The organism is Streptomyces sp. NPDC041814 (assembly GCF_055590565.1).
In genome coordinates this window covers 69,049-232,086 of record NZ_JBVJAM010000014.1, presented here as the reverse complement: position 1 = coordinate 232,086, position 163,038 = coordinate 69,049, and the positions used below count along the sequence as shown (strand labels likewise).

Sequence of the window (163,038 nt, the reverse complement as noted above, 5' to 3'; positions counted from 1 at the left end):
GTACTGCAGGGGGGACCCTGTGGGAGAGTAGGACGCCGCCGAACTCCTTTTAGGAAGAGCCCCGTGCCCTTGTGGCACGGGGCTTTTTCGCGTTCCCAGGGGTGTCCGGCACCCCTCTGCGGCCGCAGGCCGGGGCTGAGGGTAGGGTCAGGGGGCATCATTGGCACGTTCTTGACACAGGAGGCCCCCGGGTGGAGGTCCAGGAGACCCGCGTTCAGACGGACCGGGTACTCACTATCCCCAACATCCTCAGCATGTTGCGCCTGGTCGGCGTACCTGTCTTTCTGTGGCTGATCCTCCGGCCCGAGTTCGGCGGACCCCAGAGCGACGGCTGGGCTTTGCTGGTCCTGATGTTCAGCGGTGTCAGCGACTACCTCGACGGCAAGCTCGCGCGCAGGTGGAACCAGATCAGCAGCCTCGGACGGCTTCTCGACCCCGCCGCCGACCGGCTCTACATTCTTTCCACCCTCGTCGGACTCACCTGGCGCGAGATCCTGCCGCTCTGGCTCACCATCGCCCTGCTCGCCCGCGAGCTCATGCTGCTGGTGATGGTGGGAATCCTGCGCCGGCACGGCTATCCGCCGCCCCAGGTGAACTTCCTCGGCAAGGCCGCCACGTTCAACCTCATGTACGCATTCCCCTTGTTGCTGCTCAGTGACGGGCATGGTTGGCTGGCAGAGGTGGCCACCATTTTCGGATGGGCGTTCGCAGGGTGGGGTACAACCCTCTATTGGTGGGCAGGAATCTTGTACGTGGTTCAGGTCCGCCGCCTGGTCAAGGCGGATGCAGTAGCCGATTGAGCTCGCTGATGTGGTGCCGTGCAGCGTCGCCGGCCCACGGCTGATGACACAGAAGCTGCCCTGACGGGTGAAGTCGGCTCGACCGTCGTCTCTCAAGGAGGACGTTTCCGACATGAAGGCCGTCGTAATGGCTGGCGGCGAAGGCACTCGTCTTCGCCCCATGACCTCGAGCATGCCCAAACCGCTCCTTCCCGTGGCCAACAGGCCGATCATGGAGCATGTGCTCCGGCTGCTGAAACGGCACGGGCTCAATGAGACGGTCGTGACCGTCCAGTTCCTTGCCTCCCTGGTCAAGAATTACTTCGGGGACGGCGAAGAGCTCGGCATGGAGCTGAGCTATGCCAACGAGGAGAAGCCGCTCGGCACGGCGGGCAGCGTGAAGAACGCCGAAGAGGCGCTGAAGGACGACACCTTCCTCGTCATTTCCGGTGACGCGCTCACCGACTTCGACCTCACGGACCTCATCGCTTTCCACAAGGAGAAGGGCGGCCTGGTCACCGTCTGCCTCACTCGCGTTCCCAATCCCCTCGAATTCGGGATCACGATCGTGGACGAGCAGGGTCAGGTCGAACGCTTCCTGGAAAAGCCGACCTGGGGCCAGGTCTTCTCGGACACCGTGAACACCGGCATTTACGTCATGGAACCCGAGGTCTTCAACTACGTCGAGGCCGACGCCTCCGTGGACTGGTCCGGGGACGTCTTCCCGCAGCTGATGAAGGAGGGCAAGCCGATCTACGGCTATGTCGCCGAGGGCTACTGGGAGGACGTGGGCACCCACGAGAGCTATGTGAAGGCCCAGGCCGACGTGCTGGAGCGCAAGGTCGACGTCGAGATCGACGGCTTCGAGATCTCGCCCGGGGTCTGGGTGGCCGAAGGCGCCGACGTGCACCCCGACGCCGTGCTGCGCGGCCCGCTCTACATCGGGGACTACGCCAAGGTCGAAGCCGGCGTCGAGATCCGGGAGCACACGGTCATCGGCTCGAACGTGGTCGTCAAGAGCGGCGCCTTCCTGCACAAGGCCGTTGTCCACGACAACGTGTATGTCGGCGACCACAGCAACCTGCGCGGCTGCGTGGTCGGCAAGAACACCGACATCATGCGGGCCTCCCGGATCGAGGACGGCGCCGTCATCGGCGACGAATGCCTCGTCGGAGAGGAATCGATCATCCAGGGGAACGTCCGCGTCTACCCCTTCAAGACCATCGAGGCCGGCGCCTTCGTCAACACCTCGGTGATCTGGGAGTCCCGCGGCCAGGCCCATCTCTTCGGGGCACGCGGCGTCTCCGGAATCCTGAACGTCGAGATCACCCCCGAGCTGGCCGTACGACTGGCCGGTGCCTACGCGACGACGCTCAAGAAGGGCTCCACCGTCACCACCGCCCGGGACCACTCCCGAGGCGCCCGGGCACTCAAGCGCGCCGTGATCTCGGCGCTCCAGGCCAGCGCCATCGACGTACGGGACCTGGAGAACGTACCGCTGCCCGTCGCGCGTCAGCAGACCGCGCGCGGCAGTGCCGGCGGGATCATGATCCGTACGTCGCAGGGCGTGCCCGACTCCGTCGACATCATGTTCTTCGACGAACGGGGAGCGGACCTCTCCCAGGCGCGGCAGCGGAAACTCGACCGCGTCTATGCCAGGCAGGAGTACCGGCGGGCCTTTCCCGGCGAGATCGGCGACATCTACTTCCCGTCCAGCGTCTTCGACTCGTACACCGGGTCCCTGCTGCGCAACGTGGACACCACGGGGATCGCCGACGCCCAGCTGAAGGTCGTGGTCGACGCGTCCAACGGCAGCGCCGGGCTCGTGCTGCCGAGCCTCCTGGGGCGGCTGGGCGTGGACGCGCTCACCATCAACCCCGGCCTTGACGAGTCCCGGCCGACCGAGACGGCCGAAGCCCGGCGCAAGGGTCTGGTGCGCCTCGGCGAGATCGTCTCCTCGGCGCGGGCGGCCTTCGGCGTCCGCTTCGACCCCGTGGGCGAGCGGCTGTCCCTCGTGGACGAACGCGGCCGGATCGTGGAGGACGACCGGGCGCTGCTCGTCATGCTCGACCTCGTCGCCGCCGAGCGGCGCAGCGGGCGGGTGGCGCTTCCGGTCACCACGACCAGGGTCGCCGAGCAGGTCGCCGCGTACCACGGCACGCAGGTCGAGTGGACGACCACGTCGCCGGACGACCTGACCCGGGTGGGGCGTGAGGAAGGCACCATCTTCGGAGGAGACGGGCGCGGCGGCTTCATCGTTCCCGAATTCGCCGGTGTCTTCGACGGCACGGCCGCATTCGTTCGGCTCATCGGCCTCGTCGCCAGGACCCAGCTCACGCTGAGCCAGATCGACGCCCGCATCCCGCGCGCCCACGTCCTGCGCCGCGACCTGGCCACACCGTGGGCCGTGAAGGGCCTGGTCATGCGCCGCGTGGTGGAGGCGGCCGGCGACCGGGACGTCGACACGACGGACGGCGTACGGGTCGTGGAGGCGGACGGGCGCTGGGTCATGGTGCTGCCGGACCCGGCGGAAGCCGTCACCCACCTGTGGGCCGAAGGACCCGACGACGCCTCCGCCGAGGCACTGCTCGACGAGTGGGCGGCTGTCGTGGACAGCGCGGGCGACTGAGACAGGGCCGCCGGGACGGGGCACGCACCGCCCCTCCCGGCGGCCGGCCGCCCATCGGTGGGGCCATTCGGCGTAAGCCGCCGCGACATGCGACGATGTGCGGCATGTCGCAGCAGCCCCCCGGTCGGAGCACGGCCCCGCCGTCCAGACGTCCCGACGCGTCCATGCTGCTGCTGACCAATGTGATGGAGCACAGCCTGGACGACGGCTACGCCGAAGCGGCGGCGCGGCGCGCGGCCGAGGGGCGCGCGGGCATGCCCCGTACGCTCAAGGCAAAGCTCGGGCTCGCGGCCTGCCTGGTCCTCGCCGCCCTGGTCGTCACGCTCGGCGCGGCCCAGGCACGGGTGACCGCGCCGGTCCTGGCCAAGGAGAAGCAGGAACTGATCGACCGCATCGACGCCGAGACGGCGGCGGCCGACGCCCTGGAAGCCCAGGTGGAGGAAGTCCGCGACGACGTCAGCAGCCGGCAGCGGAAGGCTCTCCAGGAACACGGGGGAGACCAGACCGAGCTGGTCGCGCTGCTCTCCGGGGCGACGCCCGTGCACGGGCCCGGGCTCAAGGTCGTCGTGGACGACGCCGAGGATACCGACCAGGGCGGCGGCGGACCCCGCGAGACCAGCGGCTTCTCCGACACCGGGCGGGTCAGGGACCGGGACCTGCAACGCGTCGTGAACGGGCTGTGGGAGTCCGGCGCCGAGGCCATCGCCATCAACGGACAGCGGCTGACGGCCCTGTCGGCGATCCGGGCCGCGGGCGACGCCATACTGGTCGACAACAAACCGCTCGTGCCCCCGTACTCGGTGCTCGCGGTGGGGAACGGCAAGAAGCTGGCTGCGGCCTTCCAGGACAGTGCCGACGGCCAGTACCTGCAGGCGCTGAAGGACACCTTCGACATCCGGACCAGCATCTCCGTCCAGGAGAAGCTGAGCCTTCCGGCCGCCCCGAGCCTGATCGTACGGACAGCAGAGCCATACAAGGCCGCAGACACAGGGAAGGGCACATCGTGATCGCCGTACTGGGCCTCGTCGTGGGAGTCGTGGTCGGACTGTTGGTCCGGCCCGAAGTTCCGGCGGTGGTCGAGCCCTATCTCCCCATCGCCGTCGTCGCCGCGCTCGACGCCGTGTTCGGCGGGCTGAGGGCCATGCTCGACGGCATCTTCGTCGACAAGGTCTTCGTGGTCTCGTTCCTCTCGAACGTGGTCGTGGCGGCCCTCATCGTCTTCCTGGGCGACAAGCTGGGCGTCGGCGCCCAGCTCTCCACGGGTGTGGTGGTCGTGCTGGGCATCCGGATCTTCTCCAACGCCGCGGCGATCCGCCGGCACGTCTTCCGGGCCTGATGCCGATGAGCAACGACGACTTCAACGACAACGTCGGCGACGGCGGGGAGCCCCGGGCCGAGGCCCCGCAGGAGCTCACCGGGCGTCGGCGGCTGGTCGCCGGTCTCTGGCCGCCCCGGGTGACCCGGGCCCAACTCATCGTCGCCGTCCTGCTGTTCGGCCTCGGGCTCGGGCTCGCCATCCAGGTGCGGTCCAACAGTGACAGCAACGCCCTGCGGGGCGCGCGCCAGGAGGACCTGGTGCGCATCCTGGACGAGGTGGACGACCGCACGCAGCGGCTGGAGGACGAGAAACAGCGCCTCGACGCCCAGCGCACGGAGCTGGAGAACAGCTCCGACCAGGCCGAGGAGGCCCGGAAGCAGACGGTCGAGAAGGAGCGGCAACTCGGCGTGCTCGCCGGGACCGTGGCGGCCCACGGCCCCGGGATCACCATGACGGTCAACGACCCCGGCGGCGCCGTGCGGCCCGACATGCTGCTCGACGCCCTGCAGGAGCTCAGGGCGGCCGGCGCCGAGGCCGTCGAGGTCAACGGGGTCCGTGTGGTGGCCAACACCTACTTCTCCGGTGACGCGGGCGCGGTCAAGGTCGACGGGCGCAAGATCACAGCCCCGTACGTCTTCAAGGTCATCGGCAAGCCGCAGGATCTGGAACCGGCGCTGAACATCCCCGGAGGTGTGGTGCAGACGCTGGAGAAGGAGCAGGCCACCGTGCATGTGCTGCGGGCCGACGACATTGTCGTGGACGCCTTGCGACCGGCGGAGCGGCCTGACTACGCTCGGTCGTCGGGCCAGTGATCCCCGGGCGCCCGGGCGTCGGGGAACACGAGCGGACGGTTGCGGGGGGTCGCCGCATCGTAATCGTGGCGCGTGGTGGAAACTGTCGAGTGGATACGGACGTTGTGAAGATGTCCGGGTCGGCAGGTGTGTTCATTCAGGGTTCGTCCTGCCCCACGGGCGGGTCTGTTTCGGTCAAGGGGAATCGCCCGTGAAGTTGTTTGGGAAGTTGTTCGGCAAGAGCGCCCGCGATGAGAACGCACGTCATCGCGCGCCGCGCCATGGTCAGCCCGACGAGCAGGGCGCGGAGCGCCCGCTCTTCCGTGACCAGGTGACAGGCCAGGGGGGTGACTACCCGGGCGGTCCCGGCGCGTCGTCCGTTGACCCTGCCGGTCCCGGCCGCATAGGTTTCGGAGCCCCGAGCCAGGAGGCTTCGTCCATGCCGGTGTGTACGAGGTGCGGCCACCGCAACGCAGAGGCCAGCCGTTTCTGCTCCAACTGCGGGGCGCCGCTGCGGGGCGGGGTTCCGGAGCGCGCCTCGGAGACGACGTCGACCATCTCGATCTCGGGCCTTGAGGCGTACGAGGCGGAGGCCACCGGCCAGACCGCCGTGCCGTCGCTGTCGCCCGAGGCGCAGGCCGCCGTCGACGCCCTGCCGCTCGGCTCGGCGCTCCTGGTGGTGCGCCGCGGTCCGAACAGCGGCAGCCGCTTCCTGCTGGACGGCGAGCTGACCACGGCCGGCCGTCACCCGCAGAGCGACATCTTCCTGGACGACGTGACGGTCTCCCGGCGGCACGTGGAGTTCCGCCGGGGCGCCGACGGCAGCTTCACGGTCGGGGACGTCGGCAGCCTCAACGGCACCTATGTCAACCGTGAGCGGATCGACTCCGTCGCCCTGTCCAACGGCGACGAAGTGCAGATCGGCAAGTACCGACTGGTCTTCTACGCGAGCCAGCGGGGCATCTGACCCGCCCCCGGACGCCGTCCGGGGGGAACCCCAGGAAGGTCCATGCTGAGAACACCGAGCGGCGGTGCCCGACACGGCACCGCCGCCGACGGCCGGCCGATGAGCATCGGCACGGTGCTCCTGCAACTGCAGGAGGAGTTCCCCGAGGTCACCATCTCCAAGATCCGCTTCCTGGAGGCCGAAGGGCTTGTCGAACCGCAGCGGACCCCTTCCGGCTACCGGAAGTTCGTCGCCGCGGACGTCGAGCGGCTCGCCCAAGTGCTCCGGATGCAGCGGGACCACTACCTGCCGCTGAAGGTCATCCGCGAACATCTGGACGCCCTCGCCCGCGGCGAGCAGGTCGCCCTGCCGTCGCCCGACGGGGAGCCCCGGCAGGCGGACGGTGAGCCGGCCGGGGTGCCGGGCCGGGCCACGGCCGCCCGGATCGGCCGCGCCGAGCTCCTGGTGGCCGCCGAGGTCACCGAGAGCGAGCTGGACGACTGGGAGTCGTACGGCCTGGTCGTCCCCGCGGCGGACGGCGGCTACGACGCCGACATGGTGACCGTCGCCAGGCTTGTGGCGGAACTGGGGCGATTCGGTCTGGAACCTCGTCACCTCAGGGCCGTACGGGCCGCCGCCGACCGGGAGGCCGGGCTCATCGAGCAGATGGTCGCTCCGCTGCGTCGGCACCGGAATCCCCAGACCAGAGCGCATGCGGAGGCGACCGCGAAGGAGCTGGCGGAGCTGTCCGTACGGCTGCACTCCGCGCTCGTGCAGACGGCTCTGCAGGTGCGGCTGCGCTGAAGGCGGACGAGCCCGACTACCCAAACCTGCCGAGCACGTCCTAGGGTTGCTGTGTGAACGAGCTCGACGTTGTGGGTGTCCGGGTGGAAATGCCCTCCAACCAACCGATCGTGCTCCTGCGTGAAGTGGGAGGCGACCGGTACCTCCCCATTTGGATCGGTCCTGGTGAGGCGACCGCGATCGCCTTCGCACAGCAGGGCATGGCTCCGGCCAGGCCGCTGACCCATGATCTCTTCAAGGATGTGCTTGAGGCCGTCGGCCAGGAGCTCACCGAGGTCCGGATCACGGACCTCCGCGAAGGGGTTTTCTACGCGGAGCTGGTCTTCGCCGGCGGTGTCGAGGTGAGCGCGCGGCCTTCCGACGCCATAGCCCTCGCCCTGCGCACCGGCGCGCCGATCTACGGCAGTGACGGGGTGCTGGACGACGCGGGGATCGCGATCCCCGACGAGCAGGAGGACGAGGTGGAGAAGTTCCGCGAATTCCTCGACCAGATCTCTCCGGAGGACTTCGGGACGAACAACAGCCAGTGACGTCTTTGGCGGTGGCCACCGGCGCATCCGGTGAGCCTTTCCCCGTCAACGGTCACGCGAAACCACCCTCAGGGTGATTATCACTCGGCGTGCCGAGTGTGGCGATCGTTGACGCACCCCGGGTGACTGCCTACCTTCGAGTGGGCAGGTCAAGGACGGAGGTCGGCGTGAGAAGCAGCGGCGACGGTACGGCAGCGGGTGCGCCGTATCCGCAGCAGGGGAGTACGGCCGGCCGGACCATCAGGCAGTCGGCTGCGCCGGCTGCGGTGGCGGGGGACGGCGTGGCATCGGCCGACGACATCGGTTACCGCGGGCCGACAGCGTGCGCGGCGGCGGGGATCACGTACCGGCAACTGGACTACTGGGCGCGCACGGGCCTCGTGGAGCCGAGCGTCCGTCCGGCGTACGGGTCGGGCACTCAGCGGCTCTACAGCTTCCGGGACGTCGTCCTGCTGAAGATCGTGAAGCGCTTCCTCGACACGGGCGTGGCGCTCCAGAACATCCGGACCACCGTCCAGCACCTCCGGGCCCGCGGCTTCCAGGACCTGGAGCGGATGACGCTGATGAGCGACGGGGCCACGGTCTACGAGTGCTCCTCGCCCGCCGAGGTCGTCGACCTGCTCCAGGGCGGCCAGGGCGTCTTCGGTATCGCTGTCGGAGTCGTCTGGCGGGACGTGGACGCGGCGCTCTCGCAGCTGCACGGGGAGCGTGTGGACACCGGCGAGACGCTGATCGGGCACAACCCGGCCGACGAGCTCGCGCGGCGCCGCAACCGGGCCGTGTGAGCCGCCGCCGGCGCCCCCGGGGCCGGGAATCGTGGCCGATAGCCGTGACGACGCGGCGATTGTCAGTGCCGTAGGGCAGCATCGGCGGTGTGAGAGCCGCGCCCACCATCCTGCATCTGGACATGGATGCCTTCTACGCCTCCGCGGAGCAGGCGGCGAAGCCGAGCCTGCGCGGCAAACCGGTCGTGGTGGGCGGCCTCGGCTGGCGCGGGGTCGTCGCGACCGCCTCGTACGAGGCCCGGCGCTTCGGGGTGCACTCGGCGATGCCGATCGCCCAGGCCAGGCGTCTCGCGCCGAACGCCGCCTATCTGGTCCCGCGCTTTGCGTTGTACCGCTCGGTGAGCGAGCAGGTCATGGAACTGCTGGGCCGGCTCTCGCCCCTGGTGGAACCGCTGAGCCTGGACGAAGCCTTCGTGGACCTCGAAGCGGGCGGCACCGCCGACGACACCGCCTCCGCCCTGGCGATCGGCCGGGAACTGCGCGAGGCCATCCAGGCGGTGACCGGACTGAGCGGATCAGTCGGGCTGGCCGGCTCCAAGATGCTTGCGAAGATCGCCTCCGAGGAGGCCAAGCCCGACGGGATGCGCCTGATCGAGCCCGGCACCGAGCGGGCCCACCTCGCGCCCTTGCCGGTGCGCACCCTGCCCGGTGTCGGCCCCGCCACGGCGGACCATCTGCGCCGCGCCGGCATGACCACGGTCAACGACCTCGCCGAGGCGGGCGAGGCGGAGCTGGTACGGCTGCTGGGCAAGGCGCACGGCGCCGCGCTGCACCGCATGGCCTTCGGCTTCGATGACCGGCCCGTGGTCGCGGAGCGCGACGCGAAGTCCGTCTCCGTCGAGGACACCTTCGAGGTGGACCTGCACGACCGCGTCCGGGTGCGCACCGAGGTGGAGCGGCTGGCCGACCGGTGCGTCCAGCGGCTGCGGGGCGCGGGGCGCTCCGGGCGCACGGTGGTGCTGAAGGTGCGCCGGTACGACTTCTCCACGCTGACCCGCTCCGAGACACTGCGCGGCCCCACGGACGACCCGTCCGTCGTCCGCGAGGCCGCCGCCCGGCTCCTGGAGGCCGTGGACACCACGGGCGGGGTGCGACTGCTGGGAGTCGGGGTCACGGGACTCGCCGACTACACCCAGGAGGACCTGTTCGCCCAGGCCGCCGGTGAGCGGGCGGCGGCCCTACCGGTCGAGGACGGGGCGCCGTCGCAGGAGGCCTCCGGTGCCCGCGACGGGGCGGCGGACGACGGGCCCGGGCCTGAGGAGGCCGCCGAGCAGCTCGCGGCGCGCCGCTGGCCCGCCGGGCAGGACGTGCACCACGAGGTCCACGGACGCGGGTGGGTGCAGGGGAGCGGGGTCGGGCGGGTCACCGTGCGGTTCGAGGAACCGGGGGCGACGGCACCCGGCCGGGTGCGTACGTTCCGCGTGGACGACCCCGCGCTGCGGGCCACCGACCCCCTGCCGCTCGTGCCGGACCCGCCGGACTACTCCTCCTGGCCCGCCAGCCGGCCGAAGTCGCGGTCCGGGGCCGGGGCGCCGGGGGCGGCGTCCAGCCCGTAGTGCCGGTAGAGCTGGAGCTCCTGCTCGGGGGAGAGGTGGCGGCCCACGCCGAAGTCGGGCGCGTCCTTGATCAGCGCGCGGTCGAAGGGGACGCGCAGGGTGTCGTCCACGAACTGGCTGGGCTCCAGCGGGACGAAGGCGTCACGGCTGAAGAGCCCGGTGCGCACGGCCGCCCATTCCGGCACCCCGGTCGCGTCATCGAGGTACACCTCGTCCACGGTGCCGATCTTGGTGCCCTTGCGGTCGAAGGCCTTGCGGCCGATCAGGCTGCGCGGGTCGATGTCGGTCTGCACGGTCCCTCCCACACTGGTCGCGGCTGGTCCACAGGGACTACAGAAATGCAGTTCCGTGGTCTTGGCCACTCGAGAATTCTCGTCGTGTACCCCGCTGGTAGGCTGGTCATGGCTGCTGACCCCGTGCGGGAGAGTCGTCCGGAGCCCATCCGGAGGACGCCGAAGGAGCAAATCCTCCCCGGAATCTCTCAGGCCCCCGTACCGCACGGACGAGGTCACTCTGGAAAGCAGGGCGGGTTGCGCGCGGCCGATGGGTCGCACGGAGCCTCTCCCTCACCGACGGTGAAAGCCGGCGCCCGCGAGGTGCCGGTGAAGCTCTCAGGTTGAGATGACAGAGGGGGAGGCCATCAGGGCACCCGGCGCCGCGGTGCCCCTCGCAGGTCGTGACAGACCAGGAGGCCTCCACCATGACCCCCCGTCGCACCCCGCTCACGCAGCTGGAACAGGGCATTCCATTCGAGCAGCGCCACATCGGCCCCGATGCCGAGGCGCAGGCGAAGATGCTCGCCCAGGTCGGTTACGGCTCGCTGGACGAGCTGACCGCTGCCGCCGTGCCCGACGTGATCAAGAGCGCCGAGGCGCTGGCCCTGCCGGGGGCCCGGACCGAGGCCGAGGTGCTGGCCGAACTCCGCCTGCTCGCCGACCGCAACCAGGTCCTCGCACCGATGATCGGGCTCGGCTACTACGGCACGTTCACCCCGCCGGTGATCCTGCGCAACGTCATGGAGAACCCCGCCTGGTACACGGCGTACACGCCGTACCAGCCCGAGATCTCGCAGGGCCGTCTCGAAGCCCTCCTGAACTTCCAGACGATGGTCGCCGAGCTCACCGGTCTGCCCACCTCCGGCGCCTCGCTGCTGGACGAGGGCACCGCCGCCGCCGAGGCCATGGCGCTCGCCCGGCGCGTCGGCAAGGTCAAGAACGGCGTCTTCCTGGTCGACGCCGACACCCTGCCGCAGACCGTGGCCGTCATCGAGACCCGCGCCGAACCGACCGGCGTCGAGGTCGTCGTCGCCGACCTCACCGACGGCATCCCGGCCGAGGTCGCCGAGCGCGGCGTCTTCGGCGTGCTCCTCCAGTACCCCGGCGCCTCCGGGGCCGTCCGGGACCTCAAGCCCGTGATCGACCGGGCGCACGAACTGGGTGCGATCGTCACCGTCGCCGCCGACCTGCTGGCCCTCACGCTGCTCACCTCGCCCGGCGAGCTGGGCGCCGACATCGCCGTCGGCACCACGCAGCGCTTCGGCGTCCCGATGGGCTTCGGCGGTCCGCACGCCGGCTACATGGCGGTCCGCGACAAGTTCGCCCGCAGCCTGCCCGGCCGCCTGGTCGGTGTCTCCGTGGACGCCGACGGCAACAAGGCGTACCGCCTGGCCCTCCAGACCCGCGAGCAGCACATCCGCCGCGAGAAGGCCACCAGCAACATCTGCACCGCGCAGGTGCTGCTCGCCGTCATGGCCGGCATGTACGCCGTCTACCACGGCCCCGAGGGCCTGCGCACGATCGCCCGGCGCACCCACCGCTACGCCGCGATCCTCGCCGAGGGCCTGCGCGCCGCCGGGATCGACGTGGTGACCGGCTCCTACTTCGACACGCTCACCGTCCGCGTCCCCGGCCGGGCGGGCGAGGTCGTCGCCGATGCCCGGGAGCACGGGGTCAACCTGCGCCTGGTCGACGCCGACACCGTGTCGCTGGCCTGTGACGAGACGACGACCCGCACCCAGGTCGCCGCCGTCTGGGCCGCCTTCGGTGCCGACGGGGACGTCGAGGCGCTGGACGCCACCACCGAGGACGCGCTGCCCGAGGCGCTGCTGCGCACGGACGCGATCCTCACCCACCCGGTCTTCCACCAGCACCGGTCCGAGACCGCGATGCTGCGCTACCTGCGCAAGCTCGCCGACCGCGACTACGCGCTGGACCGCGGCATGATCCCGCTCGGCTCCTGCACGATGAAGCTGAACGCGACCGCTGAGATGGAGTCCATCACCTGGCCCGAGTTCGGGGCGCTGCACCCGTTCGCGCCCGCCGAGCAGGCGCAGGGCTTCCTGACGCTGATCCGCGAGCTGGAGGAGCGGCTGGCCGAGGTCACCGGTTACGACGCGGTGTCCCTCCAGCCGAACGCCGGATCGCAGGGTGAGTTCGCGGGGCTGCTGGCCGTCCGCGCGTACCACCGCGCCAACGGCGACGAGAACCGGACCGTGTGTCTGATCCCGTCCTCCGCGCACGGCACCAACGCCGCGAGCGCCGTGATGGCAGGCATGAAGGTGGTCGTCGTCAAGACCGCCGACGACGGCGAGGTCGACATCGAGGACCTGCGCGCCAAGATCGCGCAGCACCGTGACGAGCTGGCCGTGCTCATGATCACCTACCCGTCGACGCACGGTGTCTTCGAGGAGCACGTCGCCGACATCTGCGCCGAGGTGCACGACGCCGGCGGCCAGGTGTACGTCGACGGCGCCAACCTCAACGCGCTGGTCGGCCTGGCCAAGCCCGGCCGGTTCGGCGGCGACGTCTCGCACCTCAACCTGCACAAGACCTTCTGCATCCCGCACGGCGGCGGCGGCCCGGGCGTCGGCCCGGTCGGTGTGCGCGCGCACCTGGCGCCGTACCTGCCCAACCACCCGCTCCAGCCCGCGGCGGGCCCGGAGACGGGCGTCGGCCCGATCTCGGCGGCCCCGTGGGGCTCCGCCGGCATCCTGCCCATCTCGTGGGCGTACGTACGCCTGATGGGCGGCGAGGGCCTGAAGCGCGCGACGCAGGTCGCCGTACTCGCTGCCAACTACATCGCCAAGCGTCTGGAACCGCACTACCCGATCCTGTACAACGGCCCGGCCGGTCTGGTGGCGCACGAGTGCATCGTGGACCTGCGCCCGATCTCCAAGGCGACCGGCGTCAGCATCGACGACGTCGCCAAGCGGCTCATCGACTACGGATTCCACTCGCCGACCATGTCGTTCCCGGTCGCCGGGACGCTGATGATCGAGCCGACCGAGAGCGAGGACCTCGCGGAGCTGGACCGCTTCTGCGACACGATGATCGCGATCCGCGCCGAGATCGAGAAGGTCGCGTCGGGGGAGTGGAGCGCGGACGACAACCCGCTCGCCAATGCCCCGCACACCGCCGCCGCGCTCGGCGGGGAGTGGGAGCACGCGTACAGCCGTGAGGTCGCGGTCTTCCCGGCCGGTGTCTCGGCCGCCGACAAGTACTGGCCGCCGGTGCGCCGGATCGACGGGGCGTTCGGCGACCGCAACCTCGTCTGCTCGTGCCCGCCCCTGGACGAGTACGACAACTGACGCGGACATGCGTCGGGGCCGGTGCGGAGACTTCTCCGGGCCGGCCCCTTCTTCTTTCCGTACGGACGCTCAGGCGGCCTTGACCACCCGGTTCGCCGCCAGGGGCCTGTGCGGGGCGATGATCTGCCCGTCCGGAAGCAGCTCACCGGTGTCCTCGAAGAGCAGGACGCCGTTGCACAGCAGGCTCCAGCCCTGCTCCGGGTGGTGGGCCACCTGGCGGGCGGCTTCCCGGTCGGCTGAGTCGGCTGTCGGGCAGGGTGGCTGATGCTGGCACATGGATGGGTTCTTTCGCTGCGTCGAGTTGAGTGACCTGCGGTGTGAAGAGGTGTTCATGACCGCCCCCGTATCGATCGGTCGAATCCCAGTGTTGCCCCACGGGCGACAATCCGCAGGGATTTCGCCGCAGCGCTTCCTCTCCTCCCATGACGCGTCACCCGCCCGGACGGTTCAACTCAACTGCACTGTCACTTCGGGTGGTTCGGGGTGGCCGGATGGGACTAGTCCGGACGGGCCGGGTGTCGTACGCGCTCCGCGTGCTGTGCCACGCCACCGGAGGGGGCGACGGGGCACAGCACGCGGAGCGGAAGGGTCTGGGACGGAGGGCTCAGGCCGGGGCGGGGGAGCCCAGCAGCGGGCCGGGGCCGGGCGTGATGCGGGTGGTGATCACCGGAAGCAGGTCGGCGGCCCGGTGCGGCCGGTGGGCGGCGAAGCCGGGAGGCGCCGGGGACAGCGGCACGAGCAGGTCGTCCGGGCCCGGAGCGCCGCAGGAGGCGTCCGCCGCGGGGTCGCCGTGCAGCCACAGGGCCAGCATGTACAGGTCGGGGATGGACAGCAGCCTCGGCTGGTAGGGGCCGCTCATCCCCTCCGCCTGGCGCAGCGCCAGCTCCGTCGAGGCGATGTACGGGCCCTCGAAGAAGTGCGAGAAGGCCCAGCCGTCCGCGGTGAGCATGGTGTCCGCCGCCGCCACCGCCCGCTCCGTGCTGCGGATCTGGAAGCGCCAGGCCGCCAGCCTGGTGGCGGGTGCGAGCGCGCCCGGGGCAACGCCCAGCACATGGACGGGCAGCGGGTGTTCGGGGCTCAGAGGTCCCTGTGCGGACCGCAGGGCGGGCGTGCGGGCCTCACGGACCGCGGTCGGTGAACCGAGCGCCGCGAGGACGCTGCGCAGCGCGGGCGCGGGGGCCGGGGGAACATGCAGCGGCATAGTGGGTCGCCTCTCACTTCGGAGACACGGTGGTGCGCGGGCGGGTGCGGACGGCGTTGTCGGCGTGCGGGGCCAGAGGAGGCCGGTGACTGAGCCGGTGCGTCAACTCTCTGCCTCGTCCGCGGAGTTTATACGACACGTGTTCACGCGGTGTTTCCACTAGCCGCCACGGCTATTGCCGGCAAGGCGGTATCCGGACTTTATTATGCGGAGATCATGCTGATTCGGCGCGAGCGGCGCAGCCGCCGCCTCGGGTTTTTCCCGCACTGCGGTCGGCCGAAACCCGTCGGAGCATTACGAGCCCGCCGTACGGGGAAACGGCCCGGTGCGTCATGCCGAGTGAATGTGCCCGGGGCCCGGCGCTCAGATTAGCGTGTGTGCGCCGTCCACGGGGCGTTACGGATCACCTCCTGCGGGCATTATCGATCGTGATGCGGGCGGCCCGGGCCGCGTGCCGGCCACTTGAGGAGGACACTTCGATGGGGGAGAAGGTCATCGCGGGCGCCTTTGACCTGTCCGACCGGCAGAGGTACCGGAGGAAGCTGCACCAGTGCGTGGAGGCACTCTCCGGGCTCCTGGCCGAGCGGCGGTTCGACCGGCCGCGCAACCTCATGGGCATGGAGATCGAACTGAATCTCACGGGCGCCGACGCCATGCCGAAGATGTTGAATGGGCAGGTACTGGAGCGCATCGCGAGTCACGATTTCCAGACGGAACTGGGGATGTTCAATCTTGAGGTGAACATAGTCCCCCATCATCTGTCGGGGCGTGTTCTGGATCAGTTGGCCGAAGAGCTGCGGACCGGGCTCGGATATGCCGACCGGAAGGCCGGTGAAGTCGATGCCGGGATCATGATGATCGGAATCCTTCCGACGCTGGGCCGTGAGGACATGGTCCGGTCCAATCTCTCCGACGTCGACCGCTACGCCCTCCTGAACGATCAAATGCTGGCGGCGCGCGGCGAGAGTTTCTCGCTCGATATCGAAGGCGTCGAGCGGCTGGTCGCCACCGCCGGATCGATCACCCCGGAGGCGGCCTGCACCTCGCTGCAACTGCATCTCCAGGTCACTCCGGAACGCTTCGCCGACGTGTGGAACGCGGCGCAGGCCGTCGCCGCCGTGCAGGTCGCCCTGGGGGCCAACTCGCCGTTCCTCTTCGGCCGGGAGGTGTGGCGGGAGTCGCGGCCGCCGCTGTTCGAGCAGGCCACGGACACCCGGCCGCCCGAACTGCGCAACCAGGGCGTGCGGCCCAGGACCTGGTTCGGGGAGAAGTGGATCGGCTCGGTCGAGGAGCTCTTCGAGGAGAACCTGCGGTACTTCCCGCCGCTCCTGCCGATCTGCGACGAGGAGGAGCCCCTGCGCGTCCTCGCCGACGGCGGGGTCCCCCAGCTGAAGGAGCTGGTCCTCCACAACGGCACGGTCTACCGCTGGAACCGGCCGGTGTACGGGATCGCCGACGGCGTCCCGCACCTGCGCGTGGAGAACCGGGTGCTGCCCGCGGGCCCGACCGTCGCCGACGTCATCGCCAACACCGCGCTGTACTACGGCCTGGTGCGGGCGCTGGCGGGGGAGTCGCGTCCGGTCTGGACCCGGATGCCGTTCTCCGCCGCCGCCGAGAACTTCGAGACCGCGTGCCGCCACGGCATCGAGGCCGAGCTGCTGTGGCCCAGGCCCGGCCGCGCCGGCGGGCTGACCCGGGTGCCCGTGACCAAGCTGGTGCGCGACGAGCTGCTGCCGCTCGCCGCCGCCGGGCTCGACGGCTGGAACATCGACCCGGCGGACCGGGAGCACTACCTCGGGATCATCGAGGGGCGCTGCAAGCGGCGGACGAACGGCGCGTCCTGGCAGGCGGACACCTACCACCGGGCGCGCGAGGCGGGCCTCGGCCGGGGCGCCGCGCTCGCCGCGATGACCAGGCGCTACGGCGAGCTTATGCAGGGCGGCGACCCGGTGCACACCTGGCCGGTGGGCATCCCGGCACCGTGAGGGGGCGGCCGGTCCGTGGTGCGGACCGGCCCTACTCCCCGGCCGCGCGGGCGCCCTGGCCCGCCGTCATCACCGCCTGGAGGATCACTGCCTGGATCTCGGCCGGGTCGGTCACCTGGTAGCCGCCGCCCCCGGTGACCTTGGCGATCTCGTCCAGCTCCTCGCGGTCCGCCTCGGGCCCGACGGCGATGGCCAGCAGCGGGACCGGGCGCGTCGGGTCGGCGATGGACTTCAGCTCGTCCACGAGGGCGGAGCGGGAGATGGACCGCTCATCCTGGTTCGACCCGTCCGTGAGGATCACCACCGCGTTGAACTTGCCCTTCACGTACGTGCGCTGCGCCTCCTTGTACGCGGCCAGGGCGGTGTCGTACAAACCGGTCGCGCCGTCCGGCACCGGGCGCAGCGCGGCGAACGCGGCGGCGAGCTTCTCCCGGTGGGTGCCGCCGCCCTTCGCGGGGTCGCCGAGCCTGGCGGTCGTCACCAGCTGCCGGTAGTCCTTGTCGCCGTCGAGCGTGGTCGCGAACTCCCAGAGCCCGATCTCGTCGTTCGGGGTGAACTGGTTGAGCGCCTGGATCAGCGAGGCCTTGGTGACGTCCATCCGGGACTGGTTGCGGCCCGGCACCATCGCGGCCATCGAGCCGGAGGCGTCGACCACCGTGGTGAGCCGCGCGCTCTGCACGGTGATCGTCCACATGCCGAGCGTCTCCTGAAGCGCCTCGTCCGTCGGGGCGGGCGGCTGCGTGGCGTCGTAGGGCTGCGGCGACCGGCCTCCGGCCGCCGCGACCAGCTTGTCGTCCGCCGTGCCGTAGGTGGCGCGGAAGCCGTGCTCCCGGAAGGTGCTGACGGAGCTCTTCTCGGAGAGCAGGATCATGAACCGCAGCGCGGCCCGGCTCCTGTCCGTGGACTGGTGGCGCTCGTCCACCATCGCCAGCGGGTAGTTGAGCAGCGGGGTGCCGTCCTCGGGATAGAAGAGGCCGAGCCTTCCGTCGGCCGCCGCTTCGGCGTTGTGGGCGAAGGCGGCCTGTTCGGAGAGGAGTACCGCCTGGTTGCGGGCCGGGTTGCCCTCCTCGGCGCCCGAGCCGTCCTGCGGCAGGGTCGCCGCGACCTGGGTGTCCCCGTCGGACATCCGCTGGGCGAGCAGCTTCGCGGTGGCCGCGACCCGGGTGTCGCTGTCGCCGCCCTGCTTCCCGGCGGAGGTGCCGATGCTGTTGAGGGCCAGCAGACCGGTCGCCGACCGCGCGGGGTCGGCGGAGCCGAGACGTATCCGGTCGGACTCCATGGCGGCGCCCGTCAACTCCGCCCAGGTGTACGTCTTCTTCGGCCAGCCGAGGTGCTTGGCGGCCGCGGGTACCGCGGCGAGCGTGACCGGTGAGGTGGCGACGGAGCCGCCGGGTGTGATGGGGGTGCCGTCGCCGTCACCCTTGGCCCTGGTCAGCCACAGGTCCGAGTCGGGGAGCCATATCTGGTAGTCGGGGCGGACTCCGCTCGCGAGCGCGTCCGCCACCTTGTACGAGTCACGGGCCACGACGTTCACGTCGATGCAGCGGCCCTCCGAGCGCACCTCGTCCGTACGCGCCCGGTCGGCGATGGCGCGTACGGCGGGGGCGATGTCCGGGGAGGCCGTCATCGACAGGTGGACGGCGCTGTCCTCGCACGACTTCGAGAACGAGAGCAGGCCGCCCTGCGCCGCGACCGCCGCTCCCCCCGCCACGGCGAGGACGAGCAGGGTGGCGATGGCCACGGTCCGGCGGCGGCGCGGTGGACGGTCCCCGCCTCCGCCTGCCGCGCGGTCATCGGGCAAGCTGTGACGTCCCATGTCGGTGGTGCCCCTCCTTGAGGATGTACAAGGAAAAGGGGGACCACGCCATCGGCAATGGCGCTCGTCCCCCGGCCAGTCGCGCATGATCTTCGTACCTGCATTCGAGACCCTAGCGGGGCGGCGAGAGGCGTGGGACGCGAATGCACAACTGAGGGCAGGTGTACAGGTGGAGGCGGGGCGCGTGGCTGATTCTTATCCCCAGGAGGCCGTGTCACAACGGATTCTCCGGTCCGAGACAGTGCTGGTGCTGGCGCTCTCGTTGGGGGCGAGCGGCGTATCCGCCCTTATCAGCTTTGTCGGATCGCTGACGAAACCAGGGGGTTTGAAGGATCAGGCGGCGACCCTCAACAGCTCGGCCGCCCCGGGCCGTCCTTGGCTGGATCTCGCCTGGCAGCTCTTCGGTATCGCGACCGCGCTGGTGCCCGTCGCGCTCGTCGCGCATCTGCTCATCCGGGAAGGGACCGGGCTGCGGGTCCTCGGCTTCGACCGCACCCGGCCCGGCCAGGACGTGACACGGGGCGCGGTCGTCGCGGCGGGCATCGGCAGCGCCGGGCTGGCCTTCTACCTGGTCGCCAGGGCCGCCGGATTCAACCTCACCGTCGTGCCCGAGTCGCTGCCCGACGTGTGGTGGAAGTTCCCCGTTCTCATCCTGTCGGCCCTCCAGAACGCCGTGCTGGAGGAGGTGATCGTCGTCGGCTATCTGCTGCGCAGGCTGGGGCAGCTGGGCTGGACGCCGATGGCGGCACTGGTGGCGAGCTCGGTGCTGCGCGGCTCGTACCACCTCTACCAGGGCATCGGCGGGTTCATCGGAAACATGGTGATGGGCGTCGTCTTCGTGCTGCTCTACCGGCGCTGGCAGCGGGTGGGACCGCTCGTCGCGGCGCACGCGCTCCTGGACATCGGCGCGTTCGTCGGTTACGCGCTGCTCGCCGGGAAGGTGGGCTGGCTGCCCACCCCGTGAACCCCCGGGGTCACAGGCCGAAGAGCAGCTCGCCGTCCAGCACCGTGACCGCGCGGCCCGTGAGCAGGGTGCGCGCGCCGCGCAGCGAGGTCCGTACGAGGCCCGAGCGCGCCGACGCCTGGAGTCCGGTGAGCTCGTCACGGCCGAGCCGGGCCGACCAGAACGGGGCCAGAGCGGTGTGCGCGCTGCCGGTCACCGGGTCCTCGTCGATGCCCACGGCCGGGAAGAAGCCGCGCGAGACGTAGTCGTAGGCACGCATCGGTGCCGCGGCCGCCGTGGCGATGACACCGCGCCGGGAGAGGGCGGTCAGCGCCGCGAAGTCCGGGGCGAGTCCGCGTACGGCCGCCTCGTCCTTCAGCTCCACCAGCAGGTCCCCGACCTGCGCACCCGTGTCGTGCACGGACAGCGGCTCCGCCCCGAGGGCCTTGGCGAGGCCTTCCGGCGCGGGCTCGGGGGTCAGCGGGGCGGTCGGGAAGTCGAGCGTGAGCGAACCGTCCGGATGCGCGGTCGACGCCAGCATGCCGCACCGGGCGGCGAAGCGGACCGTTCCGGTGGCGGCACCCGTGGTGTGCAGGACATGGGCCGTGGCCAGGGTGGCGTGGCCGCACATGTCCACCTCGGTGACCGGGGTGAACCAGCGCAGCGCCCAGCCGGCGTCGCCGCCCGCGGGCAGCGGATGGGCGAACGCGGTCTCGGAGAGGTTGAGCTCGGCGGCGACCCGCTGGAGGAAGGCGTCCTCGGGGAAGCCCTCGGGGCCGAACAGCAGGACCCCTGCGGGGTTGCCGGAGAACGGGCGGTCGGTGAACGCGTCCACGGTGCGAATCCTCATGCGCGGACCGTAGGTCTTCCTCCCGGCCCGGAACCAATGCCAATCGCGGACCGGTGGCCCGAAACCACGCCGGGCTTGACCTTGTCACGGTGACAACCGCTTCACTCGGCCGAGAGGAGGTGGTCCGATGACCACGGAGAATGAGGAAGCGGCCGTCACACGTGCGCTGCGCGGGCTGGAACACGAGGACGCGTCGGTGAGGCTGCGGACCGCGCTGGCGGTCGGCTCGGCGCCGGACCCGCGGCTGGTCGGCCGGCTCGTGGAGCGGTGCGCGGCCGAGCCGGACTTCTCCGTACGGGAGATGCTGACCTGGGCGCTCACCCGGCACCCGCGGGACCTGACCGTGCCCAGGCTCGTCGACGAACTCGGCTCGGAGCGCCCGCAGGCCCGCAGCCAGGCCCTGCACACGCTGTCCAAGACGGCGGACCGGCGGGCCTGGCCGGCGCTCACCCGGGCCCTGCTCACCGACCCCGACGACGAGGTGGCGCGCGCCGCCTGGCGGACCGCTGTCGTCCTCGTGCCCGAGGACGAGGCGCCCGCGCTGGCCGCGGTGCTGACCGGGCAGCTCGGGCGCGGGGGCCGCGAGACGCGGCTGAGCCTCAGCCGGGCGCTGATCGCGCTCGGCGCGGCGGCCGCACTGGCGCTCGACGCCGCCGCCGCGCACCCGGAGCCCCGGGTCCGCGAGCACGCCCTCGCCACGGAGGAGCTGTGGCGCGACCCGGACGCCGGGTTCGATTTCGCGATCGAGGAGGCGAAGCGGAGGGTGGCCCTCGGGGCGTACGGTCAGGAGGGGTGAAGCAGGGTGTTGATCGGTGAGGTGGCGCGGCGGTCCGGGGTCAGTGCCCGCATGCTCCGGCACTACGAGTCGCTGGGCCTGGTGCGGCCCACGGGGCGCAACGACGTCGGATACCGGGAGTACTCCGGCGAGGACGTCCGGCGCATCTTCCACATCGAGAGCCTGCGGTCCCTCGGCCTGTCGCTGCGCGAGGTGGGGCGCGCCCTGGACGATCCCGGCTTCAGCCCGGCCGGTCTCGTGGACGACCTCGTGCGGCGGACCCGGGAACGGATCGCGAGCGAGACGGAGCTGCTGACCCGGCTGAGCAGGATCGGGGCCGCCGAGCCGGGGGACTGGGAGGGCGTCCTGCGTACCGTCGCCCTCCTCCAGGCCCTGGGCTCCGCCAGCCCGGGCACCCGGCAGCGGGCGGCGCTGTCCTTCGCGGGCGATCCGCCCGTGCCGGTGGAGGCCCTGGTCGAGGCGGTGCTCAGCGAGTCGGACCCGAGCGTGGCCGGTGCGCTGCGGTGGGCCCTGGCGCGCGCGGGCGGAGGGCTGTCCCAGCTGGCGGAGGGCCTGGACTCGCCCGTCGCGACGGTGCGCGCCCGCGCGGTGCGGGCGGTCGCCGGGATCCCGGGCGAGGCCGCGAGCGCGCTGCTGCGGGACGCCCTCGGCCATCCCGATCTGGCGGTACGCCAGTACGCGGCGCCGGCGCTCGGTGCGCGTGGGGTGGCCGAAGCGGTCCCGACGCTCATCGGCATGGTCGCGGATGCGGTGCGGGACGTGGACGCGGCCGACGCGCTCGGTGTGCTGGCCGCGGATCCGGAGACGGCGGAGCGGATCGCCTCCGCGCTCGTCGGCCGCCTCGCCGACCCCGCCCTGGACGCGTCCGCCCGCCGCCGCCTCACCCAGGCGCTGGCGGACATCCCGGGCCCGACGGCGACGCGGGCGCTCGGGGAGCTGGCGGAGGACGGGGACCGGGGCGTGGCGGTGACGGCGGTGTACCTGCTGGGGCTGCGCGGCGAGGGGTGAGGCCGGCCGGCGGTGAAGGCGCCGGAGCTCAGCGCCTCGCGGCGGCGAGGGCCGCGGTGTCCATGTAGTCGCGGACGTGGGTGATCAGGCCGTCGCGGACCCGGAGCACGAGCAGGCCGGGGATGGTGAAGGCGGTGCCCGTGGCCGGCAGCGTCCCCGCCACCACGTGCTCGGCGACGATCACCTCCGGGTCGTCCGTCCCGTACGCGGACACCGTCCTGACCTCGTCGATCCGTACGGGGCTCGCGCCCCAGACCGCCCGGTAGCCGGTGCGTACGGCCTCGCGGCCCTCGTAGCGCGGCGGAAAGCCGGGAGCGGTGAAGGGGAACTCGTGCACCGCGTCGGCCGCGTACAGATCCGCGAGGTCGTCCGCGGACTTGTCGAGCATGGCCCGGTGATAGGAGGCCAGGGCCTCGCGGGGGGTCCGGGCACGGGTGGTTTCCGGCTGCGGCACGGGACGACTCCATTCGCTCAACGTTTGTTGAGTGATGACCGTAGGGCGACGGGAGGGGTTCGGTCAACGGCTGTAGAGTCGCGGCGTGACCACGCCCAGGGAGACCCGTGCCGACCGCCGCCGCGCTACCGAGGCGCGCATCCTCGACCGGGCCCGGGAGGAGTTCGCCGCCAAGGGGTTCGACCGGACGACCATCCGTGCGGTGGCGGGCGCGGCCGGTGTGGACCCGGCCCTGGTCATGCAGTACTTCGGCTCGAAGCGTGAGCTGTTCGGCCGGGCCGTGCAGACGTTCGCCGCGCCACCTCCGGACGAAGCGGGCGTGGACGTGTTCGCCGACCGGATGCTGGCCACGCTGAGCCTGAAACTGGGCGGTCTGCCCGAGGGGACGCTCGCGGTGATGCGGTCCATGCTCACCGATCCTGTGGTCGCCGATCATGTGCGCGGCACGCTCGGCGGCCAGATCGCCGACGCCGGGGCCGCCGTCCCGGCGCCGGACGACCGGGAACTCCGGGCCGCCCTGGCGGTCGTCACCTTGCTCGGTGTGACCATCGGTCATCAGCTCCTGGAGCTGCCCGCGCTGCGCGAGGCGTCGCCCGAGCGCATCGCCGCGTTGCTCCGGCCCGCTCTCAACGCGCTGGCCGAGCCCACACCGTGAACGCGGGGGCCACGGGCAGCCACCGCGTTCCACCCCTGTAGCGCGGCGGCCCCCTCCGGCAGGGGCTGCCCGCCCGCCTCCGGCCGACGTCGGTCCGACGCTGCCGTCCGCGGGGATTGTCACGGGGATTGCCATGCGATCGGTCCCGATATATCGTTGAGACATCGCGACAGTACAGCGATAGATGTAAGAGCGATCTGAACAGAGGAGTACGTCATGCGTTCACATGGATACGAGCATGGACATGCCCATGGTCACGGGCGAGCCCCGTACGGCCCCGAGGGGCGACGTGGTGGATTTGAGGGGCAGCGGGCGGCGTTCGGACCGTTCGGGCCGCCGTTCGGCGGTGGGCCGTTCGGTGGCGGACGGGGCCGGGGCGGCGGCCGGGGGAGGGCGCGGCGTGGTGATGTGCGCGCTTCGATCCTGGCGTTGCTCAAGGACCGGCCCATGCACGGGTACGAGATGATCCAGGAGATCGGCGAGCGCAGCGGCGGGGCCTGGCGGCCCAGCCCCGGCTCGGTGTATCCGACCCTTCAGCTGCTGGAGGACGAGGGGCTGATCATCAGTGCGAGCGAGGGCGGCAAGAAGCTGTTCACGCTCACCGAGACCGGCCGCACCGAGGCCGAGACCGGGCCCGAAGCGCCCTGGGAAGAGGCCGGGCGCGGGGTCGACTGGGAGAGCATGAACGAGGTCCGGCAGGCCGGGTTCGGTCTGATGGAGGCGTTCGGCCAGGTCTGGAAGACCGGCTCGGCCGACCAGCGCGACAAGGCGGTGGCCGTCATCAACGAGGCCCGGAAGAAGCTGTACCTCATCCTCGCCGACGAGCACTGAGCCCCGCCGTGGGCCGGTGCGACGGAGCCCGGCGGCCCAGGCCGCCGGGCTCCTCCCTGTTTACGTGTCCGTCGTGACCGGCCAGATCCGCGCCGCGTCGAAGCGGTCGGACGCGCGGGGGTGCGGTCCGTCGTCGTGGCAGTGGAACGCGCACCAGAACAGGTCGGCCGGCAGGGCGTCGAGGGGTGCGTGGACCCGGTAGACGTACTCGCGCCCGTCGAGCGCCGGCAGGGACACCAGCCAGCTCACCCCGGTCCCCTCCCGCCGTGCCGCGAACAACCGCTCCGCCCTGTGGGACGTACGAGGAAGGGGCGTCGGTTGCCCCGTCCCCCGGCGTCGTGTGCGTCAGGTGTCACCGGGGTGACGGTACTGACCGCAGCTGTCATGATGTGCCGATGCACGCGTCTCAGGGGAGAAGCGCCGGCCTGGGACTCGCCCTCGCCTCGGCCTTCGCATTCGGTGGTTCAGGAGTGGCGGCCAAGCCGCTGATCGAGGCGGGGCTCGACCCGCTCCACGTGGTCTGGCTGCGGGTGGCGGGCGCCGCGCTCGTCATGCTGCCGGTGGCCTGGCGCCACCGGGCGCTGGTGCGCAGTCGCCCTGTGCTCCTGCTCGGCTTCGGGCTGCTCGCCGTCGCGGGCGTGCAAGCCTGCTATTTCGCCGCCATCTCCCGCGTTCCGGTGGGCGTCGCGCTGCTCGTGGAATACCTCGCCCCGGCGCTCGTCCTCGGCTGGGTGCGCTTCGTGCAGCGGCGCCCGGTCACGCGGGCGGCGGCCCTCGGGGTCGTCCTCGCGGTCGGCGGGCTCGCCTGCGTGGTCGAGGTGTGGGCCGGGCTGAGCTTCGACGCGGTCGGGCTGGTACTCGCGCTCGGTGCGGCCTGCTGCCAGGTCGGCTACTTCGTCCTCTCCGACCAGGGCGGCGGCGACGAGCCCCCGCACCCGGTCGGCGTCATCGCGTACGGGCTGCTGATCGGCGCCCTCGTGCTCACCGCGGTCGCCCGCCCCTGGGGCATGGACTGGTCGGTGCTCGGCGGCGGCACGGTCATGGACGGCACCACGGTGCCGGCCTGGCTGCTGCTCGTCTGGATCGTGCTGCTGGCCACCGTCGTCGCGTACGTCACCGGCGTGATCTCCGTACGCCTGCTCTCACCGGCCGTCGCGGGCGTCGTCGCCTGCCTGGAAGCGGTCATCGCGACCGTGCTCGCCTGGGTCCTCCTCGGCGAGCACCTGGCCGCTCCGCAGCTCGTCGGCGGCGCGCTCGTCCTGGCCGGTGCCCTCATCGCCCAGTCGGCCACGCCCCGGCCGCCCTCCGGACCGGTGGCCTCGGGGGCCGGGGCCCCGGATGGCGTGGCGGATCGAGCCGGCATCCGCCTCTAGGGCAGGTAAGCCGGTACGCCGACGGACGGGTCGAGATCGTCCGCCGGGACCGGGGTGCCGTAGGCCGGGGCGACGGGGACGACGCCGGACCAGTACGGCAGGGCGATGTCCTGGGGGTCGTCGTTCGGGCCGCCCGTGCGGATCTTGGCGGAGACCTCCCGCAGATCCAGCCGGATGACGGCGGTGGCGGCCAACTCCTTGCCGTCGGCCGGCCGCGAGTCCTTCGAGCGCCCGGGCACCACCTGGTCCACGAGCGCGTCCAGCGCGACGCGCCGCTCCTCCGGATCGGTCACGGTGTACGCGGTGCCGTGGACGACCACCGAGCGGTAGTTGAGCGAGTGGTGGAAGGCGGAACGGGCCAGCACCAGACCGTCGACATGGGTCACCGTCAGGCACACGCGCAGCCCCTCGTCGCTCTGCCCGGCCGCCCGCAGCGGGCGTGAGCCCGTCGAGCCGTGCACGTACAGCCGCTCGCCGACCCGGCCGAAGAGCGTCGGCAGCACGACCGGCGCGCCGTCGCGCACGAAGCCGAGGTGGCAGAGGTAGGCGCTGTCGAGTATCGAGTGGACCGTTTCCCGGTCGTACGCGGCGCGGTCCCGTGACCGGGTGGGGACGGTGCGGTCCGTCGGCTCGTAGCCGGACGAGGCGTCCGGGGGCGTGGTCTGCTGGGGAGCGGGCTCCGGCATTGCGAACTCCATTGCACTAGTGCATACTGTTGTTTGTGCTAGGAGAGTATCGGATCAGTGGGCGGCGTGCGCAGGAAATTGCCGCCAGCATCGAGCGCGGGGTCGCTTCGGGCGAGCTGGCGCCGGGGCATGTGCTGCCCCCCATGCGGGAGTTGGCGGCTCAGCTGGAGGTGAATCCCAACACCGTGGCGGCCGCCTACCGCACCCTGCGCGAGCGCGGGGTGATCGAGACCGCCGGTCGCCGGGGCAGCCGGATCAGACCGCGCCCGGCCAGCACCGCGCGCGGTTCCATGCGGGTCGAGGCCCCGCCCGGGGTGCGGGACCTGGGTGACGGCAGCCCCGATCCGGCGCTGCTCCCGCGCCTGGGCGAGGCGTTCGCCTCGGTTGCCGAGGCGTACGCGCGCGAGCCCGGGCTGTACGGCCAGGCGGCCGTGGACCCGCAGTTCGCCGCCCTCGCGCGTGCCGCGATGGACGCGGACGGGGTGCCGCCCGGACCGGTGGCCGCCGCCTCCGGCTCCCTGGACGCGATCGAACGGGTGCTCTCCGCCCACCTCAGGCCCGGGGACCGGGTCGCGGTCGAGGACCCCGGCTGGGGCGGACTCCTGGACCTGGTGCCCGCCCTCGGCATGCGGCCCGTGCCGATGGCGCTGGACGAGGACGGGCCGTTGCCGGACGCGCTCGAAGCGGCGCTCCAGGCGGGCGCGCGGGCCGTCGTGATCACGGACCGGGCGCAGAACCCGACCGGGGCCACGGTCTCCGAGGACCGGGCGGGGCGGCTGCGGGCGGTCCTCGCCAGGCACCCGGACGTCCTGCTCATCGAGGACGACCACGGCCACGCCATCGTGGACCAGCCGCTGCACCCGTTGGCCGGGGCCACCGGCCGGTGGGCCTTCGTCCGTTCCGTGGCCAAGGCGTACGGGCCGGACCTGCGGGTCGCGGTGCTGACCGGGGACGCGGTCACGGTGGACCGGGTGGCCGGCCGTCAGCGGCTCGGGCCCGGCTGGGTCAGCCGGCTGCTGCAACGGACCGTGGTGCACCTGTGGAGCACCGGCGCAGTGGACTCGCGTGAGGTGGCCCGGTCCTATGCCCGCCGCCGGGACGCCCTCGTCCGGGCGCTGGCGGTGCGCGGCGTGGCGGCGTACGGCCGCAGCGGGATGAACGTGTGGGTGCCGGTGAGCGACGAGACGGGGGCGGTGGCCCGGCTGTTGCAGGCGGGCTGGGCGGTGGCGCCCGGGGCCCGGTTCCGTATCGCCGCGCCCCAGGCGGTCCGGATCACCGTCTCCCCGCTCACCGACGCCGACATCGGAGCGCTGGCCGACGCCGTGGCGCGGGCGGCGGGCCCGGCGAGTCCGCTGAGCTACGGCTGACGCCGGACACGCCGTCTGCTCTGGGTGAGCGCTGCCCCGGCCAGGACGATGAGTGCGCCGACCGGGGTGTTCCAGCTCAGCCGCTCGCCGAGCACGGCCACTCCGGCCGCCGTGGCGATGACCGGGATGAAGTAGGTGACCATCTGCGCGGTCGTCGGCCCGACCTCGTTGACCAGGCCGTACTGGAGCAGCACCGCCAGCCCGGTGCCCAGCGCCCCGAGCGCGACGACCGCCAGGGTGGGCAGGACCGGGAAGCCGTCCGGCACGGTGGTGAACAGCGGGGTGACGACCGCGAGTTGCACGGTGCCCAGGAAGAGCTGGCTGCCGGTGAGCGCGAGGGTCGACGCGCCGCTGCCGGCCAGCGTGCGGCGTACGTAGATCCAGCCGACCGGGTAGCTCAGCGAGGCCAGGAGGGCCATCGCCGTGCCGCTGAAGTCCAGCCCGGAGAAGCCCTGCCAGGCGCCGAGCACTGTCAGCACGCCGAGGAAGCCGAGGCCGAGACCGGCGACGCGGCGGCGGGTCGGCCGGTCCTCCGACAGGGCGACGAGCGAGAGCGCCATGCCCCACAGCGGCGAGGTCGCGTTGCAGATGCCCGCCAGTGTCGACGGGATGGACAGCTCGGCGTAGGCGAACAGGGAGAACGGCAGGGCGTTGAGGAAGAACGCCGCCACCGCCAGATGGCCCCAGGTCCGGGCGGAACGCGGCAGCCGCTCCCGCTTCACCACCATGACCACCGCGAGGACCGCCGTGCCCGACAGGAGCCGCCCCAGGGTCACCTGGAACGGGGCGTACGCGTCGGTCCCCACCTTGATCAGGAGGAAGCTGAACCCCCAGATCAGCGAGAGTGCCGCGAAACGCAGCCGCCAGTCCACGGCCGGTCGCCGGGCGGGAGCGGGGGCGTCGGCGGAGGGCGGCGGTGCGGGCGGGGCCGGGTGCGGCTCTCGGCTGATGTCCGGGGCGGTCGGGGCGCTCATGGTGACAACGATCGCCGCTTCCACCTCGTAGCACAAGTGAGATTTTGTGCGTTGATTCGCGTAGCATCGCTTACATGTTGAACCTGGAGCGCCTGCGCACCCTCGATGCCCTGGCCAGGCTCGGTTCGGTCAGCGGCGCCGCCGAAGGGCTGCACGTCACGACGTCGGCCGTCTCGCAGCAGATGGCGAAGCTGGAGCGGGAGGTCGGCCAGCAGCTCCTCGCCAGGAACGGGCGCGGAGTGCGTCTCACCGACGCGGGCCGGCTGCTCGCCGACCACGCGGCCCGCATCCTCTCGCAGGTCGAGCTGGCCCAGTCCGACATCGAGGCCCAGCGCGGCGAGGTCGTCGGGGAGATCCGGCTCGGCGCGTTCCCCACGGCCGCGCGCGGCCTCTTCCCCGCCACGCTGCTCGCCCTGCGCGCAGGCCATCCCGAACTGCGGGTGCGCACCCTGGAACTGGAGCCGGAGGCCGGCATCCGGGCGGTGCTCCGGGGCGACATCGATCTCGCGGTGGTCCTGGACTGGAGCAACAAGCGGCTCCCGGTGCCCGGCGGCCTGACCCGGGCGGAACTGCTGGACGACGCCCCGGACATCGCCATGCCGGCCGACCACCGGCTCGCGGGCCGCTCCGAAGTGGACCTGGAGGACTTCGCGGACGACGACTGGGTGTCCTGGCCCGAGGGCGAATTCTGTTACGACTGGCTGATGTTCACGCTCCGCTCCAAGGGCATCGAACCGCGCATCGCCCACCTCGCGGGCGAGCACCACACGCAACTCGCCCTGATCGCCGCCGGGATGGGCGTGTGCGTGGCACCCCGGCTGGGACGGGGGCCGGTGCCCGACGGGGTACGGCTGGTGCCGGTGCGCCAGCGGATGCGCCGCCATGTCCACGCGGTGTGGCGGACGGACGCGGACCGGCGGCCCTCGGTCCGGGCGGCGGTCGCCGCGCTGCGCGAGGCGGGTCGGGGACTGGACGACCCCATGGAGTGACGGGGCGCGCCCTCAGACCCCCAACGACCTCCGCAGGAAGTCCCGCTCAAGCAGCAGCAGCCCGCTCGCCGTGCGGTCCCGGCCCACCAGGTGACCGGTCCCGGACAGCGGCAGCACCGTGTGCGGGCGGCCCGCGGCGAGCAGGGCCGAGGAGAGGCGCAGGGTGTGCGCCACGGTGACGTTGTCGTCGCCGAGCCCGTGCACCAGCATCAGCGGACGGGTCAGCGACGCGGCCTCCGACAGCAGCGAATTGCGGTCGTAGTTCTCCGGCAGCACGTCCGGATCGCCCAGGAAGCGCTCCTCCCAGTGGGTGTCGTACAGCCGCCGGTCCACCGGGGCCGCGCCCGCCACCGCCGCGTGGAAGACCTCCGGATGCCGGAGCACCGCCGCCGCCGCGAGGTACCCGCTGAACGACCAGCCGCGCATCGCCACCCGCGTCAGGTCCAGCTCGGGACGGTCGGCGGCCACCGTGTGCAGGGCGTCGATCTGGTCCTCCAGCACGGCCGTCAGCCGGTCGCCGTGCACCGACTTCTCCCACGCCTCGCCCCGCCCCGGCGTCCCCCGCCCGTCCGTGACGAGGACCGCGAACCCCTGCTCCGCGAACCACTGCGCCACCGCCGTCCACCACGTCCGCACCTTCAGCACGACCTGCATGCCGTGACCGGCGTACGGGCTCAGCAGCACCGGGAGCGGTCCGTCGCCGGGCCCGTGCCAGGACGGCAGGTAGAGGCGGCTGCGCAGCTCGCGCGGGCCGAGGCTCAGGGCCAGCGGGCGCGGGGTGACGAGCGGTTCCTCGGCCAGGACGGCGATCCGGCCCGCCTCCGCGCCGTCCCGCAGCACGGCCACCGTATGGCCGTCCGGCGTCCGGCTGTCGAGGACCACGACCGGGCCGCCGACCGCGGCGGTGTGCACCCCGGGCGCGTGGGAGACCCGGGCCAGATCGCCCCCGGCCGTGTCGTACGACCAGACGTGGACCTCCGTGGGCTCGTCGCCGCCCGTGAAGTACACCCGGCCGTCCACCGCCCCGAGCACCTCGCGCACCTCCAGGCCCGGGGGCGTCGCGGTACCACCGATGCTCAGGCCCTGGGTGTCGCCGCCGGGGCGTGCGGGCACGACGAGCGCGCCGGACGGCAGGCGCAGCGGGGTGCCCGGGCGCAGGGCCACCCAGGCGGGGTCGTGGGCGCGGTGCACGGTCCTGGTCTCCCCGGTCGCCCCGTCCACCGCAAGGACGTGCACGGAGCGCTGGTCCCGGGTCTGTACGGAGACCAGGGGCCCCCGGTCGTCCCAGTCCGCCGCCACCACGTACTCGAACGCCCGGTCCGTCCAGGCGGCTTCGGGGTGCCCGTCGCCCGCCGCGTCGGGAAGCCGGACGGCGGTGCGCTTCCCGGAGAGCCGTACGAGGTGCAGCGAGACCTTCGCGTTGGGCGTCCCGGCGGCCGGGTACGCCAGCTCGCGGGGCGGGCGCCCGGGGTGCGCGGGGTCGGTGAGGTAGCGGCGCCGGACGCCGGAGGTGTCGGTGCGGGCGACCAGGAGGGCGTCGCCGCGGGGGGACCACCAGTAGCCGCGCGTACGGCCGATGGACTCCTGCGACACGTAGTCGGACAGGCCGTACGTGATGGGGTCGCCGTCGGGTCCGGCGAGCGCGCGGTCGTCCGTGCCGTCCGCCCGTACTGTGCGCAGCGCGCCGCCGGAGACGTACGCGATCAGCGAGCCGTCGGGGGAGGGGCGGGGGTCCACGGCGGGGCCGGCCGTCGGCAGCCGGCGGGGCACGGAGCCGTCCGTGAAGACGAGCCAGAGGGCGCCCGCCAGGGCGAAGGCCGCCAGGCGCACCGAGGCGTCGGTGGCATACGAGACGACGCCGGAGGAGGTCTCGTGAGCGCGTTCGCGCCGGGCCCGTTCCTCCGCCGGGATGTCGCCGGGCGCCGCTTCCGCGAAGCCAGGTCCGAGCGGGTCGGCGAGCAGCCGCTCCGTGCCCCTCTCGTACACCGAGAGCCGGCTGACCGGGTCGGTGCCCGACGTGCCCCGGACGAAGAGGACCCGCTCGCCGTCGGGGGAGACGGTGAACTGCCGGGGCACGCCCAGCGAGAAGCGGCGGGTGCGGGCGAACTGGCCGGGGAACGCGTCGGTGGGCGAGGCGGCGGGGTCTGTCATCCCGACACCATGGCAGGTGGTGCGGTGCGCAAGCCGTCCGGGGCCCGTGCGGGCCCCGGACGGTCGTGATCAGTGCGTCGTGGTCGCGGCGGGCCGGGCCGCCGCAGTCTCCTCCGCCAGGCGCTCCATGCCGCTCTGGGTGCGCAGCGGCTTCTCCTTGATGAAGAGCACCGCGATGAGCGCCAGGAACGCGAAGGGGGCGCCGATCAGGAAGACGTCGGCGGTGGCGACGCCGTACGCGTTCTCCACGATGACGCGCGCCGGCTCAGGCAGCTTGCTGAGCTCGGGGACGCCGCCGCCGGTCCCGCCGCCGGCCGCCCCGCCGAAGCCCTTCTCCAGCTCCTGGGTCACCCGGTGGCCGAGGACCGCGCCCAGGGCGCTCGTACCGATGGCGCCGCCGAGGCTGCGGAAGAACGACAGGACCGAGGTGGCCGCGCCGAGTTCGGAGGCGGGCACGTCGTTCTGGGCGGCCAGCACGAGGTTCTGCATCAGCATGCCGACGCCGACGCCGAGGACCACCATGTAGACGCTGAGCAGGCCGAACGAGGAGTCGGCGCCGATCGTGGAGAGCAGCCCCATGCCCGCGGTCATGATGACGCCGCCCGCGATGAGGAAGCCCTTCCACTTGCCCCGGGCGGAGATGATCTGGCCGGCGACGGTGGTCGAGATCATCAGACCGAGGATCATCGGCAGGCTCATCAGGCCCGCGGTGGTCGGGGACTTGCCCAGCGAGATCTGGAAGTACTGCGAGAGGAACACCGTGCCGCCGAACATGGCGACACCGACCAGCAGGCTCGCCACGGTCGTCAGCGCGACGGTGCGGTTGCGGAAGATGTCCAGCGGGATGATCGGCTCCGCCACCCGGGACTCGACCCAGACCGCAGTCGCCAGCAGGACCACACCGGCGGAGACGAGCGCGGCGGTCTGCCAGGACGCCCAGTCGAAGCGGTTGCCCGCGAGGGTCACCCACAGCAGCAGCGAGCTGACGCCGCTCATGATGAGGACGGCACCGACGTAGTCGATCTTCACCTCACGGCGGATCGTGGGCAGCTTCAGGGTCAGCTGGAGCAGCACGATCGCGAGCAGCGCGAACGGCACGCCGATGAAGAAGCACCAGCGCCAGCCCAGCCAGGAGGTGTCGACGAGGACGCCGCCGATCAGCGGCCCGGCGACCGTGCCGACGGCGAAGACGGCACCGAAGATGCCGGAGTAGCGGCCGAGTTCGCGCGGCGGGATGATCGCCGCCATCACGACCTGGGCGAGGGCGGTGAGACCGCCCGCGCCGATGCCCTGCACGACACGGCTGACGATGAGCAGCCCGACGCTGTGCGAGAAGCCCGCGACCAGTGAGCCGACGACGAACATCGACAGCGAGAGCTGGATGAGCAGCTTCTTGTCGTACAGGTCGGAGAGCTTGCCCCAGATCGGGACGGTCGCTGTCATGGCGAGCAGTTCGGCCGTGACGACCCAGGTGTACGAGGACTGGGTGCCGTGCAGGTCGGCGATGATCCGGGGCAGGGCGTTGGAGACGACCGTGGAGGCCAGGATGGCGACGAACATGCCGGCCATCAGGCCCGACATGGCCTGGAGTATCTGGCGCCGCGTCATGCCTGACGCGGACCCCTCGGTCGGACCGGCGGCGCCGGTTTCGGGTGTGACGGCAGCGGTCATCGGCTGACGTTCCTCATTCTCTGGTGACTGGCTCCGCGCCCAGCGGCGCGGCGCGGAGGGTGGTGCGGTGGGCGGCTCAGCCCTTCAGCCCGGCGGCCAGCGAGGCGAACGCCTCGCGGTACAGGCTCTGGAAGGTACGGGTACGGCCCGTGGCCACCCAGACCTCGACGGCGGCCCGCACGGCGGCGAGGGCCGCGTGTGAGAGGAGCCGGGGATACAGGTCGGTCTCGGGGTCCTGGCCGAGGCGTTCGGCGACGACGGCGACCATGGCGGTCTCGTCGGCACCCCGGGCGGCCAGGAAGTTGGGGAGCAGGGCCGGGCTCTTCTTCAGCACCTCCAACTGGAGTTCCCAGCGCTCGTGGTCCTCCTCGATGGAGGCGAGTTCCTGGGCGATGGCCTCGCTGAGGGCGTCGAGCGCGGTCAGATGCTCCGGGGCGTTGAGCACGGCCCGCCGGGTCCGTTCCGCGGTCTCCTGGACGGGACGCGTGATCGCGTCCTCCAGGCACGGGAAGTAGTTGAAGAACGTGCGCACGGAGACCCCGACGGCGTCCGTGACCGCTTCCACGGTCACGTGCTCGAAGCCGCGGTCGGCGGCCATGCGCAGGGCCGCGCCCGCCAGGGCGTCACGCGTGGCGCGCTTCTTGCGTTCACGCAGCCCGAGGGGCGGGTCGTCGCTCATGAAGGTGCATGCTATGCAATTTTGCAGGCTGGGCAAAATTTCAAAGCGGCGGCGGCCGTGGACCCGCCGCCGCCTCGGCTCAGCCCTCGGTCCTGACGAAGTCGCCGGGCTTGTAACGGCGGTCGAAGAACGCCTGCTCGGGGCCGTACCAGCGGATGAGGGAGAACCAGCCGCGGCCGGGGACGGTCCTGATCCAGTTCCGGGCCTCCCGCGGGCGGTCCGGGCCGATGTGGAGGGTGAGGGAGCCGTCCTCGTTGAAGCCGAGGTCGTTCATGCCGTTCAGTGACGAGAAGGTCTGGCCCTCGGCGTCGACCTCGGCGGCCGTCTCGGCGTCGTACAGCGTGAGCGACCAGAAGAGCCGGGCCGGTGGGTCGGCGGGCAGGTCGATGCGGTAGGTGTGCTCACCGGCGAGGAGGTCGCCCGCGTGATCGCGGTACGCCGCAGCGTACTTGGCGCCGAAGCCGACGACGGAGCTCATCATGCCGGTACTGATCGAGTAGTGGTTGACGAACATGTGCGCCTTGGCGTTCACATCGGTGTGGCCGGTCGCCCGCGTACGGAACTCCTCGTCGAGGAGGGTGTGCCAGAAGTCGTCCTGGGCGGTCTTGGCGTGGGCGACCCATTGCCGGTCCTCCCACCACAGGGCGTCGTCCTCGCGGTCGAAGCCGGTGGCGATCGTCTTGGCCGTCTTCCACGCGGTCCGGGCCGCCAGGTCCAGGAGTTCCCGCTGCCGGGGCGCCGGGTCGAACGTCCCGCCCTTGCGGATGCCCAGGGCGGCCAGCACACCGTGCATATAGGGGTCCACCCGGTCCGTGCGGTCGGCCTGCACGAACGCGTTCAGCGTCTCGAAGAACGTGAAGTCGCGCGGGTACAGCGCGTCCGCCGGGGTGTCCGAGGCGTGCGCGAAGTGCATGGGCATCGCTTCCCCGCGCAGCGGGTGCAGCCGGATGCCCTCGATCGACTCGACGCCGGGCGACAGATCGTCGACCGAGGAGAAGAAGCCGCGCAGCAGGAAGTAGATGTTGTCCGTGCGGCTGCGGTAGACGAAGAAGTCGTCCCACGCGCCGGGCCCCTCCGGCTCAAGGTCCTCGGGGACGACCAGATAGCGGCCGCCGTTGCCCCGGTCGGGGCCGGGCAGCCCGATGTCGCCGAGGAACTGCACGCCGTCGATGCGCGGGCCGGTCAGCGGGCGGTGCCAGAAGTCGTCCACCAGGCCCTGGATGCCGGGCGGGGCCTCGACCACCAGGGGTCCGGTCTCCGCGAGGTTCGCGAAGCACATGCCGTAGATGACGTCGCAGTTCGGGGTGGTGATCAGCGTCCGCGGCCCGAGTCGTTTCTCGAACACCGACATCACCTGGTAGCCGCGCCCGAACGCCTCGCCCAGTCCGTCGCGCATGGCGCAGGCGTTGACGGTCGGCAGCGCCCACAGGTACGCCTGCAGTGCCCGCTGGAAGAACAGCTCATCCGTCAGCGTGCGCGCGGTCTCCTCGGTGGGGTTGCCGCCGCTGAACGGCAGGGCGGCCAGATGCTCGTAGCGGTCGGGGGAGGGCGTCACGGGCGGGCTCCTTCGGTGCTGCGCGGGGATGTATCGGATTAATTGACAGTAATCGGGCCAGGTGAGGGTTTCGGTCACCCGCGCTGTACGACCGGAGCCGGTGTCGGCTCACCGCGGTGGGTCAGCGCCCACCCGAAGAGAGCGGCGCCGGGGATCATCAGCAGCCCGTACACCGCCGCCGGTACGGCCAGGGTGCTGCTGTCCAGGACGCTCACGGCGATGGTGATGGCCAGCGTCGCGTTGTGCGCGCCGATCTCGAAGGACGCCGCGACGGCCTGACGGCGCCCCACCCGCACCGCGCGGGGCACGACGAAGCCCAGGGTGAGGCTCAGCGCGCAAAACGCCACCACGGCCGGGCCGACGTCGACGATGTAGTGCGGGAGGCGCGCACGCTCCGACCAGGCGGAGCCGAGGACCGCGAGGACCAGGACGGCCGACGAGCAGAGCCGTACCGGCCGGTCGAGCACCGAGGCCAGGGACGGGCGGAAGTGGCGCAGCGCCATGCCCAGTGCCACGGGCACCAGCACGATCGCGAACACCTCCGTCATCTTGCCGAACTGGAGCGAGACCTGTCCGGTGCCGAGATCCGGGTGGAAGTAGTGCAGGGCCAGGTTGGTGACCACCGGGATCGAGACGACCGCGATCACCGAATTCACGGCGGTCAGCGTGATGTTGAGGGCGACGTCCCCACCGAAGAGATGGCTGAACAGGCTGGAGACGGTGCCGCCCGGCGACGCGGACAGCAGCATCATTCCGGCGGCGAGGACCGGTGGCACGCGCAGCGCGACGACGAGGGCGAAGCACAGCGTCGGCAGCACCACCAGTTGCAGTGCCATGGTGACCGCGGCCGCCCGGCGGTGCGCCTTCACGTTGACGAAGTCCTGGATGGTCAGCGACAGCCCGAGCCCGACCATGACGAGCGCCACGGCCGCGGGCAGAAATGCCGAGATGATCGGTGAGTTCACGGATGCGGCTCCAGCCGGAAGACGAAACCGGGGCGGGGGACACCCGGCGCCGGGCCTCGTTGCCCGCCTCGGCGCAACGTAGGCCGGGGGCGCCCGGACAAGGACTGGTGCGGGGAGACGAAAGACCGCCGGAATGTCGTGCGCGGGCGCCAAGACGGCCCGGCCGCCCGGTCCCTAGCGTGGCCGCCACCCGTCACCCGTTCACCCACCCCCAGGAGGTCCCCCATGACAGATCTGACCGGACGCCGCGCACTGGTCACCGGCGGAGCGCAGGGGATCGGGCGCGCCATCGCCGCCCGCCTCGTCGCGGCAGGCGCCCGCGTGGCGCTCGCCGACATGAACGAGGAGGGGGCGAAGACCACCGCCAAGGAACTGGGCGGGGATACCATCGGCATCCGCTGCGACGTGCGCTCCGCTGCCGACGCCCGGGGTGCCGTCGCCGCGGCCGTCGAAGCGCTCGGCGGCCTCGACCTGCTCGTGAACAACGCCGGCATCGAGATCGCCAAGCCCGTCACGGAGCTGACGGACGAGGAGTTCATGCGCGTCCTGGACGTCAACGCCGGTGGCACCTTCCGGGTCACCCAGGCAGCGATCCCGGCGCTGGCTGCCTCCGGCAGGGCCGCGATCGTCAACCTCGGCTCCGTCGCGGGCGTCGCGGGCGGCCCCCTGCTCAGCGCGTACTGCGCCTCCAAGGGCGCCATCCTCCGGTTCACCGAGTCCGCCGCGATGGAGCTCCGGCAGGCGGGGATCACCGTGAACGCGGTGTGCCCCGGCATCGTCTCCACCGAGATGGCGGACCGCTTGGCCGACCCCATCGATGCCGTCTCGCCGGTCCCGTTCCACGATCTGATCAACGCCCGCCAGGGCCGGCCCGGCACGCCCGAAGAGGTCGCCGGGCTGGTCGCGTTCCTGGCGTCGGACGACGCCCGCTTCATCACCGGCGCCCACTACCTGATCGACGGAGGGCTGACCGCGAGCCTGTTCTGAGGCCCCGTCCGGCCCGGACACGCCTGTCACCTGCGGTGATGTCCCGAGTGCAGCCCGTTCGGTCATTGTGACCGGGCGGGCCGCTCTGTCAGGATGGGCGCCCTCGCGCAGCGCCGTGCGGGGCAGCAAGCACGTACGGAGGTACGCCGTGACCCGGCCCCCCACCGCCGGCCAGACCGCGCGGCTCGCCGAGGCACGCGTCGTGGCGCTGGCCGAGTACCTGCGGGCGCACCTGCCCGAGCTGACCGCGCGGCTCCAGGCCGAACTGGCCGCCAAGGTCACCGAACTGCAGAGCGACCCGCGCCTCCTGGAACTCCTCTACGGCAGCACCGAGAGCAACCTGGAGACCCTCACGGAGGTGATGCGGTACGGCATCCCCGAGGAGGACCTCACCGCCCCCTCCGCCGCCGAGGAGTACGCCCGCAGGCTCGCCAGGCACGGCACCTCGTCCACCGCCCTGATCCGCGCCTACCGGCTCGCCCAGGAGTACGTGCTCGACTGGGCCTTCGACTGGATCGCCGCCGAGGAACCGGACCCGGCCGTCGCCCACGCCGCCGGGCGGACGTTCACCCGGCTCACGTTCCGCTACATCGACCGCGTCTCCGAACGGGTCGTCCACGTCTACGAGGCCGAGCGCGAGCGCTACCTCGCCAACCGGGGCACCGTGCGGGCGGCCATGATCACCTCCCTGCTCGCCGGCGAGTCCGTCAGACCCGCCGCCGCCGAGGCGGCCCTCGGCTACGCGCTCGGCCGGCGCCACCTCGGCGTCGTGATCTGGGGCGCCGACCGGCGGACCTCCACCCAGGAGCTGCACCACTGCGAGGCCCTGCTCGCGGAGGTCGCGGCGGCCGCCGGAAGCAGGGGGCAGCCGCTCCTCGGCCGCAATGACGGCGCCGGGAGCTGGGGCTGGATCCCGCTCGGGCACGGCGACGAACTCCCCGACCTGGCCGAGATCCAGCGCCGGGTCACGGCGGCCGGTACGGGCCTGCGGGTCGCGCTCGGCACGCCATCGTCGGGCGCCGAAGGCTTCCGGCTGTCCCACCTCGAAGCGCTCCGTGCCCGCAGCGTGGCCATGGCCGCGGGCGACCGGGCCCGCGCGGTGACCGCGTACACCGACCCCGGGGTACGCGCCGCCGCCATGCTCTCCGCCGACCTGGGCGCGACCCGGCGCCTCGTCCGCGACGCCCTCGGAGGGCTGGGTGCCGACACCGAGGCGGCCGCCCGGCTGCGGGGCACGCTGCTGGCGTTCGTCACGGAGAAGGGCAGCTACGTGGCCACCGCTGAGCGGACCCACCTGCACAAGAACACCGTGAAGTACCGCGTGGACCGGGCCCTGGAGGAGCGGGGCCGCCCGCTCGGCGAGGACCGGCTGGACCTCGAACTGGCCCTCATCGCCTGCGAGTGGCTGGGCGACGCGGTCCTTGCCCCCGAGGCCGCCTGAGCCGTGCGCCGGTGCGCGGGCGCCCCCGCTTGGACCCCCGCGCACGAATAGCCCGCCAACGCGATCCTTGCCCCCGAGGCCGCCTGAGCCGTGCGCCGGTGCGCGGGCGCCCCCGCTTGGACCCCCGCGCACGAAGAGCCCGCCAACCTTTGTGTTCCCGGTACAGGGACCTCGCCCGTCCCCCGCCTCTAGCTTTCGGTGCACACCACTGAACGCCACTGAGGAGGGCCCTCCCATGCACCAGGACCTGGCCGGCCGGACCGCCGTCGTGACCGGCGCCGCTAACGGCATCGGCTTCGCCATCGCCCGCCGCTTCGCCGAAGAGGGCGCGAACGTCGTCGTCTCCGACATCGACGAGGCAGCGATCAAGGAGGCGTCCGAGCGGATCCCCGGCTCGGTGGCCGTCGCCTGCGACGTACGCGAGGAGGAGCAGGTCAAGGCCCTGGTGGACGCGGCGGTCGAGCGGTTCGGAGCCCTTCACATCATGGTCCCCAACGCCGGGGTCGCCCGGCCGTCGCCCATCATCGGCATGGACCTGACCGCGTGGCGCGAGGTCACCTCCGTCAACCTCGACGGCGTCTTCCTCTCCATCCGCTACGCGGCCCCCGCGATCATCGCCGCGGGTGGCGGCAGCATCGTCACCCTCGGCTCGGTCACCGCGACCGCCGGCACCCCTCTGATCGCCCATTACGCCGCGTCGAAGGCGGCCGTCGTCAACCTCACCAAGACCGCGGCCACCGAACTGCGCCCCCACAACGTGCGCGTCAACGCGGTGCTGCCCGGCTTCGTCGGCACCGGCATGGTGACCGGGTCCGTCGACACGTTCGAGCGGCAACTCGGTCTCCCCTCCGGCGGATTCGCCGCGCTCATGGACCAGAAGCAGGGCCGGCTCGGCACGGTCGAGGAGGTCGCCGAGGCCGTGCTCTTCCTGGCCGGCGACCGTTCGTCCTTCTGCAACGGCTCGGGCCTCCTCCTCGACGGCGGCCTGGACGCGTCGCTCTTCTGACCCGGCCCGCACGCGCCGACCGACTTCCGGCCCACCCGTCCAGGGCCACGCGACCCTGCCCCGAAAGGCATTCCTCACCATGCCCCTGACCCACCTGCCCTGGCACCGGCCGGCCGCCTTCGACGGTCGGCCGTGCGTGGGTGACGAGCACCAGGAACTCAGCTACGCGGAGTTCGCCGCCCGCGTCGAAGCCGTGGCGGAGCAGTTCGCCGAGCACGGCGTCGACCACGGCACGGTGGTCGCGATCATGCTGCCGAACCGTGTCGAGCTCCTGGTCTGCCTGGCCGCCGCCTGGCGGCTCGGGGCCATCGCCACACCGGTCAACCCCGTGTTCACCGCCGCCGAGGCGGACTACCAGATCACCGACTCGGGCGCCGCGCTCGTCGTCAACGCCGGTCCGGGTGCGCCCGACGGCGGCAGGCCCGCACTCGCCGTGGACGATCTGCGCCGCGCTCCCGGGACCCGCACGCTCCCGGAGGCCGCCACCGCCCCGGACGACGTCGCCCTGCTGATCTACACCAGCGGTTCGACCGGCCGCCCCAAAGGCGTCATCCTCGACCACGCCAACATCGACGCGATGGTCGCGTCGATCTCGGCCGCGCTGGAGATCACCGAGACCGACCACTGCCTGCTGGTGCTGCCGCTGTTCCATGTGAACGCCATCTGTGTCAGCTTCCTCAGCACCCTGCGCGCCGGCGGGCGGCTCTCCGTCCTCAGCCGGTTCCACCCGGCGGACTTCCTCGCCGCCGTGGAACGGTTGCGCCCCACGTTCTTCTCCGCCGTTCCCACCATCTACGCCCATCTCGTCGGGCTGCCGGAGGAGCCGACGGCCGACACCTCCTCCGTGAGGGTCGCGGTCTGCGGGGCCGCGCCCGCCTCCGAGGAACTGCTGACCGCCGTCGAGGACCGCTTCGGCTTCCCGGTGGTCGAGGGCTACGGCCTGACGGAGGGCAGCTGCGCCTCCACGTCCACCCCGCTGCACGGTCCGCGGCGCGCCGGCACCGTGGGCGTCGCCCTCCCCGGCCAGCAGGTGGCCGTCATGGCACCGGACGGCCGGCTGCTGCCCACCGGGGAGCGCGGCGAGATCGTCATCCGGGGCGGGAACGTCATGCGCGGCTACCTGGGCCGCCCCGACGCCACCGCCGAGACCCTGCGCGACGGCTGGCTGCACACCGGTGACGTGGGTGTTCTCGACCCGGACGGGTACCTCCGGATCGTGGACCGGATCAAGGACATGATCATCCGGGGCGGCGAGAACCTGTACCCCAAGGAGATCGAGTCCGTCCTCCACCAGCACCCCGCCGTCCGGGAGGCGGCCGTCGTCGGTGCCCCGCACGAGGTGTACGGAGAGGTCCCGGTCGCCTACGTCTCCGCGTACCCCGGCAGATCCCTGGAGACCGGCGCGCTGCGCGAGCTGTGTGCCGCTCACCTGACGAAGGTCAAGAACCCGGTGGCCCTGCACGTGCTGGACGCCCTCCCGAAGAACGCCGTCGGAAAGATCGACAAGCCTGCCCTGCGCGCCCTCCTCGCCGCCCCCGTCTCCACGTCCCCCAAGGGAGCCTGACCATGGGATTCCTCAAGCCCGACCCACCACAGGAAGACCCGAGGGCCCTGCTGGCCCGCCCCTTCCTGGAGCGCATCCGGATCCTCAGCACCCACTGGGCCGAGCACGGCTTCGGCGCACCGCGCGCCGTGTCCGTCATCTACGTGCTCAAGGTGGCCGTGCTCTACTGCCTGGGCGGACTCCTCGTCGTCCGCTGCACCTCGGACCTCGGCACGTTCGCCGACTTCACCTCGTGGTGGGACGAGCCCGTCGTCTACCAGAAGCTCATCCTGTGGACGGTGCTCCTCGAAGCGCTCGGCCTGGCGGGCTCCTGGGGGCCGCTGGCCGGGCACTTCAAGCCGATGACCGGCCCGGTCGGCTACTGGCTGCGGCCGGGCACCATCCGGCTGCCCCCGTGGCCGGGCAAGGTCCCCTTCACCGCCGGGGACGAACGGACCGTCGGGGACGTGCTGTTGTACGGCGCCCTGCTGGCGAGCCTCGTCGTCGGACTGGTCCTGCCGGGGGAGGCCGACGGCGGTCTCGGTGCGGCGGTGCCCGACAGCACGGGCGGCCTGGTGTCCCCGCTCGTCCACGGCGTCGTCGCCGTGCTGCTGGTGCTGTGCGGTCTGCGCGACCGCCTCATATTCCTGGGCTCGCGCGGTGAGCAGTACCTGCCCGCGATCATCCTGTCGGCCTCGCTCGGCTTCACCGACATGGTCATCGCCTGGAAGCTGCTCATGGTCGTCGTGTGGATGGGCGCCGGCGTCTCCAAGTTCGGCAAGCACTTCACCAACGTCATCCCGCCGATGATCTCCAACGCGCCCTTCAACCCGTCGGTCCGGCTGCGGCGCCTGCACTACCGCGACTTCCCCCGGGACCTGCGCCCCTCCAGCCTGGCCTGGGTCATGGGGCACATCTTCGGCACCACCGTCGAGCTGGGGCTGCCGCTGATTCTCCTCTTCTCGCCGAACACCACGGTGACCGTGCTCGCGGCGGGCGCGATGGTGGTCTTCCACCTCTTCATCCTGTCCACCTTCCCCTTGGCGGTTCCACTGGAGTGGAACGTGCTGTTCGCCTTCGGCGCTGTCTTCCTCTTCGTCGGCTACCCGGCCCAGGACGGCTACGGCGTCCTGGACTTCTCACAGGGCTGGATGCTCCCGGTGATCGTCGCCGCCCTCGCGTTCTTCCCCGTGCTCGGCAACTTCCGCCCGGACCTCGTCTCGTTCCTGCCGTCGATGCGTCAGTACGCCGGCAACTGGGCGTCCGCCACCTGGGCGTTCGCCCCCGGCTGCGAGGAGCGCCTGAACGAGGTGAAGGCGCCCGCCCGCATCCAGGTCGAGCAGATGCAGAACATGCTCATGGCGTACGAGAGGGACGCCGCCGCCGTCGCCATGCAGATGCCGCTGGCCTGGCGCTCGATGCACAGCCAGGGCCGGGGCCTGTTCTCGGTCCTCGTGCGGCATCTGCCGGACATCGACGACTACACCGTCCGGGAGGCCGAGTTCGTCTGCAACCAGCTCACCGGCTGGAACTTCGGCGACGGCCACCTGCACGACATCCGCCTCGTCAACGCCCTGCAGAAGCGGCTGAACTTCGCCCCCGGCGAGCTGACCGTCGTCTGGGTGGAATCCCAGGCCATCCACCAGGACTTCCAGCGCTACCAGGTCATCGACGCCGCTCTCGGCGTGATCGAGCGCGGCACCTGGAAGGTCGCGGACTGTATCGAGCGCCAGCCCTGGCTGCCCGAGCCCGCAGGACCCGTCCCGGTCCAGGTGGAGTGGGCGCGGCCCGCGCAGGACACCGGCTCCCTGGTCACGGAGGGCTGAGCACCATGGCCACAGCGGCTGTAGTGGGCAGCGGCCCCAACGGGCTCGCCGCCGCGATCCGCCTCGCCCAGGCCGGGCTGACCGTCACGGTGCTGGAAGGTGCCGAACGGCCCGGCGGCGGCACCCACACCTCGGAGCTGACCCTGCCCGGGCTGCTGCACGACGACTGTGCGGCGATCCACCCGACCGGTGTGGCCTCACCCTTCCTGTCCTCGCTCGGTCTTGAGCGCTTCGGCCTGCGCTGGCTCTGGCCCGGGATCGACCTCGCCCACCCGCTGGACGACGGGCGGGCCGGGGTGATCTCCCGCGACATGGCCCGTACGGTGGACTCCCTCGGCCGCGACGGAGCGGCGTGGCGGCGGCTCTTCGCCCCGCTGACCGCCCGCTTCCCCCGGATCGCCGACGAGGTGTTCCAGCCGGTGCCCCACCTGCCCCGGCACCCTCTGGCCCTGGCCCGGTTCGGCATGGGCGTGCTGCCCCCGGCGACCTGGACCGCCCGCCACTGGCGGGACGAACCGGCCCGCGCCCTGTTCCTGGGCGTCGCCGCACACGCCTTCGGCCGGCTCGACACCCCGCTGAGCGGGTCCGTCGGGATGCTGCTCGCCGCGGCGGGCCATGCCGTCGGCTGGCCCGTCGCGGAGGGCGGCACCTTCGCCATCACCACCGCGATGCTCCGGCTGCTGGACACTCTGGGCGGCACCGTCCGCACCGGCGTCACGGTCACCGGCCTGGACCATGTGACCGAACTGCTGGGCGCCGCCCCGGACATCGTCCTGCTCGACACCGCACCGGGGGCCGCCGCCCGCATCGTCGGCGACCGGCTGCCCACCCGGGTCCGCCGCGCCCTCACCCGGTACCGCCACGGGCCCGCCGTCCACAAGGTCGACTACGCGATCGAGGGGGACGTGCCCTGGACCAACGAGGACTGCCGCCGGGCCGGCACCCTCCACCTCGGCGGTGGCGCGGCGGAGATCACGGCCGCCGAAGCCGCCACCGCACGCGGCACCATGCCCCGCCGGCCGTTCACCCTGGTCGGCCAGCAGTACCTCGCGGACCCCTCACGCTCCAGGGACGGGCTGAACCCGCTGTACGCCTACGCGCACATCCCGCACGGCCACACCGGCGACGCCACCGAGGCGGTGACCGCCCAGATCGAACGTTTCGCCCCCGGCTTCCGCGACCGCATCCGCGCCACGCATTCCCGCACCGCGCTCCAACTGGCCTCCTACAACCCGAACTACGTGGGCGGGGACATCGCGGGCGGCGCCAACAACGCCCGCCAGCTCCTGCTGCGCCCCCGGGCCGCCGCCGACCCGTACAGCCTGGGCGTCCCCGGCGTGTACCTCTGCTCGGCGTCGACCCCGCCGGGCGCGGGGGTCCACGGCATGTGCGGCGCGAAGGCGGCGGAGCGCGCGCTCGCCCACCTCGAAGCCCCCGCCCGCTAGCCCCCGGCACACCTTTTCAAGGACAGGAGCCCCCCATGCCCGCCACCCCCGCCGGTTTCCCGGACCCGGAGACGACCCGACGCGCCTACGCCGAGGGCGACTTCGCCGCCGCGCTCGTCGCGTACAAGTTCTTCTACCCGGACGTGTCGATGGAAGCGCTGATGCGCGGCACGCGAGCGGCCGGAGCCCGGGACAACGAGGCGTTCATCGTCCTCGACACGACCCCGCGCCACGCCATCTACACCCCCAACTCCGACACCCCGTACGGCGGCACGGTGCTGGACCTCGCCGCGTGGGGTCCGGTGGTCGTCGAGATACCGGCGGGCCCGTACGTCGCCCTCGTGGACGACCACCACCACCGCTGGGTCGCCGACATGGGGCTGCCCGGCCCGGACGCGGGTGCGGGCGGACGTCATCTGATCTGCCCGCCTGGCTGGGAGGGCGAGGTGCCCGAGGGCCACCACGTCGCCCACGCACCGACCTGGCAGGTCTACGTCGTGCTCCGCCGACTGCCGGTCGACGGCCCCCAGGCGGCCCTCGCGGCCCTGCGCGAGGTGAAGGTGTACCCGCTGGACCACCCCGAGCGGGCCGACGCCTACCGTTTCGTGGACGTCTGTGACCAGGACATCGACCTCACGCCCCGCGCCTGGGAGGACAACCTCGCCTACTGGGAGGTGCTGCACGGGATCGTGGACGCGGAGCCGGCCCGCGACGAGTACCGCCCGATGTACGGCCTGCTCGCCCAGCTCGGCATCGCCAAGGGGCGGCCCTTCGCCCCGGACGCCGAGCAGCGCGAGCTCCTGGCCCGGGCGGCCCGTACCGGCCGGGACCACCTCCTCGCCACCACGTTCGACGGCCGCCGCCCGGAGCGCGCCGTGTGGGAGGACCGCCGGTGGGAATGGGTGGGGCTCCAGCCCACCAACGGTGACTTCGAGGACGAGCACTTTCTCGACACCGAGGCCCGCGACCGCTGGTTCGCCCAGGCCGTCGTGGCCTCCCCGGCGATGTTCCGCCGCAAGGCCGGCTCCGGCTCGCTCTACTGGCTGGGTGCGCGCGACGCCGACGGGGCCTGGCTGGACGGTTCCCGTACGTACCGGCTTCGCGTCCCGGGCCCGGTGCCGGCCGGTCTCTTCTGGTCCCTGACCGTCTACGACAGCGAGACCCGTTCCCAGGTGGTGACCCGGCAGGGCCGTGCGGCGGTGCGCTCCCTGTACGAGAAGCCCGCCCCGGACTCGGACGGCACCGTGGACCTCTACGTCGGCCCGAACCCGCCCGCCGGCCAGGAGCAAAGCTGGCTGGGGACCGTGCCCGGCCGGGGCTGGTTCGCCTACTTCCGGATCTACGGGCCCGCCGAACCGGCCTTCGACGGCAGCTGGCGGCCGGGCGACTTCGAAGCGGTGGCGTCCGCCTGACCGGCCCGCATCGATCGCCGTGTCCTCCAGGACACCGGCCTGCCGATCGTGCCCGGGGCCGGCCGTGACCCCCGCCCAGCAGCCCCGTGCCGCACAGCTCAGCCGGGCTGTCCGGGGAGCGTCGGGAGGATCTTCGCCACGATGCCCAGGATGACGTCGTCGTCGGGCAGGACGGCCCCGGACGTGCTCCACACGGTGAAGTCGAAGGAGCCGCCCCGGTCCTTCCGGTCGAGGGCCACGGTCAGCGTCCTCGCCAGGGGGCCTTCCGTGGCGGGCCCGCTGGATTCCCCGCCCCCGATGCGGAACTGCATGAGGTAGTCCGAGGTGAAGACCGCGGGCCGGTCGAGGACCTCGTCCGTCCTGTGCCCCAGCGTCTGGGGCGCCAGCACCTTCGCGTACTGGGCGATCGTCAGATGGTTGTACGTGGCGGAGAACTCCACGGTGTACGTGTCGAACTGGACCCGGGCCTCCGGTTCGGCGATCCTGTCGGCGGTCAGGGCCGCGGTGCCGCTGTTGCCGTACGCCACGAGCGGGGTCTCACCGGGCGTGCCGAGGAGGTCCGCCAGGTCGGAGCGGTTGAGCGCCTTGCACAGGTCGTCGCCGGTGACCGCGCCCGGCGTCCGGGCGTACGCCTTCGGCAGCTTCTTCCCGGCGGCGTGGTCCGAGCAGGTGGCGGGCTTCCGGGCGGTGGCGGTGGCGTCCCCCGTGACGCGGGGAGCCAGCCATACCGCGCCCACGAGGGCCCCGACCAGGGCCACGGCCACGAAGACCTGCGCCGCGGCGTTGGGCTCCTTCTTCTGCGGCGCCGCCGGGGCGGGGGCCGGAGCAAGCGCGGGAGCAGTGGCCGGCCCGGGACCGGCCGGCGGCCCGGTCCGCGGCGCCGGGGCGGCCGCCGCCGCGTTCCGGCGTGCCCGCCAGGCATGGCGCACCGTACGGACGCGGAACGCGGTGACGGCGAGGAGGGCCACGCCGAGACCCGCCATGAGCCACTGGGACTCGTACACGGCGCGGATCGTGATGCCCGCCCCGAAGAGGGACCCGGCCAGTATGAGCAGGGGTTCGCGTACCCAGAAGGGCAGAACGCGGAGTATGAGACCGAGCATCCGGTGATCTCAGCAGAGCTTGATCATCCGCGCAATGGAGTTCCGGGAACGGCTGGTGCCGCCGGACCGGTGGCACCAGCCGTTCCCGGCGGGTCAGGCGCCCGCCCTCCGCTTGTTCCACACGTCGAAACCGACCGCCGCGAGCAGCACCAGGCCCTTGATGACCTGCTGCCAGTCGGTGCCGACCCCGACCAGGTTCATCCCGTTGTTGAGCACACCGAGGACCAGGCCCCCGATGATGGCCCCCAGGACGGTGCCCACACCGCCGCTCATCGACGCCCCGCCGATGAACGCGGCGGCGATGGCCTCCAGTTCGAAGTTGACCCCGGCCTTCGGCGAGGCCGCGTTGAAGCGCGCGGCGAAGACGAGACCGGCCAGCGCCGCGAGCATCCCCATGTTGAGGAAGACCGCGAAGGTCACCTTGCGGTCCTTGACCCCGGACAGCTTCGCCGCGGGCAGGTTGCCGCCGATCGCGTACACATGGCGGCCGATGACCGCGTTCCGCATGACGTAACCGAAGCCGACCAGCAGCGCGGCCAGGATCAGCAGCACCACCGGCGCGCCCTTGTAGCTCGCCAGCAGCAGCGTCGTGACCAGCACGGCGGCGACCAGTGCCGTCACCTTCAGCGCGAACAGGCTCGTCGGCAGGGTCTCCAACGTGAACTCGCGCTGCCGCCGGCGGTCCCGCAGCTCCTGGAACACCACGTATCCGGCCAGTCCGAGGCCCAGCAGCAGAGTGATGTTGTGGTAGTTGGTCTCCGGGCCCGCCTCGGGCAGGAAGCCGTTGGCGACGCGCTGCATGCCCTCCGGGAACGGGCCGAGCGTCTGGCCCTTGAGGAAGATCTCCGTCAGTCCCCGGAACAGCAGCATGCCGGCGAGCGTCACGATGAACGAGGGGATGCCGACGTAGGCGATGAAGAAGCCCTGGAGCGCTCCCGCCACGGCCCCGAGGAGCAGGGTGAGGACCACGGCGACCGGCCACGCGACATGGTGCTCGACCATGAGCACCGCTCCGACGCCACCGACCAGTGCCATCAGGGAGCCCACCGACAGGTCGATGTGCCCCGAGATGATGACGATCATCATGCCGATGGCCAGGATCAGGATGTAGCTGTTCTGGAGCACCAGGTTGGAGACGTTGCGCGGCAGCAGCAGGTCGCCCCCCGTCCAGACCTGGAACAGGAGCACGATCAGACCGAGCGCGAACAGCATGCCGTACTGGCGCATGTTCCGCCGTACACCGTCCAGGAGCACCCGGACGACCGGGACTCCCGCCGGTGGTGCCCCGCCCCCGCCCGAGGGCGGGTCGGCCTTCGTGGGGGTGCTGACGTCGGTGCTCATGCCTGCTGTCCTTCGGTGGGGGTGGTGCCGGCGACGGCCACCGGTGGTACGGGGGTGTCCTGGGTCATGTGCCGCATCAGCACTTCCTGGGTGGCGTCCTCGCGCGCGACCTCGCCGGTCAGCCGGCCGGCGGCCATGGTGTACACGCGGTCGCACATGCCGAGCAGTTCGGGCAGCTCGGAGGAGATGAAGAGGATCGCCTTGCCCTCGGCGGCGAGCCGGTCGATCACGGTGTAGATCTCGAACTTGGCGCCCACGTCCACACCGCGGGTGGGCTCGTCCAGCACGAGCACGTCCGGACCCGTGAGGATCCACTTGCTGAGGACGACCTTCTGCTGGTTGCCGCCGGAGAGCCGGCCGACCGGTTCGAGGACGTTCGGCGTCTTGATGTTCATGGTGCGCCGGTACCGCTCGGCCACCTTGCGTTCCTCGTGGCCGTCCACCACGCCGCGCCGGGCGAGGGAGCCCAGCGAGGCGAGCGAGATGTTGCGGCCCACCGAGTCCCCGAGGTCGAGACCGTAGTGCTTGCGGTCCTCGGTGACGTACGCGATGCCGTGGGCGACGGCCTCGGGCACCGTACGGGTGCGCACCTCGCGGCCGTCCCTGAGCACGGAGCCCCGCTCGTAACGCCCGTACGAGCGTCCGAAGACGCTCATCGCGAGCTCGGTCCGGCCGGCGCCCATGAGCCCGGCGATGCCCACGATCTCGCCGCGCCGGACCTGGAGCGAGACCCCGTCGACCACCTTGCGGGTGCGGTCGAGCGGATGGCGCACCGTCCAGTCCCTGACCTCCAGGGCGGGCCGGGCGTCGCTCTCGCCGGTGTACGGGGTGCGGTCGGGGAATCGGCTGTCGAGGTCCCGGCCCACCATGCCGCGGATGATGCGTTCCTCGGTGGTGGCCGGGTCGTTGACGTCCAGGGTCTCGATGGACCGCCCGTCGCGCAGGATGGTGACGGAGTCGGCGATCCGGGCGATCTCGTTCAGCTTGTGCGAGATGATGATCGAGGTGATGCCCTGGTCCTTCAGCTCCCGCATCAGCCGCAGCAGCTTCGCGCTGTCCTCGTCGTTGAGCGCGGCCGTCGGCTCGTCCAGGATCAGCAGCCGGACGTCCTTCGCCAGCGCCTTCGCGATCTCCACCAACTGCTGCTTGCCGACACCGATGTCGGCGACCCTGGTCTCCGGGTGATCGTCCAGACTGACCCGCTTGAGCAGCGCGGACGCCCGGCGCAGCGACTCGCGCCAGTCGATGATCCCGCGCCGGGCCGGCTCGTTGCCCAGGAAGACGTTCTCGGCGATCGACAGATGGGGGACGAGCGCGAGTTCCTGGTGGATGATGACGATCCCGCGCTGCTCGCTGGCCCGGATGTCCTTGAAGCGGCACGGTTCGCCGTCGAAGAGGATCTCGCCCTCGTAGGAGCCGTGCGGGTGGACGCCGGAGAGCACCTTCATGAGCGTCGACTTGCCGGCCCCGTTCTCCCCGCACAGGGCGTGCACCTCGCCGCGCCGCACGGACAGGGTCACCTCGGAGAGGGCCCTGACGCCGGGGAACGTCTTGACGATGGAGCGCATTTCGAGGACCGGGCCGGGCGCGGCGGGGGATTCGGGCGCGGCGGTCACCCGAGCTCCTTGGCGTCGATGTAGCCGGAGTCGACCAGGACCTTGCGGTAGTTCGCCTTGTCGACGCTGACCGGGTCGAGCAGGAAGGCGGGCACGACCTTCTTGCCGTTGTTGTAGGTCGATTCGTCGTTGACCTCGGGCTTCTTGCCGTCGAGGACCGCGGTCACCATGTCCGCCGCGACCTGGGCCAGGGCGCGGGTGTCCTTGTAGACGGTCTGGGTCTGCTGGCCCGCGATGATCGACTTCACCGAGGCGACCTCCGCGTCCTGGCCGGTGACGACCGGGAGCGGCTTGGCCTTGCTCCCGTAGTCGTCGGACTTCAGGGCGGACAGGATGCCGATCGAGATGCCGTCGTACGGGGAGAGCACCGCGTCGACGTGGGCGGTCGAGTACGCGGAGGTCAGCAGGTCGTCCATGCGCTTCTGCGCGGTGCCGCCGTCCCAGCGCAGCGTGGTGACCTGGTTGAGCCGGGTCTGCTTGGAGCGTACGACCAGCTGCTTCTTGTCGAAGTAGGGCTTCAGCACCTTCATGGCGCCGTTGAAGAAGTACTTGGTGTTGTTGTCGTCGTTGGACCCGGCGAACAGCTCGATGTTGAACGGGCCCTTCTTCGCACCGCTCTTCAGCCCCAGCTTGTCGACGATGTACGTGCCCTGGAGCTCGCCGACCTTCTCGTTGTCGAAGGAGGCGTAGTAGTCGACGTGCGGGGAGCCCAGGATGAGCCGGTCGTACGAGATCACGGGGATGTCGGCGTCCGCGGCCTGCTGGAGGACGTTGGACAGGGCCTCGCCGTTGATGGCGGCGATGACCAGCGCGTCGACGCCCTGCGTGATCATGTTCTCGATCTGGGCGACCTGCTGGTCGGGGTCGTCCTCGCCGTACTGGAGCGTGGTCGCGAATCCGGCCTTCTTCAGGCTCGCGGTCATGTTCTTGCCGTCGGCGATCCACCTCTCGGAGGACTTGGTGGGCATGGCGATGCCGATGGTGAGGTCCTTCTTGTCCTTCTCCTCCTGACTGCCCCCCTCGCTGTTCTGTCCGCAGGCGGTGAGGAGCAGGGCGCAGCCGGTGGTCACCGCCACGAGGGCGGACGCGGCTCGGAAGTTCTTCATGGGCATTACCTGACAATCCCGTAGTGGCGGCGGCCTTGGTGGTGCTCGATTGTTAGCGCTCGCATACGGGGGGTGCAAGGGGCCCCGACGTCATTTCTTGTGCCGATGCGCGGCCGTAACCGGAGGAAAGGGAGAAAAATGTGGCGCATCCCGCAGGTTCGACCAGTTGAACGCGGTACGCGCGTTCGTGGGTGTTGCCGCCGGGTCGGCCGGGAACGACAAATGTGCACGCAACCCTTGCCTCGAATGTTTGTGAGCGCTAACAATCAACGGGGGCCGTTGGCGCCCCGCCCACCCCAGACGAGAGAGACCGCATCGTGACGCCACACGCCTCTTCCGGCCCCGCCGAACGGCACCATCCCGACGCCTGCACGGTCGGTGTGGACTTCGGCACCCTTTCCGGGCGCGCCGTGGTGGTCAGGGTCCGCGACGGCGCCGAACTCGGCTCGGCGGTCCACGACTACCGCCACGCCGTCATCGAGGACCGCCTCCCGCTCACCGGCGTACCGCTGCCCCCCGACTGGGCGTTGCAGCACCCCGAGGACTGGCGCGACGTGCTGCGCACCGCCGTCCCGGCCGCGGTCCGGGCCGCCGGGGTCGACCCGGCCCGCGTCATCGGCATCGCCACCGACTTCACCGCCTGCACGGTCCTGCCGGCCACCGCGGAGGGCATCCCGCTCGCCCTGCTCCCCGAATGGTCCGACCGCCCGCACGCCTGGCCGAAGCTCTGGAAGCACCATGCCGCGCAGGAGCAGGCGGACCGCATCAACGCCCTGGCGCACGACCGCGGCGAGAAGTGGATCAGCCGGTACGGGGGCCGGATCTCCTCCGAGTGGCAGTTCGCCAAGGCTCTCCAGGTGCTGGAGGAGGACCCCGGGGTCTACGCCGCCTGCGCCCGCTGGATCGAGGCGGCCGACTGGATCGTCTGGCAGCTCACCGGCGCCGAATCGCGCAACACCTGCACCGCCGGCTACAAGGGCATCCACCAGGACGGGGCCTACCCGTCGCCGGACTATCTCGGTCGACTCCACCCGGATTTCGCGGACTTCCCCGCCACCCGCCTGGCGCACCCGCTGTCGGCCCTCGGCTCCCGGGTCGGTGGCCTGAGCGGCCGCGCCGCGGGGTGGACCGGGCTGCCCGAGGGCATCGCCGTGGCCGCGGGCAACGTCGACGCGCATGTGGCGGCCCCCGCCGCCGGAGCCGTCGAGAACGGGCGGCTGCTCGCCATCATGGGCACCTCCACCTGCCACGTACTCAACGGCGCCACCCTCGCCGACGTCCCCGGCATCTGCGGGGTGGTCGAGGGCGGCATCGTGGACGGCGCCTACGGCTACGAGGCCGGGCAGAGCGCGGTCGGCGACATCTTCGCCTGGTGGCTCCGGCAGGGCGTACCGGACGACTACCGCACCGAGGCCAGGGACGCCGGCGAGGACCTGCACCAGCTCCTGACCCGCAAGGCCGCGGGGCAGCCGGTCGGGGCGCACGGCCTGGTCGCCCTCGACTGGATGAACGGCAACCGCTCCACCCTGGTCGACCACCACCTCTCCGGCGTCGTCGCGGGCCTCACCCTCGACACCCGCCCCGAGGACGTCTACCTCGCCCTCCTCGAATCCACCGCGTACGGCACCCGGGTGATCGTCGAGGCGTTCGAGGCCGGCGGGATCCCCGTCGAGGAGTTCATCGTCACGGGCGGCCTGAAGAAGAACGCCCTCCTGATGCAGATCTACGCCGACGTCCTGCGCCGCCCCGTCTCCCTCGGCACCTCCGAGCAGGGGCCCGCCCTCGGCTCCGCCATCCACGCCGCCGTCGCCGCCGGCGCCCACCCGGACGTCCGGGCCGCCGCCGCCGCGATGGGGAGCGTCCAGCGGCACGCGTACACCCCGGACCCGGCGCGGGCCGACGCCTACGACGCGCTGTTCGCCGAATACCGCGCCCTGCACGACCACTTCGGCACCGGCGCCGACCTCCTCCTGCACCGCCTGCGCCGGATCCGCAACGCGGCGCGCACCGCCACCACGGGCTGACCGGCACGACACCCCGCAGGCCCGGACCTTTCCCAGCACAACCGAGGAGCACACCCGACATGACGCTCGCCCAGCCCGACCGTGAGATCTGGTTTCTCACCGGCAGCCAGGCCCTCTACGGCGACGAGACCCTGGCCCAGGTCGCCGAACAGTCACGGGCCATCCGCGACACCCTCGCGGACCAGCCGCAGATGACGGTGCGCGTGGTCTGGAAGCCGGTCCTCACCGACGCGGCAGCCATCCGCAGGGTCTGTCTCGACGCGAACGCCGACGACCGGTGCATCGGCCTCATCGCCTGGATGCACACCTTCTCCCCGGCCAAGATGTGGATCGCCGGACTCGACGCCCTGCGCAAACCGCTGCTCCACCTGCACACCCAGGCCAACCGCCAACTGCCCTGGTCCACCATCGACATGGACTTCATGAACCTGAACCAGGCCGCCCACGGCGACCGTGAGTTCGGCTTCGTGCAGACCCGCCTCGGCGTCCCCCGCAAGACCGTCGCCGGCCACGTCACCACCCCCGAAGTGGTCGACCGCATCGCGGGCTGGGCGCGTGCCGCCGTGGGCCGCGCCGAACTCGCCGGGCTCAAACTCGCCCGTTTCGGCGACAACATGCGGGACGTCGCCGTCACCGAGGGCGACAAGGTCGAGGCCCAGCTGCGGTTCGGCGTCTCGGTCAACACCTACGGCGTCAACGACCTGGTCACCGCCGTCGACGCCGCCGACGAGGACACCGTCAGCGCACTCGTCAAGGAGTACCAGGACCGCTACGCGCTCGCCCCCGAGCTGCGGCCGGGCGGCGAGCGCCACGACTCCCTGCGCTACGCCGCCCGCATCGAGGCCGGGCTGCGCGCCTTCCTCACCGAGGGCGGCTTCCGCGCCTTCACCACCAACTTCGAGGACCTCGGCGGCCTGCGCCAGCTGCCCGGGCTCGCCGTCCAGCGCCTGATGGCCGACGGCTACGGCTTCGGCGGCGAGGGCGACTGGAAGACCTCCGTCCTGCTGCGCACCCTCAAGGCCATGGCCCACGGACTGCCCGGCGGCACGTCGTTCATGGAGGACTACACCTACGACCTCACGCCCGGCCAGGAGCTCATCCTCGGCGCCCACATGCTGGAGGTCTGCCCCTCGCTCACCACGGCGACCCCCGGCTGCGAGATCCACCCGCTCTCCATCGGCGGCCGGGAGGACCCGGTCCGGCTGGTCTTCGACGCGGACCCGGGCCCCGCCGTGGTCGTCGGGCTCGCGGACATGGGCGACCGCTTCCGGCTCGTCGCCAACCACATCGACGTCGTCACCCCGCCCGAGCCGCTGCCCGCACTGCCGGTCGCCCGCGCCGTGTGGCGGCCCAGCCCCGACCTGCGTACCTCCACCGAGGCGTGGCTGACGGCCGGAGCACCGCACCACACCGTCCTCACCACCGCCCTCGGCGGCGAGGAGCTGGAAGACCTCGCCGAGATGCTGCGCACCGAACTCGCCGTCATCGACCGGAACACCACCATCCGGAGCTTCACCCGCGAACTGCGCTGGAACCAGGCGTACCACCGGCTGGCCCAGAGCCTGTGACCGCCGCCGACACCTCCACCAGGACGGAGCCCTCCGTGGCCGGGACCGTATCGAACGAGCTGCGCCGAGAAGTGCTCGAAGCCAACCTCCGCATCCCGCGGGCCGGGCTCGCCACCCTCACCTGGGGCAACGTGAGCGGAGTCGACCGGGAGGCCGGCGTCTTCGTCATCAAGCCGTCCGGGGTCTCCTACGACGCGCTGGACGCCGACGACCTCGTCGTCGTCTCCCTGGCCGACGGAAGCGTCGTGGAGGGCCGGCTGCGCCCGTCCACCGATACGGAGACGCACCGCAGCCTCTATCTGGCCTTCCCCTCGATCGGCGGGGTGACTCACACCCACTCCACCCACGCGGTCGCCTTCGCCCAGGCCAGGCGCGCGATACCGGTACTCGGCACCACCCACGCCGACACCTTCAACGGGCCCGTCCCGGTCACCGCCGCGCTGACGCCCGAGCAGTGCGCCAAGGACTACGAGTACAACACCGGGCAGGTCATCGTGGACCTCCTGGAACGCGACGACACGCGGGCGGCGGAGGTGCCCGGCGCCCTGGTGGCCCACCACGGGCCGTTCACCTGGGGCGCCGACGCCACCAAGTCCCTGGAGCACGCCATCATCTGCGAGGCGGTCGCGGAGATGGCCCTGCACACCATCGCCCTGGGCGCGGTGGAGCCGCCGCGACACCTGCTGGACCGCCATTTCACCCGCAAGCACGGCCCGGACGCCTACTACGGCAACCCCGGAGCCGCGTGAACGACCGCTGCCCGCCCGCCCCGCTCAGCGGCCGGCGGGCGGGCGCACGCTCTCCCGGCGGACGAGCTCCGGGGTGATGACGGGCTGCTCGGCCTGCGTCTCGGCACCGTTGATCAGGCCGAGCAGGAGGTCGAGCGTCGTGGCGGCGACCGCGCCGAAATCCTGGCGCACGGTGGTCAGCGGCGGCGAGTAGAACGCCGACTCGGGCACGTCGTCGAACCCGATGATGCTCACCTGGTCCGGGACCGAACGCCCCCGCTCGGTCATGGCGCGCAGGGCGCCGAGGGCTTGGTGGTCGTTGGCCGCGAAGACCGCGGTGACCTCGGGCATCCGGGCCAGCATCTGCCCCGTCCGGTACCCGGAGGCGGCGGACCAGTCGCCCGTGCTGACCGGAGGCACCTCCGCCCCGGCCTCCTGGAGCGCCCGGCGCCAGCCGCGGATGCGGCCCGCCGCGTCGAACCAGTCCGGCGGGCCCGAGATGTGCCACACCGTCTCGTGGCCCGCCTCCAGCAGGTGCTTCGTGGCCTCGTACGCGCCCTGTTCCTGGTCGACGGCCACCATCGGCGCGCCGCGCTCGGGGTCGCCGTCGATGGTGACCAGGGGAACCTCGGCGGGCACCCCGGCCAGGGCGGCGTCGGCCGACGCGGTGGGCGCTATGACCACGATCCCGGCCACGCGCTCGTCGCGGTGGCGCTCGACGGCGGCGGTGATCGAGGACGGCCCCAGCTCGGACACCCGGTGCACGCTCACCGCGAATCCCTGGCGGGCGGCGGCGATCTCGAACGCGGCCAGGAGCGAGGAGGGCCCGTACAGCGTGGAGTTCTGGGCGATCACGCCGATCAGCTGCGACCGCCCGGTCACGAGGGCGCGCGCCGCGCGGTTGGGCCGGTAGCCGAGCTCCTTCACCGCCGCGAGCACCCTCAGCCGGGTCTGCTCGCGGACGTTGGGGTGGCTGTTGAGCACCCGGGACACCGTCTGATGCGACACGCCCGCGAGCCGTGCGACGTCGGTCATCGCCGGTTCCCGGACCACCGGACTCGTCACCGTGGCGTCCTCCACACCCATCTCCTCCTGAGGGCGACCGCCCTGCCCCGGCGCTCCGCCGGCCGCGGGTGATCCGCATTGAACGTTCAATCTACGCCCCGGCCAAGGTACGGACCCCCCGGAGAACGGGCTGCCACCGCCCCCGCCGAGGCCGCTCCCCATCGGCCGATGGCTACATAGTGAGCGCTAACAGTCTCGTCCACAACAAGTCCGCGCCGATGCTGAATTGTGGTTCCCCCGGGGGTTGACGCGGTAAATGTTAGCGCTCACTGTTGACGCCCGTGGCCCCCGATCGCAGAGGTCGGCGGCAGGGACGCACGGTTCACGATGGAGGACGACGCTGTGTTCAAGAGAATTGCCATGGCCGGCTGCGCACTGGCGCTGGCCACGCTGACGGCTTGCGGGAGCGGCGACGGCGGCGGGTCCAAGGGGTCCGGCGGCGACAAGCTGGTCATGGGCTTCGCCCAGGTGGGCGCGGAGAGCGGCTGGCGCACCGCCAACACCAAGTCGGTACGGGAGTCGGCGAAGAGCGCCGGCATCGAGCTGAAGTTCTCCGACGCGCAGCAGAAGCAGGAGAACCAGATCAAGGCCATCCGCTCCTACATCCAGCAGAAGGTCGACGTGATCGCCTTCAGCCCGGTCGTGGAGACGGGCTGGGACGCGGTCCTGCTGGAGGCCAAGCGCGCGAAGATCCCGGTGATCCTCACCGACCGGGCCGTCGACTCCGAGGACACGTCCCTGTACAAGACGTTCCTCGGCTCCGACTTCGTCGAGGAGGGCCGCAAGGCCGGCAAGTGGCTGACCGAGAACGCGAAGGGCCCGGTCAACGTCGCGGAGATCCAGGGCACCACGGGCGCGGCGCCGGCCATCGACCGGCAGAAGGGCTTCAAGGAGGCCATCGCCGGGAAGTCCGACATCAAGATCGTGGCCTCGCAGAGCGGTGACTTCACCCGGGCCGGCGGCAAGCAGGTCATGGAGGCGCTGCTGAAGTCGCACCCCGACATCAACGTCGTGTACTCCCACAACGACGACATGGGCCTCGGCGCCATCGAGGCGATCAAGGCGGCCGGCAAGAAGCCCGGCACCGACATCAAGATCATCACCGTGGACGCGGTCAAGGCCGGGATGCAGGCCCTCGCGGACGGCGAGATCAACTACATCGTGGAGTGCAACCCCCTCCTCGGCGACCAGCTGATGGACCTGGCGAAGAAGGTCGTCAAGGGCGAGAAGGTCCCGGAGCGCGTGGTCACCGAGGAGACCGCCTTCACCTCGGAGCAGGCGGCCAAGGTCCTCAAGGACCGGAAGTACTGACAGGCGCCGCGGCCCCGCCACCGGGACGGGTGGCGGGGCCGCTCCCCCCTTGACGAAAGCACGGGTCATGACCGATTCCCCAGCGGCCGGCGCCAGTCCGGTCGTCGACATGCGCGGTATCACCGTCGAGTTCGCCGGCGTCAAGGCGCTCGCGGGCGTCGACTTCCGCCTGTTCCCCGGTGAGGTGCACGCACTCATGGGTGAGAACGGGGCGGGCAAGTCCACCCTGATCAAGGCGCTCACCGGCGTCCACCGCCCGGCGGCCGGCACCATCCGGCTGCACGACGAGCCGGTCGAGTTCACCACCCCCGGCCAGGCCCAGGCCGCCGGGATCAGCACCGTCTACCAGGAGGTCAACCTCTGCCCGAACCTGTCGGTGGCCGAGAACATCCTGCTCGGCCACGAACCGCGCAGGCTGGGCGCCATCGACGGCCGGGCCATGCGCGCCCGCGCCACCGGGCTCCTGGCCCGCATCGGTCTGGCCATCGACCCCGGCTCCGTACTGAGCAGCCACTCCATCGCCGTGCAGCAGCTGGTGGCCATCGCGCGGGCACTCGTGGTGGACGCCCGGGTGCTGGTCCTGGACGAGCCGACCTCCAGTCTCGACAGCGACGAGGTCGAGGAGCTGTTCCGCATCGTGCGCGTGCTGCGGGACGAGGGCGTGGCGATCCTCTTCGTCTCGCACTTCCTGGACCAGGTCTACGAGCTGTCGGACCGGATGACGGTGCTGCGCAACGGCACGCTGGTGGGGGAGTACCTGCCGAGGGACCTCGACCGCATGGCGCTGGTGTCCGCGATGCTGGGCCGCGAGCTCGGCGTGCTGTCCGAGGTCGAGCGCCGCTCGGAGGAGCGGGCCCCGGGCAGCGCCCCGGTCCTGGCCGCGCGCGGCCTCGGCCGGGCCGGTGCGATCGAGCCGTTCGACCTGGACATCCACGAGGGCGAGGTCGTCGGCCTGGCCGGGCTGCTGGGGTCCGGCCGGACCGAACTCGCGCGGCTGCTGTGCGGCGCCGACCGCGCCGACACGGGCACCCTCTCCGTCGGCGGCGAGACGGTACGGGCGCGGGGTCCGCGCTCCCTCATCGCCAAGGGGGTCGCCTACTGCTCCGAGGACCGCAAGGCCGAGGGGGTCGTCGCCGATCTGAGCGTGCGCGACAACCTGATCCTTGCCACCCAGGCCTCCCGGGGCTGGGCGAGGCCGGTGCCCCGGCGCACCGCCGAGGCGATGGTGGCCGAGTACATCGAGCGGCTGGACATCCGGCCCGCCGACCCCGAGGCCGTGATGGCCAACCTGTCGGGCGGCAACCAGCAGAAGGTGCTGCTGGCCCGGTGGCTGGTGACCCGGCCCCGGCTCCTCATCCTGGACGAGCCCACCCGGGGCATCGACGTCGGCGCCAAGGCACAGATTCAGAAGGTGGTCGCCGAACTGGCGGCCGAGGGCATGGCGGTGCTGTTCATCTCCGCCGAACTGGAGGAGGTGGTACGGGTGTCCGACCGGGTCGTGGTCCTGCGGGACCGGCACAAGGTGGCCGAACTGTCCGGCGGTGACGTCTCCGTGGACGCCGTCATGTCGGCCATCGCGGCCGACGCCCACGCGGACGCGGCGGTGGCCTCGTGATCCGCGGACGTCTGCTCTGGCCGCTCGTCGCACTGGCCGGCCTGCTCCTGCTCAACGTTTTCTTCACGCACTCCTTCTTCGAACTCCGCATCCAGGACGGCCACTTGTACGGCAGCCTGGTGGACATCCTCCGCAACGGCGCCCCGACCATGCTCATCGCCGTGGGCATGACCCTCGTCATCGCCACCCGGGGCATCGACCTGTCCGTGGGCGCGGTCGCCGCGATCGCCGGCGCGATCGGCTGCACCTGGATCGCCGACGGCGGGGGCGTGCCGACCGCGCTCCTCCTCGCCCTGGCCGTATGCGTGCTGCTCGGGCTGTGGAACGGCTTCCTGGTCTCCGTCCTCGGCATCCAGCCGATCATCGCGACCCTCGTCCTGATGACGGCGGGACGCGGCGGCGCGATGCTGCTCACGGAGGGCCAGATCGTCACCGTCGACAGCTCCGCGTACCGCAAGATCGGGGCGGGCTTCCTCGTCCTGCCGATCGCGATCCTGATCAGCCTCGCGGTCCTCGGCGGCGTCGCCCTGCTGACCCGCCGCACCGCCCTCGGCATGCTGATCGAAGCGGTGGGTGCCAACCCCGAGGCCAGCAAGCTCGCCGGGGTCCGCTCCCGCACGATCACCTGGACCGTGTACGTCTTCGCCGCGTTCTGCGCCGGTGTGGCCGGCCTGATGATCAGCTCCAACGTCAGCGCCGCCGATGCCAACAACGCCGGTCTGTGGATCGAGATGGACGCCATCCTCGCGGTCGTCATCGGGGGCACCTCGCTGGCCGGCGGCCGCTACTCGCTGGGCGGCACCCTCGTCGGAGCGCTCGTCATCCAGACGCTGACGACGACCGTCTACTCCATCGGCGTGCCCACCAACGTCACCCTGCTGTTCAAGGCGGTCGTGGTGATCGCCGTATGCCTGCTGCAGTCCCCGCGCACGGCGCGGATCATCGGCGGCCGGCGCAAGCCCCCCGTATCCGCACCCCGATCCCAGAAGGTGGCCGCCGGATGAGCACTTCGGCCCTCTCGTCCGTACGACTGCGTCTTCCCCAGCGCTTTCTGCCCGTCGTCGCCACCGTCGTGGTGTTCGCGGTGACCTTCGGTATCGGCTCGGTCCGCTACCAGGACTTCGCCTCCGGCCAGGTCGTCGCGAACCTCTTCATCGACAACGCCTTCCTCATCGTGCTCGCCGTCGGCATGACCTTCGTCATCCTCACCGGAGGCATCGACCTCTCGGTGGGCGCCGTCGCCGCGCTGTCCACCATGATCGCCGCGTCCACCCTCCGGGCGGGCTGGCCGGTCCTGCTGTCCGTCCTCGCCGTCCTCGTCTCCGGGACCGTCCTCGGCCTGCTGATGGGCCTGGTCATCCACTACTTCGACGTGCAGCCGTTCATCGTCACGCTGGCGGGGATGTTCCTGGCCCGGGGCCTGTGCTTCCTCATCAGCGTCGAGTCGGTGTCCATCACCAACACGTCCTTCCGCGAATTCGCCACCGGCACGATCGCGCTGCCCGGCGATGTCACGCTCACCTACAGCGTGCTCGTCGCGCTGGCCGTGGTCGCGGCGGCGGTGTACGTCCTCCACCTCACCCGCTTCGGACGCACGGTGTACGCGGTCGGCGGCAGCGAGACCTCGGCGCGGCTGATGGGCCTGCCCACCACGAGGGCCAAGGTCGGCGTCTACGCGGTGAGCGGCTTCTGCTCCGCCCTGGGCGGCCTGCTGTTCGCGCTGTACATGCTCTCCGGCTACGGCCTGCACGCGGTCGGCATGGAACTGGACGTCATCGCCGCCGTGGTCATCGGCGGCACCCTGCTGGCCGGTGGCGTGGGCTATGTGGCCGGTTCGACGGCGGGGGTCCTGGTCCTCGGCACCGTACAGGCGCTGATCTCGTTCGAGGGCACCCTCAGCTCCTGGTGGACCAAGATCGTCATCGGCGTGCTCCTGCTGGCCTTCATCGTCCTGCAGCGCCTCATCGTGCGGCAGCCCCGCTGACCGGCCGGAAGGGATTCAACGAATTGCAATAATCTGCAATTACATACATCCTTGGGTGCTGTGCGGGCGGGCGGCCGTCCGCACAGCCCTGGTCGTGCGCGGGCCGCCGGGCTCGAATGGGCCGGGCCCCGTCCGGCCCCGCACCACAGGGAAGGCTCTGCGATGACGGGCGGACCACCGCAGGCCATGCCCTTCCGGCACGTCCTCACCCTGCCCGCGATGGGGTCGGCGGTGCGGGTGGCCCGCGAGACCGCCGAAGAGGTGCTGGTCGAGTGCGGCGTCGGCCTGCGCCACCCGAGCACCGGGCCGGCCCTGCTGATCCTCTCGGAGCTCGTCACCAACGCGGTCCGGCACGCCGCCGCGCTGACCCCGGCGATCACGGTCACCTACGCCCACGGGCCCGGCGTCTTCGCGTTCGGCGTCCATGACCGCCACCCCTACCGGCCGCCCCTCGTCGGCGCGGCCGTCGCGCCCGGCAGCGGACTCGCCACGGTGGTGGAGACGACGGCGGAGCTCGGAGGCACCGCCGTCACGCGCGGTGACGCGGACGCGGGCGGCAAGTGCATCTGGATCACCCTTCCGCTGTGAGCGCCCGCCGGCCGGTGGCCGGAGGGCGGGCGCGATCTCCGGAAGTTGCAGGAATCTGCAATTGTGGAGGTCGAACACTGTGCAGACCGGGTCGGAATCGCCGCCCCGGCACGAGAAGCGTGGGGTGGACGAGGTGCGCGGTACAGGCGCGACGGGCAACGCGGGCGAACCCGGCGGTACGCAGGCACCCCTCTACCAGCTCAAGGCGGAGTTCTTCAAAACCCTCGGCCACCCGACCCGCATCCGCGTCCTGGAGCTGCTGAGCGAGCGCGAGCACGCGGTCGCGGAGATGCTCGCGGAGGTGGGCATCGAGGCGGCCAGCCTGTCCCAGCAGCTCGCCGTGCTCCGCAAGGCCAATCTCGTGCTCACCCGCCGCGAGGGCTCCAACGTGTACTACCGCCTGGCCAGCCCCGAACTCGCCGAGCTGCTGCGCGTCGCCCGCTCCATCCTCTCCGGCGTCCTCCAGGGCCAGGCCCAGCTGCTGGCCGACCTGCACGCCGCCCGCCGCCGGTAACCACTGCCGCGGGGCCGCTACTTCTGGGCGTGCTGGCCCACGTAGAAGAGCACCCACACGAAGCCCGCGAACAGGTGGGTCCCGAAGATGTAGAAGAAGGCGCGCAGCGCGACGCCCTTCTCCAGCCACCGCTCGTGCTCGTCAGCCGCTGTCTTCCTCGTCATGGGCCACCCGTCTCCGATTCACCCGGCATCGCATATGCGAAACTATCCAATTGCATAATATTGCAAGTGTAGGGGACTGTCGCCCGGCCACGTGCACCCCGGTGACCTCCTCGCCGTGCCGGTGGCGGACGCCTGCCGGTCGCTACGTTCCGTAGCGTCGAGCAAGGCGGTTCGTGACGCGAACCGCCGCCCGCGTCAGGTGGGCGTCAAGGATTCCGCGCAATCGTATGGACCACATCAAGGCAGCTTGTCCCGGACGTGAAGCGGAGATTGGCTCTCCTTGGCCAGAAGGCCGAAATAAATCCTCACGTCAATCAGGAGCTCGCGATGGCCGATCTGGCCTTCGTCGTCACCACAGTCGCGGTATTCGCGCTGGTGGCTCTCGTCGCCCGGGGGGTGACCAAGCTGTGACCGCCGAGAATATCGTCGGCCTCGTCGTGGCCGTGTCCCTGCTCGGATATCTCGTCCTGGCCCTCCTTGACCCGGAGAGGTTCTGAGAGCGGATATGAGTCCCCAAATCGCCGGCCTGCTCCAGCTCGCAGCGATGATCGTCGCCCTCGGCCTCGCGTACCGCCCACTGGGTGATTACATGGCCAAGGTCTACTCCTCCGAGCGGCATCACAAGCCGGAGAAGTGGATATACAGGATCATCGGCGTCAACCCGTCCACCGAAATGAGATGGCCCGCATATCTGCGCGGCGTTCTCGCCTTCTCGGCGGTGAGTGTCCTCTTCCTGTATCTGATGCAACGCCTGCAGGGATCGCTGCCCGGCTCGCTGGGCTTTTCCTCGATCGATCCGGACCAGGCGTTCAACACCGCCGCTTCGTTCGTCGCGAACACCAACTGGCAGTCGTATTCGGGTGAACAGGCCATGGGGCACGTCGTGCAGACCGGTGGCCTCGCGGTACAGAACTTCGTCTCAGCGGCTGTGGGCATGGCCGTCGCGGTCGCCCTCGTGCGGGGGTTCGCCCGGTCGCGTACGGGAGAGCTCGGCAACTTCTGGTCCGACCTGGTGCGCGGCACCGTGCGGATCCTGATCCCGATCTCGGTGATCGGCGCGCTCGTGCTGGTCGCCTGCGGGGCGATCCAGAACTTCGCCGGCATTCATGAGGTCGGGCAGTTCACCGGCGGGACGCAGCAGTGGAATGGCGGCGCGGTCGCCTCCCAGGAGGCCATCAAGGAACTGGGCACCAATGGCGGCGGCTACTTCAACGCGAACTCCGCGCACCCCTTCGAGAACCCCAACGGGCTTTCCAACCTGTTCGAGATATTCCTGATCCTGGTGATCCCGGTCGCGCTCACGCGGACCTTCGGCCGGATGGTCGGATCGCTCAAGCAGGGGTACGCGATACTCGGCACGATGGCCGTCATCTGGGCCGGATTCTCTCTCCTCATGATGTGGACCGAATTCGCTCACCGGGGACCGGCCTTCGAGATCGCCGGCGGGGCCATGGAGGGCAAGGAGAATCGTTTCGGCATCGCCGGATCCTCTCTCTTCGCCGTGGCCACCACCCTTACCTCCACAGGCGCGGTGAACTCGTTCCACTCCTCGTACACCGGCTTCGGCGGCGGCATCACGATGCTCGGCATGCAGCTCGGTGAGATCGCACCCGGCGGCGTCGGATCCGGCCTCTACGGAATGCTGGTCATGGCGGTCATCGCGGTGTTCATCGCCGGGTTGATGGTGGGCCGTACGCCTGAGTACCTCGGCAAGAAGATCGGCACCCGTCAGATCACGTTCGCGGCCTGCTACATCCTCATCACCCCGACGCTCGTGCTCGGCTTCACCGCCGTCGCGATGGCCCTGCCCACTCCGGGCCATTCGATGACGAACACGGGCGCGCACGGTTTCTCCGAAATCCTTTACGCCTACACCTCGGGCGCCAACAACAACGGCTCCGCCTTCGCCGGGCTCAATGCCGATACCCAGTGGTTCAACACGACTGTCGGGCTCGCGATGCTGCTCGGCCGGTTCCTGCCGATGGTGTTCGTTCTGGCTCTGGCCGGTTCGCTCGCCGAGCAGAAGCCGGTGCCCGAGACCGTGGGCACCCTGCGCACCGACAAGACTCTCTTCGTCGGTCTGCTCCTGGGCACGATCCTCATCATCACCGGACTCACCTATTTCCCGGCCCTGGCGCTGGGTCCGCTCGCCGAAGGGCTCGCCTCATGAGCACCCCCACCCCTGCCCGAGCTCCGCACGGAGACCTGCCCCAGCCCGGTGGCCACGGGGCCGCCGGCCACGTCGGTGGCGGACTGTTCGATCCCGGGCAGCTCCTGAAGTCCTTCCCGGACGCACTGCGCAAGCTCGATCCGCGCGTCATGATCAAGTCGCCGGTGATGTTCGTCGTCCTGGTCGGCTCCGTCGTGACCACCCTGCTCGCGGTGGCGGATCCCGCGAACTGGTTCGGCTGGGCGATCGCCGGCTGGCTCTGGCTGACCACGATCTTCGCCAACCTGGCAGAGGCCGTCGCCGAGGGCCGGGGCAAGGCGCAGGCCGACACCCTGCGCAAGGCCAAGACCGGCACCGTCGCCCGCCGGATCACCGGCCCGAACGAGGAACGGGTCGCGGGAACGGACCTGCGCATCGGGGATCTCGTGGTCTGCGAGGCCGGGGACGTCATCCCCGGCGACGGAGACGTGGTCGAGGGCGTCGCCTCCGTCGACGAGTCAGCGATCACCGGCGAGTCCGCACCGGTCATCCGCGAGTCCGGCGGCGACCGCTCGGCCGTCACCGGCGGCACCAAGGTGCTCTCCGACCGCGTCGTCATCAAGATCACCACCAAGCCGGGCGAGACCTTCATCGACCGCATGATCAACCTGGTGGAAGGCGCGGCCCGGCAGAAGACGCCGAACGAGATCGCCCTGAACATCCTGCTGGCGTCCCTCACGATCGTCTTCCTGCTCGCCGTGGTCACCCTGAAGCCGTTCGCGATGTATGCCGGCGCCGACGACCAGACGTCGATGATCGTGCTGGCCGCGCTGTTGGTCTGCCTGATCCCCACCACCATCGGGGCCCTGCTGTCCGCGATCGGCATCGCCGGCATGGACCGCCTGGTGCAGCGCAACGTCCTGGCCATGTCGGGGCGCGCGGTGGAAGCGGCCGGCGATGTCTCCACGCTGCTGCTCGACAAGACCGGCACGATCACCCTGGGCAACCGGCAGGCAGCCGAGTTCGTACCGGCCCGGGGGGTGACGGGGGCCGAACTCGCGGACGCCGCCCAGCTCTCCTCGCTGGCCGACGAGACCCCCGAAGGCCGCTCCGTCGTGGTGCTGGCCAAGGAGGCGTACGGGCTGAGGGAACGGACCCGGGGCGAACTGACCGGCGCGGACTGGGTCGCCTTCACCGCGCAGACCCGGATGTCGGGCGTCGACCTGGACGGGCACAAGGTCCGCAAGGGCGCGACCGGTTCCGTCATCGCCTGGGTGAAGGAGCGGGGCGGGGGCGTCTCCGAGGACGCGCAGGCGCTCAACGACCGGATTGCCCAGGCCGGCGGTACGCCGCTGCTGGTGGCCGTGGAAGACGCGCACGGCGCGCGGGTCCTCGGAGTGATCCATCTCAAGGACGTGGTCAAGGAGGGCATGCGCGAACGGTTCGACGAGCTGCGGCGCATGGGCATCAGGACGGTCATGATCACGGGTGACAACCCGCTGACCGCGAAGGCGATCTCCGCGGAGGCGGGCGTCGACGACTTCCTGGCCGAGGCGACGCCCGAGGACAAGATGGCCCTCATCAGGCGGGAGCAGGCCGGCGGCAAGCTCGTGGCGATGACCGGCGACGGCACCAACGACGCCCCCGCCCTGGCCCAAGCCGACGTCGGCGTCGCGATGAACACCGGGACCTCGGCCGCCAAGGAGGCCGGGAACATGGTCGACCTCGACTCCAACCCCACCAAACTCATCGAGATCGTCGAGATCGGCAAACAACTCCTCATCACCCGGGGCGCGCTGACGACCTTCTCCATCGCCAACGACGTGGCGAAGTACTTCGCGATCATCCCCGCCATGTTCGCCGTCGCCCACCCGTCGCTGGACAAGCTCAACATCATGGGGCTCGCCTCGCCCGAGTCCGCGATCCTCTCGGCGGTCATCTTCAACGCGCTCATCATCGTGGCGCTCGTACCACTCGCCCTCAAGGGCGTCCGCTACCGCCCGGCCGGTGCGGACAGGATGCTGCGCCGCAACCTCGGCGTGTACGGACTCGGCGGCCTGGTCGCCCCCTTCATCGGCATCAAGATCATCGACCTGCTCCTCTCCCTCATCCCCGGAATCGGCTGATCCGCCATGACCGACAACACCGTCAGCAGCACCGTCCGCGTACTCGGGGCCGGGCTTCGCGCCCTGATCGTCCTCACCCTCGTCTGTGGAGTGATCTACCCGCTCGCCGTCACCGGCGTCGCCCAGACCCTGTTCAACGACAAGGCCAACGGCTCCGAGATCAAGGACGCCGGCGGACAGGTCGTCGGCTCCTCCCTCATCGGACAGCGGTACGACCTGCCGCTGAAGAAGGGCGAGGAGTCACCCGCCCCGGACCTCAAATGGTTCCAGCCCCGCCCCTCCAACGGGCTCGGCACCAACAGCGTCAACACCCAGTACTCCCTGATCCTCTCCGGCGCCACCAACCGCTCCGGCGACAACAAGGAGCTGATCCAGTGGGTGAAGGACGCCAAGGCGGCCGTGGTGAAGGACAACTCCACCGCCACCTACAAGGTCGAGCCCGCCGACGTGCCGGCCGACGCCGTCACCTCCTCCGGCTCCGGCCTCGACCCGGACATCTCACCCGCGTACGCGCGGCTCCAGGCACACCGCGTCGCCGAGAAGAACGATCTGGCCCTGGCGCAGGTCGAAAACCTCATCGCCGAGCACACCACGGGCCGGATCCTCGGCTTCATGGGCGAGCCCCGGGTCAACGTGCTCGAACTGAACACCGCGCTCCGGGACCTGACCGGTGTTCGGGGAGTATCCGAACGGCATTAGTGGCAGCCGCCGCCGGTCGAGCGCCGGCACTTACCGATCTTGCTCGTCAATCGGACGATTCATCAACGCCCGCTCTACTCCGCCACCGGGCCAGCTCGCGGTGTGCCGTCAGGGTGGCTGGGTGGTCGGGCCCCTGAACGCGTATCCGGTCGGTCAGGAGTTCGGCGAAGGACGCGGCGGCACCATCCGCATCACCCGCCTCACCCCGCCAGTAGGCCAGGTTGTGGCGGGTGTTGAGGGTGTCCGGGTGGTCGGCGCCCAGCACCCGCACCTGGTCTGGCAGCAGTTCCTCGAACGCGGCCACAGCACCCGCCGCGTCCCCCGCCGCGCCTCGTGAGTGAGCGAGGTTGTGGCGGGTGTTGAGGGTGTCGGGGTGGTCGGGGCCCTGGACGCGCAGCCGGTCGGGCAGCAGTTCCTCGAACGCAGCCACGGCGCCGGAAGCGCCTCCCCTCGTCCTTTGCCACCGGGCGAGGTCGTGGCGGGCGTTCAGGGTGCTCGGGTGGTCCGGGCCGAGGACCCTCAGCCGGTCGGCCAGCAGGTCTTCGAATGCGGCCACAGCACCCGCCGCGTCCCCCGCCGCACCCCGAGAGCCGGCCAGGTTGTGGCGGGCGGCCAAGGTGGCCGGGTGGTCCGGGCCGAGGACCCTCAGCCGGTCGGCCAGCAGGTCTTCGAACGCGGCCGCCGCACCCGCCGCGTCCCCCGCCGCGCCCCGCGCTCGGGCGAGGCTGTGGCGGGCGGCCAGGGTGTCAGGGTGGTCGATGCCCTGGACGCGTATCCGGTCGGTCAGGAGTTCGGCGAAGGCTGCGGCGGCACCCGCCGCGTCCCCCGCCACGCCTCGTGAGTGGGCGAGGTTGTGGCGGGCGTTCAGGGTGGCCGGGTGGTCCGGGCCGAGGACCCTCAGCCGGTCGGCCAGCAGGTCTTCGAACGCAGCCGCCGCACCTGCCGCATCTCCCGCCTCACCCCGCCAGTAGGCCAGGTTGTGGCGGGTGTTGAGGGTGTCCGGGTGGTCTGGGCCCAGCACCTGCGTCACATCAGCCAGCAACTCCTCACACGCGGCGGCAGCAGCGGCCGCGTCTCCCGCCTCGCCCCGAGACCGGGCGAGGTTGTTGCGAACAGCCAGGGTGTGGGGGTGGTCCGGGCCGAGGCGGTCGTGGGTCGTTTCGGTCATGCGATGGAAGTGGGTGGTGGCGGCGGTGACCTGGCCGGCTTCGCCGAGGCTGCGGCCGGCGCGGAAGAGCACCAGTGGGGGGCGGGCCGGTACAGCGCGTCTTCGGCAGCGCGGGTGAGTGCGGTGGTGTTGGCGCGCAGGGCCTGGGCGTGGGCGGTGTCGCGTTCGACGGCGGGCCAGGCGGCGCTCAGGGCGTCGGCGGCGGTGCGGGCGAGCCGGTCGTGCTGGTCGGGGGTGAGAGTGTCACGGGTGGCGCGCTGGATGAGCTGGTGAACGCGGACGGCCTGGTGGGGGACGTCGGGGGTGTGGTCGATGAGGCTGAGCCGGTGCAGGGCCCGCAGCGCGACCATGGCCTCCTCGGCCGAGACCGGGGACGGCTGGGTGCCGCCCGTGCCGATGGGGGTGCGGTGGGCGGTGAGGTGCGCGAGGGCGGGCTGACTGGTGAGGACGGTGGCGGGGATGCCGTTGGGGTCGAGCATCGCGGCCATCTGGAGCAGGGGGCGGGCCAGGCCGACGGGGCGGAGCCGGTCGGCGTGTTCGACGGACAGGGACCAGGTGGCAGCCACGGTGGCGGTCTGGTCGTCGGGCAGGGCGCCGGGTTCCGGCAGCAGGTCGGCCAGCTTCCTGATCCGGTCGGCCAGCAGCGCACGGTAGGAGGCACAGGTCAGGTCCGCGTCGATGATGTGGGCGGCGGCCTGGGCCAGGGCGAGGGGCAGGTGCCCCAGGTCGGCGGCGAGGCTGTCGACCTGGTCGGTGGGCGCGTGGCGATGGTGCGCGGCGAGTACGGCGGTGACATACGCGGCGGCTTCCCGGGGGGTGAACGAGCCCACGGTCACCGGACGCCGACCGGCGCCGGTCAGGGCGGCCTCGCGGCGGCGCGTGGTGACCAGGACACGGCCGCGCGGGCTGGCGGGCGGCCACCAGCCACGTATGTCGGCCGGATCCGCGACGTCGTCCAGTACGACCAGCCACCGGCAGGGCTTCTGGCCGGCTTTGGGCTCCAGCCAGGCCAGGAACGCCCGCGCGGCCTGTTCCGGATCGCCGGGGTCAGCGGCCAGGACCTCCACGCCGGCCTGCGCGTAGCCGGCCGTGATCGCTGAGCGGCTGCTCGCACTGATCCACACCAGGACGTCGACCTCGCCGCCGTCCCAGGCGGTGCGGGCGTAGTCGGCCGCCAGTTGCGTCTTGCCTACCCCGCCGGTCCCGGTCAGTACCTGGCCGAGGACCGCAGTCCCCCCGCTGTCGACCGCGGCCCGCAGCTGGTCGGCCTCGGCCCGATGCAGGAAGGACAGGGCGCGGGGCGGGAGCACGCCGACTTGGTGCGGCCAGGTGGCGGGTGTGCGCGGGGCGGCCTGCTGTACGAGGGTGAGACGGTCGATGTACCCGGTGTTGGCCAGGCCGCCCCCGCTGGCGGTGGCGGCCCCCGTGTGGCTCACCTGGACCGGGCCGCCGGTCTCCGGGCCGGGTCCGGCGTAGCCGGATACCGCCGTGGCGCCGTCGCGGGCGGTGGCGTCACCGGTGTCCGTGGCGGCTACCGACGGCCCGCGCGCCCCGTCTGCGGCCGCGTGCCCGGCGCCGGGGCCACCGTCCGGAGCGGGGCGGCGTCTGCGCCATCTCACCATGAATGGAGATCCTCCCGCCGGCCGTGGCCGTCCCGGCCCGCTCAGCTGAAGTCGACGCCCGTGCTTGCGCTGCTGCCTGGCCCGTCCGCCGTGGCGTCCCCGGTGCGTTCCGCCCGAACGGGCCCGCTCCCGGCTTCCTGCGGGCGCCGTACGCCGGTGGACGCCCGGCCTCCACCGGTGGCCTCGGCCTTCCCGGTATCGACCGCCGCAACCCCGGCCGGTGGGTTGGCCGAGGACTGCATCAGTGCCCAGACCAGGGCAGCGATACCGGTGGCACCTTGGACTGAAGCGGCCACCAGTTGGCCGGTATCCGGGTTGTCCAGCAGCCAGAAGAACGGCGTCGACACGGTCAACACGACCGCGACCACCATGACCGTGATCTTCCTCGGTCGCGACACCCCCACCCACCCCTTCCCCGTAACCGACAACCGCCCTGGCTGCACTGGACGCACTTCACTGGTAGCACAGGACGCCTCTGCGCAACCACCGGTTCCCCGCGACGTGTTGAACTCACCGTCCCTGCTCGCATCCGGCACAGCTCGGTGCCGAAGCGGCCCGCTACCGCTTGGCCGGCCATCTGCCGCCCAACCAGCGCGTCCACCACGCCGCGTACCGGGCGTCGGCGCCAACCGGTCCTGGATGCGCGCCCCGTACGCCTACGGCGAGGCCTCCGTGCCGGCCAGGGGCGGGGGCACAGTGACCGGACGGGGCCGGCGGCGTTGGGCAGGGGGCCGTCCCGGTCCGCGGGCGGCGCCCCTGTCTGCGAAGGAGAGCTGCAGTGCAGCCACCCGGTACCGCCGCGCTTCCGGAAGTCGCGGAGACGGCGTTGTGGACCCTGTATCACCGCGCGGCCGAGGCCGCCCGGAAGGACACCGTCCTGGCGGACCCGCAAGCGGTGCGGCTGGCAGCTCAGCTGGACTTTCCGTTCCGCCGCAGACTCGGCCGTGCCCGGCCCTGGGTGGCTCAGGCCCTGGCGCTGCGCTCCCTCGCGTTCGACCGTGTGGTGCGCGCGTTCCTCTCCGAGCACCCCGACGGCACCGTGATCGCGCTCGGTGAGGGCCTGGAGACGACGTTCTGGCGGGTGGACAACGGCCAGATGCGATGGGTCACGGTCGACTTGCCCGGGCCGCTCGCCCTGCGCGCAGGGCTGCTCCCGCGCAACGCCAGGCAGCACCTCGTCCGCTGTGACGTGGGCCGCGAGCCGGACAGCGTCTGGTCGCAGCTCGTGGACGCGTCACGCGGCGTCCTGGTCACCGCCCAGGGGCTGCTGATGTACCTGCACGAGGACCGGGTGCGGCAGATGATCGCAGCGTGCGCGGAGACTTTTCCCGGCGGCACGATGGTCTTCGACACCGTCTCGCGCCGTTTCAGCAAGCGGAGCCGGAGCGGTGCACGCGGACCGGGGGGCTACGTCCTTCCCCCGATGCCCTGGGGCATGGACCCTGACAGCCGCCAGGCGCTGGAAGCGGTCCATCCCGCCATCGCCGAGATCCGGGACATCGCGCTTCCGGCAGGCCGCGGCCCCACCGGCCTTCTGGCCTCCCGGCTCTCCACACTGCCGCTCCTGCGGACCAACCGGCCCCTCATCACCAGCCTGCGCTTCGGCCGGCCCTGATCCAGGAGACTCCTCACCGGCGATCACCCTCGGTTACTATGCTCACTTCATGCCGGAAGCCGGCAGCAAGGGGCGCGGCGCGGTCGACGGGTGTGCCCGGGGAGCGGGGAGACCGGCTCACCGGCCGAAACTCCCCGGATTCTCACCGGCGTCGTCGACCCGTGATTCCTGCCTCGGTGCTCCGGAGAGGTTGTCCGCGGATTGCAAGGCCGAAGAGATAGGTGGCCCGGGAAAGTGTTGGAAGAGGTCGTAGCGACCCGCTATGTCACGCCCCTGCGTGAAGGCGGCTCGCTCCCCGGGATCGTCGAGGCCGACGACCTCGGCACGTACGTCATGAAGTTCACCGGAGCAGGGCAGGGCCGCAAGACCCTCGTCGCGGAGGTGATCTGCGGGCAGCTGGGGCGGCGACTCGGGCTGCGCGTGCCCGAGCTCGTGCAGATCCAGCTCGACCCGGTCATCGGGCTCGCCGAGCCCGACCAGGAGGTGCAGGAGCTGCTGAAGGCCAGCGGCGGACTGAACCTCGGGATGGACTTCCTGCCCGGCTCGCTCGGCTTCGACGCGCTCGCCTACGAGGTCGACCCGCGTGAGGCCGGGCGGGTCGTCTGGTTCGACGCGCTGATCAACAACGTCGACCGGTCCTGGCGCAACCCGAACATGCTCGTCTGGCACGGCGACCTCTGGCTCATCGACCACGGCGCCACCATGATCTGGCACCACAACTGGCCCGGCGCCCAGGCGTCCGCCGCCAAGCCGTACAACGCCTCCGACCACGCCCTCGCCCCCTTCCGGCCCGACATCGCCGCGGCCGCCGCCGAGCTCGCCCCACTGGTGACGCCCGAGCTGCTCGCCGAGGCCGCCGCCGACGTGCCCGACGAGTGGCTGGTGGACGAGCCCGGGTTCGGCTCGCCCGACGAGCTGCGGCAGGCGTACGTGGACGCGCTGGCCCCCCGCGCGGCCACCGTCCACGAGCGCATCGTCATGGACGCGCCCACCCCGGACAAGCCCTCCCAGGCCCCGGGCTGGATCACCGAACGGCTCGCCCCGCGCGGCCACGCCACGGACGGCGAGAAGGGCGGCCGGGCATGAGCGGGCGCGACGTCTTCGAGTACGCGCTGCTGCGCGTCGTCCCGCGCGTCCAGCGCGGGGAGTGCTTCAACGCGGGGGTGGTGGTCTACTGCCGCGCCAAGGGCTTCGTGGCCGCCCGCACCGAGCTGGACGAGACCAAGCTGAAGGCGCTCGACCCCGGCGCCGACGTGACCGGTGTCCGGGCCGCGCTGCACGCCGTCGAGGGGGTCTGCCGCGGCGGTACGGACGCGGGCCAGGCCGCCGGTGACGACGCGGGGAGGCGCTTCCGCTGGCTGATCGCGCCGCGCTCCACCGTCGTACAGCCCGGGCCCGTGCACAGCGGCCTCACCGCCGATCCCGAGGCCGAGGTGGAACGGCTGCTCGACCTGCTGGTGCGCTGAACGCCGCCCCCGGCCGCCGTCCGCGCACCGCGTGACGGCGGCGCGGCGGGGTGTGACATGCGCCGCTGCGCCCGTGGCCCGTTGACACCGGGTGCCAGGGCTTCTAGCGTCTCGTCTGCTGAAGGTACTAAGCGGTTGCTCAGTCATCGGGCGGTTTCTCACCGGAGCCCCCGACGTCCGCTGAGCCGCTATCCAAGGGCGAGGAGAGCCAAGCATGTCGACCAGCGAGCAGCGCGTAGCCATCGTGACGGGGGCGGCCCGGGGCATCGGTGCCGCCACCGCGGTACGTCTGGCGGCCGAGGGCCGCGCCGTCGCCGTACTCGACCTCGACGAGGCGGCCTGCAAGGACACCGTCGAGAAGATCACGGCTGCCGGGGGCAAGGCCCTCGCCGTCGGCTGCGACGTGTCGGACAGCGCCCAGGTCGAGGCCGCCGTCGCGCGGGTCGCCGACGAGCTCGGCGCTCCGACGATCCTCGTCAACAACGCGGGCGTGCTCCGCGACAACCTGCTCTTCAAGATGAGCGAGTCCGACTGGGACACCGTGATGAACGTGCACCTCAAGGGCGCGTTCCTGATGGCGAAGGCCGTCCAGAAGCACATGGTGGACGCCAAGTTCGGCCGTATCGTGTCGCTGTCCTCCTCCTCGGCGCTCGGCAACCGCGGCCAGGCCAACTACTCGGCCGTGAAGGCAGGTCTCCAGGGCTTCACCAAGACCCTCGCCAAGGAGCTCGGCAAGTTCGGCATCACCGCCAACGCCGTGGCGCCCGGCTTCATCGTCACCGAGATGACCGCGCAGACCGCGGCCCGCGTCGGCATGGGCTTCGAGGAGTTCCAGGCGGCCGCCGCGACGCAGATCCCGGTCCAGCGCGTCGGCGTCCCCGACGACATCGCCAACGCCATCGCCTTCTTCACGGGCGACGCCGCCGGCTTCGTCTCCGGCCAGGTCATGTACGTGGCCGGCGGACCGCTCAACTGACCCGAAGGGCTGCGGACATCATGACTGTGCAGGACAGCGGCAAGGTCGCGCTGATCACCGGCGCGAGCCGGGGCATCGGCTACGGCATCGCGCAGGCCCTCGTGGAACGCGGTGACCGGGTGTGCATCACCGGGCGCAACGAGGACGCGCTGAAGGAGGCCGTCGAGGCGCTGGGCGCCGACCGGGTCATCGGCGTCGCCGGCAAGGCGCACGACGAGGCGCACCAGGCGGTGGCCGTCGCGCGCACCATGGAGGCGTTCGGCCGGGTCGACTTCCTGGTCAACAACGCCGGCACCAACCCGGTCTTCGGGCCGATCGCGGAGCTCGACCTGAACGTCGCCCGCAAGGTCTTCGAGACCAACGTGGTCTCGGCGCTCGGCTTCGCCCAGCAGACCTGGAAGGCGTGGCAGAAGGAGAACGGCGGGGCGATCGTCAACATCGCCTCGGTCGCCGGTGTCTCCGCCTCGCCCTTCATCGGCGCGTACGGGATGAGCAAGGCGGCCATGGTCAACCTGACCCTCCAGCTGGCGCACGAGTTCGCGCCGGTGGTCCGGGTCAACACGATCGCTCCGGCGGTCGTCAAGACCCGATTCGCCCAGGCGTTGTACGAGGGCCGCGAGGAGGAGGCGGCCGCCGCCTACCCGCTCGGCCGGCTCGGCGTGCCGGAGGACATCGGCGGTGCGGCCGCCTTCCTCACCTCCGGCCAGTCCGCGTGGATCACGGGCCAGACCCTGGTGGTCGACGGGGGCATTTTCCTGAATGCCGGAGTCGGCTGATCCGGCCTGGGCCGATATGGTCCCGATTGCCTCAAGTGCCCCGCCGGACCTGCGGATTGATCCGGCGGGGCGCTGCGGTATGGTCTGCCGACCCACGGCTGATCGAGGAGCGTGCACGTGTTCTACCGGGCCAGTCTGCAAGCCGCTGCAGCCCTTGCGACCCTGTCCTTGCTGGCCGGCTGCGGGCTGTTGCCCGGCGGCGGCTCGGAGGTGGACCAGAAGCTCGCCGTCGGGACGACCAGTGAGCCCTCGACCCTGGATCCGGCGGCAGCGTGGGACGGCTCCTGGGAGCTGATGCGGAACGTGTTCCAGACCCTGGTGGCGTTCCCCACCGGCAGTACGAAGCCCGAGCCGGACGCGGCCGAGGAGTGCCGGTTCACCGATCGCACCAGCACCGCTTACCGGTGCAAGCTCCGCAAGGGCCTCACGTTCTCCAACGGCGACAAGCTGGACGCGGCGGCCGTGAAGTACTCCATCGACCGGATCTCGAAGATCGGCCTCAAGGGCGGGCCCGTCGGCATGCTCGGCTCCCTGGACCGGGTCGAGACCAAGGGCGACGACGTCGTCATCTTCAACCTGAAGAAGCCCGACGCCACCTTCCCCTTCGTGCTGGCCACCCCGGCCATGTCCCTGGTCGCGCCGAGCGCGTACTCGGAACACAAGATCCGCGACGACGGCAAGGTCACCGGCTCCGGCCCCTACCTGCTGGACTCCTACAAGCAGGGCGACCGCTCCGAACTGGTGAAGAACCCCGACTACAAGGGCTTCGCCGACCGCAAGAACGACGCCGTGACCATCCGGTACTTCAAGGACTCCGGCGCCATGGTGCAGGCGCTCCGCAAGAACGAGATCGACGCCACTTACCGCGGCCTGTCCGCCGAGGACGTCGTCAGCATCGAGGACAGCAGGAGCAACAGCGACGGCAAGGGCGAGGGCGGGGACCTCCAGATCGTCGAGTCCACCGGCGCCGACATCCGCTTCCTGGTCTTCAACCCGGACGACCCCGCCGCCGGGAAACCGGCCGTCCGGCGCGCGATAGCCCAGCTGATCGACCGGGACGCGCTCGTCGCCAAGGTCTACCGGGGCACGTCCGAACCGCTGTACTCGATGGTCCCGAAGGGCATCGCCGCGCACACCACCAGCTTCTTCGACACCTTCGGCAACCCCAGCAAGGACAAGGCCCGCCAGATCCTGGCCGACGCGCACATCACCACGCCCGTCCCGATGACCTTCTGGTACACCACCGACCGCTACGGCTCCTCCACCGCACCCGAGTTCGCCGAGCTGAAGCGTCAGCTGGAGGCGTCCGGACTCTTCCGCATCACCCTGAAGAGCCGCCCGTGGAAGACCTTCCAGGAGGGCTTCACCAAGGGGGAGTACCCGGTCTTCGGCCGGGGCTGGTTCCCGGACTTCCCGGATCCGGACAACTTCATCGCCCCCTTCGTCGGCAAGAACAGCGTCACGGGCATGCCGTACGTGAAGGACGAGATCACCAAGCAGCTGCTGCCCCAGTCCCGCAAGCAGAGCGACCGGGGCGCGGTCGCCAAGGAGTTCGAGCGGGCCCAGAAGATCCTGGTGGACGACGTGCGGCTGCTGCCGCTGTGGCAGGGCAAGCTGTACGTGGCGGCAGGCGAGGACATCGGCGGCGGCGAGCGCGCCCTGGACCCGCAGACCGTCATGCAGATGTGGGAGCTGTACCGCAAGGCCAGCTGGTAGCACCGCGCGCGGGCGGGCCCCGGTGGCCCGCCCGGACCGCGTTGTCAGTGCCGCCCGGTAGGTTCTGGGATCAAGAACGGATTGCTTACCGGAGGTTGTGCACGTGACCGACACCGACCTGCTGCCCGAGTCCTGGCGCGGCGTCCTCGGCGAAGAGCTGCAGAAGCCGTACTTCAAGGAGCTCACCGAGTTCGTGGAGGAGGAGCGCTCCGCCGGACCGGTCTACCCGCCCCGGGAGCAGGTGTTCGCGGCCCTGGAAGCGACTCCGTACGACAAGGTCAAGGTCCTGGTCCTCGGCCAGGACCCGTACCACGGCGAGGGGCAGGGCCACGGCCTGTGCTTCTCCGTGCGCCCCGGCGTGAAGACGCCGCCCTCCCTGCGCAACATCTACAAGGAGATGAAGGAGGAGCTGGGCCTCCCCGTCCCGGACAACGGCTACCTGATGCCGTGGGCCGAGCAGGGCGTCCTGCTGCTCAACGCCGTGCTCACCGTCCGCGCGGGCGAGGCCAACTCGCACAAGGGCAAGGGCTGGGAGAAGGTCACCGACGCCGTCATCCGCGCCGTCGCCGCCCGACCCGACCCGGCGGTCTTCGTCCTCTGGGGCAACTACGCGCAGAAGAAGCTCCCCCTGATCGACACCGAGCGCCATGTGGTGGTGAAGGGCGCGCACCCCTCGCCGCTGTCGGCGAAGAAGTTCTTCGGCTCCCGCCCGTTCACCCAGATAAACGAGGCCATCGCCCAGCAGGGCCACCAGCCCATCGACTGGCGCATCCCCGACCTGGGCTGAGCCGCCCCCGAGCCTCCACGCGTCCGCCCGTCCCGGCGGCTAGCGTCGGGAGCCGGACCGCCGGGTCCGGGCAGGACGGGCGCGAGGAGGCCGTGGTGACGGAGCAGCGGGAGGCGTCGGAGGACGTCTTCATGACCAGGATCGGCCAGGCGGTCATGCTGCTGCACGGAGGCGACCGGGAGGAGGCCCGCAACCGCTTCACCGCCCTCTGGTACGAGATCGGTGACGGGGGCGTCCCCCTGCACCGGTGCACCCTGGCGCACTACATCGCCGACACGCAGGACGACCCGGCCGACGAACTGGCCTGGGACCTGCGCGCGCTGACCGCCGCCCTGGCCGACGAAGGGGCGGCCGGGGGCCGCGACGCGCACGCGATGCGGGCCTTCTGCCCGTCGCTGCACCTCAACCTCGCCGCGGACTACATCAAGCTCCAGCGGCCCGCCGCCGCCCGGGACCACCTGGAGCGGGCCCGGGCGGCCTCGGCGGTGCTGGCCGACGACGGCACGGACGACGGATACGGGGGCGGCGTCCGGGCGGCGATCGCCCGGCTGGAACGGCGGCTGCGCGAGTGGTGACCGGTGTGTTCCGGCCGCCGCCCCGTCAGCGGCCGTAGGTGCGGTCGCAGATCCGGGACTGCGGACTGCCCGCCGGCCAGTGGCCGTAGCCCCTGCCGAGATCGCACACCCCGGACCCGCCGCCGGGCGCGGGCAGGACGGGCGCGGGCGGGGGCGGCGCGATCCGGCGCGGCAGCGGCGGGTCGGGGGCGGGCGCGGGCCGCTGCGGCATTGCTGGGCGCGGTTCACCGACGGACGCGGCCGGGCGCCCCGGCGACGGCCTGTGCGCGGCGGACGGCGCGGCCGTGCGGGACGGCTTCGCCTTCGGTACGGCTTCCAGCCTGTCGTGGACCGGCGGCCCGGCGGTCTGCGGGGCCAGGTCGTGGGCCGGCCGGCTGGCCCCGGGGCGCGGCGGCGCGGCCGGGTGCGGCTGGACGGACACGCATCCGGACAGGGCCGCCACCGCGAGGCAGGCCAGGATGTTCACGGCGGTTCTCGTTCGTTGCACGTGATCAACTCTGCGGGGCCGGTGACCGGTCCGTGCCTCCGTCGCCCCCGATCCGCCCGCACGAGTGACGCCGGTCAGCCCGGCGCCCGGGGAACGGCGCGTCAGTGGCCCAGCATCCCGCGCAGCAGCTCACCGAAGCCCGTCCGCAGCTCCGCCTCGCTGGGCACGTCGCGGTGGTAGGAGCCGGCCGCGCACGAGAACATCAGCCCCTCGCACCAGGCCACCAGGGACAGCGTGTGCCGTTCCGGTTCCGGCGACCCGGCCGCCGTCATCAGCGCCACCAGCGGGGCGCGGAACTGCATGCCCGCGGCGTCGAAGAACTCCCGCAGCTCGGGGCGGCGGGTGGCCTCCAGCGCCAGTTCGTACCGGCAGACCAGCAGCTCCGGGTGGTGCGTCAGATAGCGGTGCAGGGCCCGCGCCAGGCCCGCGACCAGCTCGTCGGTGTCCGTGCCCGCCCCGAGCCCGCCGGGTGCCAGGACCCGCCCCTCGCGCTCCGCCAGCCGCCGCACCGCCGCCTCAAGCAGGGCCTGCCGGGTGCGGGCGTGGTTGGACGTCGAGCCCTGGGGCAGCCCGGCCCGCTCGTCCACCGCCCGGTGCGTCAGCCCCCGCATGCCGCGCTCCGCGAGGAGGGCGAGCGCGGCGTCGGCGATCAGTTCGGCCCGGTCGGAGCCGGTGGGGCGTGCGGTCATGGGGTCAACCTACCGTCGTAACTACAGCTGTAGTACGTTGGATGGCGGCACTACAGGTGTAGTTTTCTTGCTCCTCGGACCGGAGGGAACGTCATGGACAAGCACCGTGCGGTCGTCATCGGCAGCGGGATCGGCGGGCTCACCGCCGCCCTCGCCCTGCACCGGTCCGGCTGGCGGGTCACCGTGCTGGAACGCGCCGACTCCTTGGAGCCCGTCGGCGCCGGCATCGGGCTCGCCCCCAACGCCCAGCGCGCCCTCGACGTCGTCGGCCTCGGCGACGAGATCAGGTCCCTGGCCGCCTGGCAGGGCGAGGGCGGGATGCGCGCGCCGTCCGGCCGCTGGCTCTCGCGCACCGACGCGTCGGCGGCGGCCGAGCGGTTCGGCGGCCCCCTCGTCCTCGTGCACCGCGCTGTCCTCATCGACCGCATCGCCGCCCGGCTCCCCGCCTCCGCCCTCCGCACCGGCTGCCCGGCCCGCCTGACCGACTGCGGCATCGCGGGCGGCGCCCCCGCCGTCGTCGCCACGCCGGCCGGGGCGATCGAGGCCGAGCTCGTCGTCGGCGCCGACGGCATCCACTCCGGTGTCCGCAGCGCCCTCTTCCCGGACGCCCCCGGCCCCTCCTACGCGGGCTTCACCACCTGGCGCGTCGTCGTCCCCGCCCCGGACCGCCCCTTCCCGCCGCACGAGACCTGGGGGCGCGGCGCGCTCTGGGGCACCCAGCCGCTCAAGGACGGCCGGATCTACGCGTACGCGGCGGCGACCGCCCCCGCCGGGGCCCGCGCGGCCGACGACGAGAAGGCCGAACTCCTGCGCCGCTTCGGCGACTGGCACGACCCGGTCCCCGAGATCATCGCCGCCACCGCACCGCAGGAGGTACTCCGCAACGACGTGTACCGGATGGCCGACCCGCTCCCGGCCTTCCACCGGGGCCGCACCGTGCTGCTCGGGGACTCCGCGCACGCCATGGCCCCCACCCTCGGCCAAGGCGGCAACCAGGCCATCGAGGACGGCATCGTCCTCGCCCACCACGTGGCCCCCGGCCGGGACCTGGGCGCCGGCCTCGCCGCGTACACCGCCGACCGGCTGCCGCGTACCGCCGCCGTCGTCCGCAAGGCCGACCGGGTGTCCCGGCTCATGAGCCTCAGCAGCGCTCCGGCCGTCGCCGCCCGCGACTTCCTCATGTCCACGGTCTCCCGCCTCGGCCCCGGCCTCGTACTGCGCACCTTCGACGGCATCGCCGACTGGAGGCCCCCGGGCGCCACGTATGCTGCCGGGACGACGAAGGAGGCGCCCGGTAACGGCGCTGACCAGCGAGAGGACACCCTGTGAAGGTCGGCTGCATCGGGCTCGGGGACATCGCGCGGAAGGCGTACCTGCCGGTGCTCGGCACCCTGCCGGACATCGAACTCCACCTCCAGACCCGCACCCCGGCCACCCTGGCCGCAGTCGCCGCCGCCCACCGCATTCCGGCCGACCGGTGCCACCGGGACCTGGACTCGCTGCTCGCCCAGGGGCTCGACGCCGCGTTCGTGCACGCCTCGACCGCCGCCCATCCCGAGATCGTGGGCCGGCTGCTCGACGCCGGTGTCCCCACGTACGTGGACAAGCCGCTCGCGTACACGCTGGAGGAGTCCACCCGCCTGGTGGAGCTGGCCGAGGCCCGCTCCACCGGCCTCGCCGTCGGCTTCAACCGCCGGCTGGCCCCGGGCTACGCCCAGTGCGCGGAGCACCCGCGCGAGCTGATCCTCCTGCAGAAGAACCGGGTCGGGCTCCCCGAGGAACCCCGGGCCATGGTGTACGACGACTTCATCCACGTCGTGGACACCCTGCGCTTCCTGGCGCCCGGCCCCGTCGAGCGCACCGTCGTCAGCGGGCGGCTCGTGGACGGCCTGCTGCACCACGTGGTGCTCCAGCTCTCCGGCGAGGGCTTCACGGCGATCGGCGCCATGAACCGGCTCAGCGGCTCGACCGAGGAGCGGCTCGAAGTCTCCGGCCAGGACTCCAAGCGCGAGGTCCTCAACCTCGCGGAGGTCATCGACCACAAGGGCCAGCCGAGCGTGCGCCGACGCGGCGACTGGGTCCCGGTGGCCCGCCAGCGCGGCATCGAACAGGCCGTCCTGGCCTTCCTGGACGCCGTACGCGAAGGCCGCCCGCTGAGCGCCCGGGACGCCCTGGAGACCCACGAGCTGTGCGAACGCGTCCTGCGGGAGCTGGACGCGGCCCAGGGGCCTGTCTGACAGTTCCAGTCGTCCGGCAGACGGGAATGGTCAGACACGCCCTAGGAGGCCTGCGTCGCGGTCTTCGCCGGACGCGTACGCCTCCGGGCGCGCACCCCCCGTACGCCCTCCGCCGCACAGAAGACCGCCAGCACTACCAGTGCCCCGTACAACGCCCAGTCGCCCAGGCGTACGTAGAGCGTCGTGCCCCGGGCCAGCGGCACCCCGTAGACGGCGGTCCCGCTGGTGTCCGTGCCGAGCCGGGGGCCGACCGCCTCGCCGTGCGGGCCGTACACCGCGCTCACGCCCGTGAGCGTGGCGTGCACCATCGGGCGGCCGCTCTCCGCCGCCCGCAGCGCGGCGAGCGAGGCGTGCTGGCCCGGCGCCCAGCCGTGCTGGAAGGACGAGGTGGAGGACTGGGCGACCAGGAGCCCCGCCCCGTCCCGGACCAGACGCCGGCTCATGTCCGGGAACGCGGACTCGAAGCAGACCAGCGGGCCGAGCCGCAATCCGTCCGCGCCGGGCACCCGCATCGTGACCGGGCCCGTGCCGCGCAGCCGGTCCTCGCCCGCCGCCCGGCCCATCGAGGTCGCCCAGCCGAGGGCCGACCGGGCCGGGATGTACTCGCCGAACGGGACGAGCCGCATCTTGTCGTACCGGTCCCCGGTGAGCCCCCGGGGCCCGACCAGCACGGCGCTCTTGAAGATCCCGGTGCGCCCCGCCGCGTCGGTCTGCCGGGCGTCCACGTTCACCAGGAGGTCCGCGCCCACCGCCCGCGACAGCGCCGCGAGCCGGGCCGCGATGTCCGGCCGCCGGACCGGGTCCACGCCGACGCTGCTCTCGCCCCACACCACCAGGTCGACGTCCTTGCCCGCGAGCGACCGCGTCAGCTCCTCGCCGAGGGCGAACCTCCGCCGCACGCTGCCCGGCCCCTCCACGATCCCGGGCTGCACGACGGCCACCCGGGCGGTGCCCGCCGGTTCGGGCCGCGGCGCCCACACCCAGGCCGCCGCGGCCACCAGCGCTCCCGCCAGGAGCGACACGACGGCCACGGTCCGGGCGGCGGAGTGCGCCAGCAGCACGGTCACCGCCGTGTTCACCCCCACCACCAGCAGGCTCACCAGCCACACCCCGCCCACCGAGGCGAGCCGGAGCGCCGGCGCCACCTCCCACTGGCTCGCCCCGAGCAGCCCCCACGGGCCGCCCAGCGCCTCCCATGACCGCACCAGCTCGATCATCAGCCAGCCGCACGGCACCAGGACCACCGCCGCGACCGCGGCCCGTCCGCTCAGCGGGCCGCGCAGCAGCCGGTGCGCCAGCAGCCCCCACGGCGCCCACAGCAGACCCAGCAGCGCCGCGAGGAGCACGATGAACACATGGAGGCTCGGCATCAGCCAGTGGTGTACGGCGATCATGTAACCCGTGCCGCCCAGCCACGCGTCGCGCGCCGCCCGGCGGCCCGTACCGGCCGACCGGACCAGCAACAGCAGCGGGACCAGGCAGAGATAGGCGAACCACCACAGCGAGGGCGCGGGGAAGGCCAGGGCCGGCAGCGCGCCGGCCACCAGCGCCGCGGCCACCCGCCCCGGAGCCCGGTCCAGCACCCGTGCCCCCCGCTCGCGCCACCCGGTCCACGACCCCATGCCCCGCCTCCTCGCCCCACCCTCCGGCAGGTCCGTCCGCATCCGGTCCCGATCTTCTTCCCCAGTGTGGACCGGTGGACGCTGCCCGGCCCTCAGCAGGGGACGACGGCCACCGGGCCCATCGCGTGCGTCAGGGTCGTGTGCGCCACCGGCGACAGCCCGAGGCCCAGCGACTCACCGCCCCGCCGCCGTCCGACGACGGTCAGCGACGCCGTCGCGGACGCGGTGACCAGCGTGCGTGCCGCGGAGCCGTTCACCGGCTCCTTCATGACCTCGACCTGCGGATACGTGGCACGCCGGCCGGCCGTCAGCTCCGCCAGGGACCGCTCGGCCGCGTCCGCCGCCGCGTCCCGGTCGAAGACCGGCCCGCCGGACAGCATGGAGGAGAACATCGTCCAGCCGTGCACGATCCGCAGCCGGGAGCCCGGGTGCGCGGCCGCCGTCTCGAAGGCGAAGTCCAGCACCCCGTCGCTGCTCTCGTCGGCGGCCACCCCGGCGACGATGTCCGGGAAGACCTCGCCCGCGCCCTCACGGGCCGGCTCCTCGTCGTCCCGGCCGCCGTGCACGACCACCACGGGGCACTTCGCCATGGACGCCGTCGCCAGGCTGTTGGACCCCAGCATCAGCGACCGGAACCCGCCGAGCCCCCGCGAGCCGAGCACCAGCAGCGAGGCGTCCCGGCTCAGCGAGACCAGCGCCGCCGACGGGAAGTCGAGCGGTGCGAGCGTCGTCGGGCGCAGCCCCGGAGCGACCAGCGCCACCCGGCGCACCGCCGAGGCCAGCAGCTCGCCCGCCTCCCGCTCCTGCGCCTCCTGGTCGGTGCGCCGGGCCAGCTGCCGGACGTGCACGATGAGCAGCGGCCAGTCCCGTACGACCGCCTCACGGGCTGCCCAGTCCAGCGCGTCGAAGCTGTGCGAGGAGCCGTCGACCGCCGCGATCACGGGAAGCTCGGTGCCGCTCATGGGTTCCTCTCCGCCGTCCGTACCTGCTTCGTACGCTACGGCGGCGCGGCTCCCGGTGCCGAGGCGGAGGCGGCCGTCCGGGCCCCGGCACGGCGTGATCCAGCCCGTCGTTTGTCCCTCTGGGCCGGTCCGCCTGCGCCTATGCTCGCGGTATGGAGCAGAGCGAAGTGGTGAAGCGTGTGGTCGGCATCCTCACCGAGGCGGGGGAGATGCGCCGGCTGCTGGAGGAGAACCCGGACCGCGACGACGCCGACACGGACTCGACCGTGGTGACCGCCCTCCTCAACGAGACCATGCCCAGGATCGCCATCCCGGAGGACGCCACCGTCGAGGACGTGGTGGTGGTCGTCGGACGCGAGGTCGGGGGAGCGGTGGAACAGCTCGTCGGGGCGTTCACCCTGGCGTTCGCCATGCTGGCCCAGGTCCACGACTCCGGGCAGACGGACGTCACCTCGGCGGACGTGCTCCAGGACCTCGCCCTGCGCGCCGAGCAGTTCGGCGCCGAGGGCCCCGGCGACACGGAGATCTGACGAAAGCGCCGCCCCCGGCCGGGACCGGGGGGCGGCGCAACGCGCGAGGTCAGCCCGCGGACTCGCCCGCGTGCGGGCTCAGCGTGTCGGTGCCGACGAGGAAGAAGATCACCACGCCCAGGACGATCCGGTAGATCACGAACGGCATGAAGCTCTTGGTGGTGATGAACTTCATGAACCACGCGATGACCGCGTAGCCCACCCCGAACGCGATGACCGTCGCGAAGATCGTCGGACCCCAGGAGACGTGTCCCTCGCCCGCGTCCTTCAGCTCGAAGACGCCCGAGGCGAGCACCGCCGGGACCGCGAGCAGGAACGAGTAGCGCGCCGCCGCCTCCCGGGTGTAGCCCATCAGCAGACCACCGCTGATCGTGGCGCCGGACCGGGAGACGCCGGGGACGAGGGCCATCGCCTGGCAGCAGCCGTAGATGAGGCCGTCCTTGACGCCCAGTTCGCGCAGGGTCTTGCGCTGCTTGCCGGCCCGGTGCCTGCCGCCCTGCTCGTCGCGGGCGGCCATCCGGTCGGCGATGCCGAGCACGATGCCCATCACGATCAGGGTGGTGGCGATCAGCCGCAGATCGCGGAACGGGCCCTCGATCTGGTCCTGGAACGCCAGGCCGAGCACGCCGATCGGGATGGAGCCGACGATGACCAGCCAGCCCATCTTGGCGTCGTGGTCGCCGCGCATCGAACGGTTCGTCAGCGACCTGAACCACGCCGAGACGATCCGCGCGATGTCCTTGCGGAAGTAGATGAGGACCGCGGCCTCCGTGCCGATCTGGGTGATCGCGGTGAAGGCCGCGCCCGGGTCCTGCCAGTCGGCGAACGCCGCGGTGAGCCGCAGGTGCGCGCTGGAGGAGATCGGGAGGAACTCGGTCAGTCCCTGGACGAGGCCGAGGACGAACGATTCGAACCAGCTCATGGGGCTTGGGCCATCCCGGGGTATTCGTGCACCTGCCGCCGGCGTCGGGCGCAGGCGGTGTGCGGTGTGCGGTCGTGCGAGAACGGGGCCCGGCCGGGCCCTGTCTCGTCTGTCGGTCGCGGGCAGCGTATCGCCCCCGGGTGAACGCCCGGCGACACCCCCCGCGCGCTCCGCCCCGTCGCCTCAGCCGCCCAGGCGGTGGCGGCGCCGCCAGGCCACCACGGCGGCTCCGGCCCCGGTCAGCACGATGAAGCCCATCGCCGCCAGGAACGCGGGTGAGGTCGGCGACGACGCCTCGCTGCCCGCCACCACATAGGCGGCCGTGTTCGGGATCGAGCCCAGCCCCGTCGCCACGAGGAACGGCGGATAGCCCATGCGCGAGACGGCCGCGCAGTAGTTGGCGGCGGCGAACGGCACCCCGGGGAAGAGCCGCAGCGCCAGCATCGAGCGAAAGCCGTGCCGGCTCAGCTGGCCGTCCGCCGCCCGCAGCCAGCGCCCCCGCACCAGCGTGCGCAGCGCGTCCTGGCCCAGGACCCGGCCGAGCATGAAGGAGACCCCCGCCCCCAGCACCGTGCCGCCGATCGCCGCCGCGAGCCCCGCCTGAGCCCCGAACAGGGCCCCCGCCGCGAGGTTCAGCAGCGGCCGCGGCACGAACGCCACCGTGCAGACCCCGTACGCGAGTCCGAAGAGCACCACCGCCGTCGAACCGCCGCTGAGCTGCCCGAGTCTGCCGGAGGTCAGCAGCTGCTGAGGCTCCAGCAGCACCATGGCCGTCGCGGCGGCCACCAGCACGGCGACGAGCAGCGAGAGCCGGGACCACGGCGACAGCAGCACCCGCGCGCAGCGCACGGCGAGGCCGGGGGCGGGCCGGGTGGCGGGGACGGTGTCGAGCATTCGGGGAGAGTAACCGACAAAGGTGTGTGATCGCCGTAATGCGCACCTGCGGGAACCGCGGCCGCCCGCACCCAATCCCCGTACGCTCCGCCGTAATTCGCTCGACGGCCGGACGGCCCTTCGGAGATGATCGGCGCATGTCCCGGTACGCCTTCCTCGCAGCGCCGTCCGCAGTCGCGGACGCGCCGAAGGCTGCCGTGTGCACCCTCGCAGCAGTTGTCGCCGCAGCGGTCACCGCTGCCGCAGCGCCCCTCGGCGGCGCCCGAAGCTGACCCTCCCCCGGCCGTCCGGCGGACCCCGCGAGGGGAGGGTCGGCCGGCCCCGGGGTCCTCATGTCACGCTTCGCATCCCAAGGAATGAACTCATGCCCAAGACGGCATACGTGCGCACCAAGCCGCACCTCAACATCGGCACCATGGGCCACGTCGACCACGGCAAGACGACCCTGACCGCCGCCATCACCAAGGTGCTCAGCGACCGCGGCACCGGTACCTTCGTCCCCTTCGACCGCATCGACCGCGCGCCCGAGGAGGCGCAGCGCGGCATCACCATCAACATCGCGCACGTCGAGTACGAGACCGGCACCCGGCACTACGCGCACATCGACATGCCCGGTCACGCCGACTACATCAAGAACATGGTCACCGGGGCCGCCCAGCTCGACGGGGCGATCCTCGTCGTCTCCGCGGTCGACGGGATCATGCCCCAGACCGCCGAGCACGTCCTGCTCGCCCGCCAGGTGGGCGTCGACCACATCGTGGTGGCGCTCAACAAGGCGGACATGGGCGACCCCGAGCTGACGGACCTGGTCGAGCTGGAGGTGCGCGAGCTGCTGTCCGCGCACGGCTACGGAGGCGACACGGTGCCCGTCGTACGGGTGTCGGGGCTGCGGGCGCTGGAGGGCGACCCGCGCTGGACGGGGGCCGTCGAGGCGCTGCTCGACGCCGTCGACACCTATGTGCCGATGCCCGTGCGCTACACCGACGCGCCGTTCCTGCTGCCGGTGGAGAACGTCCTGACCATCACCGGCCGGGGCACGGTCGTCACCGGCGCCGTGGAGCGCGGCACGGTCCGCGTCGGCGACCGGGTGTCGGTGCTCGGCCCGGACATCGAGACGGTCGTCACCGGCCTGGAGACCTTCGGCAAGCCGATGGAGTCCGCCGAGGCCGGCGACAACGTCGCGCTGCTCCTGCGCGGCGTCGAGCGCGACCGCGTGCGCCGCGGTCACGTCGTCGCGGCGCCCGGCAGCGTCATCCCTAGCCGGCGCTTCACCGCGCGGGTGTACGTCCTGTCGGGGCGCGAGGGCGGCCGCACCACCCCGGTCACCACCGGCTACCGGCCGCAGTTCTACATCCGCACCGCCGACGTGGTCGGCGACGTGGACCTCGGCGAGGCGGCGGTCGCGCGCCCCGGCGACACGGTCACCATGACCGTCGAGCTGGGCCGGGACGTCCCGCTGGAGCCGGGCCTGGGCTTCGCGATCCGCGAGGGCGGCCGCACGGTCGGCGCCGGCACCGTCACGGAGCTGCTCTGAGCCGTACGGGCAGCGGGCCCGCCTCCCCCGGCCCCGGGGGAGGCGGGCCCGTCCGCCGGGAGCCTTCACAATGGGGGAGTGAACGAGTCGATACCCGTCATCCGGGACGTGGACCACGGCACCGCACGCCTCCTCCCGGACGTGGACCGGGAGCGGGCCTGGCTGCTCACGGTCGACGGCGCCCCGCAGTCCTACGTCGACCTCGACGCGCCCGAGCACCTGGAGTTCGAGTACGCCCGCCGGCTCGGCCACGTCGTGGACTGCGCGGCGGACCCCGGCGAGCCGCTGGACGTCCTGCACCTGGGCGGCGGCGGCCTCACCCTGCCCCGCTATGTCGCGGCCACCAGGCCCGGCTCCCGGCAGGAGGTGGCGGACGCGGACCGGGGCCTGCTCGGCCTCGTCGCGGAACATCTGCCGCTGCCCGCGGACTGCGGCATCGCCGTGCACGCGGCGGACGCCCGCGCCCGGCTGGAGGGCACCGCTCCCGGCTCGGTCGACCTGCTGATCGCGGACGTCTTCGGCGGCTCCCGGGTCCCCGCCCACCTCACCTCGGTCCCGTACGCCCGGGCGGCGGCGCGGGCGCTGCGGCCGGACGGCATCTACGCCGCGAACCTGGCCGACGGGCCGCCGTTCGGCTTCCTGCGCTCGCAGCTGGCCACCTTCGCGGCGGTCTTCGCCGAGCTGGCACTGATCGCGGAGCCGGGTGTGCTGCGCGGCCGCCGCTTCGGCAACGTGGTCCTGGTCGCCTCGCGCGTCCCGTTCGACGTACCTGCCCTGGCCCGCCGGTGCGCGGGGGACGCGTTCGCGGCGCGGGTGGAGCACGGCGCTGCGCTGGCCGCGTTCGTCAACGGGGCCCGGCCGGTCGGTGACGAGGACGCGGTGGCGTCACCCGAGCCGCCCGACGGCGCCTTCAGCGTCGGCTGAGACGGGCGGCACGAGCGGGGCGGCGGACACCTCGACCGTCTCGGTCCGCCGGGTCAGATTGCGTACGTCCGGAACCAGCAGCACCAGTCCCGTGACGAGCACGACCAGGCCCGCGCACCCCCACAGTGCCTGGGAGCGCCCGACCAGCGACTCGACCGGTCCGGCGAGAGCGGTGGCGACCGGCACCATGGCCACCGAGCCGAACCAGTCGTAGGCGGAGACGCGTGACAGCTTCTCCTCCGGGATCTCCTGGTGCATGGCCGTCATCCAGGAGACGCCGAACACCTCGATCGCCGTACCGCTGACGAACATCACCAGGCAGAGCCAGGTCGCCGACAGCGGCACCGCGAGCCCGGCCGACGGCAGGGCCAGCGGGAAGACGCAGAGCGTTCCGGCCAGCAGCAGCCGACGCGGCTTCCACCGCATCATCAGCAGCGCCCCGGCCAGGTTGCCGACGCCGAACGCGGCGAGCGCGAAGCCCCAGGGCCGGGCGCCGCCGAGTGAGTCGCGGGCGACCAGCGGACCGTAGACCGCCTCGGCGGCCCCGACGGCGGCGACCACGACGGAGAACTGGGCGACGATGGACCAGAGCCACGGGCGGCCGGTGAACTCCTGCCAGCCGTCCCGCAGGTCCGCGAGCAGCCCGCCCCCGGGTTCGCGGGCCGGGATGTGGCTGACGTCGAGGAAGGCGCGCAGGGCTCCGGCGACCGCGAAGGCCGCCGCGTCGACGGCGAGCACCCAGCCGGGGTCCATGGCCGCGATCATGGCGCCGCCGAGGGCGGCGCCGCCGATCGCGGCGCCCTGCGTGGACATCCGGAAGAGCGCGAAGGCGCGGCTCGCCTGCTCGCCGCTGACGCTCGACATCAGCATGCCCTCGGCGGCCGGGCTGAAGAACGCCTGCCCGGTGCCGCAGAGCGCGGTGAGCAGCATCATCTGCCACAGCTTCGGGTCGCCGGCCAGGACCAGCAGGGCGAAGAGACCCTGCGAGACGCAGTTGAGGCTGTTGGCCGCGACCATCACCCGGTGGCGCGGCACGCGGTCGGCTATCGCCCCGCCGATGAGCAGGAACAGCACCAGCGGCACCGTCCTGGCGGCGGCGACGAGACCGACGTCACCGCCGTCGCCGCCCGTCTGGAGAACCGCGAACGCCGCCGCGATCAGCGCGCCGTGGGTGCCCAGGGCGGTGATGATCGAGGCGGCGGTCAGCAGCCGGTAGTTGCGGCCCGCCGGGACGGGTCGGGTGGTGCGGGGGGCGGGGGCGGCTGCGTCGGTCACCCAGGGACTATCGCGGCCGCCGCCCGGTTGTGCAAATGAGTTCCCGGACCGGGGTCAGGAGTCGCCGTCGGGGTCGACCACCGGCACCAGACGCACGGTGCTGAGGATCTTCTCGATCGTCGCGTTCGGCAGCTCGTCGTCCACGCCCGCGGCGGCGTACAGCACCCACGAGGCGAACTCGTTCTTCTTGTTCTTGAACGTGAAGGCGTACGTCTTGCCGTCGCTGCTGCACTTGGAGCGCTTGGTGACGTTGGGCGCGGTCGCCGTGACCAGGCTCCCGGTCAGCCCCGACTTGGTGGTGTACTGCTTGGCCTTGCTGATCTTGATGGTCTTCTTCGGCATGTGCTGCGCGAACGCGGCCCAGGCCCAGGTGCCCGCCTCGTTACGGGCGTTCAGATCCGGGTCGGTGGCGCCCTGCGCACCCCGGGTGCCGGTGCCGGCCAGGCTGTACTTGTCCTTGGTGCCGTCCTTGTCGGCGTCGTCGGTGCACCACTCCTGCTTGAGGTCCGCCGGCGCGCTGAACCCGATGAGCGGCAGGCCGTCGTTCTTCTTCTCGTCCTCGAAGTAGGACTGCACGGTGGGCGGCGACACCTCCCAGTCGCCCGGCACGTCGAACTGGGTGCCCCACTTGGGGTTCGTCACGACCTTCCAGCCCGCGATCAGCGGCTTGGCGTCCTCGCCACCGCGCGGATTGTCCTCCGGCGCGGACGCGGAGCCGGACGGCTTGGCGGGCGCGGACGACTTCTTGTCGTCGGCGACGTTCTTGCCGTCCTTGTCGTCGTCCTTGTTCAGCACGATGACACCGGTGACCGCGGCGGCCACCACGACCGCGGTCGCGGCGACGATGGCGATGACCGTCGTCTTCTTCTTGTCGTTGCCCGGCTGCGGGTCGCCGGGAGGGCCGGGTACCGCGTACTGCGGAACCGTCGGCTGCTGGTACGGGTTGGGCTGTCCGTACCCGCCCTGCCCGCCCTGCTGCGGGTAGCCGTAACCGGGCTGCCCCGGCTGCCCGGGCTGGCCCTGCTGCTGATATCCCGGCTGCTGGTAGGGATTCGGCTGCTGGTACCCCGGCTGCTGGTACGGGTTCTGGTTCTGGTCCTGCGGGTTCTGCTCGCCCCCGGGCGGCTGCTGTCCTGGCCACATGGCGAGTAACGATAGAGGTGCCCTGCCCCGGGTGCTACGTCCGCCCCCGTGTGCGAACGGTGAAGGCGCGGCGGCGGCCCGGCCGGTGCGGGCCCGGAGAGGCATGGCCAAAGCGGCCTACCCGTGAGTAACATCCCGTTCATGAGCGCTGAACAGATGACCGCGGGCGAGATGCTCGCCGCGACGGTTCCCATGGTCCGGACCCTCAACCTCGAATTCCTGGAGTCCACCGCCGACCGCGCGGTGGTCCGCATGCCGGACCAGGCCGACTACCACAACCACATCGGCGGACCGCACGCCGGAGCGATGTTCACGCTGGCCGAGTCGGCGAGCGGCGCCATCGTCATCGCCGCCTTCGGCGACCAGCTCTCCCGGGCCGTGCCGCTCGCGGTCAGCGCGGAGATCGGCTACAAGAAGCTGGCCATGGGCGAGGTCACCGCGACCGCCGTCCTCGGCCGTCCCGCCGCCGAGGTCGTCGCCGAACTCGACGCGGGCGAACGCCCCGAATTCCCGGTGACCGTGGAGATCCGGCGCGGCGACGGCGCCGTCACCGGTGAGATGACCGTGGTCTGGACGCTGCGCCCGAACTCCTGATTCGTAGGCCGAGTACGCAGGAGAAGGGCTGCCCCCGCCGGCGGCCCTTCTCGCTGTCCGCCTCCGTGAAGCTGAGGGTAGGCTTCCCGCGGTGCGCCGATGAGTGTCCGGCGGGCGACAGGACATCACTACGGAGGAACCGGCGTTGCACATCCAGGAGTGGCTGGAGACCGTACCCGCGATCAGCGTCTACATCCTGGTGGGCGCCGTCATCGGGCTGGAGAGCCTGGGCATCCCGCTGCCCGGCGAGATCGTCCTGGTCAGCGCCGCGCTGCTGGCCGCGAGCCACGACGGCATCAACCCCTGGATCCTCGGCGCCTGCGCCACCGCCGGAGCCGTGATCGGGGACTCGATCGGTTACGCGATCGGCCGTAAGGGCGGGCGGCCGCTGCTGGCCTGGCTCGGCGGGAAGTTCCCCAAGCACTTCGGCGAGAGCCAGATCGGCCTGGCCGAGCGCTCCTTCCAGAAGTGGGGCATGTGGGCCGTGTTCTTCGGCCGCTTCGTCGCCCTGCTGCGCATCTTCGCCGGTCCGCTGGCCGGTGTGCTGCACATGCCGTACTGGAAGTTCCTCATCGCCAACGTGCTCGGCGGGATCGCCTGGGCGGGCGGCACCACGGCCGTCATCTACTCGGTGGGGGTCGTCGCCGAGGCCTGGCTCAAGCGGTTCTCCTACCTCGGCCTGGCCATCGCGGTCCTGATCGGCCTCGCCTCCATGCTGATCCTCAAGAACCGTGCCAAGAAGGCCGCCGCCGCGCACTCCGCCGCGACCGCCGAGCCGGAACCGGGCACCGTGCCGGTCGCGGACTGAGCCGACGGGCCCCGCGGCCCCCTCTCAGCCCTCGCAGGCTTCGCGGTGGGCCTTGGCCAGCTCCACGTAACCCACCGCGTTGAAGCGGACGCCTTCCAGCTCCTCCTCGGTCAGCTGCCGCTTCACCTTCGCCGGGACGCCCGCGACCAGCGAACCCGGCGGCACGCGCATTCCCTGCGGTACGAGGGCCTGCGCCGCGACCAGCGAGCCCGCGCCGATGTGCGCGCCGTTGAGGACGGTGGCCCCCATGCCGATGAGGACGTCGTCCTCGATGGTGCAGCCGTGCAGGACGGCGTTGTGGCCGACCGAGACCCGCTCGCCGACCGTCACCTCGAAGCCGGGATCGACGTGGACGCTGCAGTTGTCCTGGATGTTGGAGTCCGCGCCGATCACGATGGGCCCGCAGTCCGCGCGCAGCACCGCCTGGTACCAGAGGCTGGAGCCCGCCGCCATGGTGATGTCGCCGATCGCCACCGAGGTCGGGGCGGTGAACGCCTCCGCGTCGATGACCGGCTCCTTGCCGCCGATGCCCATGATCATCGCCTGCTCCGCCATCGCCCGTTCCTCCGTGCTCCGGTGCCGTGGTCGCCGCCGGTGAAACCGTATGCGACGCGACGGCGCGGCCCCCTGTTGGGGTGAAGATCACAGGCCGGTCCCGCCGCCCGCCCGGTGGGCGCGGCTTACGGTGAGCGCGTGCCGAAGAACCGGAATCCGCTCGCCCGCCTGACCGCCTGGCGGCGGCGCGCCCTGTCCGGCGCCGTCCACCGCTGCTGGCGCTGGGCGCGCGAGGCGGGCGCGGTCACCGCCGAGCACCCCGGAGGGCTTCGGTTCGCCCGGATCGGCGAGGGCACCCGGCTGGCCTTCCCGCAGGGCACGGTCTTCGGCGAGCCGTGGATCGAACTGGGCGACCACTGCATCATCGGCGAGCAGGTCACGCTGACCGCGGGACTCATGCCCGACCTGGACCTCGGCCCCGACCCGATCCTCACCCTGGGCGACGGTGTCGTGCTCGGCCGGGGCAGCCATGTCGTCGCCGACACCACGGTGACCATCGGCGCGGACACGTACTGCGGTCCGTACGTCTACATCACCTCGACCAACCACAGCTACGACGACCCGCACCAGCCGGTCGGCAAGCAGTGGCCCCGGATGCGGCCCGTGTCCATCGGCCCGGGCTGCTGGATCGGCACCGGTGCGGTGATCCTGCCCGGCGCCCGCCTCGGCCGGAACGTCGTCGTGGCCGCCGGGGCCGTGGTTCGGGGCGAGGTGCCCGACCGGGCGGTGGTGGCCGGAGCGCCCGCCCGTGTCGTACGCGGCTGGGACCCGGAGAAGGGCTGGCAGCCGCCCCTGCGGACGCCGGCCCCGGTCCCGATCCCCGAGGGCGTCACCCCGGAACAGCTCCTCGCCGTGGCGCGGCTCGAAGAGGGCTGACCGCCCCCGGACGCCCTACCCCGTCGCGAGCAGCACCGTGCCCACCAGGGCCAGCCCCGCGCCCGCCGCCTGCACGCCCCGCAGCCGCTCCTTCAGGAATCCGCGCGCGGCCAGGGCCGTCACCACCGGGTAGAGCGAGGCCAGCACGGCGGCGACGGTGACCGGGCCGTGCTGGGCGGCCGTGGCGTACGTGCCGTTGGCCGCGACGTCCGCGAGGCCGACGAACGCCAGCGCGGGCAGCGCCGCCCGGACCGCCGCGGCGCCCCCGTCCTCGGGCAGCGCCCGGCCGCCGCGCCGCACGGAGACGTACAGCGCCCCGCCGCCCACCGCCACGTTGGTGAGGCGCTGCACGAACAGGGCGAGGAACAGCCCGGTCACCGTGGTCGAGGCATGGGCGATCAGCGACATCACGCCCCCGAAGCCGAAGGCCGCCACCAGGGTCAGCAGGATCGCCCGCCGCTGCACCGGAGCCCCGCGCAGCTGCGGGCCGCCCGCCATCACGATGCCCACGACGGCCACCGCGACCCCGGCGCCCTGGAGGAGGTCCGGGCGCTCCCCGGCGATCAGCCCGATGCCCACCGGCACGGCGACGCCGAGCGAGCCGAGCGGGGAGACCACGCCCATCGGGCCGAGCGCGAGCGCCTGGTAGAAGCAGAGCATCGCCACCGGCCCGACGACGCCCGCCGCGACCGCGTACCAGAGCCGGGGCCCCGCCTCGCTCCAGCCGCCCGTGGCCGTCACGATCACGCCGAGCACCGCCGCCGCGATGATCTGCGAGACCACGACCACGGTCAGCGCGGGCGTACGCCGGGTCAGCAGGCCGCCCCCGAAGTCGGCCAGCCCCCACAGGAGGCTGGTGGCCAGGGCGAACAACGCGGTCATGAGGGCCTCGCAGTACAGTGCGATGAACGAGTGGGTACACCGCACCGTAGTACAGAGTGCTGGACCCTGTCATACAGAATATTGGACGGAATGTGACTGATCTCGATCAGCTGACCCAGTCCCTCGCGCGCAATCTCAAGCGCTGGCGCGGTGAACGCGGCTTCACCCTGGACCAGTTGGCCGCCCGCGCCGGGGTCAGCCGCGGCATGATCATCCAGATCGAGCAGGCCCGCACCAATCCCAGCGTCGGCACCACGGTCAAGCTGGCCGACGCCCTCGGCGTCAGCATCACCACGCTGCTCGACTACGAACAGGGCTCCCCGGTCCGCCTGGTCCCCGCCGACCAGGCCGTCCGCCTCTGGTCCACCGACGCGGGCAGCGCCACCACGCTCCTGGTCGGCACGGAGGCCCGCGGGCCCCTCGAACTCTGGTCCTGGCGGCTGATGCCCGGCGACGGCAGCCGCTCCGACCCGCACCCCGAAGGCACGGTCGAACTGCTCCACGTCACCGCCGGAACCCTCACGCTCGTCGTCGCCGACACCCCGTACGCCGTGGACGCCGGCACCTCCGCCACCTTCGAGGCGCACCACCCGCACGCCTACCGCAACGAGGGCACCGAGCCGGTCGAACTCACCATGGCCGTAAGCATTCCGCCCGTCAGATGAGACACCTCGCACCCGCGCGGACGACGCTGTTAGCGTGACGCGCATGCGCGCACCCCTCGGCTCCTTCGAGAACGCCGGCCCCGCCGTCGACCGTCAGAACCTCCTCACCGCCCCGGTGGCCGAGGCGGTGCGCACGGGCTGGGGCGGTGTCACCCCCGACCAGGTCCTGCACGTCGACACGGACCCGGAGATCGCCGACACGGCGGCCTTCGTCGCCCACCACGGGGCGGAGCTGCTGGAGCACTCGGCGAACTGCGTCGTCCTCTCGGGCAAGCGCGGCGCCGAGGTCACCCTCGCCGCCTGCCTCGTCCTGTCGCACTCCCGCGTCGATGTGAACGGGGTCGCCCGCAAACAGCTCGGCCTGCGCAAGGCGCGCTTCGCCTCGATGGACACCGCGGTCGGCGAGACCGGCATGGAGTACGGCGGCATCACGCCCGTGGGGCTCCCCGCCACCTGGCCGCTGCTGATCGACTCCGCCGTCGTGGACGAGGAGTGGGTGCTCATCGGCAGCGGCTCGCGCCGGGGCAAGCTGATCGTGACCGGCAAGGCGCTGGGCGCCCTGCCGGGCGCCGTGATCCTGGACGGACTCGGCGTCCGCGCCATGGACGTTTCCTAGGGCCTGTCAGACAGGCCCTAGCCCCCGAGCCTCGGGATCTCAATGGCGGGGCAGCGGTCCATGACCATGTCCAGGCCGGCCGCCCGGGTGCGTTCGTACGCCTGCTCGTCGACCACGCCGAGCTGGAACCAGACCGCCCGGGCGCCCTTGGCGACCGCCTCGTCGGCCACCTCGCCCGCAAGGTCGCTGTTGACGAAGACATCGACCACGTCCACCGGGAACGGGACGTCCGCCAGCGAGGCGTACCCCTCCTCGCCATGCACCCGCTCCGCCTTCGGATGCACCGGGACCACGCGCTTGCCGAACCGCTGAAGGACCTCGGCGACCCCGTAGGCCGCGCGCGAACGGTTGTTGGACAGCCCTACCACCGCCCAGGTGTCGCCGGTGTCTTCCAGGATCCTGCGGATCGTCTCCGTGTCTGCGTACATGCACCCGACAACCGGCGGCCCGCCCCGGCCATTCCCGCAGGTACGCATAGGGTGGCGGGATGCAGGAGGAGTACCGGACCGTCGCCCGCGCGGGCGTGCACGAGAGCGAGATCAACCGGTCCCGCTTCATCTGCGCGCTCGCCCCCGCGGCCACCGAGGAAGAGGCGCAGGAGTTCATCGCCCGCGTCCGCAGGGAGCACCCGACCGCCACGCACAACTGCTACGCGTACGTCATCGGCGCCGACGCCTCCGTGCAGAAGGCGAGCGACGACGGCGAGCCCGGCGGCACAGCGGGCGTCCCCATGCTCCAGATGCTCACCCGCCGCGAGGTCTGCTACGCCGTCGCCGTCGTCACCCGCTACTACGGCGGCGTGAAACTGGGCGCCGGCGGGCTGATCAGGGCGTACGGGGGAGTGGTCGGCGAAGCCCTCGACGCCCTCGGCACCCGCACCCGCCGCCGCTTCCGGCTCGCCACCGTCACCGTCGGGCACCAGCGGGCGGGCCGGCTGGAGAACGAACTCCGCGCCACCGGACGGACCGTGCGCGAGGTCCGGTACGCGGCCGACGTAGCCATCGAGATCGCGCTGCCGGACGCCGACGTCGAGGCGTTCCGCCGCTGGCTGGCCGACGCGACGGCGGGCGAGGCGCGCGTCGAGCTGGGCGGCGAGGCGTACGACGACGCGTGACGGCGGGGCGCGTCGCGGACCGGGCTTTCCCGGACGCGGCTCCGGGTCCCCGGCGGGATGGGAGACTGTGGGGCGTGAGGGCACAGGGGCGGAGGAAGCGCATGCGGACCGGAGCCGGGTCTTGAGGATTCTGCACACATCGGACTGGCACCTCGGCCGGTCCTTCCACCGCGTCCCCCTGCTCGACGCCCAGGCCGCCTACCTCGACCACCTGGTCGCCACCGTCGCCGAGCACGAGGCGGACGTCGTCGTGGTGGCCGGGGACGTGTACGACAGGGCGGTGCCCCCGCTCGGCGCCGTCGAGCTCTTCGACGACGCCCTGCACCGGCTCGCCGCCGCCGGGGTGCCCACGGTGATGATCTCCGGCAACCACGACTCCGCCCGCCGTCTCGGCGTCGGCGCCGGGCTCATCGACCGGGCCGGTATCCACCTGCGCACCGACCCCGCGCACTGCGCCACGCCCGTCGTCATCCCCGACGCGCACGGCGACGTGGCGTTCTACGGGCTGCCCTACCTGGAACCCGCCCTGGTCAAGGACGTCTTCAAGGCCGAGCGCGCCGGGCACGAGGCCGTACTGACCGCTGCCATGGACCGCGTCCGCGCCGACCTCGCCCGCCGCCCCGGCTCCACCCGGTCCGTCGTCCTCGCCCACGCCTTCGTCGCCGGTGGCGAGCCCAGCGACAGCGAGCGCGACATCACGGTCGGCGGCGTCGCCGCGGTCCCGGCCGGGGTCTTCGACGGCGTCGACTACGCGGCGCTCGGCCACCTCCACGGCTGCCAGGCCGTCACCGACCGGGTCCGTTACTCCGGCTCCCCGCTCGCCTACTCCTTCTCCGAGGCCACCCACCGCAAGACCATGTGGCTGATCGACCTGGACGCCTCCGGGGCCGTCACCGGCGAGCGGATCGACTGCCCGGTGCCCCGCCGCCTCGCCCGGCTGCGCGGCCGGCTGGAGGACCTGCTGGACGACCCCGCGCTCGACCGCCACGAGGACGCCTGGGTGGAGGCCACCCTCACCGACCCGGCCCGTCCCGCCGACCCGATGGCCCGGCTCACCGAGCGCTTCCCGCACACCCTGAGCCTCGTCTTCGAACCGGAGCGGGCACCCGACGACCCGGACCATTCGTACGCCCGCCGCCTGCGCGGCCGCGACGACCAGACCATCGCGGAGGACTTCGTGGCCCACGTGCGCGGCGGGTCGGGGACCGACGAGCAGGAACGGGCCGTGCTGCGGGGGGCCTTCGACCATGTACGGGTGGACGACGGCGTGCGCGAGGTGAACCGGTGAGGCTCCACACCCTCCGCGTCACCGCGTTCGGCCCCTTCGGCGGCACCCAGGAGATCGACTTCGACGCGCTCTCCGCCGCAGGGCTCTTCCTGCTCCACGGGCCGACCGGAGCCGGCAAGACCTCCGTCCTGGACGCCGTCTGCTACGCCCTTTACGGGGCGGTCCCCGGCGCCCGGCAGAGCCCCGGGACCTCGCTGCGCAGCGACCACGCCCCGGCGGACCTGCCGACCGAGGTCCTGCTCGACCTCACCGTCGGCGGGCGCCGACTGGAGATCACCCGGCGCCCGGCCCAGCCCCGCCCCAAGAAGCGGGGCGGCGGCCACACCACGGAGAAGGCGCAGAGCCTGCTGCGCGAGTACGACCCCGAGGACGGCTGGCGGGGGCTCAGCCGGTCGCACCAGGAGATCGGGGAGGAGATCACCCAGCTCGTCGGCATGAGCCGCGAGCAGTTCTGCCAGGTGGTCCTGCTGCCCCAGGGCGACTTCGCCCGCTTCCTGCGCGCCGACGCCGAGGCACGCGGCCGGCTCCTCGGCCGGCTCTTCGACACCCGGCGCTTCGCGGCCGTCGAGGAACGCCTCGCCGAACTGCGCCGGGTGGCCGAGGCCCAGGTCAAGGCCGGTGACGACCAGATCCTCGCCCTCGCCCAGCGCATCGCCCAGGCCGCCGGGCCCGCCGCCCACGAGTGCCCGCTGCCCGAGCTCCGGCCCGGCGACCCCGGCCTCGCGGACGCGGTCCTCGGCTGGGCCGCGAACGCCCGCGCCGGTGCCGGAGAACGCCTCGACATCGCCGCGTCGGTCCTGGCCACGGCGGAGCGCCGGCACGCCGCAGCCCGCATCGCCCTGGACGCCGAACGGGAGCTCGCCGCGCTCCAGCAGCGGTACGCCGAGACCCGGCACCGCGCCGACGCCGTGGAGGCCGGTCGCGCCGCCCACGAGGAGGCGCGGGACCGCCTCGCCCGCGCCCGCAAGGCGGACCTCGTCGCGCCGGCCCTCGATCTGCGCGAGGCGGCGGAGCGGGCTCACCAGCGGGCGCGCGAGGAGCGGGACCTCGCCCTGAGCCGGCTGCCCGAGACCCTGGCCGACGCGGGCGCCGGGCAACTGGCGGCCCTGGAGCACCGGCTCCGCGAGGACCTGGGCGGCCTCGAATCGGCCCGGCGCGCCGAGCAGCGGGCCGCCGGGATCGCCGAGGAGCGCGCCGCCCTGGACCGGCAGGCCCGGGCCGACGAGGAACTGGTCCGCGAAGCGGAGGACTGGCTCGCCGACTGGGAGACCACTCGGGAGGGCCTCCAGGCCCGCCTGGACGCGGCCCTCGAAGCCGCCACCCGCACCGAACTCCTGGCCCGACGCCTCGACCCGGCCCGCCGCCGCCTGGACGCGGCGCGCCGCCGCGACGCCCTGGCCGTCGAGGCGGAGGCCGCCGGACAGCAGCTCGCGGCCGCCCGCGAACAGGCGCTCGCCGCCCATGAACGCCGGCTCGACCTGCGTGAGCGCCGCCTGCGCGGCATCGCGGCCGAACTCGCCGCCCAGCTGGCCGACGGCGCCCCCTGCGCGGTCTGCGGCGCCACGGACCACCCGGCCCCCGCCCTCCCCGGCGACGGGCACGTGGACCGCGCGGCGGAGGAATCCGCCGAACGCGCCCACCGCGACGCGGAACGCGCCCGCGCCACGGCGGAACAGTCCCTGGCGCTGGTACGCGAGCGCCATGCGGCGGCCCGCGCGGAGGCGGCGGGCGCCGCCGGAGACGGAGGACCGGGGCCCGCCGGGCCTGCCGCCTCCACCGCAGATGCCGGAACGGACGACTCCGGGCGGACCGGGATCGCGGCGGCCGACAGCGAGCCCACGGTCGCCGCCCTCGGCGCACTCGTGGCCGGTCTCGCCGCCGAGCACGCCGAGGCGTACCGCCTGGCCGCCGGGGCGCACTCCGCCCGGGAAGCGCTCGCCGGGGCCGAGCGGGAGCAGCGGCGGCGGGCCGAGGAACTGCAGCGGGTCGGGCAGCGGGGCGCCGCGCGGACCTCACGGCGCGAGTCGCTGGACCGGGAGCAGACGGACATCGACGCGGTGCTGGACCGGGCGCGCGGGGGGCACCCGAGCGTCGCCGAGCACGCCGCGGTGCTTCAGCGGCGGGTCGCGCTGCTCGCCGGGGCCGGTGGCGCGGTGCGCGAGGAGGAGAGCGCGGCGGCACGGCTGAAGGAGGCCGACGACCGGGTGGCGGACGCCGCTTTCCGGGCCGGGTTCGACACGCCGGAGGCCGCCGCGGCGACCCTGCTGGACGACGCGGCGCAGCGTACGCTCCAGCACCGCCTCGACGCCTGGCAGACCGAGGCCGCGGCGGTCGCCGACCGGCTCGCCGAGACCGCCGCCCGGGACGCCGCGAACCGACCGCCCGCTGCCCCGGAAGCGGCCCGGGAGCGCTTCGACCGGGCCGAGCGCGCGCTGCGCGAGGCCGCGGCCGGTCTGGACGCGGCGCGGGAACGCCGTACCGAACTCGCCAGGCTCTCCCGCCGCGTGGCCGAGGAGGCGCGGGCCCTCGGGCCGGTGCGCGAGGAGTACGAGCGCGTCGCCCGGCTCGCCGGGCTCACCGCCGGCACCTCGGCGGACAACGCGCGCAAGATGCGGCTGGAGTCGTACGTGCTCGCGGCCCGGCTGGAACAGGTCGCGGCGGCGGCGAGTGCCCGGTTGCAGCGGATGTCCTCGGGCCGCTACCAGCTGGTCCACTCGGACGCCCGCACCGGCGGCCGCAGGGCGGGCCTCGGCCTGCACGTCATCGACGCCTGGACCGGGCGCGAGCGCGACACCGCCACGCTCTCCGGCGGCGAGACGTTCTTCGCCTCGCTCGCCCTGGCGCTCGGCCTCGCCGACGTCGTGACCGACGAGGCCGGAGGCGTACGGCTCGACACCCTGTTCATCGACGAGGGGTTCGGCAGCCTGGACGACCAGACGCTGGACGAAGTGCTCGACGTGCTCGACTCGCTGCGCGAACGGGACCGCAGCGTCGGCATCGTCAGCCACGTCGCGGACCTGCGGCGCCGCATCCCCGCCCAGCTGGAGGTGGTGAAGGAGCGGCACGGGTCGGCCGTGCGGCTCCGGTCCGGGACGGACGGGCTCAGCGACTGATGGGCCGCCCCGGCAGCGGCGAGGAGTAGACGACGCTGGTGGTGACGGAGCCGAGCGCGCCGATCTTCCCGGAGACGGTCTCCAGATGGCTCATCGAGCGGGCCGTCACCTTGAGCACGAAGCAGTCGTCGCCGGTGACGTGATGCGCCTCCACGACCTCCGGCGTGCTCTCCAACAGGTCGTGGAACGGCTTGTAGTTGCCGTTCGGATACCGCAGCCGTACGAAGGCGAGGATCGGCAGCCCGAGCCGTTCCGGATCGACCACTGCCGCGTAACCGCTGATGACCCCGGTCTCCTCAAGACGGCGGACCCGCTCGGTCACCGCGCTCGGCGACATGGCCACCGCCCGCGCCAGCTCCGCGAACGAGACGCGGCCCTCCCGTTGCAGAACGTCGAGAATGCGCCAGTCGGTGGCGTCCGGGGAATAGTCGCTCATACGGACAGGAAACCGTGGAATCCCCGGCGGATCAAGGCAGCTGCCGGGGATCCCGCCTTCCGAAGCGAGGGCGCCGACCATAGATTTTCAGGCATGACTCCCCAGACCGGCACCCCGGGCCCTGTCGCCGGACAGGCCCCCGCCTCCCACCCCGTCCTCAGCGTCCCGCCCGCCGAACCGGCCGACGCGGTCGCCTACTTCGGAGCCTCGCTCGCCTTCCACGCCGACGTCTCGGACGTCGCCGCAGCCCTGGCGGCCGGGGGAGACCCCGGCTTCGTCCTGCTCGATTCCCGGTCCACCGAGTCCTGGGACCAGGGGCACATCCCGGGCGCCCTGCACCTGCCGACGGCGCTCATCGCCGCCCAGGCACCCCGGCTCCTCGACCCGGCCGTGCCGGTGGTCACGTACTGCTGGGGGCCCGGCTGCAACGGCGCCACCCGCGCCGCCCTCGCGCTGGCCCGGCTCGGCTACCGGGTCAAGGAGATGCTCGGCGGCTTCGAGTACTGGGCGCGCGAGGGATTCGCGTACGACACCTGGGAAGGTGAAGGCAAGCGGGCGGCCGATCCGCTCACCGCACCGGTCGGCACGGACGACTGCGGCTGCTGACGACGGCCGGCCCCGGGGACGGCGCCCCGGGGGCCGGCCGCACCGGTCAGAGCTTCGACAGCTCGTCCACCAGGTCGTCCAGGCCCAGCGGGCCCTGCGACAGGGCCGCCATGTGCCACGCCTTGAGGTCGAAGGCGTCACCGTGCGCCGCGCGGGCGTTCTCCCGGCCCAGCAGCCAGGCGCGCTCGCCCAGCTTGTAGCCGATGGCCTGGCCCGGCATCGAGAGATAGCGGGTCAGCTCGCTCTCCACGAAGTCGGCGGGCCGGCCACTGTGGTTGCCGAAGAACTCCTGCGCCAGCTCCGGCGTCCACCGCTCGCCCGGGTGGAACGGCGAGTCGGCCGGGATCTCCAGGCCCACGTGCATGCCGATGTCCACGATCACCCGGCAGGCCCGCATCATCTGCGCGTCCAGGTAGCCGAGCCGGCGCTCCGCGTCGGGCAGGAAGCCCAGCTCGTCCATCAGCCGCTCCGCGTACAGCGCCCAGCCCTCGGCGTTGGCGCTGACCATGCCGATCGACGCCTGGTAGCGCGACAGGCTCTCCGCCACGTGCGCCCACTGGGCGAGCTGGAGGTGGTGGCCGGGAACGCCCTCGTGGTACCAGGTGGACACCAGGTCGTACACCGGGAACCGGGTCTCGCCCATGGTCGGCAGCCAGGTCCGGCCGGGCCGCGAGAAGTCCTCGGAGGGACCCGTGTAGTACGGGGCGGCGGCGCCGCCGGGCGGGGCGATCCGCGACTCCACCCGGCGCACCCGTTCGGCCAGCTCGAAGTGCGTCCCGTCCAGCGCCTCGATCGCCTCGTCCATCAGGCCCTGGAGCCATGCCTGGACCTCGTCCACGCCCTCGATGTGCTTGCCGTGCACATCGAGGTGGGCCAGCGCCTCCCAGGGGCCCGCCCCCGGCAGCACCTTCTCCGCCTCGGTCTTCATCTCGGCGAGCAGCCGGTGGTATTCGGACCAGCCGTACGCGTACGCCTCGTCCAGATCCAGGTCGGTGCCGTTGAAGTAGCGCGACCAGCGGGCGTAGCGCTCACGGCCCACCGTGTCCGGCTCGCCCTCGATCGCCGGCGCGTACACCTCGCGCATCCAGCGGCGCAGCTCGTCCAGGGCGCCGACGGCCTGCGCGGCGGCCGCGTCCAGCTCCGCGCGCAGGGCGTCCGGGCCGCTCGCGACGAAGTCCTGGAAGAAGCCCGTCGTGCCGTCCCCGACCCACTCGTCGAGCTGGCCGATGAAGGTGGCGGTGGCGCGCGGACCGCCGTACAGCTTGCGCTCCAGACCGAGCGTCAGGGACTCCTGGTAGCCGGCGAGCGCCGCCGGGACGGCCCGCAGCCGCTCCACGACGGCTGCCCAGTCCTCGTCCGTCTCGGTCGGCGTCACCGTGAACACCTCACGGACCGCGTGCGCGGGCGAGTGCAGATTGGAAACGGCCCGCAGCGCCTCGTCCGCCTCGTGGACGGCGAGTTCGGCCGTCAGCCGCTCCCGCAGCAGCCGGCCGCAGCGGCGCTCGGCGTCATCGGCGGCCCCGGGCAGCTGCTCCGCGCGGTCCAGCCGGGCGAGCGTGTCCCGGGCCAGCGCGGCCAGCTGTTCCTGGCCGGCCGGAGAGAAGTCGGGAAGGCGGCGCGAGCTTGCCGCGACACCGAGATAGGTGCCGGAGATCGGGTCGAGTTCGATGAAGGCGTCGACGTAGGCGTCGGCGATCTGGCGCGGCAGTGCGCTGCTGGAAGAGTCTGACATGGGGCCATCCTCGTACGGGAGGGGCCCCCGCGTCACTATCAATCGGCGGGACGGACCTGACCGGGAACGGGGCCCGCGGCCCCCGGCACGGGCGGAAGCAGCGGCCCGCACTCCCACTGCTGGAAGATCAGCCGCGTCTCCACCCGGGCCACTTCGCGCCGCGAGGTGAACTCGTCCAGTACCAGCCGTTGCAGATCCGCCGTGTCCGCCACGGCCACATGCACCAGGTAGTCGTCGGGGCCGGTCAGGTGGAACAGGGCCCGGGACTCCGGCAGCGACCTGATCCGCTCCACGAACGGGCCGATGAGCTCCCGCCGGTGCGGCCGCACCTGTACGGAGAGCAGCGCCTCCAGACCCCGGCCCAGCCTGGCCGGATCCAGCCGCAGCTGGTGCCCGAGGATGACTCCGGTGCGGCGCAGCCGGGACACCCGGTCCAGACACGTCGAGGGAGCCACCCCGACCTCGGCCGCCAGCTCCCGGTAAGTGGTCCGGGCGTCGTTCTGCAACAGCCGCAGAATGTGCAGATCGACCGTGTCGAGAGCGACGGATTCAGTCATTCGGCGAACGTAGCACGGGCTTCGGGCCGCATCGTCCGGTGAGCGTTCAGAGTGCGCGCATGGACAACGAATCCGTGCTGCCGCCCTCGACCACCCCGTCCCGGGCGCTCGCCACCGAAGCCGTGCACGCCGGACGCGACGACCTCGCGGCCCTCGGCCTGCACGCCGCGCCGATCGACCTGTCGACCACCTACCCCTCGTACGACTCCCGCGCCGAGGCCGAGCGGATCGACGCCTTCGCCACCACCGGGGCCCGCCCGGACGGCCCGCCGGTCTACGCGCGGCTCGACAACCCGACCACCGGCCGCTTCGAGACGGCGCTGGCCCGGCTCGAATCCACCGCGAGCGCGGTGGCGTTCGCCAGCGGCATGGCCGCGCTGACCGCCGTTCTGCTGGCCCGCGCGAGCGTGGGGCTGCGCCATGTGGTGGCCGTGCGGCCGCTCTACGGGTGCAGCGACCACCTGCTGGGCGCCGGGCTGCTGGGCACCGAGGTGACCTGGACGGACCCGGCGGGCATCGCCGAGGCGATCCGGCCGGACACGGGTCTGGTGATCGTGGAGACCCCGGCCAACCCGACCCTGGCCGAGGTGGACATCCGGGCCGTCGCCCACTCCTGCGGTGCGGTGCCGCTCCTGGTCGACAACACCTTCGCGACGCCCGTCCTCCAGCGCCCCGTCGAGCTCGGTGCGCGGATCGTGCTGCACAGCGCGACGAAGTACCTGGGCGGGCACGGCGACGTCATGGGCGGAGTCGTCGCGTGCGACGAGGAGTTCGCCGCCGTGCTGCGCCGGGTCCGGTTCGCCACCGGCGGAGTCCTGCACCCGATGGCCGGCTATCTGCTGCTGCGCGGCCTGTCCACCCTGCCGGTGCGGGTCCGGGCCGCCTCCGCGAGCGCCGCCGAGCTCGCCCGCCGGCTCTCCGCCGACCCCCGGGTGGCCCGGGTGCACTACCCGGAGATCGGCGGCGCGATGGTCTCGTTCGAGGTGTACGGGGACCCGCACCGGGTGATCGCGGGGGTGCGGCTGATCACCCCCGCCGTCAGCCTCGGCAGCGTCGACACCCTCATCCAGCACCCGGCCTCCATCAGCCACCGCATCGTGGACGAGGGGGACCGGCACGCCTCCGGTGTCGGGGACCGGCTGCTGCGGATGTCGGTCGGCCTGGAGGACGTCGAGGACCTGTGGGCCGACCTGTGCCAGGCGCTCGACGGCGGGGAGCCCGTGCGCGGTGGGGTCAGCGCTCGGCCTGCTCGTACGGCGGCAGCTGCGGCAGGGGGTGCGCCGGGGTCGCCGCGAGGCGTGCGGTGATCACGAGGGTGCCCTCCTCGATCTGGTAGTCGAGCGGCAGCGAGAGCGCGCGCATGGCGGCCACCATGCCGGTGTTGGACGCCTGGGTCACGGCGTAGACGTTCTCGCAGCCGGCCTCGACGGCCAGCGCCACCAGGCGGGCCAGCAGCTCGGAGCCGATGCCGCGCCGCTGCCACTCGTCCTCGACCAGGAGGGCCACCTCGGTCTCGTCGCCGTCCCAGAGCAGATGGCCGAGGGCGACCATCCGCCCGGACGCCGTCTGCACCGCGAGGGTCCGGCCGAAGCGGGGGCTCAGCAGGTGCTCCAGATAGCGGTCGGCATCCCGGACCGGGCCGTGGTAGCGCAGCCGCAGGGTCTGCTCGGAGCACCGTCCGTGCATGGCCGCGGCCGCGTCGAGGTCGGCCCGGTCCGCCCGGCGCACGGTGATCTCGTTGCCCTCGGGCAGCGTCAGGACCTGCTCGCCGCGCGGGACCCGGGGGCCGAGCCGGGCATCGAGCTCCACCAGCGCTCGGGCCCGCGCGAACTCCGTGGGCGTGAACGGCAGATACGGCCGCTCCACGGTGATGACCCCGCCCGACGGGTCGCGCAGCCGCATCACCGTCTCCTCCAGCACCCCTTCGACCGGGGCGGTCTCACCGGTGGCGCGCCCGGTGACCGAAACGGCGGGCAACGAGTGGATGGTGCACCGGCCGAGCAGCTGCCGCAGGGCGAGGGGGAGTTCGGCCGCGTCGAGGGCGGTGCGGGTGGCGAGGCCGAGCACCCGGGTCGGGGCGTCCACCAGGTCGTGGGTGTCGGCCCGCTCCGTCCAGGTGGAGCTGCCCCCGGCGGCGGCCACCGCCCGGGACAGCTCCCGGGCCGGCAGGGACGCGGGCACCCTCAGCAGGAACTCGTCCACGGTGCCCCGCGCCAGCGGGTGCGTCTGGAGCGTGAGGATGTCGATGCCGTGCCGGGCCAGCACCGTGCACAGCGCGGCCAGGCTCCCCGGCACGTCCCGCACGGTGGTCCGCATCCGCCACAGCACCGTCTCGCCGGGGACGGCGGAGGCGTCGGGGGCCTCGGACGCGCCGGACGCCTCGGGGGTGTCGGCGGCCGGTGCGGGAGGCGGGGCGTGGCTGTGGCGCCGGGCCCACCAGGTGTGGAACGCGGCCGTGGCGGTCAGCGCCACGGCCGAGGCCACGAGCAGGTAAGGGCCGTCGGGCTGATGCCCGATCAGGTTGGCGATCGCGTCGGCGACCGCCACCGCCGTGAACAGCGCGGCGAGCTCGATCACGTCCCGCCGCCAGTGGTGGGGGCGGCGGGCACTCTTCGCGGATGTCACATCAGTCATGAACCCACTGTGACCGTACCGTGTTGCCTGATCACGAACGCTTTGTGACCGATGGGTTAAAGGGCGATCGGCCCTCCTGCCGTCGATTTCGAAGGTGTCGGGGGCACGTTTCGAAGGGCGCCCCGGGAGACGGGCGCTCGGGGCTCAGGCGCTGCCCGCCCGGCAGGCGGTCTCCAGGCGTTTCGCCTGCCGCACCAGCTGGGTCGTCCCGCCGCGCGCGGCCGTCTCCGCGAGCCCCGGGACCGGCCCGGTCTTCGGGGGCCCGCTGCGCTCCGCGCACTCCGCCGCCACGGCGAGCAGATCGCTCAGCCCCCGGGGCGCCCGCTCCTGCGCCAGCAGCGCGGGAAGTACGGGCACCAGGAAGGACAGGACCGTCCCGTACGCCCCGGTCTCCGCCGCGGTCCGGGCCGCGTCCGCCAGCCGGTTCGGCTTGACCGCCTCCCGCACGATCAGCGTGTCCAGCTCGCCGCCGAGCAGCCCGGTGTCCAGCCGTCCGCGCGCCGCCAGCACCAGGAGGGCGTCCACCGCGGCGAGCCGGTCCTCCGCGTGCCGCGCGCCGAGGCCGTAGGCCAGGGCGAGATGGATCGCCCCGGCGGCCGGGCCACCGGTCTCGGCGAGCGCGGGGAGCAGCCAGGTGCCGCCCCGCTCCTCCTGCACGCACGCCGCGACGGAGGGCAGCAGCCAGGCCGCGAGCGTCTCGCCGTCCTCGGGGAGGGTGGCGATCCACTGGGGAGACTCCGCTGCCCAGCAGTAGCAGTTCTGGTTCTGAGGCGAGTGCGCGCTCCCGAGCCAGTGGAAGGGGCGCGGAAACTGCTGCCGGACGAGCGGGTTGTCCCTGGTGGTGAGCAGGACGCGTCGCGCCTTGACCACCGTCTGCCGCAGCCAGTCGCGGGCGACGGGGACGTCCGTCTCCACGTGCCGGGGGACCACGGCAGCCACCGGTTCGTCGGCCAGGAGCCATGCCGCCAGGCGGTCGCCCTCCTCGGTGCCCAGTGCGGACGCCTCCCGTGCGGCCTCCGTCGCGTCCGTGCGCCGGACCCGCAGGAGCGCCTGGGCGAAGTCCACCGGCCCGGCCGCCACACCCAGCGCGCGGTAGCCGCGCAACCGCTCGACCAGTTCCCCCGCGTCGATGGTTCCCGTATGCCACGTGGGGGTGGCCAGCAGATACGGCAGCCGGCCCGACCACATCTCGGCGGCCACCTCCCAGAGCCGGGCGTACAGGATGCCGTTGAGAGCGGCGTGGCAGCAGCGGCCCCCGCTTGCCCGGAGGGTCTGTCCGTCGTGCACGCTCCGTCGCGAGACCCGCCCGAGCAGGGACGCCGCGACGATGTGCAGGCCCTCGTGGTGCCGGGACATCCGCCACTCGACCCCGTCCTTGGGCGCGGTGGCCCACCACTGGCCGGCGAGCGCGGACTCCAGGGCCGTGACCAGCTCCTCCCGGTGCGTGGCGGCGTATCGGACCAGCCCGTCCAGGGCCCGTTCGAACGCAATGACGTCCTCCTCAGGGCCCGATCGGAGCAGGACCGCCGTCACCTCCTCGGTCAGCTCGGCCACCGAGCCGGGCGGCGGGCCGAGGGGACGCGGGGCGGGCGGTGGTGGGAGGACCTCCTCGTACGCCGCGTCCGGCTCGTCCTCCCACAGGTCCCCGAACACCGCGCGCGCCGCCTCCCGGTGCACCGGCGCCAGGAGCGAGGCCGTCCGGGCCGCTTCCTCGCGGACCTCCGGCGACGCGGCGGGCAGGGCGCGGGCGGCCAGCTTGAGCGCACGCTCCTGCGCGTCGGTGTCCGGATGCCCGAACGCGTCCGCGATCACCGGCAGCAGCTCCTCGGCCGCCGAAGAGTCCCGGCGCAGCACCTTCCCCAGGTGGATCAACTGGGCGCGCACCAGCTTCTTCTCGCTACGGAAGAGCACCCCACCGGACACCTCCGCCAACTGCCGGACCGAGAGCGCCCCCTGCGCGTCGAGCCGGGCCAGCACCTCCTGGGCGTGGCCGGCCACCGGAGAAGGCCCGTCCGCGGCCATCGCCATCCAGTCGGCGACCCGCGCCGCCTCCTCCTCGGCGGTCGGAGCGAGCCCCCGCACGACCAGCAGGCAGAAGCGGAGATCGGTGGGCTTCCCGCCCCGCAGCAGCCGCGCGGCACAGCCGTCGAGCAGGGCCGCGCGGTCGAGCAGGCCCTCCGTCACCAGGGCGGTCAGCGCGGCCGCCCAGGACGCGGCGGGGGTGTCCCTGTCGAACCAGGCCACCGCCGCCGGCAGCTCCGGCAACGTCAGGAGGTGCGGCACGAGGACGTCGAGAGCGGCCTCCGTTCGCAACACATCGATCAGAGACTTCTCGGACCTGGCCTGCCACCGCGCGCTGTCGACCCGCTCCGCCCACGCCCGGACCATGCCGTCCGAGACGGGCAGCGGACAGCCCGCCCGGCGGGACAGCTCCTCGACCAGCTGGTATTCCGCGTCCGACTCCACGGCGCGTGCGGCCAGCCGGCGGGCGAGATCGGCGAGCCAGTCCGGCTCGCGGTCGCTCAGGACCTCCAGGACCCACGGGTACGGCGAGTGAGCCCAGTCCCGCATGTCCCTGGCGCCCAGCCAGGTCGCGCAGCCCGCCGCCCCGGTGTGGCAGCCCGCACCGGCCACCAGGATCGCCTTGCGGACCCGGGTGCGCTCCCCCCAGCGCCAGCCCCGCGCCTCCTTGCGCAGCGCCTTCAACTCCTCCAGGGCGGCCTTGCGTCCGCCCCGGTCGAGCCGGGCCAGCAGGGGCCGGAGGTCGTCCATGCGGCCGTCGCGGACCGCGTCCAGCAGTGCGGTCACCGCGCACCCCCGGCGACCGCCGCGCCCCGGCGCACCATCCGGACCGCGAGGGCGTGCTTGCACGGGCCCCGGCGGCCCCCGTAGTCCGCCCACCACTGGCAGGTGCAGCTCAGCGCCCCCGACTGCTCACGGACCTGGTAGCGCCGGTCGCCCGAGCGCACCGCCGCCAGCTCGCCGTCCAGGACCACCGCCCCCTCCCGGGCCAGCCGCCGCGCGGCCACGAGCCGGGGGTTGTGACGCTCGGCCCGGTCCGCGTCGTACGGCAGCTCGCGGTGGAAGTACGCCGCGTCCGCGAGGTCGTAGCCCACCCGGCCCGCCGTCCCCAGCCGGACCAGCGCGGCCCGGACCCGCTCCACCGGAAGGCCCGCCTGCTCCGCCAGCCGGTCCGGCTCGATCCGGGGCTCCCACGCCAGCAGCACCGACACCAGCTCCGCGTCGGCCGCGGCGTCGTCCGTGGCCAGCGCCTCCAGCACCCCGCCCTCGCCGGAGAACCCGCGCGAGGCATCGGGCGACAGCGTCAGCGTCAGCCGCATCCCCGGCAGCACGACCTCCCAGGCACTCGCGGCGGCCGCGCCGTCGGCCACCGGCCCGTACACGCGGAGCGCCGACGCGTGGCGCAAGACCCGCTGCAGGGCGGACAGCCGCTGGGGGCCGGGCAGGCAGACGGCTCCGGGCACCGGCCGGGTCGTGGTCCGGAGCGTCCGCCCGGCCGGCACCACCCACCGCGCGCCGCGCGCCGCCGCCCCCGAGGACGCGGGCAGCGACCTCAGGAACCGTACGGCGTCCGCCGCCGGGAGCTCCGCCCGCAGATCGAAGGCGGCGGAGGCCACCTGCGCCTCCGCGAAGCCCCGCAGCCAGCGGTCCGGCAGCGGCACCTTCTTCTCCACGACGGCCCCGTCCGTCGTGGTCACCGCCATCTCCTGCGGTCCCACCCGAAGATGCAGCGGCTCGTCACCGCCCATCCGGGACAGCGCCTCCCGCAGCGGATGGTTGACGTCCACATTGGTGGTGCCGTGGCCCGTCTCCACGCCCTCCAGACCCTCGCTGAGCACATCGAGCCGCGCGTAGACCCCGCAGCAGCCGGAGAACGACTCAAAGCGCAGCCGGTCGCCGTTGCCCGTCACCACCGGGTCCAGGGAGGCCAGGAGCGTCCGCTGGTAGTAGCGCGCGGCGGCGACGTCCGCGACGGCGAGCAGCCCCCGCGCCGCTATCTGCGGCGAGGCCAGGAACCCCGAGAAGAACCGGGGGTGCGCCTCGGCGCCCTGCGGTGTGGAGCCGCCGGCCGTCTCCAGGCCGAGCGAACGCCCGGACCGTGAGGAGGCCAGGACGGAGGGACGTGAGTAGGCCAGGGCCTGCGACGTTCGGGTCATGGAAAGAACCGTAGAACCCGCCACTGACAATCGGTCATCACCGCAGGTCAGCAGGGCTATTGAAGCAGGCCGGCCAGGGCGCGCACGCCGCGCACGATGTCGGCCGGCGCCAGATGGGCGTAACCGAGGACGAGACGCGCACAGCCGTCCTCCGGCCGCTCCGTCCCGTACTCGCGCAGCAGCCGCACGGCGACCCCGGCACCCGCCGCGCGCTCCGCGAACTCCTCCTCCGGACCGCGGAGTCCGGGGAGTCGCGCGATGGCGTGCAGCCCGGCCGCGACCCCGCTCACCTCCGTGCCCGGAATGTGCTCGGCCAGGGACCGCGTGAGCACGTCCCGGCGCTCCCGGTACGCGCGCTGACAACGCCTCAGCTGGCGGTCATAGCCCCCGCCGGTCACGAAGTCGGCGAGCACCGCCTGTTCGAGGGACGGATTGCCGAGGTCCATCATCCGCTTCCGCTCCACGAGCTCCGCGGTCATCGAAGCGGGCGCGATCAGCCAGCCCAGACGCAGCCCGGGAGCCAGCGACTTGCTGACCGACCCGGTGTACGCGACGCGTTCCGGATCGAGGCCCTGGAGGGCGCCGACCGGGGCGCGGTCGTACCGGAAGTCACCGTCGTAGTCGTCCTCGATCAGCAGCCCGTCCGCCTCCCGCGCCCATTCGAGGAGCTGGCTGCGACGGGCCGCGGAATACGCCACACCGGTCGGGAACTGGTGCGCCGGAGTCGTCACCACGGCCCGCACCCCGGAACGTTTCAGCGGCCCCGGGGCCAGGCCCTCCTCGTCCAGCGGCACCAGAGCGGTCGCCACCCCGGCGGAGCCGAAGAGCGCCGTGTGCTCCGGGCTCCCGGGGTCCTCCACCCCGACCGTGCGCACCCCGCGCCCGTGCAGGACGAACCCGAGCAGTGTCGTCGCCTGGGCGACCCCCGAACACACCAGCAGACGTTCCGGATCGGCGACCACCCCCCGCCGCCGCGTCAGCAGCGCGGCCAGGGCGACGCGCAGCTCCGGCAGACCGCGCGGATCCGGATAGCCGAGTGCCCCGTGCGGCAGCCGCGCGAGTACCGAGCGGTGGGCGGCCGCCCAGGCGCCGCGCGGGAAGAGGGAGAGGTCGGGCGTCCCGGGCCGGAAGTCGACCCGCACCCGGCCGGCGCGCGGCGCCAGGTCCCGCGCACCGTCCGCCGCCGCCCGCGCGGACCCGCTCACCCACGTTCCCGCACCGCGCCCGCTGCGCAGGTAGCTCTCCGCCGTCAGCTGCTCGTACGCCTCGGTCACCAGACCGCGCGAAACCCCCAGATCGGCGGCCAGTTCACGGCTGGCCGGCAGCCGCGTCCCCGGCGCGAGGCGGCCGGAGCGGACCGCCTCGCGCAGCGCCGACTGGAGCGCCCGGCCCCGGCCACGCGCCGGAGCCGACGCCACCGGAAGCAGCAACTCCCAGGCCGCCGAGACGGATTCACGGCCCCCGCCGCCGCCACCCGAGGGCGCGCCGGTCTGCGAATTGGTCCCCGAAGCTCTCATGAAAGTGGACCTTAATCCGATCCACCCCGATGCCTAGCGTCGGTCCCATGAACGCGACCTCACTGCGCGGGGCCCTGCTGGCCACCGTCGCCTGCGTCCTCGTCGGCGCCTCCTTCACCGCCAACAGCGTCCTCGGCGACTACCCCTACGCGGGTGGCCAGGCGCTCCGCTACGGCCTCGCCGCACTCCTGCTGCTGCCCCTGATCCACCGCCCCGGCGAACCCCGCCCCGCCGCCACGCTCCGCCGGCTCACCGGACGGCAATGGGGCAGGCTCGCCCTGCTCGCCGCCGTCGGCATGGTCGGCTTCAACCTCGCCGTCCTGGCCGCCGAACGCTCCGCGGAACCCGCAGTTCCGGGCGTCTTCGTCGGCTGCGCCCCGATCCTCGTCGCCGTTCTCGTACCCCTGCTGGAAGGGCGCAGGCCCGCGCGGCCCGTGCTGTACGCGGCGGCGCTGGTCGCCGCCGGGGCGTTCACGGTCCAGGGCTGGGGGCGCACCGACCTGAGCGGCATCCTGTGCTCCGTCGGCGCGCTGGCCGGCGAGGTGGGCTTCGCCGTGATCGCGGTGCCGGTGCTGCGCCCGCTGGGCCCGAAGCTGCTCTCCGCGACCGTCTGCGTGATCGCGGCGGCCGAGTCGACGGTCCTGGGCCTGGTGCTGGACGGCGGCGGCTTCCTGCGCGTGCCGACCGGGGCCGAGGCGCTGGCGCTGATCTGGCAGGCGGCCGTCGTGACGGTCATCGGCTTCGTCTGCTGGTACATGGGCATGCAGCGCATCGGCGCCGAGCGCGCCACCCTCTTCTCCGGCCTCATCCCCGTCTCCGCCGCACTCACCGCCCCGCTCGTGGGCACCGGTTCGTACGGCCTCGCGCAGGCCGCCGGATCCTGCCTCGTCGGCCTCGGTGTGGCGATCGGCTCGGGAGTGCTGGGGCGGCGCGGCACGATCGCGCCGCAGGCGGAAGCCCCTGCTCCGAAGGCGGACGCGGGGCCGCGCGCGGTGCGCCGGTCCGCGAACGTCCTGTGAACGCTGTGCGGCACCCCGCCCATTCACAGGGTCTCCGGCGCAGGATTGGTCTTGACCAAGGGGTTGCGCCGTCCTATGGTCTCAACGTTAAGACAGGAACCTTTAATAAATAACGTCGCGGAATAAGCCGCTGGGCGATTGCGGAGGACAGGGTGGGGACCACGCAGCTGGAAACGGTGCAGGAGCCGAAGTACTGGCACCTCAAGACCGTGCTCAGTGAGGCACTCGACTCGGACTTTGCGGTGGGGGAGATCCTTCCCAACGAGCGTGAGCTCGCCGCCCGGTTCGGCGTCGCCCGGGCCACGCTCCGGCAGGCCCTGGAACAGCTCGAACTCGAAGGCAGGCTGCACCGCCGCCGGGGCGTCGGGACCACGGTCGCCCCGCCCCGCGTCGGCGTGGCCGTCTCCACCGCCCGCAACGACTGGACCGACGGCGGGGCCGACACGGCCTGGCAGCCGGTGGACTGCGAGAGCGCGCCCGCACCGGCCGCCGTCGCCGCGACCCTGAACGCCGGCGCGGAGGAGCCCGTGCACATCGTGCGCCGCATCCGCACGAGCCACGGCCAGGTGGTCGCCGCCGAGCTGCTCTACGTGCCGTCCTCCTCCGTGCCCGAACTGTCCGGGATAGACGCCCCGTCCGGCGCGGCCCGCGCCCGCGCTGTCGTCCGCGAACTGCACCGGCTCGGCCTCGAAGGCCAGGACCGCTCCGTCGAGCTGGGGTCCGCCCGCGCGGACGACGCCAAGGAGCTGGACCGGCTCCCCGGCGCCCCCGTCCTCGTGGTCACCACCCGCTACCTCGCCGCGGGCGGCACGGCGGCGGTCGCGGTTGCCACGTACCGGGCCGACACCTGCCGGCTCACCTTCGGCGACTCGGGCGACCTGGAGATCAGCCACCCCGCCGAGGAACGCCGGGCCTCCTGATCCGAGGCGCATCGCGCACCCCACGGCCCGTCGCGTTCAGCGGCGGGCCGTCACCGTTCCCTCGACGGCGAACAGCTGCTCCTCCACATGGTCGAGCGCGAGCCGCAGCGCGCCGGTCGCCACCGCCGCCTCGCCGAGGAGAGACAGGGACACCCGGGGCGGCCGCAGGCAGTAGCGGGCCAGCTCGCTCCGCAGCGGGTCGAGCACCCCGTCGAGACCGGCGGCCCAGCCGCCGACCACCACCAGCTCGGGATCGAGCGCCAGTACCAGGGCCGCCACGTCGTGCACCAGGCGCTGGATGAACCGGTCCACGGCGGCCCGCGCCTGCTCGTCCCCGTGCCGCGCCTTCGCGAAGACAGCCGCGACCGCGTGCTCGTCCAACGGGTCCAGCGGGGTGTCCGTCGTGGACAGCAGGTGCTCCGGCGTCACGTCCCGGCCGAGCAGATGCAGCGCGCCGATCTCCCCGGCCGCGCCGCCGAACCCCCGGTGCAGCCGCCCGCCGATCAGCGAACCGGCGCCCGGGCTCAGCCCCGCGAGCACGAACACGATGTCGTCGGACTCCGTGGCCGCGCCTTTCCAGTGCTCGGCGACGGCGGCGGCGTTGGCGTCGTTCTCCACGAGGACCGGGCAGCGGAAGGAGCGCCTGAGCCGTTCGCCGAGGGGCAGGCCCGTCCAGTCCGGCAGCGCGGTGCCCAGCCGCACGGTCCCGTCGGCCTCCACGATGCCCGGGCTGCCCACGCCGACGGCGCGCAGGCTGCTGCGGGCCACGCCGGTCCGCCGCAGGACGTCGGCGACCACGGCCCGTACCCGGTCGAGGCGGTCGTCGGCACCGGCGGTCTCCGACACCTCGCGGGAGCCGGCGCCGATGATCCGGCCGTCCAGCCCCGACAGCAGGGCGGAGACGCGGTGCGGGCCGATCTCGATGCCCAGCAGGTGCCCGGCCTCGGCGCGGAAGCGGAAGCGGCGGGCCGGACGGCCCTGACGGCGGGTTTCGGCCCCCTCCGGAGCGCACTCCACGACCAGACCCGCCTCGAAGAGCCCTTCCACGACGCCCTCGACCGTCGGACGGGACAGGCCCGTGATCCGGGTCAGGTCCGTGAGGGTCGAGGAGGAGGCGCCCCTGAGGGCATGGAGCACCACCGCGGAATTGATCCGCCGCAGCAGCGAGGGGTCCCCGCCGGTCAGCCGGCCCACGGTGTGTCCTCCCAGCTAGTGCGCATGTCAGGCGGATCGTACTCGCTGCTCAGGGGGTAGGCGACCAAGGGATGCGAAGCCGTTAGGAAGGGGTTCGGCACACCGGCGCGGCTGCCGCGGACCCGGACGCGACGGTCCGTGCCATCTTCGGCGGGACGCTGCCCAGTTGGTGCCCGAAGGGAGCCAACTGGTGGCGCGGCAGCCGGAACGAGCTGGCTGAAATCATCTCAAAGTACGGAGCGGAGTCCCGATTGTCAGTGGGGGAAGGTTTACTGACGGCATGACCACCGCACATCACCTCCGCCTCATCGACGGGATGCGCGCCCGGGAGTTCCCCGTGGAGCGTGTCCGGTCGGGTTCGGGAGTCAGCGGTCCCGGTTACCACACGGAATTCCTGTACGCGGACGACGCCTGGGAGGAGGACGAGGCCGGCCGGCTGGAGCGCCGCGCCCAGTGCCTCGCGGACCACGAAGCGCTGGCCACCCTGCTCGGCAGCCGCTGGGGCGAGCCGCAGCTGGTCAGTCTGTTCAGCGCCCAGGAGCGGCTGCTCGCGGGTGAGGAGATACCGCAGCCGTGGGCGGACACCGTCGCGGGATGCGAGTACCTGCGCCTCTGGTACGTCGAGGAGCGCTGGATAGCGCTGGCCCTCTCGCTGGAGGAGGGCGGTTCCGGCTGCGAGCTGAGCGTGGTCGTCACGGAGACCGACCCGCCCTGACCCGGCCCCGGGGCAAGACGCCCCCTAGAGGTCGTCTTCCTCCACCGCCAGGCGCAGCCGGGCGTACTCCTCGGCCATCGTGGCGGCCGTCCAGTGCGCGTTGAGGCCGCTGGGGTTGGGCAGCGCCCAGACACGGGCTCCGCCGACCGTCCGTTCCTGCGGCCCGATCCGGGCCCGGCGCTCACCGAATGCCGTGCGGTACGCCGTGATGCCCACGACGGCCAGCCAGCGCGGCCGCAGCAGCTCGACCTTGGCGGTCAGGAGCCGCCCGCCCTCGCGGTACTCCTCGGCGGACAGCTCGTCGGCCCGGGCGGTGGCCCTGGCGACGACGTTGGTGATGCCGAGCCCGTGGTCGAGCAGTTCGGCCTGCTCGGCGGGGGCCAGTCGGCGCGGGGTGAAGCCCGACAGATGGAGCACGGGCCAGAATCGGTTGCCGGGAAAGGCGAAGTGGTGCCCCGTCGCGGCCGTCGTGAGGCTCGGGTTGATCCCGCAGAACAGGACACGCAGGCCGCCCGCGGCCACGTCGGGAACGACGCGGTCGCGGGCGGCCCGGAGCTCTTCGGGTGTCATCCGCGGGATGCGGCGGCGGTGGCCGTCGGCCTCAGAGGATGGAGCCGGGCGTGTAGCCGGCGGCCTCGGGGTGCTGCTTGGTGATCTCCTCGATCCGCGTGACGAGCGCGGTGACCTGATTGCCGGCCGCCCCGGTGAAGGACAGCTTGTCCGCCATCAGCTCGTCCAGCTGGGCGCGGTCCAGCGGGATGCGCTCATCGGCCGCGAGCTTGTCCAGCAGCTCGTTGCGCTCGGTGCCCTGCTCACGCATGGCGAGGGCCGAGGCGACGGCGTTCTCCTTGATGGCCTCGTGGGCGACCTCGCGGCCGACGCCCGCGCGCACCGCGCCCATGAGGACCTTGGTCGTGGCGAGGAACGGCAGGTAACGGTCCAGCTCGCGGGCCACGACGGCCGGGAACGCGCCGAACTCGTCCAGCACCGTCAGGAACGTCTCGACCAGCCCGTCGAACGCGAAGAACGCGTCCGGCAGGGCCACCCGGCGCACCACCGAGCAGGAGACGTCGCCCTCGTTCCACTGGTCGCCCGCCAGCTCTCCGGTCATCGACGCGTAGCCGCGCAGGATGACCATCAGGCCGTTGACGCGCTCGCAGGAGCGGGTGTTCATCTTGTGGGGCATCGCGGACGAGCCGACCTGGCCGGGCTTGAAGCCCTCGGTGACCAGCTCGTGCCCGGCCATCAGCCGGATGGTCTTCGCCACCGAGGAGGGCGCCGCCGCCAGCTGGACGAGGGCGGTCACCACGTCGTAGTCGAGCGACCGCGGGTAGACCTGGCCGACCGAGGTGAAGGCGTGCGCGAAGCCGAGGTGTGCGGCGATGCGCTCTTCGAGCTCCGCGAGCTTCCCGGCGTCGCCGCCGAGCAGGTCCAGCATGTCCTGCGCGGTGCCGACGGGGCCCTTGATGCCGCGCAGCGGGTAGCGGCCGAGCAGGTCTTCGAGACGGCCGTACGCCACCAGCAGCTCGTCGGCCGCGGTCGCGAAGCGCTTGCCGAGGGTGGTGGCCTGCGCGGCCACGTTGTGGGAGCGCCCGGCGACGACCAGCTCGCGGTACTCGGCGGCCAGCTTGCCCAGGCGGGCCAGGACGGCCACGGTGCGGTCGCGCATCAGCTCCAGGGAGAGCCGGATCTGCAACTGCTCGACGTTCTCGGTGAGGTCGCGCGAGGTCATGCCCTTGTGGACGTGCTCGTGCCCGGCGAGGGCGTTGAACTCCTCGATGCGGGCCTTCACGTCGTGCCGGGTGACCTTCTCGCGCTCGGCGATCGAGGCCAGGTCGACCTGGTCGAGAACACGCTCGTAATCGGCGAGGGCGGCGTCGGGCACCTCGATCCCGAGGTCCTTCTGGGCGCGCAGCACCGCCAGCCACAGCCGGCGTTCCAGCTTCACCTTCTGCTCGGGGGACCAGAGGACGGCCAGCTCCGTGGAGGCGTAGCGGCCGGCCAGGACATTGGGGATGCGAGGCTTCGCAGACACAGCAGTCACGTGTACGGATTCTACTGGCGGTTTGTGCAGCTCAGCGCCGCGGTCCCGTTTGTGCGTTGCTACGAACCGGACGCGTCCCGTGCCCCCCGCTCACCGGACTCCACCTGACGCCACGTGGCGACCGGAGCCGCCCAGCCGTCCTCCTCCGGAGTCACCCAGAAGGCCCGCCCCAGCTCGGCGTCGAACTGCGCCCCGGCCCGCCCGTCGCCGGACGAGCGCCCCGTGAGCCGCCGGCCGATCCAGGGCAGCAGGTGCTGCCGGGCGAACCGCACGTCCTCCACCCGCCGAGCGCCCCAGCGCGCCGGGGCCGATGCGGGCAGCGGGGCCCGCCAGTCGCTCTCCGGCGGCAGCCCCAGGGCCTGCCACACCGCCTCGGCCACCCGGCGGTGCCCCTCGGCGGTGAGATGCAGCCGGTCGACGTCCCAGAGGCGCGGGTCGCCCAGCACCGGGGCGCCGTACAGGTCGACCACCACCGCGCCGTGCCGGGCGGCCAGCTCGTCCACCAGAGCGAACAGCTCCTCCATGCGCGGCCGGAACCGGTCGAGCACGGGCCCGTTGCGACCGGGGCTGCGCATCAGCACCAACTGCTTGCACGACGGCGCCAGGCGTTCGACCGCCTCCTCAAGGCGTCCGCGCACCATGCCCATGTCGCACTTGGGGCGCAGGGTGTCGTTGAGGCCGCCGACCAGCGTCACCACGTCCGCCCGCATGGCCGCCGCCACATCCACCTGCTCGTCCGCGATCTGGGCGATGAGCTTCCCGCGTACCGCGAGATTGGCGTACCGGAAGCCCGGCGTACGGGCGGCGAGCCGGGCGGCGAGCACATCGGCCCAGCCCCGGTACGTACCGTCGGGCAGCAGGTCCGACATGCCCTCGGTGAACGAGTCGCCGACCGCGACCAGACTGGTGTATGAGGCATTCATTTCCATGGCGATGCGATCGTATCGCGGCGCCGTACGGCCCCGGCGGGCGAACGGCGGCCCCGGACCGGGGCCCGGAACCGCCCCGGCTCAGCGGCTCTGCGGCCGTCCCACCAGCTCCCGGAGCACGTCCTCCATCGTCACCATGCCCGCGAGCCTGTCGTCCTCGTCCAGGACCGCCGCCAGGTGCGTACGGCTGCGCCGCAGCGCCGTCAGCGCGTCGTCCAGCGGTGTCGCCGCCCGGACCCGGGCGATCGGCCGCATCGAGGACACCGGGAACGGCAAGTCGCGCGGGGTGACGTCCAGGGCGTCCTTCACGTGGAGGTATCCGAGGATGCGCTGCTCCGCGTCCATCACCGGGAAGCGCGAGAAGCCCGTCTCGTACGACAGCCGCTCCAGCTCCTCCGGCGTCGCCCCGACCCGGATGTACATCACCCGGTCCACCGGCAGCACCACGTCCCGTACCGGCCGGCGGCCCAGCTCCAGGGCGTGGTGCAGGCGCTCGGCCGCCCGGTCGTCGACCAGCCCGGCGTCGCCGGCGTCCTTCACCAGGCGCGCCAGCTCGTCATTCGAGAACGTCGCCTCCACCTCGTCCTTAGTCTCCACCCGCAACAGCTTCAGCAGGGCGTTGGCGAAGGCGTTGATCGCGAAGATCACCGGGCGCAGCGCCCGGGCCAGCGTCACCAGCGGCGGGCCGAGCAGCAGCGCGGTCCGCACCGGCTCGGCCAGCGCGATGTTCTTCGGGACCATCTCGCCCAGCAGCATGTGCAGATAGGTCGCCACCGTCAGCGCGATCACGAACGAGGCCGGGTGGACCAGGCCGTGCGGCACACCGACCGCGTCGAAGACGGGCTCCAGCAGATGCGCGATCGCGGGCTCGGCGACGATACCGAGCACCAGGGTGCACAGGGTGATGCCCAACTGGGCCGCCGCGAGCAGCGCCGAGACGTGTTCCAGGCCCCAGATGACGCTGCGCGCCCGCCGGTTCCCCTGCTCGGCCTGCGGCTCGATCTGGCTGCGGCGCACCGAGATGAGCGCGAACTCCGCGCCGACGAAGAAGGCGTTCACGACCAGCGTCAGCAGACCGATGAAGAGCTGTACGGCGGTCATCGCTCGTCCTCCGACGGCAGGTGGGCACCGGACAGCGGTGCGTGCAGCAGGGCCCGGGCGGCGCGGCGCCCGGAGGCGTCCACCACGTCGAGCCGCCAGCCGGCCAGCTCGACCGAGTCGCCCACGGCGGGGATGCGGCCGATCTCGGTGGCGATCAGGCCCGCCAGGGTCTCGTACGGACCGTCCGGCACCCGCAGCCCGATCGTCTCCAACTGGTCCGTGCGGGCGGCGCCGTCCGCCGACCACAGGACGCGCCCGTCGGCGTCCTCACCGGCGGGGGCCAGGTCCGGCGTCTCGTGCGGGTCGTGCTCGTCGCGCACCTCGCCGACGACCTCCTCCACGATGTCCTCCAGCGTCACGACGCCCGCCGTGCCGCCGTACTCATCGATCACGACCGCCATGGCGAGCTTCCCGGACAGCCGGTCGAGCAGCCGGTCCACGGTCAGCGTCTCGGGGACGAGCACCGGCTCGCGCAGCATCTCGGAAACGCGCTTGCGGGGGCGCTCCGCGGCCGGGACCGCCAGCACGTCCTTGATGTGGGCGACGCCCACGACGGTGTCGAGGCTGCCCCGGTAGACGGGGAAGCGGGAGAGGCCGGTGGCCCGGGTCGCGTTGGCGACGTCCTCGGCGGTCGCGCTGACCTCAAGGGCGGTGACCTGTACGCGCGGGGTCATCACGTTCTCCGCCGTGAGCTCCGGGAGGCCGAGGGTGCGGACGAACAGTTCGGCGGTGTCTGCCTCCAGCGCGCCCTCCTTGGCGGAGTGCCTGGCCAGTGCCACGAGCTCCTGCGGGCTGCGCGCGGTGGCCAGCTCCTCGGCCGGTTCGAGCCCGAAGCGGCGCACGATCCGGTTGGCCGTGTTGTTGAGGTGGCTGATGAAGGGGCGGAAGACAGCCGTGAAGGCGCGCTGCGGGGTGGCGACGGTCTTCGCGACCGTGAGCGGCGAGGAGATGGCCCAGTTCTTCGGGACCAGCTCGCCGACGACCATCAGGAACACCGTGGACAGGGCCGTGCCGATGACGAGCGCCACGGACGAGGCCACACCGGGCGACAGCCCGACGGCCTTCACCGGGCCCCGGATCAGCTTGGCGATGGACGGCTCGGAGAGCATGCCGACCACCAGGTTGGTGACCGTGATGCCGAGCTGCGCCCCGGACAGCTGGAAGGTGAGGCTGCGGACCGCCTTCATGGCGCTCGCGGCCCCGCGCTCGCCCTGCTCGACGGCGCGCTCAAGCTGACCGCGCTCCACGGTGGTCAGGGAGAACTCCGCGGCGACGAAGGCGCCGCAGGCGAGCGAGAGCAGTACCGCAACGAGCAGCAGAAGCACTTCGGTCATCGGTTCACCTCCGTCCCATGATCGGACAGGGACCGGCGGACCGCGCGATGTCGGTGGCTTCTGGGACTGGGAGGCTCGCCCATGGGCGGACGCTCACACCTTTCGTCGGGAGGGCAGGACTGCCTCCCCATAGTAAAGGATCGGCAAAGTGCGGGGTGCGGCCCGTCACCTTCCCCCTGTGCCCGGCCCGAGCGGCTTCACCCACCGCCGCCATTGGTTCTCGCGGCGGTAGCCGGCCGCCTGCCAGGCGTGGTGCGCCCGCTCGTTCTCCTCCAGGACCATGGCGTCCACCCGCCGCCCGCCCAGCTCGACGAAGCGCTGTTCCGCCGCGTCGAGCAGCGCCGTCGCGATGCCCTGCCGGCGGTGGTCCGGACGGACGGCCAGCCGGTACGCCGAGCACCGCCAGCCGTCGAAGCCCGCGATGACGCTCCCCACGAGCACGCCCTCCCGTTCCGCGAGGAGCAGCGCCCCCGGGTCGCGGTCGATGAGGCGGGCCACCCCGTCGTGGTCGTCGCTGATGCTGGTGCCCTCCGCCGCCGTGCGCCAGAAGCGCAGCACGGCGTCGATGTCGGAAGGGGCGGCGGGGCGTATCGAGAGATCACTCATGGCCCGACCCAATCAGAGAACCGTGCGCCCGGGCGATCGGTTTCCCGCCGGTACGCGACCGGCTCAGCGGAGTCGTGCGGGCAGCGACTCGACGCCGTACACGATCGACAGCTTGCGGAAGGTCAGGTCCTGCGGCGGAACGGCGAGCCGCATCGCGGGGAAGCGCCGGACCAGGGCCGGGAAGGCGGAGCGCAGTTCCATCCGCGCGAGCTCCGCGCCGATGCAGCGGTGGATGCCGTACCCGAAGGCGAGGTGCCCGGCCGGAGTGACCCGGTCCAGGTCGAACCGCCCGTCGTCCGTGACGTACGCCGGGTCGCGGTTGGCGCCGCTCAGCGAGCACAGCACCATGTCGCCGCGCGGGATCACCACCCCCGCGATCTCGATGTCCTCGCGGGCGAACCGGGGGAAGGCCATCTGCACGGCGGACAGATAGCGCAGCACCTCCTCCACGAAGGGCGCCGTCGCACCGTCGTCCGCGCGCAGCCGGTCCGCCACCTCCGGATTCCGCAGCAGGACGAGGGCGCCCAGCGCGATCGTGCTGGCGGTCGTCTCGAAGCCCCCGGTGAGCACCCCGTCCGCCAGGCCGGCCAGTTCCTCGTCGTCCACGCTGTCCCCGTGCTCCCGCACGATCATCCCGAGCAGGCCGTCGCCCGGCGAGCGCCGCTGGTCCCGGACGACGCCCCGGAAGTAGTCGAGCGACTCCGACATGGCGCCGAACGGCGCCGTGGCCCCCTGGAACAGGTCGAAGCGGTCCATGGCCAGCTTCTGGAAGTCGTCGCGGTCCTCGTAGGGCACCCCGAGCAGTTCGCATATGGTCAGCGACGGCACCGGCAGCGCGAACGCGTGCACCAGATCGACCGGCCCCGGCGCGGCCGCCATCGCGTCCAGCCGCTCCGCGACGATGGCGTCGATCCTGGGCGCCAGCCTGCGCAGCCGGCGCATCGTGAACTCCGGGGTCAGGATGCGGCGCAGCCGCGTGTGCACCGGCGGATCGCTGAACCCCAGACCGCCCGGGCTGTGTTCGGCGGCTATGCCCGCGTTGCCCGCCAGGTGGGCGAAGTCCGTGCTGAAGCCCTCGGCGGAGCCGAGCACCGCCTTCGACTCCTCGTAGCCGGTGACCACCCAGGCGTCCATCCCGAACGGCAGCGCCACCCGGGACACCGGTGCGGCCGCCCGGGTCTCGGCGAGCCGCCGGACCGGGTCGAGCCCCTCCCTGCGCAGCGGCATCAGCAGCTGCTCCGGGAGCAGTTTCATGGTGGTCGACCCGAATCCGTGCTTCTGGATCCTGGCCAGGTAGCCGCGCCCGAGCCGGGCCGTGATGCGGGAACGGAACGTCGTCGTACTCAATGTCACTCCATGAGTCGTCGCGAGAACTGGTCGGACGGCGCGCTTGCGGCGCCAGGACGTGGCCGACCGCGGTGACCTCGGCTACCTGAGCCCTGAGCAGGAATTATGACCAGGTGTTCGACCAATGGGGGGCCCGGGTACGGAATCCGTCCGGGATACGGCGGTGAACGGGCGCGCGGACGACCCCGCACGGGCTCCCGGCCCGGCGGTACCGCCCGCTCCGCTCAGCCCGACGGCCGGTCGCCGCCCAGCGGCGCGGCCAGCCAACTCGCCGCCCGCGCGCGGAAGTCGGCCGGGGCGAGCGAACCGGCGCCCTCCGGGACGACGCCCAGCAGCGGGGCGCCGGCGGCCACCGGGAGGTCCGCCACATTGCAACGCGCCGCGAGATCGGGCTCGGCCGGCATGCTCCCGATGACCACCCCCAGGCAGTCGAGCTCCCGCGCCCGCAGCGCCTCCGCCGTCAAGGCCGTGGAGTTCAGCGTGCCCAGCCCGGCCGGGGCGACCACCAGGACCGGGGCCGCGAGCAGCCGGGCCGCGTCCGCCAGCGTCGCGCCCTCGTCGTCGAACCGTACGAGCAGCCCTCCGGCGCCCTCGACCAGGACCAGGTCGTGGTCGGCGGCCAGCTTCTCGGCGGCCTCGGCGACCTCGTACGGGCGCACCGGGTCCATTCCGGCGCGGCGGGCGGCCGTCGCGGGCGCCAGCGGTTCCGGGAAGCGGGCCAGTTCGACCGCCGTGACGTGGGCGCCCGCCAGTCGTGCCACCTCCGCCACGTCGCCGGGTTCGCCCGGCTCCAGGCCGGTCTGGGCCGGTTTGAGGACGGCGACGCGGCGGTGCGCGGCGACCGCCGCCACGGCCGCGGTCACGATCGTCTTGCCGATCTCCGTACCGGTACCGGTCACCACCAGAACGCTCATGTCTCAGCCCTCCCGCGCCGCGGCGCACACCGCGCGGCAGATGCGCGCGACATCGTCGTCACCCGTCACATACGGCGGCATGGTGTAGACGAGGTCCCGGAACGGCCGCAGCCACACCCCCTCGCGCACGGCGGCCGCGGTCGCCGCCGCCATGTCCACCTCGTGGTCCAGCTGGACGACCCCGATGGCGCCGAGCACCCGCACGTCACGGACCCGGGGCAGCTCCCGTGCCGCCGCCAGGCCCTCGTTCAGCCCGGCCTCGATCCGCTTGACCTCCTGCTGCCAGTCCTGGCCGAGCAGCAGGTCGATGGAGGCGCAGGCCACCGAAGCGGCCAGCGGGTTGCCCATGAACGTCGGCCCGTGGGCGAGCACCGGCACCTCGCCGCGCGAGATGCCGTCGGCCACCTCGCTCGTGCACAGCGTCGCCGCCATCGTCAGATAGCCGCCGGTCAGGGCCTTGCCCACGCACATCACATCCGGGGACACCCCCGCGTGGTCGGCGGCGAACAACTTGCCCGTACGGCCGAAGCCCGTCGCGATCTCGTCGAACACGAGCAGCACGCCGTACGCGTCGCACGCCTCGCGCAGCACGCGCAGATAGCCGGGGGAGTGGAAGCGCATGCCGCCCGCCCCCTGGACCACCGGCTCCACGATCACGGCGGCCAGTTCGTCCGCGTGGTGCGCGATCAGCTCGCGCAGACGCGCCGCGTACGCGGGGTCGGGCCCGGAGTCGTAACCGGCGGGCGGTTCGTCCGCGAAGACCTGGCGGGGCAGGGCGCCGGACCACAGCTCGTGCATCCCGCCCTCGGGGTCGCACACCGACATCGGCTGCCAGGTGTCCCCGTGGTAGCCGCCGCGCCAGGTCAGCAGCCGCTGCTTGGCCGGCCGCCCGGCCGACCGCCAGTACTGGAGGCACATCTTCACGGCGACCTCGACCGACACGGAGCCCGAGTCGGCGAGGAAGACGTGGCGCAGGGGCTCCGGGGTGATCTCCACCAGCCGGGCCGCCAGCCGGACGGCCGGCTCGTGCGTGAGCCCGCCGAACATCACATGGCTCATCCGGTCGAGCTGGCCGCGTGCCGCCTCGTTCAGCACGGGGTGGTTGTAGCCGTGCACGGCCGACCACCACGAGGACATCCCGTCGACCAACTCGTGCTGTCCGTGGGCGGGTTCGGCGAGCCGCAGCCGGACCCCGGACGCGGACTCCACGATCAGCGGCTCCTGCCGGCCCGGCATGGGGCCGTACGGATGCCAGACGTGCGCCCGGTCCAGGTCCCGGAGTACGGCGGGGGAGAGCGGCTCAGGCATTGGGAGCGAGGTCCGTGCCCGCGCCGCGGCGGCGGACCGCCACCAGATCCGTGCGGGCCCCCGGCGCCTGCGTCTCCGGCGCCTCCGCGGCGGGTACGGGCTCCGCCTCCGCGGCCTCCCCGCACGGACCGCAGCCGCCGGCCGCGTGCGAACCGCAGCCCTCGGCCGCGTGTGAGCCGCAGCCCGCCGCCGCGTCCGCGCGGTGCCGGGGGAGCGTCGTCGTACTCGCCCCCTCCACCTCGAAACCGGCGTCCGCGATCATGTCCAGATCCGCCTGCCCGGCCTGGCCCTCACTCGTCAGGTAGTCGCCCAGGAAGATGGAGTTGACCAGGTGCAGGGCGAGCGGCTGCATCGAGCGCAGATGGACCTCGCGCCCGCCCGCGAGCCGCACCTCCACGTCCGGGCAGACGAACCGCACCATCGCCAGGATGCGCAGGCACCGCTGCGGCGTCAGGTTCCACTCCTTGGCGAGCGGGGTCCCCTCGAACGGGATCAGGAAGTTGACCGGTACGGAGTCCGGGTCCAGTTCGCGCAGCGAGAAGACCACGTCGACCAGATCGGCGTCGCTCTCGCCCATGCCCGCGATCAGCCCCGAGCATGCGGAGAGCCCGGCGGCCTGCGCCTGCTGCACGGTGTCCACGCGGTCGGCGTAGGTGTGTGTGGTGGTGATCTCCCCGTACGTCCCCTCGGACGTGTTGAGGTTGTGGTTGTACGCGTCGGCGCCCGCCGAACGCAGCCGGTCGGCCTGGCCCTCGGAGAGCAGACCGAGGCAGGCACAGACCTCGACGCCCTCGTTCTCCTCCTTGATGGCCTCGATGGTCTGCGAGACCCGGTCGACGTCGCGGTCCGTCGGACCGCGGCCGCTGGCCACCAGGCAGACGCGCTTGGCGCCGCCCGCCACCCCGGCGGCGGCCGCCTTCGACGCCTCCTCGGGCTTCAGCCACGTGTACTTGAGGATCCCGGCCTTGGAACCGAGCCGCTGCGAACAGTACGAGCAGTCCTCGGGGCAGAGCCCGGACTTCAGATTGACCAGGTAGTTCAGCTTCACCCGCCGCCCGAACCACTGACGGCGCACCTTGCCGGCCGCGGCCACCACGTCGAGCAGTCGGTCGTCCGGGGTCGCCAGTACGGCGAGCGCTTCTTCACGGGTCGGCAGCTCGCGCCGCAGCCCCTTGTCCACCAGCGTGTTCAGGAGGTCCATGGCGATGATCCTGACGCACCGCACCGCCCCGAGCCAAGGAGGAACCGGACAACAGAGCTGACACGGGGTGTGTGCATTGCCACACCGTGTCTCGGCATGAGCCCGGTTAGGGTCTGTGAGCTGCCTACAAAAGGGACCGCCCATGCCCGCCACCCCGTTCGACTGGATCGAAGACGAGGCGCGCCGGCGCGCGGACGCGGGTCTTGTCCGCCGGCTGCGGCCCCGTGAGGCCGGAGCGGAGCTCCTGGACCTCGCGAGCAACGACTACCTCGGCCTCACCCGGCACCCGGAGGTGACCTCCGCGGCGGCGGACTCGGCGCGCCGCTGGGGCGGCGGGGCGACCGGCTCCCGGCTGGTCACCGGTTCGACCGCGCTGCACGCCGAGCTCGAACACGAACTCGCCGCGTTCTGCGGCTTTGAGGCCGCGCTCGTCCTCTCCTCCGGCTACGCCGCCAACCTCGCGGCCCTCACCGCGCTCACCGGGCGCGGTGCCCTCATCGCGTCGGACGCGGGCAACCACGCCTCCATCGTGGACGGCTGCCGGCTCTCCCGGGCCGAGACCGCCGTCGTCCCGCACGCCGACCCGGAGGCCGTCCGCAAGACGTTGCGCGGGCACGAGGGCCGGAAGCTGGCCGTCACCGACTCGGTGTTCTCCGTGGACGGGGACGCCGCGCCGCTGGCCGCGCTCGCCACGGTCTGCCGGGCGGAGGGCGCCGCGCTCCTGGTGGACGACGCGCACGGGCTCGGCGTGCTCGGCGAGGGCGGACGGGGCGCGCTCGACGCGGCGGGGCTCGCGGGCGACGCGGACGTCGTGGCCACGCTCACCCTGTCCAAGTCCCTGGGCAGCCAGGGCGGCGCGGTCCTCGGGCCGGCCCGGGTCATCGACCACCTGGTCAACACCGCCCGGACGTTCATCTTCGACACCGGACTCGCACCGGCCGCCGTCGGCGCCGCCCTGGGCGGACTGAGGCTGCTGCGCCGCGAACCGGAGCGCGCGCTCCGGGCGCGTACGGTCGCCACCGCGCTGTACGAGGGGCTGACGGCGGCCGGTCTGACCGCGGTGCGGCCCGACGCGGCGGTCGTCTCGGTCCGGGCTCCCTCGGCCGAGGCCGCCGTCCGCTGGGCCGCCGACTGCCGGACGGCCGGGATGGGGGTGGGCTGCTTCCGGCCGCCGTCCGTGCCCGACGGCATCTCGCGGCTCCGGCTGACCGCCCGCGCGGACCTGACGGACGAGCAGGTCGCGCGGGCGGTGGAGACGGTGCGGAGGACCGCACCGCAGAGCTGAGGCGGTGGTCCGGCTCAGCGTTTCAAACCGGAGACGAAGGACGTCCAGGCCGCCGTGGAGAACTCCAGGGGCGTCCTGGCCACGTCCTTCGAGTCGCGGACGGCCAGCAGCCGCCCGCTTCCGGACGGCGCGGTCTCCACGCAGTTGTTCATCCCCGTGCTGTAGCTGCTGCTTCGCCAGCGCATGGCGTGCCGGGCGAGGTGATCGGACATGACGCTTCCTCCGGGCGGTGGGGGGTCACCGGTCGGCGCGGTCGATCGCGGCGATCCGGTCCAGCGTGTGCTCCGGCGACAGCGCGTGCGTCTGAAGGGTCTCGAAGGCCGAGCTGTACGCCGCAAGGTCTTCTTTCCGTTCCAGATAGAGGCTACTCGTCAAGTGGTCAAGAACGACCACGTCAAGGTCGGAAGCGGTCGGAAAAGAGAAGATAACGAAAGGGCTGGTGAGGCTGACATAGCCGCCGACCGAGAACGGAAGCAACTGGAGTCGCACATGGGGAAGTTGTGCCACCCGGGTGAGATGGCGCAGTTGCTCCCGCATCACTCTCCGGCCGCCGACCTCCCGGTGCAGCACCGCCTCGTCCAGGACCGCGCTCAGCCGCAGCGGCGGATCGCTCCGCAGCACCCCCTGCCGGGTCAGCCGTACCTCCACCAGTGAGTCCAGCTGACCGGACGGCAGCCCGTCCAGGGAGTCCCGGGTCACCGCGCGGGCGTAGTCGGCCGTCTGCAACAGGCCCGGTACCACCGTGGTCTCCAGCGTGCGGGCGGTGCGCGCCTGCGATTCCAGGCTGATGAAATCGCGGTACTGGGGCGGGATGAGCCCCCGGTAGGCGTGCCACCAGCCGGCACCGCCTCCGCCCGCCGAACCGGCGAGCGCGCCCAGGACCTCGCGGAGCTTCGGATCGTCCAAGCCGTACGCGTCGAGGAGCCGGCTCACGTCGTCCGGCCGGACCCCGCTGACACCTGTCTCGATCCTGCTCACCTTCGACTGGTGCCAGCCGAGGAGCGCCGCTGCCTCCCGGCTCGTGAGACCTGACGCGTGACGCAGGCTCCGCAGCTCCTCTCCCAGCTTGCGGCGCCGCACCGCAGGGCCGTGCTGCATCGATGGCTCCCTCCACTGCCCGACGAGCAGACAGTGTGGCGCCGGAGCGGCCCCGCGTGGGCAGAGTTCACCGGTTTGAGGGACAGATATATGCATATCTTGGTGGATCGCCGCCACGGAGGGCAGCATCGGTGGCACTCTGGCGCGAAGCACAACCGGACCGCTCGGCGGGCCGGTATCGGGTGGGAAAGGGACGGCTCGCCATGGCAGACCATCAGGAAGCACGTGTCACCCTGCCGAGCGAGCCGGTCTCGGTCTCCGCGGCCCGCGGGTTCGTCGCCCGGGTGCTGACGGAGTGGGGCCTGCCCGAGGACGCGGAGATGGCCGACACCGTCCGCCTCATCCTCTCGGAGCTGGCCACCAACGCCGTCCTGCACACCTTCGGGCAGTCGCCCACCTTCACCGTGGACCTGCGTCTCGAACGGGACGAGGAGCTGCGCCTCGGGGTGACGGACAGCCACCCCCGCCGGCCCCAGCGGCTGCCCGCAGCCGTGCAGCAGGACAACGGACGCGGCATGGTCATCATCCGCTCGCTGGCCAAGGAGTACGGTGGCCGACTGGCCGTCACGCCCACCGCCGACGGCGGCAAGACCGTCTGGGTGGCGCTGCCGTGGCAGGTCCCCGTCCAGCCCTGAGACGGGCGGGTCAGCCGACGCGGCCGTAGTAGACGCTCCTGGTCCAGATCTTCTCCAGACGGACCACGGCGCCGGTCTTCGGCGAGTGCCAGATCTTCCCGCTGCCGGCGTAGATGCCCACGTGGTAGACGCTGCGGCCGGAATGGAAGAAGACCAGGTCACCTCGTTGGCGCTGGGATGCCGAGATGTGCCTGGTCCTGTTGTACTGCTGCTGGGCCGTGCGGGGGAGTCTCTTGCCCGCCTTCTTGAACGAGTAGAGCGTCAGCCCCGAACAGTCGAAGCTGCCGGGCCCGGTGGCGCCCCAGCGGTAGGGCGCCCCCTTCTTCGACGCGGCGATCTTCAGGGCTTTCATCGCGTGGCCGGCCGCCTGCGCCTCGGGCGCGGCTCCTGGGACGCACAGCGTGCCGCCGACGGCGGCGAGAGTCATGACCGAGGCCGTGGTGGCCCGGGCGAGCAGAGACGGGACATGAACCTGCGCACTCATGCGCAACCCTTCGTCAGCCGCCTGTGAAGGATGACCTGTCGGGTTCGGGCTGGCGAAGTCGCCCGGCCGCGCGCTGCGGCTTCACCCCGAGGGACAACCGGAGATCCGGCGGTCCCGTAGTGCTCGGGTCCTCCACTCCTGCCGATCCACTCCTGTCGACCAGTCATCCGGGCGGCGGCAGGACTCGGCGTCCGCCCGGACCGCCCCGCCGCGGTGGCGGGGGCTTGTCGTCCCAGGGATCTTGACTCACCTCGTGCCGGATTTCCGAGCCGGAACGGCCATCGGTGAAGACCGGCACGGATGGCCCGTTCAGGTGGACGGAAACCCGGACGGCGGTCCGCCCGCCGCCCGAGGCCCTGGCCGTACCAGCGGTGTCGCGCAGGAATCCGCCCCACGCGCATCAGGAAAGGGCAAATCGGACCGTCCCTCGTGAGGGGGAGCCCCTACGCCGAACGAGCGAGGAAATCCCGCGCACCCCCCGGGCGTGTCGGTGACCCGCGGCGGTCTCAGCCCGGCGGGGCGGGCGGCAGGGCGACCCGGGCCGCCCTCCGCTCGCCGTCCAGCTCCCGCAGCGCGCGGGTCAACGTGCCGCTGTGGATGCGGGTTTCGCCGCGCCGGTGCATCAGCGCGAGCGCGTCCCGCAGGGCCGCCGCGTGCGAGGCGAGCGCCTGGGCGGCGCGCAGGGCCGTGTACGTGTCGTCACCGTGCGCCGGGTTGATCCGGCCCACCTGGTCGACCACCCGCAGATAGCGGTCGATGAACTCGGACTCGGCCCGGGTCAGGGCGGGCAGCGGCGAGAACTCCGGTGGCTGCATCGCCGGTTCACCACCCGGAGCGCGGCGGCACCGGGACCCGGTTCCGCACGATGTGGTCGACCAGCCCGTACGCCAGGGCGCCCTCCGCGTCGAGGGCGAGGTCGCGCTCGGTGTCCTCGGTGACCTGCTCGACGGAGCGCCCCGTGTGCCGGGCCAGCATGCCGGTCATCGTGGCGCGCATCCGGGCCATTTCGCGCGCCTCGATCTCCAGGTCGGAGGGCTGCCCCTGGACCGGCTCGTCCAGTGCGGGCTGGCTGACGACCACCTTGGCGCCGGGCAGCATGTGCCGCCGGCCCGGGGCGCCCGCGGCGAGCAGGACTGCGGCCCCGGCCCCCGCCCGGCCCAGGCAGAAGGTCTCCACCTCGCAGGCGAGGAAGTTAATCGTGTCGTACAGGGTCGTCATCGCCCCGAACGAGCCGCCCGGCGAGTTGATGTACAGCGAGACGGGCCGGTCCGGCGCGTCGTGCTCCAGGTACATCAGCTGGGCTACCAGGTCGTTGGCGGCCGTCTCGTCCAGGGCCGTGCCCAGGAAGACGACGCGCTCGGCGAGCAGCTTGGAGTACGGGTCGAGGGTCCGGGACCCCTGGGAGGTGCGCTCGGTGAACTCGGGCAGTACGTGACGGGCGACGGGACGGTACACGGCTGTGCCTCTCCTCCGGCCGCGCGGGCCCAGGGGGGCGCCCGCGCACGCTTCCGTAAAAAATGTACAGGACGTACAGAAGGTTATGATGGGAGCATGGCCTACGAGATTCCGGTGACGCAAGCCCGGGCTGAACTCGCCGAACTGATCAACCGAGTCGTCTACGGCGGCGAGCGCGTGGTCGTCACGCGGCACGGCAAGCCGCTCGTGGCCCTCGTATCGGCCGCTGACCTCGAACGACTTGAGAAGGAGGAGGCGGCGGAGCAGGAGCACGTGATCAGCTCGGTCTCCTCGATCGGCTCCACCCCGTCCGCTCCCGGCGAACGGCAGCGCTTCGGTATCGCTGCGGAGCACCGGGGCCACCACGGCCGGGACGACTGACCTCCGTACACGGCGAAGCGCCCCCGTCCGCCGGGACGGGGGCGCACTCCTGCGCGGCGCGTGGGATCAGCCCGTGAGTGCGGGCTCCCGCGCCGGTGTCGCGGTCTCCGCCGCCGTCCTGCGGCGCCCGCCGACGAGCACCGCGGCCAGTCCCAGCACCGCCCACACGCCGAGCGTCAGGCCCGGGCCGCCCGCCGCAGCGCCGTCGAAGAAGGCCACCGAGCGCAGCGCGGACCCGCCCGCACCGGGCGGCAGCAGCTGTCCGATCACGGCGACCGTGCGCGGGAGCAGTTCGGGCGCGCTGGTCACGCCGGAGAAGGGGTTGCCCAGCAGCACCATGAGCAGGGCGCCGACCCCGATGCCCGGAGTTCCGAGCAGGGCGGCGAAGCCCGCGACCGGCGCGCCGATGGCGAGCACGGTCAGGGCGATGGTCGCGGCCTCGCTCCACCAGTCGCCGGTGAGGGCGCCGAGCCAGCTGTCCGTCACCGTGGTGGCCAGCAGCCCCACCATGACGGCCACGCCGAACAGTGCGATCCCGGCCCGCGCCCCGCGCAGCCTCAGCAGGGTCACGGCCGCGCCGGCGGCGACCCCCGCGATGGCCAGCGGCAGGATGCTCGCGCCGAGCACGGCGCCCCGCGGATCGGCGGCGGGTGCGGCGACCACGTCGGTGACCGGCACCTCGGAGCCGGCCGGTGCCCCGGCGGTCACCGCTTCGCGCAGCAGCTGGGCGACCACCGTGCCGCCCGCGCTCGCCGTCAGCAGCTCGGGGCCCTCGGCGGTCACGACCACCGCGCCGTAGACGGTCCGGTCCTCGATCGCGTCCCGGGCCGCGGCCTCGGAGTCGTAGCGGTGCACGTCGAAGGCCCCGTCGCGCTCCTCGAACCGCTGCTGGAGCTGGTCGGCGGCCGGTGCGGTACCGGCGATCCCGACCGGCAGGTCGCGCGGTGCGGTCCGGGCGGCGGGCCAGGCGAAGGCCCACAGGGCGAGGGTCACCACCAGCGGCACCAGCAGGACCGCCGCCACCAGGCGGCGGTTCGGGGTGAGGGACATGGGAAGGGCCTCGATTTCGGAGAGGGTGATCCTCAAAGAGAAGGATCGTTCGTTTTATATGACTCGCTCACTGTCGCGCTCGCTGCCGATGGTTGTCAAGAATGAATGTTCGTTTTAAGTTGGCGGCATGGCCCGTGTATCTCAGGCGCACCTCGACGCCCGCCGCAGACAGATCCTGGACGGCGCCGCGCGCTGCTTCGCCCGTGACGGTTTCCACGGCACCTCGATGCAGGACGTGCTGAAGGAGGCCGGTCTGTCCGCGGGCGCGGTCTACCGCTACTTCAGCGGCAAGGAGGACCTGATCGCGGCCATCGCGACCGAGGCCGTCAACGGAGTGCGCCGGGCCTTCGAGGGTGCGGCCAGGGACACCCCCGTCCCCACCCCGGACGTCCTGATCGGCCGGGTCTCGCGGAGCCTGTTCACCGACGGGCTCGAATCGGGGCGGGGGCTCGAACCCCGGGCCTACGCGGGGCTGATCATCCAGGTCTGGTCCGAGACGCTGCGCAGCGAGCGGCTGGCGGCCACCCTCACGGAGGCGTTCGGCGGGCTGCGCGGGGCCTGGACGGAGCTGGTCGGGCTGTACCGGGAGGCCGGAGTGCTCCGGGCGGACGTGCCCGACGAACACGTCGCCCGGGCCCTGATCGCGACGGCCCAGGGGTTCATCGCCCAGCTCGCCATGTTCGGCGACACCGGTCCGGAGGTCCTGGAGGACGGGCTGCGCGGGCTGATGTCGATGGACGTGGCGCGGACGGGCTGACGTGCCCGGGGGTCACGCCTTCCGGGCGCCCCCACCGGAAGGCCCCGCGCCCGCCGTGCGACGCCGTGGCCTCACATCTCCGCGCCGAAGTCCTGGGTCCAGACGATGCCGCCGGGGCTGTCCTGTATGCCCACGCCCAGCTCCTTGAACGAGCAGTTCAGGATGTTGGCCCGGTGGCCCGGGCTGTTCATCCAGGAGTTCATCACGTCGGCCGGCGTCCGCTGCCCCTTCGCTATGTTCTCCCCGTACGTGCTCCACCGGTAGCCGGCGGCCGTGATCCGCTCGCCGGGGCCCGAGCCGTCCTGCGAGGTGTGCGAGAAGTAGTCGTGCGCGGCCATGTCCTCGGAGTGCCGTTGCGCGGCGGCCGTCAGCTCGTCGTCGCCGGTCACCGGCCCGCAGCCCTCCTTCGCACGCTCGGTGTTGACCAGGGCCAGGACCTGTTCCGCGTCCGACGGCGGGCTCGGCGTGGGCCGGGCCGGGGCCGGCCGGGTCGCGGAGGCGGACTTCGTCGCCGGGGGACGCCTGGTCGCGGGGGCCGTCTTCTCCGGCTTCGCCCGGTCCTTCTTCTTCGTGGCGCTCGGGCTCGGGCTCCCGGCGGTGTGCGAGGGCGAGGCGGACGGGGTCGCGGACGGGGAAGCCCCGGCCGAAGCGGTCGCGGTGACGGCGCCGTCGGCCTCGGGCGCGCTCGCGACGGACACCTCGTCGCCCCCGTCGTCACCCGTCGACAGATGCACGGCGGCGCCCCCGGCCCCCAGCACGCCCACCGCGAGGACGGACGCCACCATCGCGTTGCGCCGTCGGCGGCGCGCCTGGTCCCGCCGCAGCGCCGCCCGGCCCGGCCGTGCGGGCGTGCCGAGGGATGTGCCGGCCGCGACCTCGGCCGGCCGGGGCATCCGGCCGGCCCCGGCCACCGCCGGCGGGACCAGCGCGAGGCCCACGAGCAGGCCCTCGGCCGGCACCAGGCCCGCGCCGAACCCCGAGCAGACGGTGCAGCCGCGCGCGTGCCGTGCGATGCGCTTGCGCCACAGAGGTGAGGGCGCCCCGTCCCAACCGGTCAGGATGTCGTCCAGCAGGACGCACCGCGGCTGCGCGGCCAGCGCCCCCACCACCACACGTGCGGTGTCCAGCTGCGCCTTCATCCGCTGTACGCGTACGGCGGTGTGCTCGGGCGACAGATTCATCGCGGTGGCCACCTCGGCCCGGGTCAGCTCGCCCGCCGCCTCGAGCCACCACAGCGAGAGCAGCGCCCGGTCGTCCTCGTCCACCCACCGGGTCGCCTCGGCGACCTGGCGGCGCTGCCCGGCCAGCCCCAGCCGCAGGATCGTCACGTCCACGAAGTCCGCCGCCGGATCGACCCGGTCCTGGCCGGTGGCCAGGGGCTCCACGGGGATCGCGGCGGACTGCCGGTCGCGCCAGTGCCCCCGTATCTCGTTCATCGCGATGGCCACCAGCCAGGAGCGGAAGCGCTCCGGATTCCGCAGGCCGGGCAGGGCGCGCAGCATGCGCAGGACCGTCTCCTGCACGACGTCGTCCACGTCCGCGTGGCCGTTCAGCGCGCGTCCGACGATGTTGTAGAGCAGCGGAAGACAGGACGCGACGAGTTGGTCCTTGGCGTCGGCGTCACCGGCCCGTGCCGCCTTGATCAACGCCCGTTCGCGGTCCTGGCCCATGCTGTGCTCACTCTTCCGGAGTCCTGTTCTGGCTTCACGCACACCTGGGAGATGCCGCCCGGCCGGAGACCATAACAAAAACCCGTCGATCACTTGTACGTAAAGAAGTCCGGCCCCACCACACACGTGGCGGGGCCGGACGGAGTCACCGGGTCATCCGGTCACTGATCAGGGCGCGGTGCCCCAGGAGAGCGCACCGGCCGTGTACACGCCGACCTTCGAAGCGTCGGCGAACGAGGTGCCCGTGCCGTGGCTGTAGTCGTCCGCCTCGTTGAAGTTGGACCAGTCGCTCTTGTTCAGCCGCAGCTGCATCTCACCGGTGGAGGCGCCGGCCGCGAGGGTGCCGCTGCCGAAGGAGACCTCCAGGTAGTGGCTGGCCCCGGCCGTCGTACCGTCCGGCTTCACCGCCAGGCTCAGCTTCCCGCAGCCCAGGACCGCGTAGTCGCACGAGGTGCCGAAGGTGGAGGACCCGGACTCGGGGGTGAACCAGTAGCGCAGCTTCACCGTGGACAGGTCCACCGCCGTGCTGCCGGTGTTGACCAGCTGCAGACCGAACCGGATCTGGTTGTCGGTCGCGGAGGAGTCGTTGTTCTTGTACTGGACCTTCAGGGAGCCCGTTCCGGTGCCACCGCCCGCCGACGTGGTGACGGAGAGGGCCGAGGAGGCCGCCGAGACGTTGCCGGCCGCGTCCTTCGCCTTGACGGTGTAGCTGTAGGCGGTCGAGGCCGACAGACCCGTGTCGGTGTACGAGGTGGTGGTGGTCGAACCCACCTTGGTGCTGCCCCGGTACACGTCGTAGCCGGTGACCGCCTTGTTGTCGCTCGACGCGGTCCAGGACAGCGAGACGCTGCTGCTGGTCTTCGCCGTGGACGTCAGACCCGTCGGCGCGGTCGGCGCCTGCGTGTCGTCGCCACCACCGGGGTTCTCGCCGCTGCCGTCGATCGGCGGGTAGGCGTTGCGCACCAGCTCCTGGAACTGCGCGGAGAACCAGTGGCCGGCGACCGGGGAGTTCGGCAGCGCGCCCGTCATGCTGTTGCCGTTGCGCCCGTTGCCCTCATAGGTCGGGTCGCACATCCGGTCCCAGCCCTTGCCCTCGTCGTTCTCCTCGGGCTCGCTGTTGCCGTCCGACTCCCCCGGGGGCTTCGCCCACACATAGGCGTCGATCCCGGGCTCGGGGGCGGCGGTGGGCCGCTCACCGATGCCGGCGCCGCTCTGGTTGCACCAGTTGCCGGCGTGGATGCGCCGGTCGACGCGACCGCCGTTGACGTAGTCGTCCACGCTGGTCAGCGGGCCCGCCGAGGTGGGCCGGTCGGCGCCGCCCCAGCCGTTGCGGGCGGTGTCGATCAGCATGCCGATGTTGGAGTTGAAGCCCTGGCCGACCAGCTGGGTGCGCAGCGCCTGGGCGAACGTCAGTTCATCGGTGTAGTAGTTCCAGTCGACCCACTTGGACTGGCGCACCGTGGTGCCGTTCACCGTGTCGGTGATCTTGAAGTTCGGCTCCTTGAGAGCCGAGTAGTTCGCCGTGTTCACGATGAACCCGGCGACGTCGTTGACGGTGGCACCCTCGGAGGTGGCGGCCTTCTTGAACTCCAGGCCGGCCGGGGCCATGTTGCTGTCCCAGCCCAGCCAGCCGTGGTGGGCGGCGTCGATGTAGTTGTAGACGTTGGGAATGGCACCCAGGGTGTGAAGGGCGTAGCCGATGCCCTTCTCGTAGTTGCCGTTCGCCTTCATCGTCGCGCAGTCCTCGGTCGAACCGGCGGTACCGCCCGCGTTGGTGACGATGTTGGGCAGCGAGTCGGGCTCGATGATCGTGACGATGCGCAGGTTCGCGTAGGCCGGGTCGGCGAGGATGTCGGCGATCGGGTCGATGTATTCGTTCTTGTACCGGTCGATCTCCGTGGCGCCGAGCTCGCCGTGGGACGCCAGAGCGGCACAGTCGCGTCCCGGCAGGTCGTAGATGACGACCTGGAACAGGTCCGCACCCTGGGCGAGTGCGGTGTCCAGGTGGCCGCGCAGGCTCCGCTTCCCCTCCGTGCCCTCGATGGCCGCGATGCGGTCCATCCAGACGAAGGCCGGCGTGTTCGCGATGGCCGCGCCGCCCGGCTCGGCCGCCGCCAGGGCGGACCAGTCCGGGTTCACATATGCCTTGGCGCCCACGTAGGGGTTGTCGACCCGGGCCGCCGCCGCGTCGGCGGTGGTGGGGATCGCCACCGCCAGCGCCGCGCCCATGGCCAGGGCGGAGGCTGCGGCCAGCCTCCGGCGCAGACCTTGCTTGATGGTGCCTCTGGTACTCATTGCGGCTCCGTGCTCCTCTCGTACGCCTGCGGAAACTCCCCGCAGACGGGTACATGGGGGGTGCTGCCCGATGGCGGGTTCAGCGGGGTGAGTGTGAGAACCCGCCATCGGGAGTGGTGGGGTGACCGGCGGTTCAGCCGGTCAGGGGGCGGTGCCCGAGGACAGGGCGCCGTTGACGTACACCCCGACCTTCGAGGCGTCGGTGAAGGCGGTGTCAGCAGCCCGGCTGTAGTCGTCGGACTCGTTGAACGGCGACCAGTCGGACTTGTTGAGCCGGAGCTGGATCTCTCCGGTGGAGGCCCCGGGGGCGAGGCTGCCCCCGGTGAAGCCGACCTCCAGGTAGTGGCTCGCACCCGCGGCGGTGCCGGCCTGCTTCACCGTGTGCGTCACGTTTCCGCAGCCGACGACCGCGTAGTCGCACGAGGTGCCGAAGGCGGAGGAGCCGGACTCGGGGGTGAACCAGTAGCGCAGCTTCACCGTGGACAGGTCCACCGCCGTGCTGCCGGTGTTGACCAGCTGGAGACCGGGCCGGATCTGGTTGTCGGTCGCGGAGGAGTCGTTGTTCTTGTACTGCGCCTTGAGGGCGCCGGTCGTGCCCCCTCCGCCCGGATCGCCGCCGTCGTCACCACCGTCGTCGCCGCCGTCCGGTCCCGCGCTCGCCTCGAAGGAGAACTCCTTCATGCCGAGCCCCTGACCGCCCTGCCAGATCTCGAACCCGGCCTCGGCGTCGATCAGGTAGTGCGCCGGATCGATCTGGCCCCGGCCGACACCGTCGTCCACCAGGCTCTTCACGTCGAAGCCGGTCAGCTCGGTCGCGCCGCCCTGGAGGACGTACGAGATCACCTTCCAGCCCGACGCGCCGGGACCGGTCCACACGTCCCAGGTCCGGCCGTCGAGCTGGACCGTCGCCGTGCGGGAGCCGATGGGCTGGACTCCGCCCCGGTGGTTCATCCAGATCATCAGCTCGGTGCCGTCCGGCTGGTCGTCGGTGACCGGCGCCGAGTTGAACCAGACGTCCATCGAGACGTTGTACGCGCCGGAGCCGGTCTGGGTGGTCGACCAGTCGGTGCGTACGCTGCCCAGCTCGTCCACGCGCAGCGGCAGCCCGCTGTCCGACGTGCACGCCCCCCAGTGACAGCCCTTGTAACTGGAGGGGTACGTCGCCGGGGCCCCGTTCGTCGGCAGGTTGAACGAAGCCGACGTCACGGTCCAGGCACCGGTGTCCGGGTCGATGCCGACGCACTGTTCGCTGTCCGAGTTCCACTCGTTCTGCTGGTAGAGGTATTCCCCGCCGCGCAGTTCGGTGGTGCCCCAGGGCGTGCAGTCGGTGACCGGCGACGCCGAGGCCGTGGGCGCGCCGGTGAGCATCGACGCGGCGGCCAGGACCAGGGCGGCGGCCGTCCCGGCCAGCGCCGGCAGCGGGCGGCCTGTCACGGCTCGACACCCCAGGCGAGGGTGCCGGCCACGTAGGCGCCGACCTTGGTGGAGTCCGCGTACGAGGTGTTGGTGGCGCGGCTGTAGTCGTCCGCCTCGTTGAAGTTCGACCAGTCGCTCTTGTTGAGCCGCAGCTGGATCTCACCGGTCGAGGCGCCCGCCGCCAGCGTGCCCGCGCCGCCGGTGAACCCGACCTCCAGATAGCGGTCGGCACCGGTCTTCGGGCTGGAGACGGCGACCACCGCGTGCGTGATGGTGGACGAGCCGAGCGCCGCGTAGTCGCAGTAGGTGCCGAAGGTGCTCGGTCCGCCGTCCGCGGTGAACCAGTACCGGACCTTCACCGTCGACAGGTCGACGGGCGCGCTGCCGGTGTTCACCACCTGCAGGCCCATCCGGATCTGGTTGTCCGTCGCGGAGGAATCGGTGCTCTTGTACTGCACCTTCACCGCGCCGGTCCCGGTCGAACCGCCGGTCTTGGTCTTGGCGAGGACCGCGTCCGACAGCGGCGAGGTGTTGCCGCCCGCGTCCCGTGCCGCCACCGCGTAGGTGAACTCGGTGTTCGCGGCGAGCCCGGAGTCGGTGAACGTCCGCCCGGTCGCGTTGCCCGCGAGCACCCCGTTCCGGTACACGTCGTAGCCGGTCACCGCGACGTTGTCGGTGGACGCGGACCAGGAGAGCGAGACGCTGTCCTTGGTGGTACCGGTCACCGTCAGGCCGGCCGGCGCGGTCGGCGGCTCGGTGTCGCCGCCCGGGTCACCGCCGCCCTCCACCAGCAGCTCCGCGTAGATCGCGAAGGCCAGGGCGAGCGCGGCCTGCGCCCAGAAGCGGTGGTACGTGAAGACGGGCGCGTCCCCGCCGTCCAGGTACGCCTGCACCTTCGGCCAGTCCGGGTCGTCCTTGTACCAGCTGCGGATACCGATGAACGTCGCACCGGACCGGATCGGGTCGCCGTTGGGCATGGTGCCCGTCCAGCCGGACGGGATGTACACCTCGTCCTCGAACCGGTTGTAGTCCAGCCGGGTCTCCGGCACCGAGATGCCCTTGTCCGTGGTGTTCAGCGCCATCGCGTCCAGCAGGGCCTTCGCGAGCGCCGCCGCGTCCTCGTCGCCCGACTTGGCGGCGTAGTAGGTGAGCGTCTTGACGTACGCGGCGCCCACGCCGACGTCGTTCGCGTAGTTCACCACCGAGACGTGCAGGCCGGCGTTGTCACCGGGCGACGCGGCGTTCCAGGTGTCCGGCTCGCCCGTCCAGTTCAGGGTGGACGGGAAGCGGAAGCTGCCGTCGGCGCCGATGGTCGTCTCGCTCGACGCCCAGGCGACCCACTTCGAGAGCACGGCCTCGGCGGTCGCGTTACCGGTCACGTAGTAATAGGCGGCGACGCGCTCCATGCCCCACGCCTGGAAGCCGAACCAGTTGTTGCTCGCCGGGTCGTGGTACACCGGCTGCCAGTCGTACGCCATCCCGTAGAAGGTGGGCGTGCCGGCCGGGGGCGCGCTGTAGCTGCCCTCCCAGCTGTTGGTGCAGCCGCCGGCGAGGGCGCCCTCGCTGGACTGGAGCCAGGTCAGGAACTCCAGCTGCCGGGTCAGGCTCTTGGACCAGTCCGACTTGGCCGTCGCCGACTTCGGGGTCAGCGAGGGGACGTTGGACAGCGCCCACGCGGCGAGCGGGTTCTGGTAGCCCTGGTGCGAGGCGCTGTCACCGATGCGCCAGGCCCAGCCGCCGCCGGTGCCGGCGGACCCGCCCCACGCGTAGTACCAGGACAGCAGGTAGTGCTGGGAGTCCCTGCCGGAGGCGGCCGGGCAGGAGTTGGGGTCGGTGCAGTCGCCGATGCGCTTGAAGTACTTGTCGAACATGGCGTAGCGGAGGTAGTCGCCCATCTTGGCGGCCTTCGCCACCGAGGCCGCGACCTGGCTCTCCTTGCCCTGCTCCGAGGCCCAGCGGTACGCCCAGTAGGCCGCCTGCACCGCGCGGGCGTCGGCGTCCGGCGCGTTGGTGTACTTCCACTGCTTGGCGTAGCTGGAGTCCCCGACGAACAGGTCGAGATATCCGTTGGGGCCGCCGTACTTGAAGAGGTCGGTGGTCGGCTGGGGCACGGTCTCCCAGACCGACTCCTGCGCACCGCGCTGGTAGGTGTTGATGAAGGAGGCGCCGGCACCCGGCCCGGACTCGCTCCCGGTGCCCGGCTTGTTGCCGTAGCCGTAGACGTTGTCCAGGTCCATCAGCCAGTGCATGCCGTAGATGTCCATCGTCCCGTAGGACGAGGCGAGTTCGGCCGAGAGCGGGTCGCTGCCCACCGGGACGTTGCCGTTCATCGCGGAGGGGTAGCCGCTCGGCAGCGGGTGCTCGGCCGCGAAGGTCGCGGGTGCCGACGGCTTGTACGAGTCACTGGTGGGCTGGTCGGCGTGTTGCGGGATGATGGTCTTCTCCGCGACCGCCCAGGCCGCGTTGAACGGGGCCCAGTCGCCGGTCACCCTGCCGTACGCCGCCTCCAGCCACATCCAGAAGCTGACGGCCTCCGACGTCGTCTGGTGGCCGTGGTCCGGCGCCTCGACCATCAGGGTCTCGACCGAGTGGTACGGGAGGCCGTCGGGGCTGAAGTAGCCGTTCGCGGCGTCCTTGATCTTGCCGTACTGAGTGAGGAACGCCTGCGTGTACGGGTCGTCGCCGGCGGCGGCCGCGCGGGCCCCGGTACCGGCCTGCGCCGAGGCGGGCCCGGCGATCGCGGTGCCCTGGGCCAGGCCCATGGCCAGCACGCTGCCGCCGAGGGCGCTGCTGAACGTTCTACGTGATATCGACACAAATCCTCCAGTGGCGGGTGTCGTCGAGGGGGAGGGGAGGAGGGGAAGCGGTGGGGACTGGGTGCGGCGGATGCGCGGAAGGGTGTACAGGTGGGGGTTGCGCGGGGAGAGCGGGGGCCTGAGCGGGGCCCCCGGCCCGGGATCAGGGCTCGATGCCCCAGACGAGTTCGCCGCCGACGTAGACGGTGACCTTCGAGGCGTCCGCGTACGAGGCGCCGGCGCCGTGGCTGTAGTCGTCGGACTCGTCGAAGTTCGACCAGTCCGTCTTGCTCAGGCGCAACTGCATCTCGCCGGTCGACGCGCCCGGGGCGAGGGTGCCGCTCGCGAAGCCCACTTCGAGGTAGTGGTCGGCCCCGGCCTTCGGTGCGCTCGCCGCCACCACCCGGTGCGTGATCGTGGAGCAGCCGATCGGGGACCAGTCGCACCAACTACCGTACGTGGACGCGCCGTTGTCGCCGGAGAACCAGTAGCGGACGGTGACCGCGGGAAGGCTGACCGGGGCGCTGCCGGTGTTCACGAGTTGGAGACCGGGTTTGATCTGGTTGTCGCCGGACGAGGTGTCGTTGGCGCGGTACTGGGCCTTGAGCGTGCCGGGCGTACCGCCGTCGCCGCCGTCGCTCTCGTCGCCCAGCGCGGTGCGCACGGCGGCGTAGGCGGGCTTGGGGGACAGGTTGTCGTCGTACAGGTTGGCGGCACCCTCGCCCGGGAAGGTGCTCGGCACCCAGGAGTACTTGTCCGTGTAGTCCCAGACCGTGATGCCGACGCAGCGCTCGACGGCGAGGCAGGCGTCGACCACCTGCGCGTAGTACGAGGACTGGGTGGCGAGCTTGGTGGCGTCCGCCGGAAGCTGCATGCGCACGTCAAGCTCGGTGACGGCGACGTCCAGGCCGAGATCGGCGAACCTCTGCATGTTCGCCTGCATCTGGTACGGGAAGCCGTACTGGGTCGCCAGGTGTGCCTGCATTCCGACCCCGTCGAGCGGTACGCCCTCGGCGAGCAGGTCGCTCACCAGGTCGTACATCGCGTCGCTCTTCGCGCCCTTGCCCTCGACGTTGTAGTCGTTGATGTAGAGCTTGGCGTCCGGGTCGGCGGCGTGCGCCGCGCGCAGGGCCTTGGCGATGAAGTCCTTGCCCATGGCGTTGTAGAACGGGCTTGTGCGGAAGGTCCCGTCCTCGTTGAACGGCTCGTTCACCACGTCCCAGGCGGCCACCTCGCCGCGGTAGTGGGTGGCCTCCGCGGTGATGTGGTCGGTCATGGCCGTCTCCACCTCGGCGGCGGGCAGTGAGCCCACCCAGCCGGGCAGCTGGTTGTGCCAGACCAGGGTGTGCCCGCGCACGGTCTGGCCGTGCTCCCGGGCGAAGTCGGTGATCACATCGCCCTTGGTGAAGTTGAACTGGCCGCGGGTGGGCTCGGTGGTGTCCCACTTCATGGAGTTGCCGGGGGTGATCTGCCCGAACTCGGAGCCGAGTTTCGCCGCGTAGGCCGCGTCGGGGAGCTCGGGGTTGTCGGTGGCGGAGCCGAAGTACTTGCCCTGGGCTGCGGCGAGGTCGTGCAGTGTGTCCTGCGACGCGGCCGACGCCGGCCCGCCCGCCAGGCCGGTGGCCAGGGCGAGGGCGCCGACCACGAGGGCCGGGAGCCCCGGTCGGCGGGGCCTACAGCGCTTCACCAAGCTCATGACAAACGCCTTCCTCTGCCAGGCGGCGCGGAACGTCACGGGGAGCGCGGCTGCGCCCCGTAACACCCTTGCGGCTCAACGGCATTGGGGGAGAAGGGGAGGGGGTGGAGTGTGCAAGTCTTGATTGTGGGAGCGCTCCCAAGGTGGCGTGGCGACAGGCACCTGTCAAGAGTTAAAGCGCAACTGGCTTACGACGGTGTGAACGCGGCCATACGTCGAACGGATGCTTGGTGCGAGGGAGTTGACAGCCGGGTAACCGCCGGTCACCACGCCCCGGGGGGTCGCGTCGCCGCCCCTGCGAAGACGTTCGCAATCGCATGCCAGGGCCCCGCGTGCGGCAGGGGATCGCTGCCCGGTGGACGCGGGTGCGGTAACCGACGGTGACGTGCGCCGCCGTCGTGGTGACAGGTGTCGCGGTGTATCCGATGACGGCAAAGCGCCAGAACAGCGCCGTGTCCGGCGGTCGGGAGGCGCATCCCGACCCGGTGTGCCCGGCCCCGACGGCGCGGGGGGCCCGCGCGGCGAAACGGACGGGGAGTGACAGGTGAGGCGGCGGCGACGGCAGCCGCACACCTGTGTTTGCGGCGTTCGCAACGCCGTCGCCCGGGGTGAGGTGGGCGCCGCGGCCCCCCACGCCGGGGCTTGTGGTTCGCCGGGTGCCCGGGCCCGTCATGGGGTGCGGCGGCCCGGCGGAAGCGGTCACCGTATGCGGTGGTTCATCTGCGCGTAACCCGCTGCAATCGCCGTACGCCGGGTCCGGGCAGGCGCATGGGAGCGCTCCAGTCCGTGACCACGGGCCGGTCGCCCCCGTGGGCCGGGCGCGGGTACAGTCCGCGACCATGACGGACGACTGGCGGCAGGACCGGATCGGCTCCGCGCTCCGCGGCGGGAATCCCACGGTGCTCCGGAGGCTGGAGGCGGGGTTCGCCGTGATCGGGGACGTTCAGTTCCTGCCGGGATACTCGGTGCTGCTGGTGGACGATCCCGCCGTGCAGCGGTTGTCGGAGCTCCCCCGCGCCCGGCGGCAGGCGTTCCTGGCCGGTATGGATGCCCTCGGCGAGGCCGTCGAGCGCGTCTGCCGACGGCTGGACCCCGCCTTCCGGCGGGTCAACCTGGAGATCCTCGGGAACAGCGATCCGTTCCTGCACGCCCACGTGTGGCCCCGGTACGACTGGGAGCCGCCGGAGCTGGTGGGCAGGCCCGTGTGGCTGTACCCGGCCGAGCGGTGGCGCGACGGGCGCCATGCGCTCGGGGCCCGGCACGCCGTGCTGCGGGAGGCGATCGGCGCGGAGCTGGACCGCCTCACGTCTCCCGCGTAGCCGCCATCCCGATCGTGATCAGCCCCAGGATCACCCAGCCGAACCAGAGCCAGCCGTTGCTCCCCAGGGCCACCGTGTACGCGGTCACCGCCACCAGGGCCCCGGCGGTCAGCATTCCCATCGTCTTCGTGGATCCGGACATGCGCGCACCCTCCTCATCGGCCGCGCGGCCGTAAAGGCCATCGTCACCCGAAAGGCGGGTCCGCCGCTACTGTCCGCGCGCCTGCAACGAGGCGAGATACGCGTTGTACGCCTGGAGCTCCTGGTCCCCGTCGCGGTCCGCGGCCCGGTCCGAGCGCTTGGCCGTGCGCTGTTCCGAGCGGTACCACTGGAACACCAGGGCCACCAGGACCACCACCGAGGGGATCTCGCTGAACGCCCACGCGATGCCGCCCGCCGCGCTCTGGTCGGACAGCGCCTCGATGCCGAGCGAGGACGGCGGGTCCTTGTACACCTCCACCATGGGGGTGGAGGCCATCATGAGGGCGATCCCGAAGAACGCGTGGAACGGCATCCCGGCGAACAGTTCCAGCATCCGCATCACATAGCCGGGGCGGTGCGGCCCCGGGTCGACGCCCATGATCGGCCAGAAGAAGAACAGGCCGACCGCCAGGAAGTGCACCATCATCACGAGGTGCCCCGTCGTGGAGCCCATCAGATAGTCGAAGAGAGGCGTGAAGTACAGGCCGTACAGGCTGGCGATGAACAGCGGGATCGTGAACGCGGGATGCGTGACGATCTTCATGTACCGGCTGTGCAGGAGCATCAGCAGCAGCTCGCGCGGCCCCTTCGTGCCGCGTGGCGCGACCGGCAGCGCGCGCAGCGCGAGCGTCACGGGAGCACCCAGCAGCAGCAGGATCGGCGACAGCATGCTGATCACCATGTGCTGCACCATGTGCACGCTGAACATGACCATGCCGTAGTCGTTGAGCCGGGTGCACATCACCAGCGCGATCGTCAGGACACCGGCCACGAACACGACCGTGCGCCCCACCGGCCACGCGTCCCCGCGCCGCCGCAGCCGCAGCACCCCGTACCCGTACAGCAGCACCGCCAGGACGCAGCCGATCAGGAAGAACGGGTCCGCGGAGAAGTGGAGCCCGCGTCCCAGCGTGAACGGCGGTAGGTCCATGTTCATGCCGTGCCCGCTGTGATCCATCTGTTCACTCCCGACGGGAACGCCGGGACGTCCCTGTTTCGTGCTGGTTGTCCCGACCAGACTAGAACCGCCCCCGGCCGATCTTGCGGCCGGGGGCGGTCTCGTGCCGGGTGTCGCTCAGAGAACGCACTCCGCCTCGGCGTACCGGGCGGCCGGGACCGTCTTCAGGGTCTCCACCGCGTGTGCGAGCGGGACCAGGGTGATGTCGGTGCCGCGGAGCGCCGTCATCATGCCGAAGTCACCCCGGTGCGCCGCCTCCACCGCGTGCCAGCCGAAGCGGGTCGCGAGGACGCGGTCGTACGCGGTCGGCGTGCCGCCGCGCTGGACGTGGCCCAGGATCACCGGGCGGGCCTCCTTGCCGAGGCGCTGCTCCAGCTCGACGGAGAGCTGGGTCGCCACGCCCGTGAAGCGCTCGTGGCCGTAGATGTCCTTGGCACCCGACTGGAAGTCCATGGAGCCCTCGCGCGGCTTCGCGCCCTCCGCGACGACGACTATCGCGAACTTCTTGCCGGCCGAGAAGCGCCGGCCCACGACCTCGGTCAGCTCGTCGATGTCGAACGGGCGCTCCGGGACGACGATGGCGTGCGCGCCGGCCGCCATGCCGGAGTGCAGGGCGATCCAGCCGGTGTGGCGGCCCATGACCTCCACGATCATCACGCGCTGGTGCGACTCGGCGGTGGTCTTCAACCGGTCGAGCGCCTCGGTGGCGACGCCGACGGCGGTGTCGAAGCCGAAGGTGACGTCGGTCGACGCGATGTCGTTGTCGATGGTCTTCGGCACACCGACGATCGGCAGACCCGCCTCGGAGAGCAGGTTCGCCGCCTTGAGGGTGCCCTCGCCGCCGATCGGGATGATCGCGTCGAGCCCGAGGTCCCGCACATGGCCGCGTGCCGTCTCGACGCCCCCGCGCAGATGCGCCGGCTGGACCCGGGAGGAGCCGAGGATCGTGCCGCCACGTGCGAGGATGCCGCCCACGGCGTCCAGGTCGAGCTTGCGGTAGTCGCACTCCAGGAGGCCCCGCCACCCGTCGTGGAAGCCGATGACCTCGTCGCCGTGGTCGACCACAGCGCGGTGGACGACGGACCGGATGACGGCATTGAGGCCGGGGCAGTCGCCGCCGGAGGTGAGCACACCAATTCGCATTGCCCGGGAAACCTTTGCAACGTGGGCCGACGACCGGACCACGTCGTCCGGTTGGATCCCCGCCACCCTACCGGCGCGGGGTGGCGGGACCGAACCGGGCGTCCGCCTGCTGGACGCCGCTCATCCGAGCCCTGCGCCACTCATCGGACAACCAGTGAAATGCCTGGTCAGGCGGGCTGTGTGGCAGCCGCGATGCGCTCCGCGCGCAGCGCCTCGTACCACCGGTCGTCGGTCGGCGGGAGCGCGTTCACATCGAGGGCCAGCTTCAGCAGCAGGTCCGCGATCAGAGGGTTCCGCGCCATCACCGGACCGTGCATGTACGTGCCGAACACGGTGTCGTTGTACGCGCCTTCGGTGCCGTCCCCCGTGCCGTTGCCCCGCCCGAACCGCACCCGGGCGAACGGCCGCGCCGTCGGTCCGAGGTGCGTGACGCCCTGGTGGTTCTCGAACCCGGTCAGCGGCGGAAGGCCCAGCTGCGGATCGATGTCCGCCAGCACGTCGCCGACGCACCGCGCGCCCTCGCCGCGCGTCGACACCACGTCCAGCAGTCCGAGACCCTGCTCGCGCTCACCGAGGTCGTTGATGAACTCGTGGCCGAGGATCTGGTAGCCGGCGCAGACCGAGAAGATGATCGCGCCGTTGGAAGCGGCCCGGGCGAGCCCGCCGTCGCGGCGCAGCCGCTCCGCCGCGAGCCGCTGCGGCCGGTCCTCGCCGCCGCCGATCAGATAGATGTCGCCCGACGTGGGCACTGGCTGGTCGCTGCGCACGTCGACGCGCGCCACGTCCAGGCCGCGCTGGCGGGCCCGGCGCTCCACCACCAGGGCGTTGCCCTGGTCGCCGTAGGTGCTCAGCAGGTCCGGGTACACCCACACCAGCCGCAGGCTGTTGTTGCTCATGCTTCGTCCTCTCCGGAGGGGCCCGGGGCCGGGGTCAGTTGCCGACACGGCGGCGCAGGTCCTGGAAGGCGGTGTAGTTGGCGATGACCTCGATGCGTCCGGGCGGAGCCTGCTGCACGGCCTCGTCGAGGTTCTCGCAGACCCGGAAGTCGAGTCCGGCCACTTCGAGGCGGACCGCGAGGTCCAGCTTGCGGTCGCCGAGCACGAAGATCGGGTGGCCCGCGAGCTGCGTGTAGTCGACGTCCCACAGCCACGAGGTGTCCGTGCCGTCCGCGCCGCGCGCGTTCACGGACAGGATGACCGGGGTCGGCGGCGGGTCGATCAGCGAGAACGTCTCCAGCCAGCCCGCCGGGTTCTTCGCGAGCAGGAGCCGCAGCTCACGGCCGAGGAAGCTCACCACGTCGTAGCGGCCGGCGACGGCCTGCACCTGGTACATGCGCTCCAGGGCCACCTGCGGCGGCACCCCGAAGACGGCGGCGACGGCCGCCGAGCTCGTGGCGTTGGCCTTGTTGGCGCGGCCGGGGAGCTGGAGGTGGATCGGCCACGCCGAACCGTGCGGGTCGAGCACGTAGTCGCCGTGCAGGACCCAGCTCGGCGGCGGACGCCGGAAACCGCACTCGCCGCAGAACCAGTCGTCGCCGGGGCGCTGCATGACCCCGCCGCAGGACGGGCAGGACCAGGCGTCGTCCTTCCACGCCTGGCCGGCCGCGACCCATACGACGTTGGGGGAGGAGGAGGCCGCCCAGACGATCAGCGGGTCGTCGGCGTTGGCGACGATCACGGACTTCGAGCCGGAAAGTCCCTCGCGCCACTTCTCGGCCAGCATCCGGGTCTCCGCGGCCCGGTCCAGCTGGTCGCGCGAGAGGTTGAGGAGCGCGATCACCTTGGGCGTCGTGTCGCGGGCCACCCCGGCGAGGTACTTCTCATCGACCTCGATCACGCCGTACTGCGCGTCGGATCCGCCGGCCAGCGCCGACGTGATGCCCGCGGGCATGTTGGCGCCGAGGGCGTTCGACACGACCGGGCCCGCGGCGCGCAGCGCCTCGGCGATCAGCCGGGTGGTGGTCGTCTTGCCATTCGTCGCCGAGACGAGGATCACGTCCAGATGCTGCGCCAGCCGCCCGAGCAGGTCGGGGTCGAGCTTGAGCGCCACCCGGCCGCCGATCACCGATCCGCTGCCCCGCCCGGCCGCCCGCGACACCGCCGCAGCGGCCTTGCCCGCCGTCACGGCCAGCTTGGCCCGCGGCGACAACGGCTCCGTGTTGCCTGCCATCGTCCTAGATCCTCCTTGCATCGGTCCGCCGCCCAGCCTATCGATGTCCGGCACTGTGACCGCACGGCGGCACCGTCCGGCACGTGGACTTCCCATGGAATGGAGGACGCGTGAGCGGGCCGTCGCGTTCTCCATGGGCCCGCCGGCGACGGAATCCGGGTGCGCGGGCGGCCGGGGGCGCGTTACCTTCGGCGTATGGACGTCAACGGCATCACCACCACCGCGACCGCGCGAGCGACCAGCTCGCCGGTTGCCGCCGTCTGACTTTCCCTTCCCCCGGCGACCGGAAACGGTCCGTCGGAGGCTGCCGTGGTGATTTTCTCCCCGGCCGGGTGACCGAACGGTCCGTTCTCCGGCGCCTCCCCGCCACCCGCGAAGGAGCCGTCCCCATGGACACCGAACAGATCGCCCGGATCTTCCTCGAATACTTCGAGGAGCGCGGCCACCGCCGCGTCACCGGCTCGACGCTGCTGCCGCCGCCCGGCGACCCCGTGCTCTTCACCACATCCGGGATGCATCCCCTCACCCCGTACCTGGAGGGCCGCCCCCATCCGCTGGGCAGCCGGCTGGTCAACCGGCAGCGCTGTCTGCGTACGACCGACCTGGACGAGGTCGGCGACGCCACCCACCTCACCGTCTTCGAGATGCTCGGCAGCTGGTCGCTGGGCGACTACGGGGGCCCGCGGAGCCTGGAGTGGGGATACGGGCTGCTCACCGAGGGCCTGGGCATCGACCCCGGCCGGCTGCACGCCACGGTGTACGCAGGGGACGAGCGCACCGAGCGCGACACCGCCTCGCTGGGGGTGTGGCAGGAGCTCGGGGTGCCCGTGGAGCCGACCGTCGAGGACAACTGGTGGTCCAACGGGCCGACCGGGCCGCGCGGCCCCGACTCGGAGATCTTCCTGTGGAGCGGCGAGGGGCCGCCCGTTTCCACGCCCACCGGGGACGACCGCTGGGTGGAGGTGTGGAACCACGTCACGATGAGCCACCGCAGGCTCGACGACGGATCGCTGGTGCCGCTGCCGCAGCGCAACGTCGACACCGGGCTCGGACTGGAACGGCTGGCCTCACTGCTCCAGGGCCGACGCTCGGTGTTCGAGTGCGATGTCTTCGATCCCTGGCGCCGGCTCGTACCGGCCCTCTGGCCGCTGGACGAGCCCTCGCTGCGGTTGGTCTGCGACCACCTGCGCTCCGCCGTCGTCGTCATCGGCGACGGGGTGCGCCCGGCCGCCACGGGGCGCGGGTACGTGTTGCGCCGCCTGCTGCGACGGGCCCTCACCGTGCTGCGGCAGCGCGATCCCTCGCGCACGCTGGGCGATCTGCCGCCCGAGCTGGTCCGGCACACCCTGGACCACTTCCGGCAGGACACCGACCCCGGCGAGGTGCTGCGGGTGCTGGCCGACGAGGAGCGCCGGTTCGTCCGGCTCCTGGAACGAGGCCGGCAGGTGCTGGCCCGGCCCCGGTTCCGGGGGACGCTGACGGAGGAGGACCTGCACTACCTCCACGACACCCACGGGCTGCCGCGCGACCTGGTGACGAGCCTGCGGGAGGGGTGAGACACGGCGGTGCCGGGGGCCCGGAGACCCCCGGCACCGCTGGACGCCTACGGAGTGACGACGCTCCCGCCGAAGGACACGACCAGGCGGCCGTCGGAGGCGAACGACCAGTCCAGGGCCCCGTCGTACGCGGAGCACCGGGAGCCGTTCGAGCCGGTCCAGAACTGGTTGGAGCCGTCCGCGTCGCCGACGGTCTTGTCGTTGGAGCCGTCACCGCTGCGGCAGGAGGTGTTGTCCCGGAACACCGAAGTGCCCTTGTCGAAGGAGAAGTTGCGCTCCTCGTTGTCGATGCCGACGTTGTCGGACACGGTCATCGAGCCGGGGTTGCTGTTGTACGTGAAGCCGTGGTGGCCGTTGTTGTAGGCGATGTTGCGCCGCACGATGTGGTTGACCTTGATCCCGTCGCCGCCGAGCTTGAATCCGTTGCGGTCGCCGTCCTCGTTCACGGTGCCGTCGGAGAGGGTGCCGTTGTCGTAGCTGAGGGAGTCCTCGATGGTCACCGGGCCGATGGGGCCGGTCTCCGTCTTGGTGTAGAGGTCCCAGCCGTCGTCGATGTTGTTGTGCGAGACGGTGTAGCGGAAGACGTTGCCCGGACCCGCGGTGAGCTTGGCGGCGAAGCCGTCCGCGTCCTCGCCGTCGGAGTCCGCGTTGTCGTGGGACTCGGAGCTGAGGACGAGGTTGTTCGCCGGCCACTCGTCGTCGGGGGTGTCGGAGGAGATCCGGGAGATCTGGAGCCCCGAGTCGTGGTTGAAGCGGGTCACGACGTGCTCGATGACGTTGTCGCTGCCGCCGACGAAGATGCCGTTGTCCCCGGCGTGCTCGACCGTGAGGCCGTCGATGTGCCAGTAGTCGCCGTTCACGGCGAGACCGCGGTTGGCGGGGTCCTCGCTCATCTCCGAGAAGTTCAGCACCGGTTGCTCGCCCGGGTACGCGGCCATGGTGGTGCGGGCGCCCGATGTGCCGTCGTTGCCCGGCGGGATGGTGACCGTCTGTCCGTAGCGGTAGGTGCCGCCGCGCAGGTAGATCGTGCCGCCTGCGTTCACCCGGCTGATCGCCGAGGCGAGTGTGGTGGGGTCCGACTCGGTACCGGCGGCGTCGGCGGTGCCGTCCGGTGCCACGTACAGGGCCGCAGCCGCGAGGGAAGCGTTTTCCTGGCCGGGGGCGGCCTGTGCGGTGGTGCCCAGGACGGCTAGCGAACCGGCCAGCAGGCCGGCACATGCGAGAACAGGCTTGAGCTGCATCTTCGACTCCAGGTGGGGGGAGTGGACCGGACGGATTGCCGCCCGGTTTCGTGCAAGCGCTTTCCATCGACCGTAGAGTGACGCCATGGGCACGTCAATGGTCATGCATGTGTTCATGGGTTGCGTATGTGAACTCGGCCTGGGATGGGTGACCCGGGCCGGGGCGTTGACCAGGGGTGGACGCGCGCCGCGGCGCGCGCCCCGTGGAACGTACGATGACCGCCATGCGCAACCGTCCGATCCCCGGCAGCTCCGGAATCGTCCGCACCATGAGCCTGCTCGGCGACCCCGTCCTGCACGCGCCGTGCGAGCCGGTCACGGAGTTCGGCCCCTCGCTCGCCCGGCTCGTCGAGGACATGTTCGCCACGATGTACGAGGCGCGGGGCGTCGGGCTCGCCGCCAACCAGATCGGCGTGCCGTCGCGGGTGTTCGTCTTCGACTGCCCGGACGACGAGGACGTGCGCCACCTCGGGCACGTGGTGAACCCGGTTCTGGTGGAGGCGGACGGGGTCACGGTGCGCGGCTCCGAGGGCTGCCTCTCGCTCCCCGGTCTGGAGGCCGGCACCCCGCGCTTCGACCACGCGGTGGTCGAGGGCGTCACGATGACCGGTGAGCCGGTCCGGATCGCCGGCACCGGGTTCTTCGCCCGCTGCCTCCAGCACGAGTGCGACCACCTGGAGGGCCGGGTCTACACCGACCGGCTGACCGGGCTGCGCCGGGCCCGGGTGCTGCGCGCCGCCCGCCGGGCTCCGTGGGCGCGTAACGGCTGACCGGCCGGCGGTCCGTCAGAAGCCGGGCCCGTCCGCGCGGTCGCCCGCCGCGGCCAGCCTGCCCCAGAGGAGGTCGGCGAGGCTGTGGACCAACTGCTCGCGCGAGCAGGGGCGTTCGCCCAGCCACCAGTCACCGGCCGCGTGCATCATGCCGACGATGCCGTGGCCCCAGATCCGGGCCATCGCCTCGCTGTCCGGGCCGAGGTCCACCCGTTCCGCGATCACCATGGCCAATTCCTCGCCCAGGCGGCGCAGCAGCGGCGCCGAGTGCCGGCCCACGTCGAAACCCTGCTCGGGGGAGGGGGTCGCGTCGTCGGACGGGTGCATCAGGAAGCGGTACACCTGCGGGCGGGCCTCGATCGCCGCGAGGTAGGTGTCGAGCGTCGACTCGACCCGGGCGCGCCGCTCCGCCGGGGCGTCGAGCGCGGCGCGCAGGGCGCTCAGGAGTGCGTCGGTGTGCCGCTTGGCGAGGGCCCGGTAGAGCCCGCCCTTGTCGCCGAAATGCCGGTAGAGGATCGGCTTCGTAATGCCGGCCTCCGCCGCGATGGCGTTCATCGAGGCCCCCGGGCCGTCCCTGAGCACCACGCGGTCGGCGGCGTCGAGCAGCTCCCGGCGGCGGCGCTGGGCCGTGGTCCGCTGGCGCTCGGCCTGTCGTGTGGTCTCCATGTCGTCTCTCCCACCCCTGACCGTGCCTGTCCGTCGTGCCTGCGCAACGTAACACCCCGTCCGGCGGGGTGCGGATGGCGTCTCATGTGGTTGACAGAGGCTACTTGCCAGTAACAGACTGTTGTTACCGCAAGTAACGAAGCGTTTCGACGGCAGCACGTGGAGGGGAACATGGCCGAGTTCACGCTTGAGCTCAACGATGACCAGAAGCAGGTCCGTGACTGGCTCCACGGCTTCGCCGCGGACGTGATCCGTCCGGCCGCTTCGGAGTGGGACGAGCGTGAGGAGACGCCCTGGCCCGTCATCCAGGAGGCGGCCAAGGTCGGGATCTACTCCCTCGACTTCTACGCCCAGCAGTTCTTCGATCCTACGGGGCTCGGCATCCCGATGGCCATGGAGGAGCTGTTCTGGGGCGACGCCGGCATCGCCCTGTCGATCGTCGGTACGGGTCTGGCGGCCGTCGGCGTCCTCGCCAACGGCACCGAGGAGCAGATCGGCACCTGGATCCCGCAGATGTACGGGGACGCCGACGACGTGAAGGTCGCGGCCTTCTGCTCGTCCGAGCCCGACGCCGGTTCCGACGTCGCCTCGATGCGCACCCGCGCGGTCTACGACCAGGCCAAGGACGAGTGGGTGCTCAACGGCACCAAGACCTGGGCGACCAACGGCGGCATCGCCAACGTCCACGTGGTGGTCGCCGTGGTCGACCCCGAGCTCGGCTCCAAGGGGCACGCCTCCTTCATCGTGCCGCCGGACACCCCCGGCCTCTCCCAGGGCCAGAAGTTCAAGAAGCACGGCATCCGCGCCTCGCACACCGCCGAGGTCGTCCTGGAGGACGTGCGCGTCCCCGGGCACTGCCTGCTCGGCGGCAAGGAGAAGCTGGACCAGCGCCTCGCCCGCGCCCGCGAGCGCGCCGCCACCGGTGGCGAGCGCGTGAAGAACGCCGCGATGGCCACCTTCGAGGCGTCCCGTCCCGCCGTCGGCGCGATGGCGGTCGGCACCGCCAGGGCCGCGTACGAGGTGGCGCTCGACTACGCGAAGACGCGGACCCAGTTCGGCCGCCCGATCATCGACAACCAGGGCGTCGCCTTCCAGCTCGCCGACATGCGGACCCGGATCGACGCGGCCCGGCTGCTGGTCTGGCGTGCTTCCTGGATGGCCACCACCGGCAAGCCGTTCGAGTCGGCCGAGGGCTCCATGTCCAAGCTGTACGCGAGCGAGACGGCCAAGAAGGTCACCGCCCAGGCCGTCCAGATCCTCGGCGGCAACGGCTTCACGCGCGAGTACCCGGTGGAGCGCATGCACCGGGACGCCGCGATCTACACGATCTTCGAGGGCACCAGCGAGATCCAGCGCCTGGTCATCGCCCGCACCCTGTCGGGCATGCCCATCCGCTGACCGCGCTCGCGGCGGCAGCGGCCCCCGCCCCCCGGCACACACCGGGGGTGGGGGCCGCTGCCGTGGTGTGCTCACGATGGTGTGCACCTGCCATGTACCTGTAGATTCCCGGTGGAGATCGTGACCGGGTGATGGAGGGAGCACGGCATGGCGAGGTCCGGTGCGGGACGGATCGCGGTGACCGCGGCGGCGGCCTTCGGGCTCGTGGTCACCGTGCAGACGACGGCGCACGCCGAGCCCCGGACGGTCGACGCGGTCTTCGGCGGCTACGGGGAGTGGAACGCCGACCCGTACGGCGCCGCCCCCGGCGACTCCATCCGCGCCTGCGACACCTCCGCCGACGGCTGGAGCATCGAGGTGAAGATGGACATCGGCCGGGACGGCACCTGGGACCGCACGGCCACCACCCGCGGCCACACCTCCCCGTACTGCACGCCCTGGAAGACCGGCAACATCAAGGAGGGCACCCCCGTCCTCATCCAGGTGGCGAACGTGGGCGGCGATGCCACCTACCCCAAGGGCTCCGTGCTGCTCAGTCGCGCCTGAGCCGGGGTCCTACGCCGGCAGCAGCGCCTCGATCGCCGTCACCAGCTCGGGCGCGTCCGGCTCCGTGCGGGGGCGGATGCGGGCGACCGGCTCGCCCGCCGGTGAGATCAGGAACTTCTCGAAGTTCCACTGGACGTCCCCGGCCTCGCCCCCGGCGTCCGCGAGCCGGGTCAGCTCCGCGTACAGCGGGTGCCGGTTCGCACCGTTCACCTCGGTCTTCTCCAGCAGCGGGAAGCTCACCCCGTACGTGGTCGAGCAGAACGTCTCGATCTCCTCGGCGGTCCCCGGCTCCTGTCCGCCGAACTGGTTGCACGGCACACCGAGCACGGTGAGGCCCCGGTCCCCGTACTCCTTCTGAAGCCGCTCCAGGCCCGCGTACTGCGGGGTCAGCCCGCACTTCGATGCCACGTTCACCAGCAGCACCGCCCGGCCGCGGTAGTCGCCCAGCGACGTCGGCTCGCCGGTGAGGGTGCGCAGCGGAATGTCGTACAGCGTCATGGATCTCTCCTCGTCGGTGTCTACCCGGGCCATTCTCACCCCACGGGTGTGTCCGTGACGCGGCCGACCGCCTTGTAGTAGAAGGTCGTCGGCTTCAGGACCCCGTCGGGGCCGGCCGCGTAGTCCGGAACGGAACCGCACTCCGTCCACCCCGCCGCGCGGTACAGCCGCTCCGCCGGGCTGCCGCTCTCGGTGTCCAGGACCAGCAGCGTGACGCCGTCGTCGGCCGCCGCGCGCTCGGCCGCGGCCAGCAGCTCACGGCCGAGCCCGCGTCCGCGCGCCGAGGGGCGGACCATCAGCTTCGTCACCTCCGCGCGGTGGCGGGCGTTGGGCAGCGGCGCCCGCACCAGGCCGATGGTGCCCGCGACGCGTTCGCCGTCCCGGGCGATCCACACCCGGAGCCCGTCCGCGTCCACGGACGCGGCCCGGGCGCGCCACCACTCGGCGGCGGCGCCCCGCTCCAGGGGCGCGAGGAAGCCGACGGACGAGCCGCTCTCGACGGTCTCCACCAGCAGGGCGGCCAGCTCGTCGGCGTAGGTGACCAGCTCGGGGCCGGACACCGGGACGATTTCGGTCATGGGGGCAGGTCCTTCCACGGAACGCCGGGCGCATCCCCGCGCGGACCGGCTGCGACGCGATCCTAAGCGGGCGGTGTCCGGCAGCTCCTGCCCGCCGGACTGCCGGGCACGCGTTCCCGTGACACTCTGGAAGCGGAACGTCCGGTTCGGAGTGGTCCGCGCCGGGCGACCGTGCCAGCAAAGGAGGCCCGACATGGCCAACACCGGCAGCGCGCCGGCGGCTTCACACGGCACCAACGGATCACACCACCCCGCCCGTACGGGCTGGACCGCGTTCGCCGCCGTCCTGATGATCTTCGGTGGTGCCATGGCGATCTTCCAGGGCATCGCGGCCATCGCCAAGGACGACGTGTTCGTCGCCACGCGCAACTATGTCTTCCAGTTCAACCTCACGGGCTGGGGCTGGATCCACCTCATCCTCGGAATCGTGATCGTCCTCGCCGGCTGCGCGCTGTTCACCGGAGCCTTCTGGGCGCGGGCAGTGGGCGTCGTCCTCGCCGGGCTCGGCGCACTGGCCAACTTCGCCTGGCTGCCGCACTATCCGCTGTGGTCCATCGTGCTCATCGCCATCGACGTCTTCATCATCTGGGCGCTCTGCGCGGGCCCGGACCGAGCGAAAGCCTGACGGAGCCTCACGGCTCCCGCAGCAGTACGAGCGCGTCGCCCGGAGCCGGCTCCGGGCGACCGCTCCGTGTGGCCGGGGCGAGCAGGCCCTCCGGCCGCACCACGAACAGCAGATGCTCCCCGGATGTCAGCGGCCCGTCCGCCGCCCGCGTCACCACCCGCGCCCCGGCCTCGTACCTCCGGACGATCTCGGGCCGGGTGAGGCCCGCGCCGAACAGCGGCTCGCCCCCGGCGTACGGGGCCACCACACCCTCGCTCGCGGCGGACGGCGCGAGGCGGTGCACCGCCCCCTCGACGCGCTCGCGGAGCGTGAGCGAGGCCAGTGCGTTGAAGTCGTCCTCACCGGTGAGCAGCAGCACATCGGTGATCCCTTCGAGGACCGCGCCGAACCCCTCCGCCGAGGCCATCAGCTCGCCGGGCGCCAGGTCCAGCCCGGCCGCCTCGATCCGCGCCCGTTCCTCGTCCGCGCCCGCCCACATCAGCACATCGAGCCCCGCCGTGCTCAGGGCGCGCGCCAGGTCGACCGCCCACGGCGCCCCGCCCACCAGCAGCGGCCGGGACCGGGCCGGCCGCAGCACCCCGAGCCGCCGCGCCACCGGGAACGCCGTCAGGCCGTAGAGCATGACCGTCGCGACGATCACCACGAAGGTCGCGGGCAGGATGCGTTCGGCACCGGCGACGTGGTGCGCGGCGAGCTCGGCCGAGAACGTGGAGGCGGTGGCCGCGGCGACGATGCCCCGGGGCGCCATCCAGCCGATGAACCATCGCTCCCGGACCGGCACATCGGTGCCGGCCGCCGCGAGGTGGGCGATGAGCGGCCGGATCACCAGCACGAGCAGGGCGGTCAGCGCGAGCGCGGGCAGCACCACGTGCCGCAGCGAGTCCGGGGTGACCGTCGCGGAGATGGAGACGAACAGCAGCCCGATGATCAGGGAGACCAGCGTCTCGAAGAACGGCCGGCGTGTGGGCAGGTCGAGCCCCGGCAGGTTGGCCATGGCCATCCCCATGACCACGGCGGAGATCAGCCCCGTGTCGTCGCGCAGCGCGTCACAGGCGGCGGCCACGCCGATCACGGCGGCCAGTTGCACCGTTGTCGCCAGCTCCTCGCTGAGCCGCACCCGCCCCAGCACCAGCCACAGCACGCCGGCGCCGGCCGCGCCCGCCCCCACGCCCAGCGCCGCGCTGGCCAGGAAGTGCCCGATTCCGCTGCCGAACCCGGGCCTGCTCCCCGCGAGGACCCCGTGGAACACCAGCGCACCCAGAATGCCGCCGACCGGGTCGATCAGCGCCCCCTCCCAGACGAGGATCCGCTGCAACCGCTCGGTGGGCCGTACGAAGGCGAGCAGCGGCCCCACGACCGTCGGGCCTGACACCACGAGGATCGCCGCCAGCATGACCGCCGCATCGGCCGACATGTCGAGCACCGGTACGGCGAACAGCGCGGCGGACACCACCGTCAGGAGCGCCCCCAGCCACAGCAGCCGGATCACCACCCGCCGGTTGTGCCCCTTCAGCCGCCTCAGGTCCAGCCCGAGCCCGGCGTCGTAGAGGATCACCGCCACCGCCAGCGACACCAGCGGCGAGAAGGAGCTCCCGAGCAGCCGCTGCGGATCGATGTCGTCGGTGAGCGCCCCGGCGGTGAACCCGGCCGGCAGCAGTACGAGCAGCGCGGGCACCCGCAACCGGCTCGCCAGCAACTGCGACCCGACCGCGAGGACCACGATCAGCCCGAGTCCCACGTACACCTGATCCGCCGACATCGGCCCGCCTCCTCCGGCGCGCCTCCGGGCGCCGGACGCGACCCGCACAGCAGCGCGCGCGACCACCTTCCGTGCCGCCGCCCGGCCCGGACGCGAGGGCTCGCGCCGAGGGGTGCACTTGGCGGCCCGGATCGCCCGGACGGACTACCGAGGCGGGGCGGCACGCGGGGGGCCGGTCTCAGGGCCGGATGCTTCCTTCGGCGGCGTCGAACGCGGGCGCGAGCGGGGCCAGCGCCGCACGGAGCCGGTCCGGCAGTGAACCGGCGGGCACGACCAGCCCTCCGGTACCCGCGGCGGCGGTCCCGGCCGGCTGGATCCAGCCTTCCAGCGCGATGCGGACCGCGGCGGCCGTGCTCGCCGCGAGGACGCGGGCGGTCGGTGCCGAAGTGTCGCCCAGGCGCGCGGCGACGGCCGTCGCGAGCGGCGGCTCGATGCCCGCGGTGGCGTCGAGGTAGGCGTCGCGCAGCGCGGGCCGGGTCGTGACGAGCAGCAGCGCCTCCTGGCCGTGCGCGCCGGGGTCCGTGTACTGCTCGACCACCGCGTCGCTGACGGCGTCGGCCAGGCGGACATCCGGGGGCCGGGCCGCGACGGCCGCCCCCACGCGCGCCTCCCGGTCGGCGGTGACGGCGGCGACGATGGCCTGCTCGCGGCTGGCGAAGTAGTTGTTGTAGGTGCGCGGCGAGACGCCGGCCGCCTCGGCGATCTCCTCGACCCGCACCCGGTCCGGCCCGTGTTCGATGGCCAGGCGCAGCGCGGCCTCGCGCAGCGCCTCGCGGGTGGCCTGCTTCTTGCGTTCCCGCAGCCCCGGTGATGTCGTCACGCCGCCAGCGTTCCACAGAGACTGCGTGCCCGCAAACTTGCGCGCACGCACTTTTCCTGTCAGCCTCGGCCCGACCCGAACGGACCGACGGAGAGGACGCCGCCATGCGTGCCAGAGGAATGACCTACGACACCGGATTCGTGCTGAACGGCCGCACGTCCCGCGAACACCTCGACCTCGCGGTGGTCCGGCGCGAGCTCGCGATCATCCGCGACGACCTGCACTGCGACGCGGTCCAGATCATCGGCGGCGACCCGGACCGGCTGGAACAGGCCGCGACCGCCGCTGCGGAACTCGGGCTGGAGGTCTGGTTCTCGCCCTATCCGCTGGAGCTGGAGGCGGAGCAGATCCTCGCGCTCTTCCGCGACTGCGCCGCACGGGCGGAACGGCTCCGGCGCAAGGGCGCCGCTGTCGTGTTCGTCGCGGGAGTCGAGCTGAGCGTGATGAACCGGGGGTTCCTGCCCGGGGAAAGCCCCGAGGAACGGGTCGGGCAGCTGATGAGCCGCCCCGAACTCCGGGCCGCGGCGATCCGCGGACTGGGCGTCCGCTTCAACGCGTTCCTCCGCGACGCCGTGGCCGCCGTCCGCGCCTGCTACCAGGGCCCCCTCACCTACGCGGCCATCCAGTTCGAGCAGGTGGACTGGGCGCCCTTCGACTTCGTGACGTACGAGCTGATCCGCTCCGCCGAGATCGCCGACCGGTTCCGCGACGCGGTCCGCACCCTGGCCCGGGGCCCGAAGCCGCTCGCCGTCACCGGCTTCGGCACCGCGGCCTACCGGGGCGCGGGGGACCGCGGCGGCCGGGTCCTGGAGGTGGTCGAGCACGACCCGCTGACCAAGGATCCCGTTCGGCTGAACGGCGTCCACGAGCGCGACGAGGCCGGTCAGGCCGCGTACCTGAGCGAACTCCTGGAGGTCTTCGAGACCGAGGGCGTGGACAGCGCGTTCGTCTTCCTGTTCGCCCTGCCCGGCTACCCGCACCGCCCGGACGGCGACCCCAGGGACGACCTGGACCGGG

General features: G+C 72.3%; 152 protein-coding genes and 2 riboswitches (1 of these 154 only partly in view). Of the genes, 78 read left to right on the top strand and 74 right to left on the bottom strand.

The window, feature by feature from the left end:
• Positions 1–191 precede the first annotated feature (191 nt).
• The 10 genes from ACZ6C6_RS30085 (at position 192) to ACZ6C6_RS30040 (ending at position 10,138) form a co-directional block, all read left to right on the top strand.
• On the top strand, positions 192–800 hold the full coding sequence (locus tag ACZ6C6_RS30085) for a CDP-alcohol phosphatidyltransferase family protein (protein ID WP_469207241.1): 609 nt from the start codon (positions 192–194) through the stop codon (positions 798–800).
• A 112-nt stretch (positions 801–912) separates the two neighbouring features.
• Positions 913–3,408: a sugar phosphate nucleotidyltransferase gene (locus ACZ6C6_RS30080; RefSeq protein WP_469207239.1), complete on the top strand. Its 2,496-nt coding sequence runs from the start codon at positions 913–915 to the stop codon at positions 3,406–3,408.
• A 104-nt stretch (positions 3,409–3,512) separates the two neighbouring features.
• A complete protein-coding gene (locus ACZ6C6_RS30075; RefSeq protein WP_469207237.1) occupies positions 3,513–4,415 on the top strand; it encodes a DUF881 domain-containing protein in 903 nt (300 codons plus the stop codon).
• Complete coding sequence (locus tag ACZ6C6_RS30070; RefSeq protein ID WP_003970459.1) at positions 4,412–4,744, top strand: small basic family protein; 333 nt, start codon at positions 4,412–4,414, stop codon at positions 4,742–4,744. Before ACZ6C6_RS30075 ends, ACZ6C6_RS30070 begins: the two co-directional genes overlap by 4 nt.
• 5 nt (positions 4,745–4,749) lie before the next feature.
• Entirely contained in the window at positions 4,750–5,538 is a 789-nt protein-coding gene (locus ACZ6C6_RS30065; RefSeq protein ID WP_469207235.1) for a DUF881 domain-containing protein, read from the top strand.
• 82 nt (positions 5,539–5,620) lie between these two features.
• The gene (locus ACZ6C6_RS30060) at positions 5,621–6,484 is read left to right on the top strand and encodes an FHA domain-containing protein (RefSeq protein WP_328904257.1); all 864 of its coding nucleotides are present in this window, start codon (positions 5,621–5,623) and stop codon (positions 6,482–6,484) included.
• A 42-nt stretch (positions 6,485–6,526) separates the two neighbouring features.
• Positions 6,527–7,267 carry a transcriptional regulator FtsR gene (gene ftsR, locus ACZ6C6_RS30055; RefSeq protein ID WP_469207233.1) on the top strand — a complete coding sequence of 247 codons (741 nt, stop codon included), beginning with the start codon at positions 6,527–6,529 and terminating at the stop codon, positions 7,265–7,267.
• Between the two features lie 53 nt (positions 7,268–7,320).
• On the top strand, positions 7,321–7,797 hold the full coding sequence (locus tag ACZ6C6_RS30050; protein ID WP_469207231.1) for a bifunctional nuclease family protein: 477 nt from the start codon (positions 7,321–7,323) through the stop codon (positions 7,795–7,797).
• Between the two features lie 167 nt (positions 7,798–7,964).
• A complete protein-coding gene (locus ACZ6C6_RS30045; RefSeq protein WP_365687352.1) occupies positions 7,965–8,582 on the top strand; it encodes a MerR family transcriptional regulator in 618 nt (205 codons plus the stop codon).
• An 89-nt stretch (positions 8,583–8,671) separates the two neighbouring features.
• Positions 8,672–10,138 carry a DNA polymerase IV gene (locus ACZ6C6_RS30040; protein WP_469207229.1) on the top strand — a complete coding sequence of 489 codons (1,467 nt, stop codon included), beginning with the start codon at positions 8,672–8,674 and terminating at the stop codon, positions 10,136–10,138.
• On the opposite strand, the gene ACZ6C6_RS30035 is transcribed toward ACZ6C6_RS30040, so the two are convergent.
• Positions 10,063–10,431, bottom strand: coding sequence for a PRC-barrel domain-containing protein (locus tag ACZ6C6_RS30035; RefSeq protein WP_469207227.1), 369 nt, complete (start codon positions 10,429–10,431; stop codon positions 10,063–10,065). The two genes, ACZ6C6_RS30040 and ACZ6C6_RS30035, sit on opposite strands and share 76 nt — an antisense overlap.
• A 116-nt stretch (positions 10,432–10,547) precedes the next feature.
• Positions 10,548–10,645: riboswitch (glycine riboswitch) on the top strand.
• A gap of 193 nt (positions 10,646–10,838) precedes the next feature.
• On the opposite strand from ACZ6C6_RS30035, the gene gcvP reads away from it, so the two are divergent.
• Complete coding sequence (gene gcvP / locus ACZ6C6_RS30030) at positions 10,839–13,724, top strand: aminomethyl-transferring glycine dehydrogenase (RefSeq protein WP_469207225.1); 2,886 nt, start codon at positions 10,839–10,841, stop codon at positions 13,722–13,724.
• 69 nt (positions 13,725–13,793) lie between these two features.
• On the opposite strand, the gene ACZ6C6_RS30025 is transcribed toward gcvP, so the two are convergent.
• Positions 13,794–14,000, bottom strand: coding sequence for a DUF5999 family protein (locus tag ACZ6C6_RS30025; protein WP_328899152.1), 207 nt, complete (start codon positions 13,998–14,000; stop codon positions 13,794–13,796).
• Positions 14,001–14,328: 328 nt separating this feature from the next.
• A complete protein-coding gene (locus tag ACZ6C6_RS30020) occupies positions 14,329–14,925 on the bottom strand; it encodes a hypothetical protein (protein WP_469207223.1) in 597 nt (198 codons plus the stop codon).
• Between the two features lie 479 nt (positions 14,926–15,404).
• Between ACZ6C6_RS30020 and ACZ6C6_RS30015 the strand changes: the two genes are divergently transcribed.
• Entirely contained in the window at positions 15,405–16,910 is a 1,506-nt protein-coding gene (locus ACZ6C6_RS30015) for a glutamate-cysteine ligase family protein (protein WP_469207221.1), read from the top strand.
• A gap of 31 nt (positions 16,911–16,941) precedes the next feature.
• On the opposite strand, the gene ACZ6C6_RS30010 is transcribed toward ACZ6C6_RS30015, so the two are convergent.
• Positions 16,942–18,726 carry a VWA domain-containing protein gene (locus ACZ6C6_RS30010; RefSeq protein WP_469207219.1) on the bottom strand — a complete coding sequence of 595 codons (1,785 nt, stop codon included), beginning with the start codon at positions 18,724–18,726 and terminating at the stop codon, positions 16,942–16,944.
• A 184-nt stretch (positions 18,727–18,910) separates the two neighbouring features.
• Between ACZ6C6_RS30010 and ACZ6C6_RS30005 the strand changes: the two genes are divergently transcribed.
• On the top strand, positions 18,911–19,690 hold the full coding sequence (locus tag ACZ6C6_RS30005) for a CPBP family intramembrane glutamic endopeptidase (RefSeq protein ID WP_469207217.1): 780 nt from the start codon (positions 18,911–18,913) through the stop codon (positions 19,688–19,690).
• Between the two features lie 10 nt (positions 19,691–19,700).
• On the opposite strand, the gene ACZ6C6_RS30000 is transcribed toward ACZ6C6_RS30005, so the two are convergent.
• Positions 19,701–20,519 carry a PhzF family phenazine biosynthesis protein gene (locus ACZ6C6_RS30000; RefSeq protein ID WP_469207215.1) on the bottom strand — a complete coding sequence of 273 codons (819 nt, stop codon included), beginning with the start codon at positions 20,517–20,519 and terminating at the stop codon, positions 19,701–19,703.
• Positions 20,520–20,646: 127 nt separating this feature from the next.
• Between ACZ6C6_RS30000 and ACZ6C6_RS29995 the strand changes: the two genes are divergently transcribed.
• A complete protein-coding gene (locus ACZ6C6_RS29995) occupies positions 20,647–21,315 on the top strand; it encodes a HEAT repeat domain-containing protein (RefSeq protein WP_469207213.1) in 669 nt (222 codons plus the stop codon).
• A gap of 6 nt (positions 21,316–21,321) precedes the next feature.
• A complete protein-coding gene (locus ACZ6C6_RS29990; RefSeq protein ID WP_469207211.1) occupies positions 21,322–22,323 on the top strand; it encodes a HEAT repeat domain-containing protein in 1,002 nt (333 codons plus the stop codon).
• A gap of 28 nt (positions 22,324–22,351) precedes the next feature.
• On the opposite strand, the gene ACZ6C6_RS29985 is transcribed toward ACZ6C6_RS29990, so the two are convergent.
• Complete coding sequence (locus ACZ6C6_RS29985) at positions 22,352–22,777, bottom strand: nuclear transport factor 2 family protein (RefSeq protein WP_469207209.1); 426 nt, start codon at positions 22,775–22,777, stop codon at positions 22,352–22,354.
• Between the two features lie 85 nt (positions 22,778–22,862).
• On the opposite strand from ACZ6C6_RS29985, the gene ACZ6C6_RS29980 reads away from it, so the two are divergent.
• A complete protein-coding gene (locus ACZ6C6_RS29980; RefSeq protein WP_469207207.1) occupies positions 22,863–23,432 on the top strand; it encodes a TetR/AcrR family transcriptional regulator in 570 nt (189 codons plus the stop codon).
• 216 nt (positions 23,433–23,648) lie between these two features.
• Complete coding sequence (locus tag ACZ6C6_RS29975) at positions 23,649–24,263, top strand: PadR family transcriptional regulator (RefSeq protein WP_469207205.1); 615 nt, start codon at positions 23,649–23,651, stop codon at positions 24,261–24,263.
• Between the two features lie 60 nt (positions 24,264–24,323).
• Here ACZ6C6_RS29975 and ACZ6C6_RS29970 read toward each other — a convergent pair whose 3' ends face one another.
• Complete coding sequence (locus ACZ6C6_RS29970; protein ID WP_365687339.1) at positions 24,324–24,512, bottom strand: hypothetical protein; 189 nt, start codon at positions 24,510–24,512, stop codon at positions 24,324–24,326.
• Positions 24,513–24,658: 146 nt separating this feature from the next.
• On the opposite strand from ACZ6C6_RS29970, the gene ACZ6C6_RS29965 reads away from it, so the two are divergent.
• The gene (locus ACZ6C6_RS29965) at positions 24,659–25,636 is read left to right on the top strand and encodes an EamA family transporter (protein WP_469207203.1); all 978 of its coding nucleotides are present in this window, start codon (positions 24,659–24,661) and stop codon (positions 25,634–25,636) included.
• On the opposite strand, the gene ACZ6C6_RS29960 is transcribed toward ACZ6C6_RS29965, so the two are convergent.
• The gene (locus ACZ6C6_RS29960) at positions 25,633–26,322 is read right to left on the bottom strand and encodes a pyridoxamine 5'-phosphate oxidase family protein (RefSeq protein WP_469207271.1); all 690 of its coding nucleotides are present in this window, start codon (positions 26,320–26,322) and stop codon (positions 25,633–25,635) included. The two genes, ACZ6C6_RS29965 and ACZ6C6_RS29960, sit on opposite strands and share 4 nt — an antisense overlap.
• Before the next feature lie 35 nt (positions 26,323–26,357).
• Between ACZ6C6_RS29960 and ACZ6C6_RS29955 the strand changes: the two genes are divergently transcribed.
• Positions 26,358–27,689 (top strand): aminotransferase class I/II-fold pyridoxal phosphate-dependent enzyme, encoded by a 1,332-nt coding sequence (locus ACZ6C6_RS29955; protein ID WP_469207201.1) that lies wholly within the window; start codon positions 26,358–26,360, stop codon positions 27,687–27,689.
• Here ACZ6C6_RS29955 and ACZ6C6_RS29950 read toward each other — a convergent pair.
• Positions 27,680–28,663, bottom strand: coding sequence for a DMT family transporter (locus ACZ6C6_RS29950; protein WP_469207199.1), 984 nt, complete (start codon positions 28,661–28,663; stop codon positions 27,680–27,682). The genes ACZ6C6_RS29955 and ACZ6C6_RS29950 overlap by 10 nt on opposite strands.
• A 74-nt stretch (positions 28,664–28,737) precedes the next feature.
• On the opposite strand from ACZ6C6_RS29950, the gene ACZ6C6_RS29945 reads away from it, so the two are divergent.
• Positions 28,738–29,652, top strand: coding sequence for a LysR family transcriptional regulator (locus ACZ6C6_RS29945; RefSeq protein ID WP_469207198.1), 915 nt, complete (start codon positions 28,738–28,740; stop codon positions 29,650–29,652).
• Positions 29,653–29,664: 12 nt separating this feature from the next.
• Here the strand turns inward: ACZ6C6_RS29945 and ACZ6C6_RS29940 are convergent, their stop codons facing one another.
• The 5 genes from ACZ6C6_RS29940 to ACZ6C6_RS29920 form a co-directional block, all read right to left on the bottom strand.
• The gene (locus ACZ6C6_RS29940) at positions 29,665–31,803 is read right to left on the bottom strand and encodes a S9 family peptidase (RefSeq protein ID WP_469207196.1); all 2,139 of its coding nucleotides are present in this window, start codon (positions 31,801–31,803) and stop codon (positions 29,665–29,667) included.
• A gap of 69 nt (positions 31,804–31,872) precedes the next feature.
• Positions 31,873–33,411, bottom strand: a complete 1,539-nt coding sequence (locus ACZ6C6_RS29935; RefSeq protein ID WP_469207269.1) for an MDR family MFS transporter — start codon at positions 33,409–33,411, stop codon at positions 31,873–31,875.
• A 139-nt stretch (positions 33,412–33,550) separates the two neighbouring features.
• A complete protein-coding gene (locus tag ACZ6C6_RS29930; RefSeq protein ID WP_469207194.1) occupies positions 33,551–34,153 on the bottom strand; it encodes an acyl-CoA-like ligand-binding transcription factor in 603 nt (200 codons plus the stop codon).
• A 79-nt stretch (positions 34,154–34,232) separates the two neighbouring features.
• Entirely contained in the window at positions 34,233–35,708 is a 1,476-nt protein-coding gene (locus tag ACZ6C6_RS29925) for a DUF1214 domain-containing protein (RefSeq protein WP_469207193.1), read from the bottom strand.
• Between the two features lie 74 nt (positions 35,709–35,782).
• Positions 35,783–36,673 carry a bile acid:sodium symporter family protein gene (locus ACZ6C6_RS29920; protein ID WP_469207191.1) on the bottom strand — a complete coding sequence of 297 codons (891 nt, stop codon included), beginning with the start codon at positions 36,671–36,673 and terminating at the stop codon, positions 35,783–35,785.
• A gap of 225 nt (positions 36,674–36,898) precedes the next feature.
• On the opposite strand from ACZ6C6_RS29920, the gene ACZ6C6_RS29915 reads away from it, so the two are divergent.
• From ACZ6C6_RS29915 to ACZ6C6_RS29885, 7 genes are all read left to right on the top strand, one after another.
• Complete coding sequence (locus tag ACZ6C6_RS29915) at positions 36,899–37,660, top strand: SDR family NAD(P)-dependent oxidoreductase (protein WP_469207189.1); 762 nt, start codon at positions 36,899–36,901, stop codon at positions 37,658–37,660.
• Positions 37,661–37,808: 148 nt separating this feature from the next.
• Entirely contained in the window at positions 37,809–39,101 is a 1,293-nt protein-coding gene (locus tag ACZ6C6_RS29910) for a PucR family transcriptional regulator (RefSeq protein WP_469207187.1), read from the top strand.
• 235 nt (positions 39,102–39,336) lie between these two features.
• Entirely contained in the window at positions 39,337–40,107 is a 771-nt protein-coding gene (locus tag ACZ6C6_RS29905; protein WP_469207185.1) for an SDR family NAD(P)-dependent oxidoreductase, read from the top strand.
• A gap of 79 nt (positions 40,108–40,186) precedes the next feature.
• Positions 40,187–41,671: a class I adenylate-forming enzyme family protein gene (locus ACZ6C6_RS29900; protein WP_469207183.1), complete on the top strand. Its 1,485-nt coding sequence runs from the start codon at positions 40,187–40,189 to the stop codon at positions 41,669–41,671.
• Positions 41,672–41,673: 2 nt separating this feature from the next.
• Positions 41,674–43,476 carry a DUF3556 domain-containing protein gene (locus tag ACZ6C6_RS29895; RefSeq protein WP_469207181.1) on the top strand — a complete coding sequence of 601 codons (1,803 nt, stop codon included), beginning with the start codon at positions 41,674–41,676 and terminating at the stop codon, positions 43,474–43,476.
• Between the two features lie 5 nt (positions 43,477–43,481).
• Entirely contained in the window at positions 43,482–44,921 is a 1,440-nt protein-coding gene (locus ACZ6C6_RS29890; protein ID WP_469207179.1) for a phytoene desaturase family protein, read from the top strand.
• A 35-nt stretch (positions 44,922–44,956) separates the two neighbouring features.
• Complete coding sequence (locus tag ACZ6C6_RS29885; RefSeq protein WP_469207177.1) at positions 44,957–46,333, top strand: DUF1254 domain-containing protein; 1,377 nt, start codon at positions 44,957–44,959, stop codon at positions 46,331–46,333.
• 98 nt (positions 46,334–46,431) lie between these two features.
• Here the strand turns inward: ACZ6C6_RS29885 and ACZ6C6_RS29880 are convergent, their stop codons facing one another.
• From ACZ6C6_RS29880 to chvE, 4 genes are all read right to left on the bottom strand, one after another.
• Entirely contained in the window at positions 46,432–47,436 is a 1,005-nt protein-coding gene (locus ACZ6C6_RS29880) for a DUF6215 domain-containing protein (RefSeq protein ID WP_469207175.1), read from the bottom strand.
• 93 nt (positions 47,437–47,529) lie between these two features.
• Positions 47,530–48,777 (bottom strand): multiple monosaccharide ABC transporter permease, encoded by a 1,248-nt coding sequence (gene mmsB, locus ACZ6C6_RS29875; protein ID WP_469207173.1) that lies wholly within the window; start codon positions 48,775–48,777, stop codon positions 47,530–47,532.
• Positions 48,774–50,345: a multiple monosaccharide ABC transporter ATP-binding protein gene (gene mmsA, locus ACZ6C6_RS29870; protein ID WP_469207267.1), complete on the bottom strand. Its 1,572-nt coding sequence runs from the start codon at positions 50,343–50,345 to the stop codon at positions 48,774–48,776. Before mmsA ends, mmsB begins: the two co-directional genes overlap by 4 nt.
• A 44-nt stretch (positions 50,346–50,389) precedes the next feature.
• Positions 50,390–51,499 (bottom strand): multiple monosaccharide ABC transporter substrate-binding protein, encoded by a 1,110-nt coding sequence (gene chvE / locus ACZ6C6_RS29865; protein WP_469207171.1) that lies wholly within the window; start codon positions 51,497–51,499, stop codon positions 50,390–50,392.
• Positions 51,500–51,816: 317 nt separating this feature from the next.
• On the opposite strand from chvE, the gene araB reads away from it, so the two are divergent.
• Genes araB through araD form a run of 3 tightly spaced genes read left to right on the top strand, consistent with a single transcriptional unit; the run spans position 51,817 to position 55,840 of the window.
• Positions 51,817–53,523, top strand: coding sequence for a ribulokinase (gene araB / locus ACZ6C6_RS29860; protein ID WP_469207169.1), 1,707 nt, complete (start codon positions 51,817–51,819; stop codon positions 53,521–53,523).
• A gap of 59 nt (positions 53,524–53,582) precedes the next feature.
• Positions 53,583–55,091, top strand: a complete 1,509-nt coding sequence (gene araA / locus ACZ6C6_RS29855) for an L-arabinose isomerase (protein ID WP_469207167.1) — start codon at positions 53,583–53,585, stop codon at positions 55,089–55,091.
• A 35-nt stretch (positions 55,092–55,126) separates the two neighbouring features.
• Positions 55,127–55,840 carry an L-ribulose-5-phosphate 4-epimerase AraD gene (araD, locus tag ACZ6C6_RS29850; protein ID WP_469207165.1) on the top strand — a complete coding sequence of 238 codons (714 nt, stop codon included), beginning with the start codon at positions 55,127–55,129 and terminating at the stop codon, positions 55,838–55,840.
• Between the two features lie 24 nt (positions 55,841–55,864).
• Here the strand turns inward: araD and ACZ6C6_RS29845 are convergent, their stop codons facing one another.
• On the bottom strand, positions 55,865–56,905 hold the full coding sequence (locus ACZ6C6_RS29845) for a LacI family DNA-binding transcriptional regulator (RefSeq protein WP_469207163.1): 1,041 nt from the start codon (positions 56,903–56,905) through the stop codon (positions 55,865–55,867).
• A 339-nt stretch (positions 56,906–57,244) separates the two neighbouring features.
• Between ACZ6C6_RS29845 and ACZ6C6_RS29840 the strand changes: the two genes are divergently transcribed.
• The 6 genes from ACZ6C6_RS29840 (at position 57,245) to ACZ6C6_RS29815 (ending at position 62,896) form a co-directional block, all read left to right on the top strand.
• Complete coding sequence (locus ACZ6C6_RS29840; RefSeq protein WP_469207265.1) at positions 57,245–58,195, top strand: ABC transporter substrate-binding protein; 951 nt, start codon at positions 57,245–57,247, stop codon at positions 58,193–58,195.
• A 67-nt stretch (positions 58,196–58,262) separates the two neighbouring features.
• Positions 58,263–59,810 carry a sugar ABC transporter ATP-binding protein gene (locus ACZ6C6_RS29835; RefSeq protein ID WP_469207161.1) on the top strand — a complete coding sequence of 516 codons (1,548 nt, stop codon included), beginning with the start codon at positions 58,263–58,265 and terminating at the stop codon, positions 59,808–59,810.
• On the top strand, positions 59,807–60,814 hold the full coding sequence (locus tag ACZ6C6_RS29830; RefSeq protein ID WP_469207159.1) for an ABC transporter permease: 1,008 nt from the start codon (positions 59,807–59,809) through the stop codon (positions 60,812–60,814). The genes ACZ6C6_RS29835 and ACZ6C6_RS29830 overlap by 4 nt, the downstream gene beginning before the upstream one ends.
• Positions 60,811–61,794 (top strand): galactofuranose ABC transporter, permease protein YjfF, encoded by a 984-nt coding sequence (yjfF, locus tag ACZ6C6_RS29825; RefSeq protein WP_469207157.1) that lies wholly within the window; start codon positions 60,811–60,813, stop codon positions 61,792–61,794. Before ACZ6C6_RS29830 ends, yjfF begins: the two co-directional genes overlap by 4 nt.
• Positions 61,795–61,956: 162 nt before the next feature.
• The gene (locus tag ACZ6C6_RS29820; protein ID WP_469207155.1) at positions 61,957–62,382 is read left to right on the top strand and encodes an ATP-binding protein; all 426 of its coding nucleotides are present in this window, start codon (positions 61,957–61,959) and stop codon (positions 62,380–62,382) included.
• Positions 62,383–62,515: 133 nt separating this feature from the next.
• On the top strand, positions 62,516–62,896 hold the full coding sequence (locus ACZ6C6_RS29815) for an ArsR/SmtB family transcription factor (protein WP_469207263.1): 381 nt from the start codon (positions 62,516–62,518) through the stop codon (positions 62,894–62,896).
• 17 nt (positions 62,897–62,913) lie between these two features.
• Here the strand turns inward: ACZ6C6_RS29815 and ACZ6C6_RS29810 are convergent, their stop codons facing one another.
• Complete coding sequence (locus tag ACZ6C6_RS29810; protein ID WP_469207153.1) at positions 62,914–63,060, bottom strand: DUF6126 family protein; 147 nt, start codon at positions 63,058–63,060, stop codon at positions 62,914–62,916.
• A 270-nt stretch (positions 63,061–63,330) separates the two neighbouring features.
• Here ACZ6C6_RS29810 and ACZ6C6_RS29805 point away from each other — a divergent pair, with 270 nt between their 5' ends.
• From ACZ6C6_RS29805 to ACZ6C6_RS29785, 5 genes are read left to right on the top strand one after another with little or no spacing between them, the layout of a single operon-like run.
• Positions 63,331–63,471, top strand: coding sequence for a hypothetical protein (locus ACZ6C6_RS29805; protein ID WP_469207151.1), 141 nt, complete (start codon positions 63,331–63,333; stop codon positions 63,469–63,471).
• Positions 63,468–63,557 (top strand): K(+)-transporting ATPase subunit F, encoded by a 90-nt coding sequence (gene kdpF, locus ACZ6C6_RS29800; RefSeq protein ID WP_469207149.1) that lies wholly within the window; start codon positions 63,468–63,470, stop codon positions 63,555–63,557. The genes ACZ6C6_RS29805 and kdpF overlap by 4 nt, the downstream gene beginning before the upstream one ends.
• Positions 63,558–63,565: 8 nt before the next feature.
• Positions 63,566–65,230: a potassium-transporting ATPase subunit KdpA gene (gene kdpA / locus ACZ6C6_RS29795; RefSeq protein WP_469207147.1), complete on the top strand. Its 1,665-nt coding sequence runs from the start codon at positions 63,566–63,568 to the stop codon at positions 65,228–65,230.
• On the top strand, positions 65,227–67,335 hold the full coding sequence (gene kdpB, locus ACZ6C6_RS29790; protein ID WP_469207145.1) for a potassium-transporting ATPase subunit KdpB: 2,109 nt from the start codon (positions 65,227–65,229) through the stop codon (positions 67,333–67,335). The genes kdpA and kdpB overlap by 4 nt, the downstream gene beginning before the upstream one ends.
• Positions 67,336–67,341: 6 nt before the next feature.
• Entirely contained in the window at positions 67,342–68,034 is a 693-nt protein-coding gene (locus tag ACZ6C6_RS29785) for a potassium-transporting ATPase subunit C (protein ID WP_469207143.1), read from the top strand.
• 46 nt (positions 68,035–68,080) lie between these two features.
• Here ACZ6C6_RS29785 and ACZ6C6_RS29780 read toward each other — a convergent pair whose 3' ends face one another.
• From ACZ6C6_RS29780 to ACZ6C6_RS29770, 3 genes are read right to left on the bottom strand one after another with little or no spacing between them, the layout of a single operon-like run.
• Positions 68,081–69,202 (bottom strand): tetratricopeptide repeat protein, encoded by a 1,122-nt coding sequence (locus ACZ6C6_RS29780; protein ID WP_469207141.1) that lies wholly within the window; start codon positions 69,200–69,202, stop codon positions 68,081–68,083.
• Positions 69,199–70,824: an NB-ARC domain-containing protein gene (locus ACZ6C6_RS29775; RefSeq protein ID WP_469207139.1), complete on the bottom strand. Its 1,626-nt coding sequence runs from the start codon at positions 70,822–70,824 to the stop codon at positions 69,199–69,201. The genes ACZ6C6_RS29780 and ACZ6C6_RS29775 overlap by 4 nt, the downstream gene beginning before the upstream one ends.
• A 41-nt stretch (positions 70,825–70,865) precedes the next feature.
• Positions 70,866–71,195, bottom strand: coding sequence for a hypothetical protein (locus ACZ6C6_RS29770; protein ID WP_469207137.1), 330 nt, complete (start codon positions 71,193–71,195; stop codon positions 70,866–70,868).
• Positions 71,196–71,602: 407 nt separating this feature from the next.
• Between ACZ6C6_RS29770 and ACZ6C6_RS29765 the strand changes: the two genes are divergently transcribed.
• From ACZ6C6_RS29765 to ACZ6C6_RS29730, 8 genes are all read left to right on the top strand, one after another.
• Positions 71,603–72,439 carry a class I SAM-dependent methyltransferase gene (locus ACZ6C6_RS29765; RefSeq protein ID WP_469207135.1) on the top strand — a complete coding sequence of 279 codons (837 nt, stop codon included), beginning with the start codon at positions 71,603–71,605 and terminating at the stop codon, positions 72,437–72,439.
• Between the two features lie 234 nt (positions 72,440–72,673).
• Positions 72,674–73,525, top strand: coding sequence for a HipA family kinase (locus tag ACZ6C6_RS29760; protein WP_469207133.1), 852 nt, complete (start codon positions 72,674–72,676; stop codon positions 73,523–73,525).
• Complete coding sequence (locus ACZ6C6_RS29755) at positions 73,522–73,905, top strand: DUF3037 domain-containing protein (protein ID WP_018105160.1); 384 nt, start codon at positions 73,522–73,524, stop codon at positions 73,903–73,905. The genes ACZ6C6_RS29760 and ACZ6C6_RS29755 overlap by 4 nt, the downstream gene beginning before the upstream one ends.
• Before the next feature lie 214 nt (positions 73,906–74,119).
• A complete protein-coding gene (gene fabG, locus ACZ6C6_RS29750; protein WP_469207131.1) occupies positions 74,120–74,881 on the top strand; it encodes a 3-oxoacyl-ACP reductase FabG in 762 nt (253 codons plus the stop codon).
• A 20-nt stretch (positions 74,882–74,901) separates the two neighbouring features.
• Positions 74,902–75,657, top strand: a complete 756-nt coding sequence (locus ACZ6C6_RS29745) for an SDR family oxidoreductase (RefSeq protein ID WP_469207129.1) — start codon at positions 74,902–74,904, stop codon at positions 75,655–75,657.
• A 117-nt stretch (positions 75,658–75,774) separates the two neighbouring features.
• Positions 75,775–77,373, top strand: coding sequence for an ABC transporter substrate-binding protein (locus tag ACZ6C6_RS29740; protein WP_469207261.1), 1,599 nt, complete (start codon positions 75,775–75,777; stop codon positions 77,371–77,373).
• Between the two features lie 103 nt (positions 77,374–77,476).
• The gene (locus tag ACZ6C6_RS29735; protein WP_018105164.1) at positions 77,477–78,160 is read left to right on the top strand and encodes a uracil-DNA glycosylase; all 684 of its coding nucleotides are present in this window, start codon (positions 77,477–77,479) and stop codon (positions 78,158–78,160) included.
• A gap of 95 nt (positions 78,161–78,255) precedes the next feature.
• Entirely contained in the window at positions 78,256–78,735 is a 480-nt protein-coding gene (locus tag ACZ6C6_RS29730; RefSeq protein WP_469207127.1) for a hypothetical protein, read from the top strand.
• Positions 78,736–78,760: 25 nt separating this feature from the next.
• Here the strand turns inward: ACZ6C6_RS29730 and ACZ6C6_RS29725 are convergent, their stop codons facing one another.
• Both ACZ6C6_RS29725 and ACZ6C6_RS29720 read right to left on the bottom strand, forming a co-directional pair.
• Positions 78,761–79,201 carry a hypothetical protein gene (locus ACZ6C6_RS29725; RefSeq protein ID WP_469207259.1) on the bottom strand — a complete coding sequence of 147 codons (441 nt, stop codon included), beginning with the start codon at positions 79,199–79,201 and terminating at the stop codon, positions 78,761–78,763.
• A gap of 122 nt (positions 79,202–79,323) precedes the next feature.
• Positions 79,324–79,911: a TetR/AcrR family transcriptional regulator gene (locus tag ACZ6C6_RS29720; RefSeq protein ID WP_469207125.1), complete on the bottom strand. Its 588-nt coding sequence runs from the start codon at positions 79,909–79,911 to the stop codon at positions 79,324–79,326.
• Positions 79,912–80,004: 93 nt separating this feature from the next.
• Here ACZ6C6_RS29720 and ACZ6C6_RS29715 point away from each other — a divergent pair, with 93 nt between their 5' ends.
• Both ACZ6C6_RS29715 and ACZ6C6_RS29710 read left to right on the top strand, forming a co-directional pair.
• Positions 80,005–81,240 carry an FAD-dependent monooxygenase gene (locus ACZ6C6_RS29715; RefSeq protein WP_469207123.1) on the top strand — a complete coding sequence of 412 codons (1,236 nt, stop codon included), beginning with the start codon at positions 80,005–80,007 and terminating at the stop codon, positions 81,238–81,240.
• Positions 81,237–82,148 carry a Gfo/Idh/MocA family protein gene (locus ACZ6C6_RS29710; protein ID WP_469207121.1) on the top strand — a complete coding sequence of 304 codons (912 nt, stop codon included), beginning with the start codon at positions 81,237–81,239 and terminating at the stop codon, positions 82,146–82,148. Before ACZ6C6_RS29715 ends, ACZ6C6_RS29710 begins: the two co-directional genes overlap by 4 nt.
• 41 nt (positions 82,149–82,189) lie before the next feature.
• Here the strand turns inward: ACZ6C6_RS29710 and lnt are convergent, their stop codons facing one another.
• Together lnt and ACZ6C6_RS29700 are read right to left on the bottom strand one after the other, a co-directional pair.
• Positions 82,190–83,770, bottom strand: coding sequence for an apolipoprotein N-acyltransferase (lnt, locus tag ACZ6C6_RS29705; RefSeq protein ID WP_469207120.1), 1,581 nt, complete (start codon positions 83,768–83,770; stop codon positions 82,190–82,192).
• A 92-nt stretch (positions 83,771–83,862) separates the two neighbouring features.
• Positions 83,863–84,732, bottom strand: a complete 870-nt coding sequence (locus ACZ6C6_RS29700) for a universal stress protein (protein ID WP_469207118.1) — start codon at positions 84,730–84,732, stop codon at positions 83,863–83,865.
• A 152-nt stretch (positions 84,733–84,884) separates the two neighbouring features.
• On the opposite strand from ACZ6C6_RS29700, the gene ACZ6C6_RS29695 reads away from it, so the two are divergent.
• The gene (locus ACZ6C6_RS29695) at positions 84,885–85,262 is read left to right on the top strand and encodes a hypothetical protein (protein WP_203601496.1); all 378 of its coding nucleotides are present in this window, start codon (positions 84,885–84,887) and stop codon (positions 85,260–85,262) included.
• A gap of 49 nt (positions 85,263–85,311) precedes the next feature.
• Here the strand turns inward: ACZ6C6_RS29695 and ACZ6C6_RS29690 are convergent, their stop codons facing one another.
• Both ACZ6C6_RS29690 and ACZ6C6_RS29685 read right to left on the bottom strand, forming a co-directional pair.
• Positions 85,312–86,184, bottom strand: a complete 873-nt coding sequence (locus ACZ6C6_RS29690) for an undecaprenyl-diphosphate phosphatase (RefSeq protein WP_469207116.1) — start codon at positions 86,182–86,184, stop codon at positions 85,312–85,314.
• A 183-nt stretch (positions 86,185–86,367) separates the two neighbouring features.
• Positions 86,368–87,078 carry a TVP38/TMEM64 family protein gene (locus ACZ6C6_RS29685; RefSeq protein ID WP_469207114.1) on the bottom strand — a complete coding sequence of 237 codons (711 nt, stop codon included), beginning with the start codon at positions 87,076–87,078 and terminating at the stop codon, positions 86,368–86,370.
• Positions 87,079–87,442: 364 nt separating this feature from the next.
• Between ACZ6C6_RS29685 and tuf the strand changes: the two genes are divergently transcribed.
• Together tuf and ACZ6C6_RS29675 are read left to right on the top strand one after the other, a co-directional pair.
• Positions 87,443–88,612 (top strand): elongation factor Tu, encoded by a 1,170-nt coding sequence (gene tuf / locus ACZ6C6_RS29680; protein WP_469207112.1) that lies wholly within the window; start codon positions 87,443–87,445, stop codon positions 88,610–88,612.
• Between the two features lie 78 nt (positions 88,613–88,690).
• Positions 88,691–89,536, top strand: coding sequence for a spermidine synthase (locus ACZ6C6_RS29675; protein ID WP_469207110.1), 846 nt, complete (start codon positions 88,691–88,693; stop codon positions 89,534–89,536).
• Here ACZ6C6_RS29675 and ACZ6C6_RS29670 read toward each other — a convergent pair.
• Together ACZ6C6_RS29670 and ACZ6C6_RS29665 are read right to left on the bottom strand one after the other, a co-directional pair.
• A complete protein-coding gene (locus tag ACZ6C6_RS29670) occupies positions 89,498–90,811 on the bottom strand; it encodes an MFS transporter (protein WP_469207109.1) in 1,314 nt (437 codons plus the stop codon). The two genes, ACZ6C6_RS29675 and ACZ6C6_RS29670, sit on opposite strands and share 39 nt — an antisense overlap.
• A gap of 54 nt (positions 90,812–90,865) precedes the next feature.
• The gene (locus tag ACZ6C6_RS29665) at positions 90,866–91,954 is read right to left on the bottom strand and encodes a DUF8017 domain-containing protein (RefSeq protein ID WP_469207108.1); all 1,089 of its coding nucleotides are present in this window, start codon (positions 91,952–91,954) and stop codon (positions 90,866–90,868) included.
• Between the two features lie 156 nt (positions 91,955–92,110).
• Between ACZ6C6_RS29665 and ACZ6C6_RS29660 the strand changes: the two genes are divergently transcribed.
• Both ACZ6C6_RS29660 and ACZ6C6_RS29655 read left to right on the top strand, forming a co-directional pair.
• Positions 92,111–92,548 (top strand): DUF4442 domain-containing protein, encoded by a 438-nt coding sequence (locus ACZ6C6_RS29660; RefSeq protein WP_469207257.1) that lies wholly within the window; start codon positions 92,111–92,113, stop codon positions 92,546–92,548.
• A gap of 145 nt (positions 92,549–92,693) precedes the next feature.
• Positions 92,694–93,356 carry a DedA family protein gene (locus ACZ6C6_RS29655; RefSeq protein WP_469207107.1) on the top strand — a complete coding sequence of 221 codons (663 nt, stop codon included), beginning with the start codon at positions 92,694–92,696 and terminating at the stop codon, positions 93,354–93,356.
• 24 nt (positions 93,357–93,380) lie between these two features.
• On the opposite strand, the gene ACZ6C6_RS29650 is transcribed toward ACZ6C6_RS29655, so the two are convergent.
• Entirely contained in the window at positions 93,381–93,911 is a 531-nt protein-coding gene (locus tag ACZ6C6_RS29650; RefSeq protein WP_469207106.1) for a gamma carbonic anhydrase family protein, read from the bottom strand.
• Between the two features lie 138 nt (positions 93,912–94,049).
• Here ACZ6C6_RS29650 and ACZ6C6_RS29645 point away from each other — a divergent pair, with 138 nt between their 5' ends.
• On the top strand, positions 94,050–94,787 hold the full coding sequence (locus ACZ6C6_RS29645; protein ID WP_469207104.1) for an acyltransferase: 738 nt from the start codon (positions 94,050–94,052) through the stop codon (positions 94,785–94,787).
• Between the two features lie 15 nt (positions 94,788–94,802).
• Here ACZ6C6_RS29645 and ACZ6C6_RS29640 read toward each other — a convergent pair whose 3' ends face one another.
• On the bottom strand, positions 94,803–95,669 hold the full coding sequence (locus ACZ6C6_RS29640) for an EamA family transporter (protein WP_469207102.1): 867 nt from the start codon (positions 95,667–95,669) through the stop codon (positions 94,803–94,805).
• A 92-nt stretch (positions 95,670–95,761) separates the two neighbouring features.
• On the opposite strand from ACZ6C6_RS29640, the gene ACZ6C6_RS29635 reads away from it, so the two are divergent.
• Positions 95,762–96,334 (top strand): helix-turn-helix domain-containing protein, encoded by a 573-nt coding sequence (locus ACZ6C6_RS29635; RefSeq protein ID WP_469207101.1) that lies wholly within the window; start codon positions 95,762–95,764, stop codon positions 96,332–96,334.
• A 43-nt stretch (positions 96,335–96,377) separates the two neighbouring features.
• Positions 96,378–96,950 (top strand): YbaK/EbsC family protein, encoded by a 573-nt coding sequence (locus tag ACZ6C6_RS29630; protein WP_469207099.1) that lies wholly within the window; start codon positions 96,378–96,380, stop codon positions 96,948–96,950.
• A 17-nt stretch (positions 96,951–96,967) separates the two neighbouring features.
• Here ACZ6C6_RS29630 and ACZ6C6_RS29625 read toward each other — a convergent pair whose 3' ends face one another.
• Positions 96,968–97,378, bottom strand: a complete 411-nt coding sequence (locus ACZ6C6_RS29625) for a CoA-binding protein (protein WP_469207097.1) — start codon at positions 97,376–97,378, stop codon at positions 96,968–96,970.
• Positions 97,379–97,437: 59 nt separating this feature from the next.
• On the opposite strand from ACZ6C6_RS29625, the gene ACZ6C6_RS29620 reads away from it, so the two are divergent.
• The 3 genes from ACZ6C6_RS29620 to ACZ6C6_RS29610 all read left to right on the top strand — a co-directional run bounded on the left by ACZ6C6_RS29620 (position 97,438) and on the right by ACZ6C6_RS29610 (position 102,465).
• Positions 97,438–98,064 (top strand): YigZ family protein, encoded by a 627-nt coding sequence (locus ACZ6C6_RS29620; RefSeq protein ID WP_469207095.1) that lies wholly within the window; start codon positions 97,438–97,440, stop codon positions 98,062–98,064.
• Positions 98,065–98,185: 121 nt separating this feature from the next.
• A complete protein-coding gene (locus tag ACZ6C6_RS29615) occupies positions 98,186–99,352 on the top strand; it encodes an exonuclease SbcCD subunit D (protein ID WP_469207093.1) in 1,167 nt (388 codons plus the stop codon).
• Positions 99,349–102,465, top strand: coding sequence for an AAA family ATPase (locus ACZ6C6_RS29610; RefSeq protein ID WP_469207091.1), 3,117 nt, complete (start codon positions 99,349–99,351; stop codon positions 102,463–102,465). The genes ACZ6C6_RS29615 and ACZ6C6_RS29610 overlap by 4 nt, the downstream gene beginning before the upstream one ends.
• Here ACZ6C6_RS29610 and ACZ6C6_RS29605 read toward each other — a convergent pair.
• Positions 102,455–102,901, bottom strand: coding sequence for an Lrp/AsnC family transcriptional regulator (locus tag ACZ6C6_RS29605; RefSeq protein WP_469207089.1), 447 nt, complete (start codon positions 102,899–102,901; stop codon positions 102,455–102,457). The two genes, ACZ6C6_RS29610 and ACZ6C6_RS29605, sit on opposite strands and share 11 nt — an antisense overlap.
• Positions 102,902–102,994: 93 nt before the next feature.
• Between ACZ6C6_RS29605 and ACZ6C6_RS29600 the strand changes: the two genes are divergently transcribed.
• Positions 102,995–103,507 (top strand): rhodanese-like domain-containing protein, encoded by a 513-nt coding sequence (locus ACZ6C6_RS29600; protein ID WP_469207087.1) that lies wholly within the window; start codon positions 102,995–102,997, stop codon positions 103,505–103,507.
• Between the two features lie 46 nt (positions 103,508–103,553).
• Here the strand turns inward: ACZ6C6_RS29600 and ACZ6C6_RS29595 are convergent, their stop codons facing one another.
• Together ACZ6C6_RS29595 and ACZ6C6_RS29590 are read right to left on the bottom strand one after the other, a co-directional pair.
• Entirely contained in the window at positions 103,554–105,239 is a 1,686-nt protein-coding gene (locus ACZ6C6_RS29595; RefSeq protein WP_469207085.1) for a DUF885 domain-containing protein, read from the bottom strand.
• A gap of 38 nt (positions 105,240–105,277) precedes the next feature.
• Positions 105,278–105,796, bottom strand: a complete 519-nt coding sequence (locus tag ACZ6C6_RS29590) for an Lrp/AsnC family transcriptional regulator (protein ID WP_469207083.1) — start codon at positions 105,794–105,796, stop codon at positions 105,278–105,280.
• Between the two features lie 59 nt (positions 105,797–105,855).
• Here ACZ6C6_RS29590 and ACZ6C6_RS29585 point away from each other — a divergent pair, with 59 nt between their 5' ends.
• A complete protein-coding gene (locus tag ACZ6C6_RS29585; protein ID WP_469207081.1) occupies positions 105,856–107,103 on the top strand; it encodes a trans-sulfuration enzyme family protein in 1,248 nt (415 codons plus the stop codon).
• Here ACZ6C6_RS29585 and ACZ6C6_RS29580 read toward each other — a convergent pair.
• From ACZ6C6_RS29580 to pdxR, 4 genes are all read right to left on the bottom strand, one after another.
• On the bottom strand, positions 107,030–108,430 hold the full coding sequence (locus ACZ6C6_RS29580) for a GNAT family N-acetyltransferase (protein WP_469207079.1): 1,401 nt from the start codon (positions 108,428–108,430) through the stop codon (positions 107,030–107,032). The two genes, ACZ6C6_RS29585 and ACZ6C6_RS29580, sit on opposite strands and share 74 nt — an antisense overlap.
• 144 nt (positions 108,431–108,574) lie before the next feature.
• On the bottom strand, positions 108,575–111,238 hold the full coding sequence (locus ACZ6C6_RS29575) for a DUF7824 domain-containing protein (RefSeq protein WP_469207077.1): 2,664 nt from the start codon (positions 111,236–111,238) through the stop codon (positions 108,575–108,577).
• Positions 111,235–112,608: an SWIM zinc finger family protein gene (locus tag ACZ6C6_RS29570; protein ID WP_469207075.1), complete on the bottom strand. Its 1,374-nt coding sequence runs from the start codon at positions 112,606–112,608 to the stop codon at positions 111,235–111,237. The genes ACZ6C6_RS29575 and ACZ6C6_RS29570 overlap by 4 nt, the downstream gene beginning before the upstream one ends.
• A 56-nt stretch (positions 112,609–112,664) precedes the next feature.
• On the bottom strand, positions 112,665–114,125 hold the full coding sequence (gene pdxR / locus ACZ6C6_RS29565; RefSeq protein WP_469207073.1) for a MocR-like pyridoxine biosynthesis transcription factor PdxR: 1,461 nt from the start codon (positions 114,123–114,125) through the stop codon (positions 112,665–112,667).
• Positions 114,126–114,172: 47 nt separating this feature from the next.
• Between pdxR and ACZ6C6_RS29560 the strand changes: the two genes are divergently transcribed.
• Both ACZ6C6_RS29560 and ACZ6C6_RS29555 read left to right on the top strand, forming a co-directional pair.
• Complete coding sequence (locus tag ACZ6C6_RS29560; RefSeq protein ID WP_469207071.1) at positions 114,173–115,144, top strand: DMT family transporter; 972 nt, start codon at positions 114,173–114,175, stop codon at positions 115,142–115,144.
• A 152-nt stretch (positions 115,145–115,296) separates the two neighbouring features.
• Positions 115,297–116,064, top strand: coding sequence for a GntR family transcriptional regulator (locus ACZ6C6_RS29555; RefSeq protein WP_469207069.1), 768 nt, complete (start codon positions 115,297–115,299; stop codon positions 116,062–116,064).
• A gap of 36 nt (positions 116,065–116,100) precedes the next feature.
• On the opposite strand, the gene ACZ6C6_RS29550 is transcribed toward ACZ6C6_RS29555, so the two are convergent.
• Positions 116,101–117,258 (bottom strand): ROK family protein, encoded by a 1,158-nt coding sequence (locus ACZ6C6_RS29550; RefSeq protein WP_469207067.1) that lies wholly within the window; start codon positions 117,256–117,258, stop codon positions 116,101–116,103.
• 280 nt (positions 117,259–117,538) lie between these two features.
• On the opposite strand from ACZ6C6_RS29550, the gene ACZ6C6_RS29545 reads away from it, so the two are divergent.
• Positions 117,539–117,973 carry a hypothetical protein gene (locus ACZ6C6_RS29545; protein WP_469207065.1) on the top strand — a complete coding sequence of 145 codons (435 nt, stop codon included), beginning with the start codon at positions 117,539–117,541 and terminating at the stop codon, positions 117,971–117,973.
• 24 nt (positions 117,974–117,997) lie between these two features.
• Here ACZ6C6_RS29545 and mug read toward each other — a convergent pair whose 3' ends face one another.
• From mug to bioB, 10 genes are all read right to left on the bottom strand, one after another.
• Positions 117,998–118,543, bottom strand: coding sequence for a G/U mismatch-specific DNA glycosylase (gene mug / locus ACZ6C6_RS29540; RefSeq protein WP_469207063.1), 546 nt, complete (start codon positions 118,541–118,543; stop codon positions 117,998–118,000).
• Between the two features lie 31 nt (positions 118,544–118,574).
• Positions 118,575–120,017, bottom strand: coding sequence for an adenylosuccinate lyase (purB, locus tag ACZ6C6_RS29535; protein ID WP_469207061.1), 1,443 nt, complete (start codon positions 120,015–120,017; stop codon positions 118,575–118,577).
• Positions 120,018–120,076: 59 nt separating this feature from the next.
• Positions 120,077–120,946, bottom strand: coding sequence for an SGNH/GDSL hydrolase family protein (locus ACZ6C6_RS29530; RefSeq protein ID WP_469207059.1), 870 nt, complete (start codon positions 120,944–120,946; stop codon positions 120,077–120,079).
• A gap of 81 nt (positions 120,947–121,027) precedes the next feature.
• Positions 121,028–122,047 (bottom strand): hemolysin family protein, encoded by a 1,020-nt coding sequence (locus ACZ6C6_RS29525; protein WP_469207057.1) that lies wholly within the window; start codon positions 122,045–122,047, stop codon positions 121,028–121,030.
• Entirely contained in the window at positions 122,044–123,381 is a 1,338-nt protein-coding gene (locus ACZ6C6_RS29520) for a hemolysin family protein (protein WP_469207055.1), read from the bottom strand. Before ACZ6C6_RS29520 ends, ACZ6C6_RS29525 begins: the two co-directional genes overlap by 4 nt.
• Positions 123,382–123,546: 165 nt before the next feature.
• Positions 123,547–123,987 (bottom strand): GNAT family N-acetyltransferase, encoded by a 441-nt coding sequence (locus ACZ6C6_RS29515; protein WP_469207053.1) that lies wholly within the window; start codon positions 123,985–123,987, stop codon positions 123,547–123,549.
• Positions 123,988–124,050: 63 nt separating this feature from the next.
• Positions 124,051–125,334: a cytochrome P450 gene (locus tag ACZ6C6_RS29510; RefSeq protein ID WP_469207051.1), complete on the bottom strand. Its 1,284-nt coding sequence runs from the start codon at positions 125,332–125,334 to the stop codon at positions 124,051–124,053.
• A 224-nt stretch (positions 125,335–125,558) separates the two neighbouring features.
• Complete coding sequence (gene bioD / locus ACZ6C6_RS29505) at positions 125,559–126,248, bottom strand: dethiobiotin synthase (RefSeq protein ID WP_469207049.1); 690 nt, start codon at positions 126,246–126,248, stop codon at positions 125,559–125,561.
• A gap of 3 nt (positions 126,249–126,251) precedes the next feature.
• A complete protein-coding gene (locus ACZ6C6_RS29500) occupies positions 126,252–127,556 on the bottom strand; it encodes an adenosylmethionine--8-amino-7-oxononanoate transaminase (RefSeq protein WP_469207047.1) in 1,305 nt (434 codons plus the stop codon).
• Positions 127,549–128,757: a biotin synthase BioB gene (gene bioB / locus ACZ6C6_RS29495; protein WP_469207045.1), complete on the bottom strand. Its 1,209-nt coding sequence runs from the start codon at positions 128,755–128,757 to the stop codon at positions 127,549–127,551. Before bioB ends, ACZ6C6_RS29500 begins: the two co-directional genes overlap by 8 nt.
• 142 nt (positions 128,758–128,899) lie before the next feature.
• Between bioB and ACZ6C6_RS29490 the strand changes: the two genes are divergently transcribed.
• Positions 128,900–130,042, top strand: a complete 1,143-nt coding sequence (locus ACZ6C6_RS29490; RefSeq protein WP_469207043.1) for an 8-amino-7-oxononanoate synthase — start codon at positions 128,900–128,902, stop codon at positions 130,040–130,042.
• A 14-nt stretch (positions 130,043–130,056) separates the two neighbouring features.
• On the opposite strand, the gene ACZ6C6_RS29485 is transcribed toward ACZ6C6_RS29490, so the two are convergent.
• Together ACZ6C6_RS29485 and ACZ6C6_RS29480 are read right to left on the bottom strand one after the other, a co-directional pair.
• Positions 130,057–130,254, bottom strand: coding sequence for a DUF397 domain-containing protein (locus ACZ6C6_RS29485; RefSeq protein WP_469207041.1), 198 nt, complete (start codon positions 130,252–130,254; stop codon positions 130,057–130,059).
• A 25-nt stretch (positions 130,255–130,279) separates the two neighbouring features.
• Positions 130,280–131,140 carry a helix-turn-helix domain-containing protein gene (locus ACZ6C6_RS29480; protein WP_469207039.1) on the bottom strand — a complete coding sequence of 287 codons (861 nt, stop codon included), beginning with the start codon at positions 131,138–131,140 and terminating at the stop codon, positions 130,280–130,282.
• Positions 131,141–131,343: 203 nt separating this feature from the next.
• Between ACZ6C6_RS29480 and ACZ6C6_RS29475 the strand changes: the two genes are divergently transcribed.
• Positions 131,344–131,775: an ATP-binding protein gene (locus ACZ6C6_RS29475; protein WP_018105216.1), complete on the top strand. Its 432-nt coding sequence runs from the start codon at positions 131,344–131,346 to the stop codon at positions 131,773–131,775.
• Positions 131,776–131,785: 10 nt separating this feature from the next.
• Here ACZ6C6_RS29475 and ACZ6C6_RS29470 read toward each other — a convergent pair whose 3' ends face one another.
• The 3 genes from ACZ6C6_RS29470 to ACZ6C6_RS29460 all read right to left on the bottom strand — a co-directional run bounded on the left by ACZ6C6_RS29470 (position 131,786) and on the right by ACZ6C6_RS29460 (position 133,714).
• Positions 131,786–132,259, bottom strand: a complete 474-nt coding sequence (locus tag ACZ6C6_RS29470; protein WP_469207037.1) for a C40 family peptidase — start codon at positions 132,257–132,259, stop codon at positions 131,786–131,788.
• 3 nt (positions 132,260–132,262) lie between these two features.
• Positions 132,263–132,427: riboswitch (cyclic di-AMP (ydaO/yuaA leader) on the bottom strand.
• Positions 132,428–132,765: 338 nt separating this feature from the next.
• Complete coding sequence (locus ACZ6C6_RS29465; protein ID WP_469207035.1) at positions 132,766–133,074, bottom strand: hypothetical protein; 309 nt, start codon at positions 133,072–133,074, stop codon at positions 132,766–132,768.
• 7 nt (positions 133,075–133,081) lie between these two features.
• On the bottom strand, positions 133,082–133,714 hold the full coding sequence (locus ACZ6C6_RS29460; protein ID WP_469207033.1) for an ATP-dependent Clp protease proteolytic subunit: 633 nt from the start codon (positions 133,712–133,714) through the stop codon (positions 133,082–133,084).
• Between the two features lie 96 nt (positions 133,715–133,810).
• Here ACZ6C6_RS29460 and ACZ6C6_RS29455 point away from each other — a divergent pair, with 96 nt between their 5' ends.
• Positions 133,811–134,095 carry a type II toxin-antitoxin system Phd/YefM family antitoxin gene (locus ACZ6C6_RS29455; RefSeq protein ID WP_018105220.1) on the top strand — a complete coding sequence of 95 codons (285 nt, stop codon included), beginning with the start codon at positions 133,811–133,813 and terminating at the stop codon, positions 134,093–134,095.
• A 66-nt stretch (positions 134,096–134,161) separates the two neighbouring features.
• On the opposite strand, the gene ACZ6C6_RS29450 is transcribed toward ACZ6C6_RS29455, so the two are convergent.
• On the bottom strand, positions 134,162–135,145 hold the full coding sequence (locus ACZ6C6_RS29450) for an ABC transporter permease (RefSeq protein ID WP_469207031.1): 984 nt from the start codon (positions 135,143–135,145) through the stop codon (positions 134,162–134,164).
• A gap of 127 nt (positions 135,146–135,272) precedes the next feature.
• Here ACZ6C6_RS29450 and ACZ6C6_RS29445 point away from each other — a divergent pair, with 127 nt between their 5' ends.
• Positions 135,273–135,902, top strand: coding sequence for a TetR/AcrR family transcriptional regulator (locus ACZ6C6_RS29445; protein ID WP_469207029.1), 630 nt, complete (start codon positions 135,273–135,275; stop codon positions 135,900–135,902).
• Between the two features lie 71 nt (positions 135,903–135,973).
• Here ACZ6C6_RS29445 and ACZ6C6_RS29440 read toward each other — a convergent pair whose 3' ends face one another.
• From ACZ6C6_RS29440 to ACZ6C6_RS29420, 5 genes are all read right to left on the bottom strand, one after another.
• On the bottom strand, positions 135,974–137,572 hold the full coding sequence (locus tag ACZ6C6_RS29440; protein ID WP_469207027.1) for a sigma-70 family RNA polymerase sigma factor: 1,599 nt from the start codon (positions 137,570–137,572) through the stop codon (positions 135,974–135,976).
• Between the two features lie 168 nt (positions 137,573–137,740).
• Positions 137,741–139,867, bottom strand: coding sequence for a glycoside hydrolase family 6 protein (locus tag ACZ6C6_RS29435; protein WP_469207025.1), 2,127 nt, complete (start codon positions 139,865–139,867; stop codon positions 137,741–137,743).
• A gap of 141 nt (positions 139,868–140,008) precedes the next feature.
• Positions 140,009–141,235 carry a GH12 family glycosyl hydrolase domain-containing protein gene (locus ACZ6C6_RS29430; RefSeq protein ID WP_469207255.1) on the bottom strand — a complete coding sequence of 409 codons (1,227 nt, stop codon included), beginning with the start codon at positions 141,233–141,235 and terminating at the stop codon, positions 140,009–140,011.
• A gap of 62 nt (positions 141,236–141,297) precedes the next feature.
• Positions 141,298–144,054 (bottom strand): glycoside hydrolase family 48 protein, encoded by a 2,757-nt coding sequence (locus ACZ6C6_RS29425; RefSeq protein WP_469207253.1) that lies wholly within the window; start codon positions 144,052–144,054, stop codon positions 141,298–141,300.
• Between the two features lie 187 nt (positions 144,055–144,241).
• The gene (locus ACZ6C6_RS29420; protein ID WP_469207023.1) at positions 144,242–145,774 is read right to left on the bottom strand and encodes an endo-1,4-beta-xylanase; all 1,533 of its coding nucleotides are present in this window, start codon (positions 145,772–145,774) and stop codon (positions 144,242–144,244) included.
• 839 nt (positions 145,775–146,613) lie between these two features.
• On the opposite strand from ACZ6C6_RS29420, the gene ACZ6C6_RS29415 reads away from it, so the two are divergent.
• Positions 146,614–147,093, top strand: a complete 480-nt coding sequence (locus ACZ6C6_RS29415) for an HIT family protein (RefSeq protein ID WP_469207021.1) — start codon at positions 146,614–146,616, stop codon at positions 147,091–147,093.
• On the opposite strand, the gene ACZ6C6_RS29410 is transcribed toward ACZ6C6_RS29415, so the two are convergent.
• From ACZ6C6_RS29410 to ACZ6C6_RS29390, 5 genes are all read right to left on the bottom strand, one after another.
• Positions 147,077–147,235 (bottom strand): hypothetical protein, encoded by a 159-nt coding sequence (locus tag ACZ6C6_RS29410; RefSeq protein ID WP_185992839.1) that lies wholly within the window; start codon positions 147,233–147,235, stop codon positions 147,077–147,079. The two genes, ACZ6C6_RS29415 and ACZ6C6_RS29410, sit on opposite strands and share 17 nt — an antisense overlap.
• Before the next feature lie 66 nt (positions 147,236–147,301).
• Positions 147,302–148,252: a cytochrome c oxidase assembly protein gene (locus ACZ6C6_RS29405; RefSeq protein ID WP_469207019.1), complete on the bottom strand. Its 951-nt coding sequence runs from the start codon at positions 148,250–148,252 to the stop codon at positions 147,302–147,304.
• A gap of 117 nt (positions 148,253–148,369) precedes the next feature.
• The gene (locus ACZ6C6_RS29400) at positions 148,370–149,395 is read right to left on the bottom strand and encodes a 6-phosphofructokinase (RefSeq protein ID WP_469207017.1); all 1,026 of its coding nucleotides are present in this window, start codon (positions 149,393–149,395) and stop codon (positions 148,370–148,372) included.
• 167 nt (positions 149,396–149,562) lie between these two features.
• Entirely contained in the window at positions 149,563–150,291 is a 729-nt protein-coding gene (locus ACZ6C6_RS29395) for a type 1 glutamine amidotransferase (protein ID WP_365686667.1), read from the bottom strand.
• 34 nt (positions 150,292–150,325) lie between these two features.
• Positions 150,326–151,564, bottom strand: coding sequence for a Mur ligase family protein (locus tag ACZ6C6_RS29390; protein ID WP_073968916.1), 1,239 nt, complete (start codon positions 151,562–151,564; stop codon positions 150,326–150,328).
• A gap of 389 nt (positions 151,565–151,953) precedes the next feature.
• Here ACZ6C6_RS29390 and ACZ6C6_RS29385 point away from each other — a divergent pair, with 389 nt between their 5' ends.
• A complete protein-coding gene (locus tag ACZ6C6_RS29385; protein ID WP_469207015.1) occupies positions 151,954–153,120 on the top strand; it encodes an alanine--tRNA ligase-related protein in 1,167 nt (388 codons plus the stop codon).
• Between the two features lie 47 nt (positions 153,121–153,167).
• On the opposite strand, the gene ACZ6C6_RS29380 is transcribed toward ACZ6C6_RS29385, so the two are convergent.
• Positions 153,168–154,361 (bottom strand): right-handed parallel beta-helix repeat-containing protein, encoded by a 1,194-nt coding sequence (locus tag ACZ6C6_RS29380; RefSeq protein ID WP_469207013.1) that lies wholly within the window; start codon positions 154,359–154,361, stop codon positions 153,168–153,170.
• A gap of 224 nt (positions 154,362–154,585) precedes the next feature.
• Between ACZ6C6_RS29380 and def the strand changes: the two genes are divergently transcribed.
• Positions 154,586–155,131 (top strand): peptide deformylase, encoded by a 546-nt coding sequence (gene def, locus ACZ6C6_RS29375; RefSeq protein WP_469207011.1) that lies wholly within the window; start codon positions 154,586–154,588, stop codon positions 155,129–155,131.
• 15 nt (positions 155,132–155,146) lie between these two features.
• Here def and ACZ6C6_RS29370 read toward each other — a convergent pair whose 3' ends face one another.
• Positions 155,147–155,797 carry a TetR/AcrR family transcriptional regulator gene (locus ACZ6C6_RS29370; protein ID WP_469207009.1) on the bottom strand — a complete coding sequence of 217 codons (651 nt, stop codon included), beginning with the start codon at positions 155,795–155,797 and terminating at the stop codon, positions 155,147–155,149.
• Between the two features lie 171 nt (positions 155,798–155,968).
• Here ACZ6C6_RS29370 and ACZ6C6_RS29365 point away from each other — a divergent pair, with 171 nt between their 5' ends.
• Positions 155,969–157,195: an acyl-CoA dehydrogenase family protein gene (locus ACZ6C6_RS29365; protein ID WP_328899050.1), complete on the top strand. Its 1,227-nt coding sequence runs from the start codon at positions 155,969–155,971 to the stop codon at positions 157,193–157,195.
• Positions 157,196–157,342: 147 nt separating this feature from the next.
• On the top strand, positions 157,343–157,741 hold the full coding sequence (locus tag ACZ6C6_RS29360; protein WP_469207007.1) for a hypothetical protein: 399 nt from the start codon (positions 157,343–157,345) through the stop codon (positions 157,739–157,741).
• A gap of 9 nt (positions 157,742–157,750) precedes the next feature.
• Here ACZ6C6_RS29360 and ACZ6C6_RS29355 read toward each other — a convergent pair whose 3' ends face one another.
• Positions 157,751–158,239, bottom strand: a complete 489-nt coding sequence (locus ACZ6C6_RS29355) for a glutathione peroxidase (protein WP_469207005.1) — start codon at positions 158,237–158,239, stop codon at positions 157,751–157,753.
• A gap of 35 nt (positions 158,240–158,274) precedes the next feature.
• Complete coding sequence (locus ACZ6C6_RS29350) at positions 158,275–158,817, bottom strand: GNAT family N-acetyltransferase (RefSeq protein WP_469207003.1); 543 nt, start codon at positions 158,815–158,817, stop codon at positions 158,275–158,277.
• A 193-nt stretch (positions 158,818–159,010) separates the two neighbouring features.
• On the opposite strand from ACZ6C6_RS29350, the gene ACZ6C6_RS29345 reads away from it, so the two are divergent.
• Entirely contained in the window at positions 159,011–159,442 is a 432-nt protein-coding gene (locus ACZ6C6_RS29345; RefSeq protein ID WP_469207001.1) for a DUF7144 family membrane protein, read from the top strand.
• 7 nt (positions 159,443–159,449) lie between these two features.
• Here ACZ6C6_RS29345 and ACZ6C6_RS29340 read toward each other — a convergent pair whose 3' ends face one another.
• Positions 159,450–161,201 carry a cation:proton antiporter gene (locus tag ACZ6C6_RS29340; protein ID WP_469207000.1) on the bottom strand — a complete coding sequence of 584 codons (1,752 nt, stop codon included), beginning with the start codon at positions 161,199–161,201 and terminating at the stop codon, positions 159,450–159,452.
• A 178-nt stretch (positions 161,202–161,379) separates the two neighbouring features.
• Positions 161,380–162,021, bottom strand: coding sequence for a TetR/AcrR family transcriptional regulator (locus ACZ6C6_RS29335; RefSeq protein ID WP_469206998.1), 642 nt, complete (start codon positions 162,019–162,021; stop codon positions 161,380–161,382).
• Positions 162,022–162,140: 119 nt separating this feature from the next.
• Between ACZ6C6_RS29335 and ACZ6C6_RS29330 the strand changes: the two genes are divergently transcribed.
• Positions 162,141–163,038: the 5' portion of a hypothetical protein gene (locus ACZ6C6_RS29330; protein WP_469207251.1), read on the top strand. 113 nt of this gene lie beyond the right edge of the window; only the first 898 of its 1,011 coding nucleotides appear in the window; it begins with the start codon at positions 162,141–162,143; its stop codon lies off the right edge, out of view.

Excerpts from the sequence above, each read along its gene's own strand:
- ACZ6C6_RS30080 (WP_469207239.1), top strand. The coding sequence starts at position 913 with ATGAAGGCCGTCGTAATGGCTGGCGGCGAAGGCACTCGTCTTCGCCCC.
- ACZ6C6_RS30075 (WP_469207237.1), top strand. The coding sequence starts at position 3,513 with ATGTCGCAGCAGCCCCCCGGTCGGAGCACGGCCCCGCCGTCCAGACGT.
- ACZ6C6_RS30065 (WP_469207235.1), top strand. The coding sequence starts at position 4,750 with ATGAGCAACGACGACTTCAACGACAACGTCGGCGACGGCGGGGAGCCC.
- ftsR (WP_469207233.1), top strand. The coding sequence starts at position 6,527 with ATGCTGAGAACACCGAGCGGCGGTGCCCGACACGGCACCGCCGCCGAC.
- gcvP (WP_469207225.1), top strand. The coding sequence starts at position 10,839 with ATGACCCCCCGTCGCACCCCGCTCACGCAGCTGGAACAGGGCATTCCA.
- ACZ6C6_RS30025 (WP_328899152.1), bottom strand. The coding sequence starts at position 14,000 with ATGTGCCAGCATCAGCCACCCTGCCCGACAGCCGACTCAGCCGACCGG.
- ACZ6C6_RS30020 (WP_469207223.1), bottom strand. The coding sequence starts at position 14,925 with ATGCCGCTGCATGTTCCCCCGGCCCCCGCGCCCGCGCTGCGCAGCGTC.
- ACZ6C6_RS30015 (WP_469207221.1), top strand. The coding sequence starts at position 15,405 with ATGGGGGAGAAGGTCATCGCGGGCGCCTTTGACCTGTCCGACCGGCAG.
- ACZ6C6_RS30010 (WP_469207219.1), bottom strand. The coding sequence starts at position 18,726 with ATGGGACGTCACAGCTTGCCCGATGACCGCGCGGCAGGCGGAGGCGGG.
- ACZ6C6_RS30000 (WP_469207215.1), bottom strand. The coding sequence starts at position 20,519 with ATGAGGATTCGCACCGTGGACGCGTTCACCGACCGCCCGTTCTCCGGC.
- ACZ6C6_RS29995 (WP_469207213.1), top strand. The coding sequence starts at position 20,647 with ATGACCACGGAGAATGAGGAAGCGGCCGTCACACGTGCGCTGCGCGGG.
- ACZ6C6_RS29975 (WP_469207205.1), top strand. The coding sequence starts at position 23,649 with ATGCGTTCACATGGATACGAGCATGGACATGCCCATGGTCACGGGCGA.
- ACZ6C6_RS29965 (WP_469207203.1), top strand. The coding sequence starts at position 24,659 with ATGCACGCGTCTCAGGGGAGAAGCGCCGGCCTGGGACTCGCCCTCGCC.
- ACZ6C6_RS29960 (WP_469207271.1), bottom strand. The coding sequence starts at position 26,322 with ATGCCGGAGCCCGCTCCCCAGCAGACCACGCCCCCGGACGCCTCGTCC.
- ACZ6C6_RS29950 (WP_469207199.1), bottom strand. The coding sequence starts at position 28,663 with ATGAGCGCCCCGACCGCCCCGGACATCAGCCGAGAGCCGCACCCGGCC.
- ACZ6C6_RS29945 (WP_469207198.1), top strand. The coding sequence starts at position 28,738 with ATGTTGAACCTGGAGCGCCTGCGCACCCTCGATGCCCTGGCCAGGCTC.
- ACZ6C6_RS29940 (WP_469207196.1), bottom strand. The coding sequence starts at position 31,803 with ATGACAGACCCCGCCGCCTCGCCCACCGACGCGTTCCCCGGCCAGTTC.
- ACZ6C6_RS29935 (WP_469207269.1), bottom strand. The coding sequence starts at position 33,411 with ATGACGCGGCGCCAGATACTCCAGGCCATGTCGGGCCTGATGGCCGGC.
- ACZ6C6_RS29930 (WP_469207194.1), bottom strand. The coding sequence starts at position 34,153 with ATGAGCGACGACCCGCCCCTCGGGCTGCGTGAACGCAAGAAGCGCGCC.
- ACZ6C6_RS29915 (WP_469207189.1), top strand. The coding sequence starts at position 36,899 with ATGACAGATCTGACCGGACGCCGCGCACTGGTCACCGGCGGAGCGCAG.
- ACZ6C6_RS29905 (WP_469207185.1), top strand. The coding sequence starts at position 39,337 with ATGCACCAGGACCTGGCCGGCCGGACCGCCGTCGTGACCGGCGCCGCT.
- ACZ6C6_RS29900 (WP_469207183.1), top strand. The coding sequence starts at position 40,187 with ATGCCCCTGACCCACCTGCCCTGGCACCGGCCGGCCGCCTTCGACGGT.
- ACZ6C6_RS29895 (WP_469207181.1), top strand. The coding sequence starts at position 41,674 with ATGGGATTCCTCAAGCCCGACCCACCACAGGAAGACCCGAGGGCCCTG.
- ACZ6C6_RS29890 (WP_469207179.1), top strand. The coding sequence starts at position 43,482 with ATGGCCACAGCGGCTGTAGTGGGCAGCGGCCCCAACGGGCTCGCCGCC.
- ACZ6C6_RS29885 (WP_469207177.1), top strand. The coding sequence starts at position 44,957 with ATGCCCGCCACCCCCGCCGGTTTCCCGGACCCGGAGACGACCCGACGC.
- ACZ6C6_RS29880 (WP_469207175.1), bottom strand. The coding sequence starts at position 47,436 with ATGCTCGGTCTCATACTCCGCGTTCTGCCCTTCTGGGTACGCGAACCC.
- mmsB (WP_469207173.1), bottom strand. The coding sequence starts at position 48,777 with ATGAGCACCGACGTCAGCACCCCCACGAAGGCCGACCCGCCCTCGGGC.
- mmsA (WP_469207267.1), bottom strand. The coding sequence starts at position 50,345 with ATGCGCTCCATCGTCAAGACGTTCCCCGGCGTCAGGGCCCTCTCCGAG.
- chvE (WP_469207171.1), bottom strand. The coding sequence starts at position 51,499 with ATGAAGAACTTCCGAGCCGCGTCCGCCCTCGTGGCGGTGACCACCGGC.
- araA (WP_469207167.1), top strand. The coding sequence starts at position 53,583 with ATGACGCTCGCCCAGCCCGACCGTGAGATCTGGTTTCTCACCGGCAGC.
- ACZ6C6_RS29845 (WP_469207163.1), bottom strand. The coding sequence starts at position 56,905 with ATGGGTGTGGAGGACGCCACGGTGACGAGTCCGGTGGTCCGGGAACCG.
- ACZ6C6_RS29840 (WP_469207265.1), top strand. The coding sequence starts at position 57,245 with ATGGCCGGCTGCGCACTGGCGCTGGCCACGCTGACGGCTTGCGGGAGC.
- ACZ6C6_RS29835 (WP_469207161.1), top strand. The coding sequence starts at position 58,263 with ATGACCGATTCCCCAGCGGCCGGCGCCAGTCCGGTCGTCGACATGCGC.
- yjfF (WP_469207157.1), top strand. The coding sequence starts at position 60,811 with ATGAGCACTTCGGCCCTCTCGTCCGTACGACTGCGTCTTCCCCAGCGC.
- ACZ6C6_RS29820 (WP_469207155.1), top strand. The coding sequence starts at position 61,957 with ATGACGGGCGGACCACCGCAGGCCATGCCCTTCCGGCACGTCCTCACC.
- ACZ6C6_RS29810 (WP_469207153.1), bottom strand. The coding sequence starts at position 63,060 with ATGACGAGGAAGACAGCGGCTGACGAGCACGAGCGGTGGCTGGAGAAG.
- kdpA (WP_469207147.1), top strand. The coding sequence starts at position 63,566 with ATGAGTCCCCAAATCGCCGGCCTGCTCCAGCTCGCAGCGATGATCGTC.
- kdpB (WP_469207145.1), top strand. The coding sequence starts at position 65,227 with ATGAGCACCCCCACCCCTGCCCGAGCTCCGCACGGAGACCTGCCCCAG.
- ACZ6C6_RS29785 (WP_469207143.1), top strand. The coding sequence starts at position 67,342 with ATGACCGACAACACCGTCAGCAGCACCGTCCGCGTACTCGGGGCCGGG.
- ACZ6C6_RS29780 (WP_469207141.1), bottom strand. The coding sequence starts at position 69,202 with ATGACCGAAACGACCCACGACCGCCTCGGCCCGGACCACCCCCACACC.
- ACZ6C6_RS29775 (WP_469207139.1), bottom strand. The coding sequence starts at position 70,824 with ATGGTGAGATGGCGCAGACGCCGCCCCGCTCCGGACGGTGGCCCCGGC.
- ACZ6C6_RS29770 (WP_469207137.1), bottom strand. The coding sequence starts at position 71,195 with ATGGTGGTCGCGGTCGTGTTGACCGTGTCGACGCCGTTCTTCTGGCTG.
- ACZ6C6_RS29755 (WP_018105160.1), top strand. The coding sequence starts at position 73,522 with ATGAGCGGGCGCGACGTCTTCGAGTACGCGCTGCTGCGCGTCGTCCCG.
- fabG (WP_469207131.1), top strand. The coding sequence starts at position 74,120 with ATGTCGACCAGCGAGCAGCGCGTAGCCATCGTGACGGGGGCGGCCCGG.
- ACZ6C6_RS29745 (WP_469207129.1), top strand. The coding sequence starts at position 74,902 with ATGACTGTGCAGGACAGCGGCAAGGTCGCGCTGATCACCGGCGCGAGC.
- ACZ6C6_RS29720 (WP_469207125.1), bottom strand. The coding sequence starts at position 79,911 with ATGACCGCACGCCCCACCGGCTCCGACCGGGCCGAACTGATCGCCGAC.
- ACZ6C6_RS29715 (WP_469207123.1), top strand. The coding sequence starts at position 80,005 with ATGGACAAGCACCGTGCGGTCGTCATCGGCAGCGGGATCGGCGGGCTC.
- lnt (WP_469207120.1), bottom strand. The coding sequence starts at position 83,770 with ATGGGGTCGTGGACCGGGTGGCGCGAGCGGGGGGCACGGGTGCTGGAC.
- ACZ6C6_RS29700 (WP_469207118.1), bottom strand. The coding sequence starts at position 84,732 with ATGAGCGGCACCGAGCTTCCCGTGATCGCGGCGGTCGACGGCTCCTCG.
- ACZ6C6_RS29695 (WP_203601496.1), top strand. The coding sequence starts at position 84,885 with ATGGAGCAGAGCGAAGTGGTGAAGCGTGTGGTCGGCATCCTCACCGAG.
- ACZ6C6_RS29690 (WP_469207116.1), bottom strand. The coding sequence starts at position 86,184 with ATGAGCTGGTTCGAATCGTTCGTCCTCGGCCTCGTCCAGGGACTGACC.
- ACZ6C6_RS29685 (WP_469207114.1), bottom strand. The coding sequence starts at position 87,078 with ATGCTCGACACCGTCCCCGCCACCCGGCCCGCCCCCGGCCTCGCCGTG.
- tuf (WP_469207112.1), top strand. The coding sequence starts at position 87,443 with ATGCCCAAGACGGCATACGTGCGCACCAAGCCGCACCTCAACATCGGC.
- ACZ6C6_RS29665 (WP_469207108.1), bottom strand. The coding sequence starts at position 91,954 with ATGTGGCCAGGACAGCAGCCGCCCGGGGGCGAGCAGAACCCGCAGGAC.
- ACZ6C6_RS29660 (WP_469207257.1), top strand. The coding sequence starts at position 92,111 with ATGACCGCGGGCGAGATGCTCGCCGCGACGGTTCCCATGGTCCGGACC.
- ACZ6C6_RS29650 (WP_469207106.1), bottom strand. The coding sequence starts at position 93,911 with ATGGCGGAGCAGGCGATGATCATGGGCATCGGCGGCAAGGAGCCGGTC.
- ACZ6C6_RS29640 (WP_469207102.1), bottom strand. The coding sequence starts at position 95,669 with ATGACCGCGTTGTTCGCCCTGGCCACCAGCCTCCTGTGGGGGCTGGCC.
- ACZ6C6_RS29630 (WP_469207099.1), top strand. The coding sequence starts at position 96,378 with ATGCGCGCACCCCTCGGCTCCTTCGAGAACGCCGGCCCCGCCGTCGAC.
- ACZ6C6_RS29625 (WP_469207097.1), bottom strand. The coding sequence starts at position 97,378 with ATGTACGCAGACACGGAGACGATCCGCAGGATCCTGGAAGACACCGGC.
- ACZ6C6_RS29620 (WP_469207095.1), top strand. The coding sequence starts at position 97,438 with ATGCAGGAGGAGTACCGGACCGTCGCCCGCGCGGGCGTGCACGAGAGC.
- ACZ6C6_RS29605 (WP_469207089.1), bottom strand. The coding sequence starts at position 102,901 with ATGAGCGACTATTCCCCGGACGCCACCGACTGGCGCATTCTCGACGTT.
- ACZ6C6_RS29600 (WP_469207087.1), top strand. The coding sequence starts at position 102,995 with ATGACTCCCCAGACCGGCACCCCGGGCCCTGTCGCCGGACAGGCCCCC.
- ACZ6C6_RS29595 (WP_469207085.1), bottom strand. The coding sequence starts at position 105,239 with ATGTCAGACTCTTCCAGCAGCGCACTGCCGCGCCAGATCGCCGACGCC.
- ACZ6C6_RS29590 (WP_469207083.1), bottom strand. The coding sequence starts at position 105,796 with ATGACTGAATCCGTCGCTCTCGACACGGTCGATCTGCACATTCTGCGG.
- ACZ6C6_RS29585 (WP_469207081.1), top strand. The coding sequence starts at position 105,856 with ATGGACAACGAATCCGTGCTGCCGCCCTCGACCACCCCGTCCCGGGCG.
- ACZ6C6_RS29580 (WP_469207079.1), bottom strand. The coding sequence starts at position 108,430 with ATGACTGATGTGACATCCGCGAAGAGTGCCCGCCGCCCCCACCACTGG.
- ACZ6C6_RS29570 (WP_469207075.1), bottom strand. The coding sequence starts at position 112,608 with ATGACCCGAACGTCGCAGGCCCTGGCCTACTCACGTCCCTCCGTCCTG.
- pdxR (WP_469207073.1), bottom strand. The coding sequence starts at position 114,125 with ATGAGAGCTTCGGGGACCAATTCGCAGACCGGCGCGCCCTCGGGTGGC.
- ACZ6C6_RS29560 (WP_469207071.1), top strand. The coding sequence starts at position 114,173 with ATGAACGCGACCTCACTGCGCGGGGCCCTGCTGGCCACCGTCGCCTGC.
- ACZ6C6_RS29545 (WP_469207065.1), top strand. The coding sequence starts at position 117,539 with ATGACCACCGCACATCACCTCCGCCTCATCGACGGGATGCGCGCCCGG.
- mug (WP_469207063.1), bottom strand. The coding sequence starts at position 118,543 with ATGACACCCGAAGAGCTCCGGGCCGCCCGCGACCGCGTCGTTCCCGAC.
- ACZ6C6_RS29530 (WP_469207059.1), bottom strand. The coding sequence starts at position 120,946 with ATGGAAATGAATGCCTCATACACCAGTCTGGTCGCGGTCGGCGACTCG.
- ACZ6C6_RS29525 (WP_469207057.1), bottom strand. The coding sequence starts at position 122,047 with ATGACCGCCGTACAGCTCTTCATCGGTCTGCTGACGCTGGTCGTGAAC.
- ACZ6C6_RS29520 (WP_469207055.1), bottom strand. The coding sequence starts at position 123,381 with ATGACCGAAGTGCTTCTGCTGCTCGTTGCGGTACTGCTCTCGCTCGCC.
- ACZ6C6_RS29515 (WP_469207053.1), bottom strand. The coding sequence starts at position 123,987 with ATGAGTGATCTCTCGATACGCCCCGCCGCCCCTTCCGACATCGACGCC.
- bioD (WP_469207049.1), bottom strand. The coding sequence starts at position 126,248 with ATGAGCGTTCTGGTGGTGACCGGTACCGGTACGGAGATCGGCAAGACG.
- ACZ6C6_RS29500 (WP_469207047.1), bottom strand. The coding sequence starts at position 127,556 with ATGCCTGAGCCGCTCTCCCCCGCCGTACTCCGGGACCTGGACCGGGCG.
- bioB (WP_469207045.1), bottom strand. The coding sequence starts at position 128,757 with ATGGACCTCCTGAACACGCTGGTGGACAAGGGGCTGCGGCGCGAGCTG.
- ACZ6C6_RS29490 (WP_469207043.1), top strand. The coding sequence starts at position 128,900 with ATGCCCGCCACCCCGTTCGACTGGATCGAAGACGAGGCGCGCCGGCGC.
- ACZ6C6_RS29485 (WP_469207041.1), bottom strand. The coding sequence starts at position 130,254 with ATGTCCGATCACCTCGCCCGGCACGCCATGCGCTGGCGAAGCAGCAGC.
- ACZ6C6_RS29480 (WP_469207039.1), bottom strand. The coding sequence starts at position 131,140 with ATGCAGCACGGCCCTGCGGTGCGGCGCCGCAAGCTGGGAGAGGAGCTG.
- ACZ6C6_RS29475 (WP_018105216.1), top strand. The coding sequence starts at position 131,344 with ATGGCAGACCATCAGGAAGCACGTGTCACCCTGCCGAGCGAGCCGGTC.
- ACZ6C6_RS29470 (WP_469207037.1), bottom strand. The coding sequence starts at position 132,259 with ATGAGTGCGCAGGTTCATGTCCCGTCTCTGCTCGCCCGGGCCACCACG.
- ACZ6C6_RS29465 (WP_469207035.1), bottom strand. The coding sequence starts at position 133,074 with ATGCAGCCACCGGAGTTCTCGCCGCTGCCCGCCCTGACCCGGGCCGAG.
- ACZ6C6_RS29455 (WP_018105220.1), top strand. The coding sequence starts at position 133,811 with ATGGCCTACGAGATTCCGGTGACGCAAGCCCGGGCTGAACTCGCCGAA.
- ACZ6C6_RS29450 (WP_469207031.1), bottom strand. The coding sequence starts at position 135,145 with ATGTCCCTCACCCCGAACCGCCGCCTGGTGGCGGCGGTCCTGCTGGTG.
- ACZ6C6_RS29445 (WP_469207029.1), top strand. The coding sequence starts at position 135,273 with ATGGCCCGTGTATCTCAGGCGCACCTCGACGCCCGCCGCAGACAGATC.
- ACZ6C6_RS29440 (WP_469207027.1), bottom strand. The coding sequence starts at position 137,572 with ATGGGCCAGGACCGCGAACGGGCGTTGATCAAGGCGGCACGGGCCGGT.
- ACZ6C6_RS29435 (WP_469207025.1), bottom strand. The coding sequence starts at position 139,867 with ATGAGTACCAGAGGCACCATCAAGCAAGGTCTGCGCCGGAGGCTGGCC.
- ACZ6C6_RS29430 (WP_469207255.1), bottom strand. The coding sequence starts at position 141,235 with ATGCTCACCGGCGCGCCCACGGCCTCGGCGTCGCCGGTCACCGACTGC.
- ACZ6C6_RS29420 (WP_469207023.1), bottom strand. The coding sequence starts at position 145,774 with ATGAGCTTGGTGAAGCGCTGTAGGCCCCGCCGACCGGGGCTCCCGGCC.
- ACZ6C6_RS29415 (WP_469207021.1), top strand. The coding sequence starts at position 146,614 with ATGACGGACGACTGGCGGCAGGACCGGATCGGCTCCGCGCTCCGCGGC.
- ACZ6C6_RS29410 (WP_185992839.1), bottom strand. The coding sequence starts at position 147,235 with ATGTCCGGATCCACGAAGACGATGGGAATGCTGACCGCCGGGGCCCTG.
- ACZ6C6_RS29405 (WP_469207019.1), bottom strand. The coding sequence starts at position 148,252 with ATGGATCACAGCGGGCACGGCATGAACATGGACCTACCGCCGTTCACG.
- ACZ6C6_RS29400 (WP_469207017.1), bottom strand. The coding sequence starts at position 149,395 with ATGCGAATTGGTGTGCTCACCTCCGGCGGCGACTGCCCCGGCCTCAAT.
- ACZ6C6_RS29395 (WP_365686667.1), bottom strand. The coding sequence starts at position 150,291 with ATGAGCAACAACAGCCTGCGGCTGGTGTGGGTGTACCCGGACCTGCTG.
- ACZ6C6_RS29390 (WP_073968916.1), bottom strand. The coding sequence starts at position 151,564 with ATGGCAGGCAACACGGAGCCGTTGTCGCCGCGGGCCAAGCTGGCCGTG.
- ACZ6C6_RS29385 (WP_469207015.1), top strand. The coding sequence starts at position 151,954 with ATGGACACCGAACAGATCGCCCGGATCTTCCTCGAATACTTCGAGGAG.
- ACZ6C6_RS29380 (WP_469207013.1), bottom strand. The coding sequence starts at position 154,361 with ATGCAGCTCAAGCCTGTTCTCGCATGTGCCGGCCTGCTGGCCGGTTCG.
- def (WP_469207011.1), top strand. The coding sequence starts at position 154,586 with ATGCGCAACCGTCCGATCCCCGGCAGCTCCGGAATCGTCCGCACCATG.
- ACZ6C6_RS29370 (WP_469207009.1), bottom strand. The coding sequence starts at position 155,797 with ATGGAGACCACACGACAGGCCGAGCGCCAGCGGACCACGGCCCAGCGC.
- ACZ6C6_RS29365 (WP_328899050.1), top strand. The coding sequence starts at position 155,969 with ATGGCCGAGTTCACGCTTGAGCTCAACGATGACCAGAAGCAGGTCCGT.
- ACZ6C6_RS29360 (WP_469207007.1), top strand. The coding sequence starts at position 157,343 with ATGGCGAGGTCCGGTGCGGGACGGATCGCGGTGACCGCGGCGGCGGCC.
- ACZ6C6_RS29355 (WP_469207005.1), bottom strand. The coding sequence starts at position 158,239 with ATGACGCTGTACGACATTCCGCTGCGCACCCTCACCGGCGAGCCGACG.
- ACZ6C6_RS29350 (WP_469207003.1), bottom strand. The coding sequence starts at position 158,817 with ATGACCGAAATCGTCCCGGTGTCCGGCCCCGAGCTGGTCACCTACGCC.
- ACZ6C6_RS29345 (WP_469207001.1), top strand. The coding sequence starts at position 159,011 with ATGGCCAACACCGGCAGCGCGCCGGCGGCTTCACACGGCACCAACGGA.
- ACZ6C6_RS29340 (WP_469207000.1), bottom strand. The coding sequence starts at position 161,201 with ATGTCGGCGGATCAGGTGTACGTGGGACTCGGGCTGATCGTGGTCCTC.